Here is a 162,650-nt window from a genome sequence, read left to right as displayed (position 1 = left end):
ATGAAAGACAAATGCCCATAGCACTTCACCGGCTTCGTTCAACTATGTTTTAAACGCAATCTTGATTGTCTTAAGAAAATAGTTTATTTTTTTGACTAGATTACGTTTAAAACACTTTGCGTTGTACACAATTAGTGCAAATGAATTAGATGAAAGAAAAACAAACCGAAGGAGGAAAAACAGACGAAGTTGATAATCCGAATGTCAGCGCAATTTCAGCGTCTTCTGGTGGTGATTATAAATCCATATCACCATTTGAAGTCTTTGAAAAATGTATAATTCGTGCTGAGAATCTCATATCTGTCCATGATTCAACCGAAAATATTGAAGAAATTTCTGACGAACATTATTGTGATTGTTACCGTGCGGCAGTGGTGCTTTCAATTTCTGCACTTGACGCATTTGTACGGAAGGTTGTTGTTTCTGAAATAAGAAAGATTTTATCAAAGACTGATAAACCAATTAACCCAGAACTAACTGATTATATTAAAAACCTTTTAAACCAAGATAAGCTTCTCGAAGCTGCCAGAAAATATAATCTACTTGATAAAGTGGAAGAGGCAGTCAAAGTAGATTTTGAAACAAAATCCTTCCAGGGTGAATGGAAAATAACTCAATACCTCAAAATGGTTGGATATAAGGACATCTTTTCCGAGGTATCAGTAAAAGCAGACATAAATGAAAAAAATCTCAAACGGAAGTTAAATGTTTTCACAAACCGAAGACATATTATTGCCCATAGTGGGGACTATGACCTTAACCAAACCCCTCACAAGGAAAATGACATTGATAAAAAATACGCTAAGGAGTGTATACATATCGTCCGCTTATTTGCATCAAAGATTAACGAAATATTAGATAACAAATGAAACGAGCATACATAATTTCGTACGATCTAAATTCACCTGGTAAGAATTATGAAAGTGTACTCACTGCGCTTAAATCTGTTGGATCATGGGCTAGACTCGGAGGTTCTGCATATATAGTAATTTCAACGATGACAGCAGCTCAAATTCGTGATAAAATAATGAATGTAATGGATAACAACGATCAACTTTTTGTGGGTGTGGTTAAAGCTCCAGCAGCATGGTTTGGACTTGGAGATGAAGTATCAAATTGGCTAAAAAACAACTTGGACTAAACTGTGTACAACAGGCACTAAAATGAATATGCGAACTGAGCCATCTGAAAAGGTAATGCAAACCAGACACTTCAGTGCTTCTAGCAACCGGGACGCATACTCATTTTAGCTGGTCGGTGGGCAACATACAAAAAGCCCACCGCACACACGGGCACATTTGGGTTTTGCCGACACGCAATGCCAACGCTGAAAACCAAAAGAGCCTGTTTTTGCCAACGCTCGGAGAAACAATGAACAAAATAGATTTTATAAAATGGTAACTAAACTTAATAACTTCACACTTAAGTCTTTTGTTGGATACACAAATCCCAATGATTTACTTTTTCGTGCAAAGAACATTCTATTTGGCTACAATGGTAAGGGGAAAAGTTCTATTGCGATTGGTATTAAAAACGAATTTCTGAAAGATATTACCAAGAAGCCTGAAAATCTTAGAATTTTTGATAGAGATTACATTTCAAATTCATTATTACTTGAAAATTCGGAAGGTAAAATAAAAGGCGTTGAAGCTAGTTTTGGCAAAGGTGGCGTTGATATAGAAAACAAGATTAAAGAACTTGAAAAGCTAATTATTAAAGAAGATGAAATAGAAAAAATTGACACAGGTATCGCCAAATCCCGTAAAGATATTAGAACTGAAATAGACAAAATTCACGATAGGCGAAAAGGTGAAGCTAATATTCAAAAAAAGTCTAGAGAGGAATCTGTTGAGCGAGTCATTGAACTTTACAAAAAAGATTTTCGAGATGCCAAAAAAATTGAAGTCAATGAAGAAAAATTGATAAAGATTAATGGTGATAATGCAATTGAGAAACAAATTGCACAAAATGAGAATTTAAGACCATTAAACTTTTCAAAAATTCAAACACCTTTAATCGAAGAAGTAAAAGCAATATTTACAGAAGAATTTGGAGAAGATATTTCTATCCCAGAATTTGAAGTTGTTCAATGGATTGAATCTGGTTTGAAACTTCACAAGGAAGGAGACAACTGTAAATTCTGCGATGGCACATTAGATTTTTTGGATGTCAAATCGAAAATAGCCGAATTTAAAGAAAACAAACGTCATAAGGCAACTGAAAAATTGAAGCAATTCAGAGAACAACTTCAAAACCTTTTAGAGAGTATCAAAATTATTGAGAAAGAATCTAAAACTTATTCCACCAACATTGGAATTGAAATTGAGCAACATTTTACTGCGATTTCAGCAAAGAAAAGCACTATTGAATCTCTTGTAGATTCGTGTCAATCGAAAATTGATAAAATTGAAACTCAAGAAACTTTTGACTTTAAACTCTTAGCTGAAACTTTGAAAGTGGTTGAAGAATCAATATCAGGTATCTCTAAGAGCAAAAACGAACAATTACTAGAGTTAAGAAAGAAACAAAACAATCTGACCACTCTAGTAAAAGGTGCAATTGGCTTGGAAATAATAAAATCAATCACGATACAAGATAGACTAAAGGATGTTAAAGAAAAGGAGTTTTCGCTCAAAGAAAAGCGTGACAACAACAAGCAGAAGCAACAAGAAATTCAAGATTTAAAGCAACAAAAAAGTCTTACAAAAGATTTTGCCGACTTTGTTTCTCAAATTCTGAATGACATAAATATTTCATTAAAGGTTGATCTTGATACTGATAACAAAAATTATATTATCAAAAGTACCAACGAAAATGCTACACTTACAATAAAGGATATAAGCGAAGGCGAAAAGAATCTCTTAGCCTTATTTTTTTTCTATTACGAACTTTTTGCTGACAACAAACAACAGAGCCTAAAATCAGAAATTGATCTTATTATAGTGGACGACCCAATTTCAAGTATGGATGATTCAAATAAGTTTTACATTTTGGAACTTATGAAAAACCTTTTGGAACTCTCAAATAAACAAACCTTTGTAATGACCCATTCTTGGGATGATTATTGTAATTTATCCTATGGCAAAAAAGCTTGGGATGACAGAAAAGACAAAGATGGCAATAAAGTTGAATCAAAATTTGCAACGTTTGAAATAAGAAAAACTAATGGAAAGAGTGAGTTATCACAACTAAAAAACATTGAAAAACCATACAAATATCTTTTCAAAGAAATCTTTGAATTTTCAGAAAAAAGAGAAGATGACCTTAAAACAGATTGTCAAATTTATCATTATCCAAATGTGATGCGAAGGGTTTTTGAAGAATGGTATGGTTTTAAAATTGGCAAAGATTTGAACTTAACAAGCTCCCAACAAGACAGGATTATAAATGACCTAGCAATTAAAGATAATGCAGAAAAAACTAAACTTGGACTATTACTAAAGGTCTGCAATATTTTATCCCATTCTATTAATGGCTCAAAAAACCCACAGGAAATTCACCAATCTGCAAAATATTTGATGAAACTAATAGCAGCCAATGACAAACTTCATTTTAACAATATGAAGAATTAAGATGAAAGGAAAAGCCAACTCATACAGCCACATAAATTGCCAAGCCGCTCAAAGCCAAAGCTCAAAATAAAGCTTGCCAATAAGTGTGTCTGACTCAGCGCAAGGACAGAAAAAGAAAAAGTACGATTGCCCAACATTGGCTTCCATGCATAGCTTCCTAACGTCAGCTACGACATCATACACAGACCGTTGCTAGAAATCCCCATATATTACATTTACTTTCAAGGCTAACGGTTAATAGCCTATAATACCTTAGAAATAGTTTTGTGGAATTGTAATTTTAAAAAGTAATTAATTGTATTTTTCAAGACGTTAGTCAGAATTAGATTAGAATGATAAAAGATATTAAAATACAATTTGGTTCTCATCCAGCTGGAGAAAAACTGCTTATAGAAACATCTCCTGTAACTGTATTCGTTGGACCAAATAATTCAGGAAAAAGTAAACTTTTGACTGAGATTCAGCAATTCAGTCAGCACGGAGTTAAGAATCATACATTCAAACTAATTGATGACATCAGTTTCAATGAACTCAGCGAAGAACAAAGGGCTAAAGAAATAGAAAGTCACACTCTATCTCCAAATGCAAATGAACAAATAGATCAAGGCAGAATACTTTTTGGAGATGGTCGTACAAGAAATCAAATTAATGAGCAACTACCTAATCAGATATTGACAAACCCAAATGGCCATAAGAATAATTTTTGCACATACTATCTGTCATATAAAACTCTAAAACTTGATGCACTCAATAGGATTTCCCTGATAAATCAGCGGCCGCTTGGAGATTTACAATCTTCGCCATCAAACAATTTAGCTATTCTATTCAAAGATGATGATAAACGTTTAGAAGTAAGAAGAATTATTGAAGATGCATTTGGATTATATTTTGTTCTAGACCCAACAAATGCTGGTCAATTAAGAATTAGGCTTTCTAAAACTGCACCTGAAAATCATCAAGTGGAAAGGGGACTTCATCAAGAGGCGGTTGATTTCCATAAAGAGGCACTTGAAATCACACAAGCGAGTGATGGTGTTAAGGCATTCACAGGTATAATAACATCAATAGTTGCTGGAAGTCCTAAAGTCACCATTCTCGATGAGCCAGAGGCATTTCTTCATCCATCTTTGTCCTCTAAGCTTGGTAAGGAAATAGCTACTTCTGCTAAAATTGATTTGAATAGACTATTTGTTTCCACGCATAGTTCCAACTTTCTTATGGGATGTATTCAAAGTGGAGCTTCCATCAACATTGTCCGTCTAACCTATTCGAATGAAGTTGGTACAGCACGTTTGTTGGATAAAGAAAAAATAAGTACTCTTATGAAGGATCCTTTACTGCGTTCTACTGGAGTACTTAATGCGCTGTTCTATAAGCATGTAATTGTAACGGAAGGAGATTCAGATAGAGCTTTCTATCAAGAAATAAATGAACGGCTTTTAGAGTTTGATTCTGAAAATGGGATTGATAATTGTCTTTTTATCAATGCTGTTGGTAAAGATACAATATGGAAAATTGTAAAACCACTCAGAGAAATGGGTATTCCTGCAGTTGGAATTTATGATATTGATATTCTGAAAAATGAGGGAAGTAACTGGACTAATGCACTTAAGTCTTCTTTTGTTCCTGACATAAGCCACCAACCTTTAGGTCAGACTAGGAGTTTACTTAAGAACAAATTTTCAGAACTTAGTATTAACATGAAAACTGATGGTGGTGTAAATGCATTACCTCATGAGGAAAAAGAAGCAGCGAATAATTTGTTTAGTCAATTAGAGGAGTATGGAATATTTACCGTTAGAACTGGTGAGGTCGAGCATTGGCTACAAAACCTTGGTGTAACAGCCAATAAGTCTGTATGGCTTCCTCAAATGTTTGAAAAGATGGGTTCTGACCCTGATGACCCAAGTTTTGTAAAACCCACTCGGGATGATGATGTCTGGGAATTTGTCGGTCGAATAAACTCATGGATGTCGAACGAATCACGAAAGGGAATACCAAAATAAAAGCCCATAACAAGGTGTACTACAGTACATGCCTTTAGGAATACGTACCATACACAGAGCGTTAATCCCCCATATATTAAAAACATTTACTTTTAGAGCAAACGGTTCATAGCCTGATATTGCTTAATAATAACATGGAGGAATTGTGATTTTAAAAGGTAACTAATAGTATTTTTCAAGACGTAAGTCAGAACCCAGAGAAAAGACTACATATGAGAAAGATTATTTTGATTTTAATAGGACTACTATTGACCATTGACTTATCCGCACAGTCAAATAGGAAAGTTATTAAATTAACGGGGACTATTTCGGACAAATATCCTATAGTAATGACCCTGACTATTGAAAATGAGAGTGTACTTGGTTTTTATTATTACGAAAAATACAAGACCAAAATTCTGCTAGAAGGTCAATTGATAGATAATGAACTTACATTAAAGGAATCTCCTGATTATGAATCTGAATTTAAAACTGGATTCATAGGAGAAATAACTGATTCTATTTTTATTGGAAAGTGGGTTGACAAGACTAAAGCCAAAACACTAAAATGTGAATTAGTAATCCAGTCAGACAAGCAGATAAAATTGACAAAGGATATCTCACGAATTGAAGGCACTTATGAAAGTTTGTTTAACTCAGAAAAATATATGGGTTCTATTGACTTGAAAAACATCGATGGAGAACTATTTTGTTTTGAAATATCAAACGGGACAGAGTCTGGCTGTATAGGATTCTTAAAAGGACTTGTAGAATTAAAAGATTTAAGGAATGGGATATTTTCAACAGAACTATGCGAAAAACTAGAATTTAATCTTTTGGACAACGAATTGGTTGTTAAAGAAAGCAACTGTGATTTTCATGGAATGCGATGTCCATTTGAGGGAAAATATAAGAAGAATGAATAAAGGGCAGCCCACAAAAACTAAGCATTCGTGTGGCCGGAACGGCCGAACCTTCCAAAGTGGAAAGGCAGGTCTGAATGCAATGTTGAACCAGTGGTGTTGGGAAAGGAATAATTATAGGAAAGCTTTTTCGCTTTGTTTATTTTTGGCCGTTTGGGCTTGAAAAAGCGCATTACTTTTGGTACTTGTATAAATGGTAGCAGGAGGCATGGTATGGCTTATGGGGGGGCAGTTTTGATGTCTTCCTTTAGGTTTTGGACAGACTTGCTCCTTCGGGATAAGTATTATCATACACAGAACGTTGTGGTGCATGCTCTACGAGATGCTGAAAACATGAAAACCAAGATAAAATACTGGAGGATATTTAATTTTCATCTTCTAGAATTGACAGATAATGTTGGTACCAAAAATGCTAATGGTATAGGGGGTACGAGAGCACCGTTGATTTTGACCCCATTTTTATTGATTACAGTATTTTTGGTTCTATATGGTTTACTGTTGGATATAACGGTTTGATTTGTGCCATTCTTTTCGGTCAAACTGTGCCAGCCCTTTCGGTTTAAACCGTGCCATTTCCAGTACGGATTTCGGTTCTACCGGGTATCACCCTCGATAGAAGAAGGGAACTTTGATCTTTTACCTAAAGAAACATATCGCCCCAATCTCCTTAGCTATACCTTCCCGTCTTACTACCTACAACTCCCTATTAGTTCTTAGTCTACCTTTACTCTCATTTGGGGGAAAACAGAATATTCTTCGGATCACTCAGGGATCTCCTTCGGATCACCTTCGGATCAAGCTCGGAAATACCCGAGGGAAATCCGAAGATAATTTGGGTAAGTTCCTTGGTTGATCCCGAGATGGGTAAACGTAAATACCTGACTGACCCAAGGTAAATGCTTTACTTACTGGGATCTATTATAAGTGAGTGGTGCCTTAACCTGCATTATATATTGCTACAGCATGGTAATTAAGTTAGTGGAATGGATAGTGCAGGGGATGAAATTTTGCTGTAAAGGATATCATATCCATTTTTTGAATAGGAATTCCCACAGCATTTGAAAGCTTAATAAAAGACAATTTGATAAAACTGGTTGATTTTTAAGTGATTAAAACTTATAGTCGTGTTTTTATGATCTGTTTTTAGTAAATTAATAAGTGTTTCGAAAAACCACTTTTGGGGAGGTAGTAGCAAATAATCAGCTGTTTTGTAGATTTTATCTTAACTAGACCCATGAATATTACTGATGTAATTATTACAGGGGCGGGAGCTTCGGCAGCAGAAGGTATTCCCATTCAATCCCAACTGTTTAAGAAATTCTGGGTTAGGAATTCAGAAAGCTTATTAAAGGTCCGTTCCATTCAGAACAAGGACCAACTCCGGGCTTTTGATATCGTTTTGGATAATATTGATCGGTATTTGCAAAGATTTTTTAATGTTGACGTACTCTCTATCCAAGATGACAAAGTCCAGTTTCCCACCTTTGAAGAAGCTTTAGGCATTTTGGACCTGGCATTGACTTATGGAGAGGAATTTGAAGATTCTTCGGAGGGTGATATTAAAACAATTCAATCTGACCTTATATTTCTGATTGCTAAAAGTATATTGCAGGAAATGCCGAATTCTCCTCAATGTCATGTGAAATTAGTAGATGAACTTTTTAGGATGGGACGCCTTCAATCTACTGCCTTTTTGACAACAAACTATGATCTTTTATTGGATGATGCCTTGATCCAAAAAGTAGGTTCTGGAAATTTAGATTACCGAGTAGTTCTTCTTAGAAATGATGAGTCATATGTCATCGGAAATGAGTCAATTACTTTGTTGAAGCTTCATGGTTCATTAGACTGGATATATTGCCCAAGCAGTAAGACCCTTATTAAAGAATCGGTTGAACGCATTATTCCGAATGATTCTATGACCCCTTTCTTTGAATGTGCCAATATTCCACGTCCCGTGATTATTCCTCCAAGTTTTATTAAATCACTTTCAAATTTCTACATACAACAAATTTGGATGGAAGCAGAAAAAATCATTCGTGATGCGGAACGACTTATTTTTTGTGGGTATTCATTTCCTGATGCAGATTTGAACTTCAAATACCTCCTTAAAAGGTCTCAGCTTGGAAGTAAAACGCTAAGGGAAGTAGTTGTGATTAACAACCATCAAGGAAAGGCAGCTTCGGTACTAGCTGAGGAATCAAATCGTTATCGTCGTTTTTTTGGTCCTGGAATCAATGTTAAATTTAGCGATTGGAGTTTCGGAGATTTTGCCAACAACCCTTCCATCATTGATAGGAATTAAACTATATGTATATCTCCTATTTTACCAGAAATGAGCAAACAACGTATTTAAAATCTAAAGCTGTCTAATAGCATTTTTTTGTCTAATCCTGTAATTTCTGAAGGCAAAACAAAGTGCGTGGGGTTCATAATAGCTATAATTCGTAGTTGAGGAGTAGTCAGTCTTGACCCCAATAAGGTCCTAGCTTTTGATATGTCACCTTGAGCATCCGAAACTGCCTTCTCAAATTCTGAGATTGGGGCTAATCCAATTTCATCTATTGATGATTTAAAAAATTCTCTTAAATCATTTTTCCATTGCTCTTCTCGATTGAGTTGTTCTTCCATAAAATTTTTCATCTTTCGATCTCTTAGTTCTTGCTCGCGCCCTTCTTCTAACAGCTCTCGTATTCTTGTCCTAAAAGCTTTTTGCTGCACCAGATGATTGGCTTTTTCAGCCTCAGCATTCTGCTGCAATACTAAATACCTTCTTCTGGCTCTTTCAATATCCTCATCTATGGAAATTTTATAAATTGCTTTCTGAACTTTGATTTCGACTCGAGCATTTTCGTCGTCGAATATAATATCCCAAAGCTTTGAGAAATCCTCAAAAGTGTAATCCTCATTCCCAAAATTTTCTCGTAGTCTTGCAATCAAGCTCGGCACATCAATAGCTATTGATGCCGTGATGAGATGAGAGAAAAAATCGTCCCCAAATAGCTCTGTTCCGGCTAATGCTCGTCCTACTATTGATGTTTCAACCTGTGAAGGATCTTTTGGGAATAAGTAACCATTGCCTGGCATTCCCGCGATCATGCAATCAACATCACCATTAATAGTTGCTATGGGGACTCCCCCTGAGGAGGGCATTTTGATCTTGCCAGAAAATACGGCATCAGAAATTACAAAAGCGTCTGTTTCCTTTTTTTCATTCTTGGTTTCATAGTTAACACTAATAAGCTCAAATAAGAAATTCTCTATTCTTGCCTCTTTAACTGTTCGCCAAATGTCGCTACCTAATTCCCCAAGTTTCTTCGATATTCTTCTCCACGTTTCTGGTGCCCCAATGTCAGGCCAGGTGTCCTTTACAAATTCATATGCATCCCATACTATATCTCTAATTGCGACAATCTCCAAGACTATTTGAAAATCGTCCTCGTAGTCGGCAGTAGTTATGTGGGTTCGGAAGAATTCACCATCTCGTTTAACATCGACTTCAGAATCGTTTTCAACTAAACTATTCGCAATGTCGATTTCACCCTTCAATACCTTTATTTTAGCCATGATTCAATTTGCTTTAATTGTTTTGTATGTTTTCGGTAGATGGCATTCTGAGTATAAGTGATATTTTAACTTCTGGGCAAGGTTATTAAAAACCTTGTTGTAAAAATATACTTATAATATAGTAGTCCTATGCCTAAATTATATATTTACAATAAGTTACAAAAAAAGTAGTTTTAAAAACACTTAATATTGAACTTTTCATAGTTTACCCTGTAAATTAGAGCAAATTCTAATCTGATCTTAATCTCATCTTTAAGTCATTTTAATGGACTGGGTATAATTTTGTCCATATCCTTAAAAAAGTGGCTATATGAAGACAAAGACCATCCTTATTCCGACTGATTTTTCTGTAAAATCCTTAAATATCGTCAAATCAGCTTTAAGTATTAACGACGATTGTGAGTTGGAAATCCTTTTGGTGCATGGCATCTATCTGCCGGACTCCATGACGGACCTTTTGCTCTTTTCTAAAAAGAAACTCTTGCAGGACCTGGAGACTGCTGAGTTTAGGGCCAGCTGCCAGATGATTGCCAGCAAATATGAAAGCCGCTTACTGGAGCTTTCTTTGGATATTTTTTCCGGGTATAATCAAAGTGCTTTTGAAAACTACCTGGAGGCCAATCAGATCGATGAGATCTATGCGCCGACAGACCATGCCTTTAAGCCACGCCACAAGAACAGCTTTGACATGATGCCTTTTATCCACCGTTCCACCACCAATTTGGTGAAAGTGAAGCGGATGGAAGTAGGGGAGAACTTCCGCCAAGAACGCAATGAGCTCTCCGGTCTTTTTTTCAGTGAATTGTCATCCCTCTAAACCAATCGCTTATGAAAGTTACATTGATCTACTTAGGCATCTTTATCCTCCTGATGGGCGGGGTGTTCAGCCTGATGGCCAATGACCAGAGTCCCAGTGAAAAACTGCTGGGAGACTGGGAAGAGGTCTCTTGGGAGTATGAGAAACTGGATGCGGCCCAAGGAGAAGAGGAGTGGACACTTTCCAAAAGCATCACACAGCAATTAAAACAGGAAATCAGCCAAGAGTTGGCCATTCATAAGGCAGAAACTTGGAGTTTCTTTCCCGATGGCAAGATCAGCCTGGAAGGGAAAAATGGTAAAGCCTCCACATTGTCCTGGACATTGAAGGGGAGGGGACATGTCCTCAAGCTTTTTGGCCACGCGGATAGTGTGGAGCACTATCAGATCCAGAAGTTGACCGATGATACCATGGAGATCCATTTCAATACGGATTTGCAGGCCAGGGGAATCATCAAAATGACATTTAAGAAAATCAATCATTCGTAAAGATGCTGAGCAAGTATAGCAACAGTCGGACCTTAGGGGATAATATCAAGTTGGGCGCCTTGACGGCCTTTTCTGCCGGGATGGTCAATGTGATCTCGGTCATTATCTTCTTTGCGTTTACGTCGAATGTCACCGGACACTATGCGGTGTTGGCGGAGGAAATCGCCAAGGGGAATTGGTACCAGGCAGGGGTGGTGGCCTCCTGGATTTTGCTGTTCTTTTTTGGAGGTTTCACTGCCAACCTTATCATTATCAATTTCAACAAAACCTACACCTACCTGGCCCATGCGGTGCCCATTATCCTGGAAATCATTTGTTTGCTGATTGTGGGCAGCTATATCCAGTTTTATTACCAGGAAACCTTGGTGGAAACGGAGATTTTGGTGGGCTTGATGCTTTTTGCCATGGGGATCCAAAATGGGTTGACAGCCAGCATTTCCAATTCAGCCGTGAAGACCACCCACTTGACGGGTTTGACCACCGATCTGGGCATGCTGTTTTCGATGTTTACCAAGAAGGAATATCGGGAAAACAAAGCCCTAAGAGGGAAAGCCAAAATACAAATGGCCATCATGACTTCCTACCTGTCTGGCGGGGTTGCGGCTGGCTTGGTTTACCTTAACATCGGGTACAATGTATTCTATATCGTGTGCCTGTTTTTGTTGGTGGTGATCGGATATGATTTTTACAAGCTAAAAGTGTCGATGTATATGAGTGCGCGACAGCCTTTTTTACGGATCCAGTACCTGTCCGGTATGCATCGGAACAGGAAAAGAAAAAGAAAAGACCTACAAAATGCCTAAAGTAACCGATAGTGGTTTAATGTTTAAGTAGTAGTGTGGAAAGGGGCTGTCTGATTTGGGACAGTCTCTTTTTTATTGGTTGAAGGATTTAATGGGTTCCTTTGAAAAAATATAACCACCTTCTAATCAGTAATAATAATATTCAGAACGGTTTACTTGCTGAAAACCGAAATAGGGATCGAATACCTCTTGAGCAGAAAGATTACCTGACTGGTCATAATAGTATCGAAATGCATCTTGAAAATTCCCTTCCTCACTACCTCTTTCACCTGACTTCTTAGCTATTAAATGATGCTCTGAATATTCATAAACCAATAAATCCACTTTGGTGTCTTCTTGCCCCATATTGGAGGTCCATTCACTGGCTATTCGATTAGCATCGTTGTAAGTATACAATTGTAATTCTGTACCGTTTTCATAGGGATATTCCACCCTTTCCAGTTTATCAAAGGAGTCATAGACATAACGTGCCAATAATTTACGGGGCTGGTCGGTAGTTTCCACAAATAACTCCCTCAAAAGTCCATTAGAATCATAAAAATATTCCCTGGTTGATTGCCAAATGGGTTGATGGTTGGAGAAGTTAAAATAATGGGAAATTTGAATTTCAGCATTTTCAAAGTAGTTCAATCCAATGCCAACTGTATCTTCATTTTGATCTTGAATTATGTGAATAGTAACATCACCTGTTGATGGATAGAGTATACTTCTTGTCGAATGTATTTTATCGGAATTACCTCCATAGGTAATGACTTTAAATAATTCACCAGATGGTTCAATGACTGGTTTATCCAATAATTCCAAGAGTTCTATTTCCTTTGCACCGGTTAAAGGTTCGTTTTCCTGCATGGTTTCGCAACCTAAGAAAACAGTAATGACAACGAATAGTAAACCATTGTTTCTCATTGATTTATAGTTTTCATTAAGTTAGAATAACTTACGTTTAAATGCAAAAGAGAGTGTTTATCATTATCTATAAGCCCCATCAACCACCACCAAACCGAATGCTCTAAAGGCCGATAGATAGAAGTTTAGTAAATATTTCGTTCCTCCGTGGGTAGAATCAAATTAACGGATAGTTATTTTGGTTTATTAAAAATTACGAATAGACACAGACCAGTCTTTCTGTATGATGTGTAAGTGTTTGATTATCAAATCACCATAGGTCTGTGTCCATCCTTTTAATCTGTGGCTTATAATAACCTTAGGCGGTGATGGATAAATAAAATTGATTTATCCATTTTCTCACGCAGCTGAAATATTGCTTGATACCATAATGAACTACCCCGAGGCAGAGCCTCGAAGTATCAAATGGCGTTTACAAAGCAAACAATTTCGTTTCCGACCCAGAGGGTTGGGGAATTAAACTAACTGACTATCCGCAATGTTGCAGGTAACCAAATTCAATACTGTTTTTCCTTTATTGATCTTTCCTACTTTTTCCATTGATGAAAAAGTAGGCAAACCTAAAGGCCGGCAGGCAGGAAATCTAGGCTATGGAGCATCCCGTACAGTGGTCGGGACAGGTCCTTCAAATAGAGCAAATTTTGTTTTCGATTACGGTTCTTTTGACTCAATTTGATTTTGTGCCAGTTGCTGTCGGCTAAAAATGAGTGGATCTCGCTCGTCCACTTCACGAGCTAACTCATTTTCTTAACACCTCCATCAACTGTCCCAAAACCGAATGCTCCAAAGGCCTATAAAAGGATTTCCGTTAAATATTTCGTTTCTCTAATATTACGTGCAAAGTCCCGTATAGTCAGATTAAACTATATGTATATCCGCAATTTTACCAGTAAAGATTAAAAGCGAATCGAAACAACTCTTATGATTAAAGTATCAGCTGCTTCGGTCTTCAGACTTCAACCTTCCGACCACTTGAGCAAAGGATTTATGGTTACTGGCATCTTAGCGGATAATCAGATTAAACTATTCTTGGAGGATGCCAAAATAGAAATAAAGGGTCCGATTGACAGGGCCATTGAGATAGGTATTTTCACCCATGGGACCATAAACGGATGCCCGGCCTGTAATTCCCAGTGCCAGTTTGCTTCCCAAGGCAGGAATGCCATCCAAAAAGGAAATATCGCCGCTAGGAAGGGTGGGATAGCCCCTTGGTCCAGAAATCCCATAGAAGTCAAACAACCTCACATAAAGGTTGCGTTCTTTGGCCACCACATAGAATTTGCCTTGGGCGGTATTGATCTCCATCCAGGAAACATCCCCAAAGTAGCCTTTGAACTCCGGGTAATCCCAAGGAGTAGCTCCCGTGTGGGTGTCGTTATAAAGGTTCTGATGTTGGTCAAATCGGCCTTGGGGACGGTTTTTCCATACCCTATAAGGGCCCTTGCCCAGCCATTTGGCACTGATGACATTGGATTCCGGGTAATCAAAACTGATGCCCGGGTATGCATATTTTCCTTCTGGAAGTTCGTATTCATAATTTAGCCTTACCCAGCCATTGGAAGCAATGCGCCATTCCGCAAAGTTCATAGGTCCTTCATAGTTTACTTTGAAGACCGCATCTTTGCCCTCTTGCTCATAAGTTACCCCAGTGACCTGGCTGCTTCCTTCTGTAAATACCGGACCATTTTGGAAGGAAAGCTCTGGGCCGGATGGTTTTTTGATTTTCACCAACATCCCGTCAGCCTTGTTAAAGGTCAAAGCAAAACCTCCGCCACTGATGGTCAGCAAGCTGTCTTGATCCTCTATGGCGGTATCATTTTCCCCTTGATTAGCCATGATGGTTTGCGCAATCAATGTTTTATTGGGCTGTAATGGCCATGACCAGGTATAGATTTCCTGACCTTGGGGATCATAAGCGGTCAACATCAAAGCTTCCTGTGCTTTCCAGTTGGCTGGCAAAGGAAGGTTGAAAGCTGTACTGTCGGTGGGTGCTAAATCAGGGCCTTTTAATTCACCAGAATTAATTACCTCTAGGCCGGTTTGTGCTGCACCTATTCCCTTGAACGTAACCAGTTTCCACTCAAAGTTGATCTCATTGAGGTTGGTGAAATGATAGCGGTTTTCCAATTCCAAGGTCCCGTCCCAAGCATCCAATTCGGGTACTTCATGGATTTTGATGGGCGAATAGATTTCCCGAATGGCGTAAAAGCTACCTTCCTTTTGACGGAAAGGACCCACCAAACCATCAGGGGCATTCAGTCGGTTGACATCAACTTTGTTGTGGATATCTGTACGGATGATTCCCTCATCGGCAAGCACCCACAGGAAGCCTCCTCCTGACATTTTGGAATCCCACATCAGTTCCCAATAATCGGAAAGTCCGGAAGCTCCACCGCCATCATCCTGCCCATGTAAAAATTCCGTGGGCATGTAAATCAAGGAGTCTTTCAGTTTGTTTTGAAGGCTTTTGTAATTCTCATAGTGATCAGTGTCGACCCCATTGTGTGCATTCCCAGGGCGGTGATGGGCATGTAGCACTGGCCTTTTGGAAGGATCATACAGGTCAAAATCATCATCCAGTTCCTTATTAGTGCCGCCTTCATTGCCATTGCTCCAGAAGAGGACGGAAGGGTGGTTTAAGTCCCTTTCAACCATTTCTTTCACCAACTTGGCACCAGGTTCCGTATCATAAGCATTTTGCCATCCCGCGAGTTCATCCATCACGTAAAGACCCAAGGAGTCGCAGTAATCCAAGAAAGAAGGGTCTGGTGGATAATGGGACATCCTTACTGCATTCATGTTCATTTCCTTGATCATCAGGACATCATTCAAGTCGATTTCCGGGGTGAGTGACCTGCCTGTTTCTGGCCAAAAGGCATGTCTGTTGACCCCTTTGAGTTTGATCTTGGTGCCATTCAGGTAAATGCCGTCTCCCTCTTTGATTTCGATGGTCCTAAAGCCAAATCGTTCGGTAAGGGTATGGATAGTTTCCCCATTTTGTACCAAAGCCACTTGGACATGGTACAAGTTTGGCGTCTCAGAAGTCCATGTTTGGATATGGTCAAACTGCTTGGACAATCGAATCGTGGAATTGCCTTTTTTGACTTTTTCAGTGATTGCTCCTAGGGTTTGGCCTTTGTTGTCCGTCACGATAGCCTGTAGCTCAGCATTTTTTTCCAAGCCATTGAGGGTTACTTCTGTAGCAAATGATCCATCAGCTGCTGCGATAATAGCAGCTTGCTGGATATGTTGTTGGGGCAGTGCCTGCAGGTAAACTGGTCTGAATATTCCTCCAAAGATCCAGTAATCTGCGTAACGTTCAGCCCGATTGACCGAGTGATCTGCAGACATTTTACTGACGGTCACCTCGATCAGGTTTTCTTCCCCAAACTTGAGTTTGTCTGTGATGTCATATTTAAAACGGTAGAAAGCTCCTTGGTGTATTTCTCCTGCCGATTGGCCATTGATCTTGACCTCTGTATCGGTCATGGAGCCTTCAAATACGATTTCCACTTTTTTATTGCTCCAATCAGCAGGAACCTCAAAAGTGCGCTTGTACATGCCTTTTTCATCTGCAAATCGGAAACTTCTGCCATAGGTGACATAGTCCCTACCATAATTATAAGTACCAAAACCTTCCTGTTCCCAGTGGGCTGGCACGGCGATTTCGGTCCAGTAACCACTGTTTCTGCCACCTGTGCAGTAAAAATCCCAATCTACAGTATGCTTGCTGTCTTTGCCACTGAGCAGCATTTTCTCTGTTTCTTGGGCGGTAAGTTGAAGTGAAAATAAAGTCAATAAAAAGCTTAATCCAAAGGTCAGCCCTTTTTTATAAACTGTCAGGTTATTAGGTTTCATGTAAATGCTATGTTTTATCACGCTACAAAGAAATGAGAAATTATGGGACAACTGTTCTGATGTGGATGGATCGATAGTTGGCAGATAGACGACAATAGAATTGAGATTTGAGCAGCATCTAAAGCTTATGAAAACAATAGGGTATTTGTATGATGTATGACAAATTTATAACTTAAGGAAAATTTAAGAGTACATGACATTTCAGCAGATAGGACAAGCAAAATCCCTGAGCCAAAGGGTGGAAGAGGAACTTACCCGGGCCATTCGGGAGGGAGAATACCGGCCCGGACAAAAAATCCCCACTGAGCATAAGTTAGGGGAGATTTTCCAGGTGAGCCGTACGGCCATTCGGGAAGCCATCAAAACCTTGAGTGCAAAAGGAATAGTGGAAGTACGAAAAGGTAGTGGGGCTTATGTTTCTGAAATCAGCGTACAGAATGCCTCCAATATGTTGAACATGTTTTTTGAGCTTTCCTCAGATACCGACTTGATGCTGCAGACTATTGAGGCCAGGCGGGTTTTGGAGCCTAGAATTGCTGCCGAAGCAGCGATAAAGCGAAATAAGGAAGACTTGCTGCTGTTGGAGCAAAACATGATAAAAATGAGGGACTGTCCTTTGGAGGACAAAAAGGTGGAAGCAGATTTGGATAATGACTTTCACCGAATTTTATTGTCGATTACCGACAACAAAGTATTGGAATTATTGCTGGGGCCTCTTTTTAGCCTTATGCCGAAATACAAGATGAATGTTTTTGCCAAGCCAGCATCAGGAAATTTGGAAGCAGAAAAGGCCATTATGCTTAAGCATCACCAGCATATTTTAGATGCAGTCTCCAGACAAGATCCTGCGGGTGCCCATGAAGCGATGGAAAAGCACCTGCATGAAACCCGTAAAAACTTCCTTCACTTTACCCGATCCGTTGATCGCGCCTAGCCATGAACAGAAACGAAATTCTTCAGATTATTCTTCAGGAAAAATTGATTGCCATCCTTCGGTCCAAAAATACCGAAGAGATGGCCACCCTAGTCAGTGGTCTGGTCGCAGGCGGTGTCAAGGTATTGGAAGTGACTTCCAATTCCAAAGATTTTGAGAAAATGATCGCTGAAAACCGACAGCGTTTTCCTGATGTTTTGATTGGAGCAGGAACCATTGTCAATGGGGATGTGGCCCGACAGGCGGTAGCGGCTGGAGCTCAATTTCTGGTTTCACCCAACACCAATGCTGAAGTGATTGCAGTGGCACATGTGAATAATATTCCCGTGGTCATGGGGGCATTGACTCCCACAGAAATCGGAGAAGCTTTGGATAGGGGAGCAGATGTGATCAAGCTCTTCCCTGCTGGAAACTTTGGGCCAGGTTATTTGAAAGCCATCAAGGCTCCCTTCGACCAAGCGCCTGTTTTTGCAGTGGGAGGGATACACCTGGACAATTTGGAAGAATGGATGGATGCCGGCGCTGATGGGCTAGGTTTGGGGAGTGTGTTGACCCAATTTGGAGAAGAGCAAATCACTGAAGCATTGGTGGCAGAGAATGCGCGGAAGTTTATTGAAAAAATGAAGCGATATGCATAAAGATCTCAAAATAGAAGAAATAGTCCTTTACAAAGTGCCTCCTCGGTGGCTTTTTGTGAAAATTACCACCCAATCCGGCCTTGTGGGTTGGGGTGAGCCAGTGGTAGAAGGCAAGGCAGATACGGTGGCGGCCTGTGTGGAAGAAATGAAACCGTACTTGTTGGGAAGGTCTGCCAATGAAATAGAGGATATTTGGCAGGTACTTTATCGTGGAGGATTCTATCGGGGCGGTCCGATTCTGATGAGTGCCATTTCCGGTATTGACCAAGCGCTATGGGACCTCAAAGGTAAATACTTGAATGTCCCTGTTTACGAATTGCTGGGAGGTGCGGTGCGTCAAAAGATGAAGATGTATTGCTGGATTGGTGGAGATCATCCAGAAGTGGTTTTGGAGCAGGCACAGGAAAAGGTTGATGCTGGCTATAAGGCAGTGAAGATGAATGCCACGGGCGCCATGGAATGGGTTGCTTCTGTCCGGGATGTGAAGAAAGTGGCGGACAATATCCGATTGATCCGTGAAACTTTTGGGGATAAGCTCGATGTGGGCTTGGATTTTCACGGTCGCGTCCACAAGCCGATGGTGAAAAGGTTGATAGATGAATTAGGGCCGTATGATCCCTTATTTATTGAGGAGCCCGTCTTGCCGGAAAACAATGATGCCTTAAAACATATCTATCAATATTCTTCTATTCCGATCGCTACAGGAGAGAGGATGTTTTCCCGTTGGGATTTTAAGGAAATCCTGCATCAGGGAGTGGTGGACATTATTCAGCCTGACCTGAGCCATGCAGGGGGCATTTCGGAAGTCAGGCGGATCGCTGCGATGGCGGAAGCTTATGATGTGACACTGGCGCCGCATTGTCCTTTGGGCCCTGTTTCCCTGGCAGCAGCCCTACAAGTGGACTTTGTTTCAGCCAATGCCATCATTCAGGAAAGCAGTTTAGGGATCCATTACAATAAAGGCTTTGACCTGTTGGACTATGTGTCCAATCCGGAAGTCTTTGCGTTGGAGGATGGTTGCATTCGGTTGTTCAATAAGCCTGGCTTGGGTGTGGAGATCAATGAAGAAAAGCTAAAAGAAGGGCAAAAAATAGGACACGCCTGGTCGAATCCCATTTGGAGAAATGACGATGGGAATTTTGCCGAATGGTAATTACTGGATTCAAGATACTAGACTTAAGATGTTAGATAAAAGACGTTAGAAGTATGAAGAGAGAGTTGGAGAAGCGGATATACAATATTTGACTTTAGGCATTGATTTAACCCTAAAAATAACTAACCCATAACCCTAAACACCCATGACCTATTTGATCGCTTTGGTGATTTCCTTAACCCTTCTGGTGCTGGGGATCGTGAAATTCAAGGTTCACCCTTTTTTCATGCTTCTCCTGACGGCTTTGGCCTATGGATTTATATCCGGTATGAGCTCAGTGGAAATCATCGATGCGGTCAATAATGGTTTTGGGGATATTTTAGGGAAAATAGGACTCATCATTCTCTTTGGGGTAACCATTGGAACCATCTTGGAAAAGTCGGGAGGGGCTTTGGTCATTGCCAACCGTATTTTGCAATTGATCGGCAAAAAATCATTGCATATGGCCATGATGCTGACCGGCTATTTCCTTTCCATTCCGGTTTTTGCAGACAGTGCCCTGATGATGATGAACCCTTTGAATAAGACCCTTTCCAAGAAAGCCGGAGTTTCCTATGCCGGAACAACCGCGGCCTTGGCCATGGGCTTGACGGCTTCCCATGTGATGGTGCCACCTACGCCGGGACCGATTGCGGCGGCCGGGATATTGGGCGCCAACCTCGGTGATGTGATCAGCTGGGGGCTACTGGTCAGTGGGCTTTCCTTGTTTACCTGCTATTGGTACGCGGTGAAGGTGACCTCCAAACTCAAATTGCCCATTACAATGGATGTGGTGACTGCACCAGCGGAGCAACCTGGACTTTGGAAGTCGGTTATGGCCGTGATTGTTCCCCTGATTTTGATTTTGATCAAGTCGGTATTGGAATATCCATCGCTGGAACTAGAACCCAATTTCTGGGTAAATGTATTTACCTTTTTAGGAACGCCCGTAATCGCTTTGTTTGTTGGCGTCCTCTTGGCTTTGACTCTTCCCAAAAAACTGGATGAGACAGTTTTTGCCTCGACAGGCTGGATAGGAGAATCCTTGAAAGTGGCCGCACCTATTATTTTGATTACGGGAGCTGGGGGGATTTTCGGTAAGATGCTCCAAAACTCGGGCATTGCAGAGGTGATTACTACTGGATTTGATGGGGCTAAATGGGGCTTGTTTTTCCCTTTTTTATTGGCAGCCTGTCTGAAAACCACCCAAGGTTCTTCAACGGTGGCTTTGGTGACCACGGCTTCCATTTGTGCGCCACTGATGCCAGCTTTGGGCTTGAACCAACCCTTTATGCAGACCATGACGGTGTTGGCCATAGGGGCAGGCTCTTCGGTGGCTTCCCATGTGAATGATAGTTTCTTTTGGGTTTTGACCCAGTTGACTGGTATGAGTGTCAAACAAGGGTATCAGGTACAGACAGCCGGAACCTTTATTTTTGGCACCACCGCCATGTTTTTGATTTTCCTGATCACTCAATTAATTGGATAGAAAATGAAATACCTGTTGCATACCTATTTGTTTTGGGGACTTGTTTCCTGTGCGGCTCCCCAAGAGTCTTCGACAAAATCTGATGAGGCAAATCCGTCTCAAACTGATCGAAAAGCTGATCGCTTTTCGATAGAAATAATGGATAAGGCCGCTGCGGGGATCATTGATTCCACGGCATCCATCCAAGTCATGGCGAGTGGCTTTATATGGACAGAAGGCCCTTTATGGATAGAAGAGGGGCAGTACCTGCTCTTTTCGGATATTCCCCAGAATAAGATCTTTAAAATGAGCGCAAAAGGGGATACCTCAACCTATTTGCTACATTCGGGTTTTGCTGGAGAAGGGTTCTACAGCAACGAACCTGGTTCCAATGCCTTGTTGCTAAATGATCGGGATGAATTGGTGTTGATGCAGCATGGAGAAAGGAGGGTGGCCAAGATGAAGACGGGGCTGGATGCCCCAAAGGCCAGCTTTGAAAGTTTGGCCGATAACTACCAAGGCCAGCGGTTGAACAGTCCCAATGATGGGGTTTATGATGCAGCAGGCAATCTTTATTTTACGGATCCTCCTTATGGACTTCCTCCACAATATGCTGGAAAGGAACTGAATTTTCAGGGGATTTATTGTTTGAAGAATACGGGTGAATTGGTCTTGCTGGATTCACTTTCCCGACCCAATGGCATCGGCTTGTCGCCGGATGGACAAAAATTATATGTGGCCAATTCTGACGAGAAACATGCTGTTTGGTACCAGTATGATGTGGTGGAAGCTGGAAAAGTAAATAATAAAAAGTTGTTTTATGAGGTGACGGATTTAATTCAATCCGGAGGGGGCAATGGTTTGCCGGATGGACTGGAAGTAAGCCGAGAAGGTTTTGTATTTGCTACTGGCCCTGGAGGTCTTTGGATCTTTAGCCCAGAAGGCAAGGCTTTGGCCAGGATCCACACCGGACAACTGACCTCCAATATTGCCTTTACCCCAGACCAAAAACAAATTTACCTGACTGCTCATCAGGATATTTTAAGGGTAGATTTAAAGTAAAAGCCTATCGAAAAAGGATTCCGATAGGCTTTTTTACCAAAATGAAAATTAGTTAAGGTATTCAAAGATGAGGTCTTTGATTTGTGAATTAGGTATTCTAAAATTATTTCGAACGACATTACCTTCTTTGTCAACGAGTGTATAATGGGGCAAACCGGAGACCTGAAACTTGGAAGAAAGGTAGTTCCATTCATCAGCGGTCAGCCTAAAGTGCTCTCCTTTAATATCAGGGATTTTCAAGTTCCAAGCCTCTTCTGGTGAGCTTTGATTGGTGATATAGACAAAAACTACGTCTTCCTCCTTTATTTCTTCTTTTAGGGGAGCGATAGCCTCTATATTTGTAATGCAGGGACCGCACCAAGTAGCCCAAAAGTCCACATATACCACCTTTCCTTTAAACTTGGCCATCATGGAATCAAATAATTTATCAGCTTCAGTTTTTGAAGTTGTATTAGTGTTTGGGGCTGTAGTAGCTTTGTTATTCTCTTGTAAAACTGATAATTGTTCTTTGAGGTGTTGATTAGCTTCTAAGAGGTGATCAGCAATAAACTGATATTTAAAAAGTTCGGGAATCTCCCGTTCTTGTTCAGGAGTATAAGGGGTATTTCCTTGTTTCAATATATTATGCTTTTCCTGTGAGATCATAATTTCAGCTAAAAGGCCTGGCTCCAGACCAAGATTCTCTTTCAAAGCTTGTTCAATCCTTTCCTTTAAACTGGATTCATAAGTATCTCTAAGCAAGCTGCTGTTGCCTTTAAGTATAGGGTCCAGTAAATCTTGAGAAGCCTGGTAGACTTTAAAAGACTTATCACTTGGACTTGCTGCATATGACCTAACGGCTATTCTTTGCTCCTCTGTAAGCGGGATTTTTTTCTTATCAATTTCCTTTTCGAGGTTCTTATAAGGGTATTTATGGACTGATTTAATGATTACATCTGTGGATGCCAATTGTTTAACCAGGTCAATGTAGTAAGGTACAATTAGATTATAGGGATTGTTAAGGTCAGCCTCCTGTAAAAATGACTGGAGTTCCTTTCTCAGCATATCCATGTCCTTTGTGGTTTGATTTTGGTTTGAGGGTATTTCGTTTTGGACTCCATAGTCCATTTGTAAATTCTTTTCATATCTAATAATTTCTTCCAATACCAAAAAATCAATACTTCTTTCAATTATGAATTGAGCTTTTTTGCTGATATGGAGGTCCTTTTTATATTTATCATACTTCTCCTTTTCCTTATCCCTTATTTCCAACATAGCACTTATATAAGTCTCTTTATCCATTTCCGATATATTGGAATTTAATTTTTTAATGTTTGAATAATCAAATAGTCCGAGATATTTTAAGTCTTTGTCCATTTTGGCATTGGTTCCCATAAAATAATAGGGTGGTTTTGCTATTTCGATAGGATTTGACTTATCAAGGGCAATATCAATAAACTGAAAGGTTGTTTTTCCAGGTTCCAAATAAATGGAAAAATATCTTCCCAACATTTCTCCATATCCTATTGTAGGTGAAAGAATGGGGAATTTGGCATAGAAGGTACCATCTTCTTGGATAGTTATGACGGTGCTGTTAGCGTTTTTACTAAGGATATTGTACATATTGATCATACCTGTTTTGTTCATTTCGGGACTATAGCCCTTAATGTAACCTTTGAATATGGCGCTGTCTTTCCTGAAAATTTGCTCTTCAAAGAAATTATCTTCTTTAAGTTTGTAGTCAGGGTTTGTAGTGGAATTTCGACTATAAAAATTCATTGTATTTGGAGCGGTGCCTATTAGCATTTTCCCATTTTTACCTTCCTCGTAGAAAAGAGATTTCGGTCCTTCTTTAGTTTTGTAAGTGATTTCTCCTTTTTTCTTTTTGGATTTGACCTCTATGACCGAATACACTTGACTGTCCATAATCAGTTTGTCTTTATCAAAGCCATATACCCATTCATTGCTGCCATCTGTTTTAAGCCAGTTTCCGAGTAAAGCAGGAGGGAGAGGAGAGTTTTCGTTCTGAGAAAATACAGTCAAATGACTTACTACAAAAAGTAATAAGGTTAAAAAGGAATTTTTCATGAATAATTGTATAAAGTATCTAATAATATCTTTGATTGTTGGTCATTGAATCGGACTGAGACAAAGTCAAGCAATAAAATAATGACCTGGATTATAAATGTTGCTGAATAAAGTTTTCCACTTCCTCAGCGGATGGGTCTATCGCGACAATAGTTCCTTTTTGATCAATTAGAAAAGTTCCACCACCAGAAAAAGGGATGTTATATTTTAGCCAAATATCATTTTTGTCATCTAGTTCTACGAAGTTTTTCCAAGGGAATTTTTCTCTTGCCAAAGCAATTTCCAGTTTATTGGTATTGTCAAATTCTCGCGCAACTCCAAATATGGTGAAGCCTTTATCTTTGTATTTTTCATAGATAGGAACCATGGTCCTACTTTTTACAATGCATGGCCCGCACCATGAAGCCCATAGATCAAGTAAAACAATTTTCCCTTGAGTGCTTTGGTTCAAAGAAACCAAGTTGCCTTTTAAGTCGGGCACTTTTATTTCTATGGCTTTTTCACCCACTTTTACAGCATCGTGACTTTCGATAATTTGGCCAACTGTTTTTGTGTAAGGGTGTTTGGGGAATTCTTGTGCAAGTTTGATATAGTTTTTTCTAATGCTAACTACATCAAAGTCAAACTGATCAATTCCTCTAACTTCTTCATAAAGTAAAAAGTAAGCCAGTTCATTGTTGTTTTGCTTAATGTATTCCCTTTTGGATGCCCAGTAGGCTAAGTTTAAGCTATCTGTTCTTATGGCCAACTTTTTACCTTCTGAGGTCTTATCTTGATGGTTTTTTGATAATTCCCGAAGTTGGGCATAGATCGAGTTCCTTTCTTCTGGAGAAGCACTTTTTAATTGGCTAATGAGTTGTCTGTGAGCATCATTATTGAAATTGTTGTTCTCCATTAATGCCCTTCGCTCGGCGGATATTTTTTCAAATGGGGTTTGGAATTTATCAGTCAATTGGTTTTGTAATGCCACATAAGCTTGATTTATTTTTCCTCCTTCTATCTTGTTCTTGTCAAACTCTTCTGATGGGTTTAGCTCAAAAGTGATCAATTCCTGATCTGGGAAGAAGGTAACCGGCCTCCAAGAGCCCTTTTCCATTTCATCCTTAAATATCAATTGGTAAGCCTCAATTTGATTTACTTCAAAATGGTATTCAAAACTACCATCTTCAAGAATAGGAACAGTGGTATTGACAGATCTGACGTCTTCCGTTTCTTTGATAATGTAAATTGCCTTACTGTCTCTATTAATGACTTTTCCTTTTAAGGTACATGTAAATGGTTGTGCCATAGAAGTAGCAGAGAAGAGGAAAAAACAGAGATAAAGACTTGATAAGTATTTAATTGAAATCATAATTAAAAATTAAGTTTGAGTATTGAGTTTAAATATTGATGAAGCAGTTTTTCTGATCTAGTATTGTGTAGCTGGGTTTTGTCAAAAGTGATTTTCTACACGAGATAATGTTATTGCAATTAGATTTGAAACAGTTAATAAAATCATTAAAAGATTTTAAATAAGTAATAAAATGAAAGAGTTAGGAAAGATAGTAAAAGAAATTAATTGGCAATTAATTTATTAGGTGAAAAGTGGATTGTTTTACCCATTAGTGGTGAGGCGTAATTCAGCTGTTCGGGAATAAAGTCCCGAACAGCATATGAAAAGTCATGAATGTTATAGTTATACTTAATCAATACAGGTTGACCTTGGAATTATTGTCTTTTTCAATATTGATCTGGTTGGGAGATGATTGTTGAACAGTGATCTTACTATTGGTCATTTTTAGGTCCAATGTTTTATTGTTGTTTCTAATAAAAGCTTCAGACTGATCGAGGGATAATTCTAAGGAGTCAATATGGTGGATAAAATTCTTGGCGTTTTCAGATGATTGCAAGGTCAGCTTATTTATCTTAAAATTATTATTCATGTCTAATCTTCCACCTCGGTTCCAAACCTTTAGTTTTTGATATTCACCTTGGACAAAAACATTACTGTTTTGGGTCATAATTATACTTTTTAGGTCTTTTACATCAAGGGTAATAGATTGGGGATATTCTTTACCTATATCTTTAAGACTAATAAAGCAAGTATCATTTTTTACATAGACATTGTAATTAACTTCAATAGAATCTTTATTGCCAATTATAGATACTTTTGATAATTCATTAGACCTAACAGTAACCCTTACTTGGTTTGTAATTTTAAGATTAGAAAAGCTTTCATCTAATGTGAATTCCTTTAATGGAATCAAAGAGTTTCTTTTCTCTATATGAACTTTGCTATAATTATGTGCAATCACTAAACAGGTGGTTTGTAGGGTTATTGCAAAAAGGACAAAGCCTAATAGTATTTTATTGCTGGTCTTCATTGGTAGTTTCTTTTAGAGCGTTTAAAATTGGTTTGAGATCATCTTTGGACAATTGGAGCAATTTTACCTTATGCACCAGTTGGGGAAGTTCCTGTTGAAGAAACGCTTCCTTTTGTCTCTGATGGATTTTTAAGGCAGCTTTTTCGGCCACAAAGAAGCCTATTCCCCGCTTATTGTCCAGGATGCCCTGGTCCTGCAAAATGGAGTAAGTACGCATCACCGTATTTCGGTTTACCTCCATTTCCTCTGCCAGTTCCCTAACAGAAGGCACACGGTCTCCGGGAGCAAATTTCTTTTGCAAAATTTGCTCGCAAAGCCAATCGGCTATCTGAAGAAAGATATTTCTGGATTCGTTAAACTCCATCTTAGACCTCCTTTTCTTTAAATCTAAAATAGGTTGCTACCCATAAAACAACAGAAAAGAGTATTCCAAAGATTAATGTTGTAAACATGGTCAGCGGAATTAGATCGTTAAATAGTTTGGGGGCATTTATGTTTAAGTTAATATCCCAAAACCCTCTTTGAGTCGGGTTTAGTATGTTTGAGAGAATGACTAAATAAATGAATACAATTAAGATCAGCCCCATTATACTAAGTGGACCAAGCAATATATTCCAACGCTTGAAAATTGTACCACCAAAAAATACTATTGAAACTGTTAAAGTATACATCGCAACAACAAAAGATGAGTTGAGGGTAAAGGTTTTGGGATTATTTCCAATAAATTGTTTGAAAGAGAACTTTTCAATTTGAGGGAATAATGATGGTTTAAGATTATTAGAGGAGAGATAATATTTATGAATAGCCAAATAAATTTCACTTGTTATATCCGCAGTAAATTTGAAAAGAATAGGGTAGAGAACGAGAAAAAGGAAAACCCTGACTCCCCATTGTAAAAGGAATTTTTCTAAATTAGAACTGGGTAATAAAAGGTGTATTAAAGTTTTCTTTTCGTTTTTTAATCCTGGAAAGCTATTCCCCACAATGGCAATTCCATAAATAACAGCTCCCAAGAAGAGAAAGATGTTATAACTGTTACTTTTAAAAGGAACTGAGGTAACCGAGTATCCATGGCCCATCTTTATTTCTCCTGGAAATGCAATCCATAAAACGGTAGCAATTCCCAACATCGCAACCGGAAGGGTAGCAATATAGTGAAGCTTATTGCTATTAAAATCGTATTTAAGCAGGTTCCAAAACCGACTTAAGCTAAAGAATTCATTTTGTGTAGTCATGTTCTCAGGCGTTTACAGGTTGTGGTAAATAAAGCTGGTTGCTGATCACAGCGTTAAAAAGGAGTTCCAAGGAAACTTGGGAAGCTTGTTGGCCAGGTTGAAGCGGCGCAATGAAATAATGGCCTCCCATGCTTTTTTCTGCATAAACACTGGTTTCTGATGGCGTTGCTGAAAATCCAAAATGCCATTGGTCTGCAATATCCAGCATGTTCTGATCAAAAATGACCTTACCCTGGTTGATGATGACGGCCCTGTCGATCAGGTTTTCTACATCCTTGACTTGATGGGTGCTGATGATAATGGTTTGGTCTTCTTGCATGTGTGCAGTGACCAGCTTTCTAAACAGGCTTTTGGAAGGAATGTCCAGTCCATTGGTGGGTTCATCCAAAAGTATGGTCTTGCAGCCAGAAGCCAAAGCAAAGGCAATCAACAATTTCTTTCTTTGACCATAGGACATACTGCCCAGTTTTTGGTCGAAGGGCAGGTCAAAGGCTTTTTGCAATTCTGTCATTTTATCGCGGTCAAAATGAGGATAAAATGGTGCCAGTGAATTAATGTATCGTTGGGTTCGCGTCTTTTCCGGTAGGAAGTTTTCTTCTGGCAATAGCATCAAATCTTGCAAAAAGAAAGGAGAACGGTTGAAGGGCTTGAAACCATTGACCTGAATCTCGCCTTTTTTGGGATTGAGTAGTCCACTGATCAATCTCAGTAAGGTAGATTTTCCCGCACCGTTTTTTCCTAAAAGCCCAATGACCTGGCTGGGCTGAACTTCCCAGTCCATTTGATCGAAAAGTTGAGTTTGCTTCCTATGGGCATAACTCATGTTTTTTAGTAAAATCATTACTTAGTGTTTTAGTGTCATAGTGTATTATGACACTAAATAATGAATTTAATTTTCAGTCTGCAAATCTTCGAATGATTTTTTTCGGAAGTTTTAAGGCAGGGGATCAGAATTTTTTAAATTGTTTATTTTAGGAAAATGATTCAAGCGTATTTTTCATGCAGTGATGACCCCGTTTCCCTTCAGGAAAGAATGTTGATGGAACTGGAGGCTGTTTTGGATTTGAAAGAACAGCGTGTTCAATTGGATATCATGATTTTTTCCTTTACGGATGAGTTGATATACAGGAAGTTGAGGGAGCTGTTGCTTTTATGTCCTCGCTTGGAAATGAGGATATTGGCTGATTGGGGTAATATATCCAGGGACAAAGACAGAAAGTTGGCGATGCTGGTGGAGGAGGGACATCCCAATTTACGTGTTCGGCTTAAATATGATTTTCCTTATCATTGGAATCAAGATAGTCAGGAGTTGGAATGGGATTATAAGTCCAGTTATGGTTTTTTGCACCACAAAACCGTGATGGTGAGTGTAGAAAGTAGAGCAAAGGTGATGCTGGCAGGGAGTTATAATTGGACCAAGAAATCCAATAGGAGTTATGAAAACCTGCTAAAATTCGCGGCTTCACTCGCTACTGATGCGCTCTTTGATGCATTTAGGAACGAATTCAATGCCATATGGGAAGGAAATGGGCTTTCCCTTACTTTCTTTGAAGCGCAAGAGCATGTTCAAATGATCGAGGCAGCTAATCGAAAGGGCTATTTTCCTGATCCCGCCAAAGCTATTGCTGCTCGAATGGTTGAAGGTCAATTTTTTGGGGAAACTAGAAAAAGGTTTGTAGGGAACGATTCATTGGTGGCTTTTTCCGGAATGAATCCTTTTGACCAAAAAGTTTATCCTGGTTTTGCCTTCCCGAATAGGACCAGAAAATTTCTGTTAAAAAAAGATGGCGGCTCGGAAAAGGAAGTGCCATTGGATATCACCACGGTTTCTTTGGATATCATTAAAAGGGCCATTCCCCAAACGGTACTTAAAGTGGCGATGTTTGCCTTGTCAGCTCGAGTGGCAGAATTCAATGCTTTATTAGAAGCTGCGAGAAGAGGAGTGGAGGTAAAGGTTATTTTGGATAGAGGGGCTGGAAAGACCACCGCAGATCGCTTACAGGAAATAGCATCTCGAGAGCATATTCCAATTACGGTAAAGATGGGGAAAAGGATGATGCATCAGAAATACATCGTTGACCTCACCCATCAAAATGTCATGACTGGAACGGCCAATATGACGATGGATGCGATAGGGAAGCATGCAGAACATCGGTTTCTATTGAAGAATAATCCTGTTGCGCAAAGATTCTCCGATAATTTTGATTTGATGTGGGAAAGGATTGGATTAGGGAGCTATAAAAAATGAGACCGGAGAGCGTGTCGCTGACTCCGGTCATTATACCTTGAAAATAATGCATGGACTATCTTCACATCTAAAGTAACTAAAATTTGTATCGAATCAAAATTAATGTATTGGTTTTTAAAGGGTTGGGTTAGTTTTAATAGGGGAAGGAATGATGTATAACTATACCCATCCTTCTGTTAGGCTTTTTAAACTGAGTTCTTCAAGGTTTTTACAGTTTAGTCTGGATAGAATATTTTCAAAAAGCATTTCCATGGTTTTATAGGAAACACCTGTCTTGGATGATATATCTTCCATACTTAAATGCTCTCCAACCGATTTGATGACTTCCATCTCTTGGTTGGTGAAGTGATTGCTTTGGAGGGAAGTTTTCTGGGGAGTTTTATCGTACACCTCTATATCAAGATAGGAAGGGAGTTCGTCGAGTCCGATTAAGGATATCTTGTGACTATTTACCTTTGTAATATGATCGATATTGGTGTGGACATTGATGGACTTAATGAAGTTTTTGTTTTCATCTTGGGCAATGACTAAGGCCTGATGATTGAACAATTCATAATTACCACTAGCTGTTATGTATCGGAAATTGTACGAAACCTTATATCTGGTAATGAAATCCAAACCAATAGGGTGGTTCAATAGTGAAATCACTTTTTCTTCCGCCAGTTTGACAAAGTCCATATCCTCAGGATGAGTAAGGTTCAAGATGTCAGAAATGGATTTTATTTGCTGGACTGGCAGGCCGTGAATTTTTTCAAATTCCGGACTTAAATGGTTTATCGAGAAGTCATAAAAATCGATCAAATAATAGTAACTAGGTCCCTTTGAGAAGACCAAACTCTTGAATTTATTAATGTCAAAATGGGGAAATGGGATATCTGATTTTTGGCCTATGACGGCTTTTTCCCAAACACTAAACATATCTGTTAAATCCAAGCTCATGCTTAAAATTACGTATTTAAAGCATTGTATGTTAGTTGTTTAAATATTTTGGTGTGTAAGTGATCTTCCAGTGTACAAATGATGTGTCATGTAATCAGAGCTGAAAAGTCAAAGGAGAAATTTACAATCAATAAACCTAAAAAAGATTCAATAGTTAAATTGAATGATGGATCCATAGTTCACTTTCAGGTCAAATGAATCTTTTAAATCTATGTTGTTTAGATAGGCGTTAATTGCCCGGATAGGTCCCGCATGAGTGATGATGACAGCTTGTTGGACATCGGAGCTTTTTAATTCTGTAAGAAAATCTATACAGCGCTGGTAGAGTTCTTGATAAGCCTCCCCGTTAGGACAGGGAGTATTGACAAAGTCTTTCATCCAAGGGTTGATTTCTTCTTTGGGAATGTTATTCCATGCTTTTAACTCCCATTCTCCAAAATTCAACTCCATTAATCTACCGTCTAAAGTGATAAGCGAATGGAAGAGAGTTATCGCCAGCTTTTTGCATCTTTTTAGTGGACTGCTAAAAACAGCAAAGTCTGGATTCAAACGGGGAAGTTTTTTCTTAATAAGATGAACTTCTTCTTCGAAAGTGTCGGCAAGTTCAATATCAGATTGTCCATAGCAAATTCCCTTTGCAATTTGTGGGGCGGTATGTCTGATCAGGTGAATTTCCATATTACCAAAATACTCAGGTAGAAAACGACTTCGGTTACTTGTTGTACAGCGCCAAGGCAATCTCCAGTGTAGCCACCGATCCATTTATTGAACCATCTTCCCATCCACCATTTGGCTACAAAGCATGGTAAAAGCACCAAAAAAACTGCATAGTTTTCGAACAGCGCAAGTGGGAGTAGTCCAAATACTGAGGCTATAAATAAGTCGATGATGGGTAACTCTCCCTTGGCTATGGGCTTGGATTTACTGCCGATTTTGTCATTGATTTTGGCATATTCATGGCTTTTAAAAAAGGTCAGGGCCATAAATCTACTCACTGAATGGCCAGAAATAAAGCAGGCCAAGATCACTTGGTAAAAATCGAAGGAAAAAGCATTCGTTTCGGCCCAACTCACTAATTCAATAAGGGCTAGGAATTTCAATGGAATCATGATAAGCAGTCCAATGGATCCATAAGTTCCTAACCTGCTGTCCTTCATGATGGTGAGAATCTTTTCCTTGGTCCATCCTCCTCCAAAACCATCCATGGTATCAGCAAAACCATCTTCATGAAAGGCGCCGGTTGTGATAATGGAAATGGCAATGGACAATATTACGGCAAGGTTGATAGACAGTATGTTCAAAAGTCCTATAACTGTCAAGCCAGATAGACCACCTACAATCCAACCGATCAATGGAAAATATTTGCGAGAATAAGTCAAGTACTCTTCAGAGTGATCCACCCATGTTGGGCAAGGGATTCTCGTATAGAACATTACTGCTGTTAAGAAAGCATGTAATTCCTTCTTCATATTTTGGAATTTGGGTTATATTCTGATTAATCTTTATTTGGCTTGACTAACTCCAGCAGACTCAAAACTTGCCATCTGGTTTAGAAAGGTACAGGCCGCCAAAACAATAGGGTAAGCAACGGCTGCACCAGAACCTTCTCCCAGTCGCATGTTAAGATGCAATATAGGTTTTGAGTTGAGGAATTCTAGCATTGCCCGATGTCCTTTTTCATCGGAGCAATGGGTGAATATACAATAAGGTAGAATATTTGGATTTATTTTTGAAGCAATCAATAGGGCGGCAGTGGTGATAAAACCATCTACCAATATTGTCATCCTTTTTTCTGCAGCCTTCAACATTCCTCCACAAATTTGTGCTATCTCTAGACCTCCAAAAGTAGTCAAAATAGAAAAATGATTGTTGATATTGCTATTTTTATGTTTGTCAACTGCCTTTTTTAGGGTTTGAAGTTTTGTTTTTTGTTGTTTGAGATTAGTGCCAGTGCCCTTTCCTACGCAATTTTCAAGTGGCATATCGCATATGTAATGCATGATAAGTGCAGCAGAAGAGGTGTTTCCTATACCCATTTCGCCAAAACCAATGACGTTACAGCCATTCGTGAAAATTTCTTCTACAATGTTAGCTCCCATTTGGATGGCTTCATTAGCCTGTTCCGTACTCATAGCAGGTTCTTCAAGGTAGTTTTTGGTGCCCAAGGCGATCTTTGCATTGACCAAACCGGGGAGATTCCCAAAGTCATGATTCACCCCGGCATCCACTACTTTGACGGCAATATTATTCTGTTTGGCCAAAACATTGATGGCTGCTCCTCCTGAGATAAAGTTCATGACCATCTGAAAAGTGACTTCCTGCGGATAAGGATTGACCAATCCGGTTTTTGCAATACCATGGTCTCCGGCAAAAACAACAATATGTGGTTTCTTCAATTCTGGGCTGGTGCTTTGCTGGATCAGGCCGATTTGGAGGGCCAGCTCTTCCAGCTGTCCAAGTGCACCAACAGGTTTGGTTTTGCCATCAATTTTGGACTGAAGTTTTTCTTTTATTTCTAAGTTAATGGGCGTGATATTGAAGTCGATCATGATTTGGAAATTAGGTCAATATAATGAAAACCTACTTTATCGGGTGTTTCTTCCTTTTCAGCAAAACAATTGTCATTGCTGTCCTTTGGAGCATCATAGGTTCGAAAAACCTTTTCTCCCAATTCGAAATTGATGGCTTTGTTGAAAATAGGGCCATCAAAAACAAAGGTGTGAAACTCCCCATTTTCTCCACAAGGATCTACATCCTTAGGCAGTTCTTTGATGAAATCATGGTCTATGATTCTACCCACAAAATCCTCAGAAAGCAATGGTGCTTTGGCACAAACCACTATGGTCTTGAATCCAAGATCAAGAAATTCATGGATCAGTTCGGTGGTGTTTCTTTTCCATAGAGGGAAGTGTCCTTTTAAGCCTATCTCTGCCAATCTACCTTCCCGATATTTTTTTAGGTCCTCCAAAAAAATATCACCAAATATGCTGTGGGTGATTTCTGCGTTTTTTAGCTTTTGCATGGTACTTTTCATGATCTGGTCATATTCAGACATGCTGGGCATTTCAGGAAGTAGGATTTCATGTACAGGAATGCCAATTGCATTTGACTGGGCTTGTAGAAGTTCCCTTCTCACTCCATGCATGGAAATTCGATCATGTTTTGAATTGACCGTGGTCATCAGTTGGGAGACCTTAAACTGTTGCTCTTGCAAGATATGATATAAGGCCAAGGCACTGTCTTTTCCTCCGCTCCAATTGAATACGCTGTTGATCATGTTATTTGAGTTTAATGGGGAGTCCTGAAACCATAAAAGTGGCCTTGTCCGCCTTTTGGGCAATGTACTGATTGATCCATCCTTGCAGTTCGGTGAACTTTCTGCCCACTTCTGTCTGTGCGTGTAGGCCCATCCCTATTTCATTGGAAATAATAAAAACGATGCTTTCTTGGGCATTTAGGAAAAACAGGTCCAGTTCTGCTTTGCATTTTTCCAGGCATTCAGCCACATTATTTTTCGTATCTACATACCAATTGGTTAACCAAAGTGTGACACAGTCTATGACTACTACTTTGTCCTTGATATTCACCGTCCCCAAGAATTTATCTTCTTCAATGGTGGTCCATCTTTCATCTCTGTCTGCTAGATGTCTATCCACTCTTTTTTGGAAATCATCATCCCAAATCCGTGAAGTAGCCAAATAATAGAGAGGAAAAGCCTCTTCTTCTGCCAGGGTTTGTGCATATCTACTTTTTCCTGATCTTTCTCCTCCTGTAATGTAATGGACCATTTATTTTTCGATTTTTTGATAAGGACAATTTTGGCAACCATTGCCACAGCATTTTCCTTGGCGTAAAAGGTACCAAGAAGTAAAGACATAAAAGCCGGCTTCATTGATGGTATAATCAATTCCTTCAATCAATTGCGTCGGAAGTCCCATTTGCTGGATCGTTTTTACTTTTTCTTTGGTAAGAGGGGTGGTCCAACTGTCAATTCTTTGGATGACTTCTTGCTTGAGGCAATCAGGGCAGAGACAGCCCTTTTCTTTTTCAAGTGGGACAATAGGAGGAAAAGCACTGCACCAGCATTGGTGAGTGCATTCAAATGATTGCTGACAATTGGGACAGTGCTTTTCCTTGATCATGGGTTAAAACTGAAAACGTGCTCCAAGACTGAAGGTTCTTCCTCGGGTTGTATAACCATAAATTGCAGTAAACTCTTCATCCAAGAGGTTGTTGATCCCCCCATAGAGGTTGAGTTTGTTTTCCAAGAAGCCTTGCTGTACAAATAGATCAACCAAACCGTAGCTATCTAAGTCCAGCTCACCACCATAGCCCCAATCATAGATGGTTCTTTTGCTGGTAAAATTATATTTCAAAGAAACTTGGGTGTTTTCAGCTGGACGGGCATTGAAGGCAAGTCCCCATTTGTTTTTGGGAATCCTGTAAAAAGTCTCTGGCTTATCTGTACTGACATGGGCAAAATTGGCAGACATGTCAAAGTACTGATTGACCAACCATGACAAGTCCGCCTCAAAACCTTCCACCCTTCTTTCAGAGGCAGTATTCTGATATTGACCGGCAATGTAATTTCCTTCTTCATCATAAATGGAAACAAAGTCAATAGGCTCTGATTCATCACGGGTAAAGTGCACCAAGTTCAATGTAAACTCATTCCCCACATAAAAAGAAACACCTTGCTCATAGTTTAAAGACTCTTCTGGATTCAGGTCGGTGTTACCATAAAGCGGAGAGTTGATCTGGTAAAGGGAAGGTGTAACATAAGAGGTAGATACCGAAGCCAAAACCTTCATCGATATGGTCTTAGTCACCGCAAACAAGTAGCTGGGATTGACATTATAAATAAACTTAGCATCATACTCAGAATGGGTATTGACCCTAGCGCCAGCATGAATATTGAAGCCTGAGTTGGTTTCATAGAACAAAGAAGCATAAGGGTCTATGATGGTAAATTTGTTGCTGTCAAAACTTAAGTCACCGGGCTGTTCATAAGAAAACTGCTGTAAGTTTAGCCCCCAAAGCCCTTTTAATCCTTCAATGATCTGGTGTTCCTGGGTGAGGTCCAGCTGAAGGTTTCTGCCTTTATATTCAGAAGGGTAGGAGCTGATAAATTCCCTTTCATTCTGGTTGTAAATGGACTTTAGCTTGATGACCCCTTTTGCATAGGTATAGGAAGGAGTCAATCCAAACCTAAGTTGGCTGCTAAGTTGTTGGTTATTGGCATCGGTAAAAGTATTGTCATCGTAATCCGCTTCCATATCATCATATGCGCTGACAAAGTCCAAGTGAAAACGGTCTGAAAAATCATAGCCCAGTTTGAGCATGGCATTTTTTCTGTCCATTCCATCTTTGCCAAAAGGAGTGACCGACTGTTCTTCCGAAGCAGAAGTAAAACCTTCTGAAGTAAAATAGTTACCCGACACCATGTAGCTCAACTTTTCATTTTTGCCATTGATATTGAGGTTACCATTGTAAGTGCCAAAGGAACCACCATTAAAGTCCACTGTACCTGCTATCTTTTGGTTGTCCTGTGCAGATTTTAATTTAATATTGATGACTGCTGCAGAAGCACCTGTGCCGTATAGTGTGCTGAGGCCACCTTTCAGCACCTCAATGGACTCTACTTGATTTAAAGAAAGCAACCTTAGGTCAAAAGTGGAAGAAATATCAGAGGGATCATTGATGGGAAGCCCATCAATTAGTATAAGGGTGTTTTTGCTGCTGGCCCCGCGGACAAAATAGCTGAGGTTAGTTCCAGGAGCGCCAAAATTACCATCAATTTGTATTCCGGGTACTTCATTCAAGATGTCAGCTACGGTTTTACCAGCATTTCTCTCAATGTCACTTTGGTCTAACTTGTAGATGGTTTTACCTGATTTTTCTACAGGGATTTCAAACTTGGTGCCGGTCACCACCACTTCTTCCAGCTCTTTGGTTTCCTGAGCTGTAAGGTTGGAACTCATTAAGGAAAGACCGGATAGCAGAATAGCTGTGGTCCATTTTCCTTTTTTGTTGTGTAAGGGAACAATAAATTTGTTCATAGCGTGCTTAATTTTTAAAATGTTGAATAATGAACACTATGAACTTTCTGGGAAAACTGTAAAACTATCCTCAGCGCTAAGGACGTTTTTCATGGCTTTTCTTGCGATGGGATTGGAGGGATCTACCTAACCAAATGCCTTTGCAAGGAACGCTCAAGAAATAGGATAGGGACTTATAAAAGTATTATCATATTCAAGATCGTTTCACCCGAAAGCTCTGAATTAATTGGTCAATGGCAGGTCTTCTGACTTGCTTCACTCTTGGCAGCCTTCCCACCCGCATTTGCGGACAGTGGCAGAGAGAGCCAAGAGCTTTTGGAAGCTTACAGCTGCGGGTACAGTTCCGGATTCCCACCGGATTCCCTATTAAACCTTTCTCCAAAGAGATTGGTACCAAAAACTTCCGCAAAGGTAGTCAATTTTTGTTTTTATGTCCGGTTAGTATTCAATTTGACTTTTGATATGGGTAAGTTATGATCAGTAAAGCGCCTTAGATCAGGAAGTTGGCAGAAGTAAAAAAATGGATTTTAAAGTGGTTTTATAAAAGTGGTACAAAAAATTGACAGAGCCAATAGCCTGAAAATAATATTTGTTTGACAGTAGAGATTACTTTATATTAGGTATTACCTGATACCCAAATGACCTTAAGATGATTCGATTAACTGCTACTTTTGCTTTCTTGTTTGTATTCTGCAGCCTATTTGTCCTGAAGGCTTTTTCACAATCATCCAATTACCTGTTTGGATCTATTTCGGTGGATAATGGTCTTTCTAACAATAATGTCACGGATATTTATAAGGATGATATAGGATATGTTTGGATGGCAACAAATTCAGGATTGAATAGGTATGATGGTCGCAAGTTTAAGGTTTTTAAAAATGAACCCAACGATACCACATCCATTTCTGAGAACAGCATCAGAAGGATCATGCCAGGCCCGGACAATCAACTGTGGTTGCTCAATAGAAATAATATTTTCGAAGTATATCTCCCGATGTCAGAGAGCTTTGAAAGTGATTTAAGCGTTTTTGCGCGCCAATACCAGTTGGCCAGTGAAAATGTCAATTTGGTGTATAGAGATAGGCTAAACAGGTTCTGGTTTGCGCACCCTAATCTTGGAGTTTCAGTATATGATCCTTCAGACGGCAAAACAACCTATTTAAATCACGAGGAAGGAAAGCCATATTCCCTTAGTTTTAGTTATGTGTCGGCTATTGGAAATAATTCAAATGGCGATATCTGGTTGGTTTACGCCAATGGGGCTATAGATATTTTGGAAGGCGGTACTTTTAGAGTGAAGAGAAAAATAGAGCTCTTTAACAACAAGAAGGCTTTCTTTGAAGATGATTTTGAGATTTTTATTGATAGTGACGATGATGTGTGGATTTACTTGTACGAAAATGGGGAAGGCCTGTTTTATTATGATCATGCTGCCAATAGGCTACAACAAGTTAATACCAATTCCAACACTTATCAACTGAACAATAACCAGGTTCGGGGAATTATAGAAAACAAGCCTAGTGAAATCTGGGTAGGTACTGACCATGGTGGAATCAACATCATCAACAAGGAGAAAAAAACTGTTTCTTATGTGCAACATGATGCTGAAAATCCGCACAGCCTTGCTCACAATAGTGTATATGCTCTTTACAAAGATGATTCGGACATAGTCTGGGTAGGGACCTTCAAAAACGGGATCAATATTTACAATGAGAAACTCATTCGTTTTCCACATGTAAAACACATGTTGACTGGTAACCATTCTCTGCCCTATAACGACATCAATTGTTTTGTAGAAGATCGAAAGGGCAATTTCTATATAGGGACGAATGGTGGAGGTTTGATTTATTTTGACAGGGAAGCCGATAGGTACAGGGAATTTCACTATGATAAGCATGACCCCAACGGTTTACCTGGAAATATCATTGTGGATATGTTGATGGACCGAAGTGGAAACCTTTGGATAGGAACTTATCTTAATGGTCTGAGCAAGTTTGATGGTAAGACTTTTACCAACTACCTTCCCGAGACAGGGAATTCAAAAAGTTTATCAGGTGAAAGTGTATGGGAACTGTATGAAGACCATGATGGAAACATATGGGCTGGAACATTAAGAAGTGGCCTTAACCTTTACATTCCTGATGAGGATGGTTTTATTCATTTTGGTGAAAGTGAGCAAAACTATGCGATGCACTGTAATTATATCTCCTCATTAGTGGAAGATAATCAAGGGAATATGTGGATTGGAGGAGGGAACGGTATAGATGTGATCAATTTCAAAACAGGGTCAGCAAAGTATTATCATCAGGTTTTTAATGATTCCTCTTCTTTGGTTGGAAACAATGTCTTGGACATATTCATAGACAGTAAGGAAAAGGTTTGGATAGCGACGACCCAGGGCTTAAGTGTCTTCCATCCTGAATCCGGAGGTTTTTCAAGCTTTAGGACTGCTGACGGTCTCCCTACTGATCATATTTTTAATATTTTAGAAGACAATAATGGACACCTCTGGTTAAGCACCACAAACGGATTAAGCCAAACTAATGTCACTTGGGAAGGAGAAATACCAAAACTTGAATTTAGAAATTTTGGTACCGGAGATGGCTTACAGGGGAATTCTTTCAACGAGAACTCGGCTATGAAAACCTCAAGGGGTGAACTGGTCTTTGGAGGAGCCAATGGATTCAATATTTTTTATCCGGACAAAATGCAGTTAAATGAAGAAAGTCCGAAAGTGGTATTTACGGATTTTCATCTTTTCAATTCAAGGATCCCGATTGGACAGGAAGTTGACGGAAGAGTATTACTGAAGCGGTCAATTAATGATACCGATGAAATCATTTTAAAACACCATGAGGATGTTTTTTCCATCGAATTTGCTGCGCTAAATTTTATTCATTCCGATAAGAACAAGTACAAGTACCTTTTGGAAGGGTTTGATAATAATTGGGTGGAAATTAATGATGGAGTGACTAGGGTTACTTATACCAACTTAGATCCTGGTAAGTATACTTTCAAGGTGAAAGCAGCCAATAATGATGGCATTTGGAGCGATCATGCACAAGTGTTGAATATTGAAGTATTGGCGCCATTTTGGAAGACTCCACTGGCGTTTTTGCTTTATTTTATAGTTGTTTCAGCGATTGTTATTTTGATACAGCGTGAAATTATTGCTAGAGAAAAGGACAAGCTGTTGATTGAGCAGGACAAGGTAGAGGCGAAAAGAATGCAGGAGTTGGATAAAATGAAGACCAAATTTTTCACCAATGTCAGTCATGAATTCCGAACTCCACTCACTTTGATACTGGCGCCCATAGAAAAACTACTGATTACTGAAAAATCCGGGCAAAATCGACATCACTATCAAACCATCCACCGCAATGCCAAACGTTTGATGAACCTGATCAACCAATTATTGGATATTAGAAAAATTGAAACCAATGGACTAGACTTTTCTCCTGTCGAAGGAGATGTGATCAATTTCCTGAAAGAAACAGTGGACTCTTTTGAGGACTTATCTGACAAGAAGAATATTGGGTTAAGCTTTGAAAGTAATGTTTCCTCTTTGTTTACTTTTTTTGATGCAGATAAGTTGGAAAAGATCGTCTTCAATCTGTTGTCCAATGCATTCAAATTTACTTATAGAGAAGGCCAAATAAGTGTTTCAGCCCAATATGTAAAGGGAGAAAACTATGAAGGGGTATTACATATTGCTGTTCGGGATACAGGAGTGGGTATGAGTAAGGAGGTACAGCAGCGCATATTTGACAGGTTTTATGTAGGAGAAGAGAATACGGATAGCTTAAATCAAGGAAGCGGAATAGGCTTGTCCATTGTGCAGGAATTCACCAGAATGCATGGTGGTCAGGTACAGTTGGAAAGTGAGTTGGGTAAGGGAAGTAACTTTATCATAAGTTTGCCTCTTGAAGAACTGAGTCCTATAGAAGAACCTCTTATGGATCATGAAGAGGAGGAACAGCTTTCCGCTGAACTTACTGAAATGAAAACCATCCTTTTGGTGGAGGACAATGAGGACTTTTTGCTATACCTCAAATCATGTTTGTCCGAGGAGTATAAGGTGATTACTGCATTGAATGGTGAAGAAGGATTGGAAGCCGCCTTGGAGCATATTCCGGATTTGGTAATCAGTGATGTCATGATGCCAAAGATGAATGGGTTGGCTTTATGTCATACTTTAAAAAAAGACAGGAGGACTTCCCATATTCCAGTAATTCTTTTGACTGCAAAAACTTCCGAAGAACATCAGCTAGAAGGCCTCGATAGTGGAGCCAACCACTACGTGACCAAGCCCTTTAAGATTGAGTTGTTGCTTTTGAGAATTCGCAACCTTCTTGAAGAAAGAAGCTTGCTACAAGAGCGATTTAAGAAAAGGATAGGAGTTATTACCAGTGAGGAAAAGCTGGAATCCCTAGATGATATTTTGATCCAGAAAGCTGTAAGAGTGGTGGAGGAAAACATAGATGATCCTGATTTTTCAGTTGAATTTTTGAGCAAAGAGCTGGCAATGAGTCGTGTTCATCTATATAAAAAGCTAAGTTCACTTACCGGTAAGAAGCCTTTAGAGTTTATCAGGATGATCAGACTGGAAAGAGCTACCCAACTGCTTGGAGAGAGTCAATTGAATGTAGCTGAAGTGGCCTATCGGGTAGGATATAATAATGCCAAATATTTCACGAAGCATTTCAAAGCGGAGTACAAAGTGTTACCATCAGTATATGCCCAAAGAAAGGTAGAACTTGCGGAACAGGAGAAAGAGTAAGCTTAGTGAATTGATCCTGATTTGAAAGCCAAATGGAGAACCATTATAGTTTTTGAAGCTATTTTGACGATTTTAATCTCAGTTTTGGGTAATCAGTTAAGGACTTGTTTTTAGGAAATGTTGCAATAAAAGTGTCTTTTTGAAATGCTATTGTATGAATTTTTCAAAATAACCTATTTTAATTGCTGATTTTGTAATGAATGGTGTGATTAACATTTGGACCCCTACAAGTAAACATTTTATTACCCTTGGTCTTTTTAATTAATCATACATTAGGTAAGATAATTAACCTAAACCCATTATGATTTATACGGAAAACCCTTTCTATGATAAGGCCAAAATCTTAGCCTTTGTATCTACACTGAACTATCTGATTCTTTTGTCATGCCATTCGACCTGTAAATGGTTGGAAAGAGGCTTCCATGAATTATTTGGAATGTCCAACCCAGTAATGGTTTTGGTAAAGAATATAAATACCTATTAACCTATTGTAGAAAGCTTTTCTGATCCAGAAGGATTGGAAAAGCTTTTTCATCAAATAGTAAATAACCTAATCAATAAACCTAATAACTATGAAAAAATGCTTACTGCTAGGGCTCCTATTATTTATGGTAATAGGAATCACACATGCCCAAGTTACAGTGACCGGGAAGGTAAGTTCATCCTCTGAGGGTGAAGGAATCCCCGGTGTCAGCATACTGATCAAAGGAACAAGTACTGGAGTAACAACAGATTTGGAAGGGAATTTTAGTATTCCAGCTACTTCCGAAGATATTTTGGTATTCCGATCCCTTGGTTATCAGATGCAGGAAATTTTGGTAGGAAACCAAACCCAAATCAATGTAGTCCTCAAAGAAGATATTTCTTCTTTGGAGGAGTTTGTGGTAGTGGGTTATGGTACCATGAAAAAGTCAGATATGACCAGTGCCCACGTTACGGTGAGTTCTGAAGACATAGAGCGAACAGTGAATACTACTGTAGAGCAAGCACTTCAGGGAAGAGCTGCTGGTGTATATGTCACCCAAAACACAGGTGCTCCTGGTGGAGGGATTTCTGTCAATATCAGAGGGATCAATTCTATAGGGGGGACCAATGAGCCGCTCTATGTCATTGATGGCGTGCAAATTCAGCCTAATACCATTTCATATGGCAATACCTCCAGCACCAATCCTTTGGCCGGCTTGAATCCAAGTGATATTGAATCCATGGAGATACTTCAGGGCCCTTCAGCCACTGCTATTTACGGTTCCCGCGCAACGAACGGAGTAGTGCTTATCACGACTAAAAGGGGCAAAAGCGGAGAGGTAAAAGTCAACTATACCTATCTATATAGCTTGCAGGATAAACCTGATCCGCTGCCCGTAATGAACCTTCAGCAATATGCCGAGATGGTCAATACAATCAGAGACCTGACTGGAGGAGATCCACCTGCGGCATTTTTAGACCCGTCTCTTTTGGGAGAGGGAACCAATTGGCAGGAGGAATTATTCAAGACAGCTGCTTTGAACAAGCATTCCCTTAGTCTCAACGGTGGTACAGACAATACCCGGTACTATCTTTCAGGAGAATATTTTGACCAGGAAGGTGTGGCGATAGGCTCTGGATTTGAAAGGTATTCCTTAAGGTTGAATTTGGATAACCAAGCTAGAAAGTGGTTAAAGATAGGGCTAAATTTAGCCTTGAACGAAACCAATGAACAGCTGGCAACAGGCAGCAGCGATATTATCAATAATGCCATTCAGATGGCTCCTAATATTCCAGTAACCAATCCTGATGGAAGTTGGGGTGGAGCAGACGCCGTAAATGGAAGTAGTCTGCAATTTACACCACCCAACCCAATTGCGCTAGCTAGTTTACTCGATAGAAAACTGAAACGAAGAGGAGCTTTGGGAGGGTTGAACTTGGACATTGATATTATAGATGGGCTGAAGTTTACCACTCAGATCAATGGGAATATAAGCTATTTAAATGGACATTATTGGACGCCGACCTATATGTTAGGTTCTGTAAGAAACGATGTCAACTCTTTGACAAGTCGAGCTGAAAACAGTTTTTATTGGAACTGGGCGCAAACCTTAACTTATACCAAACAGTTGGACAAGCATAATTTTACTGTAATGTTTACCCATGAAGCGCAAGAATCTAATTGGGAAGCACTGGAAGGAGCCAGACAGAACTTTACCTCCAATGATCTTCCTGTGTTGGGTTTGGGTTCATCACAAGGAGCCACCAACACAGGAAACAAAAATCAATGGGCAATGGAATCCTATCTGGGAAGAATCAACTACACCTACAATGACAGGTACATTGTCCTAGCCGCTTTGAGGGCTGATGGATCAGCTAATTTTGGGCCAGAAAACCGATGGGGGTATTTCCCTTCTGTATCCGCGGCATGGAGAGTTTCTGAGGAGGATTTTATGAAAAGCTCAGAGCATATCGATGAACTAAAGATCAGGCTGGAAACGGGACTAACTGGTAATCAGGGTAGTGCCAATGCCATCTATGCACCATTGAGTTCGCCAAGTATTCCTACTCCTTGGGGTGGAGGTTTTTTGGTGACCAGATATGGAAACCCAGAGTTAGCTTGGGAAGAGACCTTGACCTACAATGCTGGGTTTAACCTTAACTTATTCGATAACCGAATTCAAATAGAAGGTGATGTTTATAAGAAAATTACCGATAACCTGCTCCTGCCTAACCCATTGCCTTGGTACATGGGGACGGAAGGAGAAGGTAATATTGGTACCCCAACTGTAAATATCGGCGCATTGGAAAATACAGGTTATGCCTTTACCATCAATACCATTAACATCGACAATCGATCAAGTACTTTCAGGTGGACTTCTAATTTTAACTTTTCAGGCTTCAAAACCCAGGTAACCAAATTTTATTCAGAGTCAGCTTTCATTGATAGGACAGCTTGGTATATGAATGACTTCACCCAAAGGGCAGTGATAGGTTCTGCACCTTGGTTGTTTTATGGTTATAAGTATGATGGTATTTTCCAGTCAGTTGAAGAGATAGAGGGAAGCGCTATTCCAGCAGATAATAATGGGCAACGTTTACCTATCAATGAAGATAATATCTGGGTAGGGGATATCAAGTACCAGGATTTGAACGGGGATAATATAATTGATGAGCGGGATCAAACCTTTATTGGCAACCCTTGGCCCAAATTCACCTTTGGATCCACACAGACTTTTGATTATAAAGGCTTCAAGTTGGACATCTTACTGACAGGGGCTTTGGGAGTGGATGTTTATAATTATGCCAGATTCAATAATACCAACCCTAACAATATCAATTTAGGAAGGAATTTGCTTCAGGAAACTTTTGATTATGCCAAGGTGGAATTGGATGATAATGGAAATCCTTTCTTAAGCAATCCAGATACCAATATTCCAAGGATCACTGCAACTGATCCCAATGGCAATGGAAATAGGATCAGTGATCGCTTTGTAGAAGATGGGTCATATCTAAGGATCAAAAATGTACAGTTGAGCTATGAGTTTCCTACAGAAATCTTAGGCAACCAGAATGTTTTGCGAGGAGCGCGTTTATCCTTTGGGGTTCAAAACTTGGCAACCTTTACCAGCTATAAGGGCTTTGATCCGGAAGTGGGGGCTTATGTAGGAAACAATGTGGAGGCAGCCAATCAATTGATAGGGGTGGATTATGGTAGGTATCCTTCCACTAGGTTGTACACCTTTAGTCTTGGTATCGACTTCTAAAATTTAAAAGAGAAAGATTATGAAAAAATATATCAAATATAGCAAGGTGCTTTTAGGGACTGCAGGTCTTCTGGTGCTGCTTTGGGGCTGTGGAGATGAGTTTTTGGATCGACCTCCGTTGGATGCGATAGTGGACGCTAACTTCTATCAGAATGATGAACAGGTGTTGGCTGGTACTGCTCCATTGTACAATATTGTCTGGTTTTCCTATAACGATAAAGCATCACATGGTATTGGGGATGCTCGTGGAGGAATCCTCACTACTGGTTCCTATCAATTGGAAAATGTACGGTTTAATACCACAGGGGAAACACCTGAAAATGGCGCATCATGGAGGGCTTTCTATAATGTAGTGGGACAATCCAATACTTTGATCAATAATATCAGAACTTTCAGTGGAGAAAATGTAACTGATCGTATTAGAAATCATGGGATTGCAGAGGGAAGGTTTATGCGTGGCCTAGCCTATGCTTATCTGGTTCAAAACTGGGGTCCTGTACCTATCATTACCAATAATACCACATTGCTTCAGGACACCACCATCGCACGAAATACTGTAGAGTCTGTTTGGGAATTTATTATCAAAGATTTCCGCTTTGCAGCTGAGAATCTTCCAGAAACTTCTGTGCAGGAGGGTAGGCTCAATAAATGGAGTGCTGAAGGGATGCTGGCCAAGATGTATTTGACCCGGGCTGGGGTTTCTGGAAGTAGGGATCAAAATGATTTGGATAGTGCAGCTTACTTTGCCAAAAGAGTTATAGACAATAGCGGAGCTGAGTTGATGGATAATTATGAAGATCTCTTCAAGACAGCCAATAACAACAATGCTGAAACTTTGGCCGCTCTGCAATGGACTTACAATGCTCCGAACCTTAATGCATGGGGAGCACAAAACTCAGTACAGGCTTTCTTGGCCTTTGGCTCTGAAATAACCGGCTTTGGAGATGGCTGGGGAGGAGATATAGGAGGATCGAAATGGATGCTTGAACTGTACGATGATTGGGTATTTGATGAAAGAAGAAAAGCTACATTTATGTTTCCAGGAGATCATTACAATTACATCACTCAGGTGCCAGCAGGTGGTTCTCCCCAAGAGTTGCGCGTACCTTCACCCAATGACGATGGAGGAAGAAGTTATGGAAATCGCGCTTGGGTGAAGAAATATGTGGTGGGAAGGCCTGAGGACAATGATGGAAAAGTGGTTCAACAAGGAACAGAAATCAATACTTATATCTTGAGGTTGTCAGATGTTTATTTGGTTTATGCGGAGGCGATTTTGGATAGCAATCCAGGTGAAGCCTTGACCTACTATAATATGGTCAGGGAGAGAGCCGGTGTGCCGACCAAAACATCAGTTACTTGGGAAGATATCTTTTTCGAGAGAATTGTAGAGTTTGCGATGGAAGGTCAGGCATGGTATGAGTTCACTCGTCTACATTATTATAACCCCCAGCTTGCTTACCAAATGTTAAGTGGGCAAGACAGGGGGACATTCAGGATATACCCTGACCAAATCCCGGATCCTAATATGTGGGAAATTGAAATTCCAGATAGTGATACTTCTCCAAGGTTCTTTGATGTAAATGGAAGTAATTTCAACTTACCGATTCCATCTGTAGAACTTTCAAAGGCACCAAACCTGAGAAAACCACCGGTTCCATATGATTTCAGTGGACAAGAGTAACGGTAAACCTAAAATAAGCTTTAAAGATGCAGATCATGAATAATATTAAGACAATAATCAATCAGTGGGGCCAATATTGGTCTTTGCTGGTGATGCTGGGCATGGTGCTTTGCTTTTCCTGTACGGATGACGAAGATGCAGTTACTGGGATGCCCATGATTGAGCGGATAAGAAACACAGACCCAAGTACAGCAGATAGCTCATTTGTCAATGCGACATTGGGAAGTACTTTGGCCATTTTGGGACAAAACCTGGGTACTACACAGGAAGTCTATCTCAATGACTACCCTTTGGGTGTCAATCCTGCTTATGTTACCAATAGCAATGTGATTGTAACAGTAAACGATAGTGTTCCCACTGTCGCTACTGATCCAAATGTGCCGAATACTTTAAGACTAGTTACTAAAGGAGGCGAGACATCGATACAGTTTCAGACCTTGCCCCCGGCACCGCAGATCCTGCGGGTTTCCAATCAATATGTGAAGCCAGGTGATGAACTGACCCTTGTTGGGAGGTATTTCTACTTTGTGGATACGGTATATTTCCCAGGTGAAGATGTCTTTGTCACAGAAGGTTTTTCTACTAATAGTACTGGAACCACACTCAAGGTAACTGTTCCTGATGGTGTGGATTACAGTGATGGGTCAAGTGTTTCTGTGGTCACCCAAAGTGGAGGCTCTGCAGTGAATCGAAATACCCAAATTTATGACGGAAATGGAATGGTGGCAGATTTTGATACCAACGGAGCTCTAGAATGGCCTTGGAACTGGGGTTGGGGTATTTCAGGTAATATGATTGTGCCTTCAATCAATGGAGTAATGGGGATTGAAGGAAACTTTGGAGCCATTGACCAAGAACTTCCAGCCAATTGGGGTTGGAACAATGACAAGGTGATCAACTTTGCCAATTGGGGTGGAGAACAGATTTTTCCTACAAGCCCAGAAGATAAATATAATCCTAGCGCGCCTATTGGAAACTTTGATATCAGGCTGGAAATGGCAGTGAATACCACAGCTTCTTTGGATGGAATCAATATGGATTTGTGGTATCCTGACAGTCAGGGCAATGAACTCCAGGTGAGTGTTCCTTTAGTAAATTTTATCACCACTACTGATGGAACTTGGTATACCATTTCGGTGAACGCCAGTCAATTGACAAGTGGGAATATACGATTGGGCACCTATGGAGATATGTTGGCTGGCGGGGCTGATGGTGTGAAACAATTGAGAGTTGTCATCCAAAACACGACGGGTTCTGATGTGCCTGTAGTTATAGGAGTGGACAATGTCAGAATAGTAAGAGCAGCGCAATAAGGGCTTAATTCCTTGAGGTTTTTGTTATGTTGAAATTCTCGAAGCGGTATTTACCGCTTCGAGTTTTAATTTTTATATTAACTGGTTTTCAGATTATAACTAAATGCTCCATTAATGTTACAGCGTTTTATTAAGGCGATTCTTGTTCTTTCGATCTTGACTGGTCTCGCTAGGTGCAAAGAAAAGGAAGAGGAAAAGGTTGATGAAAAATTGTTTCATCTATTGGCTCCAAAACAAAGTGGAATAGCTTTTAGCAATGATCTGAGAGAAACTGAAACAGCCAATATATTTCATTACCAATACTTTTATAATGGAGGGGGAGTTGCAGTGGGAGATTTAAACAATGATGGCCTGGAGGAGATTTATTTTTCTGGCAATATGGTCAATAACAAACTGTATCTTAATAAAGGCAACTTGAAGTTTCAGGACATTACCTTGGCGGCCAATGTGGCTGGCAGACCTAGATCATGGACTACAGGAGTTTCCATGGTTGACATTAATGCAGATGGTTGGTTGGATATCTATGTTTGTTATAGTGGAGATTTGCCTGAAGAAAACCGAAAAAATCAACTTTTTATCAATCAGGGAGCGGATAAGCAAGGCATCCCTTTTTTTAAAGAAGAAGCCGAAACCTATGGTTTAGCAGAAAGTGCTTATAGTACTTCCGCGGCTTTTTTTGATTTAGATGGAGACCTGGACCTTGATGCAGTTTTGCTCAATCATAATCCCAAATTGTTTAGGAATTTAGATGAAATTTCCTTTAACCATCTTTTGAATCAAAATGAGCCTCTTTTTAGTACCAAGCTAATGGAAAACCAAGAAGGGAAGTTTGTGGATGTTTCTAAGGAAATGGGTTGGGATACCTCGCCTTTGTCCTACGGGCTAGGGCTGAGTATAGCTGATTTTAATAATGATGACAAGCCAGATATTTTTGTGGGAAATGATTATTCTGCTCCTGATCACCTCTATGTTCAAACGGATGGAAAAGGGTTTCAGGACAGGTTAAAAGAAAGCTTTGGCCATACCTCACTTTACTCCATGGGAAGCGACGCGGCAGACATCAATAACGACGGTTGGGTTGACTTGATCAGCTTGGACATGCTTCCTGAGAGCAATGAAAGGCAAAAGCTACTTTTTTCTCCTGATAATTACGAACATTTTAACCTCTTCCTGAAAGTTGGGCTTCACTACCAATATATGCGCAATATGCTGCAGCTGAATAATGGAGACGGTACATTCAGTGAAATTGGTCAATTGGCCGGTGTGTCCAATACAGACTGGAGCTGGGCGCCTTTATGGGCTGATTTTGATCAGGATGGCTGGAAGGACCTGTTTGTCAGCAATGGCTTTGTCAGGGATTTTACCAACCTGGATTTTATAAAATACCGAAGTTCCTTTTTTGAAGGTGGAGAGCTTTCCAAGACTGGCGTTCTGGATCTGATCAAGGAAATGCCCTCCTCCGAGGTGGATAATTACATCTTCAGAAATAACCAGGACCTGACTTTCAAGAAAAGCGGCCAATCATGGGGAATTGACCATCATTCCAATTCAAACGGAGCAGCTTATACAGATTTGGACAATGATGGGGACTTGGACTTGGTCATCAGTAATGTCAATCAAGTTGCCTTTATTTATGAGAATCTTCGGAATGAGTTCCCTGAACATCATTGGCTACAGGTAGCGCTTAAAGGTGGAGAGGCAAATCTCAATGGAATAGGAGCAAAAGTGTATTTGTACCAAAGGGGCGAACAACAAATGCTGGAACAGATGCCTTATAGAGGGTATCAATCCAGTGTAAGTCCTGTTTTGACTTTTGGTCTCTTATCATCAGAAATAGACTCTGTAAAAGTAGTTTGGCCTAGTAGTAGGTCTCAAGTATTGATCTCTCCAAAGTCCAATCAAAGAGTGGTTATTCTGGAGGGTGAAAGTGAGTCAGCTTCCAGAGTAAAGCAAATCAATGATCAAGAGTGGGTGAAATCGGATACTGAACTCAATCACCTTCATCAAGATAAGCTTTTTAATGATTTTAAGCGACAGCCACTTCTTCCATACCCATTGAGTAATAATGGGCCAGTTATGGCCAAGGCAGATGTAAACAATGATAAAGTGGATGATGTGTTTATAGGCAGTGGGTTGGGACAACCCGGCTATATCTATTTTGGTAACAAGAATAGGGGATATAATAAAGGAAGCTCAATGGAATTCTCAGAAATGGTTTCAGCGGTACAAACCAATGCTGTTTTTTGTGATATAGATAATGATGGTGATCAGGATTTATTTATAAGAAATGGAGGGTACCATGATTTTCTAGCTGATGATGAACGTCTCAAAGACCAATTGTATTTAAATGATGGAAAAGGAGGTTTCATAAATAATCCAAATGCTGTTCCTGAGCTGTATGAAAATGGAAAAGCAGCGGTGTTTATAGATGTCAATGAAGATGGTTTTCAGGATGTATTTTTGGGAGGTGGGGCTATTCCAGGTAGGTTTCCTGAATTTTATCCAAGTCGTATTTTGGTTTATGACGGTAAAGGGAGTTATTCGGATCAAACCGATAAGATTGGTTTGGAGATAAGAGAATTGGGGTTGGTGAGCGATGCTGTGGCTTATGATATTGATCGAGATGGAAAGGAAGAGTTGATAGTCCTTGGTGAATGGATGGCAATTAAGGTTTTTGGTGTAGAAGAAGGAAAAATGGTTGATTTGTCATCGCACTATTTTGATAGGGATTTTAAAGGGATTTGGAATACTTTGGAGGTGGGAGATTTTGATGGAGATGGAAATCCGGAACTGTTGGCAGGAAATTGGGGGCTAAACAGTCAATTAAAGGTTTCTGAGAAGGAGCCAGCAGAATTGATTTATAAGGATTTTGATGGCAATGGTGCAGTGGATCCAATACTCTCGCTTTATTTTGAGGGAAAAATGTTTCCTTATGTAAGTAGGGACGAACTATTGGAGCAAATTAGTAACAAGAGAACCTCATTTGAAAGTTATGCCAGTTATGCTCAGGCTAAGGTGGTAGATATTTTTTCATCAGGTGAATTGTCTGGAGCCAAAAAAATGAAAGTCAATACAATGGAAACCATGCTTTTTGAATTGGAGGAGGGGAAATTCATCCCTCAAAAACTTCCGATAGAAGTGCAATTTGCTCCAATATTTAGCATAACTCTTATTCCTTCCACTGAAAGTGACAAAAAAGAAATTTGGCTTGGAGGAAACCTTCATCAGACTAGAATTAAGATTGGGAATATTGATGCCAATTATGGGCTTATTATTAGACAGGATGATAAAGGAACGTATCGCAGTATAAGTCCTAGGGTGACAGGCTTTCAAATCAATGGAGATGTAAGAAGTAGCCTATGGATTGGAGAAGAGTTGTGGGTGGGGCAATTTAATGGTGAAGTGGGTCACTACAAAAGAAAATAGCAAAATTAAGGCCTTCCTGAAATTTGGAAGGCCTTGTTGTTAACCTTTCAAGATGTCTTCGATTTTATTTAATTCATCTGAAGTAAAAGCTAGATTGTCCAAACACTTTAAGGAATCCTCAAGCTGAGAAGTTTTACTAACACCAATCAGCACAGAAGTGACTCTTTTGTCTTTCAATAACCAAGATAGAGCCATTTGTGCCAAACTTTGCTCCCTTTCCAAGGCCAATTGATGTAAGGCTTTGATTTTTTCCAAGGTTTTTTCTGTTATATCCGATTTTTTGAGAAAACCATGGGATTTTGCGGCCCTGGAGTCCTGAGGAATACCTTTTAGATATTTGTCTGTAAGCATCCCTTGAGCCAAAGGAGAAAATGGAATACAGCCCACACCTTCATTTCCAAGTACGTCCAGTAATCCTCCTTCAACCCAACGTTCAAACATTGAATACTTTGGTTGGTGAATAAGACAAGGGGTGCCTAGGTCTTTCAAAATCTTGATGGCTTTTGCAGCATCATCTGCTTGATAATTGGAAATGCCAACATAAAGTGCCTTACCTTGCCGGACAATCAGGTCTAATGCGGCCATCGTTTCTTCCAAAGGGGTATCTGGATCTGGCCTGTGATGATAGAAAATATCAACATAATCCAGCCCCATTCTTTGAAGGCTTTGGTCAAGACTGGAGACCAAGTACTTTTTTGACCCCCACTCCCCATAAGGTCCTTCCCACATATAGTAGCCTGCTTTGGTAGAAATAACCATTTGATCCCGATATCCGGCAAAATCCTCTTTAAGGATTTTGCCAAAATTCTCCTCAGCCGATCCTGGAGGTGGGCCGTAGTTATTGGCAAGATCAAAGTGGGTTATGCCAGAGTCAAATGCTAATTGTAAAATTTTTCTGGAGTTTTCCAATACATCTACATGGCCGAAGTTATGCCAAAGGCCCAGAGACAAAGCGGGCAACTTCAAGCCACTTTTTCCACAACGTCTATAAGTCATATTATCATAGCGTTCTGGAGAAGGTTTATAGGTCATAGTTTGATTAGGTTGATTAATTTGAGATGAAAATCCAATATAATTAAATGACTTTGGATCACCTAAAAAATTTTTTTTTGCCTTCTTTTCTCTAAATAAAAGGTATAGAGTCAATCTTAAACTGTCACTTTATAGTTTTGTTTTTCTTAGAAATTGAATTGGAAATGGAAAGAATTTTGAAAGTTAGGATTAAGTGAAGAATTTATATGAAAGATTTAAAAATATATTTAAAAAGCATTTTTTTATATAAAAAATAACAAAAAACTTGTGTATTTAAAATTTATTCCTGACCTTAGAGCCATAGACAAACAGCAAATATCAAAAGGATTAAAGGCTGAAGTGTTGTAAGAATTGTGTTTAATATGTTTCATTTCAATTGAGAGCAGTATGAACATGAGGCAAAGTCAAATAGCTTCTGAAGAAGCGATGATTTTTAATAACCAGATAGGTGGAGAGAGGGGAGTTTTAGATTTTATGCCATTGATGGAGAAGGAGTTTGAAAGGGTTGAACGGATTGTAGGGAAAGAATTGACTAGAGAAGCAGCTTACCACTATTATGACTTTTATGAAATGGCACATGCTATAAAGTCTCAGCTGAAAACAATAAATGTTTTTTGTTTTCGGGAGAGAAAGTTTAGTGAGGACAAGATAAGTCAAGGAGAAACTTACTTTAGAAAACTTGACAGAAAAAGTTTATGGAATATTTTACTTGATATAATTGATATTGACCAGATTAATCACGGTTTTTTTGAAAAGAAAATAAAGGATAAAACGGTCTTGAAAATTTTAAAAGCTTACAAAGATTCTTTTCGTTGATTTTTTAATATGTCAAACTTGGTGAAAAAAGGTTCAGGGATGTTTTCTGGACCTTTTTATTTTTGTCAAAATTTACTTAATGAGTTTGTGGTTAAATAGGATCAAGCGGAAAAGTTGGGGGGACAATATTTACCAATACTTCATGGTTACCTTTTAAACTTCACTTGGCATCCTTTTTTGTCTTCCCGAAGGACGGGAAAGCCACGGTTTTAATAAGGCTGACCTACAACTACCCTTCAACATCTTAGCAATAACCCTCGGATAGATCGGGTACTTCGCCTACTTTCCTTGGGATCAAACAGGCTTCTCACCCAAATTATCTTCGGATTCCACTCGGTAGTTTCCGAGGGTGATCCGAAGGAGATCCGAAAGAGATCCCTGAGTGATCCGAAGATTATTCTGTTTTCTCCCAAATAAAGGTCTAGCTAGTGCAAGGGTTATGTAAGCAGAAATGGGCAGGAACACCTGAATTCCATCAAGGCATCACTGCCATCAAACCGGAGCAAGTGAAAAAGTTGGGGGATATTTGACCAACCATTATTTATGAGGTAAAAAGAAAGAGAGTGGACAAGGGTTTTTAGGATTGTCTTTTGTCGGCGGGTATACTGGAGTATTTTGAGACTAGCTCCATCGCTCAAAAGCAAGATGGACTATTACATCAGCCTAGATGTAAAGAATAAATATTTACATAATCTAGAGGAAAAAGGGTTTTATGAAGTTCCACGGTAGAGGATTTTCGTATCCGTGGAAAGGCCTGTTGCCTGAAGGTCAGGTGACGCAGATGGAAGGTTGAAGACTGTCTAAAATTTATGCTTGAAATCCCCAGGAATATTGATTGATCCGTTAAATAATTGCAATGATTGTTAAATTAATCTGATTATCCGCAATGATGCCAGTAACCTTAAATCCTTTGCTTAAAGTGGTCAGAAGTTTGAAGCCTGAAGACCGAAGCAGTTGATATTTTAATCAAAACGAACATTTCGACTCGCTTTTAACCTTTACTGGTGCAATTGCGGATATACATTTAAATTAATATTAAAAGTGAATTTTATTAATACTCAACTCTGATTTAAGAAAGATTTTTTTGTGGATTTCTTTAATTATTTAAAAACATAAAATAGAGTGTAAAATACAGTTAATTGTAAATAAAATTTCAATATAAGTGTGCCTATTTTTGATTGTATTTTCCATTTAAACTGTTGAAAACTTGATTTTTTGTGGATAAGTTGTTGATAAAAAGTGTGTTGCGACAAGTTTCAGTAATTGCTTTTTTTAAATACTATTGCTACATTTAGTAAAATATAAAATTTTCAGAAAAAGAACACGGGTACTCATTTATTAGTAATAAAAAGCACATTGAGTTAGAAATTTTGTGGGAGCAGTGTCGATCTATTAAAAATTCAAACTAGATCATAGAAATTTTGAATGTATTAGCCCAATAACCTTTTATTTAACCCTAATCATTTATCTAAATTCGGCCAATATGTTAATTACATCCACCAACGGTTTTATATCAGTAGTAAACAGTAATTCTGATATAGACCATCTAGTAGTAAGAGCGAAGCATAAAGGTGATCTGTCCAGATTATTTGATGAAAGAAGAATTCAACCAATAGAACATGAGGTTTTCAGGTTTGGTATCTCTTTATGTAAGCAGGAATTTGCAGATACTTTGATCAAAATGATCAAATGTATTGACTATACCAATTTTGAAACAACAATGATAACTATTGACTAAGCCCTACCATTATCGAGAAAGTATTACTTTATTAACCAAAAACAATAGCCTACTTTATCATAATATCCTCCTGTAACTATTTAAGTTGCAGTATGAATGATTTGTGCAGTTAAAACTTATATATATAAGGTAAGAGCTGAGATTTATTAAAACGAGCCTTAGATTTTTTCCGAAAAGCCTTATTTTTAGTTAAATGATATTTGACCTAAAATTTCTTTATCTTTTAATATAATTATTTAAGGTATGAAAATCTCACTAGCGTTTGATGTGCATGGAACTTTAGTGGATGCTTCCAAGATTTTGGAACCATTGGAGGATGCTGTGGGAGATATCGCCTTTGATATGCTTCAAACCTGGAAGTATAAACAGAGGGAATATGCCTTTAGAAGGAGGTTGATGGAAAACGATGTGGATTTTTCGGTTTGTTCCAAGCAAGCGCTTGACTTTTCATGTTTGTACCACAAGGTTACCCTGAGCAATAAGCAGAAGGATGGAATATTGGATTTTAGCAAAAGATTGCCTGCTTTTCCAGAGGTAAAAAAGGCTTTGGAATCATTGAAAGATCTTCAGTTTCGTTTATTTGCTTTTTCCAATGGTCCACAAAATGATGTGAGGCTACTGCTGAAAAATGCAGGTTTGGCGCCTTTATTTGACAATATATATAGTGTGGAAGGAACAAAGACTTTTAAGCCCGATCCGGCGGTATATGAAAGTTTTCTTAGATATAACCATACTGGTCATCAGTTTACTTGGTTTATTTCTGGAAATTCATTTGATATAATAGGAGCAAAAAATGTTGGACTAAAGGTGATTTGGGTGCAACGTTCCCCAGAAATTATTTTAGACCCATGGGGGATAGAACCGGATCAGGTTGTAAAAGATTTGACTGGCTTACTTCCTATATTTGAACAAAAAGTGAAGAGCTGATTTCTAGAAAAAATAATAAGGTTTTTTATAACTATTGGGTTTAATATTATAAGCGTTTGAAATGTATTTTAACCTTAGAATTTTTACCAAGTAGTTTTGGTTATGCTTGATTTTTGAAGAAGCTTTTTAGGTTTATATATTGGGATTGTTTTGTTGTTTTGTGATAAATTATTTTTTGTTTTTCCTGTATTTATTGATGTAGATGTAAATTGAATTTTTTGGATTTTTGATTGAACTAATTTATTGTTCTTAAAGTTACTCTCTCAAGTTCTGTTTTTGTAAATAAAAAATCCCAAATGATGGAACTAATTTTTGATTTAGACGATTGAATGTTCATTCGGTTTTTGAACAATGAGAGGAAATGAATAAAAAAGAACAGATATTTTCTGCCACGCTGGACCTTATTCGTGACCATGGCTTTCATGGTTGCCCTATGAGCATGGTGGCAAAAAATTCAAATGTGGCAGCTGGAACGATTTATCATCATTTTGAAAATAAAGATGACTTGATCATGGAGCTTTACCACTATGTGATTCAAAAGCTTATAGATGTAGCAAATGAAAATGATGATCCTTCAATGGATTTTAAAACGAGGTTTATGAACTTTTGGCATGCCATGAAGGCTTTTTATATGCAAGAAAAGTCTGTTCAACGGTTTATCGACCAGTTTTTAAATTCCCCGTTTTATACAGAAGAAATCCAAACTTCGGACAATAAATGGCATTTATGGTTGAGAAGCTTTTTTGAGGATGGAATTAGAAATGGAGAACTGAGGAGTGGCGTGAGACCTGAGATTTTGGCCATCATGGTTCATGGAAGCATTATTTCATCAGTAAAGGTCAATTATTATCATTCAAAGAAGATCAATAAAGATCAACTCAATTTAGGAGAAATCGCCAATATGGTTTGGGATGGAATTAAAAAGCAAGACGAGTAAAAAAGAATTAAGCCCAAAAATCCTCAATAAATCATTTTGACAATTCAGTCAAAGTGCAGGTTTTCAGTTTTGTATAATCTTTATTTTAAGTGTTTTCAAGTTTCAATTTTATGAGAATGAGTAATTATGTGCTCTTGTGGGTGCTAGCAGGAAGTTTCTTTTTGCCACATGCTGTCTTTAGTCAAGATGTCGTGGGTGATGGTAGCCAACCTGCGCTGACACTAGAGCAATGCATTCAGTATGCATTAGAAAATGGGCCTAACATGCAACAGGCCTTATTAGACCAGGAAATTGGAGATAGGGAGATCAAGTCCAGCTTGTCCGGATGGTTTCCACAGATATCTGCCAGTGCTTCTGGTACCAGAAATATCAAATTGCAGCAGCAACCTATTGGAGGGGAGTTGATCACCTTTGGGCAGCGTTACAATTCCGGTATACAGTTCCAGGTGGATCAGAATTTGGTCAATAGGGATCAGATTTTTGCGGGCAGAACCTCCAAGTATGTCAAGGATCAGTATGAGCAGAATGTAGAAAATTTGGAGATCGCCACTGTGGTAGATGTGAGTAAAGCTTATTACGATATTCTTCTCACTTATGAGCAATTAAAAATTCTGAAGGAGAATTTGGTGAGGCAGCAAAAGCAGTACAATGATGCCAGAAGCAGGTTTGAATCCGGTTTGGTGGACAAGACGGATTATCAGAGAGCCCTGATCACACTTTCCAATGTTAAGAGTGACCAAAAAAGAGCGCAAGAAAGTGTACAAGCGAAAAAAGCGTACCTGAAACAGTTGATGGGATACCCGCTGGATTTAGATATTGCTTTAAGCTACAGTTATGAGAAAATGCAGCAAGAGGCTCTTATGGATACCACTCAAAATCTGCTTCCAGAAAACAGGATTGAGTATCAACAGATCATGACTGAAGAAAATTTGGCACAAATGAACACTGGTTATCAAAAGTGGGCCTATTTACCCACCTTGTCAGCCAATTACAATTATAACTGGTTGTATTTCAGTAACTCTTTTTCTCAACTGTATGATCAAAGTTACCCCACATCAGCCATCGGGTTGACCTTGTCATTACCTATTTTTCAGGGAGGGAAAAGACACCAGGATATAAGAATTGCTGAGCTACAGCAGGAAAAAGTTTTTGTTGAGAAAACTAATCTCGAAAAGCAGATCAATACGGAATATCAAACAGCCTTGTCTACATATAAAAGTAATCTTTATGAGTGGAGAACGATCAAAACCAATATGGATTTGGCGCAGGAAGTGTATGACATCATTAAGCTTCAATACGATGAAGGGATCAAAGCTTATGTGGAATTAATTGTGGCTGAGACAGAACTGAGAACGGCCCAGTTGAATCATTACAATGCCATGTTCAATTTACTTTCCAGCAAGATAGATCTTGACAGGGCTTTGGGAAATATAGGAAATAACTAAAAGTAATTTAATTAAGCGGGAAATGAAAAAGTTTTTATACGCAGTTTTAATGGCCGGTATCGCAGGGTTTGTGAGTTCTTGCGGATCAGAGGCCAATACTCAGGCTAACAGCCAGCCAGCAGCTGTTGCGGTTAAGGCGGCAACAGTGAAAAGCGAACATGTTACAGGGCTGGATGTTTATCCAGGTACGGTGGTTCCATTAAACGAAATTGAAATTCGTCCTCAGGTGAGCGGATATATTAATAAAATTTTTATCAAGGATGGACAAGAAGTAAACAAGGGACAGAAGCTGTATGAAATCGACAGAAGTAAATACCAAGCAGCTTATGAACAGGCCAAAGCCAATTTAAAAAGTGCGAAGGCCAACCTTGTTAGGGTAAAGAGAGATTTGGAGCGGTATGAGGCCCTTGACGCGAAAGAAGCCATTGCCAAGCAACAGTTGGATTACGCAAAGGCTGATATTCTAACTGCAGAATCTCAAGTTGCTTCAGCAGAGGCACAAGTGAAAAGTACAGAGACGGATTACAATTATTCAGTAATTAAGGCTCCTTTTGCAGGTACTGTAGGGATTTCACAAGTTAGACTTGGAGCACAGGTGTCAGCGGGTCAGACCCTTTTGAATTCTCTTTCATCGGATGACCCTGTGTTGGTTGATTTTGTTATCAATGAAAAGAGCATCAGAAGATTCAGTAAAATGATGAAAGAGGAAAACCTTCCGGACTCCACTTTTACCATCAGGTTCAATAAAAATGATATTTATGGACATCATGGAACGCTGACAACGATAGATAGGGCAGTAGGAAGGCAATCGGGTACCATCAATTTACGTGTTGAGTTTCCTAATCCAGAAAAAGAACTGGTTCCCGGTATGACAGTGAATCTTCAAGTGCTAAATCAAGATATTGGAGAACAAGTCACCATTCCATTTAAATCTGTCACAGAGCAAATGGGAGAGTATTTTGTCTATGTGATAGACAATGAGAATACCGTTCATCAACAAAATATTGTTTTAGGGTCAAAAGCGGGGGCTGACATTGTGGTAAGGGAAGGCTTAAAACCGGGACAGAAAATTGTGGTTGAGGGAATTCAGAAGCTCCGCGAGGGAGCGAAAGTAAGTACAGTAGCTCCAGCCCAGCAAAGCAAGTAAACTCTCAAAGTAGAAATTTATGATATCAGAAGTTTTTATTAAACGCCCGGTGACGGCGATGGTGATCTCTATAGTCATTTTGTTAGTAGGATCCATAGCTATCGTCAATTTACCGGTAACGCAATACCCGGATATTACGCCTCCTGTGGTGTCTGTTTCAGCCAATTACACAGGAGCGGATGCTCAGACAGTAGAACAAACAGTAGCCACACCTATAGAAACACAGGTGAACGGTACCCCTGGAATGGCTTATATCAGTAGTACTAATACGAGTACAGGCCAAATGAACATGAACGTAACTTTCGATGTTGGAACTGACATTGACATTGCTACGCTTGATGTTCAAAACAGGGTGAGTATTGCTGAGCCTAGATTGCCAGAAGCAGTAAAGAGACTTGGAGTGACCGTTAGGAAAAGAAATCCAAGTATCATGATGGTAATCAGTATGTATTCACCCAATGGTACGCACGATACTAAGTTCTTGTCCAATTATACCAACATCTTTGTGAAAGATGCCCTTTTGAGGGTGAAAGGTGTAGGAGATATCAATGCAATTGGACAGGATTTTAGTATGCGGGTTTGGCTCAAGCCAGATAAACTAGCGCAATACAATATCTCTACAGCTGAAGTCACTGCTGCCATCCAAGAGCAAAACCTTCAAGTGGCGGCAGGTACCGTAGGAGGGATGCCTCAACTGAGTTCCCAGACTTTCGAGTATGCTATCACTGTAAATGGAAAATTGGAGAGACAAGAAGAATTTGAGGATATTGTGGTAAGAACCAATCCAAATGATGGATCATTGGTTTATTTGAAAGATATTGCCAGAATTGAGTTTGGCGAATTTGATTATGGTAGATTTTCGACAGTAAATGGCGAGCCTGCTGCCATCCTACTGGTTTATCAGGCACCAGGCAGTAATGCCCTTGAGACAGCGGAAGGAATTTATGCGGCTTTGGATGAAATGAAGGCTTCCTTCCCGGCGGATATGGATTATGTGGTTCCTTTTGAATCAGTTTCAGTGGTTCAGGTATCCATTGACGAAGTGCTCCATACATTGGTAGAAGCTTTGATTTTGGTGATTATTGTGGTGTTCTTGTTTCTTCAAAACTGGAGAGCTACCATCATACCAATTTTGGCCATTCCGGTATCCATTGTAGGGACATTTGTGTTCTTTATTCCATTAGGATTCACGGTCAATACCTTAACTATGTTTGGATTTGTGCTGGCGATCGGTATTGTGGTGGATGATGCGATTGTGGTGGTAGAAGCTGCCCAGCATTATATAGACTCGGAGCGGATTTCAGCCAAGGAGGCGACCATGAAAGCCATGAAGGACATTACTGCACCAGTTATTGCCATTGCTTTGATTTTGGCTGCGGTATTTATTCCAGTAGGCTTTATTCCAGGAATTGTGGGTAGAATGTATCAGCAATTCGCCATTACCATTGCGATTTCAGTATTGCTTTCTGCATTTGTCGCTTTGACCCTGACTCCAGCTTTGTGTAGCTTGTTGTTAAAGCCAATGGAAATAGATGAAAACTCCAAAGGCATCAATAAGTTCTTTTATAAATTCAATACGTGGTTTGCCAAGGTGACTTCTTCCTATGGAAATGGGGTAAAGAAAAGCATTAAGGCAACCCCATTGGTGTTGATCTTATTGGCTTGTTTATATGCAGGGACTTTTGGCTTGTTCCAGGCCAAACCAACTGGATTCTTGCCTACAGAAGATGAAGGCAGGTTGTTTATTTCCTTGGAGCTACCAGAAAGTGCTTCCACTTCTAGGACCAGAGCCATTATGGATGAAATGGTAGGGATGATTACCTCAACAGAGGGCATCAGGAATGTAACTGGGATTGGCGGATTGAATGCCATTAACTTCTCATTTAAGCCAAACAGTGGTACGTTCTTTATTCAGATGGATCCTTGGGAAGAAAGAAAAGATCCTTCTAAACAACTTTATGGTTTGATCGGCCAGTTACAGCAAAAGTTTTCAGTGATAAAAGAAGCAAATATTGTTGTGGTACCACCACCAGCCATACCTGGCCTTGGTCAAACAGGAGGTTTCAGTTTTATGCTTGAACAACGTGCCGGAGGAGATATCAAAGAGTTTGAACAGGTTTTAGGGCAGTTTTTGGGAGCAGCCAACCAGAGACCTGAAATTGCTATGGCTTATAGTTTCTTTACAGCAAAAACTCCAGGATATCATGTGACAGTGGATAGAGAAAAAGCCAAGAAATTGGGGGTAGCTGTGTCTGATGTGTTCTCTACCATGTCCACTTATATGGGGAGCTCCTATGTCAATGACTTTACAAGGTATGGTCGGAACTTTAGAGTAGTGGCTCAGGCGGATACAGCCTATAGAATGGATATGACCGACTTAGAGCAATACTATGTAATGAACCGACAAGGAGCATCGGTTCCCATGAGTGCCTTGATAAATTACGAAGTGGTAGAGAATGCTCCTGTAATCAACCACTATAATTTGTTCCGCTCAACGGAAGTAAATGGTAATGCGGCAGCAGGCTACAGTAGTGGGCAGGCTTTGGCTGCTTTGGAAGAAGTGGCTGCAGAGGTGCTGCCTGCTGGATACGGATATGATTTTTCTGGTCTGAGTAGGGAGGAGTTGGCCTCTGGAAACACTACAGTATTGATCTTTACGCTATCCATCATATTGGTATCGCTTTTACTGGCGGCGTTGTATGAAAGTTGGTCGGTACCATTTTCTATTCTTTTAGCATTGCCTTTGGGGGCGTTTGGTGCGATTGTGGCACTTACGTTCTTGCCTAAACTGGATAATAACGTTTATGCCCAGATTGGCTTGGTGACATTAATCGGTCTGGCTGCGAAGAATGCCATTTTGATTGTGGAATTTGCCAAAGAAAGAGTGGATAAAGGAATGCCTCTACTACCTGCGACCATTGAAGCGGTTAAGCTTAGGTTAAGGCCTATCGTGATGACTTCACTTGCTTTTATCTTAGGTGTAGTACCATTGGCTTTATCTAATGGTGCAGGGGCTGTCGCAAGGCAAACGATTGGATGGACGGTGATTGGAGGGATGCTTGCAGCTACCTTCCTGGCCATATTTATAGTTCCTGTTTTATATGTAGTGATTACTAAAATAGCATATGGAAGCAAGAAGTTAAAAGAGCTGGAAAGTCAATATCAGCCTGAAAGTTAAAATCCCGTTTAATTTTTGATAGAATTCGGCCTGACCAAATTAGAATGTCAGGTCGTTTTTTTTGATTTTTATTAAAAAAAATGATTTTTAAATACATAAATATGTATATTGTGTTTATATTTATGTAAGTTTGTAGAGGAGGAGACGTTAAGATTATAAGGTCTGACATTTTTGACCCTGTTTTTGAATAATAATTAGTTAACATAAATCAGAAAAGTTTTAATAATTGGAGTCTCCTTTTGTAAATATTTAAGGATTAACTAAGTAAAAATATTATCAAATTAAGTTTTTAATGTACCTCTCCAACGTAAAATAAAAATAACTATGGGAGAAACTATCTATCATCACGGGATTGCAATGAATAAAAAAGACTCAAAACTAGAGAACCACCACTCGGAACACGAAGAACTTTTGATCAAAGACGCTCTTTTTGTACGTGACAAAGGATGTTTACGAAAAGTAAAATTCAAAAACATTCTTTGGTTGAAGGGAGACGGTAACTACACTACCTTGGTCACTAAGGAAAAGGTTTATTCTCTTCGTAATATTCTGAAGGAGTTTGAAGCCATTTTGCCTGAAGATGAATTTGTAAGGATTCACAAATCTTACTTGGTAAGGTTGGATCGGATCACGACCATTTCACCAAAGGAAGTAACTATTGAAACTGAAAAAGTTCCTGTAGGTAGAACCTACTATCAGAAACTCATTCATGGGATCAATAAGTTGGGTGCCGGAGCTTAAGGTCTTTTATGGTTCCAAAGTAAACTGCTATCACCATAACTCAAGAATCTATATTCTTGGGACAGGGCTTCTTTGTATATTTTAATCCATTGGTTTTTTGTAAATGCTGCGACTAACAATATAAGCGTGGATCCAGGTTGGTGGAAATTGGTCAATAATCCATTACAAACTTTGAACTCATAACCTGGCATGATGAAAATTTCTGTACTACCCGTAATTTCATCTAGTTTTTCAGCCTCCATATGGTTTAGAATTGCGGTTAGGCTTTCTTTGAGAGAAGCAGCTTTGGAATGTTTTTCATAGGGGAATAATTTTGGGATAAGAAATTGCTTATTGTTATCGTTGAGCAGTTTTACACCATACCAGTAGATACTTTCCAAAGACCTCATGGAAGTTGTTCCTACTGCTACTATATTGCCATCCTGTTGAAGGAATTTTATGATGTTTTCCTTACGGATTACCACTTGCTCACTATGCATAGGGTGATTGGATACGATTTCATCCTTGATAGGCTGAAATGTGCCAGCACCTACATGAAGTGTAAGGTAATCCGTTTGGATGCCTTTTTGCTCCAGTTCTTTTAAAACTTCTTCAGTAAAGTGAAGACCAGCGGTGGGAGCAGCTACAGCTCCTTCTTTTTTGGAATAAACAGTCTGGTATCTCGGCTTGTCAGCTACAGTTGCCTTTCTGTTCAAATAAGGAGGAAGGGGCACTTCACCTGCTGCCTCTACAATGCTGGCAAAAGTAATATGACTTCCATCCCAGGAAATTTCAACATACCTTGATTCTCTATCAATCAGTTTAGCTTCAATTCTCATCTTTTGGTTGCTGACTTCAATTTCTCCAAGCAACAACTCTTCATCTTTCCACTTTTTCAAATTACCAATCATAGCCTGCCAAGTTACAGGGCCATGATGAACCATGATGTCGTTGATTACGGTGCTTGGAGCTACGGGCTGCAAGAGAAAGATTTCAATTTTAGCTCCAGAAGCACGTTGGAAAATCAATCTTGCAGGAATAACTTTGGTATTATTAAAGACCATCAAGGTGTTTTGAGGCAAGAGTTCTGCCAACTCATAAAAGCGATGATGTTCGATATTCCCTGATTCAAAGTGGAGCAATTTGGAATGGTCTCTTTTTTCCAAAGGGAACTTGGCAATGCGATCATCTGGTAGTTCGTATTGATAGTCTGATAGTTTGATTTCTGGCCTGCTTTCCATGCGGTACGTGTACTTCAATGAGATGGTGTTCTTTGACAAGTCTAATAGGGAAATGTTTACTTTTCCTGTAGCTTTGTCTTTTCGGATTGCAAATATAAGTTTTTACGATTAGGAGATGAATAAAAAACCTGATAATACTGTCAAAGTCAACGCAAAGTACTTGAGGCACACACTCGATTTTAAATTCGACGCAGGTACTTCCCGAGGAGTTTTGCGTACGAAGGATTCATTTTTTATAAAAGTAACTTTTCCAGGAGATAGCAAAATGGAGGGTTGGGGGGAAGCCGGTCCGCTTCCAAAATTAAGTATCGATGATGTTCCGAATTTCGAAAATATCCTGAAGGCGTATGTAAATGGTTTGTCCGAAAAAGAAATTGACTGGTCTGAAGCAGGTATTCTTGAATTTTGTAAGACTTATGTCATGGATGCCCATCCGAGTATTCGCTTTGCTTTTGAAATGGCACTGCTAGATTTGTTTCATGGCGGTAAAAGGCAAATATTGGAAAATGACTTTTACCGCCAGCATATGCCAATTCCCATCAATGGATTGATTTGGATGGGGGATGAATCATTTATGTTAAAACAAATAGAAGAAAAGCTGGAGCTTGGTTTTTCCTGTATTAAAATGAAAATCGGGGCAATTGACTTTAAACAGGAATGCAGGTTGTTGGGTTTTATTCGGGAGAGGTTCACCGCAGAGCAGATTACTTTAAGGGTAGACGCCAATGGTGCCTTTAGTCCTCATGAGGCCATGGATAAATTGGAGAGACTGGCAGAGTTTGATCTTCACAGCATTGAGCAGCCTATTAAAGCTGGCCAGTGGGATGAGTTGAAAAGATTGTGTAAAGAGAGTCCGCTAGATATAGCTTTGGATGAAGAACTGATAGGTATATATGCTAAGGAGGATAGGAAAAAACTTTTGGAGCATATCAATCCGCAATACATTATTCTCAAACCCACTTTGGTAGGTGGAATAAGAGATACGCGTGAGTGGATCTGGCTGGCAGAGAATATGGGGGTTGGCTGGTGGATGACCTCTGCCTTGGAAAGCAATATCGGACTGAATGCCATTTCACAATTGACAGCCAGTTATGATATTTATATGCCACAAGGTTTAGGGACTGGTCAGCTTTATAAAAATAATGTGGCTTCTCCACTTGAGATTGTTTCTGGCAACATCCTCTATAATCCTTCAACGGATTGGGGGAAGATATAAATAAAAAAGCTGCTTAAATTTTAAGCAGCTTTCGGTAATGTCATTAAATGCTATATGTTATGATAACTTTACATTCACTGCATTAAGACCTTTTCTTCCTTCTTTAAGGTCGAAAGTCACATCGTCATCTTCTTTGATTTCGTCTACCAATCCTGAGATGTGCACGAAATACTCTTTAGAAGATTCGTCGTCAATAATAAAACCGAATCCTTTGGATTCATTAAAAAATTTTACTTTTCCTGTGTTCATGATAATAATAATAAATGATAATAGAAATTAATAAGCCAAAGGTAGTGATAGTTTTTACATTTTAAGCATCTCAAGAAAATATTTTTTCGACAAATAAAGATAAAATAATATTCATGAAATATTAAGCTTACTAATTGTGCGACAGTATTTTATCTTTTTATCCCTTTTAAAATATTTTTTTATACTGTTTTTGATAGATAGATGGTAAATATGCGGTGTTAAATGTTTTCTTTTACCAAGAATTACGAATAAGTTCATTATTCCTAAAATGGTACAAATAATAAAGTTTTTTGTTTCGGCGTTAAACGGCTTGTTCATTACTTTGTCAAAAAGAAATATCTGGTTATCCGTTAAGATGCCAGTAACCATATATCCTTTGCTTAAGTGGTCGGAAGCCTGTCTAACTGCCAGGTAGAACTGAAGTCTAAAGACCGAATACTTTAATCAAAAGGGTAGTTTCTACTCGCTTTTAATCTTTATTGGTAGAATTGTGGGTATACATAAAGAAATAAACGGGCTTGTAAATTGTGAAAGCATTTCCCACTTGTTTGATGATGCCAGAATCTGGATTTCGCTCATAAGCTAAGATGGAATTGGAATTTTGGTTAGCGGCAAAAAGGAATTTCCCATCATCAGATAAAGCGAAATTCCTAGGGGTTTCACCTCCAGAGCTAATAGTTTGTATTTTGCTCAATGTGCCAGTGCTTGGGTCAACTTTAAAACCTATGATCTCATTGGAGTCTCCCCTGTTAGAGGCATAAAGGAATTTTCCATCCTTGGATAATCTTATCTCAGCTGCTCCCTTGGCACCATCGAAACCTTGGGGGATCAAGGGGTAGGTGTCAACATGGTTAATTTTTCCATTTTCCATATCGTAGTCATATAAACCGACCTCAGAAGTCATTTCATGGATCAGATAGATTTTATCTCCATTTTGATTAAATACCAAATGCCTAGGGCCTGAGCCAGGTTTTACTTCAAAAAATGCAGGTGAAGAGGGGCTGAGTGGCTGTTCTTGGGAAGGGTCAAAATCATAAATGTTAACTTTGTCCGTTCCAAGATCACTAACAAACACTTGCTCGCCATTGGGATGAAAAACCAAACTATGGACATGCGGGCTAGATTGTCTGTCTTTGTTAACTCCAGAACCAGTATGCTTGATTTCTTGGGCGGCTTTTTCCATATTACCATCTTGGTCAATAGGGATGGCTACTAAATCTCCACTACCATAGTTCCCTGCCAAGACATAAGACTCGTCTGGACTTAAGGTGACGTAACATGGCCCACTTCCTAAGGTGGAGCTAGTACTAACTAGTTTTGTTTCATTTTTGCTTGAATCATATTTGAAGGATCTAATACTGCCGCCTTCTTCACCGCCTTCTTCTTGAACGGAAATAATCAAATCCCCTTTTTTATTGGTAATTACAAAAGACGGGTTGTTAACGTCAGATTCCAATAACAAAGAATCAAACTGGTAGTTATTAGGATTAAAAGAGATCAAGTGAATTCCTTGCTCGGGAGAAGAAGTATAGGTTCCCAGCCAAAAATAAATCGAAGGGATTTGTGAAGCCTCGACAACTTCATTTGTTTTTTCTTCATTGCTGGCTTTGCCACAGGAATATAGATTCAACATGATCAGGCAAAATAAAAGGGTATAAAGTGATTTCACAATTTTTGATTTAAGGTTTGGTGAATGAAGTTAATGAATATTTTCATATTGGGGATAGGCCAGTAAGGCATTAGAGTATAAAAGTGTATTGAATTAAAAGCCTAAAAATGTTTTAGGGCAGAACAAAAATGGATTTCTATAAATGTATAAAAAATGTTTTAAAATGAAGAATTATCTAAAAAATGGCTAGATTTTTGATTAATAATCAATGAAAACACTGATTTTATGAATATTTTGCTGTAGATTAAGGTGTTTTTCATCAATATGTTTTTAATTCAACATATTTTGATTAATTTAAAATTTTAAATAAACATTACTTTAAACCATGTCAAATACCTACCAAACTGAGGTAGCCAAGCGGTTTACCATTTACAACAGTTTATTTCTAGACTTACCTTTTGATGACATATACAGGACTGGGACACTGCTTCCCATCTTATCATCTGCCTGTCAAAATGGATTCAGTGAAGGAAAGACCCCCAAAGAGATCATTAATACATTTTTTGAAGGCATGATGTCTTCCAATTCTACCAAAGAGAAACACAACTTACTTTTTCAATTGGTCCAATATATTGAGCGGCAAGTGGTCTTGTTTGATTCCATAGAGGATGCAGCATTTGAGAAAATCAATGACGTGAAAGGCAAGGGAACCATGAATGCCCTGATTTCAAGAGCTGAAAATGACAAAAAGAAAGAGGAACTGATCAAGAAGCTTAGGACCTTTTCCATCCGCCTCACATTGACCGCACACCCAACCCAATTTTATCCTGGAAATGTATTGGCGATCATAACGGACTTAGAAACGGCTATAAGAAACAATGATTTAGGAAGCATTGACCTTTTGCTGAGACAGCTTGGCAAAACGGCATTTATCAACAAAGAGAAACCGTCACCTTATGAAGAAGCAGTAAGTTTATGTTGGTTTTTAGAGCATGTATTTTATAAAAGCATTCCGGATATTCTTGCCAGGGTATTGAGGCGATTGGAAATTCCATTGCATGAGTGGGACAATCCCAACTTGCTAAGAGTCGGCTTTTGGCCGGGAGGCGATAGGGACGGTAACCCATTTGTGACTCATGAAATCACTATGAGCGTGTCTGACAAGCTGCAGGAAACTATCTTAAGATGCTTGTATAGGGACGTCAGAAAGGTTAGAAGAAGATTGACCTTCAAAGGTGTGGAGCCATTGATGTTGGAAGCGGAAAAAGGGATTTATAAGACACTATATGGTGGTGAAAAGGTTTACAAGTCTAAGGAAGAATTGCTGGATGTATTGTTAAAAGCCAGATCAATCATCATTGAATCACATGATGGTCTTTTCCTAGATTTGCTGGATGAATTTATTCTGAAGGTCAATGTTTTTGGTTTGTACTTTGCTTCTATGGATATGAGGCAGGACAGTCGTAAACATGATGCCCTTTGGGCAGAGATCATTGAGGTGACGGAAGGTGCTGATGCTCTGAAAAAATTTCAGGAATCTTCCGAGGAAGAAAAGATCAAAAAGATCTTAGGATACAAGAAACTGCCAAGTCCAAAATCATTGAAAGATGAATTCCATCAGGAAATGCTGGAAAGTATTTCCTCGATTAGCTATGTGCAAGACAATAATGGTGTAGAAGGTCTTCACAGATATATTATTTCCAATTGTCAGTCTGCTTTACACATTTTGGAGGTTTATCAGCTTAATAAACTGAGTCTTGCTCCAAAAGGTGATTTGACCTTGGATATTGTGCCTTTGTTTGAGACCATTGATGATTTGGCAGCAGCCCCTCAAATCATGGAGCAGCTTTACACCAATAAAACATATGCTGCCCACCTGAAGACCAGAGGAGGAAAACAAAGCATTATGCTTGGTTTCTCTGACGGAACCAAAGATGGTGGTTATATTAGAGCCAACTGGTCTATTTTGAGAGCCAAGGAGGAATTGACCAAGATGTCCCGCAAATATGAAATCAGCGTCGTCTTTTTTGATGGTAGAGGGGGACCTCCTGCTAGAGGTGGTGGAAATATGCACAATTTCTATGCTTCTCTTGGTGATCAAGTGGAAAACGAAGAAATCCAGGTGACCATTCAGGGACAAACCATTAGTGCCAACTATGGCAAGCCAGTTTCTTGTACGTATAACTTGGAGCAACTGCTAAGTGCTGGACTTGAAAATCACCTTTATCCTACAGTAGAAAACAGGTTGACAGATGAGCAAAGGGCTCTGATTGATGAGATGGCAGATATCAGTTATCAAGCATACAAGGAGTTCAAGAGCCATCCTCAGTTTGTTCCATATTTGGAAAAAGTAACACCTCTGAAATTCTTTGGTATGACCAATATTGGTTCAAGACCATTGAAAAGGAGTAAAGGGGAGGGGATGAAATTTGAAGATCTTCGTGCCATTCCTTTTGTAGGATCTTGGGCGCAGATGAAACAAAATATTCCAGGATTCTATGGTGTAGGTAAAGCTATTGCCGAAATGGAAAAAAGAGGCAAAAAAGACCAAGTGGTTAAACTTTATCAGGATTCTTTGTTCTTTAGATCACTGATGGGGAACTCTATGCAATCACTCGCCAAATCTTTCTACCCTTCAACTGCCTACTTGAAAGACAATGAGGTCTATGGGGATTTTTGGAAATTGATGCATGAGGAATATAAGCGGTCATTGGATAAGATCCTTGAGATATCTGATATGGATTATCTTTTGGAAGATAATGAGGTGAGTAGGAACTCTATTGCTATTAGGGAAAAAATTGTATTGCCTTTGATTACCATCCAACAATACGCTATCCAGGAAATGTTGGATTCAGGAAAAGAAAATGCAGTGCTTCAAAAATTGATTTTGAGAACCATGTTTGGTATTATCAATGCGGCCAGAAACGCTGCTTAATGATAGTGCTGATTTTAGGGTATAAAAAAATCCCCGACCATTCGAATGGTCGGGGATTTTTTAAATATTTCTAATTTTATTTCTTCAAGAAAGATGTCAACATCCAGTGGTGTTGTTCTATGCTTTTGATCATTCCGATGAGCATGTCCTCAGTAGCGGTATCTCCAAGATCTGCTACTTTACTGGCACATTCATTCATGTTTTCAGCTAAAATTTCAAAATCCTTCAAGACTTCCAACACCATTTTGTCTGAAGCTAGATCAGTTCCTACCTCTTCAATTTCCGCTGCTTTCAAATAATCCTTCATCAAACTCAATGGAGTCATACCAAATACTCTGACTCTTTCTGCGATCAAATCGATATTTTCAAAGGATTCAGTATAAAGCTCCTCAAATTTCTCGTGTAGATCAAAGAAATCACCACCAGTAACATTCCAATGAAAGTTTCTTAATTTTTGAAAGTGAACATGATAATTCGCCAATAGCTTATTTAAAGAGTCAACGATTTTTTCAGATTCGTTTTCGTTAAAACCTAATTTCTTGAATACTCTTTTTTCTGTAGTAATCATGGTTTTGTAGTTTTAAAGTTATCTAATGTAATACGTAATAAAATTAAAATACCTGTCTCCGACTTATTCGGGTTTAGGTGTCAAATCAACGGCAATTTGTGATTCATTAACTTGTCCCTGAGACAACCAATTTCAATCATATACTGTGCCAAGATCTATAGAATATTACGTCTTTATAACATAGTTAGATTTAAAAATGTTTGGTTTTAACCGTAATTTAGAATTGGAATAGGTAAAAAGTTCTGAAAATTGAATTATTAATGGATTGGATTAAATTCCTATTTATAGAGTACCTGTCTCAGGCTAAGTCTTAGGATTTCACCCATGTTATTGCAGTTGAGGAATACGGAAGTTTTATAGTGTTTGGCCAAATCTTGTTTAAGACTTTCTACATTATCCTTGGTAGAAATGATGTCCCGCTCCATGCTGTGAAGGATATCTTCAATCTCTTTGGTGGATGTCTTGAGCCGGAAAGCGATCAAGGCCCTTTCCTCTCTTTGGTATTGAGCCATGGATTCTGGTGTAATGTGTTTGATTCCCAATTGTATCAGCGTGTTGTTTTGTTTGAAATACTGGGGGAGGTAAACAGATTTTTTTCCTTCATAAGACTGCTGGTCAAAGTCAATCGCCCTGATTCGATAGTGGACTTCTTCAAAATCAGGTGTAACATCTACCACAAAGTTGGAGGAGTGCATATCACCTAGAAGCCTTACAAAACAGCGCTCATTAAATTTGACAAATTCCTTGGAGATTCTGATTGGATTCAGCAGTGGATCATGGATATGTTGTCGCATAAACTGCTCACCAGGGATACCTGCAATATGCTCTTCGATCAGCGTGTCCTGATAAACCACATAGCTAATCCTATTGGGAGAAAGCAAATGTTCCAATTCGAGTCCATAAACCCTTGAAGCATCAGCAATCTTTACGTAAAAATAATCGAAGTTGTCATTAATGCGATTGACGACCCGAATCCTAAAAGGTTGGGTGTTGCCGTAAGTACAAAGATCGACCCTGTCCACATACAAGTGCTCCATCACGCTCATGTCGCCCTCGGCTTTTAGAATGGCGTAAATCTTTTTTAGGTTATAATGGATATCAACTCGGTCATGTTCATTATAAAAAACCGTTTCCCACAAGGTGTCATTACCTTTTGAATCATAAAGAGAAATTGAGCTCACATACCGAAGTAGCTCTTTGTAATGTACAGGGATGTCCACTTCCCTTCCGTATTTGATAAGGTATCTTCTCAAGCCCCTACTGATAGGGTAGATATGTTTTTTCTTATCAATCACTTTAATTCAGAATATTTAAGGTTTTGCACGCAACTCTTTCTCCTGTTGCCTCAACTTTCTATCGAATAAGAAAGGGCCAAAAGGTAAAACAGAAGCTATTAGTGCAAATAGCGTCCTTCTAAAAGTCCAATTTAAATTTCTGCGTGTTGGGAAAACAGCATAAACATAAACTATGAACAATATTCCATGGACCCAACCCGTATATTTTACTGCTGAAGGCATATCCATGGTGTATTTTAAAGGCATAGCGATGAACAATAGTAAGAGATAGGAAATGCCCTCAGCATAACTGATAGCCCTGAATCTTTTTAATGTTCCAATTTGATGCGCATTATCCATTATAATGAGGTTGTATTTGAGGCTTATTTATTGATGTTGAAAAAGGCTTGAAGGCTTTTCCAAAGTTTTCTTTTGAGATTTTCATCTTCAAAGATCACAGGAAGGTCATCTGCAAAGATATATTCAGTATCTCCATCAGCAGTGATTTCATAGTTTGCTTCCTTGAGTTTGATAATTGGGTGGCTTAGTCGGCCAAAGACAATAACCTTGTGGGCGTTGAGTTGGTTAAGGGCAGTAGGAGGAAAGCTGGACAATTGAACAGAGGAAACTAGCCCAATATCTTTTAGGGAGTAAGAGACTGCTCGTAAAATCTTCAATAAAAATGCCTTGATGTCCTCAGACATTTCCTCTCCCTGATAGATTATTAAAAGCCCTTTTTCGAAATCACCTTCATATGATAAGGTAATGATGTCATTGTCTTGGCTATTATTGGAATTAACTTCTGTAGGAGAAAGGGCAGGAGCTGGTTCGCTAACTATTCCGGTTTCTTCCGGAAGATCCTCACCGTAATTTTTGAATTTATTGGCGAGCAAAAGTTCAGTAGCATCGTCTGGAATAAGAAAAATATCCTCATCCATAAATAAGCCTAGTTTATTCAAGTCCATTTCTTCCATAGGGCTAAAATGATCAAAATTATATCTGGAAACAACCTTCAGGGAGTCATTTCACCTAAAAAAGAACTGTAAATTCAATAGGTTGAAGGACTGATAAGCTTTAGGGCCTCTTTTCTATGACCTCTTCAAATCCAAAAATAGACTTAAGCTCTACAGCATCTTTTGGATCCATCCTTTTGGCAAGTACCAGCCTGAGCTGTCTTCTTCTCAAAGCACCATCAAATAACTCTTGCTCTTCTTCATTGCTAGGCTCCAATTTTGGAACCTCAATTGGTCTGCCGTTTTGGTCTACGGCCACAAAGGTAAAAAATGCCCTGTGGGTTTTTGTTTTGGTGTTGGCTGGAATATCCTCTGCCCAAACCTCAATGTAAACTTCCATAGAAGAGTTAAAAGAGCGCGTTACCTGGGCTTTTAAGGTTACCACATTTCCCAAGGCGATAGGATGTTTAAAAGAAATATTGTCAGCAGACGCAGTAACCACGATGCGGTTGGAATGTTTCTGTGCTGCAATGGCACCTACGATATCCATCCAATGCATCAACTTACCGCCCATAAGGTTGTTAAGGGTATTGGTGTCATTGGGCAACACCATTTCGGTCATGATTACTTCTGATTCCTGTACTTTTTTAACCTTTCCCATTTTAATTATATTTTTTACGAAAATACAAAATATTTTTTCTATAAAACAAATTGAAATAAGTTGCTATAGAATTATATTTTGATTTCACCACCCTTCTTCTCCCAGTAAAGGGACAAATGCAAAATTGTCATAAGCTTCTTGGGTAACCTGCCTGGTAGTCTTTTTGACCAACTTCATCATTTTTTGACTGTTTCGGTCTCCCACAGGTATGACCAGAATTCCTCCGATTTTCAATTGTTTGAGGAGGCTATTAGGTACTACTGGAGCACCAGCGGTGACAATGATTTTATCAAAGGGTGCTTTTGCAGCCAATCCCAAAGAACCATCTCCATGGTAGAAATTAAGATTTATTCCGATTTTAGGCAAAAACTTTTTGGTCTTTTCGTAGAGCTTTTTGTTGTATTCAATGGTATGCACTTCCGCCCCCAATAAATAAAGGATAGCAGCTTGGTACCCAGAACCAGTCCCTATTTCTAATATTTTTTCCCCAGGGTTGACCTGGAGCAGTTCCGTTTGGAAAGCTACAGTAAATGGTTGGGAGATGGTCTGTCCTTCTCCAATAGGAAAAGCTTTGTCCTCATAGGCATGAGAGTGTAGCGCACTGTCAAAGAAAAAATGACGGGGTACCGTACCGATTGCATCCAATACTTTTTTGTCTAGAATACCCTTTTTTTCCAGAGTTTTGACCAGTGATTTCCTTTGGCCTTTGTGTATGTAGCTGTCCTCTAATTTCAGCATGCGATTGATTGAACTTATTTTGTGCTTTACTGCTTTTTAATGCTAAGTTAATGGATTAAATGGCTTAATTTTAATCCTGAAAAGGCAATTTTACTTATTGTCTGATTATATGAACATTAAATTTAGCTTTTCATGTTTACTGGAATAGTGGAGACAATGGGCGAGATCAAGGCCATCACCAAAGAAGGTACCAATATCCATTTTGATATCCAATCTCCAATCACAGGAGAATTAAAAATAGATCAGTCTGTGGCCCATAATGGAGTTTGTCTGACTGTCGTTCAGATAGAAGGGGATGTCTATAGGGTGACAGCAATTGATGAAACGCTTCAAAAAACCAGCCTTAGTGAATGGAGCGTCGGAAAGAAGGTTAACCTCGAGCGATGCATGCCTGCCAATGGCCGTTTTGATGGACATATTGTTCAAGGACATGTGGATCAGGTAGGCTTTGTCAAAAAGGTGGATTCCCAAGATGGAAGTTGGCTATTCGACTTTTCTTTTGATGATACAAAAGGAAATGTCACTGTAGAAAAAGGCTCCATTACCATCAACGGCACCAGCTTGACCTGCTTTAATTCTATACCGGGAGGGTTCTCAGTAGCTATTATTCCTTATACTTACGAACATACCAATTTCCACCAGCTGAAGGTAGGGGACAAGGTGAACTTAGAATTTGATATTGTAGGAAAGTACATCCAAAGGATGGTCAAAGGATATTGATTTATGAGTATAAAGTAGTTAGTAGGGAGTTTTGAATAATAAGTATGATGGAGTGTAGAATGTAATCCCTGTTTGGGATGGTAAATACGGAATAGGAATAAAATGGACATTGACCGGAATCAATCAACCTCTTCTTATTCATCCATTTCTTCCACTTTACGGATGGTAGTCATTTTGATTTTTACCACAATCCACCAAGCAATCAATCCCATCAAGATTCCTATGAATGCCCCTACCAAAATGTCGGCGGGGTAGTGAACTCCTAGGTAGACTCTACTGTAAGAAACTATAGCGGCCCAGAGAAATAGCCAACCAAAGCCTTTAACTTTTCTGTGAAAAGTAATCAGCATATAGGTGGCCAAAGCAAAAGTGTTGGAAGCATGGGAAGAAGCAAAGCCGTACATCCCGCCACAATGCTTGTAATTGAACATGATGCCTTCCCACCTTGTATCATGACAAGGTCTGGGCCTTTCAAAGAAAGGTTTCATCAGTCCAGAAGTCAACTGGTCACTGAAAAGGATGGCCAGTGCAATCCCAATAAAAACCCAAATACTGCCTTTGCCTAGGTTTTTGATAATTAAATAAGCCAAAAAAGCATATAATGGCAACCATATCGCTGTACCAGAAATCCCGTACATGATAGGATTCAACCAGTCAAAATGCTGGGAATTCAGAAAGAGAAACAACTCTTCGTCCCAATATTTAATTGTTTCTATCACTTATTAATAATTTATCCAGTCAATATCTTTTTTCAACAATGAAAGTGTTTTGGCTTCTTTAGAGCCCTCTTCTGGAATACTCATGTATTCCCACTCCGCCTGTGGTGGCATACTCATAAGGATGCTTTCAGTCCTACCATTGGTGTCCAAGCCGAACTTGGTTCCTGCATCCCATACCAAATTAAATTCCACATATCGGCCCCTTCTGAGGGCTTGCCACTTTTTGTGCTCATCGGTAAATGGCAAAGCAGCATTTTTGGCCATAAAGTGGCGGTAAATTTTGGGGAAGAGGTATCCTATGGATTTTACAAAATCAAAAGTTGCTTCAAAGGAATGTTCTTCTGTGGCTGTTAAGCGGTCAAAGAAAATCCCTCCAATGCCCCTGGTTTCTTCGCGGTGAGGCAAATAGAAGTAGTCATCTGCCCATTTTTTATATTTCCCATAGCAATCTGAATCATATCGGTCGCAGGTGTCTTTTAATTGCTGGTGAAAGAACTTAGCATCTTCTTCATCAACATAATGTGGGGTAAGGTCAATCCCTCCTCCAAACCAATAAGTGCCATTACTCATCTCAAAATACCGGATATTCATATGGATAATTGGTACCATGGGATTATCAGGATGGATCACAATGGAAACCCCTGTGGCAAAGAAGTCAGCTTGCTCTAGTTTGAGTTTTTTGAGGATTTTATCAGGGGTAGGGCCGTGTACTGCTGAAAATGCCACACCACCTTTGCCGATGATATTCCCATTCTTGATGATGCGGGTTCTTCCCCCTCCACCAGCTTCCCTTGCCCAAAGATCTTCATGGAATTTGGCTTTTCCGTCCCCAGCCTCCAATTCACTGCAAATGTGGTCTTGGATGGTTTTGAACTCTTCAGAGATTTGCTCTTTACTGATTTTATGCATAGTCAATGATTGATCAATTTTAAAATTACTCGATTAGAAAGGATATCCAATACCGATATTGAATACCGTTTGGCCTTTTTCACCCAAAGGTTTTTTAAAGGAAATATTGTCCAATATAAAGCGCTCCCCTTCAGGTCTTGCCGGGTCTACGGCCTTTATCCCCATGTCCAATCTCAAAACAAGGAAATCGAAATCCATTCTTAGTCCCAGACCTGTACCAATGGCGATATCCCTGACAAACTTGGCAGGTTTGAACTGAGCTCCTTCCCGCGCAGGGTCTTCTTTGATGGTCCAGATGTTTCCTGCATCAATAAAGAATGCTCCATCAAAATAACCAAAAAGCTCCCTTCGAAATTCAAACATGCCCTCCAAGAGTATTTCACCTGGTTGCTCATACCGGTAATCATAGAAACCTTCCTCGTTGGTGGCGGGAGTAAATGAGCCTGGTCCCAAACGTCTGGGTTGCCAGGCCCTGATACTCGTGCTCCCCCCAGCAAAGAAATACTTTTCATAGGGTAAGACTCCATCACTGATCCCATAAGGAACACCTATTCCCGTATTGATACGGTAAGCAAAGGTGCTTTTTCTGCTCAGTGGAATATATCTGCGGAAATCAGACTGGAATTTCAGAAACTGAAAATACTGAAGGCTTCGATCTTGAAAGTGTTCTTTGTTCAGAAAGTTGATGGAAGTTCCTCCGCTTTCCATAAATAGCCGCCATAGAGAAGAGCGATTCCTTTGCCACAGGCCATATTCATTGAAGTTGATAATGACCTGCCCGGAAATACTACTGACATAGGAAGACTGGAAGGAGTTGATCAGGTTGTTTCCCAATTCCTGCAATTCCAATAGACGTTCCTCAAAGGCAGGGTCAAGGTTGGAACGGATGAGGTTGGCATCCAGAACATTGATGGTGTACTGCTGTCTTTGGTTTCTGGTAGCCCAATTATAGGCAATGATGGTATTGAAACCTTCCCGGATATATTCAGGCCGATTCACATAGTTGTAACCAATCAAGGTTCTCGTTCTAGGATTGTAGCGACCATATTGCACCAATGCTTTTTGATTGAAAGGAAAGAGGAACTGTGGGAAAATAACCGAAGCAGAAGTACTCAATTCCCTACTGCGATAGACACCTCCCGCTGTGGTAGCCGACACCACTCCTTCCAGGCCTGCGCGAAAGTTGAATTCAAAGATTTCCAGTCCCCTGAAAAGGTTCCTGTTTCTCAAAGAGTGACTAAAGAAAGGACCGGGAAGCTGTTCCGTAATACTGGCACCCAGCTGGTTAGTGATTTGGTATTTTTGATTGGGCTGGGTGAAAATCCGAGTGGTGATATTGTTTCCCAAGGTGTCAAAGGCAATATTGACAAATCTAAAAATATCCAGGTTGGCCAGCTGCCTTTGGGTTTCCAATACTTCTGATTTGTTATACAAATCACCTTTATTGATAAATACCCTTGAATCAATGATCCTTTCCGAATACCGGTCTTGATACATGATATAGGTGATGTCATCATATTCCCGCTTTACCTCCTGATCGGAGATAGCATCAGTAGGGGTGGAGATATCAAAGATGACCGAGTCAATGGTATAGACTTTATGCCTGTCAGCATAGGTAGGTTTCCGAATAACCTGCTCTATGGATACATTTTTTTCAAGCGTATCTTTATATACATTGTATTCGATATAGGATTTTGAAAAAGTATAATATCCATTGTTTTTCAAAAGGTCCTCAACGCGCTGTCTTTCTTTGGTAAGGTTGTCCTGATTGTATCTTCTTCCTTTTTTGATCAGGTTGTTTTCTTTGTCCTGCCTCAGCAAACGGTAGATATTTTCATCATCAGAGCGGGTATAAATGCTATCAATGATGTACCCTTCATTTTCAGTTACGTCATAGTTTACATAGATTTTTTTTCCTTTGGTATGGTAGGAAGTGGATACTTCCGCATCAAAGAAGCCATGGTTGATCAGGTAATTGGTGATTTCTCTTTCTGAAGCATAGGTTTTGGAGCTGTCATAGATGGTTTTGGGATTGCCCGTTCTCATAAACCAATTGCCATAGTCCAATTTTTTATTGAGGTCTTCTATCCGGTTATTGTATTTAAAATACTTTCTCTCCAATTTGTTGTTTCCAGGAATAGAGTCGAGCTGCAGTTCGATAGCCCTTTGCTTGGCTTCCGTTTCTAATTTTTTATTGGCCAGTTTTGTACTGTCATAATTCATTTTGCCAATGTTATAGATAAATACCCCAGGGGAAAAATTAAGTATGGGGATTCTGGTATTGGGCGTCTGCTTGATGAGTTCCTTAACTTTCTCTTCATTGCTTTTTTCGACACCCTTTAGGTCCACATCATAGACCAGATATTCATTTTCTTTCAGTCCCCGGGTCAAAGAACATGAAGAAAGCAAAAGAAAGGCAAGAAGAAAGTTTATATATTTGGTTTTATTCACAACTCATCGACCTTAATGATCAGCAAAAATACAGTTAAGTTTATTAAATCCTTACAACAGAAAAAATTCCGTAAACAAGAGAATGCTTTTTTTGTAGAAGGATCCAAAAATGTAACGGAATTACTGCTTTCTGATTTTGAAGTTACACATCTTCTTTATACAGACAAATACTTTGAAGAACAGCAAAAGCTGATAGATACCTGCAAAGGCGAGTGCTTTCAAGTGACTCCAAAAAACCTGGAAGCAGCGGGTTCCTTCAAAACCAATGATGGAGCTTTGGCAGTGGCCAAACTAAAGGACAACAGTCCTTTTGATATCGAGAAAGGAGAACTGGCCATTGCGTTGGATGATGTTAGGGATCCTGGGAATTTGGGGACAATCATCAGGATTGCAGATTGGTATGGGATCAAGAAACTGATTTTCTCTAAAGAAACAGCGGATTTCTATAACCCCAAAGTGCTGAATTCCAGTATGGGTTCTTTTACACGAGTATCCTTTTTCTATACTGAGCTCAAGGATTATTTACCTCAACAGCAGCTTCCAGTTTATGGAGCTTTTTTGGAAGGAGATAATATCCATTCCAAAACCATCACGGAGGGAGGGATTATCCTAATGGGTAATGAATCCAAGGGGATTTCTGATGTCCTAGCACCTTTGGTTACACAAAAACTGACCATTCCCCGTTTTGGTCATGCAGAGTCTTTGAACGTCGCAATAGCAACAGCCGTGATCTGCGACAATTTTAAAAGAAACAGTTGAGTTTACAGCATGACGCAGTTAAAGAGTATTTTGACCAAAGCCGGACTGAACGGTTTCTTTCTTGCCTTGATCGGGACCATTGTCTTGGCCAATATTTTTCCTGAATGGGGAGCACCTGACAGTATTATTCCCTTTAAGGAGATCACACATTATGGAGTTTCCCTGATTTTTTTCTTCTATGGAGTAAAGATGGATCCGGTAAAACTCAGGTCCGGTTTGGGCAACTGGAAGCTTCACCTGTTGATTCAAAGTACGACCTTTTTGGTTTTTCCGGCAGTCGTGCTATTGATGAAAAGTGTTTTTGGGACTGATGATAGTAGCATTTGGTTGGGGGCTTTTTATCTTTCTGCTTTGCCATCCACAGTTTCTGCTTCAGTAGTGATGGTCTCCATTGCAGGTGGAAATATCCCCGCAGCTATTTTCAATGCCAGTATTTCCAGTATCGTTGGCATCTTTATTACGCCCATTTGGATGGAGTTGTTTTTGGAGGGCAGTGAGATGAACTTTGACCTGTTGGATACTTTTTGGAAGCTGAGTTTACAAGTGTTATTTCCTGTGGTTATAGGTTTTTTGTTACATGGTGTGTTAGGCAAGTGGGTGAATAAATATAGCACCGGATTGAAGTACATGGACCAGTCCATCATTTTGATGATTGTCTTTTCGGCTTTTTCTGCAGCCGTTGGGCAGGGGATGTTTGAGGGACAAAGCTGGGCTTTTTTACTGACTTTGGGCGGCTTGATGCTCTTGCTGTTTTTGGCAATGGCGGCCATGATGTTTGGGATGGGGAAACTGTTGGGATTTAGCCGAGAAGACCAAATCACCGTATTGTTTTGTGGCTCTAAAAAGTCCCTTATTCAGGGAGCGGCCATGGGAAAGGTGCTTTTCCCTGATCCAGTCACCTTTGGTGTGATTCTTTTGCCTTTGATGCTTTACCATGCTTTACAGCTGGTTTCCGGAAGTATGATCGCCCAACAACTGGCCGAAAGGAATAAAGCTGATGAAGAAGTATGATCTAAAAGTAGATAAGTGGAAATTGGATTATGCCACCTATTTTTATTCCTTGATAGTCCAAGTTGTACAGTTTAACAAGTCTCCATAAATTCAAATTTTATTGTAATTAATGTTTTCTTTTCTCTAATAAGTAGATAAGCTTACCACATAACAAAAAAGCTGCTACAGACGAAATTGTCCATAACAGCCTTATAGTTATTGATCACTTACAGGGTGAATTATTTTTCTTCAACCCGGTTGACTGGATTTAACCTTAGCGGTTGATTGTTGGGCATTCTGACCACATAGTCGGTTCCATAGGCATTTCCAGGCTCAAAGAAGTCTGTAGAGACGACTTGGGCACCACTTTCGAAAGCAGTTTCTGCTCGGCTCATGTCATTGACCTTGGCTTCGTAAGTTTCGATATCCGAACGGGTACGAACCATATAACCTTTTTTGACAGCCTCTTCTATATCCGCTTTTCTGGCAATAACATTGTCCAGTAAGAGAAATCCGCAGTGGTCTTGTCCTACATCTGCTTTGACAAACATCATACGTCCTTTTAGGGATGGATGGCCTTTTAGGTAAGAATGGTCAGTGGATAGCCCTGCACTGCCCGGCAATAGCAAAAAGATGAACTTGCCCTGAGAAGCCTCTACAGTTGGCCAGTTTTGGGCCAATACTGCTTCTTCAAGCGTAGCATAATCACCTCGGACATCATCTGGTGTAATGATTTTTTCCCTGCCCAGTACACTTTCCAGTTTGTGATCCAGTTGGTCATAGACTTCTGCAGTAAAGGGAAGCACTTCGGTGGAGTTGGGAAAGATCGGTAAACCAGCATCTTTGGCCTCAATCATGATGTAAACTGGAGCATGGGTTGGGTTCTTATCAGACCAGTTTTTAAGTGCGTTAAGGGCCTGTTCGAAGGTCTTGTAATGCGACAGGAAATCGATATCCGCTATATGCATCACCTTGAAACCTGGTTGGTCCATTCCAGTGGAATCATAGGGCTGATAATGGTGAATTCCTTTTGCCTTCATTACATCATAGATAGCCGGACGACTAAATCGGTTACCGCTAGGGTCATAAACGATATCAATGGCCAAGGAACGCATGCCTGCATCTAGCTGAGTAGGGAAATCTGGAAAGTCATAGGCCAGCATTTCCTTGAATGTCATCTGATTGGGATGGTATTCCTTGTATTTGGCCTTAACCTCCTCACTCATGTTGTTGAAATATTGTCCCATCATCCCTGTGAAAATGGGGTCAATAAAGTTCAAAATGGCGGTGTCCCTTTTTGTAGCATAGCTATTATGGGTTCCCAAAACTTGTATTTCGTTTATTTTTAGATCGGCTGGAATTTTCACCCGACCACCTTCAATAGTAATCTCTTTTTGGCCACATCCTTGGAATGCAAGGCAAAGCCCTAAGATGGTGGCTTTGATGGAGTTGGTATAATTCATAGTAACTTTATGGTTAATCTTATTATTAATGCTTCATTAGCATTTTGTGCTTATTGATAAATTAGCTGTCCTTTTCCAAAGATGAAAAGGACCAAAAATCTAGTCCTGTGGTATGACTTTTAAATTGGGTAAAACAAGTGTTTGGAAGCATGTGAAATAGTGCCCAATTTAATTTTCAGTAAAATGATTCTGCCTAAAAGTGAGTGGATCTCGCTCCTCCACTTCGCGAACTAACTCACTTTCTTAACGGCCTTTTCATTTTACTGAAACCAGTCATACCAAGGGACATCCTTATTTTTTGAACTTAGTTTGTTATTTAAGTACCAAATTCAAATTCTGAGAGGCACAGTTAAGTTGTTTTTTATTTCTCGGTATCGGAATTGACAGGGTTTAGCCTCATGGGGAGTTCATTGGGCATTTTGACTACATAGTCGGTTCCGTATGAGTTGCCAGGCCTGAAGAAATCAGTAGAGACCACCTGTCCACCGCTTTCAAAGGCAGCATTTGCACGGCTCATGTCATTGACTTTGGCTTCATAGGTTTCTATATCAGACCTGGTTCGTACCAGATAGCCTTTTTTAACCGCTTCTTTGATGTCTTCTTGCCTTACAATGGCATTGTCCAAAAGTAGGAAACCTGCATGATCTTGCCCTCTTTCTGATTGGACAAACATGATCCTGTTTTCCAAAGCAGGGTGGTTTTTCACATAAGGACTTTCTGATGACATCCCTCCGGCAGAAGGAAGTAACATAAAGACAAACTTTCCAATGGATTCTTTAAGAGTTGGCCAGTTCTGGGCCAAAATACCTTCTTCTAAAGTTTTATAATCTCCACGCACTTGATCAGGCGTGATGATTTTGTCCTTGCCCAAGACGGAAACGACCAAGTTATCCAGTTCATTAAAAGCCTGCTCTGTAAAAGGCAATACCTCCGATGAATTGGGGAAAATAGGGAATCCTTGATCCTTGGCTTCTATCATGATGAAGATAGGTGTGTGGCTAGGATGGGCATCCGACCAGTTTTTTAGCGTTTTCAAGGCCTTATGGAAAGTAGGATAGTAGGTTCTGAAATCGATATCCGCCATATGCAATACCTTGAAACCAGGTTGGTCAAGTCCTTCGGTATCAAATGGGGCCAAATCAGTTTTGCCCTTTTGCTTTAGGATCTCATAAGTGGCTGGCTTGTTGAACCTGTTTCCGGTAGGGTCGTAATATACATCAATTTCCAGAGACCTTAATCCAGCATCCAGCTGGGTATTGAAATCAGGGTGCTCATAAGCAAGCATCGAACTGATGGGCATTTCATTGGGATGATATTCTTGGTATTTGGCCCTTTGCTCTGCAGACATGCTGGCTGCAAATTGCCCCATCATCTTTTCAAAAATAGGCTCTACAAGGTTGAATACTGCTGTGTCAACAGGCTTTGCATAACTATTGTGCGTACCCAAGACTTGGATCTGATTGATTTTGATATCTGCGGGGACCTCTACCAGTCCATTCTCTAGCTGAATGGTTTCTTCCTTGGGATTACAGGAAAGTGCGCTCCATAGCAGAGCTGCACTTCCAATATAATTGAATGTATTTTTCATGATCTTGATTACTTTTCGAAATTATCTGAGGTTAAAACTCAACCCGATTTGACCGCGGATTCCTGACCATGCAGCTTCTTCTGGTCTGTCAGACACACCATGGTAATATCGGTTAGGTGCGTTGGTGATGTTGTTGAGCTCAACAAATAGTCTGAAGTTGTCTGACAATAGGTAAGAAGATGAAAAGTCAACGGTAAAGTTATTGCCAAACCAACGGTAGTGCTCAGGACCAGCAATGCTTCGGATGGCATTGACATATTTGCCTTTGAAGTTACCGGCGACGCGGGCCATGAATTTATTGTTTTCATAAAACACAATGGCATTTCCAATGTGGTTGGCCTGCTCTGGCAAAGAGGTCTTGTAACTTCCTGTTTGTTCCCCTTCTGTGAAAGTAGGGATTTCCACTTCTGAGTCGATATAGGAGTAATTGAGTTCTACACCAAAGTTTTTCATGAAGTTATCCATGTTGGTGAAACGCTTGACATAACTCAACTCAATACCATATAACCATGCACTTTCAAGGTTTTCTGGACGAGACCTTAGGTAATTCAAACCGTTGTATACTTCAATGCTTTGATCATCATAGATATAGTTGGAAAGGTCCTTGTAAAAGATACCTGCTGAAAATATCCCCAATTCTTCAGGGTAATATTCAAAGGCAAGATCGTAGTTATTGGAGAAAGTCGGATCCAATTCAGTGTTGCCTTCCGTGATGGTCTGGTTAAGGTTATTGATTTGTACTCCAGGGTTCAGTCTGTTAAAGGTTGGCCTTGCGTAAGTACGGGTATAAGCTGCCCTTACAATAGTGTTGCTGTTGGGCTTCATTTTAAGGTGAACCATTGGCAAGAAAGCATTGTAATCTTTTGTGCTGGTCACTTCTTCCACTGTAGACCCATCTTGATCGGTAAGTACCCTAGCACCTGTAAACTCCAAGTGGTTGACTTCATTTCTGATCCCACCAATCAACTCCAGCTTTTCATTGACCTGATAGGATCCCATGGCATAGGCAGAGATCACTTGCTCTTGGCCCGTATAAGATTGAGGCGCATTGGAAGGAGCGTCTTTTGCCAATACCGTGATCAGTCCATTTTGAGTAGCAAACTCATCCGTGTACATGGCATCGATTTGGTCATTGGTGATTTGACTGATATTCACCTCGTCATATACATCGCCCAATTCATTCAGGAAGGTTCCATCATATGGGGTTGATTCTGTTTCCATGTCAGAAAGGAACAGCATGTCAGGACTATTAGGAATGCCCAATAAAGCTCCTTGCATTTTTACGGTGGCAGAAGAATTAAACTCTCTTTCTTTATTCAACAGCTTACCACCAAATTTCAACTGTAGTTTATCATTGGTTTGATGGGTAAAGTCAAATTGCCCCGTATGGTCTGTTTCTTTCTTGTCCATTTGTTGCAGGATGATTTGATTTAACCTCATTGAATTTGGGTCAAGAGGAGTTCCCAAATCGGCTGGTACATTGTCCAAAGAGCCTCCGATGCCCTCAGGAGAGTCCATGGCCAAGTATTTGAAACCATCAGAAGAAAGGCCTTCATAGGTCATAGGCTGTACAAAGTTTACAATAGGATAACCTCTTTCATCCTCGGGTAAGTTATCAGGACTGTTTAGCTTGAAGTCAGAAGAAGAGATTTGGTAAGAAGCATCCAATTTTAATCGGTGGCTGATATTGAATTCTCCACCTGCTTTCATAGAGTAAAGGTTCGTTACATAGTCGGCGTGTCTTGCTTGAAGTTGTGCATTATTATTGTCAAAGTTGAAATAGGCTTCTCTTACTTTCTGCTGATCCAAGTATTGGGAATAGAGTCCTTTAAAATAGATTTTGCTGTTTGGTGAAATGTCGTAGTCCATTCCCAAATTGAATCCGGCAGTTCTTCTTCTGGCCACATAATCTCTCAATTGAAGGTTGTTCATGGAGAAAGACTGAACAGGGTCAGGATTTGAAAAATTGTACCCGATACCATATCGGTCAGTACCTGCTGTTCTGTCCCAAATGACAGCGGATGCAATAAAACCGAATTTCTCACCAATACGGTCTCCATAGATTAAGGAAGTGTTGTATGATGGAGATTTGGCGTTGGTATTGTATCCTCCAGCTACAGTGGCACTGATCAATTGGTCACTAGGAGAGGATTTGGTGATAAAGTTCATCGAGCCACCGATAGCATCCCCGTCAATATCAGGTGTCAATGCTTTGTTCAATTGAACATATTGGATCAACTCTGATGGAAATACATCCAATTGCGTATATCTTTCGTCACTAGCACCGCCAGCACTTGGAAGTCTGTTGCCGTTTAGGGTGATGGAAGTCCAGTGGGTAGGGGCACCTCTTACGATTACCCTTCTTCCTTCTCCCATGTCCCTTTCAATGGAGACACCTTGCATCCTTTGTACTGCCTCTGCTGCATTTCTGTCTGGTAGTTTGCCGATGGCATCTGCCGCCAGAACTTCAGAAATGGCGTTGGAGCTTTTCTTCATACTGATAGCTCTCATTTGGGAAGGGTAGTAAGTTCCTTTTACCACTACCTCGGAAAGGCCAGTTGACTCTTCCTCCATTTCTATAAGCCCCAAATTGATGTCTTTACCGGCCTCAATACTTAATGGTATTTCTTTGGCATTGTATCCAATAAAAGAGATAACCAAGATTTGATCTCCGCTATGATGGTTTAGAATTTGGAAGTTGCCGGAGATATCCGAAGTACCACCAGTTTGGGTTCCTTTAAGATAAACCATTGCTCCTGGAAGCGACCCATTGGGATCCACCACAGTACCCGTAATGCTCATGCTTTGACCAAAACTGAGCTGAGCAGTCAGTAGGAACAAAGCCATTAATAATAATCTGATAGGCATCCTTGTTTTCATTTTTTCTTTGCTTGAGTAATTCAGTGAAATTTTCTGCCGCAAAAATGTACAATGAATGCAAATTTTGGGTTCACTTCGCGCGATCTGAACCCTTGAAAGTTCAAACTTTAAAAATTGAACTTGTAACTTATTGATTATTAGTAATTTGATTACTGTTAAGATGTAGTTAAATAATCATTAACCCAAGGAAAACTTACTGGTTTTAGGTGTAATAGATTCTTTTTGGAGGAAGTTTGATTGTAAAAAATGGAAGTTGGGAGGTCTTTTTTTGCTTTAAAATTGGTTATAAGAGGTGGTATGATTTTAAAGAAATTTGAGTCTTTAAGGTTGCATAAATGTTATTTACTCTTGAGCCATGTTGGGCAAAGGCTTTATCCATGCATTTAGGATGGCCCAATGCAGGTAAAACAGTGAAACAACCGGTCCTACGAGCAAAAGGATTCTGAAAGTTTGTTTGAATAAGTTCCTTCTAATGAAATTAAAGGTTAGTTGACCAAAAGTGGCAAGCTTTGGATCATTCCTACGGATTTTATTGTAACGCAAGGATTGCCGATATCAATACTTATTCAATATTCATAGCGTATTAAACTATTATAGCCATCAATTTTCAAGTTTATTTTGTTCTCGTAATTTAATTGAAGCGATGTAAGATTGAAGGAAATAGTTCGGGTAATGATGGCATTACATAATTCAAAACTTTCCAATTTTAGTTTTAAGTCTCTTTGGAGTATTGCAGTTTCTGAAATGGAGCCCTGGTCGATTAATTCGATCTCCCAACTGTTTCCACTGCAGCCAGAAGAAGAAAATGTTATTTCCAAACAATCTTGGTTAATCACTGCATGCTGTATCGTATAATTATCCGTATTAGTCTGGTTGAAAAGGTCCCTGTCAGTAGTGATGCATTTATCACAGTCACCTATTTTCGTACATGATGAAGGGGCATCATTATTTAGGTCACAACTTATAGTTAGAAAAATAAATATCAATAAATATCCCATCTGTCTCATCATCATTTTTTTTAATGTTCACTTATTTCAAGACGATGTCTTGGATCAAAATGTCTCACGGAGTCATTAATTGCTATTAATGACTTAATGGTAGCTCATGTTTTATTAGGATAATAGTTACTGGGATTTACAACGAGATTGGGAAGTCTCACCGAATTTTCTCAAACAAGAAGTAAAATCACATAAAAGAAGTGTCTGAAGCGGCCTCTTCGGCCATTCTTTCCGCGTCTTCTTTTCCAAGGTATTTGTCGATGATGTCGTGCCCCAAATAGAGTAGGGGAGTCAGGACAATGGCTACGGTAAACTTGTAGATGTAGTTGATAATACCCACGGCAATCAGTTGGTCTATGGACCAGTTGCCAAAAACATAAAAAGCAATGCCCAATACCACAAAGGAGTCAATCAGTTGGGATACCAGCGTGGAGCCAGTAGCCCTCAACCAGATCATTTTGGGTCCTGTGATTTTTCTGAGTTTTTGGAACACATAAACATCAATCAACTGTCCCAGTAAGAAAGCCGTCAATGAACCAATGATAATTCCCAGCCCTTGTCTGAAAATGGTATCAAAGGCATATTCTATATTAAAAGGCTGCCCTGCGGGATCAGTGCTGTTTACATCCAACCAGAATGGCGCTGGAGGAAGAGAGGTGGCAATGGCGATAAAGACAAAGCCATAGGCAATGAATCCAGCGGTCAAGAAGCTTATTTTTCTTACCCCTTTTTTCCCAAAATACTCATTGATAATATCAGTTGTGATAAAGACAACAGGCCAGATGACTGCTCCGGCTGTAAGATTGAAATCCAAAACATACTTCCCAAAAAATGTCCATCCAGCAGGTTCAAGCCCCAAGGTAGCTTCTCCGGAGAAAATCTTGACACCAATGATTTCAGCTAAAATGGCATTGGTCAGAAAAATCCCACTCAAAACAATAAATAGGGTGGTTTTCTTATTGTGGAACGACTTTTCTGCAGTGGTTTCCATAGGCTAAACGGTATAAGTCAGACCTTCAATACTTAAATGACTGTTGGTGAACACCGACTCAGCCTCCATCAATAAGGGCTCCAATTCGATATAGCGTGTTGAGTAGTGGCCTAGGAGCAGCTTTTTTACTTCTGCTTCCAAGGCAATACTTGCAGCCTGCTTGGCGGTACAATGATAGGTGTCAGCTGCGCGTTCATGTTCACTTTCCATAAAAGTGGATTCATGATATAGCAAATCCACTCCCTGAATATAGGGAATCAATTCCTGATCATATTTGGTGTCAGAACAAAAGGCATATTTTCTTGGAGGAGGACTGGGGTGGGTAAATTCACTTACAGCATATTTTACATTCCCCTCTTCGTCCAAGAAATCTTTGCCATTTTTCAGGGTATTGATAGCCTGGATACTAAGTTTGTTTTCTAAGAGTTTTTCCTTGACCAAGTTCTTTTGACCTGGTTTTTCCACAAAAAGAAAGCCGGTACAGGGCAGACGGTGTTTTAAAGGAAAGCTAAAAACCTTAAATCTTTTCGCATCAACAAGCTGTTGCTGTTGATCGGAGTCAGTTGGGATAAATTTTAAGGTATAATTCAGCTTGGTATTACCATATTTCAGCTGAGTAGTAATAATTTCATCTAATCCTCTAGGACCAAAAATTGTCAATGACTCTTTCCTTTTGTTTAAATGAAAAGTGGAGATCACTCCCATCAGTCCAAGGTAATGATCTCCATGTAAATGTGATATAAAGATGTATTTGATCTTAGAAGACCTTACTTTATATCTCTGTAACTGAATTTGTGTTGCCTCTCCGCAGTCCACCATCATTAGCTCATTGCCCATGGTGATGATCTGGGAAGTCTGGTTCCTTTCATGTGCAGGAACGGCAGAATTGGAGCCTAAAATGGTTACTGTAAATTCCAAATTTAGTTCTCTTCCTCCTCCTTGCTTCCGTCAATTTCGTGGATAAATATCGCATCGGCAGCTTCTTCCTGTGACTCAGCTATATTCAATACTTTGTCCAACATAGAAATTTTGATCAGCTTGGTCACATGCTCTTGAGGAGATGAAATGATGAAAATACCTCCATCTTCACTAAATGCCCTGTGACCAACCAGCAAAGCACTTAAGCCACTGGAGTCAGCATATTTTACTTGGCTCATATCCAGGACAAGGTTGCGATAACCTTCTGCATGGACAGTGAGAAGTTCTGATTTCAACACAGGAGAAAGTGGGGAATCCAACTTTTCTTCCTGAAGGGTAAAGATGACGTATTGCTCTTTCTTATCTACTGCGTACTTCATGATTTAGGGTTTGATTTTGGTCCTTTTATAGACCTGCTTTTATTTAATAGTGAAGGACTAAATGTTTTCTTCAATGGATTTCTTGATTCTGTCCATCATATTGGTATTGTCCGCTTTGATGAATGCTTCACCAGTAATTTTTTCGTACAACTCAATATAACGTTCCGAAATATCATTTACAATTTTATTAGGCATATTGGGTACTGACTGCCCTTCCTTTCCTTGGAAGTTATTGGCAATCAACCATTGTCTTACAAATTCTTTGGAGAGTTGTTTTTGTGCTTGATTGGCTTCTTGGTTGGCTTCGTATCCGTCCGCATAGAAGTACCTTGAAGAATCAGGTGTGTGCACTTCATCGATAAGGTAGATTTCACCCTGGTATTTCCCAAATTCGTATTTGGTGTCTACCAAGATCAGTCCCATTTCAGCAGCGATTTCGGTACCTCTTTGAAACAAAGCCCGGGTATATTTTTCCAGCACTGCATAATCTTCAGCACTGACAATTCCCTTCGCTAGGATATCCTCACGGCTGATATCTTCATCATGTCCTTCATCTGCTTTGGTAGTAGGAGTGATGATAGGAACTGGCAGCTTGTCATTTTCCTTGAGTCCTTCTGGAAGGCTTACCCCACAGATACTTCTCTTTCCATCCCTGTATTCTCTCCAAGCATGCCCGGCCAAGTACCCTCTGATAACCATTTCCACTTTAAAAGGTTCGCACTTTTTACCGATAGTCACATTGGGGTCAGGTGTAGATGTCACCCAATTAGGAACAATATCGGCAGTGGCCTTTAGGAACTTGGCTGCAATTTGGTTCAAAACCTGGCCTTTGAAAGGAATGGGAAGCGGTAAAACCACATCAAAAGCAGAAATCCTATCTGAGGCAACAACAGCAATTTTATCCTCAAACATATAAACATCCCTTACTTTTCCTTTGTAAAAGCCTGTTTGGTTGGTGAATTCAAAATTGGTCTCTTTTATAGCTGTATTCATGATGATGCTTTTAAATCAAGGTTAGCAGTAAGCCTGTTTGCTTCACTGTCCGATTTTTTTGATGATTGAATTTTAAATAACAAAAATAGGGTTTAGGCTGATTTTAACCTTTTAATTGGGTAAAATTATTTGATTATTTTGCCTTCTTTGTTAAAGTTTTCTGTTTTGATCAACGTTCCATTCTCATCATAATAATTCCATTCCTTATATTTTTTGTTGTACCAAAAGTTTCCAGTTACCAATAAATGACCCTGCTCGTCGTATTGTTGATAAGGGCCGCTTTTCCAGTCAAGCTCAAAGCTAGTTAGTTCCTTTAGTTGGCCATTGTCAAAGTAGCTTTTCTCTTCACCATGTTGTTTCCCTGCCCTAAAAGACCGCTCTAAAATTAACCTTCCTCTCTGATACCTCTGATAGACTCCATCCCACTTTCCCTGCTTATAGGGAATGGTTTCTTGTTTGTGACCAGCCTCATCATAAACTGTGACCATTCCATTGGGTAGGCCATTTCTAAAATAGATTTTTTTCAGGATTTGATCGTTTTCATGATAAAATACGTGACTGGCTTTTTGGCCTTCACCATCATAACTGATAAATTCTGATTTCTTTCCAGACGGATAATATAGAATTTGGTTACCTGTTGGGAGTCCTTTTTTATAAGAGGCGATTTCTTTGGTGGTGCCATTCGGGTAAAAGGACTTAAAGTTGCCTTCTGGTTTGCCTTTTTTGAATTCTCCCTTTTGATGGATTTTTCCATCTTCATAATAGCTTTCATAAGACCCATTTTGCATTCCTTCCTTATAGTTGGACTGTTCTTCTATCTGTCCATTAGGGAAATAGGAAATTACAGTTCCATCCAATTCTCCTTGGTCATAATTTTCAAGGGTCTTGACCGAACCGTCTTCATAAAAGGATTTTAGTTCTCCATCCATGACACCATGATCATAGTGGGAAACGGTCATGATTTGACCACTTTCGTAATATTGGATGTTTTCTCCGTGAGGCTTATTGTCCTGAAAATGGGCTTTGATTTTTGGATTGCCATTCGGGTGAAATGTGATCAGCTCACCCTGCATCAGGTCTTCAGAAAAATGCGCTTTTTGTATGAGTTTTCCTTCTTGGTCGAAAGACTTGACCATGCCATTCCTTTGGTCATTTTTGTACGGGATGATTTTGAGGGTGTCTTTGGAATTAGGGTAAAAACTCACAAAGAGGCCTTCTTTCTTTCCTTGGCTTAACTGTCCCAAAAGTTGTAGAGAACCATCTTCATAAAAAAAACGGTAAGATCCTTCAATGAGACCATTTACCATTTGGTACTCTTCTTTTATTTGTGTGTTTTCTTCATCATAAAAGGTTTTTACCTCTTCTTGGCCTTTGGCGCTCAGGAAACTGTTAAAGGTCAAAAGAAGGACACAAATAAACTTGAGGTGCATAAATATTCTGATAATTAAGCCATTTTTTTAATCACTATGGCGGACGCGCCACCACCGCCATTGCAGATTCCAGCTACTCCAATAGTGCCTCCCTTTTGCTCCAAAACGGAATGCAAGGTGGCTATAATTCTAGCTCCGGATGCTCCAAGTGGATGCCCTAAAGAAACAGCACCTCCAAACACATTGAGTTGGTCATTTGACAGGTTCAATTGTTCTTGATTGGCCAAGGCAACTGCAGAAAAAGCTTCGTTGATTTCATAGAAGTCAATGTCACTGCTGCTCAGTCCGGCATTTTTGATGGCTTTGGGAATGGCCAGTGCTGGGGCAGTGGTAAACCAAATGGGATCTCTCGCTGCATCTGCAAAGCCTAAGATTTTGGCAATAGGCTTTAACCCAAGTGCTTCAGCTTTTTCTTTGCTCATCAGCACCAATGCGGCAGCGCCATCATTCATGGTAGATGCGTTGGCGGCAGTCACTGTTCCTTCTTTATCGAAAACAGGGCGAAGGCTAGGGATCTTTTCAAAAATTACATTTTTATATTCTTCATCCTCATTGATCAGGATACTTTCACCTTTTCTGCCCTTTAGTTCAACAGGGATGACTTCTTCTTTAAAATAACCATTTTTCCATGCTTCAGCAGCCCTTTGGTAAGATTGGATGGCATATTGGTCTTGGGCTTCCCGGCTGATTTTCATTTGTTTGGCGGTATTGTCAGCACAGTTGCCCATGGGGAAATTATAATACACCTCATGAAGGCCATCCTTGGCCAGTCCATCGATGAATTCTCCATTTCCGAATTTATATCCAAACCTTGCCTTGGGAATGTAGTAGGGTACATTGGACATACTTTCCATTCCCCCAGCGACAACAACATCGTTTTGCCCAGTCATGATAGATTGGGCGGCAAACATCACAGCTTTCATGCCTGAGGCACAGACCTTATTTACGGTAGTACAGGGAACGTTATAATTGATACCTGCTCCCAATGAGGCCTGTCGAGCGGGAGCTTGCCCTAAATTGGCAGAAAGGACATTTCCCATGATGACCTCTTCAACAGATTCAGGTGATAGTTGGGCTTTCTTCATGGCACCCTTGATAGCATGGGAGCCCAGTTCTACAGCGGTTAGGCTGGATAATTTTCCTCCAAAACTTCCTAATGGAGTCCTTACGGCGGAGATGATATAGACTTCTTTCATTTGGGTTTATGAGTTAAGGTTGTAAAAAGTGGTCTTACCAATCCGGCAGACTTTTATCAGGACGCTTGGTAGGTTTTTTTCTGGTTTGCTGGATGTACTGCAACTCAGCGTTGTTCATGGCATCCAAGATTTGCTCGGCCTGCTCGGGTGAGATATTCATTTGTTGCAGTTTTTGACGCAACTCTTCCATGGCTTTTTCCCTTTCGGTCAAATCACTTTTCTGTGTGGACTTTTCATCCATAGGTTCTTCCCGTTCAGATTTTTCCCCTCTTTTTTCATCCATTTTATCGGATTCTTCAGCACCATCCTCTTGGGTTTGCTCTTCACCCTCACCATCTTTGGATTCTTTCTCTTGTTGCGATTGATCTTCCTGCTGCTGATTCTGGTCTCCTTGTTGTTGTTGATCCTGATCTTTGTTCTGATCCTGTTGCTGCTGATCTTGTTGGTTTTGCTTTTCCTTATCGTCCTTCAACTTTTCTTTAAGTGCATTAAGCTTTGGATCGTTAGGGTATTTCTGCAACCCTTCCTGAAGGACTTGTCCCAATTTACTGTAGTCACTGTTGACATATTGTTTGGCTGCTTCATTGAAATAGGTGGCAGCTGACTGGGCATAAGCAGGATCACTGCTTAGAATGATACTTGCCAGACATCCAGCAAAAAACAAACATATTTTAGTTTTCATTGATCTCATTGACATCTCCTAGGTTCTTTATAAACTCCTGATAATGAGAAACAGTTTCATCGATCTCCAAAGCTTTGTTCATCACATCCAGTGCTTCTTTGAATTTGAACTGTTCTACCAGCTTATCAGCTTCCGCTTTCATACGCTTGGCGTAGTTCGAGGGTTCCTGTTTGTCTTGATCTTGGTTATCCTTTTGATCCTGCTGCTGGTCTTCATTTTGCTCCAACCACCTGGCCAACAACTCATAATTATATCGAGCTATATCATTGGTAGGATCCTTGATCAAAGCTGTTTTAAATGCCTCTAAAGCTTCTTTGTATTTTTCACCTCGACCTAAAATCACCCCATTTTGGTTGGAGGCGGATGATGCAATGTTGCTTTTAATTGCACCAACCAACTCTACATATTTTTGCTGCGCGTCTTCTTCCTGCTCATTGAATTGATAGCTGAGCGCAAGGTCAAAGTTGGCCTCTTCTGAGTTGATCCCATATTCATTGAGCAAGGCCAGATGCTCCCTCACAGATTCCTCATAGTCGGCTTTGACATACCTTTCTTCTGCCGAATCAATGGCTTTGTTCTTTTCCGAGATTTGCGTCCAGGAAGAGGGGATTAGAAGTAATGTAGCCAATAATATTTTATTCATAAGAATTTAATGAATGGATAAGGATTACATACTTATGGTTCTTAAAGGCAGGATCATGTCAAATATGGCCAGCCCCAGGGCGGTCAACAAAAAGAAGAAATATTTGTTGGCAGAAGCTTCAACTGTTCTGGAACCAGTGACAGTACCTTCCATTTTTTCGATTACTGTAATCAGTTGTGGTATTTCCTGAACCTCATCACTGATCTCAAAGTATTGCCCATTGGTGTCACTGGCAATCCTTTTAAGGGTATTGGTGCTCAGTTTGGTTACGGCGGGGCTGTTGGTGGATTCATCCATGATGACACCATTGCCTCGAGGGATGGTGCTTCCATTAGCAGTACCTACTCCCAAGCTAAACACTTTGATTCCTTCTTCATTTAACTGGTTGAGTACACTGTTAAGGTTGTCTCCAAAGTTTTCTCCATCACTGATCAATACTATCGATTTTGATTTGGGATCTTGGTTTTCGTCTGTTCTGAATTTCTGCAAGGCCAGCGCCAATGGCGCAGCTATGTCCGTTCCATAATTGGGCACAAGACCAGTATTCAACCCATCAAGGTGGAGTTGCAGTACATTCTGGTCAAAGGTTAGGGGGCATTGCACAAAAGCTTCAGAACTGAAGATAATCAGCCCAATGCGATCGGTGCTGAAGTTTTTGATAAGATTTTTCAGCTCATATTTTACCCTTTGTAGTCTGGAAGGCCCTATGTCAGCAGCGTTCATGGATTGAGAAAGATCAATGGCAATGAACAGGTCCTTGCCTTCCTGCTTGATCTCCTTGGTGGCATTGCCAATGGAAGGACCGGCCAAAGCCACCAGAAACAAGAGAAAATAAGCAATTCTCAAGCCCATCTTAATGAGTAGACGGTGCTTTTTGACCTTTAGTCTTTTGTTGATAAGCCAAAAACGATAAAGGTAAATAAGATAAAGCACACCAAAGATGGTGGCTAAAATCAGTAGTAAAGAAACATCAGGATATGCCCAAATCATGCCTTGAAATTAGGAATTTTATATCAAAACGAAAGAATGGTCATTAAATTATTGAGCACCTAAACAGGGTGATAATTTAATATTTTCTATAAATGGTTAATAGATAGGTATATAGAAGGAGATGGGTGGCCCGAGGGTATCTTTATATTTGATATTATCGTAGATATTTGAAGAAATAATTTATTATAGAGGAACAATTACCCAAGATCAAGTAAATACACTTTCTAGATGAAGTACCGGTCAAGTTGCCTGATTTTTCTCGCGTTAAGCTTTCTTAGTTTAACGAATGGGGTTTGCCAAGGTAATTATTTGATTAAAGGAAATGTGATCGATGCCCAAACCAAGGAAATACTTTTGGGAGCGGCTATATATTGGCAGGGTGCTCAAAACTCGGGGGTGACAAGTAATACTGAAGGTGAGTTTGAAATCAAAACGGCCAAGTTGCCTCGTCAGTTGGTGGTGTCCTTTGTTGGCTATGAAAAACGCATCCTAAGCATTAGTCCTTCCACTTTTGATCAATTTTGGACGGTCAGCTTAGTGCCTGTCGCGCAAGGCTTAGAGGAGGTTGTGATCGAAGGAGGAAGGGAAGCTTCCCTTACTGAAAGTACAGATCTTGGAAAAAACACTTTGCCAATCAGCACACTGAAAAATATCCCTTCTTTATTTGGAGAGGTGGATGTCCTTAGAAGCTTGCAGCTGCTTCCTGGGGTACAGACAGTAGGGGAAGGAACTACTGGTTTGTTTGTAAGGGGAGGTTCTTCGGATCAGAACTTGATTCAACTGGATGGTGCCCCGGTCTATAACCCGTCCCATTTTTTTGGTTTTTTTTCAGTTTTTAACCCAGACGCCTTGGAGAGTGTTGATCTTTATAAAGGCAATATTCCTGCTAATTACGGTGGAAGACTCTCTTCTGTGGTAGATATCAAAATGAAGGAAGGACGGAAGGATAGGGTTCATGGGGAAGGTGGGATTGGAAACATTAGTTCAAAAATCGCTCTTGATGGACCTTTGTTTTCCGAAAAGTCAACTTTTGTGGTATCAGCAAGAAGAACTTATGTGGATGCATTTTTGGGTTTGTCAAGCAATGAGGACATCAATAGCAATACTTTATATTTTTATGATTTGGGAGGAAAATTTACTTTTCGTCCTTCGGATAATGACAAACTCAGTTTCTCAAGTTACTATGGAAGTGATTATTTAGAAGTAGAAGGCTTATTTGGCTTTGGATGGAAAAACTGGATCAGTTCAGGTGACTGGAGCCGAACAATCAATGATCAATGGTATTTGGATGTAAATGGTTATTATTCCCAATATGCTTATTCAATAGATATCAAGGACGATGAGAATGGTTTTTTATGGAAAAACATCCTTTCTGAATCGGGTTTTCGGCCTTCATTGACTTGGCATCCAAGTGATGTTGCTGTTTTTGAAATGGGATTGCATTCCCGGTATTATCATTTTTCACCTGTAAAAATGACTGTTCCGTCTGAAAGTAAAGTGGAACCAATCAAAACCAATTCTGAAAACGCTTTACAAAATGATCTCTTTGTTTCCAGTGATATTGATATTAATCCCAAACTAAAAATAGAAGGTGGAATTAGGTTAAGCTTGTACATAAGGATTGGGAAGGGAGTGCAATACATTTATGAAAATGAACCAAGTGATCGGGAAGAAGAAATTATAGACACTTTGTATTTTGATAGTTTTGAAAAAATGAAAGCTTATCAAGCTTTGGAGCCTAGGCTTTCTGTTCGTTTTAAACTAAAGGAAAATACCGCTGTCAAGGCAGCCTATAACAGGAACTACCAGTATTTGCAAATGGCGGCAAACAATTCGGCCGGGCTGCCGATTGATCGCTGGGCAATGGCCAGTGAGTATATCCAACCCGTAAAAAGCGATCAATATTCCGTAGGGCTGTTCAAAACTTACAAAGAAAATAGGTGGGAACTTAGCCTTGAAACTTATTATAAAGATTATAAGCATATCATTGATGTCAAGCAAGGAGCAGATATCCTGTTTACAGACAATATTGAATCGCAGGTTTTAAGTGGCAAAGGTTGGTCATATGGCTTGGAAATGATGATCAAAAAGAACCTGGGAAGGACAACAGGCTGGTTAGGTTACACTTATTCCAGAACATATCGACAGGTTCCGGGGATCAGTGAGGGTGAGGCCTATAACCCTCGCTATGATAGGCCTCATGATGTTTCCTTTGTCTTTCAACGGGAATTCAGTGAACGGTTGACGGGAAATATTACGTTTGTATATTCCACTGGGCAAGCGGTAAGTTATCCTGTTGGTTCTTATTCTGTGGATAGTCAGGAAATCCCCGTGTATAGCTCCAAAAGAAATGAAGACCGTTTCCCTGACTACCATCGTATGGATGCTTCTGTAATCTTAAAGAATAAAGACAAGGGCAAAATGTGGCGAGGAAGCTGGAGCTTTAGTATCTATAATTTGTATGGTAGAAAAAACCCTTATTCATACCAGTTTACTAATATTATCAACAATGATATTAACTATAGCTCTTCATCAGGTGAACCGATATACTCGCGCAGGCCTGGTGTGGTAATGACTTATCTGTTTACCTTCCTGCCATCCGTTTCCTATAACTTTGAATTTTGATCATAATGAAAATCAATCGGTTAATATTTCTGGTTTTTCTGCTTTTTTCATGTCAAGAAGAAGTTATACTGGAGTTGAGGGAGGAGCCTTCTAATACCGTAATTGAAGGTTTTTGGACAGATACAAGGTCTCTTAACCAAGTTCGGATTACTAAAAGCAGGGGCTATTATGATTCATCTTATTATCAACCTATTTCAAATGCAAAGGTGTCCATATACCATCATGAAAGAAATAGGGAAATTGAGTTCTTCTTTTCCAGCAAAACCGAAACCTACTTACCAGGAACCAATCTTGATGGAGAAGAGGGAGAGCATTACACCTTGAAAGTTAAGGTAGGCAATAATGAATATGAATCTTCTGGAGAATTACTGGAAGCTCCAGAACTGGATAGTTTGAGTTATTCATATCATGAAAAACAGGCCTTCAGGCCGGCAGGGTATTATTTGAAACTACATGGGAATATACCGTTTGAAGAGAACAACTATTATCGAATTAGGGTGGTGAGAAATGATACTTTACTGAACAGAAAAGGAGACTACCTTTTGTTTGATGACACTTTTGGCACTGGTGTGATAGAGGATGGTTTTGAATTGGATAATATTCCTTTCAAGAAAGGGGATGAGGCTAAAGTGACCTTGTTCAGGTTGAACAAGAGTGCCTATAATTACCTTCAGGATTTAGTGGGCTTGCTTTATAACGATGGAGGTCTTTTTAGCCCGCCACCACAAAACCCACAAAGCAACATTGAACTGGTAAAAGGACAAGATCCTGCTTTGGGATATTTTATGGTATCTCCGGTTATATCTGAATCAATTACAATACAATAGCTTTTTTGGGTTTCTCTCAGTAGACTTTTTAAGTGTCCCTTTGTGTTTTTTTTGTATTTTTAGGCTTCCAAGTTGTCCAAATGACTTGGAGAGAGAAAAGCATAAAAAATTGAATTATCCTCATGTGGTTGCTAATCAATTTCTTAAGGATTGATGGTTTTCACTTTGGGGATTTGTTTAAATAATCCATCTTTGGACGAGTCACAAAAGAAATTTATTGAGATAAAGAAGGTGATCAAGGACAAGAATCCTTCATTGCTAAAATGGATTCCGGGTTTTGTATTGAACTATATTCGGAGAATCGCCCATGAAGATGATGTTAACCGCATGATGGGTGATTACGGCCATTTATATGGACTGGAGTTTGTCAATGCGCTCATTCATGATTTTGGCGTCAAAATAGAACTCCTTGGTGCGGATAACATCCCAATGGATGAGCCTGTTATATTTGCATCCAACCATCCTTTGGGAGGATTGGATGGCATTGCTTTTATGTATGCCTTAGGCAAATATAGACAGGACTTAAGGTTCTTGGTCAATGATATCCTGACCAACATCAAAAACTTTGAGCCTTTGTTTATTCCAGTAAATAAACATGGAAGTCACGGAAGGTCAGCAGCTAAGCTGATTGAAGAGACTTATGCAGGAGATCATGCGGTACTTGTATTTCCAGCCGGTTTGGTTTCAAGAAAGCAAAAGGAAGGGATCAAGGACTTGGAATGGAAGAAGAGTTTTATCAGTAAAGCCAAGAAGTACCATAAGAATGTGGTCCCGGTTTATATTGATGGAAAGAATTCCTCTTTCTTTTACAACTTGGCCAATATCAGGAAAAAAATAGGCATCAAAGCAAATATTGAGATGATGTATTTAGCAGATGAAATGTTTGGCCAAAAGAATAAAAAAGTGACCATACATGTAGGAAAACCAATTTCTTACCAGTATTTTGATGAATCAAAAAGTGAAAAGGACTGGGCAGAGGAGGTAAAAGAAGAAGTTTATTCCTTAGCCACAGAAAGTTAAGTTTTTATGCAAGATATTATAGCCCCTATAGATAAGGACATTTTAAAAAGGGAGTTGACGCTTGAGCGCTTTCTTAGACATACCAATAATGGTGACAATCAGGTTTACTTGGTGAACCACCATAATTCGCCCAATGTCATGCAAGAAATCGGAAGACTCAGAGAACTGACCTTTAGGGGAGCAGGGGGAGGTACAGGCCTTCCTATTGATATAGATGAGAATGATACCTGTGAAAATTGTTATGAGCAATTGATTGCTTGGAATCCTGTTGAGGAAGAAATCATTGCAGGTTATAGATTGATAGACTGTAACAAAGCTGGGCTTAATGATCACGGTGAGGTAAACCTATCTACCGCCCACCTTTTTAAATTTACGGATAAGTTCAAAAAAGATTATTTGCCATACACCATTGAGTTGGGCAGGTCTTTTGTTCAACCTAAATACCAGCCGAGGAAAGACAACCGAAAAGGTGTGTTTTCATTGGATAACTTGTGGGACGGATTGGGAGCGGTGGTGGTTTTGCATCCTGAGGTAAAATATTTGTTTGGAAAAGTAACCATGTACCCTCACTTTAATGCAGAGGCCAGAGACTTGTTGCTTTACTTTATGAACCACTATTTTCCAGATAAAGAACACTTGGTAGAGCCTTTAACTCCATTACCATACAAGACTGATATCAGTTCTATCGAAGGGGTTTTTGAGGGACTTGACTATAAGGAGGGGTATAAAGAATTGAACACGCGTGTAAGAGCTCTTGGTGAAAATATCCCACCTTTGATCAATACTTATATGAATTTGTCTCCGACCATGAAGACTTTTGGTACAGCTATGAACAATGAGTTTGGTGCTGTGGAAGAGACAGGGATTATGATCACTATAGCGGATATCTATGATACCAAAAAAGAGAGACATATAGAAACCTATGAACGTGATAAGGACTTCGATAGAAAAGTAAAAGATTAAGATTTTTATAAAGAAAGAGTGAAGCCGCTAATGTTGATTTAGCGGTTTTTTTATGTCCAATAAGCAGGTTGTAACTAGTCTATTGTTTTTTAAAATAAATATATATGTATTTATAATTCTTTTTAGTATATTTGAAATGCAATTTTTAAACACTTTGTGAAACGGTCGATTTTTATTGAGGCTAATTCCAGTTTTGAAATACTGAATGAAAAGTTCCGGTTTTTCCAGGTGTTTGGTTAGTTTTTTTAACAATAAATGTCAATCTCAATGAACTGCAAACTAAATTTTGTTGGGGCTATTTTAGCCACCTTATTACTTTTCTTTTCATGTACAGAGGAAACTGTAGAACCTCAAGCCGAGACCTATCCAGTCGTATTTGGATTTAGACTTACGGATGATGATGTCAATGCTAGGAAACAGCAATCTAACATGACATTGGTCGTAAAGGCAATAATCACCATAACGAATGAAGATGGTTCTCCTACGAATTATACTAAGAGTGAGTTAGAGATTTATGAGGATGATGGAATTTTCTATTCGGATAATTTATATCTAAATGCTGGGAAGAATATTATTACAAGATTGAGATTGGTTGATGGTGAAGGGACGACGCTTTTTGCCATTCCTGAAGATGTGAATATTCAAAAGCACGTAAACAAACAATTACCAATAACCATTAACGTAGAGCAAAGCAGCTCTACCAGAACGATCTTATTGGATATCATCTCTACACTTGGAATGACGCCAGAAGAGTTCGGATATGATCCTGATGAAATTCATTTTAAAGAGTTGAAATATTTTTTAGTTTGTTTCAAAGATGAGTTTGATGATGCTTTATATGTAAAAGGTGAGCTATATTTTGGAGAAAATAAACGTAAATATGAAATAGACTCTGTAACTAAAATATTTTACAATAATGAGGATGGAAAATTGATATATGAGGATTTACGTTACTATAAAGTGGAAGCTAAAGATAATTATAGTAAGTATTTTCCAATATGGACAGAATATTTTGATCACATGTTAGAAAAATATAGAAAGGAACCTTTGGAGATTGTTCTTAAAAGATGGGCTGGAAATGGAACTGTAGATGTAGGAGATTTCTACTTGACCAGTCAAGAAGAAGTGGATGAATTTGGAGCAAAAAAATTGGATTATCTTATTGGTAATCTGACCATAGACGACAAAAGGCAAATTGGTAAAAGCCCAATAACAAATTTAACAAGTATTAGTAGGCTTTTACAAATAAATGGAAATCTTACTATTAAAGATAACCCTTATTTGGAATCCCTAGATGGGATGATCCTAAATGACGTTGAGGGAGATGTAGTGATTGAAGGAAATGACAAATTAATTTCTCTTGATGGCTTATGGAATTTCAAGCGATTGGATGGCACTTTGGTTATAAATAATAATTCTTCATTAACTTCTTTCTGTGGAATTACCAAGCTTTTTCATAATTCCAGATTTATCTCAGAAATATCAGGCAATGCTTTTAACCCGACTGCTGAAGAGATTGGGAGTGGAGAATGTAGCATTGAAGATTAACCTGCCAATTTCCTGATCATGCCTCCAAAAATGGGGCCATGGAAAGGATAGACTGCATACCAATAAAGTCTGCCCCAAAGTCCTTTGGGGCGGAAGGTGGCGGTTTGGGTGAGCACACCTTTTTCTATTTTGAATTCCAGCCAAGCATCTCCAGGTACTTTCATCTCCGCATAAAGCAACAACCTTTTTTCCTCCTTTTGAGCATATAATACTCTCCAGAAATCCACCGAATCTCCTGAGTTTATAGTATGAACATGCGTTCTTCCCCTTCTGAGTCCAACGCCACCCACTAATTTGTCCAAAAATCCCCTGAACTTCCAAAGCCAATTGCCATAATACCAACCAGTGTCTCCACCTATTTGCCAAATTTTTTCTAAGGATTGCTGTTCATCATTAACTGGCAAAGACCTTTGATCCTGCATACAGCCATGTTTAGGAACCTTGATAAACTCTGAAATATTCTGATCAAAACGACCACTGATCAATGAATCCTTCCAACTAGAGATCACCTCTTGTGATTCAATTTTCGTAAAAGCCCTGCGCAAAGCTGTTTGATAGGAGATAGGTTCAATTTCCAATGCTTGGGCAAGGTTATTTGGTTTACAGACTACCTCGACCTTCATACTATCGACCAAAGCAACCGCTAATTTATAAGAGGTGCTGGTCACAAAAAAAAGCCAATAGGAGGATAGTCGGGGAGTCATAACTGGAACCACCCAAATAGACCTCCTAAGATCCCGATTTTTGGCATAGCCTAATAACATGGCTTTATAGGTTAAGATATCAGGTCCTCCGATATCAAAGTGTTTGTCATAAGTAATTGTGTTGAAAAGAGAACGGCTTAGGTAGGCTATGACATTGCGTATGGCGATGGGTTGGCATTTCGTATGCAACCATCTTGGAGCGATCATTATCGGTAATTTTTCCACCAAGTCCCTGATGATTTCAAATGATGCACTTCCCGAACCAATAATAATTCCTGCTCTCAGTGCCGTAAAATGATATCTTCCCTTAGATAATTCATCTTCAACAGCCTTTCTGGATAGCAGGTGCTTGGATAGTACTTCGTTGTTGATGATACCACCTAAGTAAATCACATGTTGGACGGTTGTCGTATCAATGCATTTTCTAAAGTTCTGAGCAGATTTAAGCTCCAATTCACTAAAATCATCAGCAGTGGACATGGAATGAATCAAATAATAAGCCCCATCTATATCTTTAGGGATATTGTTTAGTGTATCCTCTTTTAAAAAGTCGACTTCAACTACTTCCACTTGGCCATGAAGCGATGAAGGAAAAGTAAATCTATTTCGGTCCCGTACACAACAAACTACTTGGTGTCCGTGATAAACCAAAGCTGGAAGGATTCTTTTTCCAATATATCCTGTAGCGCCTGTCAGTAAGATCTTCACTAGAATAGTTTTTTTTATAAGACATTCAAGACGGAAAAATGTTTAAAATCAAAATGCCCAACGATAAGTTTGGGCATTTTGATTTGTTTTTGGTGAGAGACTTTATTAACCAATACTGATTCCCAAAAGCTTATAAAATTCCTTTAGAATAGCAGGGTGGCCAGGCCAAGCTGGTGAGGTAACGAGGTTGCCATCCACAATGGCCTCATCAGCTGGAATATTTTTCCAGGTTCCTCCCGCCAGCTCGATATCAGGACCTATTGCTACATAAGCTGTAAGGGTTCTTCCTTTTAACACTTTTGCCGTGGTGAGAATTTGTATTCCGTGGCAGATGGCTGCAACAGGCTTGTCCTTCTCAAAAAAATGTTGGGTAATCTTGATTACTTTTTCATTTAAACGGATGTATTCAGGAGCTCTACCTCCAGCTACATAAAGCCCATCATAGTCAGCTGGATCTACCTGGTCAAAATCAGCGGTGATTCCAAACCGGTGTCCTGGGGTTTCCTTGTAAGTTTGATCGCCTACAAAGTCATGGACAGCAGTGGGGACTGTATCTCCCTTTTTTCTGTCCGGGGCAATTGTATCGACTTTAAGTCCTACAGATAGCATGGCTTGAAAGGGTACCATGGCTTCATAGTCTTCCACATAATCACCAACCAGCATCAAAATTTTCTTAGACATAATTTTAGGGTTAAAAGTATTAAGAAATTTAATTTAGATAATCACTATTTACAACGCTCTAAAAAGTGCTTTCGTTTTACTTTATAGATTAATAAATGATTAAACTGAACATCAAATTTTAGCGTTGAAAAATGTTTTTGAAAAAAATGCTAATAGATCTTGTGTGTTTTATTAAAATAAAGTTAAAGTTCTGTTTATTTTTTTAAATTTGTTTTGGCTGATGGCCTAAATAATTAAACCCATAAGGCTTTTATTCTTAAAGCTGACAGTTCAATCTATAAAAAAGAACCTAAATTGAAACCTTTAAAAAATATCCTCACCGTCCTGTTTTGTTTCTTCTTTTTTGTAGCCTCGGCTCAGAAAAAAGAAAAATTGAATGTTTTGTTTCTGATTGCGGATGACCTTACTGCTACAGCAGTTTCAGCATATGGTAATCCGATAGAAATTACCCCAAATATTGATCAGTTGGCCAAAGAAGGTACTTTATACAGCAGTGCCTATTGTCAGTTTCCTATATGCGGACCATCCCGGGCCTCATTTATGTCAGGGTACTATCCACATGCTACTGAGACATTTGGATACACCAGTGGAAGGGAGAATTTAGGTCCAGATAAGGTTACTTGGTCGCAGCTCTTTAAGCAAAATGATTATTACACAGCCCGCGTGAGCAAAATTTATCATATGGGGGTTCCCATTGATATAGAGTTGGGGTCTGATGGGGCGGACGATGAGGCCTCTTGGGAAGAACGTTTTAACAGCAAAGGTCCAGAGTGGACAGCAGAAGGAGAGGCTGAATTGGTGCAGGGTAATCCTTATGGAACCTTGCCTAGAAAAGGGGGGAATGTCATGACGATTGTCAAAGCCGAAGGAGATGATTTGGTGCATTCTGATGGCCGTACCGCAGAAAAAGCATCTGAACTCATTCGGGCACATAAGGATGAACCTTTCTTCTTGGCGGTTGGCTTTGTAAGACCCCATGTGCCTTTTGTGGCTCCCAAAAACTATTTCCGACCATTCCCTTACCAAGAGATGGTCTTGCCACCAAAAGTAATAGGGGACTGGGATGATATCCCTGCCAATGGGATCAATTACGTGACCAGTGTCAATGCACAGATGTCTGAAGATCAGCAGAAAAAAGCCATTGGGGCTTATTATGCCTCAGTTTCTTACATGGATGCCCAAGTGGGTAAGGTGTTGAATACCTTGAAGGAAGAAGGCCTTGAGGACAATACCATTGTAATTTTCACTTCTGATCATGGTTTTCATTTGGGAGAACATGACTTTTGGATGAAAGTAAGCTTGCATGAGGAATCGGCTAAAGTCCCTTTGATCATCAAGGTGCCAGGGAAAGAACCTGCCGTGTGTCATTCTTTTGCTGAGCTAATAGACCTTTATCCAACCATTGCGGAGCTAGCGGGGCTGAAATTACCAAATGCCATTCAAGGAAAAAGTTTGGTGAAAACGCTGGATGATCCATCTTATAAAGTAAGGGATATGGCTTTTTCGGTTTCCAGATGGAGAGGGAAGCCGCTATTTTTATTAAGAAGTGAGAAGTGGGCATTTATCCAATATGAGGAAGATGGAAATGGAGGAATGGAGTTGTTTGACATGGAAAGGGATCCAATGCAGTTCAATAACCTTGCCCTTAACCCTCAATATAGAGAGGTGGTGAGCGACTTTAAAACAAGACTAAAAGAGAAGTTGGCAGAGGTGAGGGACAATGACCTGGGCAAAACATATCAATAAGTTGAATAATGCAAAACATATTTATCAATCATATACACCAATCATGTCAAGAATTTTAATTTGGGTCATTTTGGCCGTAACCATCTTTTCCTGTTCAGCGCCAGAAGAGCAAAAACCACCGAATATAGTCATCATTGTTTCCGACGACCACACGCGGCAAGCAATCAGTGCTTATGGTAGTCAAATTACCCAAACTCCAAATATTGACCGCATTGCCAATGAAGGTGTGTTGTTTAACAATGCCTATGTGACCAATTCAATTTGTGGGCCAAGCCGAGCCGTTTTATTGACAGGTAAATACAGTCATTTGAACGGCTTTAGAAGAAACACAGATAGCAAATTTAACCCTGGACAGGACCAATTTGTGAAGCATTTACAGGCAGCAGGCTACCAAACCGCTTGGATCGGAAAGTACCACTTAGGTGAAAATCCTCAGGGCTTGGATTATTATGAAATTTTGCCTGGTCAAGGATACTATTTCAACCCTGACTTTATCATTAAAGACAGTACGGAAAGAATTAGAAAGGAAGGTTATGTAAGTGACCTTGTGGAAGATGCAGCGGAAAACTGGTTGGATAGAAGAGACCCTGATAAGCCTTTCTGTGTGATTATCGGACATAAAGCAACCCATAGAACTTGGATGCCTGACTTACAGGACATGGATATGTTCGATGATGTGACTTTTCCTATTCCTGATAACTTCTACGATAATTATGTTGGAAGAAAGGCGGCGATGGAAAATGATATGTCTGTGGACAAAACCATGATCATGGGCTATGACCTGAAAATGTTTCCTGATGATACAAAGGACAGAAATGTTACCCGCATGACCCCGGAACAAAGAGCTCAGTTTGACGCGCATTATAAACCTATCCATGAAGAGCTAAAGGCACTGAACCTTTCAGGAAAGGAATTGGTGGAATGGAAATATCAGCAATACATGAGGGATTATTTGGCCACTGCGGAATCCATGGATAGGAATATAGGCCGTACTTTGGACTACCTTAAAGAACATGGATTGGATGAAAATACCATTGTAATCTATACCTCAGATCAAGGTTTTTACCTTGGAGAGCATGGCTGGTTTGACAAGAGATTTATGTATGAGGAGTCTTTTAGCACTCCTATGATGATGAAATATCCAGGAGTAATCGCGCCAGGTACAAAATCCAACGAAATGGTCATGAATTTGGATATTGCCCCAACCGTTTTGGAAGCTGCTGGGGTGGCCATTCCAGAGGACCTTCAAGGAGAGTCCATGCTGCCGGTACTGACCGGTCAAAAAGAAAAGGGAAGGGAAGTTCTTTACTATCATTATTATGAAGTAGGAGAACATAATGTATCTCCGCATTTTGGTGTAAAGACGGACCGCTATAAGATTATCCGTTTTTACAATCAGGTAGATTCTTGGGAATTATTTGACTTGCAAAAAGACCCAAGTGAAATGAACAATATTTATGGAGAAGAGCAATATGCGGAAGTTCAGAAGGAAATGAAGACTAAGTTGCTAGAGGCTATCAAAAAATATGAAGATACCGAGGCAGAGGAGATTTTTCACCAAGATATAGATGAAGCTCAAATTGAGAAGAAATAGTTTCTTTTAGTTTGTACCTGAAAAGCACTAGGCTCCGGTTGGGGCTTGGTGCTTTTTTATTTTACTGTTTTTAAATGGGCTTTATTCCTTACGGTAAGTTGATCCATCTGATTAAGTGAATGACATTTACACTGCTGGTTAAAAAGATCTTTTCAAAAATCGGTATCTTTCTTCTAAATTGAAAAGTTCAACTATGCGAAAATTTTTGTTTGGAGTTTTAATAGGACTTGCACTTTGGGGCATCATCCGTTGGGTATCTAAGGGAGTTGAAGAAAAAAACACGTTAGAAGAGAGCACCAGCTTGATCCAGCAAGAGGTTAACAATGTTAGCAAGTTGATTGTAACAGAAGGTCATTTTTCTCAAGTATATAACTATAAACAGTCTGAAGGGGTTTTTGGCAACTTGTGGAGGACAGAAAAGAAGGCCCTGGTTGTGGTGAATGCCGATGTTCAGATTGCATATGATTTGTCAATGATTACGTTTCAAATCGATGAGACCTCCAAGACATTATTTATTCAATCCATCCCGGAGCCTGAGTTAAAGATTTTTCCCGATTTCCAATATTATGATGCAGAGGGAGATTATTTCAACCCTTTTGACGCAGATGATTTCAACACCATCAAGACACGAGTAAATGCCTCGTTGAAGAAAAAAATCCAAGCCTCAGACCTTAAAGACCAAGCTAAAAGCAGGCTCATTGCAGAATTGGCCCGTTTCTATATATTGACCAACTCTTTAGGGTGGAAGTTAGTTTATGAAGGCGAAGAGGTGATCAATGAAAAGGATTTTCAATTAAAGGCAACTCATTGAAAAGATAATCCAATTGAAGTTAGTTATTAACCATTTGTTTTTGATAATGTAAGGATATGAAGGTTTTACTTTTGATTTAAATATTAAAATTATATTTTTAAAAAGGAATCAAAAGTAAATTAATTATGAAATCAGTTTTACGGGTTGCATTAGCTATATTTGGAATCCTTGGAGTAGTTTCTTGCCAATCCGAAAAGGAAGAGATTAAAAGGCCCAATATTATTTATATTTATGCAGATGACTTAGGTTATGGAGAAATTGGACCTAATGGTCAAAGTAAGATTAAAACCCCAAATTTGGATAAAATGGCCAGCGAGGGCATGGTGTTTACCCAGCATTATACCTCATCTCCAGTTTGTGCGCCTGCAAGGTGCGCACTTTTGACAGGAAAGCATACCGGGCATTCTTATATTAGGGGAAATAAACCTGTAATGCCAGCAAGCTTTACAGATCAAATTGAAAATGGTCAACAGCCAATTCCCGCAGGAACCATAACCATTGGGAAAATGCTACAAGATGCAGGTTACAAAACTGCTGGAATAGGAAAGTGGGGCCTAGGTATGGTCGGCAATTCAGGAGAGCCAAATAAGCAAGGGTTCGATTATTTTTATGGTTTCTTAGACCAACGTCAAGCCCATAACTTTTACCCCACTCACTTGTGGGAAAATGATCAATGGGACAGCCTCAATAACCCCTATATTTTTGTGCATACTCCTTCTGCCAGAAATAGCAAAGGAAGCCAATCAGCGCTGGAACAATTCGAAAAGAGTGATCTGGAATATGGTGATGAAGGTTTTTTTGATGCTTACAAAGGCAATGATTATGCAGTGGATAAAATGACAGAAAAAGCAGAAGCTTTTATCCGAGAAAATAAGGATGGAGAGTTTTTCCTTTACCTGCCCTATACGATCCCTCATGTCTCACTTCAAGTTCCCGATGAAGCATTAACGCCTTATTTAGGGATGTTTGAGGAAGAGCCATATTTGGGGCAGCAAGGCTACGCACCACATGAATTTCCAAAGTCAGCTTATGCTGCTATGATCAGTTATTTGGATCAGGAAGTAGGTAAAATCTTTACCTTGTTGGAAGAGCTTGGCTTGGATGAAAACACCATGGTGGTGTTTTCCAGTGACAATGGCCCTACTTTCAATGGGGGAGTGGACGCGGCTTATTTCGAAAGTACAGCTGGCCTGAGAGGTTTAAAAATGGATGTTTATGAGGGTGGAATCCGCATGCCTATGATTGCCAGATGGCCAGGAAAGATCAAAGCGGGGAGCGTCAGTGAGCATATTTCAGCCCAGTATGATGTGATGGCTACTTTGGGAGAATTGGCGCAAGCTAAAGTTCCTAAGGAAACAGATGGCATCTCTTTTTTACCTACCTTGTTAGGGGACAGTGGAGCGCAAATAAGCCACGAATACCTTTATTTTGAATATCCTGAAAAAAGAGGTCAATTGGCTATTCGTATGGGTAAATGGAAAGGCGTTAAAACTGATGTGGCAAAAAATCTTGAAAGCCCCTGGCAGCTATTTGACTTGGAGTCTGATAGAAATGAGGAAAATGATATTGCGGCGCAACACCCTGATATTTTGAAACAACTCGATGAAATTGTTAAAAAGGAGCATATATCACCTGAATTTGATAATTGGAATTTTGTGGATAGAATGCTTGGACAAACCGCAGCACAAAATTAAAGTAACCTTGAAAAAATTGACAAAACAAAAACCCATTCTACTTCACTTCCTTATTTTAGGATTGACACTGATTTTAGGCGCATGTTCAAAGAAGGGGGAAGGTACTATGTTGGCACCATCCAAGCCTAATGTGATCCTGATCAATGTAGATGACTTGGGCTGGAGAGATTTGGGTTTTATGGGCAGTGATTATTATGAAACCCCCAACCTAGATAAGCTCAGTCAGGATGGAATTGTTTTTACGAACGCATACGCAGGAGCTTCCAATTGTGCCCCTTCAAGAGCCAATATGATCAGTGGCAAGTATGGGCCAAGACATGGTGTCTATACAGTAAGTCCTTCTGATCGTGGTAATTCGAAAACAAGGCAATTGATCCCCACGAAGAACAATGATACACTGGCTGACTCATTGTTTACCCTTGGTGAAATGTTCCATGCGAATGGTTATACCACTGGGACTTTTGGAAAGTGGCATGTCAGTGATGACCCAACTTTGATGGGGTTTGATGTCAATGTAGGAGGGAATCACAAGGGAAATCCAGGGAAGGGCGGATACTTTAGTCCTTATAATGTAGAACACTTGGAAGATGGACCAGAAGGGGAATATTTGACAGATCGTCTAACTGATGAGGCTATTCGATTTGTCAAGACAAATCAAGAAAAACCGTTCTTTTTATATTTGCCTTTTTACACAGTCCATAGCCCTTTGATGGGAAAGCCAGCATTGGTGGAAAAGTACCAGTCCAAAGAAGGTTTGGGAGGGCAGGATAATGCAGTTTATGCAGCCATGGTTGCTTCTATGGATGAAAATGTGGGAAGGCTGCTGAAAGCTGTGGCTGACTTAGGTTTGGAAGAAAATACAATAATCCTATTTACTTCTGACAATGGTGGAATCCGTAAGACATCCAACCAATACCCTTTGCGTGCTGGTAAAGGATCTTATTACGAGGGTGGAATTAGAGTACCGATGGTGATCAAATATCCTAATAAGATCAAAGCAGGGCAAAAAGTGGATCAGCCTGTCATGCAAATGGACTTTTTTCCTACTTTGCAAAGCATCATTGGAGCTGAAAAAACAAATCCTAACTTAGATGGTCAGGACTTGAGCCCTTTGCTGTTTGATGGGAAAAGTTTGGCGGAAAGGGATTTGTTTTGGCACTTTCCTATTTATTTGGAGGCATATTCTCCTAAGGATGACCAGGCAAAAGATCCTCTCTTCAGGACTCGACCAGGATCAGTGATAAGATCAGGTAAATGGAAATTGCACGAGTACTTTGAAGATGGTGGCCTTGAGCTTTATAATTTAGAGGAAGACCTTACGGAGCAGCACAATGTAGCAGAGCAATTTCCAGAGGTAACCACTGCTCTTTTTACAAAACTTCAGGAATGGAGAAAAGCGACCGGTGCGCCCCTTCCTACTGAAAGAAATCCAGCATATGATGCTTTATTTGAAAAAAACCAGCAAGCGAAAGTAATGCAATAAATACCAATTGATATGAAAAAATATGCCCTTATTGTCTCCCTGCTTTTAGTTAAGCTATCTGTTACGGCCCAGGAATTGGTCTGGTACGATCCATTGGCAGCTGATGGTCAAATATTAGAAGGTCAGGGCTGGGAGGGAATAGGCTATAATCGGTTACCTGATGATGCTGAGCAGAAAGTGCGGAAACCGGTTTGGGGATTGTCCAGACATGCGGCAGGAGTCTTGTTGCGGTTTCAGTCAGATGCTGAGATGATTCAGGTAAAATATAATTCTGGAGGCAACTTGCAGATGCCGCATATGCCTGCAACTGGCGTGAGTGGTTTGGATTTATACACCAAGAATGATCAAGGACAATGGATTTGGGTAAGGGGAAAATATAGCTTTGGTAAAGAAGTAAGCTACCAATTCATTACACCAGATTCACCAGCTCAGGGACGCGAATACCAACTTTATCTGCCCTTATATAATCAAGTCGATAGCCTTATGATTGGGGTTAATGGGCATGATAGATTTGAGTTTATAGGGAAAAGAACCGAAAAGCCAGTGGTGGTTTATGGTACTTCTATTGCACAGGGGGCATGCGCCTCACGCCCAGGAATGGCTTGGACGAATATTGTGGGCAGGGAGATGGATATGCCAATGATCAATTTGGCTTTTTCAGGTAATGGTCGGTTGGAGCCAGAATTGATTGAATATATCAATACCATTGACGCGAAAGCCTTTGTGCTGGACTGTTTGCCTAACTTAGGGCCTGGAGGTGGCTTTACGGAAGAGGTGGTAAAAGAAAAGATCCTGCAATCTGTAAAATCCCTGAAAGCCCAACATCCTAATACGCCTGTCCTTTTGGTGGAGCATGATGGCTATTCAGATGGTTTGATTGATTCTGAACGTGAGCAGACTTACTTATTGCTCAACAAATGGACTGAAGACTGTTTTCAGGAGTTGAAGAAGATGGGAGTGGATCAGCTTTACCTGTTGACCTATGATGAAATCAATATGGGAAATGATGATTTTGTAGATGGTACACACCCAACTGATTTGGGAATGCGGCACTATGCGGATGCCTATATCAAAAAGTTTAAAGAGGTTTTTTCTGACAATTAAAATAGGTCTTAATTGGTTTCCTCCCAATCTTGGTTGTTTCGTAAGTCAAATAGTTTTTGATACAACAAATTCAGTCCAAAAGTACCTCGTAGTCCATAGTCAGAAATGGTTTTTACCTGCCCATGATCATAGTGAATGGTTAGAAAAACCTTTTGGTCATCTGTCCAATTGACAGCATATTCGTTTTCTAGTTCAGGAAAATTGATATAATTCAATATTTGAGTGATTTCCTCCCACGATTCCTTCTTTATGTTAGTTCTAAAATCCATTTCTTTGGATATTTCCCCTCTTTTCTCTTCAAAATTGTAAGCTTCCGCGTGAAAGGTCGATAAGGATGACGGGAATAGTTCTAAGGAAAATACAGGGCAGGTGCCGAAACAATAGTCAGTTTTGAATTCAATTTTATTGATTTCATAGGGCATTGGATGGTTATTGGCTTCTATGACATGGCCGAATTTAAAAGTAAAGGTCTTTACTTCAAGTGAAGGATTGACATCTTGGTCAGAAAAGTACACTTCTGGGGAAAAGGAAAAGATATCAATCAATGAATCATTTCTGACAGAGGGAAAAATAAAGTCTTGAAAGTAATGTCCATTCGACAAGGCAATTACCTGGACTGAATCTTTTTCAATAGCCATTATTAAATAGGATGTAAATCCATATTGCTCTCCAGTGACCAATAGGTCTCTTTCTTGGTTATTGTCAAAATCCCCTTTGAAGTAACTACCTCTGATGTCTAGGGAGTCAGCAGTTTTTTTAATAAGTGTTGGGTTATTCTCCGTTTGGAATTCTGAAATGGCTTTCAGTTTGAAGTTCTTAAAAGTGCCTCCAAGCTCGTTTAGAAATAAAATCACATCTTTATCAGAATTCAAATTTTCGATCTTTGATGAAATTGAACTGGTATCTTCTTGACATTTTACCTGATGGGTGCCAAGAATAAACATCAGTCCAAACGACAGAATATATTTCAATACTGATTGTATCATTTACAAGCTATCTCAAACCTATTAATGGTAATTTGGCCCAAAGAAACAGGAAACTTTGACCTTTCAATTTGAGCAAGGTAATATTTTTTCAGAAAGATCGAAGCCTGATAGATTTTAGTGTTTATTTTACAAAGGCCTTTGATATCAATATTGGATATTTACATTGCTCCACCTAAGGCAAGATACAAGTTGACCCTTTGGACGATTTTTTCAGTTTGTACCCGAAGCAGTGTGATTTGGGAAGTATACAGGTCCATTTGTTGTAAAGTCAGATCTCTAAGGTCTGACTTACCTACTTTGTAGGAAATTTCTTGAAGTTCATAGGCTTTTTGGTTTTGTAGTACTTCCTCTTTTAGTATTTTTTCTCTTTGATCCACTGTCTGTACTGTTTCAAGAGTACTTTCTACATCATTAATGGCTGACAATACGGTCTGGGCATACTCATGAACAGCCTGTTCTTGTTCATACGTTTTGACTTCAAGGTTTTCCTTAAGGATACCTCCTTGGTAAATAGGCGCTACCAAAGAACCACCTAAGCTCCTAATGGGGTTTGAAAACTCAGGGACTAAGGTAAATATATTGCTGTTTACCGCACCAAATCCTCCAGTAAGGCTGATTTGGGGAAGCCGGGCTGCTTTGGCTGACCTGACCCGGTGAAAACTTGCATTGAAGCGGTGCTGAGCCGCCAAAACATCTGGCCTTCTCTCTAATATCTGAAGAGGAATACCGGCCGGGATGATACTGTTGATTTCCATCAAATCCCCTTCTACGCTGATAAGGTTGGAAGGGTATCTGCCCAGCAGAAGTTCCAGCGCCCTGATTTGGTTGCTATAAGCCAGTTCTAGCAAACTAAAACCGTCTTTGATATTAGTCAGGTTAGCTTTGGCGATCACCAGATCCTTTTCATTGCCAATTCCCACTTGAAATCGCTTGTCAGCTATTTGTACCAGTTGCTCAGACAGGTCAAGCATTTCTATAGCCAGTTCCTTTTCCAAATAGATTTCAATGGCCAGGTAATAATTCCTGACCACAGCTGCCGCGATAGAAAGTTTGGCAAAGCTCAGCTCCATGGCAGCAGCTTCGTATTCTTGTATTTGGGCATGTTTAGTATTTCGGAGCTTGCCCCAAATATCAAATTCCCATGCTGCTGAAAATATAGCACCATTTAGTCCACCCCCAAAGTCACCGCCTAGCTTGCTGTTTTCTCTAGCCAGGATATTTAAAGCAGGGCTGAGGGCACTTTTGGCCATCTTTACATAACCCTCTGCTTGTGCAAGACGGGCTTCTCCCACGCTCAGGTCCAAGTTGTATTCCAGTGCTTCCCCCACCAAAGTATCCAGGGTGGGGTTGGAAAATTCAATCAGCCAATTCTCATTGAATATACTGGAGTCGGACTGCGACTCTTGTGCTTGTTGCCAGGTAGATGGTAAGATGAAATTGGCAAAAGCTTGTTCCTGGAGCTCTTCCAGAGCAGGTGGTTCTTTCACCTTGCATGAAAAAGGAGAGATAGTTATACCTATTAAAACAATACCGATAAGGGAAATATTCTTCATTATATCAGTGCAGTTTAAGTATTAGCCAATCCATTTTTGTACCTACTCTAACAATCACTTTTCGAACCAAATGAATAAGTTTTCCATGCTCCGTATAGATAGCTCCTTGCCCAACAGCACCTGGAGCAAGGAAGATATCCTCGTTTTCATCTATTTTTAACCTGACTGCAAAACGTCCCTCATGATAGCCATCTATCCTGGTATCAGGCAGCCTGCCTGAGGTAGTCAGCTGACCTTGGGCATTGGCCCAGACAATATGTTCTACCTCACATTTGATGATTCTATTGGGATGTGTACGGATGGCCACCTCTGCCTCATTGCCATTTTCCACATATCGAAGCTCATTTTGATGAAATAGGGCAACGACCCATTGCTCATCTTCTATGAAGGTCATCACAGGTTTGATGGGGAATTGAACGGCCATGGCACCCGTACGGAGCTGGAGGTTGATCACCCTACCATCTGCTGGGGCCCTGTAGACCGTCTGATCCAGTTCCCACTGGGCATAGGCAATATCGGACTTGGTCTGTACCAATGCAGCTCTTGCCTGCGATATTTCGGCCAATTCACCTTCTTCCGTTTGGGCAGAGAGTTTTTGAATCACTTGGGATTTTTGGGATTCTGCTACTGCAAGTTGAGCCTGAAGGTTGTTTAAGTTGGTTTCTGCTTCTTCATATTCAAATTGTGATCCGGCACCACTTTCCGCCAATTCCTTTGTTTGGGCAAAACGCTTTTTGGCTAGGGTGATTTGGGTGTTGATGACTTGGATCTGACTATTGGCAGTGGTCAACTGAGATTCCAGTTCCCTGTCAAATGCCTTTGCTCCAACCAATTTTGCTTCAAGTTCTGGTAGCTTGGCTTCTAGTTTTTTGATTTTTAATTCGAAAGGAGTGGGGTCAATTTTGAACAATACCTCTCCTTTTTTGACATGCTGGTTTGGAGAGATAGGAACTTCTGTCACTAGGCCTGTCACTCGTGGCACTATCTCTATATTATAGTTCATGACCCTTACATCATGGGAAGAAGGTGCGACGATATTAAGTATCAAGATTAATATGGAAATGGCCACAACCGGAATGATAATGACTATGGCTTGCGAAATGGTGTTCCAAGGCAGGAGCTTGAACTTGAAAAAAATCAACCAAACTATTCCAGCGTATATCAGAAGTAATAAAATTTCCATGTTGGTGAATTAAAGGAAAGTTAGAATTGGCTAAATGAGGAGAATGGAGTTTCAGGATTTATCCTGATCTTTTTCCTTTTTTAGGTCATCAAAGGTTTCTTCGTGGTAATCTCCTTTGTCTGTTCCATAGGCCATTTTATAAAAAACGGGCTTGGAGTATGTCCACAGCCAAGCCAAGGGCCATAATATTCCACCAAAAAATAGGGAGAGTATACATAAGGTTTTGATGGCTTGTGCCTGTGGGTGGTTGCGCTTTTCCGCGATTTTTTCAGGAAGGACATGAATCATCAAAAAGACTGTGATCATGATGATCGGAGCAACGATCAAGGCCACCCAGCTGACCACATCTGCTACTTTGTCTTCAAATGTACTGGCATGCAATAATAGGGGGAATAGCCAAAAGAGAGCTGTTAATTTTGTGAATTTAGAATTATAGAAAAACCTTTTCATGATTTAAATGGTTTTTTGGTGTCAGTATTACAAAAGTAACTCGCTAGAATGAAGGCTTGATTTAAGGAAACAAACCCAGAAACGGAAAAGCATTAATTTGGAGCTATAAATGCTTCATAGCTTGTAAAACTAAATTTAGTGAATATTACCAGAAGTGGAGGCTGATGAAGGTAGGGCTTGAAAAAGATTATAAATTGATGCAAGAATGCAAAACTTTTGGCTAAACTATTAGAGATTTGGCTCAATACCATTGAAGGAAATGGAGGGAAAAAAGCAAGCCAATTATTGGACTGCTCAAAACTGCAAAAAGCATTTCTGATTATTCGCCATGATGCCAGTAACGATAAATCCTTTGCTTAAGTGGTCGGGCAGTAGATACCTCAATCAAACAAAACGATCGTTTCCATTCGCTTTTAATCTTTTCTGGTACAGTTGCGGATATATTTATTGTTAAAAATATTTCCTTACACGTAAATCACTTGTTTAACCTATTAAATGGATCAACTCAAGCATTTAAAATGTAATTGTTCCTTCAGTGAGGGATAGAAGGATTCCCAAGGTTCTTATAACCAAAATATTGAAAGGTATGTCCCCAAGTTTTTCCAGGACTTAAGGTGTAGGCTAGCCTAAATCACTGATAAGAGAAACACGGCTAAAACACGGGATAAACACGGCTTAACTAGGGGTTAAATACGGGTTAAAGAGGCAATGTTAAAAATGTTAAATTCATTAATATGGAGGACCATTTTGACACCAGTAATCTGACTCCCACTGCCTGTCCGCCCGTAACGGAAATTCTACGGGCCTAGCAGGGGCAGTAGAAAGGTTTAGACAATCATTTCTGTGAGATCTGTGCTGTTTTTGAAAGAATGTTTTGAAGGGTTAAATGTACTGGTGAAATAGCGGATATACAGAAAAACATTTTATTACTGGTTTATTTTTTCATTTTAGTAACCCTATTTACTTCATTCAACAACAATGGAAAAGCAGGCCAAGTCATATTATGTCCATACCCATCCATTTCATATAGCCTTGTTTCAGTATGTCCAGCTTCTTTCATCATACGCATTAGATAGGCATTTTCTTCATAGCGACCAAGCATTTCCATTTCCCTATCTCCCGTGATCAGTAAAATAGGAGGTGCATCGGCGCGTACATGATAAAGGGGGGCTAGTACATCTACTACCGGTTGGGTTCCTGGTATTCCGCGCTCTTCACGTACAGTAAAATGAGTGATGGTATGACCACTGAAGGGGATTAGCCCGGCAATTTGATTAGCATCAATCTGATGTTCTGCCAACCAACTTTTATCCAAACCAACCATGCTGGCCAAGTAACCGCCAGCAGAATGACCAGATACAAATATCAGGGAAGGATCACCTCCATATTCGTCAATATGATTAAAAGTCCAGGCAACGGCAGCTGCGGCATCTTCAATGTAGGTGGGAGCTTTTACTTTTGGGTAAAGTCTATAGTTGACACCAACGATGGCCAAGCCCTTTTCCTTCAAGGCTTCGGGGATTTCTTTTTCGCCTCCTGTTAAGCCTCCTCCATGAAACCAAACAATGGTGGCAAATCCCTTTTTATCTTTGGGATAGTATATGTCCAAAACACATCGCTCGTTGATATAGGCATCTGCAGCACTAATGGCCGCATTATAATAGGGGATATTGCTTTCCGTGACGTATGAACTGTTTTGAGCATTGACTATTAAGGTGAAGCAAAAAGAAATCGTAAACAATAAGACATTTTTCATAATTATGTTGCTTTTTGATTTGTTAGGTCAAAGGATTGGATGCTTAGGTATTTTGTTTTAAAAGGTTTTCTTCGATTATTTCCCAAGTGAAATTTAAAGATAATCTAGAATGGCCTTTTAAGGGATTCTTGGTTTTAAGGTATTTCATTTTTTTCTCTAATAATTTTTGATTTACCTCAACGTCCCTGATTAAAGTATGGTGCGATTCTTCTTGATGTTCCTTGTGCTCTCTAACCCAAACAGGATGCCTTTTGATTGTCTTAACCTTTGTTTTCAGGCTCTTTTGAAGTTCCATGAAATAGATGTCTTCATATCCGTAGTTTCCACAAAATTCTTCATCAACTCCCAATGATTTATAGAAGATCGATTTTGAACAGAAAAAAGTATTTGGGTGGATAGTATGTTTGTGTCCATCTTTTAACCTATTGAAATTGAATATGACTTTTGGGATGGGTTGTTTTAAAAGATAATCAAGGGTTTCTTCAGGGAAAGTGTGGTCAAGATCGGTAAGGATTAACTTACTTGACTTGGCTAACAGTACCCCTAAATTTCGAGCGCCTCCCTGATTCCATTTGATATCGTCCTTTATCCTAGCAACTGTATAATTCAGTTTTTGCGAAGTGATTTTGACGGCAACAGGGGAACAATCATCCACAAACACAAAAAGAATTTTCTTTAAAACATCAGGCTTGAATTGTTCATATTGTGCAACAAACTTTTCCATAATTTGTGCTTCCTGATTATCGATATAGACTGGCACTATATACGTTAAATCGATGGACGAATAAAGGTTGAGCATAGAAGTAAATAAACTGTAGCAGAAGTTTTTGTTGATAAATCGAAGATACTATATATTATTGATAGCACTATCTGTATGATGGTACTATCAATAATAAAGCCTATTGTCGAGAAGGAAAAGTTCAAAAAGTTATTTCAAGAAAAAAAGCGGCCATTGACCGCTTTTTAAGGTTGGTTTATGCACTGAACATCAAGGTTCCCTTGGATTGGGAGTTGGCCTTAATGCCTTTTTTCTCTAAGACCTTCCCAGAATTACTGTCCTTTACCTTTATGGTATAAGTTCCCTTGGCAAAAACTTTTGGTGCGAAGGTATTGCCCTTGATGGCCAGGCAATAAAGGCTGTCACCGCTTTTCTCTTCGATAATTTCAACCACAGGATTATTCAATCCATTGACCTTGACTTCTGGAAGCCATGCAGCGGCTTTGCGTCCGTAATTGTCTTCTTGTGAAACCGTGATCGGCCAGCCAGCATATTGTCCTGCTGGATTTTTCAAAGGATGTACATATTTCGGCCAGCATTCGGTCGTAATGGTTCTGTCTTTTTTGTTGAATGTGACAATTCCATATCCAGTTGCACGGTCATAAACGATGGCTGGTTCGCGATGGGTAAGTCTAGGATTAGCGACGGCTTTTACGGTCATTTTATTTCCAAATCCATCTTCAAAGTCTCCCGTGTAAACTGGGTTGTTTTCAGAATGGCTTTCTGGATTGGAAACTGGGGGCCACCATCTTCTTGGCCAAATGTTATTGAGTGCAGGACCTGCAAAGGCAAAGCCTCCATCTCCATGCTGATCGATGCCATATTGAGTGAAACTTGCCAAGTGTTGGTCACCAGCAATATGAAAGGCAAAGCACTTCCTGATCTTATCTACTACCCGGTCCCGGCCATCTTGCGGCCAGCCATTGCTGTCCATATCTCCTTTGATCTCGTCTCCAAGAACATACTTTCCTGCTTCTGGTACTTCCAGTTTGGGAACAACACTATCATCCTTGGCCTCAACAGGCAAGGTGGCAACGGTATTGAAAATGGTTTGGGTGACCAATGATTTCATTTGTACATCCTCGGACCAGTTTTGGGCCCAATCATCTAAGAAAGCCAATTGCCTGTCTCCTAAAAGTTGGGCGTCTTTTACCCGGTGCTTCTTGATGTCAAAATCAGGGTTTCTGATCCAACCGTTCCAAATATCGGCCTCTTCTGGCAAGACATGCTTAGGAGCTGATTTCCACTTTCTGTCTTCTAAGATGGCAAAGCTGATTCCTCCATAAACCCATTCAGTGTAATACACCTCAATGCCTCTTTGGACAGGAGTAGGGTCATAAGGGTCTGGGAGGTGGCTGGTTTGGCATTTTTGCACCATATTGACCCATTTTGGAGCCATTTTATAGCCGCCTGAGTCCTGTGCAGGAGCTCCCCAGCTTCCTGAAATATCTGCTGCTTTTCCAGCTTCACCCCAAATGTTCCCATGGTAAACATCATGGTCATCGGGAATGATCGCACAAGGGATATGCCGGAATACTTCCCGGTAGGACCAGCCAAACATGTACCATTTGCGCAGGTAATCCAAAGCGGCCTTATCTACGGGTGAAGTCTGGATGCCAAAGCCACCTGTACCTTCATAGAATTGGTCTCCCACAAAAAGGGCCAGGTCAGGCTTATGACAAGCTACATGGGGAGCAACTTCTGCATCAGGAAAACCATAATCGCAATTACAGCTAAAGACGGCAGTTTTTACTTCGTCTTGATCCTTTGGTTCTGCAGAAATAGTACCTTCATAAGTATAGTACCTTGTTTCACCTTTTATGGGTAATTGAAGTTGGATCCGATAAGGGGCGGCTTCTTGGTAGGGCCAATTCTCCTGTCTAAAGTGGACTGTTCGGGACATAGGCTCTACTTCAGTGCTTCCCATTTCTTTCCAGTTTTCTCCCTCCTTGATCTCAAACTTCACCTGATGCCCTGCCACTTTCTCCACAGGCGTCAGTTGAGAAGTTAGCTTAAGTGTTCCTTTGTTGAGGGTATACTGTGCAAAGCAGATTGGACCGTATTCATGTTCACTGCTCGAGATCAATTTACTACCAGAGATTTTCCAGTCTCCAAAGCTGGCTGCAATAGTGCTTTCTTGAATCTCCTTATAATCATCCTGGATATTGGCTACCAATGCTATATTTCCTGCCAATTGCTCTTGGGAAAGTTTTTGACTTTCTGCTGTCGCAATGCTTACTCCTGATTTGGAAAGCAAGCTAATGTTTAGCGTAGGAGTGTGGTTAGCTGAACAGCTGACCGTGAGGGTAAACTCTTCACCAAGGTCATGCTGAATAGCCGTAAGTTCATTTCCCACTTTCAGCTTTCCGCTGGTGGTTAGCCCTATATCAAAACCTTTTCCGTGAACCGCAGCAGAGCGATAATCATCGAATTTTCCTGTGATTCCGAGTCGGATCCCTACATAGTTTTTATCCGAAACGGGCAAGTCTTGGTTGATTTGAAAATCAATGCTGGTTTCCAAAGTACCAATTTCTTGGGTGGCTTGAGTGGTCAGGCAGTGCAAGGTCCTGTTTGGCCCAGCAACCTGGCATAGCACTCGGCCGTCCTGTAATTTCCAATCCTGCAGCCTGTTGCCCCAATATTCAGGTCCCACCCAGTCCATGTTCGGCCAAAGCTGCCAGTCACTTTCGAAGTGCAGGCTGGTATTTTTATCTATAACGTTTTTAATATTCGTAAGAGGAGAAGATAAAAGACCCATACTCGGTGTCAAAGCACCTAAGGCCATTATCTTAAGGGATTTTCTTCTTTTCATATGTTTGTCGCAATAAAATTCTTAGTCCAAAAGGACTGATCAATTAACATATAAATTTGCTATAAAGAAAGGGAAATGAAGATAATTTTTGTTAATAGAAAATAAAATGAAAGAAATTATGAAATGCCTTTAAAGGTTTAGGAATGATTTCTTTCTCTATAAGAATAAGGATTTTTACCCACAGATAAAAAGAGTGAACACTGATAGGTAATGAGTTGATAATCAAATTTGTATCCATCTGTGGGCCAATAGCTTTATTATTTTACTATATAAGGCCTATAAAAATAAAACCTCCCAATGATTACCATTGGGAGGTTTGAGTACGCGCGGAAGGATTCGAACCCTCAACCCTCGGAGCCGAAATCCGATATTCTATCCAGTTGAACTACGCGCGCTTGAGGCCGATTTGAAAACAGGCTGCTTTCAAATCGGCTACAAATATAGACTTTTATTATGCGTTTTTAAGCACTTCTTGTACTTTTTCTGCTGCTTCTTTCAAGGTGATTGCTGAAGCTACTTTTAGGCCTGATTCATCAATGATTCTGGCACCTTCTTCCGCATTGGTTCCTTGTAATCTTACAATGATTGGGATTTGGATATCACCAATTGATTTATAGGCTTCTACCACACCACTGGCGATTCTGTCGCATCTTACGATACCACCAAACACGTTGATCAAGATCGCTTTTACATTTGGATCTTTCAAGATGATTCTAAAACCAGCTTCCACAGTAGTAGCATTGGCTCCACCTCCCACGTCAAGGAAGTTGGCAGGCTCACCACCTGACAATTTGATCATATCCATGGTGGCCATGGCCAGACCAGCACCGTTTACCATACAGCCAACGTTTCCGTCTAGCTTCACATAGTTAAGGTCAGATTTTCCGGCTTCTACTTCCAAAGGGTCCTCCTCAGAAATGTCTCTTAGTTCAGCCAAGTTTCTATGTCTGTAAAGCGCGTTGTCGTCCAAGTTTACCTTGGCATCAACGGCCAAAATCTGGTCGTCAGAAGTTTTCAACACAGGGTTGATCTCAAATTGGGAAGAGTCAGTAGCATCATAAGCTTTGTACAAAGCAGAGATAAACTTCACCATTTCCTTAAATGCATTTCCAGTCAAGCCAAGCGCAAAAGCTACTTTTCTAGCTTGGAAAGCTTGAAGACCTACTTTAGGATCGATCCACTCTTTGATGATTTTTTCTGGAGTCTTTTCAGCTACTTCCTCAATGTCCATTCCACCTTCGGTAGAGGCCATGATCACATTGCATCCTTTGGCTCTGTCCAATAGGATAGATAAGTAATATTCTTTAGGCTCTGAGTCACCAGGATAATAAACATCCTGAGCTACTAGCACTTTGTTGACAGTTTTTCCTTCAGGACCGGTTTGGTGTGTTACCAAGGTTCCTCCTAGGATGTTTTTGGCTTTTTCAGTCACCTCGTCCAACTTCTTGGCCAAAACCACTCCATTAGAACCGGTTTGCTGAATTTTACCTTTACCACGTCCACCTGCATGGATTTGTGCTTTGATCACATACCATGAGGTACCTGTTTCTGCGTTGAGTTGCTTGGCTGCTTCTAGTGCTGCTTCAGGAGTATTGGCTACAATACCCTCTTGAATTTTAACACCGTAACCCTTAAGAACTTCTTTAGCTTGATATTCGTGTATATTCATCCTAGCGAAAATTTTTGCCCGAAGTTAAGTACCAAGCTTCGTTTATTCAAGGATTAAGTCGGTCTTTTTCCCAAAATAAATGCATTTTTGAACTTATCCGTCAAATAGTTTTATCTTTGAAAACTCTCAAATTACCGATCATGTTAAAAGCGCAAGGCATACAAAAATATTACGGCGACCTCCATGTTCTTAAGGGTGTGGATGTTAGCATCAGTTCTGGGGAAATCGTTTCAATAGTGGGTGCCTCCGGAGCTGGAAAAAGTACGCTTTTGCACATCTTGGGCACATTGGATAAGGCTGACCAAGGTGAGGTGACCGTTGGTGACAAGGAAATCTCCAAGCTGAAAGGGGATAAGCTAGCTGCCTATCGCAACACGGAAATTGGTTTTATTTTTCAGTTTCACAATCTTCTTCCAGAATTTACTGCTGAGGAAAATATCATTATTCCAGGTTTGATCGCCCAAAAAGATGAGGCCAAGCTTAAAGAAAAAGCCAAAGAACTGGCAGTGCTATTGGGAATAGAAGGGAGGATGCAACACAAACCTTCAGAACTCAGTGGGGGGGAGCAGCAAAGAGTGGCTGTGGCCAGGGCTTTGATCAACGAACCTAAAATCATCTTTGCGGATGAGCCCAGCGGTAACCTGGATACCCAAAGTGCTGAAGCCCTTCATGAATTGTTTTTTAAGCTAAGAGATCAATTTGGCCAGTCCTTTGTCATTGTTACACACAACAGGGAACTGGCACAGATGGCTGACCGCATGCTGACCATGCAGGATGGCTTGATTATTTCAGAATAATAGTTTAAAACAAGGATTTTTATCCGTTCGTGTTATCTCGCAAAATCTTTCACTTCTTCCATCATGGCTTTTACATGTGCTGGACCATCTAACAAGCCCTCATGAAAAGCTACGATTCGATGTTCTTTGTCCAATAGGTAAGTGATTCTTTTAGGCATTTTAATGATTGGCATCAGGGCATCATATGCTTTGCAAACTTTTCCATCTGTATCACTGAGAAGTTCAAAAGGCAACTGATGCATTTTTTTGAAGGTTTCATGACTTTCTATGGAATCCCTACTGATGCCGACAATAGGTATATCCAATGATTTGAATAGTTGAAAATTGTCCCTGAAACTGCAGACTTCCTTGGTACAGCCACTGGTCTGGTCTTTTGGGTAAAAGAAGATCAAACATGATTTTCCTTTAAAGTCTTCAGAGAGGGTAAAGGTCTTTTCAGAAGTTGATGACAATGAAAAATTAGGTGCCTTGGTTTGCGATTTTAATGCCATGAATCAAGTTGGTTTAATTGAAACAAAATGCTGTACTACCTGCGCTGTCTGCGCAATTTGATAAACAAAATTTTTAAAAAGTTGTTCATAAAAGATCGTGTTTTTAAGGGCTCGGAAACTTTTTTTAAAAGTTTTGAGCTATTATTACAATTGTATGGAGTCTATTGATATTAGTTAAGAATGATTATTTTTGAGTAATATGGCACCTATTATAGGGCCAATTATCTCCATGGTGACCGAAATTATTCAGCTGTAAAACTGTGATTTAGGGCAGTTTTCAGTTTCATATAATTAAAGTATTTAGAATGACCACAACGATCATTATCACTTTATGTACCCTATTGCTGATAGCATATTTGTTTGATTATAGCTTTAAGAAAACAAAGATTCCTTCAGTGATTTTGCTATTGCTTTTAGGCTGGCTCGTGAGACAGGGTACTATGCTCTTTGAGTTAAAGTTGCCTGACCTTTCTTCTATTTTACCGATTCTTGGAACTACAGGTTTGATCTTGATCGTGCTGGAGGGCTCTTTGGAACTTGAATTGAACAAGTCCAAGGTAACTTTGATCAAAAAGTCTTTTTTGGGTGCATTGGCTCCTTTATTGGCGCTTTCTTTTCTGATGGCTTATATTTTTGAGCAATATGGAGGTTATACTTTTAGGGACAGTTTGATCAATGCTATCCCGCTTTGCGTCATCAGTAGTGCCATAGCTATTCCGAGTGTGAGAAACTTGTCCACTTCCAACAAGGAATTTGTGATTTATGAAAGTAGCCTTTCCGACATCCTTGGGGTGGTGTTTTTCAACTTTATTCTCAGAAATGAAACCTTTGGGGTTGATTCCTTTGGAATGTTTGGGTTGCAGCTGGTCGTTATATGTGTCATTTCCTTTGTGGCTACTATCGGCTTATCATTCCTTTTGAGCAGGTTGGAGCACCATATCAAGTTTGTCCCTATTATCCTTTTGACGATATTGATTTATGCGATTTCCTATGTTTACCATTTACCGGCTTTGATCTTTATTTTGATTTTCGGTTTATCCATTGGGAACTTGAATGAACTGCACAACTTGAAGTTCTTTGATGTGTTTAGGACAGATATTTTGAACAAAGAGGTGCAAAAATTCAAAGAGTTGACGATAGAAGCTACCTTTTTGATCAGGTCTTTGTTCTTTTTGTTATTCGGTTATTTGCTGGAAACATCGGAGATTCTCAATACTACTACTTTGGTTTGGTCAGTTGGAATTGTCGTCCTCATATTCATTTTGCGGGCCTTACAATTAAAGCTGAGCAACCTGCCACTTAAGCCTTTGCTATTTGTTGCGCCACGGGGCTTGATCACCGTTTTGCTTTTCCTTTCCATCAGTCCTATCAACAATATTGGTATTGTCAATAAGTCCTTGATTATCCAAGTGATTGTACTGACGGTGCTGGTCATGATGTTTGGCGTGATTATCAGTAATCCTGAAAAAGCCGAAGAAGAACAAAAGAAAGCCGCTGAGGAAAAAGAAAAAGAGGAAGAGGAGCAAAGTACAAAAGCCGTTTAAATTTCATTTCTTAGGAACCAATTCTCCAATTTATTGATTGCAACTAAAATTGAATCGATAAACTAACCTTTTCCGTTTTGAGCCAAAAAAGTGTTCAGCACATGCTGCTAGCAGGGATTTTTTTTGCCATCATGCAAGTGATGGTGAAGTACATCCCTCATCTACCAGCGGTAGAAATTGTATTTTTCAGGTCACTGTTTAGCCTGGTCGCCAGTTATTTGATTCTCAAAAAACAGGATGTGCCCTTGTTCGGCAATAATAAAAAACTATTGATCCTAAGAGGGGCTTCAGGTGCCCTAGGGTTAATCACTTTCTTTTATACCTTGCAGAATATCCCCTTGGCCAGTGCGGTTACCTTGCAGTACCTATCACCCATATTTACGACTATTCTAGGCATTTTCATTGTGAAGGAAAAGGTTAAACCTATCCGTTTCCTGTATTTCGCAATTGCCTTTGGAGGGGTTTTGGTTATCGAAGGTTTTGATCCAAGGATATCCATAATGTATACCCTGATAGGCGTGGCTTCTGGATTCTTTGCAGGGTTAGCTTATAATATTATTCGAAAACTAAAAGGCAGCGAACATCCATTGGTGATTGTCTTTTACTTCCCTTTGGTCACCTTGCCGATTGTTGGGGTTTGGAGCTACTTTAATTGGGTAATGCCAATGGGGTGGGATTGGCTTTTGCTTTTAGGCATAGGCATTTTCACCCAACTGGCCCAATATTATATGACACTAGCTTATCAACATGCCAATCTCGCCAAGATTACGAGCTTAAATTATATTGGAATTGTATATGCATTGTTTTTTGGTTTTATCTTTTTCGGTGAAACCTTTAACTTGCTTACTTATTTAGGAATGGGTTTGGTGCTGTTAGGTGTTATTTTAAATATTAGATCTAAATAAATGAAGATTACCCGGGATTTGTACCAAGGTTCACTGGCCTTATTGACGGATTTTTATCAATTGACCATGGCCTATGCTTATTGGAAGTCTGGAAAGGCTGAACAGGAAGCTGTATTTAATTTGTTTTTTAGAAAAAACCCTTTCCAAAGTGGTTTTACCATAGCAGCTGGCTTGGACTATGTGATAGACTATTGCAGGAATTTCAAGTTTGATGAAAATGACTTGGCCTATCTTCAAGAGATGACATTGGAAAGTGGCGAGCCTACATTTGACCCAGAGTTTATTCAGTATTTACGTAATTTGGAATTTTCGTGTGACATCGACGCTGTAGAAGAGGGAGCTGTGGTTTTTCCCAATACTCCTTTGATCAGGGTAAAAGGGCCTTTATTGCAATGCCAACTGTTGGAGACCCCAATGCTCAATATCATCAACTTTCAGACTTTGGTGGCCACCAAAGCGGCTAGAATAACTTTAGAAGCAAAAGGAGATACTGTTCTGGAATTTGGCTTGAGAAGGGCACAGGGGATTGATGGGGCTTTGGCTGCCAGTAGGGCAAGCTACATTGGAGGATGTTCATCCACCAGTAATGTGATGGCTGGAAAACTCTTTGGGATACCTGTTTCGGGTACTCATGCGCACAGTTGGATCATGGCATTTGAAAGTGAAATTGAAGCCTTTGAGGCTTATGCCGATGCCTTTCCGGATAATTGTATTTTCCTGGTGGATACTTATGATACCATTAGGGGAGTCCAAAATGCCATCAAAGTGGGCAGGGCTTTGGAGGCCAGAGGAAAGAAGTTGTTGGGGGTGCGAATTGATTCCGGGGATTTGGCTTATTACAGCAATATGGCCAGGGAGTTATTAGATGAGGCTGGATTCAAGGATACCAAAGTAGTGGCCAGCAATGATCTGGATGAGCATATTTTGTCTTCTTTGAAGATGCAGGAAGCTTCCATTGACATTTGGGGAATTGGTACCAAACTAGTAACGGCCTATGACCAGCCTGCTTTAGGGGCAGTGTACAAAATGGCAGCTTTAAAGGACAGTTCAGGCATCTGGGTGCCGAAAGTAAAGGTTTCCCAACAATCCATTAAGATCAATATTCCTGGTTTCCATAATGTGAAGCGTTTTTATAAAAATGGGAAGGCAGTTTCGGATATGATATTTTTGGAAAGCGATCAAGGGCTTCAAGAAGAAGTTACCATCATAGATCCTTATGACCCTACCAAAAGGAAAAAAATAAAACCGGAAAGTATGGAAAGCAAAACCCTGCTGGTACCCATTTTTAAGAAAGGTAAAAAGGTGTATACCCGTCCACAATTGGATGAGATTAGAAACAGGACATTGGCCAATTTGGACCGGTTTGACAAAGCGCATAAGCGATTGATCAATCCACATATTTATCCGGTTGGATTGGAAGAATCCCTGTATCACCTAAGAACGGATTTGGTTTTGAAAGCAAAAAACTATAATTAACTTATAGGAATTGCTGAAATAAAAATAAACATTCCTATGGAAGCATTACTGATTGTTGATGTCCAAAATGATTTCCTTCCAGGAGGTGCTTTGGCTGTGACTGAAGGGGATAAGATCATTCCGATCATCAATAAGCTACAGGAGAAATTTGATTTTATCATTGCCACCCAAGACTGGCATCCGGCTGACCACAAGAGTTTTGCAGCCAATCATACCGGGAAAAAGCCTGGAGAAGTGATCAAGCTTGGCGGAACGGACCAGATGCTATGGCCAGTACATTGTGTGCAGGAGAGTGAAGGGGCTGAATTTCATGCTGCCCTAGACCGTAGCAAATGGAAAAAGGTTTTTAGAAAAGGACTGAACCCCTTGGTGGATTCCTACAGCGGTTTTTTTGATAACAAGAAAAAGGAAGACACTGGCCTTACCGCATTTCTTCATGAAAATGGTATTACTGATGTCTATGTTACCGGATTGGCAGCAGATTATTGCGTCAAATTCACTGTGTTGGATGCCTTAAAAGAAGGTTTTGATACCTATTTGATCAAGGATGCCACCAAGGCGGTCAACTTGTCACCAAACGATTATGACAATGCCTTAAAAGAAATGAACAAATCAGGTGCAGAAGTGCTTTTGAGCCAAGCTGTTTCTTTTTAATTCACTTATCTTTAAATTATATCCATAATCCTTTCCCACTTTTAAACGCCTAGAATATGCAACTTCCCATAGTGACAGTAGATGCTTTTACAGACACCCCCTTTTCTGGTAATCCAGCTGCTATTTGCCTCTTACCAGGTCCATTGGCAGAGGAAGGCATGCAACTGATTGCTGCTGAAATGAACTTAAGCGAAACAGCTTTTTTGGAGCAAACAGGGCCTGCTTCTTTTAACTTGAGATGGTTTACCCCTTTGAAAGAAGTGGATTTGTGTGGTCATGCTACACTGGCCAGTGCCTATATGCTGTACATTGAAGAGGTAGTAGACAGCCAAGAGGAAATTAGTTTCCAGACCAAAAGCGGGGAGCTGAAAGTAAGTATGGTGGAAGGAGAAATCCAGATGGATTTTCCTTTGCTGGAAACAAAAGTAGGTCAACATCCTTATTTTGTGGATGATTTTTTTGGTCAAAAAGTAGTGGCAGCAGCCTCGTTAAAAGGAAATTGGATTTTGGAACTGGAAAGCTATCATACCTTGGAATATGTAGAACCAGAATTTAATGTGCTCTCCCTGCACAGTGAGCAAGGTATCATTATCACCGCAAAGGGAAATAATGATTTTGATATATACTCCCGTTATTTTGCCCCCAATTTAGGAATCAATGAAGATCCCGTAACAGGATTTGCACATTGTGCCCTAATGGACTATTGGTTTAAGAAGGAGGGAAAGAGTAGCTTAAAAGCTTATCAGGCAAGTAAGCGAGAAGGAGAAATGCGACTTTTAAAAGAAGGGGATAGGGTCAAGATTTTTGGAAAAGCAGTGAAGATTTTTGAAGGTTTTCTGGAAGTTTAACTTGGGTTTAGAGATAAAAAAAAGGAAAATTCAGTAAAGTAGTCAAATATTTAGTTAAAAATATTGGTCTTACTATTATATTTTAACTTTGAATAGTTAAATTAATGGAAGTGTATTTTTAACCTAACTTATTGAACAATGAAAAAGTTATTACTCGTATTTTCCTTTTTGGTGATGTGTTATGGTTTACAGGCACAAGAACTTGGTATTCGTTTCGGTGATGGCTATAATAATGTAGCGATCGATGGAGTGTTTTCTTTGGGACAGTTTAGTAGGGTGCATGCTGACGTTAATTTCGGACATGGTGTAGGAGTGGAGGCACTTTGGGACTTTTTGTACAGACCTTTAGCTGATGTAGATGGTTTGCATTGGTACGTAGGAGCTGGTCCTGCCTTATGGATAGATGATCCTTTTTATCTCGGTGCGGCTGGTGAAATAGGTGTAGAGTATCATTTTGACTTTCCGCTAGCGATAGGTGTGGACTGGCGACCCATACTTTGGATCATTGAGGATACTGATTTTAGGGCAGACTCCTTTGGGATCAATATCCGGTATGTTTTTGGAAATGTGGATCGTTAATCAAAACAAAGGCCAGCTCATCGAGCTGGCCTTTGTTTTGATTATTTATTTTGTCCTTACTTCAAGGATTTTATCATATTCTTCATCATTAGGTTCCCAGAGTTCAATTTTATTGCCTTCTGGATCCATAATATGGATGAACTTTCCATATTCGTAAGTTTCGATTTCATCTGTGATGGTCACCCCTTCCTTCTTGAGCTCTTTGAGCAATTCCTCTAAATTCTCCACCCGGTAATTGATCATAAATTCCTTTTGCGAAGGCTGAAAGTAGGTGGTTTGATCAGAAAATGGACTCCACTGGGAAAAGCCCTTTTTATCAGGATGGTCACTCTGACGCCACTCAAAAGTGGTTCCATACTTGTCGGTATTCATGCCCAGGTTTTTGGCATACCATTCTTTCATCTTATCAGGGTCTTGGCATTTGAAAAAGATGCCTCCTATTCCGGTTACTTTTTTCATTATAATTGGGTTTGGTTTGTTTCTGGTAATATAAAAATGTATTTGCTGGTTTAAAAATGCAAAGAGCAATTAAGGCTAGATTGATGTTTAATCTAAAATGATGCCTGCTCGTTGGCTTAGCTTTTGTAAAATATAGAGGGAATGCAAAGCGAAAAAAATGAAAAGCCCTTGGAAACTCAATTTCCAAGGGCTTAGTTAAAACCTTTCTTATTAATTACAGGTTAGGCTGAGGAGTAGTTCTCAAATATGGCTTGATTTCCTTATGTCCTTTTGGGAACTTGGCAGGGATGTCCTCATTGGCGATGGCCGGCGCAATGACCACGTCATCACCATGCTGCCAGTTAGCAGGCGTGGCCACTGAATAATTAGCGGTCAACTGCAATGAATCAATCACCCTCAACAGTTCATTGAAGTTTCTTCCTGTACTCGCTGGATAGGTAATGATCAATTTGATCTTTTTATCCGGCCCAATGATAAATACCGACCTCACGGTCAATTTCTCATTCGCATTGGGGTGTATCATATCATAGAGTTCAGATACTTTTCTGTCTTCATCAGCGATTATTGGGTAGTTTACTTCAGTCTGTTGGGTTTCATTGATATCATTTACCCAGCCTTTGTGACTTTCCAGTCCATCTACGCTCAAGGCAATCATTTTGACATTTCTCTTTTCAAAATCCCCTTTAAGCTTAGCAGCTGTTCCCAACTCGGTGGTACATACAGGAGTATAATCAGCAGGGTGGGAGAAGAGAATTCCCCAGCTATCCCCTAGGTATTCATAAAAGTTGATTTTACCGGCGGTGCTATCAGCAGTGAAATCCGGTGCAGTATCTCCTAATCTTAATGACATAATATAATGGTTTTTTTGGTTAAACTTTTAGTCTATAGGTTTTGTAGGAAAACGATAATTGTTTACTAAAAGTTTTATATTTACGGTTTATTTTTTAATTAATTCCATTTACCGGGTTTTACGAAAATATAAGTGTCTAAAAGGCTTCAAATTGACCAAATAAACCCAAACCTCCCAAGTTTTTGTTGGGTGAGTTAATATATCTTTTTTTCCTCAATACTACTTATGACCGGCTGAGATTAATGGTGTATGATTTTAATCGATTAGAGAATAACCCATTTTAATTAACTTGCCTTTAGCAGTTAAAGAAACTTTCTGAATAATTCTAAAAAATGATAGAATAGGTTTCCGGTTCCTTAATGGTCTCAAAGTTATGGGCGGTGAAAACTTCCTCATCTCTGTTGATGTAAAAATCACAAAGGTCTTTAAAAGCATCAATCCGACCTTGTATCTTCTTCGAATCACCCGGATGTAATTTACGTATTATAAGGTCATTTTCTTGATCGAAATAGAGTTGGGAATAAGGCTCATCCAAGTGGTTTATGAAGTTTAATATACTCTCAAAAGCTGTATTACCGAAAAGTGCCGAATTGAGGGGAGTTAATCTTGATTAATTGAACAAGCTTTGATTTAAGTCATAGGCTTTCTCAATTCCAAATCCCATTGGCAGCTGTGAGAATCACGGGTACTTCATCTGTGATCAATATGGTGTGCTCATGCTGGGTGATATATCCGCCCCTATTTCCTACTAAAGTCCATCCGTCTGATAGTTCCACAGCTTGGGTGGAATGGGTAGCAATAAATGTTTCAATGGCCACAGTGGTATTTTTCTGGAACCTTTCATTATTTCCCTTGACCCTATAATTTAGAATGTTATCTGGCTTCTCATGAAGGCTTCTTCCCACTCCATGTCCTGCCAAATTCTTGAGAACCTTATAACCTGACTTCTTCGCTTCGGATTCTATGAGGTAGCCAATATCAGCGATCTTGATACCTCCTTTGATTTGCTGAATGGCTTTATGTAAAATCTCTTTGGAAGCATCCACTAAAGGTTGATGGAGGTAAATGTCTTTCCCAATCACAAATGAACCTCCATTGTCAGACCAAAAACCATTGAGCTCTGCAGAAACATCGATGTTGATCAAGTCACCTTCTTGGATTATTTTCTGGGTCGAGGGGATTCCATGGGCAGCCTCATTGTTCAGGCTGATACAGGTATAGCCTGGAAATCCATAAGTTTCTAATGGTGCTGATTTTGATCCATAGCTTTTTAAAATACTGCCTCCAAATTCGTCCAACTCTTTGGTGGACATGCCCACTTTGGCATACTCTCGCATGAGCTTGAGCGTAGTGGCTACAACCTCACTGATTTCTTGCATTCCGGTAAGTTCTGAAACTGAAGTGATAGACATTTTAAATCTTTAAGAATGTTTTGAACAGTGAAGGTAGTTCGATAAAACCATAGATGCAATGAACGTTGTTTCCAAATCCCTTAACATGTTAATATGATTTATTAACGACTTTTAATCACTAGTATTGGACCATAAGCCAAGATATCAAAGAACCTGGCCGTTTCAAGAAAAGGCTATATCGAAGTAGTTTGGGGATTTTGAACAATATTTTCTTAGGCTGTTACTTTATCCTGATTCTTCTGACTTGAAAACAATTCCCCCTTTTTTAATTTCTTCAGGTAATTTTGCATGTCCTTTCTGACCTCGCCACTCATGATGTAAAGTCCGATGATATTGGGAAATGACATGGATAAAATCATCATATCGGAGAAGTCCAGCACAGCTCCCAAGCTGACAGAGGCTCCAACTACCACAAAAATAACAAATACCAATTTATAAGCTAATTCTGACTTTTTGCTATTCCCAAACAGGTAGGTCCAAGCTCTTAAGCCATAATAGGACCAAGAGACCATGGAGGAGAACGCAAACAAAAATACCGCAACGGCCAATAGGTAGGGAAACCAAGAGATGACACTGGCAAAGGCTTCAGAGGTTAGGGCTACTCCTCCCAGACCTTCCACTTCATGTTTTCCAGTGAAAATGATGACCAAAGCTGTTAGGGTACAAACGACTATGGTATCTACAAAAGGTTCTAAAAGCCCTACGAAGCCTTCAGATGGAGGGTGGTTTGTCTTCACGGGGCTATGGGCAATCGCAGCAGAACCAACACCTGCTTCGTTGGAAAATACCCCTCTTTGGAAACCGATTACCAAGACACCAATAAAACCACCTTTGAGGGCAGAGGGGTTGAAAGCTCCATCCCAAATCGCAGAAAATGCCTGTCCTATATTACCAATATTGACCAAGATCACCACCAAGGCGCCAAAAATATAGAGGCCTGCCATAAATGGAACAATTTTCTCAGTTACCTTGGCAATGCTGTCAATTCCACCAATGATTACAATACCTACCAAGATGGCCAGCACTACACCCACCCAAAAGCCCAATCCTTCCAAAATAGGAAATTGATTGGATAAAATCTCATAGGACTGGTTGGCTTGAAACATATTTCCACCACCGAATGAAAACCCTACACAAAGCACGGCAAAGAAGGCAGCGAGGAATTTACCCAAGGACTTAAGGTTTCTTTTTTCAAGTCCATAGCGAAGGTAATTCATAGGGCCTCCAAAAATATTGCCATTGTCAGCAATGGTCCTGTACTTTAGGCCAAGTAGGCATTCTACAAACTTGGAAGACATACCCAGGAAACCGGCCATAATAATCCAAAAGGTAGCTCCTGCGCCGCCAAGGGAAATCGCTATGGCTACACCGGCGATATTGCCTAAACCCACCGTGGCAGAAGTCGCTGTGGCAAAGGCCTGAAAGTGGGTTATTTTACCAGGAGCATCATCCTCATTGAATTTACCTGAGGCCAATTGAATGGCGTGCTTAAAGCCCCTGATGTTGATGAAACCCATTTTAATGGTGAAGAAAATGGCTCCCAGTACCAACCAGATGACGATAAATGATATGGGATGGGTTCGTGCATCTCCATTGGGATGGGTCAATACAACCGGATTATCGTATTTTACCTTCGCAAATACGTGTGCGCCCGTTTCAATCAAATCCTCCTTGTTTTCTGCATTGTAAATGGTCTCTCCAGTCTCAACCAATGGCTGTAAGATGCCCGTAGCCGGTGCATTTACCCTCAATTCTCCTTGGTTTTGAGAAAGAATTACGGCTATTGGATCTCCTTCCTTTATATGGCTACCTGACTGCACCAACCATTGCTTCAAAGTGAACTTGTCTTTCATACCGGCTTTCCAACCAGGTATTTCCACCTCTTTGTTTTGTGCAAAGCTCCTTGGATCATAAATTCCAATGGCTTCGAATGGATCCCAAAACAGGATGGTGGTCAAGCCCTCTACCAAAGGGGAAAAGGCACCATTAAAATGCTCAGTGACAGATTGGGATTTTACTTTGCCCGTTACCTTTTGGGATTTTCCCTCACTGTCGGTAACCACCAAAGAGTATTTAACACCTTCTACTAATCCAGTGGCTTTTGCAGCATCGAGCGGCGTAGATGGATTGCTCCACCTATAAGTGTATGGAGGTTTCCCTCCTTGCACTGATGCCTCCATATAACCATCATTGATCAGTGTGGAGGCGTTGCCGGTAGTCAAAGAAACCTTTAACCCTTGAGCAGAAAGTGGAATAAGTGTAAATAAGAAAAAGCAAGTGAATAAATATTTCAACATGTAAGTTTAATTTTAAATGCAGTTATGCGCTAAATAGCTATTAACCTTATGCCTGATTTATAGATGAGGAAGTAATGGCTTTAACCAGATAATTAAGGAAACTACTGTGTCAATTGTTTGGTAAACGTGAAGAGAAATCCATTGGCACAACTTTGCTAGTGGATTGAGGTTTAGCCTCGAATGATTCCTTTGAATATATTAACAGGAGTCAATGGGTTTTGTTATCTCATCATTGCGATAAGGCAAAGCCTAAAAAAGTAAGTAAAGGTTGGGATGTACTTTCATGCGATCCAGGATACAAAATAATTTTCGATTTGAGGGTATAAAACGCTTTGTATAAATGTTCATTTTCAAATGTTTTTACGTTTTCTCAGAACAGGTTTCTTCAAAAAACCAGAATAAGGACTTTACCAGGTCAAGTTTTAATATTATGTATACCCGCAATTTTACCAATAGAGATTAAAAGCGAGTAGAAACTACCCTTTTGATTAAAGCATCAACTGCTTTGGTCTTCAGGTCTACCTGGCAGTTAGACAGGCTTCCGACCACTTGAGCAAAGGATGTATGGTTACTGGCATCATAGCGGATAATCAGATTTAATATTTAGTACAACAACCCAGCAAAATTAATTCCATGTTTAGGCTATAATTGATAAAATTACCGGGTTTTAATAAATTAATGTGATAAAGGGGCTTAATTGCTTTTTAGGAAAACCAAGCCAGCGTTTTGGACTAAAGGTCTAATAATCACAAATGTTATCGTTTTATTATTTCATGATTTAAGGTTATCCTCGTTATTTCAAATTGAACCACATATGATCAAGAAGTAGGGATTGATTTGGCCATCCATTAGAAATTAGTCTTTTAGGGCAGAGATGATATGCTCCGTGGCATCTTTGGTGGAGACAAATTCGTCAATTTTTCCATAGTTACTATTGGCAGCATAGGCGATGGAGGTGGAGTCATCCGGGAAGTAGAGCATATTGGCATAATACCCTATGGCATCGCCACTGTGCATATAGGCTATTCCCGAAGGCGTTTCTATTCGAAATATGCCTAAACCATAAGCAATCGGGAAAAACTCAGGATCCGGCTCTTTCGGGCTTTTCCATGTGAGCATTTGATCTAAGTATTCGGCATTGAGTAACTTGTGTCCCATCAAGGCTTGAAAGAAGGTATTCAAGTCCTTGGGGTTGGAAATCAGCCCTCCATCGGCAGTGAAATAGTCCCAGCCGCTGAAATAGGTAGACTCCACCACCTGAAGCTTGCTGTATAAGTCAATATAGCCTCTCACAATACCATCAGGTACAGGGTTCTTAGCTGCAAATTGTGTCATGGATAAATTTAGGGGCCGGAATATTTTCTCATCAAATACCTCATAAAAAGGCTTTCCTTCAATTTGCTCTATCAACATCCCCAGCAAGATATACCCTGTGTTGGAATAGCGAACATCTGTCCCCGGTTTAAAATAAGCCCTTTTGCCTTCAGCATAAGACAATAATTCATCAGGTGTCCACTCCTTGATCAGGTCATTAAGGGACGCAGTTTGGAATTTGAGGTTTTGGATATAGTTAAAGATACCGCTGGAATGTTGGAGGAGTTGTTTGATAGTAGCTTTGTCAGCATTGTCAATTCTGTTAATCACATCAGCCTGTAGGTAATCAGCAATTGGATCATCGAGTTCCAGCTTACCTTCTTGTGCCAGCATCAATACTGTGGTGGCTGTGAACATTTTGACCGTTGAACCCACTCTAGATATGTTGCATGGTTTCATATGGATATTATTGTTCAGGTCGGCTTTGCCACTGCCACCGATCCAGATTCCTGATTGAGGTTGATAAACTGACATGGTCATGCCAACCACTCCATTGGAAACTAATTCATCTATTAGGTTTTGGTACTTGGAATTATTTTCATTTTCAGCACTGCTGTCTGAAAAGGTGAAACCGCAAGTGTAAAATGCTGGAGCGATATCATCACCTTCTCTACAGGAGGATAAAAGTAGTATCGCTAATAAAACGGTCAAGGTTCTATTCATGGCTGTGGTCGTTTTTATGCAGGAAGAATTTAATGCCAAAGTGTAAGTTGACATGGGTCATGGCAGGGATAAACCCAGGAGAATAAGGGTACTCAGCCCAGGATTGATAGCGAACAAATACTTTAGGGCTGCTATCCCGTGATGGATTTAAGTAATAGCCCAAGTCCAAAGAAAGGGAAGGGAAAAGTCTGGAATTTCCCTTATCATTTTGCTTATGGTATGTACCATCCGAAAATGTAAACTCCTCTGATGTGGTAAAAGTGTGCATATATCCCAGACCTAAAAGGCCTGTGATGGCCAAGCCATTTTTTAATCGACTTTCGTAGCCCAGTTCACTGCTGAGGCCTACTCCTTGGGCAAGGTAATTATGATAGAAATAGGACAGGTTGGCCGTCTGAAAGAATCTTGATCCGGCTTTGGTGCTGTAATTAAATTCTGTTCCTATTTGAATACCGGGATGAACAGGGGTAGAGAAAAAGCTCGTGAATGGAAGGGCCGTAGCTTGGTTGAACAGGGATAAATTAATGGGCAGGGCCTTGCTTTGCCCGAAGCTAGTTCCTGCGTAAAGCAGAAGTATGATAAAAATGAGAGGATGCCTAATATTCCGCATGACTTGTTTTTTTTTGCAAAACAACACATAGGAGTAATGGAAAATAAGCCTGTAGGGTATTACTATACTGAACAGGACATTTTAAAAGCTGAAGCGGACATTAGCTTTGCCACCAGTTTCTAAATGCTGTGGCTTTTGTTTTTGGAATAAAAATGTCCTCACCATTAAAGTTTTTCAAAACCACCTTTAAGCGTCTAGTGGCAGTAGGTTCAATGTTTTCAATGGCATCCCGGTGAACAATGAATTGCCTGTTTAGCCTGTAAAAGAATTGCTTTGGGAGTTTGGCTTCCCAATCATTTAGGGTGCCATTTTGAAAGAATTGTTTGTCTTGGGATGTGTGTAACCAAAGTGTTTTTTCTGTACTACGGATAAAGGAAATATGATGAACGGGAATCAGGTTTTCTTTGGTTCCTTCCAATATTTTTACATTTTCTACAGATGTGGTTTTAGTGGATTTACTTCGCAAGTTTTTTTGATAGGCAAATGAAATATAATTGAGATAGAAAAGGAGGTTGATGATGAATAGGTACAAGAAGGAGAGGGGCAACTCTAAAACTAGAATGCCGCTTTGACGGATATTGATATCAATTGCTTGGAGATAAATTACTTCAAGCCCAATGGAGAAAAAAAGGGGTGCTAGTATGCCCAACAACACCTGCCAAGAATTTCGTTTTTTTAAATCTTTTCCCCAAGGATGTTTTTTGTCAAGATAGCGGGTTAACCAAGCCAAATAGAACCCAGTTATGGAAGCAGCAAAGATGGAAAACACCACATCCCATTTGAAAGAGGGGAGTTGGATCAATGTTTTAAAATCATTGTCATTGGCAAAGAAGATGAATGATATACCGAGTATTGGGTAGATGATCCATCCCAGTTTTCGGTCAAAGTAAGTAGGGGCTGGGTTTTTATGAGAATCTTTTAGCATTACAAATTCATTTTACAACCTGACCAAAACGTTTTTAGGTCAGGCTGTATCATTATATTTCTCCTTAATTCAGTCATGGATTTTACGGATAAACAAATACAGCAAGACTACTTTACATCATGTCTCAAAGAAAATCAGTCTGTTTCCAAATGGATCCGAAAGACACAATTCATATTTTGCCCAAGGTGGTTCATTGATTCCTGGATTCAAAAACCGATAGTTTTTTGTCATTAACTCCCTATGGTAACCTTTAATGTCATCGCACTCAATCCTGATGAAAGTACCTGGTGTACCGTCTCCATGATGCTCAGACAGGTGCAAAACACAATTGTCTTTTGATATTTGCATGTATAAGGGCATACCCTCTTCAAAACGGTGCTCCCAGTCTACTTTAAACCCTAAGTAGTCAATATAGAACTCTCTGGATTTTGTCTCATCAAAAATTCGAAGAATGGTGGTGGCTTGATTAAATCTCATTGGGGTATCAGTTTGGTGTGCCCATTATAAATATCATCTTAACAAGATACCACAATAATCAAGAGCTTTAAAAACCACTTATGATCATTCTTCTTTCAATGGTTAAAATGAGAAAGGGCTGTAAACCGAAACATCACTCACCATAATGGATATTTTCTAATAAGTGCGGTTTGGAATGGTTGTTAGTTTAAAATCAATTCCCTAGTCATATGGCTTAAGCAAAATACTTTCCTTACCCATAACTTAATTGGCCTAGGCCGGATTTAGTGTATTAACATAAGTGTTTTTCTTCACCTCGTAGTCTCTAATGTCAATCAGTTTTCCTTTAGACGCTATTTTTCCATCTGTAGACAATTTTTTTAACCTCCAGTTCAAATAGTCATCTCCAACTTCAAAATCTATATCTACCAGCGTTTCTCCAATTATTCTTGCTGCCGGTTGAAAATTCTCCTTACAATGAGATAGTAAGCAAGAGTCGAAATAATCCGTTTCTTCCATTTTGAGCTGTCCACTATTATCACAAATCCATAATTCTCCATTTCCTGATTTTACTTTATCCCATATCGTTAGGTAATTTTGAAGGTTACCTTTTTCAATTGGCTCAAATTGTTCCAAAAGTTCTTTAACCTGAAAGGATGCAGTTTCTTCCAATGATTTGGGATAAATAGCTGCTCCATGTATAGACCTTACAGGAGTATTGAAATTGGCAACTAAAATAGGTTTGTCGAACAGAAATAAATGATTGATCAGTCTTGCTGTACTTATTCTTTCAGAAGCATAATAGCCTGTCCAAATAAATACTTTATTAATGTTTTCTACATTTTTAAGCATCGACTTCAGACTTATTAAGTCATTTTCTATCGGGGAATTTGGATGGGCACCATGAATTTTTAGAAACCAGTTTTTCCTTTTTGAAATATTTTCATTTACATCTATATCACAGCTGGGCCCAATGTTTAGTTTATCTTCTAAGCTTATTACCTGACTGTTGCTCAGATCAATTGCTTTACTGTCCATCAACGTTCTCTTACCTAACTGTCCAAATACGATATGAATGTTTTCTTTTTGCATGTTGGCTTCGTATTTTTTAATACCATCAAGGAGGCTGAAATAATCATAGCCTCCAGATGGGAAGTTTATGTTTGATGCTTATTAATTGTAATTAAATTATGAATATAGACCATAAAGTTGATCGTTACAAAGGTAAAAGAAACAGCGGAGCAGGGGTGGAGCAGATCACTTCAAAGGTTAGCCGAAGCAAAACAAGTGATAATTTGCGCAAAGGGATTCATGCGTGGAGCAAGGAGGTGAAATTTCCCTACAGGCAAGAAATAAAATGATAGTGCAATCTAATGTCTCAAAAAGCTTAATTCTTACTTTTTTACCCTCCAAAAAGGGGAGTTCCCTTATAGCAGTCTTGGGGATACCTTGGGGTCTAGTAGTATATACGTTCCCTTTTGGCTATTTTCCTATAAATCATGGTATTTTACCAATAAAGAAAGGTTTTGAATACCGATTGGAAACAAAATGTAGCTTGTTTGTAATGAAGGTCTTCTGATAGGGGTTTTAAAAATTTCAATTGCTTTATATTTTGGTAGTTATAAAATTTAAAAAATTCATATAAATCAGCAATCACATCCGTATGGATCAGCAGTGTATCCAAATATTCACCTTGGTTAAAATTTGGTTTACTTCGGTCTTCTGACATCTGGTTTATCTGGCAGTTAGACAAGATACTAACTATTTTAACAAAGTATTTAAGGTTAATGGCATCATTGTCGATAATCAGATTTTTTTATTTGGCCACAGATGAAAAGGATGCACACAGATTTCAAATTGATAGATTATCCAACCTGTGATTCTCAATATTGTTTAGCTTCAAAAGGCTAAATTAAGAAAAAGCTGTTCCCATACTTACCGAAGTTTAGATTCCTAATTCTTCTTTTTTTCTCTTTATCAATCCACCCATTTCACTCCAGTCCCACGTGAAAACGATAAATTGAGCTCCCCACCTTGTCGTGTTGAAAAGAAAATAGTCCCCGTAGTTTTTAAGTCTAAGTTTGTATAGAGGTGGAAAAATGGTCGGCACCATTTTTACTGTCTCAACGTCTAGCCAGTTGAACTCGATTACTTTGTCTCCCTTTATAATTTTAATTTTTTGATTGTTAAGTTCAACTACAACAAGTTTGTCAATGTACAGAAATGGTATGAGTCCAACGAAGATTCCTGTCAAAACAAAAATCACCGTTGTCCAAAAGTCCGGTGCTCCGGGTTCTCCATTAAATGTCGCGTTCTCAGGATCCAAATGTGCGATTAACGGAATCGCTATAAAAAAAAGTCCCACGACAAATGGGAGGTATTTGAATGTGTAAAAAACTGTTCTGTCGCTCTCCATATTTAGTAGTCCAATTTGTTTTCTTTATTTTCTTTTTCAATCATTTCGTCTAAAATATAGCTCTTCAGGACTTTTGTTTGGTCAACTGGCTCACCTTCCCATTCAGTTATTCTGAAGTCCCACATGACACTTCCATCATAGTATTTTTCAATTTCAATAAACGGCAATAATCTTGGGCTCTCAGTTATCCAAAAGACTCCTTCTCCACCAGCATATGCGCCTACTGGCTTGAAATTGGCATTGAATAGTCGTCCACCTACGGTCTCGAAGTAAAAGCTTTTCATTTTAAATGTGTCCCACGCAAATGGATTTATCAAATTAAGTCCGACTAGTCCGTAAACCACAATTGAACAAAGAATCGTCAATGTTCTTAGGGAAAACTGTTAAAGATATATCAGACAGGAGAACTGTAGCTAAATATACAGTCGTAAAAAGTGTCAATATGATTTGTCTCCTGATCGTCATTTGTTTAATTACCGCCAATGGGCATATAGCCGCATGTTGTCGTTTTGTAGCGACCGAAGGGGGCGCATAAATGGTCTCGGGTATGAAACGTAGGGCATTTCAAGCGGTCCGTTTTTATTTATTTTCTTCAAACCACTTTACAATGGATGGCATATTTCTCTCAAATCCACCGGGAATAAAGAAATTGAGAACGCCACATTTTTCATTTGTTTTATTGGCAAAATCGTGAATGGTTCTGGCTGGGATTCTTAAAAAAGTGCCTTTTTCTATATTATGCCATTCATCACCAACCAATATAGAAGTGGTTCCTTCTATGCCATAGAATATCTCGTCATTTTCTTCGTGTAAATGTGCACCTGGTCCTTCAGAATTGGGTTCAAGCCACCACTCGGAAATACTATATTTATTATCGGTTTCATTTTCATCTGCCTTAAACACAGCTTTCATAGTACCGCATTGGTAAGTTCTACCTTCGCCAGTTTTTAAGAGTAATTTATCGGTGTGATTGTGCTTATGTTCCATTGTTATCGTTTAGTTACTTTATAAGGGTTTCCTTTGTCGTCATAAGTTGTCCATTCACCAACTGGTTCACCGTTTACGAAATGTCCTGAACGCTTAACTGTTCCGTCTATTCGAAACCATTGCCAATAACCTTCGGGTTTTCCTTCAATTATTTTTCCTTTCGACCAAATGGTCTTACCGTTAGCGTGATATTTTATGGTGATTCCATCAACAATTTCTTGCTTTTTCTCTTTCATTTTTTGTTGGTGCTTGGTTATTCAATTATAGTGATACCTTCCAATTTCGCACCGTTGCTTTTTAAAAATGCAAAAGTTAATTTGTCCACTTTACAGTCTATAAGCTCAACTTTGTTAAATTTTCGGTTGTGTTTGAAAAACGTGTTCAAGATTGTTGCGTTTTCGAACTTAACGCCTTTAAATGAGCAATTTTCAAAAGAGCAATCTTCAATATTGCCGCCAAAGGTTATTTCAGACAAGCCAGTGTTTTTGAAAGATGTATGTTTCAATACAGCACTCTCAATTGAGTTCTTTTGAAAGTTTGAGTTGATAAACTCTGCTCCCGATAGATTTGATTTGTCAAAGTTGCAGTTTTTAATTTCACTTTGCTGAACTTCTGCGTCTATCAAACTGGTTTCTTTGAAAGTTGATTTAGAAATTTCAGAAGTATTTATTTTTCCGTTTCTGATATCCGATTGAGAAAAATCACAATCTGTAATTCTATTTCCCTTTAACGTTAAACCTGACAGGTCGGACTTAATGAATTTGCATTTTTTGATATTGGATGAACTGAACTTATCCTTTAGGCCTTTCAGTCCTGAAAAATCGGCATCAACCCAATTTCCTTGAGACATATCCCAATTCCAATCAAAACGTTTTTTTATTTCTGCACCTAAATTTTCGAGTGGTTGTTTTTCTTTAGGGTTAATTTCAGTAGTTGAAAAATTTTCTGAAAAGTAGTTCAAGTCAACTCCAAATATTTTTGCAAGGTTGTTTAATGTGGTTATGTCAGGCATAGATTCGCCACGTTCCCACTTGCCAACTGCCTGTGGACTGATTGCGATTTGCTGGGCAAGCTCTGATTGTGAAAGATTCGCTTTCTTTCTTGCTGTGGCAATTTTATTGCCGATTAAATTTGAATGTAACATCTTTTTTTGTTTAATCTGATTATCCGCAATGATGCCAGTAACCTTAAATCCTTTGCTTAAAGTGGTCAGAAGTTTGAATCCTGAAGACCGAAGCAGTTGATATTTTAATCAAAACGAACATTTCGACTCGTTTTTAACCTTTACTGGTGCAATTGCGGATATACATTTTGTTTAAAATTTGATGCTTCAAAGATATTTTCAAGTCTGTCCATTGGTCAAATTTCAGCCGCTACTTAAAGTTGTAAGCTTGTTACATTTGGTTGTTTTCTGACAACCTTCAGTTGTTTTTAAGTCTAGTAGTCTATTTTTATTCTTTTTTCACTTGTTTGTTGTCTATGTCTTGGTTGTAGTCGGTCTTTTTATAATGCCCATTGTCAGTTTATGCCGACCGGAGGGAGGTATAAACTGACAACTTTTTAATCTAATTGGACACCTCGTTTCCATCAAAAAATCCTGACTCAATCCCCATAGGAACCTCTCCGTACACGATAGCCATCGGTACCGTGCAACACCGGTTTCATGGTTCTTGCTACGCACGCGACGAAAACCTAGTTGTTATGCGTAGATTTTCTTTTTACGTCAGTGCATACAACCCACATAAATGTCCGCTTTGATTTTAAATGCTTTTTTCTCAATATTATGTATCACAGTCAATGCACTGTCCGCACTTTTTTCTGTTTCGTAAATGCCTGTCACCAAAGCAATAGTTTTTTCGCCTGCTGGTCTTTGGTAAAAGTCCAAGTATTCTAAACTCAAATTATCCGATGGAAAACGTCTTGGGAAATAGTTGCCTGCATAAATTTCATTTTCGTCATTGTCGGGCAATGCGATAAGATTTTTGGTCTTGTTGTAAAACCGTCCTATTGTGTCAATTTGAATATTCAGTTTCTTGTTTATGTCAAACATTTTTTTACGAAGTATAGAATAGTCAAGGCTTGTATCTGCAACTACCACAAAAAATGTAGCATTATTGTAGCCGGTAGTTTCTTCCAATTGTTTATTATTTGTCAAAGCAGCGGTCTGTAAACTGGCGGTTGTTTCAACTTTACTTGTTTGGGTTTCAACATTGTTTTTGTCAGTCGGAGTTGTCCCACAAGCAGTCAACATAATTGTCAATATTATGTAAATGTGTCGTGTCATAAATTAACGAATAATGGGCGGGCGGCTAAATGCCATATTGTGAAAAGATACAAAGTATCTTGAAACAATATGGCATTTAGCCGCATGTGTGTGCCGAGCATGGGCATCAGGTATCGAAGATACCAAATTATTCCAGAGGGTGAAATGCCTGTGCCGATAACTATCGGTATCCCTTATGTGCGGGAGTAGTTTCCCGAAGCATTAGCAAGTCGCAACCAAAATACCACCAAAAAGCAGGCAAAAAAGCCGCTCAGGTACCGGATTTTTTAAGCTCCAACCTCCAAAAATACAAATGGGGAAAAAGCTTTCCCCATAATTATCCCTTTCCCAGCACCATTCGTTCAACACTGCATTCATGCCTGCCCGCCATAGGAGGGTTCGTCCGTTCCGGCCACATGAATGCTTAGTTGTTGGCTATAGTTTTTTATTTAGGCTTCTCTAATCCTTTACTCTTTATTAAATATCTTCCTTTTGTGATTGATCCCCCAATCTTTCAGCGCAAAGATTATCGGGTTTAAGGTGTCCGCATAAGGGGTTAATTTATAAGAGATTTTTACCGGATAATCGTCAATGACAATCCTTTTGATCAGCTGGTGTTCCTCCAAATCTTTAAGCTCCTTAGCCAACACTTTTGGTGTCAATCCATCGATGCTATCCTGAATATCCGTAAATCTTTCGTTCCCAATACCTACTGAAATAATGATAGGTAATTTCCATTTGCCATTGATTACCTCTAGTGTATCCCGCACGGGTCTCACCGTATCCAGACAATTATTATATCCTTTTTTTACTGCCATACGTTTTAAACTATCGCTTTCCTTTAGGAAAGTGCTTTACAAAGGAAAGTTAATTTTGGTAAATTTGCAAGAGAAATAATAAAGCAGACGATATAAATAAAATAGTGCTGTTTTAACCCTTTTTACAAAATAATAGATACATCGAAGAATCAGATGCTATTGGGGATTATCAAAAGAATTTCTTAAGTACAGGTAAACAGGATTTCAGGATATATGAATAAAGCAAAAATAGAATACTCCATTTTAGAGCTGGCCGTAGTTTCGCAAGGAGATACTATAAAACAGACATTGAATAATTCATTGGCGCTGGCAAAAGAGGCGGAAGCTTTAAACTATAAACGTATTTGGTTCGCGGAGCATCATAACTCAGATAATATTGGGAGCAGCGCTACCTCCGTACTTATTGGCTACATTGCAGAAAACACCCATAGCATACGAGTAGGTTCGGGAGGTATTATGCTTCCCAACCACTCTCCCTTAATTATAGCTGAACAATTTGGTACCCTGGCGCATTTGTATCCAAATCGGATTGATTTAGGTCTGGGCCGAGCACCGGGTACGGATCCTCAAACTGCCAAAGCTATACGATCTGATTTTATGCAGGCTGCACATTCATTTCCCGGGGAAATAAAGAAAATCCAACAGTACTTTTCTCCGGAAAATAAAAGTTCGTCTGTAAGGGCAACCATCGCTGAAGGTACAGATATACCCTTGTATTTATTAGGTTCCAGTACAGATAGTGCTCATTTAGCAGCAAAAGAGGGCTTGCCTTATGCCTTTGCGAGCCATTTTGCATCCACACATTTACATAATGCATTAAGAATTTATAAACAGGAATTTCAACCTTCTGAATTTCTGCAGCAACCTTATACAATGGCAGGAATCAATGTGTATGTAGGCGATACCGATGCAGAAGCCGAGCGAATGTTTACCAGCTTAATAAGGATGTTTATGTCGGTCTTAACAGGGGGAAGAGAGCCCCTACAACCACCAACAGGACTGACGGATGAACTGATAGGAATGTTTAACCACCCTTCCTTACACCAAATGCTGAAATATTCTTTTGTGGGAAGCAAACAGACCGTGAAAAGCCAGGTTCAGGCTTTTCTTGATGAGACCGGAGTGGATGAACTGATAGTGGTATCTACAGCCTACTCTTTAGAAGATCGGTTGAAATCGGTTAGAATGTTTGCAGAAATTATGATGGAGATGAATCAAGAAATTAAGTAGGGCTGAAACTTGATCCAGATAATTATCGAATCCCTTTTTTACAGTCATACGTTTTAAATTATCGCTTTCCTTTGGGAAAGTGCTTTACAAAAGAAAGTTATTTCTATTAATTTTGCAATATATTAAAAAGATAAAAGTGATATGAGAATAGGAATTTTAGGAGTAGGTAGTATAGGGAAAACCTTGGCATTAAGACTACCTAAGGCAGGACATGAAGTAGAAGTAGCCAATTCAAGAGGTCCGGAATCTATAGATGAAGCAACCCTTGCTACAGGGGCAAAGCCTGTTACCGCTGAGCAAGCTGTGCAGGGTAAAGATGTCATCATCTTATCGATACCTTTAAATCGAATTCCGGAGATCAAATCACTTCTTGCCGAAGTGTCAGAAGATGTAACTGTAATAGACACCTCTAACTATTATCCGTCTCGCGACAACAAAATTGCTTCTATTGACGAAGGTCAAGTAGAAAGTTTGTGGGTAAGCGAACAACTTGGGCGACCTATTGCCAAGGCTTGGAATGCCATTGGTTATATTTCTTTTGAAAAAAGTGGAAAACCCGCCGGAAGTCCGGATCGTATCGCTATTCCTATCGTAGCAGATCGCGACCAGGATCGTAAAATCACTATGCAATTAGTGGATGAGACCGGATTCGATGCTTTCGATGCAGGTGCGCTCGCTGATTCTTGGAGACAGCAACCCGGAGCTCCTGTTTATTGTACAGATCTTTCCCTGCAAGAAATAGAAGAATTAATTGATACTGCGGAAAAAGAACGATTGCCAAAGCGCAGGGATTTGGCTGTTACGGCAATTTCAGAGCGCATAGATGGTAAACCACAGGCCTTGAATAATGAGTTCTTAGTAGGTCTCAACAGGATTTTATATATGTAATCTCCATATGAAGGATCGTACTAAAAAAATACTGGTTGCCATGCATCTGGGTAATGGCTATGGCTCCCAACCCGGAGCCTGGCGCATGCCGGGAGTAGACCCGGAAAGCTATGCGAACTTTGACGTCATGGTAAAGCAGGCGCAGGCAGCCGAACGTGGTAAACTGCATTTTCTGTTTTTCCCTGATGGGCCTACTACTGAAAGAGACATAGCAACCCAACCTCCTGGCCCTAATCTCGATGTGATGATGACCATGGCGGCCATCGCTCGGGAAACGAAACGGATTGGGTTGGTCGCAACCGGTTCTACAACATTTAACGAACCATATAATCTGGCCAGACATTTTAAATCGCTGGATGTGATGAGCCACGGCAGGGCGGGATGGAATGCTGTTACATCGAGCACCGATGATACAGCAGCCTATTACGGCAGGAGGATTCCATCGAGTGAGGAGCGCTATGGCCGAGCCCATGAGGTGATCCAGCTGATGCAGGCACTTTGGGGAAGCTGGGGAAAGGATGCCTGGGTCCACAACAAAGAAAATGGCGAGTTCACAAAGAAAGGAGCTATCAATGCCATTAATCTGCAAGGTGAATATGTAGGCGCTAGCGGACCGCTTTATGTTCCACCATCAGCGCAAGGACAGCCTGTGATTGTTCATGGCGGTGGAAGCCCTAATGCCCATGAACTTGCAGGACGTTTTGCCAACGTAGTGATTGGGTCTACTTTCACTATTGAAGATGCACGAGCTCAGCGTAAAGCGTTCAGAGATGCAGCAAAAAGGTATGGTCGTGATCCTGATGAGATTAAATTCTTTGCAGGTATCATGACGACCATTGCCAAAGACAGGCGTACCGCTTTGGATCGCAGGATTCAGTTAACGGAAGGTCATTTCTCGGAAAGAGTGGCTTACCTGCAACGCATGTTGGGTACTCCTCTTAATATCAATCGATTGAACGAACCGCTAACCCAAGCACAGTTAACTAATGCACGTCCGTCTCCTTATGACCCCAGGTCTGCTTATGCACTGAAAATTGCAAAAGAAGGCTGGAGTCTTCGCGATATTATCGCCCATGGTGTTATTGATTACCATCCGGTTATCGTTGGGCCGGGTGTCGAAGCTGCCGATCATATGCAGGAGTGGTTTGAAGCAGATGCTGTTGATGGATTTTGGATTTTACCAGATATAAATGCAGATGGCATTGATGCCTTTGTAGATGAAGTGGTGCCTATTTTACAGGAGCGTGGTTTGTTCCATGAGGATTACTAAGGGAAGACATTTCGAGCCAATCTGGGAGTGCCGGATCAGTATGGCATTGATCCTAGAATAATGAATCATAAAAACAAATGAGAATAGGTATAATTGGTGCCGGATTGATGGGTAAAACGCTGGCTCAGAAATTAAGCAAAAAGGGACATCAAATAGTAATTGCCAATTCCAGAGGACCACATACGATCGATGTCGCAGATCGTACAGGCATCAAAGCAGTTAAACTACAGGATGCAGTAGTAAACGTAGATGCTGTTATACTCTGCATCCCTTTCGGGAAGATTCCGGAATTACCAAAGGATTTGTTCAGTCAGCTGGAGACAGTGATACCGGTGATCGATATTACTAATTATTTTCCATCCCGACATGGTGTAATTGAGGAATTAGAAAATGGTAAAGTACACAGCGTTTGGGTTGAGGAGCAAATTGGCCGACCGGTAGTTAAAACTTTCAGCACTATTATCGCACACAGTTTTGTGACGGGTGGCCTGCCGAAAGGAACACCGGAAAGAATAGCCCTGACGGTATCAGGAGATGGTAAAAACGGGGTAGAAACAGCCATGCAACTGGTAGAGGATACGGGATTTGATGCCTTTGACGCAGGTTCTATTGTAGAATCCTGGAGGCAACAACCCGGAAATCCGGCTTATTGTACCGATCTCACTTTGGAAGAACTCAAGCCAGCTCTTGCTAAGGCTGATGCAGAAAAAGCCTTGGTTACAAAAAAGTTGGTCATATAGAAGATGAAAGATTGGACCGATGAATATATGGAGATTATCCTTAAGGGGAATTATTCTGATAATTTTAAAGATGAGGGGGTAAATATTTATCGTGCTTTGAATGGTTATCCGCCAAAATAATGTTGTGATGGACTATTAGATCTAAACTGAATTGTTTATTTGGATATATAATTCGGTAAACACTACATAGTATCCAATGTCAATTACGTCAGCCATGTTCTCCTTGGCTTGGATAAAAGGGTGATCTCTTTCCTCGAATTAGTTGAGCAAGAATTCGCCCATTTCCACTTTTTCCAGATAAAATTTAATAGCATTGATAGCTTGGTTTTGTGTGCTAAGGGATACTTTCTTTATGCTCACAAGCCAGTCTTGGTAACGACGAATATCTTCTTCCTTAAAGTTATTAAGCTTCTTTGGCTGGATGAAATTTAAAAATTCGTTGAACAAATAACAATAGGTTTTATAAGTACTTTCACTATACCTTTTTCGGAGCAAGCGGTTACGGTATTCCTCCGGAATCAAATCTGGAAGGACCGAAGAGGTCGAAGTTGGTTTTGGCTTAGTGATCAGGGATTGAGACCAAACTAGGTTTTCATTATTGAAAGAAGCTTGTATCTGGTCCCGATTACTGGGACTATCCGGGATCCACCAGCATCTTTGGGTTTTGCTCCAATTGGCGCCCAGCTGTTTACAAAGTTGTATCAGGCGTGGATTATAAGGAAAATACATCCCCAAGACTGCCTGGTCACGATGGATAATCGACTTGATGGATATGGAAAGTTTAGGAATCAAAACAATAAAAAGTTAGCTTCCCCAATATAGATATATTTATTGACTCTTAGACCTGGATTCCAAGTCTTGGAATCCGGGTTAAAAAACTAGTTTAATTTCCATGTTCATTTCAGTGAATAATTGGATCCCTTGGAATAGGCAATCCCGTTTGAAATTAGTTGTTCTGCTACTAATATCTTCAGCTCCTCAGAATACCATTTCCGGAACATCTCCTTCCACTACCAGCCTGCCTTCTGTTTTCGACTGGATTTCTTCTACACTGACCCCGGGTGCACGCTCGAGCAGCTTGAATCCCCCTTGGGGAAGGACTTTTAGGACGGCCAAGTCGGTCACGATCTTATTGACGCACTTGATGCCGGTGATGGGCAGGGTACATTGCTTGAGCAGCTTGGACTTGCCATCCTTGCTGCAATGCTGCATGGCCACGATGATATGCGCTTCAGAGGCGACCAGGTCCATGGCACCTCCCATGCCCTTGACCATCTTTCCCGGTATTTTCCAGTTGGCAATGTCCCCATTTTCGGAAACTTCCATGGCTCCCAAAATGGTGAGGTGCACATGACCACCTCGGATCATGCCAAAGGATTCTGCGGAATTAAAAAGTACCGAGCCTTTCACCATGCTGATGGTCTGCTTTCCGGCATTGATCAGGTCAGCATCCACTTCTTCTTCAGGAGGAAAAGGTCCAATGCCCAAAAGGCCATTTTCAGACTGCAAGACTACCTCCAGGTCATCCGGGATATAATTGGCCACCAAAGTAGGAATACCAATGCCTAGATTGATATATTGGCCGTTTTTGATCTCTCTGGCGATGCGTTGGGCAATATGGATTTTGTCTAACATAAGCTGTAGGTTTGGATAGGGGCTAGGACTTGACGGTTCTCTTTTCGATACGTTTTTCGTAAGCGGTGCCTTGAAAAATACGTTGCACATAGATGCCGGGCGTATGGATCTGGTTAGGGTCCAGTTCTCCCGCAGGAACCAGTTCTTCCACTTCGGCAATGGTAACAGTTCCCGCAGCAGCCATCATGGGGTTGAAGTTTCTAGCGGTTCCTTTGAAGATCAGGTTGCCTGCGGTATCGCCCTTCCAGGCTTTGACCAACGAAAAATCTGCTTTAAGCCATCTTTCGAGGATATACAGCTTGCCATCGAATTCCCGCATTTCCTTGCCTTCGGCGACTTCCGTGCCCACTCCGGCAGGGGTGAAGAAAGCAGGGATCCCAGCCCCTCCGGCACGGGTTCTTTCAGCCAAGGTGCCCTGGGGTATCAACTCTACCTCTAGTTCACCACTGAGCAATTGCCTCTCAAACTCAGCATTTTCTCCCACATAGCTGGAAATCATTTTCTTGACCATGCGTTGCTTTAGCATCAGCCCAATGCCAAAGTCATCTACGCCGGCATTATTGGAAATACAGGTCAGCCCTGTAAGTGGTTTTTTGAGCAGGGCCTTGATACAGTTTTCTGGGATGCCACAGAGGCCAAAACCACCAAGCATCAAAACCGTGTTGCTGGTGATGTCCTTGACGGCTTCATCAGCATTGCTAACTGTCTTGTTGATCATATTAAGTCCATGAAACGCTTATATACCGAAAATTTGTCTCGCCCTGGCCTTGTCCTTGGCCAATTGGGCCTTTAACTCTTCTAAATTTGCAAATTTTCTTTCCGCTCTCAAAAAATCTTTGAAATAAACTGTGATTTGTTTATCGTATAAATTGTCGTTGTAGTCAAACAAATGGGCTTCCACGGTTTTTTCCAGGCCATCTACTGTAGGGCGGTTACCAATGTTCAGCATGCCAAAGTAAAATTCCTCGCCCACACTGATGCGGACCGCATAGGCACCATCCCCTGGAATCAGTTTGTAATTGTTGGGTACATGGATATTGGCCGTGGGAAAGTCAATGGACCTGCCTATCTGTTGGCCTTTGATGACGATGCCGTTCAGTTCATATTCCCGGCCTAAAAATTCATTGGCTTCGGACACATGGCCGGCCAAAAGTGCCTTTCTGATTTTAGTGCTGGAGATGCCTACGTGGTCAATGTCTTCCCGCGATATTTCTTCCAGCTCAAAGCCGTAACGCTCTTTGTTTTCCATCAAATGCTCAAAGCTGCCTTCCCTGTTTTTGCCAAATCGGTGGTCATAGCCGATGACCAATACTTTGGTCTGGATTTTATCGATAAGGACTTTCTGGATAAATTCTTCGCTGCTAAGCTGCGAAAACTCTTTGGTAAAGGGAATGGTGACCAGGTGGTCTATGCCTTCCTTGGCCAGGAGCTTGGCTTTTTCTTCAAAGGTGGTCAGCAATCTCAGGTTATGCTCTTCAGGGTGCAGGACCAGCCTAGGGTGAGGCCAAAAGGTAATCAGGACAGTTTCTCCGTCAGCTTCTTTGGCAATGTCTTTTATTCTGTTCAGGATTTTTTGATGACCCAAGTGCACCCCATCAAAGGTGCCACTGGTTACCACGGCATTGGTGATGGAGGGAAAATGCTCAAGTCCTTCGTAAATTTTCATCACTCGGCTTCTTTTTCGGCTTTGATCTTTGCTACCAAATCCAATACTTCTACAGCATCTGAAAGGAGAAAATCGCCAATTCTGGTACGGGTCAGGGCAGACATATAGGCACCCACCCCTAAGCTTTCGCCCAAGTCCCTGGCCAGACTTCTGATATAGGTTCCTTTGGAACAAACAATGCGAAAATCAATTTCCGGCAACTCAAAACGCGTGATTTCAAAAGTAGAAACCTGCACTGGTCGCGGATCAAGCTTGACATCAATGCCCTTTCTCGCTGATTCATACACCCGTTTGCCATCCTTTTTGATGGCAGAGTGGGTAGGGGGAACCTGCATGATATCCCCGGTCAATCGGACACAGGCATTTTCAATCTCCGCTAAGGTCAGGTGTGAAGGGTCTGCCACCTCTTGGACCTCTTGTTCCAAATCAAAGGATTCGGTGGTCTTTCCCAGCACAAAAGTCCCGGTATATTCTTTTTCCTGCCCCATGAAATCATTGATGCTTTTGGTTTTTTTACCAGCGCAAATAATCAATAATCCCGTTGCCAAAGGGTCCAATGTGCCCGCATGGCCTACTTTTTTAATCTTTAAGGCATTCCTCACCTTTTTGACCACATCGAATGAGGTCCATTCCAAGGGTTTGTTGATCAGGAATACTTCTCCATAAGGTTGTTGATCCATTCTACATGCTTAATCCGCCAATTACGGCAATAGTACCCACTATGGCGCAATAAATGGCAAAGTAAATAAGCTTTCCTCGTTTTACAATATTAATCATCCAAATACAGGCAGCAAGCCCAGCCAAGAAAGCGGCCAAGAAGCCAGCTGTCAATGGAACTGCAGTGATTCCTTCAGCAATGCTAGGGTCTTTAAAGAATTTCAATAGTTTGATGGCAGAGGCACCTAAGATGGGCAAAAGGACCATCAAAAAGGAAAACCGAGTAGCCCTTTCTTTTTCTACGCCGATCAATAAAGCAGTGGCAATGGTGGAACCGGATCGACTGATTCCGGGCATGATGGCAATGGTTTGGGCTATGCCAATCACGATGGCCTTGGGGAAAGTAACATGCCCCTGTCTTTTGGTAGCAAAGTGTGAAAAAGCCAGCAAGACAGCGGTAAACAATAACATGGCACCTACTAACACGATTTTTCCTCCAAAAAGGGCCTCTATCTGTTCTTCAAATAGCACACCGACAATGCCTATAGGAATCATCGATAATAAAATTTTGGCCGTGAACTGTGTACCATCATTCCACTGGAACTTAAACAGGTCCTTAAATATGCTAGCAATGTCCTTTCGGAAAACAATAATGGTACTTAGAGCAGTGGCGGCATGAACCACCACGGTAAAGAGTAAATTGTCAGCAGCCTGAACCCCCAAAAGGAAGGAACCCAATTCGATATGGCCACTACTGGACACAGGCAAAAATTCAGTCAAGCCCTGAATGATGCCCAAAATGATCGCTTCTATGATTGTCATTTATTTTTCTGATTTGTAAAAAATGGCGTAAAATTCAAAAATGAAACCGGCCAAAGTGATAATAGGTCCCAAAGTAAGACCCATAAAACCAAATCCGTGTGGTTCACTGTCCATTCCGATGATCACGAATCCCACTACAATAATGGCGATTCCGATCAACATCAGGGTATAATTTTTCTTTGAAAAAGGAAGGTTGTTCTTATCCATCTTAATAAAGTTCGTCCAAAGACATGTTTAAATATTTGTTAACGGCTCTCAGTGTGCTGAAAAAGGATAGTATCGCTCCAAGAACGATAAGCCCACCAAAGAGCATTAAAATCAATTTGTTGTTTTGTAATAGGGCAAAGCCATCGATATTGGCCTTGGTATATTCTATCAGACCGTAAAGTAGGGCAGAAGAAAGAATTCCTGCAAGGCTCCCAAAGAAAAAAGACCTGTTGAGGAAGGGTTTTCTGATGAATCCACGGGTGGCACCTACCAGTTGCATGCTTCTGATCAGGAAGCGCTGGCTGAAAAGGGCCAGTCTGATGGTATTGTTGATCAAGATGATGACAGTGATCACCAAAATCAGAATGAAAGCACCGAGGACAATGCTGACTTTTAGCAGGTTTTTGTTGATCGATTCCACCAAGTCATTCATATAAGTTACCTCAAAGACCCCGTCCAATTTTTGGATTTCGGCGACGATGTTTTCCATCTTTTCAGAGGTTTGAAAAGCCTCATGAATGGAAATGACATAACTGTCCCGAAGGGGATTGTCATCCAAGAATTTGCTAAAATCTTCTCCCGTATCTTCCAAAAAAGATTTTGCTGCCTCATCAGCAGAAATGTAAGACAATTGGGCACCATCTTCCTTTTGAAGGACATAGTCTTGGTTTTCCAGCATCTTGCCAATTTTGGCACGGTCAGCTTCGGTAATATTTTTGTTCAGGAATACCTGTACTTCAATGTTCTCGCGGATAATGGAAGTCAAGGTTTTGGCCTGAATAACAATGACCCCAAAAAGCCCCACAATAAAAAGGGAGAGGGTGGTGCTAAAAAGCACACTCATAAATTTAAAACTTCCCAGTCTTTTCTTTTTCCTTAAAGATTTGCTCATGCTGATTTGAATTCTCTCAAAATTAATCAGGTATCCGTATTAAACCAATCTTAATTGGATTAAAATGAAACCATTTATTATGGTGGATATAACGTATAACTTACTTTTTCAGTACATCGGAAAGCAACCTGCCAGTTGTCCTAAAAATCGGGTGTGTTAATAGAATATTTCGATTATTTTAAGAAATTTTTCTTTTCTTTGGGATCTCTCCACTGATAAACCCAAATGTAAAAGTATAATTGGAGCTTAAAATAATTGATATGAAAGAAGTAATTGAGGCCATCAATGGATTAGTTTGGAGCAATGCATTGATTGTCCTTTGTCTGGCCACAGGTATTTATTTTTCCATCAGGACCGGTTTTCTTCAGGTGAGCTACTTGAAAGAAATGGTTAGGTTATTATTTAAAGGGGAATCATCCGAAAAAGGGGTTTCGTCATTTCAGGCATTCGCCATTGCCATATCAGGAAGGGTAGGGACCGGAAATATCGCTGGGGTAGCGACCGCCATCGCCATGGGAGGCCCCGGAGCTATTTTCTGGATGTGGGTGATTGCTTTTCTGGGGGCTGCCTCCGCATTTGTGGAGTCCACTTTGGGACAAATCTATAAAGAAGTCAATGATGGTCAGTACAGGGGTGGTCCAGCTTACTATATCGAAAAAGGCCTAGGGGTAAAATGGTATGCCTTGCTGTTTGCTTTCGCCACGATCCTTAGTACAGCCTTGTTCATGCCCGGGGTACAGAGTAACAGCATTGCCCTGAGCATGCAGAATGCTTTTGATGTGCCGGTAACTTATACTGGTATTGGCATTACCTTGGTTTTGGGCTTGATTATCATTGGTGGTGTCAAAAGAATCAGTAAGGTAGCGGAAGTGGTGATTCCTTTTATGGCAGCAGCCTATATTTTGATGGCTGTGGTCATCATCTCAATGAACATCACAGAAGTCCCGACCATCCTTACATTGATCGTGAAATCAGCTTTTAATATGGAAGCGGCGTTCAGTGGTGTTTTTGGTATGGCCATCGCGTGGGGAGTCAAGAGAGGAATCTATTCCAATGAAGCAGGGCAGGGCACGGCACCTCATGCTGCAGCGGCTGCAGAAGTGAGCCATCCGGTCAAACAGGGTTTGGTTCAGGCCTTTTCTGTTTATGTGGATACGCTTTTTGTTTGTACAGCGACAGCCCTGATGATCCTTTTCACTGGACAATATAATGTCATCAATCCTGATGGTGGGTTCTTAATTGAGAATTTACCCGGTGTGGAGATAGGCCCGGAATATACCCAGTATGCTGTAGCAACACATTTCCCGGATTTGGGAAGAGGGTTTATTGCAATTTCTTTGCTGTTCTTTGCCTTTACGACCATCATGGCCTACTATTATATTGCCGAAACGAATCTTAGTTATCTGAACCGCACCAAGCATTTTCCTTGGGCCATTTGGGCATTAAGGGTATTGATTTTAGTGGCCACCTTCTATGGCGCCATCAGGACAGCGGAAGTAGCCTGGATGATGGGGGATATTGGTGTGGGCGTCATGGCCTGGTTGAATGTTGTCGCTATTTTACTGTTGGGTAGACCGGCTTTACTGGCCTTGAAGGATTACCAAAGACAGCAAAAAGAGGGCAAAGACCCTGTGTTCAAAGCCAAAGAAGCAGGTATTAAAAATGCCGATTTCTGGGATTGATCATTGAAGAATATGGGAGTAGTTCTGACTACTCCCATATTCCTTTTGGTACTATTTCAAGTACATGGCCAAAGGGATCCTCAAAGTAAAAACTTTCCAAACCATCCTTCCAGCTTTGTTCATGTGTGATGGTAATTCCTTTTTGAAGCAGGCTTTCCTTAGTGGAATGATAGACTTCTGAAGCTACCTCAAAAGCAATATGCTGTTTTCCTTTGGCAAAATGGGGAGGCAAAACTTTTTCATTTTTTGTCTTTTCGGGGATAAAGCAAAGCAAGACAGAGCTGCCACATCTAAAAAAAATATGCCGGCCTTCCTCTGTGGAAATCACCGGCATACCTAGGATGTTGTGGTAAAATGATGCTGCCTTGTCCAGATCATGGATATAAAGGCAAGTTTCTTTGATTTGTGAATATTCCATGCTTTAATTTAACCAAAAGCATGGATTTTTACAGTTAAAATGCCTAGTTCAAGCTAATGGTCACCTTCACCTCTTCTTTCAATGCCTGTAGGACATCTTTTTTGGTCGCCGTTTCATTTAGGGCAACAATCGATATTTCTTCTTCCTGAATCAAAGTCTGTTTTTCTTGCAGTAATTGGGCTGAAATGGTCGCCACACTCCAATAAGCTTCCTGGTTGAAAACTATTTCAGCTTCTGGAACAAGTGATTTGATGGCGTTTTCTGAATGGGCACGGACGATCACTTCCAAATTCCCGCTTTTTGGCTGGAATGTTTTTGGAAGTTCACCATTTAGTTTGTCATAAGAGTAGGAATAACCTCTTTCAGACTTGGTCAGGTCAGCATAGACTGATGCTCCGGTAGGTAAGCTGCCTGCTCCTTTTCCTTTGTAAAACTGTTCTCCAAGATTTCGGGAAATTATCTTGACGCTGTTGTATTCATTTTCAACCCAATACAATGCATTTTTTGGGTTGACCAATGAGGGTAGGATAAAAGCTGTTATCCCGTCGGCTGTAATTTGGGCTTTGGCGATCAACTTGATTTTAAGCCCTAGCTTTTGGGCCAGGATGACATCTTCTTTTCTAATATGCTGTACGCCCAAAGTTGGGATGTCTTTTTCAGGGACAAATTTACCAAAGGCATGGAGTATTAGAATGGCCAGTTTGCTGCTGACATCGCTGCCATTAATGTCCAGAGTAGGGTCTGCTTCGGCAAAACCGTTGTCCTGGGCCAACTTGAGGGCTTCTTCAAAAGTCAGGCCTTCTTCAAAAAGCTGGCTGAGAATGTAGTTGGAAGAGCCGTTTAAGATTCCTTCCAGTTTTTCAATTTGGTCTCCGGCAAAATGGGTGTCCAAGGTGGTGATGATAGGGATTCCTGCAGCTGCAGCAGCTTCATAAAGCAAACTCCCACCAAATTCTTTCTCCAATTGCAGAAATTCCGGCAGGTGAGCGGCCAGCATCTTTTTATTGGCAGAAACCACTTTTTTACCTGATTTGAGCAATGTACTTACAATATGATAGGCCTCTTCCGGATCAGAAATTAATTCCAGACCAATATCATAATTTGAATCTAAAATATCATTTGGGTCAAAAGAAAAGGAAAGCTCAGGGTTTCTTTCCTTCTTTTTGTTTTGTACTACTATGGTCTTGGGAAGTAGGTTTTGCTGGTGTTTTTTTGCAATACTATAATATCCTTGTCCCACCACACCAAAACCGAATAAGCCAATCTGTTTAGCCATTATTTTCCAGATAAAAAGATTTTAAAATATAGTTTAATTGTTCATTTTCTACCAAAAATGCATCATGGCCATAGATAGAGCTGATCTCTCTATAAGTGCCATTAGGGACATTCTTGCTGATGAACTGTGATTCTTCTTTGGTAAATAGCAAGTCGGTGTTGATGCCAATGGAAAGTACTTTTGACTTGATTTCAGACAGTGCTTTGGCTGTACCGCCTCTGCCTCTGCCCAAGTCATGGCTGTCCATTGCTTTGGTCAATACCCAATAAGACAGCGCATTGAACCTGTTGGCCAGCTTTTGGCCTTGGTACCTTAGGTAAGAGCTGACTTTGAAATGGTCAGTCTTTTCTTCGGTTTCTTTTTGGCTGGTTTCAAAGATGTCCTGGTGCCTGTAACTTAGCATACCAATGGCCCTGGCGGCTTCCAATCCTTTTTTGCCCGCATCGGGGGAATTTTGTCCCCAAGTGCTGTCAGATTCAATGGACATTCTCTGCGCTTCATTAAAGCCAATGGTCCAAGGGGATGTCTTGGCGTTGGAAGCAACGATAATGGTTTTCTTTACTTTTTCCTGTAGGCTATAAGACCATTCAAGGGCCACTTGGCCACCCAATGAACCACCAATCACCGTATCTATCTTTTCGATACCCAAGTGTTCCCGAAGTTTGT

The 162,650-nt window shown here is 39.9% G+C and carries 142 protein-coding genes, 1 tRNA gene, 1 pseudogene and 1 riboswitch (1 of these 145 only partly in view); of the genes and pseudogenes, 61 read left to right on the top strand and 83 right to left on the bottom strand.

Annotation, left to right across the window (positions count from 1 at the left end; all coding sequences use genetic code 11):
- The first annotated feature begins 149 nt into the window (after positions 1-149).
- The 7 genes from IFO69_RS19125 (at position 150) to IFO69_RS19095 (ending at position 8,785) form a co-directional block, all read left to right on the top strand.
- Positions 150-869 carry a HEPN domain-containing protein gene (locus IFO69_RS19125; protein WP_192011740.1) on the top strand — a complete coding sequence of 240 codons (720 nt, stop codon included), beginning with the start codon at positions 150-152 and terminating at the stop codon, positions 867-869.
- A 128-nt stretch (positions 870-997) separates the two neighbouring features.
- Entirely contained in the window at positions 998-1,141 is a 144-nt protein-coding gene (locus tag IFO69_RS21665) for a hypothetical protein (RefSeq protein WP_225444212.1), read from the top strand.
- Positions 1,142-1,394: 253 nt separating this feature from the next.
- Positions 1,395-3,572: an AAA family ATPase gene (locus IFO69_RS19115; RefSeq protein ID WP_192011738.1), complete on the top strand. Its 2,178-nt coding sequence runs from the start codon at positions 1,395-1,397 to the stop codon at positions 3,570-3,572.
- Between the two features lie 332 nt (positions 3,573-3,904).
- Positions 3,905-5,578, top strand: coding sequence for an ATP-dependent nuclease (locus tag IFO69_RS19110; RefSeq protein WP_192011737.1), 1,674 nt, complete (start codon positions 3,905-3,907; stop codon positions 5,576-5,578).
- Positions 5,579-5,790: 212 nt separating this feature from the next.
- Positions 5,791-6,483 carry a hypothetical protein gene (locus tag IFO69_RS19105; protein WP_192011736.1) on the top strand — a complete coding sequence of 231 codons (693 nt, stop codon included), beginning with the start codon at positions 5,791-5,793 and terminating at the stop codon, positions 6,481-6,483.
- A gap of 156 nt (positions 6,484-6,639) precedes the next feature.
- Positions 6,640-6,996 carry a hypothetical protein gene (locus IFO69_RS19100; protein WP_192011735.1) on the top strand — a complete coding sequence of 119 codons (357 nt, stop codon included), beginning with the start codon at positions 6,640-6,642 and terminating at the stop codon, positions 6,994-6,996.
- A gap of 718 nt (positions 6,997-7,714) precedes the next feature.
- Positions 7,715-8,785 (top strand): SIR2 family protein, encoded by a 1,071-nt coding sequence (locus tag IFO69_RS19095; RefSeq protein WP_192011734.1) that lies wholly within the window; start codon positions 7,715-7,717, stop codon positions 8,783-8,785.
- 47 nt (positions 8,786-8,832) lie between these two features.
- On the opposite strand, the gene IFO69_RS19090 is transcribed toward IFO69_RS19095, so the two are convergent.
- Positions 8,833-10,047, bottom strand: a complete 1,215-nt coding sequence (locus IFO69_RS19090) for a hypothetical protein (RefSeq protein ID WP_192011733.1) — start codon at positions 10,045-10,047, stop codon at positions 8,833-8,835.
- A gap of 310 nt (positions 10,048-10,357) precedes the next feature.
- Between IFO69_RS19090 and IFO69_RS19085 the strand changes: the two genes are divergently transcribed.
- Genes IFO69_RS19085 through IFO69_RS19075 form a run of 3 tightly spaced genes read left to right on the top strand, consistent with a single transcriptional unit; the run spans position 10,358 to position 12,155 of the window.
- The gene (locus IFO69_RS19085; RefSeq protein ID WP_192011732.1) at positions 10,358-10,864 is read left to right on the top strand and encodes an adenine nucleotide alpha hydrolase family protein; all 507 of its coding nucleotides are present in this window, start codon (positions 10,358-10,360) and stop codon (positions 10,862-10,864) included.
- Between the two features lie 11 nt (positions 10,865-10,875).
- The gene (locus IFO69_RS19080) at positions 10,876-11,352 is read left to right on the top strand and encodes a hypothetical protein (RefSeq protein ID WP_192011731.1); all 477 of its coding nucleotides are present in this window, start codon (positions 10,876-10,878) and stop codon (positions 11,350-11,352) included.
- Positions 11,353-11,354: 2 nt separating this feature from the next.
- Complete coding sequence (locus IFO69_RS19075) at positions 11,355-12,155, top strand: YoaK family protein (RefSeq protein ID WP_192011730.1); 801 nt, start codon at positions 11,355-11,357, stop codon at positions 12,153-12,155.
- Between the two features lie 126 nt (positions 12,156-12,281).
- Here the strand turns inward: IFO69_RS19075 and IFO69_RS19070 are convergent, their stop codons facing one another.
- Complete coding sequence (locus tag IFO69_RS19070; protein WP_192011729.1) at positions 12,282-13,061, bottom strand: hypothetical protein; 780 nt, start codon at positions 13,059-13,061, stop codon at positions 12,282-12,284.
- A gap of 478 nt (positions 13,062-13,539) precedes the next feature.
- Here IFO69_RS19070 and IFO69_RS19065 point away from each other — a divergent pair, with 478 nt between their 5' ends.
- Positions 13,540-13,737: a hypothetical protein gene (locus IFO69_RS19065; protein WP_192011728.1), complete on the top strand. Its 198-nt coding sequence runs from the start codon at positions 13,540-13,542 to the stop codon at positions 13,735-13,737.
- 347 nt (positions 13,738-14,084) lie between these two features.
- Here the strand turns inward: IFO69_RS19065 and IFO69_RS19060 are convergent, their stop codons facing one another.
- A complete protein-coding gene (locus tag IFO69_RS19060) occupies positions 14,085-16,919 on the bottom strand; it encodes a glycoside hydrolase family 2 TIM barrel-domain containing protein (RefSeq protein ID WP_192011727.1) in 2,835 nt (944 codons plus the stop codon).
- Positions 16,920-17,112: 193 nt separating this feature from the next.
- On the opposite strand from IFO69_RS19060, the gene IFO69_RS19055 reads away from it, so the two are divergent.
- The 5 genes from IFO69_RS19055 to IFO69_RS19035 all read left to right on the top strand — a co-directional run bounded on the left by IFO69_RS19055 (position 17,113) and on the right by IFO69_RS19035 (position 22,153).
- The gene (locus tag IFO69_RS19055) at positions 17,113-17,853 is read left to right on the top strand and encodes a FadR/GntR family transcriptional regulator (protein WP_192011726.1); all 741 of its coding nucleotides are present in this window, start codon (positions 17,113-17,115) and stop codon (positions 17,851-17,853) included.
- Between the two features lie 2 nt (positions 17,854-17,855).
- A complete protein-coding gene (locus IFO69_RS19050; RefSeq protein ID WP_192011725.1) occupies positions 17,856-18,491 on the top strand; it encodes a bifunctional 4-hydroxy-2-oxoglutarate aldolase/2-dehydro-3-deoxy-phosphogluconate aldolase in 636 nt (211 codons plus the stop codon).
- Positions 18,484-19,644, top strand: coding sequence for a galactonate dehydratase (gene dgoD / locus IFO69_RS19045; protein WP_192011724.1), 1,161 nt, complete (start codon positions 18,484-18,486; stop codon positions 19,642-19,644). The genes IFO69_RS19050 and dgoD overlap by 8 nt, the downstream gene beginning before the upstream one ends.
- 145 nt (positions 19,645-19,789) lie before the next feature.
- Entirely contained in the window at positions 19,790-21,112 is a 1,323-nt protein-coding gene (locus IFO69_RS19040; RefSeq protein ID WP_192011723.1) for a GntP family permease, read from the top strand.
- Positions 21,113-21,115: 3 nt separating this feature from the next.
- Complete coding sequence (locus tag IFO69_RS19035) at positions 21,116-22,153, top strand: SMP-30/gluconolactonase/LRE family protein (protein ID WP_192011722.1); 1,038 nt, start codon at positions 21,116-21,118, stop codon at positions 22,151-22,153.
- Positions 22,154-22,201: 48 nt separating this feature from the next.
- On the opposite strand, the gene IFO69_RS19030 is transcribed toward IFO69_RS19035, so the two are convergent.
- The 6 genes from IFO69_RS19030 to IFO69_RS19005 all read right to left on the bottom strand — a co-directional run bounded on the left by IFO69_RS19030 (position 22,202) and on the right by IFO69_RS19005 (position 28,659).
- The gene (locus IFO69_RS19030; protein WP_192011721.1) at positions 22,202-24,220 is read right to left on the bottom strand and encodes a TlpA family protein disulfide reductase; all 2,019 of its coding nucleotides are present in this window, start codon (positions 24,218-24,220) and stop codon (positions 22,202-22,204) included.
- A gap of 91 nt (positions 24,221-24,311) precedes the next feature.
- Positions 24,312-25,571 (bottom strand): TlpA disulfide reductase family protein, encoded by a 1,260-nt coding sequence (locus IFO69_RS19025; protein ID WP_192011720.1) that lies wholly within the window; start codon positions 25,569-25,571, stop codon positions 24,312-24,314.
- A 334-nt stretch (positions 25,572-25,905) separates the two neighbouring features.
- Positions 25,906-26,583 carry a hypothetical protein gene (locus IFO69_RS19020; RefSeq protein WP_192011719.1) on the bottom strand — a complete coding sequence of 226 codons (678 nt, stop codon included), beginning with the start codon at positions 26,581-26,583 and terminating at the stop codon, positions 25,906-25,908.
- On the bottom strand, positions 26,567-26,947 hold the full coding sequence (locus IFO69_RS19015) for a GntR family transcriptional regulator (protein ID WP_192011718.1): 381 nt from the start codon (positions 26,945-26,947) through the stop codon (positions 26,567-26,569). Before IFO69_RS19015 ends, IFO69_RS19020 begins: the two co-directional genes overlap by 17 nt.
- A 1-nt stretch (position 26,948) precedes the next feature.
- Positions 26,949-27,818, bottom strand: coding sequence for a hypothetical protein (locus tag IFO69_RS19010; protein WP_192011717.1), 870 nt, complete (start codon positions 27,816-27,818; stop codon positions 26,949-26,951).
- Between the two features lie 4 nt (positions 27,819-27,822).
- Positions 27,823-28,659, bottom strand: a complete 837-nt coding sequence (locus IFO69_RS19005) for an ABC transporter ATP-binding protein (protein WP_192011716.1) — start codon at positions 28,657-28,659, stop codon at positions 27,823-27,825.
- 138 nt (positions 28,660-28,797) lie between these two features.
- Here IFO69_RS19005 and IFO69_RS19000 point away from each other — a divergent pair, with 138 nt between their 5' ends.
- On the top strand, positions 28,798-30,066 hold the full coding sequence (locus IFO69_RS19000) for a phospholipase D-like domain-containing protein (protein WP_192011715.1): 1,269 nt from the start codon (positions 28,798-28,800) through the stop codon (positions 30,064-30,066).
- Positions 30,067-30,225: 159 nt separating this feature from the next.
- On the opposite strand, the gene IFO69_RS18995 is transcribed toward IFO69_RS19000, so the two are convergent.
- From IFO69_RS18995 to IFO69_RS18960, 8 genes are all read right to left on the bottom strand, one after another.
- The gene (locus IFO69_RS18995; RefSeq protein ID WP_192011714.1) at positions 30,226-31,005 is read right to left on the bottom strand and encodes a LuxR C-terminal-related transcriptional regulator; all 780 of its coding nucleotides are present in this window, start codon (positions 31,003-31,005) and stop codon (positions 30,226-30,228) included.
- Positions 31,006-31,152: 147 nt separating this feature from the next.
- Complete coding sequence (gene cobC, locus IFO69_RS18990) at positions 31,153-31,683, bottom strand: alpha-ribazole phosphatase (protein WP_192011713.1); 531 nt, start codon at positions 31,681-31,683, stop codon at positions 31,153-31,155.
- Complete coding sequence (locus IFO69_RS18985; protein ID WP_192011712.1) at positions 31,668-32,474, bottom strand: adenosylcobinamide-GDP ribazoletransferase; 807 nt, start codon at positions 32,472-32,474, stop codon at positions 31,668-31,670. The genes cobC and IFO69_RS18985 overlap by 16 nt, the downstream gene beginning before the upstream one ends.
- Before the next feature lie 33 nt (positions 32,475-32,507).
- Positions 32,508-33,554 (bottom strand): nicotinate-nucleotide--dimethylbenzimidazole phosphoribosyltransferase, encoded by a 1,047-nt coding sequence (cobT, locus tag IFO69_RS18980; RefSeq protein WP_192011711.1) that lies wholly within the window; start codon positions 33,552-33,554, stop codon positions 32,508-32,510.
- Positions 33,551-34,282 carry a Dph6-related ATP pyrophosphatase gene (locus IFO69_RS18975; RefSeq protein WP_192011710.1) on the bottom strand — a complete coding sequence of 244 codons (732 nt, stop codon included), beginning with the start codon at positions 34,280-34,282 and terminating at the stop codon, positions 33,551-33,553. The genes cobT and IFO69_RS18975 overlap by 4 nt, the downstream gene beginning before the upstream one ends.
- 1 nt (position 34,283) lies before the next feature.
- Positions 34,284-34,793, bottom strand: a complete 510-nt coding sequence (locus IFO69_RS18970; RefSeq protein WP_192011709.1) for a bifunctional adenosylcobinamide kinase/adenosylcobinamide-phosphate guanylyltransferase — start codon at positions 34,791-34,793, stop codon at positions 34,284-34,286.
- A complete protein-coding gene (locus tag IFO69_RS18965) occupies positions 34,794-35,147 on the bottom strand; it encodes a DUF5522 domain-containing protein (RefSeq protein ID WP_192011708.1) in 354 nt (117 codons plus the stop codon).
- 3 nt (positions 35,148-35,150) lie between these two features.
- Entirely contained in the window at positions 35,151-37,064 is a 1,914-nt protein-coding gene (locus IFO69_RS18960) for a TonB-dependent receptor plug domain-containing protein (RefSeq protein ID WP_192011707.1), read from the bottom strand.
- A gap of 218 nt (positions 37,065-37,282) precedes the next feature.
- Positions 37,283-37,477: riboswitch (cobalamin riboswitch) on the bottom strand.
- Between the two features lie 236 nt (positions 37,478-37,713).
- Between IFO69_RS18960 and IFO69_RS18955 the strand changes: the two genes are divergently transcribed.
- The 6 genes from IFO69_RS18955 (at position 37,714) to IFO69_RS18930 (ending at position 51,998) form a co-directional block, all read left to right on the top strand.
- Positions 37,714-41,844 (top strand): hybrid sensor histidine kinase/response regulator transcription factor, encoded by a 4,131-nt coding sequence (locus IFO69_RS18955; protein WP_192011706.1) that lies wholly within the window; start codon positions 37,714-37,716, stop codon positions 41,842-41,844.
- Between the two features lie 301 nt (positions 41,845-42,145).
- Positions 42,146-42,328 (top strand): hypothetical protein, encoded by a 183-nt coding sequence (locus IFO69_RS18950; protein ID WP_192011705.1) that lies wholly within the window; start codon positions 42,146-42,148, stop codon positions 42,326-42,328.
- 88 nt (positions 42,329-42,416) lie between these two features.
- Positions 42,417-45,575, top strand: coding sequence for a SusC/RagA family TonB-linked outer membrane protein (locus IFO69_RS18945; RefSeq protein WP_192011704.1), 3,159 nt, complete (start codon positions 42,417-42,419; stop codon positions 45,573-45,575).
- 19 nt (positions 45,576-45,594) lie between these two features.
- Positions 45,595-47,259 (top strand): RagB/SusD family nutrient uptake outer membrane protein, encoded by a 1,665-nt coding sequence (locus tag IFO69_RS18940; protein WP_192011703.1) that lies wholly within the window; start codon positions 45,595-45,597, stop codon positions 47,257-47,259.
- Positions 47,260-47,294: 35 nt separating this feature from the next.
- Positions 47,295-48,572 (top strand): glycan-binding surface protein, encoded by a 1,278-nt coding sequence (locus IFO69_RS18935; protein WP_192011702.1) that lies wholly within the window; start codon positions 47,295-47,297, stop codon positions 48,570-48,572.
- A 114-nt stretch (positions 48,573-48,686) separates the two neighbouring features.
- On the top strand, positions 48,687-51,998 hold the full coding sequence (locus IFO69_RS18930; protein WP_192011701.1) for a VCBS repeat-containing protein: 3,312 nt from the start codon (positions 48,687-48,689) through the stop codon (positions 51,996-51,998).
- A gap of 39 nt (positions 51,999-52,037) precedes the next feature.
- Here IFO69_RS18930 and mgrA read toward each other — a convergent pair whose 3' ends face one another.
- Positions 52,038-53,030 carry an L-glyceraldehyde 3-phosphate reductase gene (mgrA, locus tag IFO69_RS18925; protein ID WP_192011700.1) on the bottom strand — a complete coding sequence of 331 codons (993 nt, stop codon included), beginning with the start codon at positions 53,028-53,030 and terminating at the stop codon, positions 52,038-52,040.
- Between the two features lie 393 nt (positions 53,031-53,423).
- Here mgrA and IFO69_RS18920 point away from each other — a divergent pair, with 393 nt between their 5' ends.
- The 8 genes from IFO69_RS18920 to IFO69_RS18885 all read left to right on the top strand — a co-directional run bounded on the left by IFO69_RS18920 (position 53,424) and on the right by IFO69_RS18885 (position 63,959).
- On the top strand, positions 53,424-53,846 hold the full coding sequence (locus IFO69_RS18920) for a hypothetical protein (RefSeq protein WP_192011699.1): 423 nt from the start codon (positions 53,424-53,426) through the stop codon (positions 53,844-53,846).
- A gap of 1,483 nt (positions 53,847-55,329) precedes the next feature.
- Positions 55,330-55,584, top strand: coding sequence for a hypothetical protein (locus tag IFO69_RS18915; protein ID WP_192011698.1), 255 nt, complete (start codon positions 55,330-55,332; stop codon positions 55,582-55,584).
- Positions 55,585-55,827: 243 nt separating this feature from the next.
- A complete protein-coding gene (locus IFO69_RS18910) occupies positions 55,828-56,511 on the top strand; it encodes a haloacid dehalogenase type II (protein WP_192011697.1) in 684 nt (227 codons plus the stop codon).
- Between the two features lie 361 nt (positions 56,512-56,872).
- Positions 56,873-57,448, top strand: coding sequence for a TetR/AcrR family transcriptional regulator (locus IFO69_RS18905; RefSeq protein WP_192011696.1), 576 nt, complete (start codon positions 56,873-56,875; stop codon positions 57,446-57,448).
- A gap of 110 nt (positions 57,449-57,558) precedes the next feature.
- Positions 57,559-58,893 (top strand): TolC family protein, encoded by a 1,335-nt coding sequence (locus IFO69_RS18900; protein WP_192011695.1) that lies wholly within the window; start codon positions 57,559-57,561, stop codon positions 58,891-58,893.
- 22 nt (positions 58,894-58,915) lie between these two features.
- Positions 58,916-60,040: an efflux RND transporter periplasmic adaptor subunit gene (locus IFO69_RS18895; protein WP_192011694.1), complete on the top strand. Its 1,125-nt coding sequence runs from the start codon at positions 58,916-58,918 to the stop codon at positions 60,038-60,040.
- Between the two features lie 19 nt (positions 60,041-60,059).
- Positions 60,060-63,218, top strand: coding sequence for an efflux RND transporter permease subunit (locus IFO69_RS18890; RefSeq protein ID WP_192011693.1), 3,159 nt, complete (start codon positions 60,060-60,062; stop codon positions 63,216-63,218).
- Positions 63,219-63,575: 357 nt separating this feature from the next.
- Positions 63,576-63,959, top strand: coding sequence for a LytR/AlgR family response regulator transcription factor (locus IFO69_RS18885; protein WP_192011752.1), 384 nt, complete (start codon positions 63,576-63,578; stop codon positions 63,957-63,959).
- On the opposite strand, the gene IFO69_RS18880 is transcribed toward IFO69_RS18885, so the two are convergent.
- Positions 63,956-65,179 (bottom strand): S-adenosylmethionine:tRNA ribosyltransferase-isomerase, encoded by a 1,224-nt coding sequence (locus tag IFO69_RS18880; RefSeq protein ID WP_192011751.1) that lies wholly within the window; start codon positions 65,177-65,179, stop codon positions 63,956-63,958. The two genes, IFO69_RS18885 and IFO69_RS18880, sit on opposite strands and share 4 nt — an antisense overlap.
- Before the next feature lie 115 nt (positions 65,180-65,294).
- On the opposite strand from IFO69_RS18880, the gene IFO69_RS18875 reads away from it, so the two are divergent.
- Positions 65,295-66,395 (top strand): o-succinylbenzoate synthase, encoded by a 1,101-nt coding sequence (locus tag IFO69_RS18875; protein WP_192011692.1) that lies wholly within the window; start codon positions 65,295-65,297, stop codon positions 66,393-66,395.
- A 57-nt stretch (positions 66,396-66,452) separates the two neighbouring features.
- Here the strand turns inward: IFO69_RS18875 and IFO69_RS18870 are convergent, their stop codons facing one another.
- Together IFO69_RS18870 and IFO69_RS18865 are read right to left on the bottom strand one after the other, a co-directional pair.
- Positions 66,453-66,644, bottom strand: coding sequence for a cold-shock protein (locus IFO69_RS18870; RefSeq protein ID WP_186756632.1), 192 nt, complete (start codon positions 66,642-66,644; stop codon positions 66,453-66,455).
- A gap of 469 nt (positions 66,645-67,113) precedes the next feature.
- Positions 67,114-68,277: a lactonase family protein gene (locus tag IFO69_RS18865; protein WP_192011691.1), complete on the bottom strand. Its 1,164-nt coding sequence runs from the start codon at positions 68,275-68,277 to the stop codon at positions 67,114-67,116.
- Between the two features lie 361 nt (positions 68,278-68,638).
- On the opposite strand from IFO69_RS18865, the gene IFO69_RS18860 reads away from it, so the two are divergent.
- Positions 68,639-71,188, top strand: coding sequence for a phosphoenolpyruvate carboxylase (locus IFO69_RS18860; protein ID WP_192011690.1), 2,550 nt, complete (start codon positions 68,639-68,641; stop codon positions 71,186-71,188).
- Between the two features lie 76 nt (positions 71,189-71,264).
- Here IFO69_RS18860 and IFO69_RS18855 read toward each other — a convergent pair whose 3' ends face one another.
- The 6 genes from IFO69_RS18855 to IFO69_RS18830 all read right to left on the bottom strand — a co-directional run bounded on the left by IFO69_RS18855 (position 71,265) and on the right by IFO69_RS18830 (position 75,382).
- On the bottom strand, positions 71,265-71,756 hold the full coding sequence (locus tag IFO69_RS18855; protein ID WP_192011689.1) for a Dps family protein: 492 nt from the start codon (positions 71,754-71,756) through the stop codon (positions 71,265-71,267).
- Between the two features lie 278 nt (positions 71,757-72,034).
- The gene (locus IFO69_RS18850) at positions 72,035-73,057 is read right to left on the bottom strand and encodes a hypothetical protein (protein ID WP_192011750.1); all 1,023 of its coding nucleotides are present in this window, start codon (positions 73,055-73,057) and stop codon (positions 72,035-72,037) included.
- 9 nt (positions 73,058-73,066) lie between these two features.
- The gene (locus IFO69_RS18845) at positions 73,067-73,390 is read right to left on the bottom strand and encodes a DUF3817 domain-containing protein (protein ID WP_192011688.1); all 324 of its coding nucleotides are present in this window, start codon (positions 73,388-73,390) and stop codon (positions 73,067-73,069) included.
- Positions 73,391-73,413: 23 nt separating this feature from the next.
- The gene (locus tag IFO69_RS18840; RefSeq protein WP_225444211.1) at positions 73,414-73,995 is read right to left on the bottom strand and encodes a hypothetical protein; all 582 of its coding nucleotides are present in this window, start codon (positions 73,993-73,995) and stop codon (positions 73,414-73,416) included.
- Between the two features lie 109 nt (positions 73,996-74,104).
- The gene (locus tag IFO69_RS18835; RefSeq protein ID WP_192011686.1) at positions 74,105-74,644 is read right to left on the bottom strand and encodes an acyl-CoA thioesterase; all 540 of its coding nucleotides are present in this window, start codon (positions 74,642-74,644) and stop codon (positions 74,105-74,107) included.
- Positions 74,645-74,728: 84 nt separating this feature from the next.
- Positions 74,729-75,382, bottom strand: coding sequence for a protein-L-isoaspartate(D-aspartate) O-methyltransferase (locus IFO69_RS18830; RefSeq protein WP_192011685.1), 654 nt, complete (start codon positions 75,380-75,382; stop codon positions 74,729-74,731).
- 132 nt (positions 75,383-75,514) lie between these two features.
- Here IFO69_RS18830 and IFO69_RS18825 point away from each other — a divergent pair, with 132 nt between their 5' ends.
- On the top strand, positions 75,515-76,102 hold the full coding sequence (locus tag IFO69_RS18825) for a riboflavin synthase (protein WP_192011684.1): 588 nt from the start codon (positions 75,515-75,517) through the stop codon (positions 76,100-76,102).
- A 134-nt stretch (positions 76,103-76,236) separates the two neighbouring features.
- Here the strand turns inward: IFO69_RS18825 and IFO69_RS18820 are convergent, their stop codons facing one another.
- Genes IFO69_RS18820 through tamL form a run of 3 tightly spaced genes read right to left on the bottom strand, consistent with a single transcriptional unit; the run spans position 76,237 to position 80,181 of the window.
- Complete coding sequence (locus IFO69_RS18820; RefSeq protein ID WP_192011683.1) at positions 76,237-76,821, bottom strand: phosphatase PAP2 family protein; 585 nt, start codon at positions 76,819-76,821, stop codon at positions 76,237-76,239.
- Between the two features lie 3 nt (positions 76,822-76,824).
- The gene (hemF, locus tag IFO69_RS18815) at positions 76,825-77,730 is read right to left on the bottom strand and encodes an oxygen-dependent coproporphyrinogen oxidase (protein WP_192011682.1); all 906 of its coding nucleotides are present in this window, start codon (positions 77,728-77,730) and stop codon (positions 76,825-76,827) included.
- A gap of 33 nt (positions 77,731-77,763) precedes the next feature.
- Positions 77,764-80,181, bottom strand: a complete 2,418-nt coding sequence (tamL, locus tag IFO69_RS18810) for a translocation and assembly module lipoprotein TamL (protein ID WP_192011681.1) — start codon at positions 80,179-80,181, stop codon at positions 77,764-77,766.
- Between the two features lie 15 nt (positions 80,182-80,196).
- On the opposite strand from tamL, the gene IFO69_RS18805 reads away from it, so the two are divergent.
- Together IFO69_RS18805 and IFO69_RS18800 are read left to right on the top strand one after the other, a co-directional pair.
- Positions 80,197-80,940, top strand: coding sequence for a TrmH family RNA methyltransferase (locus IFO69_RS18805; RefSeq protein WP_192011680.1), 744 nt, complete (start codon positions 80,197-80,199; stop codon positions 80,938-80,940).
- A gap of 9 nt (positions 80,941-80,949) precedes the next feature.
- Positions 80,950-81,951, top strand: a complete 1,002-nt coding sequence (locus IFO69_RS18800) for a bile acid:sodium symporter family protein (protein ID WP_192011679.1) — start codon at positions 80,950-80,952, stop codon at positions 81,949-81,951.
- A gap of 218 nt (positions 81,952-82,169) precedes the next feature.
- Here the strand turns inward: IFO69_RS18800 and IFO69_RS18795 are convergent, their stop codons facing one another.
- The 13 genes from IFO69_RS18795 to IFO69_RS18735 all read right to left on the bottom strand — a co-directional run bounded on the left by IFO69_RS18795 (position 82,170) and on the right by IFO69_RS18735 (position 97,082).
- Entirely contained in the window at positions 82,170-83,393 is a 1,224-nt protein-coding gene (locus IFO69_RS18795; protein ID WP_192011678.1) for a Ca2+-dependent phosphoinositide-specific phospholipase C, read from the bottom strand.
- A gap of 361 nt (positions 83,394-83,754) precedes the next feature.
- The gene (locus IFO69_RS18790; RefSeq protein ID WP_192011677.1) at positions 83,755-84,981 is read right to left on the bottom strand and encodes a Ca2+-dependent phosphoinositide-specific phospholipase C; all 1,227 of its coding nucleotides are present in this window, start codon (positions 84,979-84,981) and stop codon (positions 83,755-83,757) included.
- Between the two features lie 21 nt (positions 84,982-85,002).
- A complete protein-coding gene (locus IFO69_RS18785; RefSeq protein ID WP_225444210.1) occupies positions 85,003-87,861 on the bottom strand; it encodes a TonB-dependent receptor in 2,859 nt (952 codons plus the stop codon).
- Positions 87,862-88,427: 566 nt separating this feature from the next.
- Positions 88,428-88,874, bottom strand: coding sequence for a hypothetical protein (locus tag IFO69_RS18780; protein ID WP_192011676.1), 447 nt, complete (start codon positions 88,872-88,874; stop codon positions 88,428-88,430).
- A gap of 172 nt (positions 88,875-89,046) precedes the next feature.
- Complete coding sequence (locus IFO69_RS18775) at positions 89,047-89,850, bottom strand: queuosine precursor transporter (RefSeq protein ID WP_192011675.1); 804 nt, start codon at positions 89,848-89,850, stop codon at positions 89,047-89,049.
- Positions 89,851-89,853: 3 nt separating this feature from the next.
- A complete protein-coding gene (locus tag IFO69_RS18770; RefSeq protein WP_192011674.1) occupies positions 89,854-90,768 on the bottom strand; it encodes a ribonuclease Z in 915 nt (304 codons plus the stop codon).
- Positions 90,769-90,770: 2 nt separating this feature from the next.
- Positions 90,771-91,148, bottom strand: coding sequence for an STAS domain-containing protein (locus tag IFO69_RS18765; protein WP_192011673.1), 378 nt, complete (start codon positions 91,146-91,148; stop codon positions 90,771-90,773).
- Between the two features lie 57 nt (positions 91,149-91,205).
- Entirely contained in the window at positions 91,206-92,141 is a 936-nt protein-coding gene (locus IFO69_RS18760) for a phosphoribosylaminoimidazolesuccinocarboxamide synthase (protein ID WP_192011672.1), read from the bottom strand.
- 125 nt (positions 92,142-92,266) lie between these two features.
- Positions 92,267-93,571, bottom strand: coding sequence for a toxin-antitoxin system YwqK family antitoxin (locus tag IFO69_RS18755; protein ID WP_192011671.1), 1,305 nt, complete (start codon positions 93,569-93,571; stop codon positions 92,267-92,269).
- Between the two features lie 14 nt (positions 93,572-93,585).
- Entirely contained in the window at positions 93,586-94,767 is a 1,182-nt protein-coding gene (locus IFO69_RS18750; protein WP_192011670.1) for an acetyl-CoA C-acyltransferase, read from the bottom strand.
- 34 nt (positions 94,768-94,801) lie between these two features.
- A complete protein-coding gene (locus IFO69_RS18745) occupies positions 94,802-95,449 on the bottom strand; it encodes a hypothetical protein (RefSeq protein ID WP_225444209.1) in 648 nt (215 codons plus the stop codon).
- Positions 95,439-96,092, bottom strand: coding sequence for a hypothetical protein (locus IFO69_RS18740; protein ID WP_192011668.1), 654 nt, complete (start codon positions 96,090-96,092; stop codon positions 95,439-95,441). The genes IFO69_RS18745 and IFO69_RS18740 overlap by 11 nt, the downstream gene beginning before the upstream one ends.
- A 24-nt stretch (positions 96,093-96,116) precedes the next feature.
- Positions 96,117-97,082: a vWA domain-containing protein gene (locus tag IFO69_RS18735; RefSeq protein ID WP_192011667.1), complete on the bottom strand. Its 966-nt coding sequence runs from the start codon at positions 97,080-97,082 to the stop codon at positions 96,117-96,119.
- Between the two features lie 309 nt (positions 97,083-97,391).
- Here IFO69_RS18735 and IFO69_RS18730 point away from each other — a divergent pair, with 309 nt between their 5' ends.
- From IFO69_RS18730 to IFO69_RS18710, 5 genes are all read left to right on the top strand, one after another.
- A complete protein-coding gene (locus IFO69_RS18730) occupies positions 97,392-99,707 on the top strand; it encodes a TonB-dependent receptor (RefSeq protein WP_225444208.1) in 2,316 nt (771 codons plus the stop codon).
- Positions 99,708-99,712: 5 nt separating this feature from the next.
- Positions 99,713-100,534, top strand: coding sequence for a DUF4249 family protein (locus IFO69_RS18725; RefSeq protein WP_192011665.1), 822 nt, complete (start codon positions 99,713-99,715; stop codon positions 100,532-100,534).
- A 153-nt stretch (positions 100,535-100,687) separates the two neighbouring features.
- A complete protein-coding gene (locus IFO69_RS18720; RefSeq protein ID WP_192011748.1) occupies positions 100,688-101,554 on the top strand; it encodes a 1-acyl-sn-glycerol-3-phosphate acyltransferase in 867 nt (288 codons plus the stop codon).
- A gap of 6 nt (positions 101,555-101,560) precedes the next feature.
- Positions 101,561-102,517 carry a GNAT family N-acetyltransferase gene (locus IFO69_RS18715; protein WP_192011664.1) on the top strand — a complete coding sequence of 319 codons (957 nt, stop codon included), beginning with the start codon at positions 101,561-101,563 and terminating at the stop codon, positions 102,515-102,517.
- A 267-nt stretch (positions 102,518-102,784) separates the two neighbouring features.
- Positions 102,785-104,065, top strand: a complete 1,281-nt coding sequence (locus IFO69_RS18710; protein WP_192011663.1) for a hypothetical protein — start codon at positions 102,785-102,787, stop codon at positions 104,063-104,065.
- Here the strand turns inward: IFO69_RS18710 and IFO69_RS18705 are convergent.
- Both IFO69_RS18705 and IFO69_RS18700 read right to left on the bottom strand, forming a co-directional pair.
- Positions 104,062-105,477, bottom strand: coding sequence for an SDR family oxidoreductase (locus IFO69_RS18705; protein ID WP_192011662.1), 1,416 nt, complete (start codon positions 105,475-105,477; stop codon positions 104,062-104,064). The two genes, IFO69_RS18710 and IFO69_RS18705, sit on opposite strands and share 4 nt — an antisense overlap.
- Positions 105,478-105,582: 105 nt before the next feature.
- Positions 105,583-106,158 (bottom strand): DJ-1/PfpI family protein, encoded by a 576-nt coding sequence (locus tag IFO69_RS18700; protein ID WP_192011661.1) that lies wholly within the window; start codon positions 106,156-106,158, stop codon positions 105,583-105,585.
- A gap of 294 nt (positions 106,159-106,452) precedes the next feature.
- Here IFO69_RS18700 and IFO69_RS18695 point away from each other — a divergent pair, with 294 nt between their 5' ends.
- The 6 genes from IFO69_RS18695 (at position 106,453) to IFO69_RS18670 (ending at position 114,590) form a co-directional block, all read left to right on the top strand.
- Positions 106,453-107,904: a sulfatase gene (locus IFO69_RS18695; protein WP_225444207.1), complete on the top strand. Its 1,452-nt coding sequence runs from the start codon at positions 106,453-106,455 to the stop codon at positions 107,902-107,904.
- Positions 107,905-107,947: 43 nt separating this feature from the next.
- Positions 107,948-109,498 carry a sulfatase family protein gene (locus IFO69_RS18690; RefSeq protein ID WP_192011660.1) on the top strand — a complete coding sequence of 517 codons (1,551 nt, stop codon included), beginning with the start codon at positions 107,948-107,950 and terminating at the stop codon, positions 109,496-109,498.
- Between the two features lie 193 nt (positions 109,499-109,691).
- Positions 109,692-110,309, top strand: coding sequence for a DUF4230 domain-containing protein (locus IFO69_RS18685; protein ID WP_192011659.1), 618 nt, complete (start codon positions 109,692-109,694; stop codon positions 110,307-110,309).
- A 125-nt stretch (positions 110,310-110,434) separates the two neighbouring features.
- Positions 110,435-112,003: an arylsulfatase gene (locus tag IFO69_RS18680; RefSeq protein WP_192011658.1), complete on the top strand. Its 1,569-nt coding sequence runs from the start codon at positions 110,435-110,437 to the stop codon at positions 112,001-112,003.
- Between the two features lie 7 nt (positions 112,004-112,010).
- The gene (locus tag IFO69_RS18675; protein ID WP_225444206.1) at positions 112,011-113,486 is read left to right on the top strand and encodes a sulfatase; all 1,476 of its coding nucleotides are present in this window, start codon (positions 112,011-112,013) and stop codon (positions 113,484-113,486) included.
- 12 nt (positions 113,487-113,498) lie between these two features.
- The gene (locus IFO69_RS18670; RefSeq protein WP_192011657.1) at positions 113,499-114,590 is read left to right on the top strand and encodes an SGNH/GDSL hydrolase family protein; all 1,092 of its coding nucleotides are present in this window, start codon (positions 113,499-113,501) and stop codon (positions 114,588-114,590) included.
- A gap of 8 nt (positions 114,591-114,598) precedes the next feature.
- Here the strand turns inward: IFO69_RS18670 and IFO69_RS18665 are convergent, their stop codons facing one another.
- From IFO69_RS18665 to IFO69_RS18650, 4 genes are all read right to left on the bottom strand, one after another.
- On the bottom strand, positions 114,599-115,576 hold the full coding sequence (locus IFO69_RS18665; RefSeq protein ID WP_192011656.1) for a DUF6438 domain-containing protein: 978 nt from the start codon (positions 115,574-115,576) through the stop codon (positions 114,599-114,601).
- A gap of 158 nt (positions 115,577-115,734) precedes the next feature.
- Positions 115,735-117,129, bottom strand: a complete 1,395-nt coding sequence (locus tag IFO69_RS18660; RefSeq protein ID WP_192011655.1) for a TolC family protein — start codon at positions 117,127-117,129, stop codon at positions 115,735-115,737.
- Positions 117,130-117,133: 4 nt separating this feature from the next.
- Complete coding sequence (locus tag IFO69_RS18655; protein ID WP_192011654.1) at positions 117,134-118,312, bottom strand: HlyD family secretion protein; 1,179 nt, start codon at positions 118,310-118,312, stop codon at positions 117,134-117,136.
- A gap of 51 nt (positions 118,313-118,363) precedes the next feature.
- Entirely contained in the window at positions 118,364-118,762 is a 399-nt protein-coding gene (locus tag IFO69_RS18650) for a DUF3302 domain-containing protein (protein ID WP_192011653.1), read from the bottom strand.
- 216 nt (positions 118,763-118,978) lie between these two features.
- Between IFO69_RS18650 and IFO69_RS18645 the strand changes: the two genes are divergently transcribed.
- Positions 118,979-119,122 carry a hypothetical protein gene (locus tag IFO69_RS18645; protein ID WP_192011652.1) on the top strand — a complete coding sequence of 48 codons (144 nt, stop codon included), beginning with the start codon at positions 118,979-118,981 and terminating at the stop codon, positions 119,120-119,122.
- 574 nt (positions 119,123-119,696) lie between these two features.
- On the opposite strand, the gene IFO69_RS18640 is transcribed toward IFO69_RS18645, so the two are convergent.
- The 5 genes from IFO69_RS18640 to sucC all read right to left on the bottom strand — a co-directional run bounded on the left by IFO69_RS18640 (position 119,697) and on the right by sucC (position 125,777).
- Positions 119,697-120,518, bottom strand: coding sequence for an alpha/beta hydrolase (locus IFO69_RS18640; RefSeq protein WP_192011651.1), 822 nt, complete (start codon positions 120,516-120,518; stop codon positions 119,697-119,699).
- 43 nt (positions 120,519-120,561) lie between these two features.
- Positions 120,562-121,242, bottom strand: a complete 681-nt coding sequence (locus IFO69_RS18635; protein ID WP_192011650.1) for a glycosyltransferase family A protein — start codon at positions 121,240-121,242, stop codon at positions 120,562-120,564.
- A gap of 250 nt (positions 121,243-121,492) precedes the next feature.
- Entirely contained in the window at positions 121,493-124,108 is a 2,616-nt protein-coding gene (locus IFO69_RS18630) for an alkaline phosphatase D family protein (RefSeq protein WP_192011649.1), read from the bottom strand.
- A gap of 321 nt (positions 124,109-124,429) precedes the next feature.
- A tRNA-Arg gene (locus IFO69_RS18625) sits at positions 124,430-124,503 on the bottom strand.
- Positions 124,504-124,559: 56 nt separating this feature from the next.
- Positions 124,560-125,777 (bottom strand): ADP-forming succinate--CoA ligase subunit beta, encoded by a 1,218-nt coding sequence (gene sucC / locus IFO69_RS18620; RefSeq protein ID WP_192011648.1) that lies wholly within the window; start codon positions 125,775-125,777, stop codon positions 124,560-124,562.
- A 140-nt stretch (positions 125,778-125,917) separates the two neighbouring features.
- Between sucC and IFO69_RS18615 the strand changes: the two genes are divergently transcribed.
- Positions 125,918-126,574: an ABC transporter ATP-binding protein gene (locus IFO69_RS18615; protein WP_192011647.1), complete on the top strand. Its 657-nt coding sequence runs from the start codon at positions 125,918-125,920 to the stop codon at positions 126,572-126,574.
- Between the two features lie 32 nt (positions 126,575-126,606).
- On the opposite strand, the gene IFO69_RS18610 is transcribed toward IFO69_RS18615, so the two are convergent.
- Positions 126,607-127,065 (bottom strand): peroxiredoxin, encoded by a 459-nt coding sequence (locus IFO69_RS18610; RefSeq protein ID WP_192011646.1) that lies wholly within the window; start codon positions 127,063-127,065, stop codon positions 126,607-126,609.
- A gap of 305 nt (positions 127,066-127,370) precedes the next feature.
- Here IFO69_RS18610 and IFO69_RS18605 point away from each other — a divergent pair, with 305 nt between their 5' ends.
- The 6 genes from IFO69_RS18605 (at position 127,371) to IFO69_RS18580 (ending at position 133,071) form a co-directional block, all read left to right on the top strand.
- Positions 127,371-128,609, top strand: coding sequence for a cation:proton antiporter (locus IFO69_RS18605; RefSeq protein ID WP_192011645.1), 1,239 nt, complete (start codon positions 127,371-127,373; stop codon positions 128,607-128,609).
- Positions 128,610-128,710: 101 nt separating this feature from the next.
- Positions 128,711-129,514, top strand: coding sequence for a DMT family transporter (locus IFO69_RS18600; RefSeq protein ID WP_192011745.1), 804 nt, complete (start codon positions 128,711-128,713; stop codon positions 129,512-129,514).
- A complete protein-coding gene (locus tag IFO69_RS18595; RefSeq protein ID WP_192011644.1) occupies positions 129,515-130,990 on the top strand; it encodes a nicotinate phosphoribosyltransferase in 1,476 nt (491 codons plus the stop codon).
- Between the two features lie 36 nt (positions 130,991-131,026).
- Positions 131,027-131,644, top strand: a complete 618-nt coding sequence (gene pncA, locus IFO69_RS18590) for a bifunctional nicotinamidase/pyrazinamidase (RefSeq protein WP_192011643.1) — start codon at positions 131,027-131,029, stop codon at positions 131,642-131,644.
- Positions 131,645-131,700: 56 nt separating this feature from the next.
- On the top strand, positions 131,701-132,492 hold the full coding sequence (locus tag IFO69_RS18585) for a PhzF family phenazine biosynthesis protein (protein WP_192011642.1): 792 nt from the start codon (positions 131,701-131,703) through the stop codon (positions 132,490-132,492).
- A gap of 138 nt (positions 132,493-132,630) precedes the next feature.
- Entirely contained in the window at positions 132,631-133,071 is a 441-nt protein-coding gene (locus IFO69_RS18580) for an outer membrane insertion C- signal (RefSeq protein WP_192011641.1), read from the top strand.
- Between the two features lie 45 nt (positions 133,072-133,116).
- Here the strand turns inward: IFO69_RS18580 and IFO69_RS18575 are convergent, their stop codons facing one another.
- The 10 genes and pseudogenes from IFO69_RS18575 to IFO69_RS18530 form a co-directional block, all read right to left on the bottom strand.
- Positions 133,117-133,530 (bottom strand): VOC family protein, encoded by a 414-nt coding sequence (locus tag IFO69_RS18575; protein WP_192011640.1) that lies wholly within the window; start codon positions 133,528-133,530, stop codon positions 133,117-133,119.
- 214 nt (positions 133,531-133,744) lie between these two features.
- Positions 133,745-134,380: a peroxiredoxin gene (locus IFO69_RS18570; RefSeq protein WP_192011639.1), complete on the bottom strand. Its 636-nt coding sequence runs from the start codon at positions 134,378-134,380 to the stop codon at positions 133,745-133,747.
- Between the two features lie 325 nt (positions 134,381-134,705).
- Positions 134,706-134,915 (bottom strand): hypothetical protein, encoded by a 210-nt coding sequence (locus IFO69_RS18565; RefSeq protein ID WP_192011638.1) that lies wholly within the window; start codon positions 134,913-134,915, stop codon positions 134,706-134,708.
- Between the two features lie 112 nt (positions 134,916-135,027).
- Positions 135,028-135,792, bottom strand: coding sequence for a type I methionyl aminopeptidase (gene map, locus IFO69_RS18560; RefSeq protein WP_192011637.1), 765 nt, complete (start codon positions 135,790-135,792; stop codon positions 135,028-135,030).
- A 212-nt stretch (positions 135,793-136,004) separates the two neighbouring features.
- Positions 136,005-138,089 (bottom strand): amino acid carrier protein, encoded by a 2,085-nt coding sequence (locus tag IFO69_RS18555; RefSeq protein ID WP_192011636.1) that lies wholly within the window; start codon positions 138,087-138,089, stop codon positions 136,005-136,007.
- Positions 138,090-138,944: 855 nt separating this feature from the next.
- Positions 138,945-140,126, bottom strand: coding sequence for a serine hydrolase domain-containing protein (locus tag IFO69_RS18550; RefSeq protein ID WP_192011635.1), 1,182 nt, complete (start codon positions 140,124-140,126; stop codon positions 138,945-138,947).
- Positions 140,119-140,736, bottom strand: a complete 618-nt coding sequence (locus IFO69_RS18545; protein WP_192011634.1) for a hypothetical protein — start codon at positions 140,734-140,736, stop codon at positions 140,119-140,121. The genes IFO69_RS18550 and IFO69_RS18545 overlap by 8 nt, the downstream gene beginning before the upstream one ends.
- A 100-nt stretch (positions 140,737-140,836) precedes the next feature.
- Positions 140,837-141,661, bottom strand: coding sequence for a LytTR family DNA-binding domain-containing protein (locus tag IFO69_RS18540; protein ID WP_192011633.1), 825 nt, complete (start codon positions 141,659-141,661; stop codon positions 140,837-140,839).
- A gap of 117 nt (positions 141,662-141,778) precedes the next feature.
- Positions 141,779-142,141 (bottom strand): annotated as a pseudogene (locus tag IFO69_RS18535) (glyoxalase superfamily protein); the annotation flags it as partial.
- Between the two features lie 249 nt (positions 142,142-142,390).
- Complete coding sequence (locus IFO69_RS18530; RefSeq protein ID WP_192011631.1) at positions 142,391-143,209, bottom strand: DUF3658 domain-containing protein; 819 nt, start codon at positions 143,207-143,209, stop codon at positions 142,391-142,393.
- 98 nt (positions 143,210-143,307) lie between these two features.
- On the opposite strand from IFO69_RS18530, the gene IFO69_RS18525 reads away from it, so the two are divergent.
- Positions 143,308-143,478 carry a hypothetical protein gene (locus IFO69_RS18525; protein ID WP_192011630.1) on the top strand — a complete coding sequence of 57 codons (171 nt, stop codon included), beginning with the start codon at positions 143,308-143,310 and terminating at the stop codon, positions 143,476-143,478.
- A gap of 584 nt (positions 143,479-144,062) precedes the next feature.
- On the opposite strand, the gene IFO69_RS18520 is transcribed toward IFO69_RS18525, so the two are convergent.
- From IFO69_RS18520 to IFO69_RS18490, 7 genes are all read right to left on the bottom strand, one after another.
- A complete protein-coding gene (locus IFO69_RS18520; RefSeq protein WP_192011629.1) occupies positions 144,063-144,533 on the bottom strand; it encodes a hypothetical protein in 471 nt (156 codons plus the stop codon).
- A 2-nt stretch (positions 144,534-144,535) separates the two neighbouring features.
- Entirely contained in the window at positions 144,536-144,817 is a 282-nt protein-coding gene (locus IFO69_RS18515; RefSeq protein WP_192011628.1) for a hypothetical protein, read from the bottom strand.
- A 295-nt stretch (positions 144,818-145,112) separates the two neighbouring features.
- On the bottom strand, positions 145,113-145,520 hold the full coding sequence (locus IFO69_RS18510) for a cupin domain-containing protein (RefSeq protein ID WP_192011627.1): 408 nt from the start codon (positions 145,518-145,520) through the stop codon (positions 145,113-145,115).
- A 2-nt stretch (positions 145,521-145,522) separates the two neighbouring features.
- On the bottom strand, positions 145,523-145,756 hold the full coding sequence (locus IFO69_RS18505) for a toxin-antitoxin system YwqK family antitoxin (protein ID WP_192011626.1): 234 nt from the start codon (positions 145,754-145,756) through the stop codon (positions 145,523-145,525).
- Positions 145,757-145,773: 17 nt separating this feature from the next.
- Complete coding sequence (locus IFO69_RS18500; RefSeq protein WP_192011625.1) at positions 145,774-146,664, bottom strand: helix-turn-helix domain-containing protein; 891 nt, start codon at positions 146,662-146,664, stop codon at positions 145,774-145,776.
- Between the two features lie 579 nt (positions 146,665-147,243).
- Positions 147,244-147,771, bottom strand: coding sequence for a hypothetical protein (locus IFO69_RS18495; RefSeq protein WP_192011624.1), 528 nt, complete (start codon positions 147,769-147,771; stop codon positions 147,244-147,246).
- A 479-nt stretch (positions 147,772-148,250) separates the two neighbouring features.
- Positions 148,251-148,601, bottom strand: coding sequence for a winged helix-turn-helix transcriptional regulator (locus IFO69_RS18490; RefSeq protein ID WP_192011623.1), 351 nt, complete (start codon positions 148,599-148,601; stop codon positions 148,251-148,253).
- 213 nt (positions 148,602-148,814) lie between these two features.
- On the opposite strand from IFO69_RS18490, the gene IFO69_RS18485 reads away from it, so the two are divergent.
- From IFO69_RS18485 to IFO69_RS18470, 4 genes are all read left to right on the top strand, one after another.
- On the top strand, positions 148,815-149,831 hold the full coding sequence (locus IFO69_RS18485; protein ID WP_192011622.1) for an LLM class flavin-dependent oxidoreductase: 1,017 nt from the start codon (positions 148,815-148,817) through the stop codon (positions 149,829-149,831).
- 141 nt (positions 149,832-149,972) lie between these two features.
- Entirely contained in the window at positions 149,973-150,719 is a 747-nt protein-coding gene (locus IFO69_RS18480) for an NADPH-dependent F420 reductase (protein ID WP_192011621.1), read from the top strand.
- Positions 150,720-150,726: 7 nt separating this feature from the next.
- On the top strand, positions 150,727-151,989 hold the full coding sequence (locus tag IFO69_RS18475; protein WP_317173488.1) for an NtaA/DmoA family FMN-dependent monooxygenase: 1,263 nt from the start codon (positions 150,727-150,729) through the stop codon (positions 151,987-151,989).
- A 77-nt stretch (positions 151,990-152,066) separates the two neighbouring features.
- Positions 152,067-152,729, top strand: a complete 663-nt coding sequence (locus IFO69_RS18470; protein ID WP_192011620.1) for an NADPH-dependent F420 reductase — start codon at positions 152,067-152,069, stop codon at positions 152,727-152,729.
- A 258-nt stretch (positions 152,730-152,987) separates the two neighbouring features.
- Here the strand turns inward: IFO69_RS18470 and IFO69_RS18465 are convergent, their stop codons facing one another.
- The 8 genes from IFO69_RS18465 to IFO69_RS18430 form a co-directional block, all read right to left on the bottom strand.
- Complete coding sequence (locus IFO69_RS18465; RefSeq protein ID WP_192011619.1) at positions 152,988-153,521, bottom strand: phage integrase N-terminal SAM-like domain-containing protein; 534 nt, start codon at positions 153,519-153,521, stop codon at positions 152,988-152,990.
- Positions 153,522-153,707: 186 nt separating this feature from the next.
- Positions 153,708-154,364 carry a 3-oxoacid CoA-transferase subunit B gene (locus IFO69_RS18460; RefSeq protein WP_192011618.1) on the bottom strand — a complete coding sequence of 219 codons (657 nt, stop codon included), beginning with the start codon at positions 154,362-154,364 and terminating at the stop codon, positions 153,708-153,710.
- Positions 154,365-154,386: 22 nt separating this feature from the next.
- The gene (locus IFO69_RS18455) at positions 154,387-155,082 is read right to left on the bottom strand and encodes a CoA transferase subunit A (protein WP_192011617.1); all 696 of its coding nucleotides are present in this window, start codon (positions 155,080-155,082) and stop codon (positions 154,387-154,389) included.
- Between the two features lie 18 nt (positions 155,083-155,100).
- Complete coding sequence (locus IFO69_RS18450) at positions 155,101-156,030, bottom strand: bifunctional riboflavin kinase/FAD synthetase (RefSeq protein WP_192011616.1); 930 nt, start codon at positions 156,028-156,030, stop codon at positions 155,101-155,103.
- Positions 156,030-156,710, bottom strand: coding sequence for a tRNA pseudouridine(55) synthase TruB (gene truB / locus IFO69_RS18445; protein WP_192011615.1), 681 nt, complete (start codon positions 156,708-156,710; stop codon positions 156,030-156,032). Before truB ends, IFO69_RS18450 begins: the two co-directional genes overlap by 1 nt.
- Before the next feature lies 1 nt (position 156,711).
- Entirely contained in the window at positions 156,712-157,509 is a 798-nt protein-coding gene (locus IFO69_RS18440) for an undecaprenyl-diphosphate phosphatase (RefSeq protein ID WP_192011614.1), read from the bottom strand.
- Positions 157,510-157,716: a DUF3098 domain-containing protein gene (locus IFO69_RS18435; protein WP_192011613.1), complete on the bottom strand. Its 207-nt coding sequence runs from the start codon at positions 157,714-157,716 to the stop codon at positions 157,510-157,512.
- 1 nt (position 157,717) lies between these two features.
- Positions 157,718-158,608, bottom strand: coding sequence for a cell division protein FtsX (locus tag IFO69_RS18430; RefSeq protein ID WP_192011612.1), 891 nt, complete (start codon positions 158,606-158,608; stop codon positions 157,718-157,720).
- A gap of 260 nt (positions 158,609-158,868) precedes the next feature.
- On the opposite strand from IFO69_RS18430, the gene IFO69_RS18425 reads away from it, so the two are divergent.
- On the top strand, positions 158,869-160,290 hold the full coding sequence (locus IFO69_RS18425) for an alanine/glycine:cation symporter family protein (RefSeq protein WP_192011611.1): 1,422 nt from the start codon (positions 158,869-158,871) through the stop codon (positions 160,288-160,290).
- 28 nt (positions 160,291-160,318) lie between these two features.
- Here IFO69_RS18425 and IFO69_RS18420 read toward each other — a convergent pair whose 3' ends face one another.
- The 3 genes in view from IFO69_RS18420 to metX are tightly spaced (at most 43 nt apart) and all read right to left on the bottom strand, a layout consistent with a single transcriptional unit that may run on beyond the window.
- Entirely contained in the window at positions 160,319-160,708 is a 390-nt protein-coding gene (locus IFO69_RS18420; protein ID WP_192011610.1) for a VOC family protein, read from the bottom strand.
- Between the two features lie 43 nt (positions 160,709-160,751).
- Positions 160,752-161,984, bottom strand: coding sequence for a homoserine dehydrogenase (locus IFO69_RS18415; protein WP_192011609.1), 1,233 nt, complete (start codon positions 161,982-161,984; stop codon positions 160,752-160,754).
- A protein-coding gene (gene metX / locus IFO69_RS18410) for a homoserine O-acetyltransferase MetX (protein WP_192011608.1) crosses the window boundary here: on the bottom strand, positions 161,977-162,650 show its 3' portion. 382 nt of this gene lie beyond the right edge of the window; 674 of the gene's 1,056 nt are visible here — the last part of the coding sequence; its start codon lies beyond the right edge, outside the window; the stop codon is at positions 161,977-161,979. Before metX ends, IFO69_RS18415 begins: the two co-directional genes overlap by 8 nt.

The sequence above is a fragment of the Echinicola arenosa genome (assembly GCF_014841125.1).
Taxonomy (GTDB): domain Bacteria; phylum Bacteroidota; class Bacteroidia; order Cytophagales; family Cyclobacteriaceae; genus Echinicola; species Echinicola arenosa.
Note: the sequence above shows the minus strand (reverse complement) of the source record. Positions and strands in the feature narration are given on the sequence as shown.

Excerpts from the sequence above, each read along its gene's own strand:
- IFO69_RS18550 (WP_192011635.1), bottom strand. The coding sequence starts at position 140,126 with ATGAATAGAACCTTGACCGTTTTATTAGCGATACTACTTTTATCCTCC.
- IFO69_RS18905 (WP_192011696.1), top strand. The coding sequence starts at position 56,873 with ATGAATAAAAAAGAACAGATATTTTCTGCCACGCTGGACCTTATTCGT.
- IFO69_RS18790 (WP_192011677.1), bottom strand. The coding sequence starts at position 84,981 with ATGAAAAATACATTCAATTATATTGGAAGTGCAGCTCTGCTATGGAGC.
- IFO69_RS19040 (WP_192011723.1), top strand. The coding sequence starts at position 19,790 with ATGACCTATTTGATCGCTTTGGTGATTTCCTTAACCCTTCTGGTGCTG.
- IFO69_RS18865 (WP_192011691.1), bottom strand. The coding sequence starts at position 68,277 with ATGTTGAATCTATATTCCTGTGGCAAAGCCAGCAATGAAGAAAAAACA.
- IFO69_RS18585 (WP_192011642.1), top strand. The coding sequence starts at position 131,701 with ATGCAACTTCCCATAGTGACAGTAGATGCTTTTACAGACACCCCCTTT.
- IFO69_RS18760 (WP_192011672.1), bottom strand. The coding sequence starts at position 92,141 with ATGAATACAGCTATAAAAGAGACCAATTTTGAATTCACCAACCAAACA.
- IFO69_RS18595 (WP_192011644.1), top strand. The coding sequence starts at position 129,515 with ATGAAGATTACCCGGGATTTGTACCAAGGTTCACTGGCCTTATTGACG.
- IFO69_RS18540 (WP_192011633.1), bottom strand. The coding sequence starts at position 141,661 with ATGCTAAAAGATTCTCATAAAAACCCAGCCCCTACTTACTTTGACCGA.
- IFO69_RS18680 (WP_192011658.1), top strand. The coding sequence starts at position 110,435 with ATGAAATCAGTTTTACGGGTTGCATTAGCTATATTTGGAATCCTTGGA.
- IFO69_RS18440 (WP_192011614.1), bottom strand. The coding sequence starts at position 157,509 with ATGACAATCATAGAAGCGATCATTTTGGGCATCATTCAGGGCTTGACT.
- IFO69_RS21665 (WP_225444212.1), top strand. The coding sequence starts at position 998 with ATGACAGCAGCTCAAATTCGTGATAAAATAATGAATGTAATGGATAAC.
- IFO69_RS18960 (WP_192011707.1), bottom strand. The coding sequence starts at position 37,064 with ATGAACAAATTTATTGTTCCCTTACACAACAAAAAAGGAAAATGGACC.
- IFO69_RS18575 (WP_192011640.1), bottom strand. The coding sequence starts at position 133,530 with ATGAAAAAAGTAACCGGAATAGGAGGCATCTTTTTCAAATGCCAAGAC.
- sucC (WP_192011648.1), bottom strand. The coding sequence starts at position 125,777 with ATGAATATACACGAATATCAAGCTAAAGAAGTTCTTAAGGGTTACGGT.
- IFO69_RS18475 (WP_317173488.1), top strand. The coding sequence starts at position 150,727 with ATGAAGGATCGTACTAAAAAAATACTGGTTGCCATGCATCTGGGTAAT.
- IFO69_RS18885 (WP_192011752.1), top strand. The coding sequence starts at position 63,576 with ATGAATAAAAAAGACTCAAAACTAGAGAACCACCACTCGGAACACGAA.
- IFO69_RS18840 (WP_225444211.1), bottom strand. The coding sequence starts at position 73,995 with ATGGACTTGAATAAACTAGGCTTATTTATGGATGAGGATATTTTTCTT.
- IFO69_RS18520 (WP_192011629.1), bottom strand. The coding sequence starts at position 144,533 with ATGGAGAGCGACAGAACAGTTTTTTACACATTCAAATACCTCCCATTT.
- IFO69_RS18425 (WP_192011611.1), top strand. The coding sequence starts at position 158,869 with ATGAAAGAAGTAATTGAGGCCATCAATGGATTAGTTTGGAGCAATGCA.
- IFO69_RS19035 (WP_192011722.1), top strand. The coding sequence starts at position 21,116 with ATGAAATACCTGTTGCATACCTATTTGTTTTGGGGACTTGTTTCCTGT.
- IFO69_RS19105 (WP_192011736.1), top strand. The coding sequence starts at position 5,791 with ATGAGAAAGATTATTTTGATTTTAATAGGACTACTATTGACCATTGAC.
- IFO69_RS18450 (WP_192011616.1), bottom strand. The coding sequence starts at position 156,030 with ATGAAAATTTACGAAGGACTTGAGCATTTTCCCTCCATCACCAATGCC.
- IFO69_RS18875 (WP_192011692.1), top strand. The coding sequence starts at position 65,295 with ATGAATAAAAAACCTGATAATACTGTCAAAGTCAACGCAAAGTACTTG.
- IFO69_RS18685 (WP_192011659.1), top strand. The coding sequence starts at position 109,692 with ATGCGAAAATTTTTGTTTGGAGTTTTAATAGGACTTGCACTTTGGGGC.
- IFO69_RS18690 (WP_192011660.1), top strand. The coding sequence starts at position 107,948 with ATGTCAAGAATTTTAATTTGGGTCATTTTGGCCGTAACCATCTTTTCC.
- IFO69_RS18845 (WP_192011688.1), bottom strand. The coding sequence starts at position 73,390 with ATGGATAATGCGCATCAAATTGGAACATTAAAAAGATTCAGGGCTATC.
- IFO69_RS19015 (WP_192011718.1), bottom strand. The coding sequence starts at position 26,947 with ATGGAGTTTAACGAATCCAGAAATATCTTTCTTCAGATAGCCGATTGG.
- IFO69_RS18950 (WP_192011705.1), top strand. The coding sequence starts at position 42,146 with ATGATTTATACGGAAAACCCTTTCTATGATAAGGCCAAAATCTTAGCC.
- IFO69_RS18805 (WP_192011680.1), top strand. The coding sequence starts at position 80,197 with ATGATCAGCAAAAATACAGTTAAGTTTATTAAATCCTTACAACAGAAA.
- IFO69_RS18545 (WP_192011634.1), bottom strand. The coding sequence starts at position 140,736 with ATGCGGAATATTAGGCATCCTCTCATTTTTATCATACTTCTGCTTTAC.
- IFO69_RS19085 (WP_192011732.1), top strand. The coding sequence starts at position 10,358 with ATGAAGACAAAGACCATCCTTATTCCGACTGATTTTTCTGTAAAATCC.
- IFO69_RS18600 (WP_192011745.1), top strand. The coding sequence starts at position 128,711 with ATGCTGCTAGCAGGGATTTTTTTTGCCATCATGCAAGTGATGGTGAAG.
- IFO69_RS18665 (WP_192011656.1), bottom strand. The coding sequence starts at position 115,576 with ATGATACAATCAGTATTGAAATATATTCTGTCGTTTGGACTGATGTTT.
- IFO69_RS18750 (WP_192011670.1), bottom strand. The coding sequence starts at position 94,767 with ATGAAAGAAGTCTATATCATCTCCGCCGTAAGGACTCCATTAGGAAGT.
- IFO69_RS18630 (WP_192011649.1), bottom strand. The coding sequence starts at position 124,108 with ATGAAAAGAAGAAAATCCCTTAAGATAATGGCCTTAGGTGCTTTGACA.
- IFO69_RS18995 (WP_192011714.1), bottom strand. The coding sequence starts at position 31,005 with ATGAGCTTGGATTTAACAGATATGTTTAGTGTTTGGGAAAAAGCCGTC.
- IFO69_RS19050 (WP_192011725.1), top strand. The coding sequence starts at position 17,856 with ATGAACAGAAACGAAATTCTTCAGATTATTCTTCAGGAAAAATTGATT.
- IFO69_RS18940 (WP_192011703.1), top strand. The coding sequence starts at position 45,595 with ATGAAAAAATATATCAAATATAGCAAGGTGCTTTTAGGGACTGCAGGT.
- IFO69_RS18735 (WP_192011667.1), bottom strand. The coding sequence starts at position 97,082 with ATGATTTGGGCATATCCTGATGTTTCTTTACTACTGATTTTAGCCACC.
- IFO69_RS19055 (WP_192011726.1), top strand. The coding sequence starts at position 17,113 with ATGACATTTCAGCAGATAGGACAAGCAAAATCCCTGAGCCAAAGGGTG.
- IFO69_RS19010 (WP_192011717.1), bottom strand. The coding sequence starts at position 27,818 with ATGACTACACAAAATGAATTCTTTAGCTTAAGTCGGTTTTGGAACCTG.
- IFO69_RS18615 (WP_192011647.1), top strand. The coding sequence starts at position 125,918 with ATGTTAAAAGCGCAAGGCATACAAAAATATTACGGCGACCTCCATGTT.
- IFO69_RS18785 (WP_225444210.1), bottom strand. The coding sequence starts at position 87,861 with ATGAAAACAAGGATGCCTATCAGATTATTATTAATGGCTTTGTTCCTA.
- IFO69_RS18930 (WP_192011701.1), top strand. The coding sequence starts at position 48,687 with ATGTTACAGCGTTTTATTAAGGCGATTCTTGTTCTTTCGATCTTGACT.
- IFO69_RS18780 (WP_192011676.1), bottom strand. The coding sequence starts at position 88,874 with ATGATGATGAGACAGATGGGATATTTATTGATATTTATTTTTCTAACT.
- IFO69_RS18890 (WP_192011693.1), top strand. The coding sequence starts at position 60,060 with ATGATATCAGAAGTTTTTATTAAACGCCCGGTGACGGCGATGGTGATC.
- hemF (WP_192011682.1), bottom strand. The coding sequence starts at position 77,730 with ATGCATAAAATCAGTAAAGAGCAAATCTCTGAAGAGTTCAAAACCATC.
- cobT (WP_192011711.1), bottom strand. The coding sequence starts at position 33,554 with ATGATCGACTTCAATATCACGCCCATTAACTTAGAAATAAAAGAAAAA.
- IFO69_RS18515 (WP_192011628.1), bottom strand. The coding sequence starts at position 144,817 with ATGAAAAGCTTTTACTTCGAGACCGTAGGTGGACGACTATTCAATGCC.
- IFO69_RS18495 (WP_192011624.1), bottom strand. The coding sequence starts at position 147,771 with ATGTTGACTGCTTGTGGGACAACTCCGACTGACAAAAACAATGTTGAA.
- IFO69_RS19110 (WP_192011737.1), top strand. The coding sequence starts at position 3,905 with ATGATAAAAGATATTAAAATACAATTTGGTTCTCATCCAGCTGGAGAA.
- IFO69_RS18755 (WP_192011671.1), bottom strand. The coding sequence starts at position 93,571 with ATGCACCTCAAGTTTATTTGTGTCCTTCTTTTGACCTTTAACAGTTTC.
- IFO69_RS18975 (WP_192011710.1), bottom strand. The coding sequence starts at position 34,282 with ATGATCAACAGCGTATTCAATTGGAGCGGAGGAAAAGACAGTGCCTTG.
- IFO69_RS18530 (WP_192011631.1), bottom strand. The coding sequence starts at position 143,209 with ATGCAAAAAGAAAACATTCATATCGTATTTGGACAGTTAGGTAAGAGA.
- IFO69_RS19115 (WP_192011738.1), top strand. The coding sequence starts at position 1,395 with ATGGTAACTAAACTTAATAACTTCACACTTAAGTCTTTTGTTGGATAC.
- IFO69_RS18460 (WP_192011618.1), bottom strand. The coding sequence starts at position 154,364 with ATGTTAGACAAAATCCATATTGCCCAACGCATCGCCAGAGAGATCAAA.
- IFO69_RS18655 (WP_192011654.1), bottom strand. The coding sequence starts at position 118,312 with ATGGAAATTTTATTACTTCTGATATACGCTGGAATAGTTTGGTTGATT.
- IFO69_RS18470 (WP_192011620.1), top strand. The coding sequence starts at position 152,067 with ATGAGAATAGGTATAATTGGTGCCGGATTGATGGGTAAAACGCTGGCT.
- IFO69_RS18800 (WP_192011679.1), top strand. The coding sequence starts at position 80,950 with ATGACGCAGTTAAAGAGTATTTTGACCAAAGCCGGACTGAACGGTTTC.
- IFO69_RS18480 (WP_192011621.1), top strand. The coding sequence starts at position 149,973 with ATGAGAATAGGAATTTTAGGAGTAGGTAGTATAGGGAAAACCTTGGCA.
- IFO69_RS18490 (WP_192011623.1), bottom strand. The coding sequence starts at position 148,601 with ATGGCAGTAAAAAAAGGATATAATAATTGTCTGGATACGGTGAGACCC.
- IFO69_RS18635 (WP_192011650.1), bottom strand. The coding sequence starts at position 121,242 with ATGGAAAAGTTTGTTGCACAATATGAACAATTCAAGCCTGATGTTTTA.
- IFO69_RS18745 (WP_225444209.1), bottom strand. The coding sequence starts at position 95,449 with ATGAAAACTAAAATATGTTTGTTTTTTGCTGGATGTCTGGCAAGTATC.
- dgoD (WP_192011724.1), top strand. The coding sequence starts at position 18,484 with ATGCATAAAGATCTCAAAATAGAAGAAATAGTCCTTTACAAAGTGCCT.
- IFO69_RS18915 (WP_192011698.1), top strand. The coding sequence starts at position 55,330 with ATGTTAATTACATCCACCAACGGTTTTATATCAGTAGTAAACAGTAAT.
- IFO69_RS18500 (WP_192011625.1), bottom strand. The coding sequence starts at position 146,664 with ATGTTACATTCAAATTTAATCGGCAATAAAATTGCCACAGCAAGAAAG.
- IFO69_RS19005 (WP_192011716.1), bottom strand. The coding sequence starts at position 28,659 with ATGATTTTACTAAAAAACATGAGTTATGCCCATAGGAAGCAAACTCAA.
- IFO69_RS18415 (WP_192011609.1), bottom strand. The coding sequence starts at position 161,984 with ATGGCTAAACAGATTGGCTTATTCGGTTTTGGTGTGGTGGGACAAGGA.
- IFO69_RS19020 (WP_192011719.1), bottom strand. The coding sequence starts at position 26,583 with ATGAAGACCAGCAATAAAATACTATTAGGCTTTGTCCTTTTTGCAATA.
- IFO69_RS18720 (WP_192011748.1), top strand. The coding sequence starts at position 100,688 with ATGGTTTTCACTTTGGGGATTTGTTTAAATAATCCATCTTTGGACGAG.
- IFO69_RS18970 (WP_192011709.1), bottom strand. The coding sequence starts at position 34,793 with ATGGTCCATTACATTACAGGAGGAGAAAGATCAGGAAAAAGTAGATAT.
- IFO69_RS18955 (WP_192011706.1), top strand. The coding sequence starts at position 37,714 with ATGATTCGATTAACTGCTACTTTTGCTTTCTTGTTTGTATTCTGCAGC.
- IFO69_RS19090 (WP_192011733.1), bottom strand. The coding sequence starts at position 10,047 with ATGGCTAAAATAAAGGTATTGAAGGGTGAAATCGACATTGCGAATAGT.
- IFO69_RS19030 (WP_192011721.1), bottom strand. The coding sequence starts at position 24,220 with ATGAAAAATTCCTTTTTAACCTTATTACTTTTTGTAGTAAGTCATTTG.
- IFO69_RS19080 (WP_192011731.1), top strand. The coding sequence starts at position 10,876 with ATGAAAGTTACATTGATCTACTTAGGCATCTTTATCCTCCTGATGGGC.
- IFO69_RS18510 (WP_192011627.1), bottom strand. The coding sequence starts at position 145,520 with ATGGAACATAAGCACAATCACACCGATAAATTACTCTTAAAAACTGGC.
- IFO69_RS18505 (WP_192011626.1), bottom strand. The coding sequence starts at position 145,756 with ATGAAAGAGAAAAAGCAAGAAATTGTTGATGGAATCACCATAAAATAT.
- IFO69_RS18525 (WP_192011630.1), top strand. The coding sequence starts at position 143,308 with ATGAATATAGACCATAAAGTTGATCGTTACAAAGGTAAAAGAAACAGC.
- IFO69_RS18605 (WP_192011645.1), top strand. The coding sequence starts at position 127,371 with ATGACCACAACGATCATTATCACTTTATGTACCCTATTGCTGATAGCA.
- map (WP_192011637.1), bottom strand. The coding sequence starts at position 135,792 with ATGTCTATCACTTCAGTTTCAGAACTTACCGGAATGCAAGAAATCAGT.
- cobC (WP_192011713.1), bottom strand. The coding sequence starts at position 31,683 with ATGGAAATTCACCTGATCAGACATACCGCCCCACAAATTGCAAAGGGA.
- IFO69_RS18895 (WP_192011694.1), top strand. The coding sequence starts at position 58,916 with ATGAAAAAGTTTTTATACGCAGTTTTAATGGCCGGTATCGCAGGGTTT.
- IFO69_RS18740 (WP_192011668.1), bottom strand. The coding sequence starts at position 96,092 with ATGAATAAAATATTATTGGCTACATTACTTCTAATCCCCTCTTCCTGG.
- IFO69_RS18920 (WP_192011699.1), top strand. The coding sequence starts at position 53,424 with ATGAGGCAAAGTCAAATAGCTTCTGAAGAAGCGATGATTTTTAATAAC.
- IFO69_RS18900 (WP_192011695.1), top strand. The coding sequence starts at position 57,559 with ATGAGAATGAGTAATTATGTGCTCTTGTGGGTGCTAGCAGGAAGTTTC.
- IFO69_RS18725 (WP_192011665.1), top strand. The coding sequence starts at position 99,713 with ATGAAAATCAATCGGTTAATATTTCTGGTTTTTCTGCTTTTTTCATGT.
- IFO69_RS18650 (WP_192011653.1), bottom strand. The coding sequence starts at position 118,762 with ATGAAAAGGTTTTTCTATAATTCTAAATTCACAAAATTAACAGCTCTC.
- IFO69_RS18765 (WP_192011673.1), bottom strand. The coding sequence starts at position 91,148 with ATGAAGTACGCAGTAGATAAGAAAGAGCAATACGTCATCTTTACCCTT.
- IFO69_RS18855 (WP_192011689.1), bottom strand. The coding sequence starts at position 71,756 with ATGATTACTACAGAAAAAAGAGTATTCAAGAAATTAGGTTTTAACGAA.
- IFO69_RS18965 (WP_192011708.1), bottom strand. The coding sequence starts at position 35,147 with ATGATCAAGGAAAAGCACTGTCCCAATTGTCAGCAATCATTTGAATGC.
- IFO69_RS19070 (WP_192011729.1), bottom strand. The coding sequence starts at position 13,061 with ATGAGAAACAATGGTTTACTATTCGTTGTCATTACTGTTTTCTTAGGT.
- IFO69_RS18825 (WP_192011684.1), top strand. The coding sequence starts at position 75,515 with ATGTTTACTGGAATAGTGGAGACAATGGGCGAGATCAAGGCCATCACC.
- IFO69_RS18640 (WP_192011651.1), bottom strand. The coding sequence starts at position 120,518 with ATGAAAAATGTCTTATTGTTTACGATTTCTTTTTGCTTCACCTTAATA.
- IFO69_RS18555 (WP_192011636.1), bottom strand. The coding sequence starts at position 138,089 with ATGTTGAAATATTTATTCACTTGCTTTTTCTTATTTACACTTATTCCA.
- IFO69_RS18715 (WP_192011664.1), top strand. The coding sequence starts at position 101,561 with ATGCAAGATATTATAGCCCCTATAGATAAGGACATTTTAAAAAGGGAG.
- IFO69_RS18485 (WP_192011622.1), top strand. The coding sequence starts at position 148,815 with ATGAATAAAGCAAAAATAGAATACTCCATTTTAGAGCTGGCCGTAGTT.
- IFO69_RS19025 (WP_192011720.1), bottom strand. The coding sequence starts at position 25,571 with ATGATTTCAATTAAATACTTATCAAGTCTTTATCTCTGTTTTTTCCTC.
- IFO69_RS19075 (WP_192011730.1), top strand. The coding sequence starts at position 11,355 with ATGCTGAGCAAGTATAGCAACAGTCGGACCTTAGGGGATAATATCAAG.
- IFO69_RS18830 (WP_192011685.1), bottom strand. The coding sequence starts at position 75,382 with ATGCTGAAATTAGAGGACAGCTACATACACAAAGGCCAAAGGAAATCA.
- IFO69_RS19065 (WP_192011728.1), top strand. The coding sequence starts at position 13,540 with ATGTTGCAGGTAACCAAATTCAATACTGTTTTTCCTTTATTGATCTTT.
- IFO69_RS18670 (WP_192011657.1), top strand. The coding sequence starts at position 113,499 with ATGAAAAAATATGCCCTTATTGTCTCCCTGCTTTTAGTTAAGCTATCT.
- IFO69_RS18435 (WP_192011613.1), bottom strand. The coding sequence starts at position 157,716 with ATGGATAAGAACAACCTTCCTTTTTCAAAGAAAAATTATACCCTGATG.
- IFO69_RS18860 (WP_192011690.1), top strand. The coding sequence starts at position 68,639 with ATGTCAAATACCTACCAAACTGAGGTAGCCAAGCGGTTTACCATTTAC.
- IFO69_RS19095 (WP_192011734.1), top strand. The coding sequence starts at position 7,715 with ATGAATATTACTGATGTAATTATTACAGGGGCGGGAGCTTCGGCAGCA.
- IFO69_RS18455 (WP_192011617.1), bottom strand. The coding sequence starts at position 155,082 with ATGATCAACAAGACAGTTAGCAATGCTGATGAAGCCGTCAAGGACATC.
- IFO69_RS18610 (WP_192011646.1), bottom strand. The coding sequence starts at position 127,065 with ATGGCATTAAAATCGCAAACCAAGGCACCTAATTTTTCATTGTCATCA.
- IFO69_RS18775 (WP_192011675.1), bottom strand. The coding sequence starts at position 89,850 with ATGGAAACCACTGCAGAAAAGTCGTTCCACAATAAGAAAACCACCCTA.
- IFO69_RS18985 (WP_192011712.1), bottom strand. The coding sequence starts at position 32,474 with ATGAAGAAGGAATTACATGCTTTCTTAACAGCAGTAATGTTCTATACG.
- IFO69_RS18880 (WP_192011751.1), bottom strand. The coding sequence starts at position 65,179 with ATGGAAAGCAGGCCAGAAATCAAACTATCAGACTATCAATACGAACTA.
- mgrA (WP_192011700.1), bottom strand. The coding sequence starts at position 53,030 with ATGACCTATAAACCTTCTCCAGAACGCTATGATAATATGACTTATAGA.
- IFO69_RS18660 (WP_192011655.1), bottom strand. The coding sequence starts at position 117,129 with ATGAAGAATATTTCCCTTATCGGTATTGTTTTAATAGGTATAACTATC.
- IFO69_RS18420 (WP_192011610.1), bottom strand. The coding sequence starts at position 160,708 with ATGGAATATTCACAAATCAAAGAAACTTGCCTTTATATCCATGATCTG.
- IFO69_RS18945 (WP_192011704.1), top strand. The coding sequence starts at position 42,417 with ATGAAAAAATGCTTACTGCTAGGGCTCCTATTATTTATGGTAATAGGA.
- IFO69_RS18710 (WP_192011663.1), top strand. The coding sequence starts at position 102,785 with ATGAACTGCAAACTAAATTTTGTTGGGGCTATTTTAGCCACCTTATTA.
- IFO69_RS18430 (WP_192011612.1), bottom strand. The coding sequence starts at position 158,608 with ATGAGCAAATCTTTAAGGAAAAAGAAAAGACTGGGAAGTTTTAAATTT.
- IFO69_RS19125 (WP_192011740.1), top strand. The coding sequence starts at position 150 with ATGAAAGAAAAACAAACCGAAGGAGGAAAAACAGACGAAGTTGATAAT.
- truB (WP_192011615.1), bottom strand. The coding sequence starts at position 156,710 with ATGGATCAACAACCTTATGGAGAAGTATTCCTGATCAACAAACCCTTG.
- pncA (WP_192011643.1), top strand. The coding sequence starts at position 131,027 with ATGGAAGCATTACTGATTGTTGATGTCCAAAATGATTTCCTTCCAGGA.
- IFO69_RS19000 (WP_192011715.1), top strand. The coding sequence starts at position 28,798 with ATGATTCAAGCGTATTTTTCATGCAGTGATGACCCCGTTTCCCTTCAG.
- IFO69_RS18570 (WP_192011639.1), bottom strand. The coding sequence starts at position 134,380 with ATGTCATTAAGATTAGGAGATACTGCACCGGATTTCACTGCTGATAGC.
- IFO69_RS18700 (WP_192011661.1), bottom strand. The coding sequence starts at position 106,158 with ATGTCTAAGAAAATTTTGATGCTGGTTGGTGATTATGTGGAAGACTAT.
- IFO69_RS18795 (WP_192011678.1), bottom strand. The coding sequence starts at position 83,393 with ATGAATTATACCAACTCCATCAAAGCCACCATCTTAGGGCTTTGCCTT.
- IFO69_RS18870 (WP_186756632.1), bottom strand. The coding sequence starts at position 66,644 with ATGAACACAGGAAAAGTAAAATTTTTTAATGAATCCAAAGGATTCGGT.
- IFO69_RS18935 (WP_192011702.1), top strand. The coding sequence starts at position 47,295 with ATGAATAATATTAAGACAATAATCAATCAGTGGGGCCAATATTGGTCT.
- IFO69_RS18910 (WP_192011697.1), top strand. The coding sequence starts at position 55,828 with ATGAAAATCTCACTAGCGTTTGATGTGCATGGAACTTTAGTGGATGCT.
- IFO69_RS19060 (WP_192011727.1), bottom strand. The coding sequence starts at position 16,919 with ATGAAACCTAATAACCTGACAGTTTATAAAAAAGGGCTGACCTTTGGA.
- IFO69_RS18835 (WP_192011686.1), bottom strand. The coding sequence starts at position 74,644 with ATGGGAAAGGTTAAAAAAGTACAGGAATCAGAAGTAATCATGACCGAA.
- IFO69_RS18580 (WP_192011641.1), top strand. The coding sequence starts at position 132,631 with ATGAAAAAGTTATTACTCGTATTTTCCTTTTTGGTGATGTGTTATGGT.